168 protein-coding genes and 6 pseudogenes (1 of these 174 cut by a window edge) are annotated in these 230,686 nt (G+C 65.4%); 121 read left to right on the top strand and 53 right to left on the bottom strand.

The genetic code is table 11. The features are described from left to right. From ACQR1I_RS10130 to ACQR1I_RS10115, 4 genes are all read left to right on the top strand, one after another. A protein-coding gene (locus ACQR1I_RS10130; protein WP_434864473.1) for a tripartite tricarboxylate transporter permease crosses the window boundary here: on the top strand, positions 1–610 show its 3' end. The gene continues 890 nt to the left of window position 1, outside the view; the window shows 610 of its 1,500 coding nt (coding positions 891–1,500); its start codon lies beyond the left edge, outside the window; it ends in the stop codon at positions 608–610. Between the two features lie 195 nt (positions 611–805). Continuing rightward, positions 806–2,287 (top strand): HlyD family secretion protein, encoded by a 1,482-nt coding sequence (locus ACQR1I_RS10125; RefSeq protein ID WP_434864472.1) that lies wholly within the window; start codon positions 806–808, stop codon positions 2,285–2,287. Then, positions 2,284–3,498 (top strand): hypothetical protein, encoded by a 1,215-nt coding sequence (locus ACQR1I_RS10120; protein ID WP_434864471.1) that lies wholly within the window; start codon positions 2,284–2,286, stop codon positions 3,496–3,498. Before ACQR1I_RS10125 ends, ACQR1I_RS10120 begins: the two co-directional genes overlap by 4 nt. Next, positions 3,498–5,471: a glycosyltransferase family 2 protein gene (locus ACQR1I_RS10115; protein WP_434864470.1), complete on the top strand. Its 1,974-nt coding sequence runs from the start codon at positions 3,498–3,500 to the stop codon at positions 5,469–5,471. Before ACQR1I_RS10120 ends, ACQR1I_RS10115 begins: the two co-directional genes overlap by 1 nt. Positions 5,472–5,918: 447 nt before the next feature. Here ACQR1I_RS10115 and ACQR1I_RS10110 read toward each other — a convergent pair whose 3' ends face one another. After that, complete coding sequence (locus tag ACQR1I_RS10110; protein WP_434864469.1) at positions 5,919–6,452, bottom strand: DUF1003 domain-containing protein; 534 nt, start codon at positions 6,450–6,452, stop codon at positions 5,919–5,921. Between the two features lie 412 nt (positions 6,453–6,864). Between ACQR1I_RS10110 and ACQR1I_RS10105 the strand changes: the two genes are divergently transcribed. Further along, positions 6,865–7,338, top strand: coding sequence for an SgcJ/EcaC family oxidoreductase (locus ACQR1I_RS10105; RefSeq protein ID WP_434864468.1), 474 nt, complete (start codon positions 6,865–6,867; stop codon positions 7,336–7,338). Positions 7,339–7,401: 63 nt separating this feature from the next. On the opposite strand, the gene ACQR1I_RS10100 is transcribed toward ACQR1I_RS10105, so the two are convergent. Continuing rightward, on the bottom strand, positions 7,402–8,754 hold the full coding sequence (locus ACQR1I_RS10100; protein ID WP_434864467.1) for a tetratricopeptide repeat protein: 1,353 nt from the start codon (positions 8,752–8,754) through the stop codon (positions 7,402–7,404). A gap of 65 nt (positions 8,755–8,819) precedes the next feature. Continuing rightward, positions 8,820–10,307, bottom strand: coding sequence for a DHA2 family efflux MFS transporter permease subunit (locus tag ACQR1I_RS10095; protein WP_434864466.1), 1,488 nt, complete (start codon positions 10,305–10,307; stop codon positions 8,820–8,822). Positions 10,308–10,445: 138 nt separating this feature from the next. Here ACQR1I_RS10095 and ACQR1I_RS10090 point away from each other — a divergent pair, with 138 nt between their 5' ends. The 7 genes and pseudogenes from ACQR1I_RS10090 (at position 10,446) to ACQR1I_RS10060 (ending at position 19,049) form a co-directional block, all read left to right on the top strand. Continuing rightward, on the top strand, positions 10,446–10,694 hold the full coding sequence (locus ACQR1I_RS10090; RefSeq protein ID WP_315770931.1) for a hypothetical protein: 249 nt from the start codon (positions 10,446–10,448) through the stop codon (positions 10,692–10,694). Positions 10,695–10,955: 261 nt separating this feature from the next. Next, entirely contained in the window at positions 10,956–12,443 is a 1,488-nt protein-coding gene (guaB, locus tag ACQR1I_RS10085) for an IMP dehydrogenase (protein ID WP_434864465.1), read from the top strand. A gap of 149 nt (positions 12,444–12,592) precedes the next feature. Then, entirely contained in the window at positions 12,593–13,615 is a 1,023-nt protein-coding gene (locus tag ACQR1I_RS10080) for an NADP-dependent oxidoreductase (RefSeq protein WP_434864464.1), read from the top strand. A gap of 167 nt (positions 13,616–13,782) precedes the next feature. Beyond that, positions 13,783–14,115 carry an MAPEG family protein gene (locus ACQR1I_RS10075; RefSeq protein ID WP_434864463.1) on the top strand — a complete coding sequence of 111 codons (333 nt, stop codon included), beginning with the start codon at positions 13,783–13,785 and terminating at the stop codon, positions 14,113–14,115. Between the two features lie 14 nt (positions 14,116–14,129). Beyond that, entirely contained in the window at positions 14,130–15,428 is a 1,299-nt protein-coding gene (locus ACQR1I_RS10070; RefSeq protein WP_434864462.1) for an RsmB/NOP family class I SAM-dependent RNA methyltransferase, read from the top strand. 469 nt (positions 15,429–15,897) lie between these two features. After that, positions 15,898–17,502: a glutamine-hydrolyzing GMP synthase gene (gene guaA / locus ACQR1I_RS10065; protein ID WP_434864461.1), complete on the top strand. Its 1,605-nt coding sequence runs from the start codon at positions 15,898–15,900 to the stop codon at positions 17,500–17,502. A 292-nt stretch (positions 17,503–17,794) separates the two neighbouring features. Then, positions 17,795–19,049: pseudogene (locus ACQR1I_RS10060) on the top strand (tyrosine-type recombinase/integrase). Here ACQR1I_RS10060 and ACQR1I_RS10055 read toward each other — a convergent pair. The 3 genes and pseudogenes from ACQR1I_RS10055 to traA all read right to left on the bottom strand — a co-directional run bounded on the left by ACQR1I_RS10055 (position 19,003) and on the right by traA (position 22,787). Further along, positions 19,003–19,299: a helix-turn-helix transcriptional regulator gene (locus tag ACQR1I_RS10055; protein WP_434864460.1), complete on the bottom strand. Its 297-nt coding sequence runs from the start codon at positions 19,297–19,299 to the stop codon at positions 19,003–19,005. The pseudogene ACQR1I_RS10060 and the gene ACQR1I_RS10055 sit on opposite strands and share 47 nt — an antisense overlap. A 143-nt stretch (positions 19,300–19,442) precedes the next feature. Continuing rightward, positions 19,443–19,649, bottom strand: a pseudogene (locus ACQR1I_RS10050) (helix-turn-helix transcriptional regulator). A 126-nt stretch (positions 19,650–19,775) separates the two neighbouring features. Next, complete coding sequence (gene traA, locus ACQR1I_RS10045) at positions 19,776–22,787, bottom strand: Ti-type conjugative transfer relaxase TraA (protein WP_434864459.1); 3,012 nt, start codon at positions 22,785–22,787, stop codon at positions 19,776–19,778. Between the two features lie 170 nt (positions 22,788–22,957). Here traA and ACQR1I_RS10040 point away from each other — a divergent pair, with 170 nt between their 5' ends. From ACQR1I_RS10040 to ACQR1I_RS10030, 3 genes are all read left to right on the top strand, one after another. Further along, positions 22,958–23,284, top strand: a complete 327-nt coding sequence (locus tag ACQR1I_RS10040) for a conjugal transfer protein TraD (RefSeq protein ID WP_434864458.1) — start codon at positions 22,958–22,960, stop codon at positions 23,282–23,284. A gap of 1 nt (position 23,285) precedes the next feature. Then, a complete protein-coding gene (locus ACQR1I_RS10035) occupies positions 23,286–23,552 on the top strand; it encodes a conjugal transfer protein TraD (protein ID WP_434864457.1) in 267 nt (88 codons plus the stop codon). 207 nt (positions 23,553–23,759) lie between these two features. Then, positions 23,760–23,951, top strand: a complete 192-nt coding sequence (locus ACQR1I_RS10030) for a hypothetical protein (protein ID WP_434864456.1) — start codon at positions 23,760–23,762, stop codon at positions 23,949–23,951. An 824-nt stretch (positions 23,952–24,775) separates the two neighbouring features. Here ACQR1I_RS10030 and ACQR1I_RS10025 read toward each other — a convergent pair. Next, the gene (locus tag ACQR1I_RS10025; RefSeq protein WP_434888733.1) at positions 24,776–25,276 is read right to left on the bottom strand and encodes a hypothetical protein; all 501 of its coding nucleotides are present in this window, start codon (positions 25,274–25,276) and stop codon (positions 24,776–24,778) included. On the opposite strand from ACQR1I_RS10025, the gene ACQR1I_RS10020 reads away from it, so the two are divergent. The 13 genes from ACQR1I_RS10020 (at position 25,213) to ACQR1I_RS09960 (ending at position 68,939) form a co-directional block, all read left to right on the top strand. Beyond that, positions 25,213–27,537 carry a TonB-dependent receptor gene (locus ACQR1I_RS10020; RefSeq protein WP_434865113.1) on the top strand — a complete coding sequence of 775 codons (2,325 nt, stop codon included), beginning with the start codon at positions 25,213–25,215 and terminating at the stop codon, positions 27,535–27,537. The two genes, ACQR1I_RS10025 and ACQR1I_RS10020, sit on opposite strands and share 64 nt — an antisense overlap. 350 nt (positions 27,538–27,887) lie before the next feature. Then, the gene (locus tag ACQR1I_RS10015) at positions 27,888–28,118 is read left to right on the top strand and encodes an MbtH family protein (protein ID WP_434864455.1); all 231 of its coding nucleotides are present in this window, start codon (positions 27,888–27,890) and stop codon (positions 28,116–28,118) included. A gap of 17 nt (positions 28,119–28,135) precedes the next feature. Continuing rightward, the gene (locus tag ACQR1I_RS10010) at positions 28,136–28,858 is read left to right on the top strand and encodes a thioesterase II family protein (RefSeq protein ID WP_434864454.1); all 723 of its coding nucleotides are present in this window, start codon (positions 28,136–28,138) and stop codon (positions 28,856–28,858) included. Between the two features lie 122 nt (positions 28,859–28,980). Beyond that, on the top strand, positions 28,981–29,943 hold the full coding sequence (locus ACQR1I_RS10005; RefSeq protein WP_434864453.1) for a TauD/TfdA family dioxygenase: 963 nt from the start codon (positions 28,981–28,983) through the stop codon (positions 29,941–29,943). Between the two features lie 52 nt (positions 29,944–29,995). After that, positions 29,996–39,709: an amino acid adenylation domain-containing protein gene (locus ACQR1I_RS10000; protein WP_434864452.1), complete on the top strand. Its 9,714-nt coding sequence runs from the start codon at positions 29,996–29,998 to the stop codon at positions 39,707–39,709. Further along, entirely contained in the window at positions 39,709–46,287 is a 6,579-nt protein-coding gene (locus ACQR1I_RS09995) for an amino acid adenylation domain-containing protein (protein WP_434864451.1), read from the top strand. The genes ACQR1I_RS10000 and ACQR1I_RS09995 overlap by 1 nt, the downstream gene beginning before the upstream one ends. After that, entirely contained in the window at positions 46,280–62,665 is a 16,386-nt protein-coding gene (locus tag ACQR1I_RS09990; protein ID WP_434864450.1) for a non-ribosomal peptide synthase/polyketide synthase, read from the top strand. The genes ACQR1I_RS09995 and ACQR1I_RS09990 overlap by 8 nt, the downstream gene beginning before the upstream one ends. Positions 62,666–62,672: 7 nt before the next feature. After that, positions 62,673–63,653 carry an alpha/beta hydrolase gene (locus tag ACQR1I_RS09985; RefSeq protein ID WP_434864449.1) on the top strand — a complete coding sequence of 327 codons (981 nt, stop codon included), beginning with the start codon at positions 62,673–62,675 and terminating at the stop codon, positions 63,651–63,653. Continuing rightward, positions 63,653–65,386 carry a cyclic peptide export ABC transporter gene (locus ACQR1I_RS09980; protein WP_434864448.1) on the top strand — a complete coding sequence of 578 codons (1,734 nt, stop codon included), beginning with the start codon at positions 63,653–63,655 and terminating at the stop codon, positions 65,384–65,386. The genes ACQR1I_RS09985 and ACQR1I_RS09980 overlap by 1 nt, the downstream gene beginning before the upstream one ends. A 153-nt stretch (positions 65,387–65,539) precedes the next feature. Then, positions 65,540–66,607 (top strand): GNAT family N-acetyltransferase, encoded by a 1,068-nt coding sequence (locus ACQR1I_RS09975; protein ID WP_434864447.1) that lies wholly within the window; start codon positions 65,540–65,542, stop codon positions 66,605–66,607. Between the two features lie 14 nt (positions 66,608–66,621). After that, positions 66,622–67,947 (top strand): lysine N(6)-hydroxylase/L-ornithine N(5)-oxygenase family protein, encoded by a 1,326-nt coding sequence (locus tag ACQR1I_RS09970; RefSeq protein WP_434864446.1) that lies wholly within the window; start codon positions 66,622–66,624, stop codon positions 67,945–67,947. A gap of 186 nt (positions 67,948–68,133) precedes the next feature. After that, entirely contained in the window at positions 68,134–68,478 is a 345-nt protein-coding gene (locus tag ACQR1I_RS09965) for a hypothetical protein (RefSeq protein WP_434864445.1), read from the top strand. Positions 68,479–68,768: 290 nt separating this feature from the next. After that, positions 68,769–68,939 (top strand): hypothetical protein, encoded by a 171-nt coding sequence (locus tag ACQR1I_RS09960; RefSeq protein ID WP_434864444.1) that lies wholly within the window; start codon positions 68,769–68,771, stop codon positions 68,937–68,939. A gap of 551 nt (positions 68,940–69,490) precedes the next feature. Here the strand turns inward: ACQR1I_RS09960 and ACQR1I_RS09955 are convergent. From ACQR1I_RS09955 to ACQR1I_RS09930, 6 genes are all read right to left on the bottom strand, one after another. Further along, the gene (locus ACQR1I_RS09955) at positions 69,491–70,987 is read right to left on the bottom strand and encodes a sugar ABC transporter ATP-binding protein (RefSeq protein ID WP_434864443.1); all 1,497 of its coding nucleotides are present in this window, start codon (positions 70,985–70,987) and stop codon (positions 69,491–69,493) included. Further along, on the bottom strand, positions 70,984–72,078 hold the full coding sequence (locus ACQR1I_RS09950; protein ID WP_434864442.1) for a hypothetical protein: 1,095 nt from the start codon (positions 72,076–72,078) through the stop codon (positions 70,984–70,986). The genes ACQR1I_RS09955 and ACQR1I_RS09950 overlap by 4 nt, the downstream gene beginning before the upstream one ends. Continuing rightward, positions 72,075–74,192 carry an ABC transporter permease gene (locus tag ACQR1I_RS09945; RefSeq protein WP_434864441.1) on the bottom strand — a complete coding sequence of 706 codons (2,118 nt, stop codon included), beginning with the start codon at positions 74,190–74,192 and terminating at the stop codon, positions 72,075–72,077. Before ACQR1I_RS09945 ends, ACQR1I_RS09950 begins: the two co-directional genes overlap by 4 nt. Positions 74,193–74,267: 75 nt before the next feature. Next, positions 74,268–75,284: a sugar ABC transporter substrate-binding protein gene (locus tag ACQR1I_RS09940; protein WP_434864440.1), complete on the bottom strand. Its 1,017-nt coding sequence runs from the start codon at positions 75,282–75,284 to the stop codon at positions 74,268–74,270. Between the two features lie 36 nt (positions 75,285–75,320). Continuing rightward, positions 75,321–76,292: an ABC transporter permease gene (locus ACQR1I_RS09935; RefSeq protein WP_434864439.1), complete on the bottom strand. Its 972-nt coding sequence runs from the start codon at positions 76,290–76,292 to the stop codon at positions 75,321–75,323. 38 nt (positions 76,293–76,330) lie between these two features. After that, positions 76,331–76,678, bottom strand: a complete 348-nt coding sequence (locus ACQR1I_RS09930) for a hypothetical protein (RefSeq protein WP_434888727.1) — start codon at positions 76,676–76,678, stop codon at positions 76,331–76,333. A gap of 621 nt (positions 76,679–77,299) precedes the next feature. Between ACQR1I_RS09930 and ACQR1I_RS09925 the strand changes: the two genes are divergently transcribed. Both ACQR1I_RS09925 and ACQR1I_RS09920 read left to right on the top strand, forming a co-directional pair. After that, positions 77,300–77,476 (top strand): hypothetical protein, encoded by a 177-nt coding sequence (locus tag ACQR1I_RS09925; protein ID WP_434864437.1) that lies wholly within the window; start codon positions 77,300–77,302, stop codon positions 77,474–77,476. A gap of 1,546 nt (positions 77,477–79,022) precedes the next feature. Then, positions 79,023–79,187 carry a hypothetical protein gene (locus ACQR1I_RS09920; RefSeq protein WP_434864436.1) on the top strand — a complete coding sequence of 55 codons (165 nt, stop codon included), beginning with the start codon at positions 79,023–79,025 and terminating at the stop codon, positions 79,185–79,187. Positions 79,188–79,362: 175 nt separating this feature from the next. Here ACQR1I_RS09920 and ACQR1I_RS09915 read toward each other — a convergent pair whose 3' ends face one another. Beyond that, on the bottom strand, positions 79,363–80,415 hold the full coding sequence (locus ACQR1I_RS09915; RefSeq protein WP_434864435.1) for a substrate-binding domain-containing protein: 1,053 nt from the start codon (positions 80,413–80,415) through the stop codon (positions 79,363–79,365). Here ACQR1I_RS09915 and ACQR1I_RS09910 point away from each other — a divergent pair. From ACQR1I_RS09910 to ACQR1I_RS09860, 11 genes and pseudogenes are all read left to right on the top strand, one after another. Further along, positions 80,378–81,658, top strand: coding sequence for an aryl-sulfate sulfotransferase (locus tag ACQR1I_RS09910; protein WP_434864434.1), 1,281 nt, complete (start codon positions 80,378–80,380; stop codon positions 81,656–81,658). The two genes, ACQR1I_RS09915 and ACQR1I_RS09910, sit on opposite strands and share 38 nt — an antisense overlap. A 45-nt stretch (positions 81,659–81,703) precedes the next feature. Further along, complete coding sequence (locus tag ACQR1I_RS09905) at positions 81,704–82,471, top strand: ABC transporter permease (protein ID WP_434864433.1); 768 nt, start codon at positions 81,704–81,706, stop codon at positions 82,469–82,471. 1 nt (position 82,472) lies between these two features. Next, positions 82,473–83,285 (top strand): ABC transporter ATP-binding protein, encoded by an 813-nt coding sequence (locus ACQR1I_RS09900; RefSeq protein ID WP_434864432.1) that lies wholly within the window; start codon positions 82,473–82,475, stop codon positions 83,283–83,285. A 46-nt stretch (positions 83,286–83,331) separates the two neighbouring features. Further along, entirely contained in the window at positions 83,332–84,306 is a 975-nt protein-coding gene (locus tag ACQR1I_RS09895; RefSeq protein WP_434864431.1) for an ABC transporter substrate-binding protein, read from the top strand. A gap of 355 nt (positions 84,307–84,661) precedes the next feature. Next, positions 84,662–85,288, top strand: a complete 627-nt coding sequence (locus tag ACQR1I_RS09890; RefSeq protein ID WP_434864430.1) for a TetR/AcrR family transcriptional regulator — start codon at positions 84,662–84,664, stop codon at positions 85,286–85,288. 220 nt (positions 85,289–85,508) lie between these two features. Continuing rightward, positions 85,509–87,710: a glycoside hydrolase family 3 C-terminal domain-containing protein gene (locus ACQR1I_RS09885; RefSeq protein ID WP_434864429.1), complete on the top strand. Its 2,202-nt coding sequence runs from the start codon at positions 85,509–85,511 to the stop codon at positions 87,708–87,710. 23 nt (positions 87,711–87,733) lie between these two features. Next, positions 87,734–89,014: an MFS transporter gene (locus tag ACQR1I_RS09880; protein ID WP_434864428.1), complete on the top strand. Its 1,281-nt coding sequence runs from the start codon at positions 87,734–87,736 to the stop codon at positions 89,012–89,014. A 9-nt stretch (positions 89,015–89,023) separates the two neighbouring features. Beyond that, a pseudogene (locus ACQR1I_RS09875) lies at positions 89,024–89,221 on the top strand (ATP-binding protein); the annotation flags it as partial. 75 nt (positions 89,222–89,296) lie between these two features. Continuing rightward, complete coding sequence (locus ACQR1I_RS09870; RefSeq protein ID WP_434865112.1) at positions 89,297–89,599, top strand: CDGSH iron-sulfur domain-containing protein; 303 nt, start codon at positions 89,297–89,299, stop codon at positions 89,597–89,599. A gap of 58 nt (positions 89,600–89,657) precedes the next feature. Next, the gene (locus ACQR1I_RS09865) at positions 89,658–90,035 is read left to right on the top strand and encodes a CDGSH iron-sulfur domain-containing protein (protein ID WP_434864427.1); all 378 of its coding nucleotides are present in this window, start codon (positions 89,658–89,660) and stop codon (positions 90,033–90,035) included. 30 nt (positions 90,036–90,065) lie between these two features. Then, entirely contained in the window at positions 90,066–90,641 is a 576-nt protein-coding gene (locus ACQR1I_RS09860) for a helix-turn-helix domain-containing protein (RefSeq protein WP_434888726.1), read from the top strand. A 217-nt stretch (positions 90,642–90,858) separates the two neighbouring features. Here the strand turns inward: ACQR1I_RS09860 and ACQR1I_RS09855 are convergent, their stop codons facing one another. Further along, positions 90,859–91,290 carry a LysR substrate-binding domain-containing protein gene (locus ACQR1I_RS09855; protein WP_434864425.1) on the bottom strand — a complete coding sequence of 144 codons (432 nt, stop codon included), beginning with the start codon at positions 91,288–91,290 and terminating at the stop codon, positions 90,859–90,861. Beyond that, positions 91,220–92,155 carry a LysR family transcriptional regulator gene (locus tag ACQR1I_RS09850; RefSeq protein ID WP_434864424.1) on the bottom strand — a complete coding sequence of 312 codons (936 nt, stop codon included), beginning with the start codon at positions 92,153–92,155 and terminating at the stop codon, positions 91,220–91,222. Before ACQR1I_RS09850 ends, ACQR1I_RS09855 begins: the two co-directional genes overlap by 71 nt. A 224-nt stretch (positions 92,156–92,379) precedes the next feature. Between ACQR1I_RS09850 and ACQR1I_RS09845 the strand changes: the two genes are divergently transcribed. From ACQR1I_RS09845 to ACQR1I_RS09805, 9 genes are all read left to right on the top strand, one after another. Continuing rightward, entirely contained in the window at positions 92,380–93,603 is a 1,224-nt protein-coding gene (locus tag ACQR1I_RS09845; protein WP_434864423.1) for a cation:dicarboxylate symporter family transporter, read from the top strand. 5 nt (positions 93,604–93,608) lie between these two features. Then, complete coding sequence (locus tag ACQR1I_RS09840; protein WP_434864422.1) at positions 93,609–94,640, top strand: PdxA family dehydrogenase; 1,032 nt, start codon at positions 93,609–93,611, stop codon at positions 94,638–94,640. Further along, entirely contained in the window at positions 94,630–96,078 is a 1,449-nt protein-coding gene (locus ACQR1I_RS09835; RefSeq protein ID WP_434864421.1) for an MmgE/PrpD family protein, read from the top strand. Before ACQR1I_RS09840 ends, ACQR1I_RS09835 begins: the two co-directional genes overlap by 11 nt. A gap of 17 nt (positions 96,079–96,095) precedes the next feature. Then, a complete protein-coding gene (locus tag ACQR1I_RS09830) occupies positions 96,096–97,532 on the top strand; it encodes an MmgE/PrpD family protein (protein WP_434864420.1) in 1,437 nt (478 codons plus the stop codon). A 69-nt stretch (positions 97,533–97,601) separates the two neighbouring features. Next, the gene (locus ACQR1I_RS09825) at positions 97,602–99,761 is read left to right on the top strand and encodes a carboxypeptidase-like regulatory domain-containing protein (protein WP_434864419.1); all 2,160 of its coding nucleotides are present in this window, start codon (positions 97,602–97,604) and stop codon (positions 99,759–99,761) included. Positions 99,762–99,827: 66 nt separating this feature from the next. Next, entirely contained in the window at positions 99,828–100,625 is a 798-nt protein-coding gene (locus tag ACQR1I_RS09820; protein ID WP_434864418.1) for a fumarylacetoacetate hydrolase family protein, read from the top strand. Between the two features lie 69 nt (positions 100,626–100,694). Further along, positions 100,695–101,525, top strand: a complete 831-nt coding sequence (locus ACQR1I_RS09815; RefSeq protein WP_434864417.1) for a transporter substrate-binding domain-containing protein — start codon at positions 100,695–100,697, stop codon at positions 101,523–101,525. Between the two features lie 264 nt (positions 101,526–101,789). Beyond that, positions 101,790–103,088 carry an MFS transporter gene (locus tag ACQR1I_RS09810; protein ID WP_434864416.1) on the top strand — a complete coding sequence of 433 codons (1,299 nt, stop codon included), beginning with the start codon at positions 101,790–101,792 and terminating at the stop codon, positions 103,086–103,088. Between the two features lie 133 nt (positions 103,089–103,221). Then, entirely contained in the window at positions 103,222–103,758 is a 537-nt protein-coding gene (locus ACQR1I_RS09805) for a GlcG/HbpS family heme-binding protein (protein WP_434864415.1), read from the top strand. Between the two features lie 20 nt (positions 103,759–103,778). Here ACQR1I_RS09805 and ACQR1I_RS09800 read toward each other — a convergent pair whose 3' ends face one another. Continuing rightward, a complete protein-coding gene (locus ACQR1I_RS09800) occupies positions 103,779–104,750 on the bottom strand; it encodes a LysR substrate-binding domain-containing protein (protein ID WP_434864414.1) in 972 nt (323 codons plus the stop codon). A 184-nt stretch (positions 104,751–104,934) separates the two neighbouring features. Between ACQR1I_RS09800 and ACQR1I_RS09795 the strand changes: the two genes are divergently transcribed. The 12 genes from ACQR1I_RS09795 (at position 104,935) to ACQR1I_RS09740 (ending at position 120,499) form a co-directional block, all read left to right on the top strand. After that, positions 104,935–106,389, top strand: coding sequence for an aldehyde dehydrogenase family protein (locus tag ACQR1I_RS09795; protein ID WP_434864413.1), 1,455 nt, complete (start codon positions 104,935–104,937; stop codon positions 106,387–106,389). Between the two features lie 30 nt (positions 106,390–106,419). Further along, the gene (locus ACQR1I_RS09790; RefSeq protein ID WP_434864412.1) at positions 106,420–108,210 is read left to right on the top strand and encodes a thiamine pyrophosphate-binding protein; all 1,791 of its coding nucleotides are present in this window, start codon (positions 106,420–106,422) and stop codon (positions 108,208–108,210) included. Positions 108,211–108,250: 40 nt separating this feature from the next. Beyond that, complete coding sequence (locus ACQR1I_RS09785; protein WP_434864411.1) at positions 108,251–109,489, top strand: ABC transporter substrate-binding protein; 1,239 nt, start codon at positions 108,251–108,253, stop codon at positions 109,487–109,489. A gap of 64 nt (positions 109,490–109,553) precedes the next feature. Continuing rightward, a complete protein-coding gene (locus tag ACQR1I_RS09780; RefSeq protein ID WP_434864410.1) occupies positions 109,554–110,423 on the top strand; it encodes a branched-chain amino acid ABC transporter permease in 870 nt (289 codons plus the stop codon). Continuing rightward, positions 110,420–112,993 (top strand): branched-chain amino acid ABC transporter ATP-binding protein/permease, encoded by a 2,574-nt coding sequence (locus ACQR1I_RS09775; protein WP_434864409.1) that lies wholly within the window; start codon positions 110,420–110,422, stop codon positions 112,991–112,993. Before ACQR1I_RS09780 ends, ACQR1I_RS09775 begins: the two co-directional genes overlap by 4 nt. 61 nt (positions 112,994–113,054) lie before the next feature. Then, positions 113,055–113,477, top strand: coding sequence for a cupin domain-containing protein (locus tag ACQR1I_RS09770; protein WP_434864408.1), 423 nt, complete (start codon positions 113,055–113,057; stop codon positions 113,475–113,477). A gap of 7 nt (positions 113,478–113,484) precedes the next feature. Then, entirely contained in the window at positions 113,485–114,462 is a 978-nt protein-coding gene (locus ACQR1I_RS09765; protein WP_434864407.1) for an NAD-dependent epimerase/dehydratase family protein, read from the top strand. Positions 114,463–114,513: 51 nt separating this feature from the next. Next, positions 114,514–115,224 carry an SDR family NAD(P)-dependent oxidoreductase gene (locus tag ACQR1I_RS09760; RefSeq protein WP_434864406.1) on the top strand — a complete coding sequence of 237 codons (711 nt, stop codon included), beginning with the start codon at positions 114,514–114,516 and terminating at the stop codon, positions 115,222–115,224. Next, positions 115,221–116,912, top strand: a complete 1,692-nt coding sequence (locus ACQR1I_RS09755; protein WP_434864405.1) for an FAD-dependent oxidoreductase — start codon at positions 115,221–115,223, stop codon at positions 116,910–116,912. Before ACQR1I_RS09760 ends, ACQR1I_RS09755 begins: the two co-directional genes overlap by 4 nt. A gap of 703 nt (positions 116,913–117,615) precedes the next feature. Next, positions 117,616–118,440, top strand: coding sequence for a hypothetical protein (locus tag ACQR1I_RS09750; protein ID WP_434864404.1), 825 nt, complete (start codon positions 117,616–117,618; stop codon positions 118,438–118,440). After that, positions 118,440–118,973, top strand: coding sequence for a restriction endonuclease (locus tag ACQR1I_RS09745; protein ID WP_434864403.1), 534 nt, complete (start codon positions 118,440–118,442; stop codon positions 118,971–118,973). Before ACQR1I_RS09750 ends, ACQR1I_RS09745 begins: the two co-directional genes overlap by 1 nt. An 83-nt stretch (positions 118,974–119,056) precedes the next feature. Continuing rightward, on the top strand, positions 119,057–120,499 hold the full coding sequence (locus ACQR1I_RS09740; protein WP_434864402.1) for an ATP-dependent nuclease: 1,443 nt from the start codon (positions 119,057–119,059) through the stop codon (positions 120,497–120,499). A gap of 753 nt (positions 120,500–121,252) precedes the next feature. Here the strand turns inward: ACQR1I_RS09740 and ACQR1I_RS09735 are convergent. The 8 genes from ACQR1I_RS09735 to ACQR1I_RS09700 all read right to left on the bottom strand — a co-directional run bounded on the left by ACQR1I_RS09735 (position 121,253) and on the right by ACQR1I_RS09700 (position 129,749). Continuing rightward, positions 121,253–122,950, bottom strand: a complete 1,698-nt coding sequence (locus tag ACQR1I_RS09735) for an asparaginase domain-containing protein (RefSeq protein WP_434864401.1) — start codon at positions 122,948–122,950, stop codon at positions 121,253–121,255. Positions 122,951–123,028: 78 nt separating this feature from the next. Further along, the gene (locus ACQR1I_RS09730; RefSeq protein ID WP_434864400.1) at positions 123,029–123,730 is read right to left on the bottom strand and encodes a cysteine hydrolase family protein; all 702 of its coding nucleotides are present in this window, start codon (positions 123,728–123,730) and stop codon (positions 123,029–123,031) included. A 64-nt stretch (positions 123,731–123,794) separates the two neighbouring features. Next, the gene (locus ACQR1I_RS09725; RefSeq protein WP_434864399.1) at positions 123,795–124,499 is read right to left on the bottom strand and encodes an ABC transporter ATP-binding protein; all 705 of its coding nucleotides are present in this window, start codon (positions 124,497–124,499) and stop codon (positions 123,795–123,797) included. Next, positions 124,499–125,221 carry an ATP-binding cassette domain-containing protein gene (locus tag ACQR1I_RS09720; RefSeq protein WP_434864398.1) on the bottom strand — a complete coding sequence of 241 codons (723 nt, stop codon included), beginning with the start codon at positions 125,219–125,221 and terminating at the stop codon, positions 124,499–124,501. Before ACQR1I_RS09720 ends, ACQR1I_RS09725 begins: the two co-directional genes overlap by 1 nt. Beyond that, on the bottom strand, positions 125,218–126,267 hold the full coding sequence (locus ACQR1I_RS09715) for an ABC transporter permease subunit (protein WP_434864397.1): 1,050 nt from the start codon (positions 126,265–126,267) through the stop codon (positions 125,218–125,220). Before ACQR1I_RS09715 ends, ACQR1I_RS09720 begins: the two co-directional genes overlap by 4 nt. After that, positions 126,264–127,130: a branched-chain amino acid ABC transporter permease gene (locus ACQR1I_RS09710; RefSeq protein WP_434864396.1), complete on the bottom strand. Its 867-nt coding sequence runs from the start codon at positions 127,128–127,130 to the stop codon at positions 126,264–126,266. The genes ACQR1I_RS09715 and ACQR1I_RS09710 overlap by 4 nt, the downstream gene beginning before the upstream one ends. Positions 127,131–127,222: 92 nt before the next feature. Then, the gene (locus tag ACQR1I_RS09705) at positions 127,223–128,455 is read right to left on the bottom strand and encodes an urea ABC transporter substrate-binding protein (protein ID WP_434864395.1); all 1,233 of its coding nucleotides are present in this window, start codon (positions 128,453–128,455) and stop codon (positions 127,223–127,225) included. A gap of 349 nt (positions 128,456–128,804) precedes the next feature. After that, the gene (locus tag ACQR1I_RS09700; RefSeq protein WP_434864394.1) at positions 128,805–129,749 is read right to left on the bottom strand and encodes a helix-turn-helix domain-containing protein; all 945 of its coding nucleotides are present in this window, start codon (positions 129,747–129,749) and stop codon (positions 128,805–128,807) included. A 172-nt stretch (positions 129,750–129,921) separates the two neighbouring features. Between ACQR1I_RS09700 and ACQR1I_RS09695 the strand changes: the two genes are divergently transcribed. The 11 genes from ACQR1I_RS09695 (at position 129,922) to ACQR1I_RS09645 (ending at position 142,740) form a co-directional block, all read left to right on the top strand. Beyond that, positions 129,922–131,454 (top strand): amidase, encoded by a 1,533-nt coding sequence (locus tag ACQR1I_RS09695; RefSeq protein WP_434864393.1) that lies wholly within the window; start codon positions 129,922–129,924, stop codon positions 131,452–131,454. A gap of 52 nt (positions 131,455–131,506) precedes the next feature. Then, complete coding sequence (locus ACQR1I_RS09690; protein WP_434864392.1) at positions 131,507–132,448, top strand: acetamidase/formamidase family protein; 942 nt, start codon at positions 131,507–131,509, stop codon at positions 132,446–132,448. A gap of 701 nt (positions 132,449–133,149) precedes the next feature. Continuing rightward, a complete protein-coding gene (locus ACQR1I_RS09685; RefSeq protein ID WP_434864391.1) occupies positions 133,150–133,722 on the top strand; it encodes a cupin domain-containing protein in 573 nt (190 codons plus the stop codon). A gap of 336 nt (positions 133,723–134,058) precedes the next feature. Next, a complete protein-coding gene (locus ACQR1I_RS09680) occupies positions 134,059–135,075 on the top strand; it encodes an ABC transporter permease (protein WP_434865111.1) in 1,017 nt (338 codons plus the stop codon). A gap of 3 nt (positions 135,076–135,078) precedes the next feature. After that, positions 135,079–135,930 (top strand): ABC transporter permease, encoded by an 852-nt coding sequence (locus tag ACQR1I_RS09675; RefSeq protein ID WP_434864390.1) that lies wholly within the window; start codon positions 135,079–135,081, stop codon positions 135,928–135,930. Continuing rightward, a complete protein-coding gene (locus tag ACQR1I_RS09670) occupies positions 135,930–136,892 on the top strand; it encodes an ABC transporter ATP-binding protein (RefSeq protein WP_434864389.1) in 963 nt (320 codons plus the stop codon). The genes ACQR1I_RS09675 and ACQR1I_RS09670 overlap by 1 nt, the downstream gene beginning before the upstream one ends. Beyond that, positions 136,889–137,881, top strand: a complete 993-nt coding sequence (locus ACQR1I_RS09665) for an ABC transporter ATP-binding protein (protein ID WP_434864388.1) — start codon at positions 136,889–136,891, stop codon at positions 137,879–137,881. The genes ACQR1I_RS09670 and ACQR1I_RS09665 overlap by 4 nt, the downstream gene beginning before the upstream one ends. Next, on the top strand, positions 137,871–139,325 hold the full coding sequence (locus ACQR1I_RS09660; RefSeq protein WP_434864387.1) for an amidase: 1,455 nt from the start codon (positions 137,871–137,873) through the stop codon (positions 139,323–139,325). Before ACQR1I_RS09665 ends, ACQR1I_RS09660 begins: the two co-directional genes overlap by 11 nt. A gap of 47 nt (positions 139,326–139,372) precedes the next feature. Beyond that, on the top strand, positions 139,373–140,986 hold the full coding sequence (locus ACQR1I_RS09655; protein WP_434864386.1) for an ABC transporter substrate-binding protein: 1,614 nt from the start codon (positions 139,373–139,375) through the stop codon (positions 140,984–140,986). A 66-nt stretch (positions 140,987–141,052) separates the two neighbouring features. After that, complete coding sequence (locus ACQR1I_RS09650; protein ID WP_434864385.1) at positions 141,053–142,252, top strand: amidase; 1,200 nt, start codon at positions 141,053–141,055, stop codon at positions 142,250–142,252. Continuing rightward, positions 142,249–142,740 (top strand): GlcG/HbpS family heme-binding protein, encoded by a 492-nt coding sequence (locus ACQR1I_RS09645; RefSeq protein ID WP_434864384.1) that lies wholly within the window; start codon positions 142,249–142,251, stop codon positions 142,738–142,740. The genes ACQR1I_RS09650 and ACQR1I_RS09645 overlap by 4 nt, the downstream gene beginning before the upstream one ends. Positions 142,741–142,808: 68 nt before the next feature. Here ACQR1I_RS09645 and ACQR1I_RS09640 read toward each other — a convergent pair whose 3' ends face one another. Continuing rightward, positions 142,809–144,977, bottom strand: a complete 2,169-nt coding sequence (locus ACQR1I_RS09640; RefSeq protein WP_434864383.1) for an exonuclease domain-containing protein — start codon at positions 144,975–144,977, stop codon at positions 142,809–142,811. Between the two features lie 259 nt (positions 144,978–145,236). Between ACQR1I_RS09640 and ACQR1I_RS09635 the strand changes: the two genes are divergently transcribed. The 4 genes from ACQR1I_RS09635 to ACQR1I_RS09620 all read left to right on the top strand — a co-directional run bounded on the left by ACQR1I_RS09635 (position 145,237) and on the right by ACQR1I_RS09620 (position 149,003). Continuing rightward, a complete protein-coding gene (locus ACQR1I_RS09635) occupies positions 145,237–145,479 on the top strand; it encodes a type II toxin-antitoxin system Phd/YefM family antitoxin (RefSeq protein WP_434864382.1) in 243 nt (80 codons plus the stop codon). Between the two features lie 4 nt (positions 145,480–145,483). Then, entirely contained in the window at positions 145,484–145,915 is a 432-nt protein-coding gene (locus ACQR1I_RS09630; RefSeq protein WP_434864381.1) for a type II toxin-antitoxin system VapC family toxin, read from the top strand. A gap of 1,295 nt (positions 145,916–147,210) precedes the next feature. Next, positions 147,211–148,242 (top strand): sulfotransferase family protein, encoded by a 1,032-nt coding sequence (locus ACQR1I_RS09625; protein WP_434864380.1) that lies wholly within the window; start codon positions 147,211–147,213, stop codon positions 148,240–148,242. Then, on the top strand, positions 148,239–149,003 hold the full coding sequence (locus tag ACQR1I_RS09620) for a sulfotransferase family protein (RefSeq protein ID WP_434864379.1): 765 nt from the start codon (positions 148,239–148,241) through the stop codon (positions 149,001–149,003). Before ACQR1I_RS09625 ends, ACQR1I_RS09620 begins: the two co-directional genes overlap by 4 nt. Here the strand turns inward: ACQR1I_RS09620 and ACQR1I_RS09615 are convergent. Genes ACQR1I_RS09615 through ACQR1I_RS09605 form a run of 3 tightly spaced genes read right to left on the bottom strand, consistent with a single transcriptional unit; the run spans position 148,927 to position 153,983 of the window. Continuing rightward, on the bottom strand, positions 148,927–150,333 hold the full coding sequence (locus ACQR1I_RS09615) for a hypothetical protein (protein ID WP_434888725.1): 1,407 nt from the start codon (positions 150,331–150,333) through the stop codon (positions 148,927–148,929). The two genes, ACQR1I_RS09620 and ACQR1I_RS09615, sit on opposite strands and share 77 nt — an antisense overlap. A gap of 37 nt (positions 150,334–150,370) precedes the next feature. Further along, the gene (locus tag ACQR1I_RS09610; protein WP_434864377.1) at positions 150,371–151,417 is read right to left on the bottom strand and encodes a hypothetical protein; all 1,047 of its coding nucleotides are present in this window, start codon (positions 151,415–151,417) and stop codon (positions 150,371–150,373) included. Continuing rightward, the gene (locus ACQR1I_RS09605; RefSeq protein ID WP_434864376.1) at positions 151,410–153,983 is read right to left on the bottom strand and encodes a rhamnan synthesis F family protein; all 2,574 of its coding nucleotides are present in this window, start codon (positions 153,981–153,983) and stop codon (positions 151,410–151,412) included. The genes ACQR1I_RS09610 and ACQR1I_RS09605 overlap by 8 nt, the downstream gene beginning before the upstream one ends. Positions 153,984–154,482: 499 nt before the next feature. On the opposite strand from ACQR1I_RS09605, the gene ACQR1I_RS09600 reads away from it, so the two are divergent. The 12 genes from ACQR1I_RS09600 to ACQR1I_RS09545 all read left to right on the top strand — a co-directional run bounded on the left by ACQR1I_RS09600 (position 154,483) and on the right by ACQR1I_RS09545 (position 167,933). Next, positions 154,483–155,427, top strand: a complete 945-nt coding sequence (locus tag ACQR1I_RS09600; protein WP_434864375.1) for a radical SAM protein — start codon at positions 154,483–154,485, stop codon at positions 155,425–155,427. 8 nt (positions 155,428–155,435) lie between these two features. Beyond that, the gene (locus tag ACQR1I_RS09595; RefSeq protein ID WP_434865110.1) at positions 155,436–157,181 is read left to right on the top strand and encodes a fatty acyl-AMP ligase; all 1,746 of its coding nucleotides are present in this window, start codon (positions 155,436–155,438) and stop codon (positions 157,179–157,181) included. A gap of 63 nt (positions 157,182–157,244) precedes the next feature. Further along, entirely contained in the window at positions 157,245–158,453 is a 1,209-nt protein-coding gene (locus ACQR1I_RS09590; RefSeq protein ID WP_434864374.1) for a cytochrome P450, read from the top strand. A gap of 41 nt (positions 158,454–158,494) precedes the next feature. Beyond that, on the top strand, positions 158,495–158,743 hold the full coding sequence (locus ACQR1I_RS09585) for an acyl carrier protein (protein WP_434864373.1): 249 nt from the start codon (positions 158,495–158,497) through the stop codon (positions 158,741–158,743). Further along, the gene (locus tag ACQR1I_RS09580; RefSeq protein ID WP_434864372.1) at positions 158,740–160,506 is read left to right on the top strand and encodes a TylF/MycF/NovP-related O-methyltransferase; all 1,767 of its coding nucleotides are present in this window, start codon (positions 158,740–158,742) and stop codon (positions 160,504–160,506) included. Before ACQR1I_RS09585 ends, ACQR1I_RS09580 begins: the two co-directional genes overlap by 4 nt. Before the next feature lie 22 nt (positions 160,507–160,528). Further along, positions 160,529–161,977, top strand: coding sequence for a CmcI family methyltransferase (locus ACQR1I_RS09575; RefSeq protein ID WP_434864371.1), 1,449 nt, complete (start codon positions 160,529–160,531; stop codon positions 161,975–161,977). Continuing rightward, complete coding sequence (locus ACQR1I_RS09570) at positions 161,974–163,071, top strand: hypothetical protein (RefSeq protein WP_434864370.1); 1,098 nt, start codon at positions 161,974–161,976, stop codon at positions 163,069–163,071. The genes ACQR1I_RS09575 and ACQR1I_RS09570 overlap by 4 nt, the downstream gene beginning before the upstream one ends. Before the next feature lie 74 nt (positions 163,072–163,145). Further along, a complete protein-coding gene (locus ACQR1I_RS09565) occupies positions 163,146–164,099 on the top strand; it encodes a hypothetical protein (RefSeq protein ID WP_434864369.1) in 954 nt (317 codons plus the stop codon). Further along, positions 164,096–164,929 (top strand): sugar phosphate isomerase/epimerase family protein, encoded by an 834-nt coding sequence (locus ACQR1I_RS09560; protein ID WP_434864368.1) that lies wholly within the window; start codon positions 164,096–164,098, stop codon positions 164,927–164,929. Before ACQR1I_RS09565 ends, ACQR1I_RS09560 begins: the two co-directional genes overlap by 4 nt. 15 nt (positions 164,930–164,944) lie before the next feature. Further along, positions 164,945–165,967, top strand: coding sequence for a hypothetical protein (locus tag ACQR1I_RS09555; protein ID WP_434864367.1), 1,023 nt, complete (start codon positions 164,945–164,947; stop codon positions 165,965–165,967). Beyond that, positions 165,964–167,130 (top strand): FAD-dependent oxidoreductase, encoded by a 1,167-nt coding sequence (locus ACQR1I_RS09550; RefSeq protein WP_434864366.1) that lies wholly within the window; start codon positions 165,964–165,966, stop codon positions 167,128–167,130. Before ACQR1I_RS09555 ends, ACQR1I_RS09550 begins: the two co-directional genes overlap by 4 nt. Next, on the top strand, positions 167,127–167,933 hold the full coding sequence (locus tag ACQR1I_RS09545) for a glycosyltransferase family 2 protein (protein WP_434864365.1): 807 nt from the start codon (positions 167,127–167,129) through the stop codon (positions 167,931–167,933). The genes ACQR1I_RS09550 and ACQR1I_RS09545 overlap by 4 nt, the downstream gene beginning before the upstream one ends. Positions 167,934–168,103: 170 nt before the next feature. Here ACQR1I_RS09545 and ACQR1I_RS09540 read toward each other — a convergent pair whose 3' ends face one another. Continuing rightward, complete coding sequence (locus ACQR1I_RS09540) at positions 168,104–169,078, bottom strand: glycosyltransferase family 2 protein (protein WP_434864364.1); 975 nt, start codon at positions 169,076–169,078, stop codon at positions 168,104–168,106. A gap of 656 nt (positions 169,079–169,734) precedes the next feature. Here ACQR1I_RS09540 and ACQR1I_RS09535 point away from each other — a divergent pair. Further along, positions 169,735–170,439, top strand: a complete 705-nt coding sequence (locus ACQR1I_RS09535) for a sigma 54-interacting transcriptional regulator (protein WP_434864363.1) — start codon at positions 169,735–169,737, stop codon at positions 170,437–170,439. A gap of 161 nt (positions 170,440–170,600) precedes the next feature. Here ACQR1I_RS09535 and ACQR1I_RS09530 read toward each other — a convergent pair whose 3' ends face one another. From ACQR1I_RS09530 to ACQR1I_RS09495, 8 genes and pseudogenes are all read right to left on the bottom strand, one after another. Further along, a complete protein-coding gene (locus ACQR1I_RS09530; protein WP_434864362.1) occupies positions 170,601–172,724 on the bottom strand; it encodes a pyrroloquinoline quinone-dependent dehydrogenase in 2,124 nt (707 codons plus the stop codon). After that, positions 172,721–173,083, bottom strand: coding sequence for a hypothetical protein (locus ACQR1I_RS09525; protein WP_434864361.1), 363 nt, complete (start codon positions 173,081–173,083; stop codon positions 172,721–172,723). The genes ACQR1I_RS09530 and ACQR1I_RS09525 overlap by 4 nt, the downstream gene beginning before the upstream one ends. A gap of 201 nt (positions 173,084–173,284) precedes the next feature. Beyond that, the gene (locus ACQR1I_RS09520) at positions 173,285–173,359 is read right to left on the bottom strand and encodes a hypothetical protein (protein WP_434865109.1); all 75 of its coding nucleotides are present in this window, start codon (positions 173,357–173,359) and stop codon (positions 173,285–173,287) included. A 31-nt stretch (positions 173,360–173,390) separates the two neighbouring features. Next, entirely contained in the window at positions 173,391–174,698 is a 1,308-nt protein-coding gene (locus ACQR1I_RS09515; protein WP_434864360.1) for a DUF2254 domain-containing protein, read from the bottom strand. Between the two features lie 227 nt (positions 174,699–174,925). Beyond that, a pseudogene (locus tag ACQR1I_RS09510) lies at positions 174,926–175,606 on the bottom strand (cation:proton antiporter domain-containing protein); the annotation flags it as partial. Between the two features lie 27 nt (positions 175,607–175,633). Then, a complete protein-coding gene (locus ACQR1I_RS09505) occupies positions 175,634–176,722 on the bottom strand; it encodes a YeeE/YedE family protein (RefSeq protein ID WP_434864359.1) in 1,089 nt (362 codons plus the stop codon). A gap of 141 nt (positions 176,723–176,863) precedes the next feature. Further along, positions 176,864–177,214, bottom strand: a complete 351-nt coding sequence (locus ACQR1I_RS09500; RefSeq protein ID WP_434864358.1) for an ArsR/SmtB family transcription factor — start codon at positions 177,212–177,214, stop codon at positions 176,864–176,866. A gap of 24 nt (positions 177,215–177,238) precedes the next feature. Continuing rightward, positions 177,239–177,628 (bottom strand): thioredoxin, encoded by a 390-nt coding sequence (locus tag ACQR1I_RS09495; RefSeq protein WP_434864357.1) that lies wholly within the window; start codon positions 177,626–177,628, stop codon positions 177,239–177,241. A gap of 121 nt (positions 177,629–177,749) precedes the next feature. Between ACQR1I_RS09495 and ACQR1I_RS09490 the strand changes: the two genes are divergently transcribed. Further along, on the top strand, positions 177,750–178,484 hold the full coding sequence (locus tag ACQR1I_RS09490; protein WP_434864356.1) for a cytochrome c biogenesis CcdA family protein: 735 nt from the start codon (positions 177,750–177,752) through the stop codon (positions 178,482–178,484). Here the strand turns inward: ACQR1I_RS09490 and ACQR1I_RS09485 are convergent, their stop codons facing one another. Then, a complete protein-coding gene (locus tag ACQR1I_RS09485; protein WP_434864355.1) occupies positions 178,485–179,201 on the bottom strand; it encodes a hypothetical protein in 717 nt (238 codons plus the stop codon). 122 nt (positions 179,202–179,323) lie between these two features. Between ACQR1I_RS09485 and ACQR1I_RS09480 the strand changes: the two genes are divergently transcribed. The 15 genes from ACQR1I_RS09480 to ACQR1I_RS09410 all read left to right on the top strand — a co-directional run bounded on the left by ACQR1I_RS09480 (position 179,324) and on the right by ACQR1I_RS09410 (position 190,412). Continuing rightward, positions 179,324–179,872: a SoxW family protein gene (locus tag ACQR1I_RS09480; RefSeq protein ID WP_434865108.1), complete on the top strand. Its 549-nt coding sequence runs from the start codon at positions 179,324–179,326 to the stop codon at positions 179,870–179,872. A gap of 125 nt (positions 179,873–179,997) precedes the next feature. After that, positions 179,998–180,441 carry a sulfur oxidation c-type cytochrome SoxX gene (soxX, locus tag ACQR1I_RS09475; RefSeq protein WP_434864354.1) on the top strand — a complete coding sequence of 148 codons (444 nt, stop codon included), beginning with the start codon at positions 179,998–180,000 and terminating at the stop codon, positions 180,439–180,441. A 20-nt stretch (positions 180,442–180,461) separates the two neighbouring features. Beyond that, positions 180,462–180,914: a thiosulfate oxidation carrier protein SoxY gene (gene soxY / locus ACQR1I_RS09470; RefSeq protein WP_434864353.1), complete on the top strand. Its 453-nt coding sequence runs from the start codon at positions 180,462–180,464 to the stop codon at positions 180,912–180,914. 18 nt (positions 180,915–180,932) lie between these two features. Continuing rightward, positions 180,933–181,259 (top strand): thiosulfate oxidation carrier complex protein SoxZ, encoded by a 327-nt coding sequence (gene soxZ, locus ACQR1I_RS09465; RefSeq protein ID WP_434864352.1) that lies wholly within the window; start codon positions 180,933–180,935, stop codon positions 181,257–181,259. Positions 181,260–181,292: 33 nt separating this feature from the next. Beyond that, positions 181,293–182,117 (top strand): sulfur oxidation c-type cytochrome SoxA, encoded by an 825-nt coding sequence (gene soxA / locus ACQR1I_RS09460; RefSeq protein ID WP_434864351.1) that lies wholly within the window; start codon positions 181,293–181,295, stop codon positions 182,115–182,117. Between the two features lie 20 nt (positions 182,118–182,137). Further along, positions 182,138–183,817 carry a thiosulfohydrolase SoxB gene (gene soxB / locus ACQR1I_RS09455; protein ID WP_434864350.1) on the top strand — a complete coding sequence of 560 codons (1,680 nt, stop codon included), beginning with the start codon at positions 182,138–182,140 and terminating at the stop codon, positions 183,815–183,817. 5 nt (positions 183,818–183,822) lie between these two features. Continuing rightward, positions 183,823–185,106: a sulfite dehydrogenase gene (gene soxC, locus ACQR1I_RS09450; RefSeq protein WP_434864349.1), complete on the top strand. Its 1,284-nt coding sequence runs from the start codon at positions 183,823–183,825 to the stop codon at positions 185,104–185,106. Continuing rightward, the gene (locus ACQR1I_RS09445; protein ID WP_434864348.1) at positions 185,045–185,824 is read left to right on the top strand and encodes a c-type cytochrome; all 780 of its coding nucleotides are present in this window, start codon (positions 185,045–185,047) and stop codon (positions 185,822–185,824) included. The genes soxC and ACQR1I_RS09445 overlap by 62 nt, the downstream gene beginning before the upstream one ends. A 26-nt stretch (positions 185,825–185,850) precedes the next feature. Beyond that, a complete protein-coding gene (locus ACQR1I_RS09440) occupies positions 185,851–186,285 on the top strand; it encodes a hypothetical protein (RefSeq protein WP_434865107.1) in 435 nt (144 codons plus the stop codon). Positions 186,286–186,296: 11 nt separating this feature from the next. Then, complete coding sequence (locus ACQR1I_RS09435; protein ID WP_434865106.1) at positions 186,297–187,199, top strand: alpha/beta hydrolase; 903 nt, start codon at positions 186,297–186,299, stop codon at positions 187,197–187,199. Positions 187,200–187,207: 8 nt separating this feature from the next. Continuing rightward, the gene (locus ACQR1I_RS09430) at positions 187,208–187,648 is read left to right on the top strand and encodes a DsrE family protein (protein ID WP_434864347.1); all 441 of its coding nucleotides are present in this window, start codon (positions 187,208–187,210) and stop codon (positions 187,646–187,648) included. Between the two features lie 63 nt (positions 187,649–187,711). Continuing rightward, a complete protein-coding gene (locus ACQR1I_RS09425) occupies positions 187,712–188,812 on the top strand; it encodes a YeeE/YedE family protein (protein WP_434864346.1) in 1,101 nt (366 codons plus the stop codon). 95 nt (positions 188,813–188,907) lie between these two features. After that, positions 188,908–189,450 carry a YeeE/YedE thiosulfate transporter family protein gene (locus ACQR1I_RS09420; RefSeq protein WP_434865105.1) on the top strand — a complete coding sequence of 181 codons (543 nt, stop codon included), beginning with the start codon at positions 188,908–188,910 and terminating at the stop codon, positions 189,448–189,450. A 14-nt stretch (positions 189,451–189,464) separates the two neighbouring features. Then, positions 189,465–190,022 (top strand): YeeE/YedE thiosulfate transporter family protein, encoded by a 558-nt coding sequence (locus tag ACQR1I_RS09415; protein WP_434864345.1) that lies wholly within the window; start codon positions 189,465–189,467, stop codon positions 190,020–190,022. Positions 190,023–190,070: 48 nt separating this feature from the next. After that, on the top strand, positions 190,071–190,412 hold the full coding sequence (locus ACQR1I_RS09410; RefSeq protein WP_434864344.1) for a rhodanese-like domain-containing protein: 342 nt from the start codon (positions 190,071–190,073) through the stop codon (positions 190,410–190,412). A 55-nt stretch (positions 190,413–190,467) separates the two neighbouring features. On the opposite strand, the gene ACQR1I_RS09405 is transcribed toward ACQR1I_RS09410, so the two are convergent. The 3 genes from ACQR1I_RS09405 to ACQR1I_RS09395 form a co-directional block, all read right to left on the bottom strand. Further along, a complete protein-coding gene (locus ACQR1I_RS09405; RefSeq protein WP_434865104.1) occupies positions 190,468–191,100 on the bottom strand; it encodes a DsbA family protein in 633 nt (210 codons plus the stop codon). 17 nt (positions 191,101–191,117) lie between these two features. Next, complete coding sequence (locus ACQR1I_RS09400; protein ID WP_434864343.1) at positions 191,118–193,217, bottom strand: protein-disulfide reductase DsbD family protein; 2,100 nt, start codon at positions 193,215–193,217, stop codon at positions 191,118–191,120. Positions 193,218–193,383: 166 nt separating this feature from the next. After that, on the bottom strand, positions 193,384–193,761 hold the full coding sequence (locus tag ACQR1I_RS09395; RefSeq protein ID WP_434864342.1) for a hypothetical protein: 378 nt from the start codon (positions 193,759–193,761) through the stop codon (positions 193,384–193,386). A gap of 1,373 nt (positions 193,762–195,134) precedes the next feature. On the opposite strand from ACQR1I_RS09395, the gene ACQR1I_RS09390 reads away from it, so the two are divergent. The 6 genes from ACQR1I_RS09390 (at position 195,135) to ACQR1I_RS09365 (ending at position 204,595) form a co-directional block, all read left to right on the top strand. Next, the gene (locus ACQR1I_RS09390; RefSeq protein WP_434865103.1) at positions 195,135–198,533 is read left to right on the top strand and encodes a DEAD/DEAH box helicase; all 3,399 of its coding nucleotides are present in this window, start codon (positions 195,135–195,137) and stop codon (positions 198,531–198,533) included. A gap of 514 nt (positions 198,534–199,047) precedes the next feature. After that, positions 199,048–199,191 (top strand): hypothetical protein, encoded by a 144-nt coding sequence (locus ACQR1I_RS09385; protein WP_434864341.1) that lies wholly within the window; start codon positions 199,048–199,050, stop codon positions 199,189–199,191. An 873-nt stretch (positions 199,192–200,064) separates the two neighbouring features. Continuing rightward, the gene (locus ACQR1I_RS09380; protein WP_434864340.1) at positions 200,065–201,303 is read left to right on the top strand and encodes a thiolase family protein; all 1,239 of its coding nucleotides are present in this window, start codon (positions 200,065–200,067) and stop codon (positions 201,301–201,303) included. A gap of 4 nt (positions 201,304–201,307) precedes the next feature. Further along, entirely contained in the window at positions 201,308–202,600 is a 1,293-nt protein-coding gene (locus ACQR1I_RS09375) for an acyl-CoA dehydrogenase family protein (RefSeq protein WP_434864339.1), read from the top strand. Between the two features lie 11 nt (positions 202,601–202,611). Beyond that, entirely contained in the window at positions 202,612–203,727 is a 1,116-nt protein-coding gene (locus ACQR1I_RS09370; RefSeq protein WP_434864338.1) for a saccharopine dehydrogenase family protein, read from the top strand. A 28-nt stretch (positions 203,728–203,755) separates the two neighbouring features. Continuing rightward, positions 203,756–204,595, top strand: a complete 840-nt coding sequence (locus tag ACQR1I_RS09365; RefSeq protein WP_434864337.1) for an enoyl-CoA hydratase/isomerase family protein — start codon at positions 203,756–203,758, stop codon at positions 204,593–204,595. Positions 204,596–204,601: 6 nt separating this feature from the next. Here ACQR1I_RS09365 and ACQR1I_RS09360 read toward each other — a convergent pair whose 3' ends face one another. Then, positions 204,602–207,214, bottom strand: a complete 2,613-nt coding sequence (locus tag ACQR1I_RS09360; protein WP_434864336.1) for a LuxR C-terminal-related transcriptional regulator — start codon at positions 207,212–207,214, stop codon at positions 204,602–204,604. Between the two features lie 261 nt (positions 207,215–207,475). Here ACQR1I_RS09360 and ACQR1I_RS09355 point away from each other — a divergent pair, with 261 nt between their 5' ends. The 4 genes from ACQR1I_RS09355 (at position 207,476) to ACQR1I_RS09340 (ending at position 212,767) form a co-directional block, all read left to right on the top strand. After that, the gene (locus tag ACQR1I_RS09355; RefSeq protein ID WP_434864335.1) at positions 207,476–209,017 is read left to right on the top strand and encodes an AMP-binding protein; all 1,542 of its coding nucleotides are present in this window, start codon (positions 207,476–207,478) and stop codon (positions 209,015–209,017) included. A gap of 13 nt (positions 209,018–209,030) precedes the next feature. Next, positions 209,031–210,068 carry an NADP-dependent oxidoreductase gene (locus ACQR1I_RS09350; protein ID WP_434864334.1) on the top strand — a complete coding sequence of 346 codons (1,038 nt, stop codon included), beginning with the start codon at positions 209,031–209,033 and terminating at the stop codon, positions 210,066–210,068. 51 nt (positions 210,069–210,119) lie between these two features. Beyond that, positions 210,120–210,863, top strand: coding sequence for an SDR family NAD(P)-dependent oxidoreductase (locus tag ACQR1I_RS09345; protein ID WP_434864333.1), 744 nt, complete (start codon positions 210,120–210,122; stop codon positions 210,861–210,863). Positions 210,864–211,039: 176 nt separating this feature from the next. Next, positions 211,040–212,767: an acyl-CoA dehydrogenase family protein gene (locus ACQR1I_RS09340; RefSeq protein ID WP_434864332.1), complete on the top strand. Its 1,728-nt coding sequence runs from the start codon at positions 211,040–211,042 to the stop codon at positions 212,765–212,767. Between the two features lie 83 nt (positions 212,768–212,850). Here the strand turns inward: ACQR1I_RS09340 and ACQR1I_RS09335 are convergent, their stop codons facing one another. Then, the gene (locus tag ACQR1I_RS09335; protein WP_434864331.1) at positions 212,851–214,023 is read right to left on the bottom strand and encodes an MFS transporter; all 1,173 of its coding nucleotides are present in this window, start codon (positions 214,021–214,023) and stop codon (positions 212,851–212,853) included. A 615-nt stretch (positions 214,024–214,638) separates the two neighbouring features. On the opposite strand from ACQR1I_RS09335, the pseudogene ltrA reads away from it, so the two are divergent. Both ltrA and ACQR1I_RS09325 read left to right on the top strand, forming a co-directional pair. Beyond that, a pseudogene (ltrA, locus tag ACQR1I_RS09330) lies at positions 214,639–215,430 on the top strand (group II intron reverse transcriptase/maturase); the annotation flags it as partial. A gap of 98 nt (positions 215,431–215,528) precedes the next feature. After that, on the top strand, positions 215,529–215,903 hold the full coding sequence (locus tag ACQR1I_RS09325) for a group II intron maturase-specific domain-containing protein (RefSeq protein WP_434864330.1): 375 nt from the start codon (positions 215,529–215,531) through the stop codon (positions 215,901–215,903). Between the two features lie 362 nt (positions 215,904–216,265). On the opposite strand, the gene ACQR1I_RS09320 is transcribed toward ACQR1I_RS09325, so the two are convergent. The 9 genes and pseudogenes from ACQR1I_RS09320 to ACQR1I_RS09280 form a co-directional block, all read right to left on the bottom strand. Then, the gene (locus ACQR1I_RS09320; protein ID WP_434864329.1) at positions 216,266–217,642 is read right to left on the bottom strand and encodes an ATP-binding protein; all 1,377 of its coding nucleotides are present in this window, start codon (positions 217,640–217,642) and stop codon (positions 216,266–216,268) included. 4 nt (positions 217,643–217,646) lie between these two features. Further along, entirely contained in the window at positions 217,647–218,300 is a 654-nt protein-coding gene (locus tag ACQR1I_RS09315; RefSeq protein WP_434864328.1) for a response regulator transcription factor, read from the bottom strand. A gap of 63 nt (positions 218,301–218,363) precedes the next feature. Beyond that, complete coding sequence (gene ccmI / locus ACQR1I_RS09310; RefSeq protein ID WP_434864327.1) at positions 218,364–219,683, bottom strand: c-type cytochrome biogenesis protein CcmI; 1,320 nt, start codon at positions 219,681–219,683, stop codon at positions 218,364–218,366. Next, a complete protein-coding gene (locus ACQR1I_RS09305; protein WP_434864326.1) occupies positions 219,680–220,168 on the bottom strand; it encodes a cytochrome c-type biogenesis protein in 489 nt (162 codons plus the stop codon). Before ACQR1I_RS09305 ends, ccmI begins: the two co-directional genes overlap by 4 nt. Before the next feature lie 20 nt (positions 220,169–220,188). After that, entirely contained in the window at positions 220,189–220,725 is a 537-nt protein-coding gene (locus tag ACQR1I_RS09300; RefSeq protein WP_434864325.1) for a DsbE family thiol:disulfide interchange protein, read from the bottom strand. Positions 220,726–220,733: 8 nt separating this feature from the next. Next, positions 220,734–222,722, bottom strand: coding sequence for a heme lyase CcmF/NrfE family subunit (locus ACQR1I_RS09295; protein ID WP_434864324.1), 1,989 nt, complete (start codon positions 222,720–222,722; stop codon positions 220,734–220,736). A 259-nt stretch (positions 222,723–222,981) separates the two neighbouring features. After that, a complete protein-coding gene (locus ACQR1I_RS09290) occupies positions 222,982–224,049 on the bottom strand; it encodes an ankyrin repeat domain-containing protein (RefSeq protein ID WP_434865102.1) in 1,068 nt (355 codons plus the stop codon). 27 nt (positions 224,050–224,076) lie between these two features. Continuing rightward, positions 224,077–224,385: pseudogene (locus tag ACQR1I_RS09285) on the bottom strand (tetratricopeptide repeat protein); the annotation flags it as partial. An 85-nt stretch (positions 224,386–224,470) separates the two neighbouring features. Beyond that, positions 224,471–225,772 carry an NAD(P)-binding domain-containing protein gene (locus tag ACQR1I_RS09280; protein ID WP_434864323.1) on the bottom strand — a complete coding sequence of 434 codons (1,302 nt, stop codon included), beginning with the start codon at positions 225,770–225,772 and terminating at the stop codon, positions 224,471–224,473. Positions 225,773–226,130: 358 nt separating this feature from the next. Between ACQR1I_RS09280 and ACQR1I_RS09275 the strand changes: the two genes are divergently transcribed. From ACQR1I_RS09275 to ACQR1I_RS09265, 3 genes are all read left to right on the top strand, one after another. Beyond that, positions 226,131–227,009, top strand: a complete 879-nt coding sequence (locus tag ACQR1I_RS09275; RefSeq protein WP_434864322.1) for a pyridine nucleotide-disulfide oxidoreductase — start codon at positions 226,131–226,133, stop codon at positions 227,007–227,009. A gap of 12 nt (positions 227,010–227,021) precedes the next feature. Further along, complete coding sequence (locus ACQR1I_RS09270; protein WP_434864321.1) at positions 227,022–228,380, top strand: cytochrome c3 family protein; 1,359 nt, start codon at positions 227,022–227,024, stop codon at positions 228,378–228,380. A gap of 549 nt (positions 228,381–228,929) precedes the next feature. After that, positions 228,930–230,686, top strand: a 1,757-nt coding sequence (locus tag ACQR1I_RS09265) for a cytochrome c3 family protein (RefSeq protein ID WP_434864320.1), incomplete at its 3' end; no start/stop codon positions are given.

The following is a 230,686-nucleotide window of genomic DNA, read 5'->3' as shown; positions in this document are numbered from 1 at the left end:
GATCGAAGGCGTGGCCGGACCGGAGGCAGCCAACAACGCATCCGCCGCGGGCACCTTGGTGCCGCTGCTCACGCTCGGCCTGCCGACCTCGGCGACGGCAGCGATGATGCTCGCCGGCTTCCAGCAATACGGCCTCAATCCGGGGCCGCTGCTGTTTGCCGAGCGCCCCGATCTCGTCTGGGGTCTGATCGCAAGCCTGTTCATCGCCAATACGATGCTGCTGGTGCTGAACCTGCCGCTGATCGGTCTGTGGGTGCGGTTGCTGAAGATCCCGACTCCTTGGCTCTATGCCGGCATCCTCGTGTTCGCGACCATGGGCACGATCGCTGCGAAGCCGTCGGTGGTGGAGCTGTCGATGCTGGCCGGCTTCGGCGTGCTCGGCTTCCTGATGCGGCGCTTCGACTTTCCGATCGCGCCCGTCGTCGTCGGGCTGATCCTCGGGCCGATCGCCGAGAGCCAGCTGCGGCGCGCGCTCGCCATCAGCCTCGGCGATCCGATGACGCTGCTGCAGTCTCCGATCTCCGCGACGCTGCTGGTCGTTGCGCTGATCGCGCTGATCGCGCCGTTCATCTTGAAAGGACTCGGGCGCTTCAAGGCGAATGAGGATTGAGTGTGGCGCGCAAGCGGGAATGCCGCGATCGCACTGCAACATAACGTGACCGGGAGGAGTGGCTGAGATCGGACTCGGCTTGCAACGATGTCCGCGCGATCGGGTTTGCGCCTGAACATCGAGACTGGAGCCTGGAACTCCGGATCATCCGAGGAAGCGTCTTTCGGGCCGTCACCCCAAACCGAAAGAGACCCGATGACCGATCGTTTCGATGACGGTTTCAAGCCATCTGCAGCATTGCGCTCCGCTTCCGAGACAGCCTCGGCACGCCGGCATCGCCATCCCGTCATCCTCCGCGTCTCCGCCATCGGCGTGGCCGGCATCCTGTCGGCGCTGATGCTGACGGCCGTGGTGCCGCCGATCGTCGCCGACCAGTCCGATCGCGCGGTGGTCGATGCGCCGGTGATGCTGCTGACCTCGCCGATCGCGGGCCAGGTGGCGACACTCACCGCATCGCCGGGCAGCGAGGTGCGCGGCGACGATCGCCTGGCTCAGATCACCAATCCGCGGCTCGATCGGACCACGCTGATCTCGCTGCAGGAGAAGGCCGGCGACGCGCGCCAGAAGCTCGATGCCACCCGCGCCAAGCATGACTCCGACATCGCCTACGTCGCCTCGCTCGACCAGGAGATCGCAAGCCAGGCCGGTCAGCTGAAGGCGCAGCTGCAGTCGCAGATCGAGGAGTTGCGCGCCCGCGTCGCGCAGTCGAACGCGATGAGCACCGAGAAGAAGGCGATCGTCGACCGGCAGAACCGCATGGTCGCGCGCGACGCCGCCAGCATCGAAATGCTGAAGCCGACCGAGCAGCAATATGCGGCGGCGCTGCACGACACCGACGCGCAGACCGCCAAGCTGAACCAGAAGCTGAGCCAGCTCAAGGCGCTCGATGCCGGCATCTATGTCGGCGAGGATCTGGTCGCGCTGAACATGCTTGGTCAGAAGCGCCGCGACATCGACCTCGATGCGCGGCGGATGGAGATCGAGGAGAAGCAGCAATCGGCCGTGCTCGACGATCTCGAGGCGCTGATCACCTCGGAGCGCGAGCGTCTGGCGCGTCTCGCATCCGCCGACGTGCTGTCGCCCGGTCCGGGCAAGGTGCTGGCGGTGGGCGCCGAGACTGGTCGTCATGTCAGCGCCGGCGATACGATCGCCTCCGTCGTCGATTGCGACAAGCGCTTCGTGGTCGCGATCTTCTCCTATCGGCAGGGCGAAGCGATGAAGCCCGGCACCAAGGTGCGCATCGACGGCGGCGGCTTCCACAGCGGCGTCGTCAGCGCCGTGCTGCCGAAGACCAGCGACAAGGTCGACGAGCGTTTTGCCGTGCCGTTTCCGCAGACCGAGCGGCGCGAGCTCTATGTGATGATCGCGCCCGATGCCCCGGTGGAGCACGCGGCGTCCGCCCCGTTCTCGGCGGCGACGCCGGCCTGCACGATCGGGCAGTGGGTCACCGTCACCCGCGACAACGGCATCGTGCCGTCGATGTCGGTGACGTGGCGCCGGCTCGGCCATCTCGTCGCCTCGCTGGCTGAACTGGAGCCGTCCAGGCCGGACGACGCGACCCGCCGCGCCGGCGTGAAAAAGCTCGACTCTGCCTTGCGGTCGCAGCCGGCGTCTGCGCACATCCCGCAGGTTGACGAGCACTGGTTGCCGGCAACGCGGGAGGTGTCCGTGCAATGAGGCTGCTATCCATGTTGATGCTGTCCATGGCGCTGCTCGGCGCCGCGCCTGCGCGCGCCGAGACGTCGTTCTGTGCTGGGCTGGTGAAGGCGGTCGGCCCCAGTCTGCAGGGCAATCATGCCGTGTTCCTGCGCAGCTACGAGCATGGCGCCGACGAGACGAGTCTGCCGCTGGGTCTCTCGACGACGGCGTTCGTCTATGACAACGCGCTCGCGGCGATCGCGCTGGTCGCATGCAACCATGTCGATCTGGCGCGGACGATCGGCAACGCTTTGGTGCAAGCCGCTACCTATGACCGCACATTCGACGACGGCCGTTTGCGAAACGCCTATCGCGCCGGTCCCCTCGATCGTGGTGCGGCGCTGTTGCCGGGCTGGTGGGACAATCAGAAGAACATCTGGGGCGAAGATGCCGCGCAGGACGGCACCTCGACCGGCAACGTCGCCTGGGGAGCGCTCGCGCTGCTGACGCTGCACCAGGCGACGGGCGAAGCCGACTATCTGTCCGGCGCAAAGCGTCTGATGGACTGGATCATCGCCAACGCGAGCAACGGGGCCGAGGGGTTCACCGGCGGCCTTCACGGCTATGATCCGCAGCAGGTGCGTCTCACCTGGATGTCGACCGAGCACAATACCGACGTCTACGCCGTGGCCAGCTGGCTCGCTCGCCTCACATCGGCGCAGCGCTACCGGGACGCGGCGCAGAAGGCGCGCCGTCTGCTCGATCGCACCTTCCGCGGCGATCACTTCCTGCTCGGCACCAAGCCGGATGGCAGCGACGCCGACAGCAATCTGATCGCGCTCGACGTGCAGCTGTGGCCCTGGATGGCGGTGCCGGATGCACCGGACTGGCGCAAGGCGCTCGGCTTTGCGGAGCGACGTCTCGCAGTCGGCAACGGCTTCGATTTCAACGGAGATCGTGACGGCGTCTGGGTCGAGGGCACGGCGCAGGCTGCGCTGGCCTATCGCATGGCCGGCGACTCCGCGACGGGCCTGGGGTTTCTGGCCGGCCTGCGCGACGATCAGACGGCCTCGGGGCTCCTCAACGCGACGCGCAGCGCGCGCGTGAGCACGGGCCTGTCGATCGATCCGAGCGGGACCAGCACGATTCCCGACTTCTTCTATTACAAGCGGCCGCATCTCGGCGCGACCGCCTGGGCCGTGCTCGCCGACGCCGGCTGGAACCCGTTCACCGGCGCGAAGGTGCCCTGATGTTTCCATCCGCCAGCAATGCTCCGTCGGTGCTGACCACCGACCTCGGCGTCCTGCTTGGGCTCCTCGTGATGGCCCGGCTGCTCGATCCGGCGCGCCTGCGCGACCGCATCCTGTTCGGTGCGACGGCCGCATCGTTCCTGCTGATCTACACGCTGTGGCGCTGGCATGATACGCTGCCTGCGTTCGATCTCAGCCTGCAGGCGCTGTGGCCGCGGCTGTTCATCACGCTCGAGATCGTCGCGATCTCCTACACGCTGATGTCGATTCTGATCCTCACCCGCAGCGTCGATCGCTCGGCGCAGGCCGATGCGGCGCAGCGCGCGCTGGCTGAGCGCGGCGAGCAGCCGGCCGTCGACATCTTCATCTGCACCTATGACGAGCCGATGGAGATCGTCGAGCGCTCGATCCTCGCCGCGCTCGCGCTCGACCATGCCAACAAGACTGTCTGGGTGCTCGACGACACCCGTCGTGACTGGCTGCGTGCGTTCTGCGACGAGGTTGGCGCGCGCCATCTGACGCGGCCGGACAACAAGGGGGCCAAGGCCGGCAATCTCAACAACGCGCTGACCGCGACCGCGCGACTGTCGAACGCGCCGGTCATCCTGGTGCTCGACGCCGATTTTGCACCACGCCGCGATTTCCTGCAGAGGACCGTCGGCCTGCTGCTCTCCGAGCCTGATATCGCGGTCGTGCAGACGCCGCAGTTCTACTACAATCCCGATCCGATCCAGCACAATCTGCTGTCGTCAGGCCATTGGGTCGACGACCAGCGCTTCTTCTTCGACGTGTTCCAGCCGGCCAAGGATGCCTGGGGCTGCGCCTTCTGCGTCGGCACGTCGTTCGTCGTCCGCCGCGAGCGCCTGGAAGACATCGGCGGCTTTCCGCATGCCGCCATCTCCGAGGATCTCAATCTCAGCTACACGCTGCTCAAGCGCGGCTTCCGGACTGTCTGGCTCAATGAGCCGCTCAGCTTCGGCCTGTCGGCCGAAGGCGTGCCGGAATACATCACTCAGCGCGCCCGCTGGTGCCTCGGCACGATCCAGGTGGCGCTGCTGCGCGACGGTCCGATGCGCAGCCGCGGCTATAGCTTCACGCAACGCTGGCAGTTCCTGCACGGCGTGCTGAACTGGCTGTGCAAGCCTTTCATGGTGCTGCTGCTGATCGCGCCGCCGATCTACTGGTTCGCGGGTCTTCCGGCGTTCGAGGCCGACTATCTGTCGTTCCTGCGCTATGGTGTGCCGGCGCTGCTCGGCACCATCATCTACATGGGCTGGATCTCACGGTCCAAGACCTTGCCGCTGTTCATGGAGGCGACGCATGCGGTGACGTGCTTTGCGATCACCGCGACGTTGCTCAGTGCTGCGATCAGGCCGTTCGGGCGCCCGTTCAAGGTGACCGACAAGGGCGGCGACCGCTCAAAGCCGCGCGTGCACGGCAAGCTCGCCGCGATCTTTGGCCTGATTGCCGCAAGCTCGGCGGCGGCGATCGTCTGGGCGTTCGTGTCGCCGAACGCGGCGAGCGAAATTTCGTCGATCGACTATTTCAACCTGCTGTGGGCCGGGATCGCGATGCTGATCGCCTTCATCGCATTTCTCGTCTGTTTCGAGCTGCCGCGCAGCGAGGACCTGTTTCCGAGCGGCGAGGTCGGGTGGCTGGCGCAAGATGGCGAGGTCGTGCCGTGCCGCGTCGAGGCGTTGTCGCTGTCCTCCGCGCGCGTGGCGGGTTCGCGCCGCGGCCTGCCGCAGCCCGGGAGCGCGATGCCGCTCCATCTGGATGGTCTTGGCTGGATCGCCGCTTCAGTCGAGCGCGTCTCAAAAAAGACTATGCGACTTCGCCTGCAGCCGAGCGAGGCCCAGCGGCGACAGCTCGTGGTCCGCCTGTTCAGCTCCTCCTGCGGCGTCATCACCGGCCGAGCCCGCCTGCGCGGCGCTCTCGCAGGATTGGCGCGCCGTGGCTTCGTCGGACGGTGACGCTCCGGATTCAGCGGTAGGGTAGGCAAAGCAGCCGCCGCAGGCGGCAGCGTGCCCACCGTCGATCCGCGCACACGGAGGCCAGACGGTGGGCACGGCGCCACCGCGAGCTCACATTGAAGACGCAGCACGGCAGCGCCTTTGCCCACCCCACGGACTACGGACTCTCCCGCGTCATTCCGGGGCACGCGCAGCGCGAGCCCGGAATGCATAACCCCGGGCCGACATGGGACGACGATCGGCGCCATTGTCATTGACCACCTCATGACCAGTCGTGGCTATGGATTCCGGGCTCGCGCTGCGCCCGCCCAGGAATGACGGTGGAGAGAACGCCGGCCTATCAACTCAGCGCGCGTAGCCCGGGCGAGCGTCGCGAGGCCGGGTTCTCCGGCACAGCTCGTGTGACCCGCCTGTCGCTCCGGTCATACTGGCTACGGCAGCTACTCTTCACCGCTGCGCTTCCTCGATCTTGTCGAGCACGCGCTCCGGCGCGATGTCTTTCGACGCATCGCGCAGCTCGGGCTTTGAGTCCGGCTCGATCCCCATCTGCTTGGCCATCTGGTTCAACAGCGCCACGACCTGCGTCAGCTCATGCTCCGTGAGCAGGCTGATCTGCAGATCGAGGTCGGCACGCTTGTCGGCTTCGCCGGCCATCCGGTTCTGCGAGATCAGCACGAAGGTGGAGAGAAAGATCGCCTCGACCGAGGCGATCATCGCCAATTCCACGAAGCTCTCGTCCCAGGCGGGCACGCCGGGGATGAGATGCAGATTGGCCACGATCCAGAAACCGAACACCGCCAGATGCAGGTACACGAAGATCATCGAGCCGGTGAAGCCGGTGATCGCGTCGGCAACCTTCTGCTGCGCGGTCGCCTCGCTTTGCTCGCGCTTGCGGCGATCGACCAGCGCCTGGATGTTGCGTTCGAGGGCAGGGGTGAGCCCCGGGCTCGGGGCGGGACGTGGGGCAAGTTCTTGGCTCATCGACTTAGAACGGACGTCGGCGGGCAAGCGTTCCAGACGATGGACAGGAGCCGCGGGCGCGTGTGCCGGGGCGAAAATTCACCTCGTTGGTGGGATCCGTCGGAGGTCCGAAGCGGGCCTGGTCGAACAAGGGCTCGAGCGCGTGAGATGACTCAGACGACCCGCATCATGATCGAATTGGTCTCTTGCATGCCAGGCGCGCGAGCGCAGAGAGCGTTGCCAAGCGGGCCCGCTCGATCCGTCGCCACGAGCGTGTCATGAATATCGCACGACTCAGCAAGGTCTACTGATGCGGATGGGAATGCGAGCTTCGTATTCCAAGTTATTAGCTGTCGTCAAAATGCCGCAGCCTCTTGCCGCATGGCGGCTTTGACTTAGATCCTCGTTGCGATCCCATAGGAGAACAACAAACGTGTCTACCCTCATGAAGTCCACCGTGTCGACCTGCATGATTCTGGCGTCCGTGAGCGCGGCCTCTGCCAAGAGCATGGAGTGCCCGACGACATCGGAGGCTCAGATCGAAGGCCTGTTCACGAGCTTCAACGACGCCTGGGCGACGAAGGATCCAGCCAAGGTCACGGCGCTCTTCACCAAGAAGCCGGTGCTGCTCGCCACCGTGTCCAACCAGCCGCGCACGACTCCCGAGGATGTCAACGACTACTTCGTCAAATTCCTCAAGAACAGCCCGGTCGGCCGCATCGACACCTCGACGATCGAGCTCGACTGCAACACGGCCACGCGCCTCGGCACCTGGACGGTGACCCTGACCGATACCGCGAGCGGCGCGAAGACCGACGTCAAGGCGCGCTACTCGTTCATCTATCGCTACGAGGACGGCGTCTGGAAGATCGACCATCTGCATTCGTCGATGATGCCGGAGAAGTAACAGGCACGATGCGTCCGAACCCGCTCTTCCCGAGCGGGTTCACCATCAGCGCCGGCGCTTGAGCTAGTTTTTGGTGAGCAGATCAAATCGGCGTCTGTCGATCTGTGCCCGCGCTGCAAGGCCTGCGGCCAGACAAAGCTCGGGCGCATAGATCCTGCAGCCGGTCTGGCCTGCAATCGCTTTGTCGATCATTTCGAGAAGGTTCTCTGGCGTCATGTCCGGCGGAGCGGCGATCCGTCCTTTGACGACATGCGCCTCCATCTTTTCCAGATGCTCGTGATCGATGTCAGCAGAACGCCAGCAATTGGCGCATAGCCATACCATGCTCTCCGAGTGTGAATAGATCACCGCGTCGCGGTCCAATCCCCGGCTCAACTCGGCAAGCTGTTCTGGTGTCTCCTGCGTGCCCGCAAAGTCGAACATTTGATAGTTCTGACGTCGCAGCGTCGCCAGATGAGGGAATACGGGGATTCGGAGCTCGCCATAGGCATGGTGGGTGATCGGCGCACCATCGTGGAGGATCACGTCGCCAAAGTCGACCCCGAGATTCCGGTAGAGCACGCTGCGAACGACGCCGTGGCACGGACTCAACCGTTCGATCCATATCGTTTCTTCGAAACCCGGGTCGTCGCAGTCGGCCGTTCGCTCGGCAAGCGGCCGTTCTGCCAGCTTGACCTTGCATTGGCCAAAGTCGCCTTCCGGGAGACCGAAGCGTCCGATGTCGATCGTCAGACCAAGGCGTCGCCAGGCGTCGCGGGCGGTTGTCGCGTCTCCAGCACCGGTTGCACAGATTCCGAGGTTCCACAGATAACTCTGGTCGGGCTCTTCGACGAGGCTGACGGCAATTTGGTTTGCGATCATCCCGTCGACGAATCTTCCGCGTGTCTTATAAAGCAGGCCGAGATTATAGTGCTGGGCGCCGTCCTGGGGAGCAAGCTCGGTCAGCTTCCGATAGCTGCTCTCGGCGATCACGTCGTACTGACGTCCAAGCATCCGCGCCGCCGTTGCCAGTCCGCGCAGGACCTGCATCTGGTCCGGCATGCCGTCGTGGAGCCCGGCCATCGCCGCGAGCTTCTCGATCACCTCACGGAACACGGGAGCATCCGGCGGTGGTGAGTTCAGGTCGTCAATGTCGCGGACGCGTTCCAGACAGCAGCCGACGGCCGAGAGCATCTCGGCGTCCTCGGCGTGCGATTTCGCAATGTCGGACAGGCAGGCAATCCCCACGTCGCGAGGAAGGGCCATCCGATCGACGAGATGCAGCAGGGCAAATGCCGCTTCGGGCTGATGATGTTGCGCCGATCTCAGCCGCTGCAGGCCGTCTGCTGCAGCCGGCGATCCTCCCGCTTCGGCGTCGGCGACAATCGACTTCACGAGGAGGGCGATGTCCTCCGACGCGAGAACCAGGCTGGGCACGCTTGTCTCCATTGTCGGCATCTCTTGAGATGACGATGCAACGGGCCGGGCGTTTTGACAATCGGTCAGCCCAGCTTCTGATCCCGCGCGTCGTGCGTGGTCTCGCTCGCCTGTTTCGTCGCAGCCTTCTCCACGCCTTTCTCGGCACCCTTGCGGCTCGCGATCGCCGCGACTTTGCGCCCCGAGATTTCGCTGCCGGCGTCATCGGGCATCTGCCAGAACAGGATCGACGACAAGGCCGAGGTGATGGCGACGACGATGAAGGCCGGCGCGAATGACGTGGCGGTGAGCTGGCTCGCGCCATGCGCCCACATCGTGGTTTCCACCGAGAAGGCGCCGACGGCGACGCCGGCGGAGATTGCGAGCTGCTGGTTGACGCTGGTGAGCGTGGTGGCGCGGCTCATCTGCGCGGTCTCGACCTCGGCATAGGCGACGGTGTTGATGGCCGTGAACTGCAGCGAGCGGAAGAAGCCGCCGACGAACAGGATGATGACGATCAGAAGCAGCGGCGTCGCCGGCGTGAACAGCGCACAGGCAGCGAGGAAGACCGAGCTGACGACGGCATTGACGGTCATCAGGTGACGGAAGCCGAAGGCGCGGATGAGACGCGCGGCCAGCGCCTTCATGCCCATGGCTCCCGCCGACGAGCCGAAGGTGACGAGGCCGGACTGGAACGGCGACAGGCCGAAGCCGAGCTGCATCAGCAGTGGCAGCAGGAAGGGCAGGGCGCCGATGCCGAGCCGGAACATGAAGCCGCCGATGATCGAGGCGCGCAGGGTCGGCAGCCGCAGCAGCGAGAAGTCGAGCACCGGCGAGTTGGTGCGCCAGGAATGGCGGACGTAGAGTGTCATCGAGATCGCGCCGATCGCGACGAGGCTGCCGACAACGGACCACGGCAGCAGATTGAGGCCGGCGACCGACAGGCCGAAGGCGAGGCCTGCGAGGCCGATGCCGGCGAGCACCATGCCATAGAGATCGAACGGCTCGGGATTGTCGCTCTTGATCGGATCGATGAAGCGCAGCGCCATGATGATGCCGACGATGCCGATCGGGATGTTGATCAGGAAGATCCAGTGCCAGGAGAAATAGGTGGTGATGAAGCCGCCGACCGGCGGCCCGATCACCGGGCCGATCAATGCAGGAATCGTCACCCAGGCCATCGCGCCGACGAGCGCGCTCTTGTCGACGGAGCGCAGCAGCACGAGACGACCGACCGGCGTCATCATCGCGCCGCCCATGCCCTGCAGGATGCGCGCGAACACGAAGTTCTCGACCGAGTTCGCGAGCGCGCAGCCGATCGAGCCGATCATGAACACGGCGACCGCGCTGGAGAACACGCGCCGCGCGCCAAAGCGGTCGGCGGTCCAGCCGCTCGCCGGGATGAACACCGCGAGCGACAGCAAATAGGAGGTGATGGCGAGCTTCAACGTCAGCGGGCTGGTGCCGATATCCTTGGCGATCGCCGGCAGCGAGGTCGCGATGACCGTGGAATCCATGTTCTCCATGAACAGCGCGGTGGCGACGATCAGCGGGATGATTCGTTGCTTGTTCATCGACTCTCTGGATGGGGCAGGAGGCGGGCAGGCGCTCGCGGCTTTATCACCCTGCGACGAACGAGGCCATTGCGCTGCCGGCATGGCCCCCTAAATGCAGCGTGACGCTGTCGCGTCCCGGTTGTTGGAGATGTGCCGATGATCTATCTGCTCGCCGCTTTGGTGCCGCCGCTGGGTCTGCTGCTCAACGGACAGCCGTTCGCGGCCATCTTCAACCTGCTGCTGTGCCTCGTCTGCCTGGTGCTCGGCCTGTTCTTCCACGTGCTGCTGCTGGTGCCCTCGGCCCATGCCCTGATCGCCGTGCACATGCGGCGGGAGGATCGGCGGCATCGGGAGGTGGTGGACGCCATCCGGCGCTATGGCCCGCCGCCGGGCGCCTGGCGCTGAGACGCGGAACTTCTGCTCCGGAATCGGGGCTTTCGCGACCTTTTATTGCGTGTTCGGGTGCGATCAGGGCCGATTCAGGCTGTCATTCGCAATCGCGGGAGGACGGCGGATCGGCCCTTTGATTCGTCACAGGCCCATGCTATCGACCCGCGTCAACCCCACCGATGGGCATCGATTCGACGCCGAGGCATGGTCTCGACGGCGGCGCCGCTCATCCGTAATCCCATCGCGGCCGTTATGGCTGCAGACAAGGAGTTGACGATGGCGACCGTGCAGACACTTCGCGAAGCCTTCACCTTCGACGACGTGCTCTTGAAGCCGGGCCTGTCCGATGTGCTGCCCTCCGAGGTCGACATCCGCTCGCGCGTGACGCGCGAGATCCCGCTCAACATTCCGATCATGGCGTCCGCGATGGATACCGTCACCGAGGCGCGCATGGCGATCGCGATGGCGCAGGCCGGCGGTGTCGGCGTGATCCACCGCAATTTCGATCCCGACGGCCAGGCCGCCCAGGTGCGCCAGGTCAAGAAGTTCGAATCCGGCATGGTGGTGAACCCGCTGACGATCTCGCCTGAGGCGACGCTCGCGGATGCGATGGCGCTGATGAAGGATTACGGCTTCTCCGGCATCCCGGTGGTGACCGGCGGCGCCAAGGGCATCCCCGGCAAGCTGGTCGGCATTTTAACCAACCGCGACGTGCGCTTCGCCACCGATCCGCGGCAGAAGATCTCCGAGCTGATGACGCATGAGAACCTCGTCACCGTGCGCGAGGGCGTCGGCCAGGACGAGGCCAAGAAGATCCTGCACAAGCACCGCATCGAGAAGCTGCTGGTCGTCGACGAGCAGTATCGCTGCGTCGGCCTCATCACCGTCAAGGACATGGAGAAGGCTGTCGCGCATCCGCTGGCTTGCAAGGACGGCCAGGGTCGCTTGCGCGTCGCCGCCGCGACGACGGTGGGCGAGGGCGGCTTCGAGCGCACCGAGAAGCTGATCGATGCCGGCGTCGATCTCGTCGTGGTCGACACCGCCCATGGCCATTCCTCGCGCGTGCTGGAGGCGGTCAACCGCATCAAGCGCATTTCCAACGCCGTGCAGGTTATCGCCGGCAACATCGCCACCCGCGACGGCGCGCAGGCGCTGATCGATGCCGGCGCTGACGCCGTCAAGGTCGGCATCGGCCCGGGCTCGATCTGTACCACGCGCATCGTCGCCGGCGTCGGCGTGCCGCAGCTCACCGCGATCATGGATGCGGTCGAAGCGGCCAAGAAGGCCGACGTTCCCGTCATCGCCGACGGCGGCATCAAGTTCTCCGGCGACCTCGCCAAGGCGCTCGCCGCCGGCGCCGATGTCGCCATGGTCGGCTCGCTGCTCGCCGGCACCGACGAGACGCCCGGCGAAGTTTTCCTGTGGCAGGGCCGCTCCTACAAGGCCTATCGCGGCATGGGCTCGGTCGGCGCGATGGCGCGCGGCTCGGCCGACCGCTACTTCCAGCAGGACATCAAGGACACCTTGAAGCTCGTGCCGGAGGGCATCGAGGGCCAGGTGCCGTACAAGGGCCCGGTCGGCAACGTCATGCACCAGCTCGCCGGCGGTCTTCGTGCGGCGATGGGCTATGTCGGCGCCAAGACGCTCGAGGATTTCCACAGCAAGGCCGAGTTCGTCCGCATCACCGGCGCGGGCCTGCGCGAAAGCCACGTCCACGACGTGACCATCACGCGAGAAAGCCCGAACTATCCGGGCGGGGCGTAACAACCACCGCTCTCTCCGTCATTGCGAGCGAAGCGAAGCAATCCAGGGGCGGCGCGCGCAGCCCTGGATTGCTTCGTCGCTTCGCTCCTCGCAATGACGGTGCCGTCCGGGCATAAAGGCTCCACAACCAACAAAGAAGAGGAAACATCATGTCCCAAGCCAAGCGCATCGTGCTCGCCGCGCGCCCCGTCGGCGAGCCTAAGCCGTCTGATTTCCGCCTCGAGGAGCACGCCATCCCGACACCAGGCGCCGGCGAGGTGTTGCTGCGCACGATCTGGCTGTCGCTCGATCCCTACATGCGCGGCCGCATGAGCGACGGGCCGTCCTACGCCCAGCCGGTGCCGGTCGGCGGCGTCATGGAGGCGGGGACGGTGTGCGAGGTGGCCGCGTCCAACAATCCCGGCTTCAAGCCCGGCGACATCGTGCTGGCCCGCGCCGGCTGGCAGACGCATGCGATCTCCGACGGCAAGGGCCTCGCCAAGGTCGACCCGAGCCTCGCGCCGATCTCGACCGCGGTGGGCGTGCTCGGCATGCCCGGCATGACCGCCTACACCGGCCTGCTCGACATCGGCCAGCCCAAGGCAGGTGAGACCGTCGTGGTCGCCGCCGCCTCCGGCGCGGTCGGCTCGGCCGTCGGGCAGATCGCAAAAATCAAGGGCGCCCGCGCCATCGGCATCGCCGGCGGCAAGGACAAATGCGACTACGTGAAGAAGGAATTCGGCTTCGACGATTGCCTCGACCATCGCGATCCCGATCTCGCGGCGAAGCTGAAAGAGGCGTGCCCGAAGGGTATCGACGTCTATTTCGAGAATGTCGGCGGCCCGGTGTTCGAGGCGGTGTTTCCGCTGTTCAACGCCTTCGCCCGCATGCCCGTCTGCGGCCTGATCGCCCACTACAACGACACCCAGTCGGTGGCGCCGAAATGGGCCGGCGCGATGATGCGCAACGTCCTGACCAAGCGGCTCCTGATCCGCGGCTTCATCGTCTCCGACTTCGCCTCCCGCCACGGCGACTTCCTCAAGGACATGTCGGCCTGGGTCCGCGACGGCAAGGTCAAGTACAAGGAGCACGTCACCGAGGGCCTGGAGAACGCGCCCGACGCGTTCATGGGCCTGCTCAAGGGCGCCAATTTCGGCAAGCAGCTGGTGCGGGTCGGGCCGGACAAGGCCTGAGCCCAAGGACTAAGCCTAAGGCCTGAGCCACACTTGATGTGATTCTTCAGCGCGACCGTAAAATCACGGGAACCACAGCCGCTTATCGGGAGTCCTGAGGGAACCGGTTCATCCACGAGGGCCCGGCATCATGCCGGGCCTTCACGTTTCCTGAAGGGGGATTGTCGATGTCGCTGACCATGGTGCTGCTGCCCGTCTTCGTGCAAGTCGGGCTCACCTTTGCGCTGCTGTTCTGGAACAAGAAGCGCGGGCAAGCCACGGATGCCGCCGACGAATTCGGCCTTCCGACCTTGTTCTACGCGCTGATCGCACTCGCGCTGCCGCTACGCCATGCCGATCTGGTGATCGTGCTGCTGTCCTGGGTGTTCGTCGTCACCCGCTTCGTCAATGCCGGCTTTATTCGCGGGGCAGATAAGCGCTCTCTCGCCTGGACCGCCTCGGCGCTGGTGCTGCTGGCGATGTGGCTGTATTTCGCACTGAAGATGCTTCTCCTGATCTGAGACTGGATTCTGTAATGACCCCCGCCGCCCGGCTGTCCGCCGCCATCGACATCATCGAGTCCATCGAGTCCCAGCGGGCGCCGGCGGCCAAGGCCCTGAAGGACTGGGGCACCAGCCACCGCTTCGCCGGCTCCGGCGACCGCGCCGCCATCGCCGGCCTGGTCTGGGACGTGCTCCGCCGCCGCGCTTCCAGCGCCTATATGATGGAGGACGACACCGCGCGGGCGCGCGTGCTCGGCATGCTCAAGCTCGAGCGTGGCCTCGATGTCGCGACCATCGCCGCGATGTGCGACGGCAGCCGCTTCGCGCCGCCGCCGCTGAATGCGCATGAGGAAAAGGCGTTGGCCTCGCGCACGTCAGAGGGCGCGCCGCCGCCGGTCGCCGGCGACTATCCCGACTGGCTCGACCCGTATCTCGCCGCCGTGTTCGGCGACGACCGCGTCGCCGAAGCCATGGCGATGGCCAGCCGCGCGCCGCTCGACCTGCGCGTCAACACGCTGAAAGCCAAGCGCGAGAAGGTGCAGGCCTCGCTGAAGCATCTCGGCGCCGTGCCCACCCCATGGTCGCCGCTCGGCCTGCGCATCGCGCTCGGGGCCGACGCGCGCAATCCCGGCGTCCATGCCGAGGAGGATTTCATCAAGGGTTTTGTCGAGGTCCAGGACGAGGGCTCGCAGCTCGCGGCTCTCTTCACCGCGGCCAAGCCCGGCGAGCAGGTGATCGACCTCTGCGCCGGCGCCGGCGGCAAGACGCTCGCGCTGGCGGCGATGATGCAGGGCAAGGGCCGCCTGATCGCCACCGACACCGACAAGCGCCAGCTCGCGCCGATCCACGAGCGGCTGTCGCGCGCCGGCGTCCACAACGCCGACATCCGCAGCCCAAAGGGTGACGCCGACCCGCTCGCCGACATCAAGGCCTCGGCCGATCTCGTCGTCATCGACGCCCCCTGCACGGGCACCGGCACCTGGCGCCGCAACCCCGACGCCAAATGGCGCATGCGCCCCGGCGCCCTGGAGATCCGGCTGAAGGACCAGGCCGAAGTGCTCGACCGCGCCGCCCGCCTGGTCAAACCCGGCGGCCGCATCGCCTACATCACCTGCTCGGTGCTGCAGCCGGAAAACGGCGACCAGGTGAGGGCGTTCGTTGAGCGCCACAAGGAGTTCACCATCCAGCCCCCCGACCAGACCGCCACCGTTTTGTGGGACAAAGCCGAGGCCTTCGCCGAGGCCGCCCTGCAGACCCCCGAAGGCTGGCTGATGACCCCCCGCCGCACCGGCACGGACGGGTTCTTCGTCTCGGTGCTGAAGAAGGCGTAGCCCTCTCCGCCGTCCAAAGGTCTCTCCGCCCTCGCAGCTCCCTCCGCCGTCATTGCGAGCGCAGCGAAGCAATCCAGGGGCTCAGGCGGGACTCTGGATTGCTTCCGCCTACGTCCGACGGGCTTCGGCGGACACGTCGCTGCGCTCGCAATGACGCGGAAGGTGCGGAAGACACCCTCAACTGTCGTCCCCCGCGAAAGGCGGGGGACCCAGTATTCCACCGCTGCCTCGTGCCCGACTACGCCGCCGCAGCGTACTGGATACCCCGCCTTCGCGGGGTATGACGCCAGTGCCACAAACACGCTGTCATTCCGGGACGCGCCCCTTGGCGCGGGCCCGGAATCCATAACCCCGACTGGGCGTATGGATTCCGGGCTCGCGCTCCGCGCGCCCCGGAATGACGGGGAGGAAAGGGCGTCGTCCGCTTCCAAGGGTTGCGAGTCCCCCCGCAGCGGCGTAATTCCTTGCCATGACAGCCCCATCCAACACCCCGACCGCCGCCGCCACCGACACCTCCGTGGCCGCGCTCCACGACAAGATCCTGATCGTCGATTTCGGCAGCCAGGTCACGCAGCTGATCGCGCGCCGGGTGCGCGAGGACGGCGTGTATTGCGAGATCGTGCCGTTCCAGAAGGCGGAGGCCGCCTTCCGGCAGATGAACCCGAAGGCCGTGATCCTCTCCGGCGGCCCCGAATCCGTCCACGAGGAAGGCTCCCCGCGCGCCCCGCAGCTGATCTTCGATTCCGGCGTCCCGGTGATGGGCATCTGCTATGGCCAGATGACGATGGCCGCCCAGCTCGGCGGCACCGTCGAGGGCGGCCACCACCGCGAGTTCGGCCGCGCCGACGTCGAGGTCAAGACCAACAGCCTGCTGTTCGACGGCGTCTGGCAGCCGGGCGAGCAGCACCAGGTGTGGATGAGCCATGGTGACCGCATCACGCAGATGCCGCCGGGCTTCTCCGTCGCCGGCGTCTCGCCGAACGCGCCCTTCGCCGTGATCCAGGACGAGCAGCGCAAATATTACGGCCTGATGTTCCACCCCGAGGTGGTGCACACGCCGGATGGCGCAAAACTGATCCGCAATTTCGTCCGCAACATCGCCGGTCTCGGCGGCGACTGGACCATGCACGCCTTCCGCGAGGAAGAGATCAAGAAGATCCGCGCCCAAGTGGGCAAGGGCAAGGTGATCTGCGGCCTCTCCGGCGGCGTCGACTCCGCGGTGGCCGCGGTGCTGATCCACGAGGCGATCGGCGACCAGCTCACCTGCGTGTTCGTCGACCACGGCCTGCTCCGGCTCAACGAGGCCGAGACCGTCGTCGATCTCTTCAGGCACCACTACAACATCCCGCTGGTGCATGTGGACGCCTCAAAGCTGTTCCTCGGCGAGCTCGCAGGGGTCACCGACCCCGAAGCGAAGCGCAAGACCATCGGAAGACTCTTCATCGATGTGTTCGACGCCGAGGCGAAGAAGATCGGTGGCGCCGACTTCCTGGCGCAGGGCACGCTCTATCCCGACGTGATCGAGAGCGTCTCCTTCACCGGCGGCCCCTCGGTGACGATCAAGTCGCACCACAATGTCGGCGGCCTGCCGGCGCGCATGAACATGAAGCTGGTCGAGCCGTTGCGTGAGCTGTTCAAGGACGAGGTCCGCGTGCTCGGCCGCGAGCTCGGCCTTCCCGACGTGTTCGTCGGCCGCCACCCGTTCCCTGGCCCCGGCCTCGCCATCCGCTGCCCCGGCGAGATCACGACCGACAAGCTCGACATCCTGCGCAAAGCCGACGCCATCTACATCGACGAGATCCGCAAGGCCGGCCTCTACGACACCATCTGGCAGGCCTTCGCCGTGCTGCTCCCCGTCAAGACTGTCGGCGTCATGGGCGACGGCCGCACCTACGACTACGTCGTGGGCCTCCGCGCCGTCACGTCAACCGACGGCATGACGGCGGATTTCTATCCGTTCGACATGAAGTTCTTAGGGAACACGGCCACGCGCATCATCAACGAGGTGAAGGGCGTGAATCGGGTGGTCTACGACGTGACGAGCAAGCCGCCGGGGACGATTGAGTGGGAATAATTCGCGGCCAGCCAAAGCTAGCCGGATCTTCTCAAATCTACGCTCTAACTCCCTGAAGCGAAAAATAAAATCCGCCGGCACTTATCGTCGACTATCGGTGGGCCAAGGTCGCCTGTCCCGGACTGTTTGACGGCATCGGCTTCCTTATTCCCATCCCGTTTTGATCAATACCGTCAGCTCGAAATGAGCCCTGACGGTATTTTTTTTGGTCCAACCGATTGAAATAGCGTCGCTTTCCTTCAGATCCGCGGCCGAAAACGGCATGACGGTATCGAGCCCAGAAGGCGGACAAATGCTGACCGATGCTGCGCTTAAGCACCTGAGACCAAAAAAAATCCTACAAGGTGACCGATCGGGACGGCATGTACGTCCTCGTCAGTACGAAAGGCTCGATCTCCTTCCGGCTCGATTACAGGATGAACGGACGCAGAGAGACCATCACCTTCGGCAAATACGGTCTTGCCGACCTGTCGCTTGCGCGAGCAAGAGAGCTCTGCATCGACGCCAGGCGCGCCATCAAGGAGGGGCGGTCCCCAGCCATTGAAAAGCAGCGCGCCAAGCGGCGACTGATGGAAGCCAAGGCATTCGGAGAGTTCGGCGAGAAGTGGCTCTCGGCGGCTCCGATGGCGGACAGCACGCGGGCCATGCGCCGTTCAATCTTCGAGCGCGAGCTGCTGCCACCCTGGCGCAAGCGGCTGTTGTCCGAAATCACGCCGGACGATTTGCGAAAGCACTGTGCGGCCATCGTCGAGCGGGGCGCGCCGGCAACCGCCATTCACGTCCGCGACATCGTCAAGCAGATCTACGGCTTTGCCATTCTGCACGGCGAGAAGGTCGCCAATCCTGCAGATGACGTCGGGCCATCTTCGATCGCGCAGTTCGTCCCTCGCGATCGCTCGCTGTCGCCGTCAGAGATCCGCATCATGCTAAAGCAGCTGGAGCACGTTGCGACGCTCCCGACTATCCGGCTGGGCGTCAGGCTCTATCTTCTCTCCATGGTGCGGAAAAGCGAATTGCAGGACGCGACCTGGGACGAGGTGGACTTCGAGAATGCGGTCTGGACCATCCCGAAGGAGCGGATGAAGCGGTCGAAGGCGCACAATGTGTACCTCTCGCGGCAGATGCTCGATATCTTCATCGCGCTGAAGACCTGTGCCGGCAACTCGCGGTATGTGCTTCCATCTCGATATGATGCCGACAGCCCGATGTCGCGGGCGACCTTCAATCGTGTCACCACCGCGGTCGTCGAGCGCGCCCGGAAAGAGGGGCTGCCGCTCGAACACTTCACGGTCCACGACCTCAGGCGGACAGCGTCGACGCTGCTCAATGAGCTCGGCTTCAATAGCGATTGGATCGAGAAGTGCCTGGCGCACGAGGATGGTCGCTCGTCGCGCGGGGTCTACAACAAGGCTGAGTACGAGCTGCAGCGCCGGCACATGATGCAGGAGTGGTCGAACATCATCGACGCGTGGGTCGGAGGCCAGAAATACGCGCCAACCCTCATTCCGCCGTCGATGCCGATCTTCGAGCCCGATCCTGCCGTTTGACGGGCCGGCTTCTTCGCAGTTTCACGTCTGGATGCGGGGCGCGGGTGAGGGGAGCGCTCCGGCGCAGCAGAAGCCAGGCTTCGACCTCTGCCAGGTCCCACACGACGCAGCGAGAAGTGAGCGCGAAGCGACGTGGGAATTCGCCGCGCTGCTCCATCTCGTAAATCGTGCTGTCGGCGAGAGGAACCATTTCGCGGAGCTGATGCCGCCGGATTGTTCGTCTTAGTACCGTGCCTTCCCGGTGAGCCATGAGCGATCCCCTCTCTGCCAAACGCAGCAACTGAATTCGTTTCAACTCGAATGAACAGCGATACCTCTATCGGTGCAGCAATCGGAAGTGCCTGCCAACGAACGAAAGCAATCGGCTGCTCTAGCGGGTTCGAGGCGGGAGAATCACCGGACTTCATCGAACTCTGGACGCCATCCGATCGGATCTGCGATCGGTTGATTTCGGATTCATGCCAACCGGCCCCGTTGGTGCTGATCTTGAGCCGGGCTGGGGAACGTACCCTCGGCGATCTTGCGGTATATCGTCGACCGGGACAGCCCGGGCCTGGCCAGGACGGCCCTTATCCGGATAGTGCGGTCTGGTTCGCGCATGGCCTCGCTGCTTCTTGCTGGCTGTTCCTGACACCTTCTGAGAGTAGACAGGTCAACAGTTGCAGGTGGACAAGAGGATCTAGCACGTCGCAAGCGTGGAGTAGAGCCGGGGGCAAAAAGGATGGGTCAAATTCCGATGCTCCGGCCTCTGCCGAGATCGATGCCGTGAGTGAAGGCCAGATCCTGGCCAAGCCGGCGACCTGATTCAAACGCGATGCCGAGGTCGTTCTTGCGGCTGGCGAGGACGGATTCCAGCTGCGGATCCCGTTCGAGGCTTTTGACCATGTCGCCCATCGCTGCGCGCGTGGCTTTGTAGCCGGACATGTCACCGGCCTGATACTGGCGCTGGCTGGTCTGGCCGAGGTTCTGCCAGCGCTCCACGAAGCGATCGGCGCGGCGGCTCGGATCGGTGCGGAGTTCGGTCTCGAGCTGGAGTGCGCGGAGCGCGCGGCTGACCTGGCCGCCAGCCGCTTCGCGTGCCAGTTCCGGGGTCTTCCTGTAGGCGGCTTCGGCATCGTGCGGACCAAAGGGCCGCACCTCTTCGAAGGCCTGGCGAGCCGTCTGCAGCTCTTCGAGTTGCGCACGGTTGGCATTGCCGCTCGTCTCTTGCGCAGCGAAGATCGCATCCACGGCGCGGGCATGGCGCACCAGAGCCCGAGTCCGAACGCGACGCGCTTCCGCGTCGGGATCTTGCGCCACACTCCTTGCCGGTATGTCGGCTGCGCGCCGGTCTGCTGCCGTGCCGCTCGTCTCCCTTTCCGGCGATGCCTGCTCCGGCTTCCGTCCGCCATCCGGCTCGGGGGAATCAGCCGGCGAGCGAAGTCCATCGAACATGTCGCGCAGCTTTTCCGGGACGATCTTGCGCACGATCTCGGCCACGCGCTCGCGGAACGTGATGCCACGCCGTTCGGCATAGCTCTGGACCGGATCGGCATGCTCGTAATCCGAGGCCATATCCTTGGCGCGATCGCGCGATAGCGCCCGGGTGAGCCGATCAGGGCTGGAAAAATCGTCGCGGCCATAATGCAGGTCGACGCCGTCGCGGTGCCGCGAGAGGGCGACATAGCTGCTGTGGGCATCCATGCCGGGCGTCGCCAGCACATGGACGCGGTCGACCGTCATGCCCTGCGCCTTGTGGATCGTCGCGGCATAGCCATGGTCGATCCGGTTGTAATCCTTGAGATCGAACCGCACGGACCGGCCATCGTCGATCTGCACGGTCATGGATTGCGCGCTGACCTGCTCGATCGTCCCGAGCGTGCCGTTCTTGACGCCAAGCCCGCGCTCGTTCTGCAGGAACAAGACGCGGTCTCCGCGGGCAAATATTTTCGCACCGCGCTCGACCGTCACACGCACCTCGTCGCCGAGATCGCCGGCAGTCCGCATCCGCCCGCGCGCTGCCTCATTCAGCGCCCGCACCTCGTCGTTGGTGTGGGTGAGGATGATCCGGCTGCGATCGGGTGAGGCCTGCCGGTCGCCGTCCCAGCGCTCGATCAGATCGCCGCGCGCCTGCTCGCGACTCTCGGCCTCACGCACCATGCCGTGGGTGCGGTAGGCCTCCAGCGCATGGCCCACCTTGCCGGTCGCCAGATCGCGCGTGGCGTCGCGTTGCCAGTCCTCGCGCTGGCGGCGCACTTCGCCGATTTCGGCGCCCCCGTGACGCTCATGGATGGAGCGGAGGGCAGCACCCGCTTCGATGGCCTGCAGTTGTTGCGGATCACCGACCAGCACCACCTTGGCTCCAGCTTCGGCGGCATGAGACAACACGCGCTCGAGCTGCCGCGTTCCGACCATTCCTGCCTCGTCGATGACAAGTACATCGCGCGAATTGAGCAGATCACGGCCTTGCTCCCAGCCATGCTCCAGGCTGGCGATCGTGCGCGACGCAATGCCCGACCCACTCTGAAGATTGTCCGCAGCAATGCCGGACAGTGCCACGCCCTGGACCTCAAGGCCTGCCGCTTCCCAGGCCTCCCGCGCCACCCCCAGCATCGCGCTCTTTCCCGTCCCGGCATGGCCGACCACGACGCTGAGACCGCGTGCGTCCGTAACATGCGCGAGCGCTGCGGCCTGCTCGGACGACAGCACCAGGCCGCGCGCTTCCGCTCGCATCACAGCGTCTTGGCGAGCCGCGTCGCGGATCTCATGGCGCTCCCGGTCCGCCATCCGTTCAGCGGCCCGGTGCAGGCGCTGCTCCGCCTCGACCATCCCGCGGGCGGTGAACCGATCCTCGCCGCGGGCGTCCTTGCCGAGTTCGACCAGGTCGGGCGCTACCTGCATTGCGCCCGCCACCTGGTTGAACTGGTCGAGCCCGTCACTGTGCCGGTGCGCGAACTTTGCCAGATCGCGGCGGGTGAAGGTTGATTGCTGCTGGGTCATCGCATCCAACCCGAGGGCGGGATCGGCGATAATCCGCGCGCCGTTGCCGCGCGCGATCTTACGGTGCATATCGGCCCGATCGGCCTCAGACCCTTCGCCCGCAATGCCCCGGATCTCGATCCGTTTCGCCGGCGCGCCGATCTGGCTTTGCGCCTCCAGCGCAATGCCCTGTGCTTCCAGACTGCGATGGTCGATCCTGATGTCGATATCGAGCTCGGCCAGCCGCTCGTTGGCGATCTCGGCCCAGCGTTCGCGCCAGCGCTCGACCATCTCGTTGCGGTTCCAGTCCCGCGCCTTCTTACCAAAGCCGTTCTCGTCAACAGCCCGCATTGTCAGCATGACATGGGCGTGCGGCTTGGGCAGGCCGTCCTCGGCCCTGTCCCAATGCACATTGAGATCGGCGATCATGCCAAGACCGACGAACTCACCCTGAACGAAGTCCCGAGCCAGCTCGATGCCCTGTGCCTCGCTCAGCTCGCGCGGAAGGGCGAACTCGACCTCGCGGGCCAGCTGCGCGTCCTTGCGGACCTCGGACGCTTCCACATCGTTCCAGAGCCGCTCGCGGTCGCTCCAGGCCTCCGGCGCATTCTCCGGCAGCATCACCTCGGAATAGACGACGCCGCGCTTGCCGGAAAAATCCTGATCACAGCCGAGCCGCTCATCGCGCAGCCGCGAGCCCGAGCGGTACGCCGCTGAAGCCACCGCGCTGCTCCCGGCCTTCCGGCCAATGACCTTGATATGAAGATGATAGATCGCCATCGCGACAAAATCATCTACACGGCACAGCCGACGTCGAAACGACGTATAAGCGCGCCCTCCCTCGAAAAATCTCGGGAGGGATTACAGCATCTCAGGCCGTCCTGACGACCTTACAGCATTGTACCGCGGGCTCGACTATCATCTCTCCATCAACACCGATGGAGATGACGATGCGCAAGCCTAGAGATTTTGATGCTGAACTGAAGACACTTGAGGACAAGGCGCGCGAACTGAAAAGCCGCAAAGTGCAGCAGCTCGGCGAACTTGTCATCGCCACCGGGGCAGATGCGCTTAGCGCCAATGAACTGGCTGGTGCGCTGATCGTACTGGCCGAGACAAAGGAGGCCGGAAAGAGGGAGGCATGGGCCAGGCAAGGGGCCGTCTTCTTTCAGGGACGGTCGCGCCGTACTGCGCCGGCAGCTGATCGCAACGCTAGTGGCCCTTCGGCGCAACCGGACGGCGCGCAACAGGCATCAAACCGCAAGGGCGCGACATGACATGCGCACATGGCAAGTCGAGCGCCGCAAGCGGACCCGGCATCTCATCGAACTCGGCGGTCTCGTCGTTAGAGCGGGCATCGTGGACTTGACTGGCGATGACCGTGCCATGATCTACGGCGCGCTGCTTTGGATGGCTGCCAAGCTCCTAAGCGGTCAGGCCGAAGAGGCGCGAGCACTTTGGACGGCAAAGGGTAAGCAAGCGTTCGAGGCGGGTCCGGGGACTCACAACCAGACTGATCGAACTGGTCTGGCGGTTCGTCGTTGATGCACGACGATAGCAAATCGGGCACGTGACTACGTATCTGCAGTTGCGGGGCGTCCCCGCAGAAGGGGTCGACGGAGACCAAAGGCTCGGCTTTCCTCGTCGTTATTTGAAATGATCGGGACTATCGTAGTCCGCTACGATAGCGGCACTTCATCCAAACTTGCCGCTACAGGTCGTTGGTGCTGCAGTTTCGCCACGCGATTGCGAATGATCGCCGTGTTGATCGAGCGTAGAGAAACCCGTATCCCAGGACTCGCTCGCCTTCGCCGCCGGGTGATCGCACATCTCGGAAGATGGGATGGCTACTATGGAAAGCCCGGGCCGAAAACGATGCGCATCGGCCTCGAAGCCTTCGAGCGCATCAAATTCGGCACAGCACTCGGGTTGCACGATGTGTGAATCGGACAGCCCCGCGATTAGGGGGCGCCTCAAACGGCGTCGGATGCGCGCCGCGACGGCTCAGCCCGGGGGATGAACCAATTCCGCCGCCCGCTCGCGGCATAAATCTGCCGCAAGGCCGCAATCAGCCTCGATCTGATCATCATCATTATCGTGCTCTGCAGCGGCCTGTATCTGTGGGTTGCCGACGGTTGGGGCAGCCGTCGAAGGGTCGCGGTCGTCGTCGCAGCGGCCGCGCCGGCAACGGTGTCGCCATGAGATCCGCATCTGCAGAGTCTGCATCGTCGTCGCGCACGGCGCGGCTCCCGATCTAGCAGGTCTTTCGGGCGCCGCTCCTGATCGGCCTTGTCGCCATTGCAGGCCTCGCATTCGGGCTGCTCGGTGATGGTTCTCTGGGACCGTCTGTGCTGGCTCGGCCTTTCGGTGCCGATCCTGCTGTCTTTTTTTCATGGGCCGCGATAGAAGCTCGGCGCGAAGGGCGCGTCGCGGGACGCCACGACCGCAGCGGGGAGCGCCCCGCGTTGACACGACCTGTGCACGGGGCACGATCTTCAGAACAGATCTTGACGCGACCGGTCGATGGGTAGGGACTCGACGGCCGGTCCATGGGCGCGCTCACATGTGCGCGCGGATCGCCCACGCGTCGGCAGCCCTCTGTTATGACGATGCTGCCCTTTCGATCAGACCTGCCGATCACCTGAACATTGATCGTTACCAGCTGCAAGGCCATCGCCCGGCGTGACCCCGCAGCCGTTGCGCTTGTCGTGTGATCAGGGCCGCGCATTGGTCGACACGAACCGTGTCGGACAACAAACGGAAACGCGTCATCGCGCGATAAACATTTGATGATGCAACGTCGCTGAACTGTCAAAAATCCGCGCCTCGCTGTCTCGTTCACGGCGAAATTGAAGCGGATTTGAATCAAAACCTGTGATCTGATAGTCTGCAGCGAGCGTGGCAACAACTATCAATTCCGCTGAGTTGTGAATCGTTCTCTGCGATGATTGCGAAGTTTGTATCGTTGGTCGCGTCATCTGCAGGATCCACAGCGGTCCCATTGTAGTCTGCGCTTCTTTGGAAATCTTCGAAGAAGGCGCACCGGAAAAAATCCTGCCGCGGTGACAATCCCTTGCAGCTTGCGCGCTGACAAAACTGTCGTTCGTTAGACGGGTTCTACGTCGCGCGACGCCATCCTCCAATACCTGTGTGTTAGGAGCGCCGATGATCCAAGCTGGAACTTGGAATGATCGGGGTGTCGGAAATGATTTGTCGCGTGACGGATAGAGAACTTGGGTTGACGTTTTCATTGGGCCTGGTGAGCTCATTGGCGCTCACGCTGAGCGTCGGAGGCGTCCAGCAGGCCTTCGGTCAGACCAAGCTCCCGGACGTGACGGTCGATGCACCCAAGTCGAAGCCTCGCCCGACCAGTGGTCAGAGGACCCAGGCCACATCGACGCGAAGCACGCAGCGGCGTGTCGCCACCCGCAATCTGCCGCCGCGCGCTCCGGTGCCCTACACGACTCCGTCGACGGGCACGATCGGCGCGCCGCCGTCCCCCTATGCCGGCGGACAGGTGGCGACCGGCGGCGGGCTCGGGCTGCTCGGCAATCGCGGTGTGATGGACGCACCGTTCAACCAGACGAATTTCACGTCGCAATTGATCCAGAATCAGCAGGCGCGCACCATCCGCGACGTCCTGATCAATGATCCCTCAGTTCGCACGGTGCAGGCCGCTGGTGGCGGCGCCGATGGCCTGTTCATCCGCGGCTTCTCTTATGATAGCGGCGATTATGCCTTGAACGGCCTTGCCGGAATCGCACCGTATTACTCGACGGGAGCGAATTTCATCGAACGGGTCGAGTTGCTCAAGGGGCCGGCCGCTCTGCTCAATGGCATGACGGTTGGTGGAACCGGCTCGTCGAGCGGTGGAGCCGTCGGCGGCAGCGTCAATCTGATTACCAAGCACGCGTTGGATGCGGATATCACGCAACTGACCACGACTTACGTCTCGAAGTCGCAGTTCGGCGAACAGATCGACGTCGGCCGCCGCTTCGGCGAGCACAAGGAGTGGGGTGTCCGCTTCAACGGCGGCTACTCGAACGGCGATACGCCGTGGAACCGGCAAACGGACGAAATGGGCAATGCCCATCTTGCCGTTGACTACCATGGCGAGAATGTTCGCATCGATGCCGACGTTGGTTATCAGGCCGACAATCTGAGGCCGCCCTTGCGCTTCTTTGGCGTGGACACGTCGAGAGTCACCAGCATTCCAGCGCCGCCGGCCTCCGGGACCAATTTCCAGGTGCCGTGGGCCTATTACGTGCCGACAGATTTCTATTCCACGGTCAAAGGTGAGGTCGATCTGAGCGACAAGCTCACGGCCTATGCCTCGTTCGGCTATCACGACAGCAACATCAATTACCGATATCCGTCCCCGAACCTGATCAGCAACACCGGCAATATCTACGTCCCGAATCCTGGAACCGCGAGTGAGAGGTTCGAGACTCTAGCGGGCGAGGCGGGCATCCGCGCGACCGTGGATACGGGGCCGGTCAAGCACACGCTCAACCTGGGCTATTCCATTACGGACCGCACCTACGGCCAGCACCTCGTGACGGGGTCGGCGATCAGCTGGAACCTATATACCGAGCCGACCAGCGTTGCGATGCCTGCCTTCAGGACCCTGACGGATCAGATCATTGGGACGAATCTCTGGAGCATCGGTGTTTCTGACACGATGTCCATCCTCAACGAGCGGATCCAATTGACCGTGGGTGTCCGCCGTCAGACGGCTGGGACCGAAGTCACAAATCTGGTCACCCCGAGTGCCAGCCGCCCGTTCTCTGACACATCCGTCTGGACGCCGGCCTACGCGCTGGTCGTCAAGCCCGTCGAGCATGTTTCGCTCTACGCCAACTACATCGAAGGTCTTCAGACGCCGACGGTGGTTCCCGCGACCGGCTATACCAATTCCGGAACTGTGTTTCCTCCTGGACAGACCAAGCAGGTCGAGACCGGTATCAAGGTCGATTGGGGGCGCATCACGACAACAGTCAGCGCTTTCGACATCTCGAAGCCGAGCGTGATTACGACGGGGGCGGCTGGAGCGCTGACCCAGGTCATGAACGGCCTGCAGCGCAACACCGGCGCCGAGTTCAATGTCTTCGGCGAGGTGGTGCCCTCACTGCGGCTGCTTGGTGGCGTTGCCTATATCCATGGTGTGCAGGAACAGACGTCAGGTGGCGCGACCGATGGCAAGCGCGCAGTTGGCGTGCCCGAACTCACCGTGAATCTCGGCGCCGAATGGGATACGCCATTTGTTCGGGATCTCACCCTGACCGGGCGAGCGGTCTACACCGGGATGCAGTTTGTCGATCCCGCAAACAAGCTGTCCTTGCCGGATTGGACGCGATTCGACCTGGGGGCGCGCTACACGTTCACATCACCTTGGAACGGCAAGCCGATCGTGGTGCGGGCCAGCGTCGAGAACGTCTTCAACAAGGCGTATTGGGCCTCCGCCTATAGCGGCGTGATCACCCTGGGGGCGCCGCGCACTTATCTGATGTCGACGACCTTCAATTTCTGAGGCCGCGATACGAATCTTGAACGACGCGGCCGCCGCACGGCAGATGTGCGGCGGCCACCTTGTTTCGGTCACCTGGGTCTGATTGTCGTCAATCAAAGGTAAATTGATTAGTTTGTAGTGCGCAGAGATGCGCCGAATGCGGCACCAGCGAGTGACGCAGGGGTCTGTTATGACCGGCTGAGCGTCGTTAGTTCGTGCGGATTTTGGTCTTGCATCCCTATGTTGAGTCGTCGTCAGTGTGTCACCTTGGAGAGATTAAAAACTTTGATCGACGGTATCCTTTTGACTGTCATTCTCAACTGCATTACTCGTCGTTGTCAGCTGTCGCTTGTTAGTAGGAGTAACCGGGCATGATGGTCTTCGATCGGGATGACGTCACCTTCACCGTCGTCATGAATCACGAGGAGCAATATTCCATTTGGCCGACGTTCAAGAGCATCCCCAATGGGTGGACCGCGATCGGCGTGACCGGAAGCAAGAAGGAATGCCTCGATCACATTGAGCAGGTGTGGACCGACATGCGGCCGCTCTCGTTGCGCAAATTCATGGATGAGGGCGCGCGCGCGTCGGTCGAATCCTGACGCGGAGGCGTGGCGCGATGCGTCTCATCTGTTTGCCCTATGCCGGCGGGAGCGCGACGGTCTATGCGCGCTGGAGGCGGCTGCTGCCGTCCTGGATCGACGTGGTGCCGCTGGAGCTGCCGGGGCGCGGCGTGCGGATGGATGAGCCGTTGTGCACGGATCCGCTCGCATTGGCCGATCAGCTCGCATCCGAGCTGGTTGGCGAGCGGCTGGCGGGCCCCTATGTCCTGTTCGGCCACAGCCTCGGTGGGCTCATCGCATTCGAGGTTGCGCACAGGCTGGTTGCGCTCGGTGCCCCGGCGCCGCGAATGCTGATCGTGTCCGGGACCGAGGCGCCGGCGATGCGGGATGACGATCGCTGGCGCGAGCCGCTGGACGACGCAGCCTTGCGCGACGAGCTCCTGAGGCTGAATGGCACTCCGCCCGATGCCCTGGACAGCATGGAGATCATGCGCACCGCCTTGCCGGTGCTGCGCGCCGACTTCCTGATGTGCGGGAGCTACGCCTATCGGCATCGGCAGCCCTTGCCGTGTCCGATTCAGGTGTTAGGTGGTGATCGCGACGACACCCGTGCTGAAGCCTTGGAGGGCTGGCGTCATGAGACGTCAGCCGCATTCGGCCTCGACATGCTGGCGGGGGATCACTTCTTCATTCACGCGCAGCAGGCCGATCTGCTGAGGCTGATCGCTACCTTGCTGGCGCGCCAGGCCTGGCCGGAGCTTGCAAGTGTGAGCGCGTGAGCATCACGCGCAGCTGACGAGAGTCGGCCCGTGCTGGGCCGGCGAACCGACTCTGGGACCAAAGCGGACCCTGGGACCAAACCGGACTCTTGGACTGAATCGACGGGAGATGAGGAAACATCATGCTCAAGATGCAACCTAAGATTGAACAAGGGTCTCTGCCGTTCCTCCTGCGGGCCAGCCGGAAACAGGAGCCGCTGACAGAGGCGGTCGGTGAGGTGCGCGACATGATCGAGCGGCAGCTGCTGGTCTGCGGCGGGATCCTGTTTCGCGACTTCCAGGTCGACGGCGCCGAGGGATTCAGAAGCTTTGCGGCGGGCTTCGGCTATCCGCTGCTCGCCTACGAGTTCGGTTCGACGCCCCGGTCGAAGGTCAGCTCCGGTGTCTACACCTCGACCGAGTACCCGCCGCATCAGAGCATTCCGCTGCACAACGAGCAGGCCTATACGCGCGACTGGCCGATGAAGATCTGGTTCTACTGCCAGCAGGCGGCCCAGCAGGGCGGCGAGACGCCGATTGCCGACAGCAGGCTGATCTTCCGCGACATGCCCGCGGCGATCCGCAGCCGGTTTGCCGAGAAGGGCGTCATGTATGTCCGCAACTATGGCAGCGGTCTCGACGTGGACTGGCGCCAGGTGTTCGGCACCGAGTCCAAGGCCGAGGTCGAGGCTTATTGTGCGGCCCACGCGATCGTCTGCGAATGGAAGGACGGCGACGAGCTGAGGACGCGGCAGGTCTGCCAGGGCACCGCGGTGCATCCGGTCACCGGAGACGCCGTCTGGTTCAACCAGGCGCATCTGTTTCATGTGTCCAGCCTGGCGCCAGATGTGCGCGAGAGCCTGCTCGACATCGTCGGCGATCCGCAGGAGCTGCCGCGCAACGCCTTCTATGGCGACGGCACCCCGATCGAGGACGAGACGCTCGCCGCGGTGCGCAGCGTGCTCGACCGGCACAAGATCATGTTTCCCTGGCAGACGGGGGATGTCGTGATGCTCGACAACATGCTGACGGCGCATGCGCGCGAGCCGTTCAAGGGCCCGCGCAAGGTGATCGTGGCGATGGCGCAAGCCCATCGGCTGCACTGAGCAGGCACCCTGCCGCTTGTCGAATGCCCCCCTTACATCGGATATCCTGACGATGCCGACAGATACTCTCGTTGAACGCCTGCGTCAGCATGCAGCCTTGCGCGCCGACCACCCGGCGCTGCGCTTCATCGAAGGCGATGACGTCGTCGAAGAGCTCACATTTTCAGCTCTCGACCGGCGAATTCGTGCGCTCGCCGCGCATCTGCAGGAGATCGCCGTTACAGGCGACCGCGCCGTCATCCTGCTGCCGAGCTGTCTGGACTACGCGGTTGCGTTCTATGCGTGTTTGTATGCCGGTGTGATTGCCGTCCCGGCCTATCCGCCGGAAAGCGGCAAGCAGCGCTACAGCAGCAGGCTTGACGGGATCAGACGCGACGCCGCCCCGCGCATCGTCCTCACCCAGGAGCGGCTTCGCGATCTCGTGACCTCGACCGTTGGCGAGACCTCCGCCCATGTTCTCGCCGTCGACGCCCTGCCGGTCGATGCGGCCTCGTCCTGGCGCGAGCCCGATCTGAAGCGCGAGACGATTGCCTTTCTTCAATATACGTCCGGCTCGACCTCGAAGCCGAAGGGCGTGTGCGTCACCCACGGCAATCTCGTCGCCAACGAAATCGCGATGGAGGCGGTTCTGGCGGGCACCAGGGACGACGTGTTCGTCAGCTGGCTGCCGCTATTCCATGACATGGGCCTGATGGGCGGATTGCTGAATCCGCTATTCACCGGCTTTACCGCGGTTTTGATGTCGCCGCGCAATTTTCTCGAGCAGCCGCGGCGCTGGCTTGATGCCATTCACCGCCACGGTGGCACCTGCAGCGGCGGACCCGACTTCGCATTCGCGCTGTGCGCGGACCGCGTCTCGGACGAGGCCCTGGCGCGCCTGGATCTCAGCCGCTGGCGGTTCGCCTTCTCCGGCTCGGAATTCGTTCGTTGCACGACGCTCGACCGCTTTGCCGAGCGATTTCGCCCGGCCGGATTCAATTCCCGTGCGCTCACTCCCTGCTACGGCCTTGCCGAGGCGACCCTGCTGGTGACAGCGGGCGACCGCAACAGCCAGGCCGTCTGTTACACACTTGATCCGGCGGCTCTCGGCGGCGGACGCGTCGCGGAGGCCGGCGACGGCACCGACCTGATGGCGTGTGGCCCGGTGGCCGACGGCCATGCGGTGCGCATCATGCGGCCCGATGCGTCGTCCGAGGCTGATGCCGACGAGATCGGCGAGATCTGGGTCGCCGGGCCAAGCGTGGCGGCCGGCTACTGGAAGAACAAGAGGGCGACGCAGCAGACATTCGTTGAACGGGATGGCGCGCGCTGGCTGCGGACCGGTGATCTCGGTTTCCTCCGCAAAGGCGACCTGGTCGTCACCGGCCGGCTCAAGGATCTGCTGATCGTTCGCGGCCAGAACATCTACCCGTTCGACCTCGAGCAGGCGATCGAAACCGAGGTGGCTTCGGTCCGCAAGGGACGCGTCGCCGCCTTTCCGGTCGACAGCGACTGCACCGAAGGCATCGGCATTGCCGCGGAGTTCAGCAGGGCCGTGCTGCGACGGACACCATCGGATGTGCTGATCAAGGCGATCAGCGAGGCCGTGATGGGGCAGACTCAGGAATATCCGGCCGTCGTCGTGCTGCTCAATCCGCAGGGCATGCCGCTTACCACCAGCGGCAAGCTGCAGCGATCGGCGTGTCGTGCCGGCTGGGCAGCAGGCACGCTCGACAGCTTCACGGTGTTCGAACGATCGCGCCAGATGCCTGCGACGGCATCGTTGCCGGCGTCCGAACCGGTGACAGAGACCGAGCGCCGTCTCGCTCTCATCTGGCAGGACGCTCTTGGTGTCGCCAAGGTGGACCGCGACGACGATTTCTTCATGCTGGGCGGCAACTCGATCGGGGCCGCCCAGATTGCGGGGATGGTGCGTGAACGCCTCAGTGTCGAGCTCGATCTCCGCAGCTTCTTCGATGCGCCCACGCTCGCCGCGCTTGCTGCCAGGCTGGATGCCGCAAGCAGCGGCGCCAGAGTGCTGCCGCCGCTGCGGCCAGCAGCGCCTGCCGAGCGCGCGCTGCTGTCGCCGGCGCAGGAGCGGCTGTGGTTCCTGTGGAGCATGGACCCGTCCAGCACCGCCTACACGATCGCCTGCGCCGTGACGTTGAAGGGGCCGCTCGACCAGACCCGGCTGGTCCAGGCTCTGACGGAGATCGTCGCGGGCCATGAGTCGCTGCGCACCACCTTCGCCGCACAGGAGGGCAGCGCCAGGCAGGTGGTTCATGCGGCTCTCGATGTGCCGGTGGCCATCGCGGATCTGCGCCGGGTGCCCCGCGCCGAGCGTGCGCTGCGGGCCGCGGCCCGCACGCGAGACGAGCTGGCGCAGCCGTTCGACCTGGTCAATGGCCCGTTGCTGCGCGTCGTGCTGATGCAGCTCGGCGACGACAGCCACGAGCTGCTGCTGGTTGCGCATCACATCGTCGCAGATGGTCTCTCGCTCGACATCCTGCTGACTGAGATCACCGCGCTCTATGATGCAAATACGCGCGGTGGACCGGCGTTGCCGGCGCCATCAGCCATCCAATATGCCGATTACGCCGCGTGGCAGCGGCACTGGCTTGGCGGTCCCGAAGCCGGCGAGCAGCTCGCCTATTGGCGCAGCCGGCTCGGCGACACCGACATGCCGCTGATGCTGCCGTTCGACCGTCCGCGTCCGCTGCTCCAGAGCTATCGCGGCGACACCATCCATGTGGCGATCGCTCCCGATCTGGCGTCGCGATTGCGGAAGCTGGCGCTCCACCAGCGCGTCAGCCCGTTCATGCTGCTGCTTGCCGCCTGGCAGCTGCTGCTGTTCCGTTACTCCGGTCGTTCGGACCTGCGCATCGGCGTGCCGGTTGCGGGGCGCCGTCACGCCGCGCTGACCTCCTTGATCGGCTGCTTCGTCAACACGCTGGTGCTCCGCGGCGACCTTGCCGCCGACATGAGCTTTGCCGAGCTGCTGGCACAGGCGCGGGACAATGTGGTGTCCGGGCTTGCCCACCAGGATCTGCCGTTCGATCGGCTGGTCGAGGCGCTGAAGCCTGCCCGCTCCAGCGGACATAATCCGCTGTTTCAGGTCAAGTTCAACTACATGACAGCGCCGCGCGGCTTTGCGGCCGCAGACGGTCTGCGCGGCGAGGCGCGCATCATCGACCTCGCCGGATCGCATTTCGACCTGGCGCTCGATATCATCGATGGCGCCGACGCCATGTCGGCCAGTCTCAATTACGCGACCGATCTGTTCGATGCGGCAACGATCGCGCGCATCGGAGACCAGTTCATTGGTTTCCTGCAGCAGATCGCCGAGCGCGTCGACCGGCCGCTGGCCGACTTCACTCTCGCGCCTGACGTCCGCCAGGTCGTGGCCGCCGAGATCAGGGATTTCGCCTGCACCGATATTCTCAGCCTGATCCGCGGGGCCTTCGTCGGTCGCAGCGATCAAGTCGCGCTGCGTCAGGGCCGCGCAGCGGTCAGCGTCGGCGCGCTGGAGCAGTGGTCGGATCGCATCGCGCGCGCCCTCGCGGCGCGCGGAGTGGGTCAGGAAACGCCGGTCGCGCTGTGGATCGAGCGCTCTCCGGCTTTCGTCGCGGCGCTGCTCGGCGTGCTCAAGGCAGGCGGCGCCTATGTGCCGCTCGACCCGGCATGGCCCGTCGCGCGCCTCGACCGGATCGTTCGCGACGGCGACATCCGGATCCTGCTGGCGACCGGCGACCGCCTCGCGGCGACCCATCCGCTGCCGTGCGAGGTTCTCGACCCCGAGCGGCTCGGCGACGACACAGCCAGCGTGGTCGTTCCCCCGGCGGTTCATCCGGCGCAGACCGCCTACATCATCTACACGTCCGGCTCGACCGGCGCCCCCAAGGGCGTCGCGGTGTCGCATGGCGCGCTCGCGAACTACGTCCAGGCGTTGCTGTCACGGCTGCAGCCCAGGGCGGGCGCCAGCATGGCGATGGTCTCGACCGTCGCCGCCGACCTTGGCCACACCGTGCTGTTCGGTGCGCTCGCGAGCGGCGCGACTTTGAATCTGCTCGCACCGGAGGCTGCCTTCGATGCCGACAGCTTCGCGCGAGCGATGCGCGAGGGCGAGGTCGATATCCTAAAGATCGTGCCGAGCCATTTGCGCGGCCTGCTGCGCGCACAACGCTCCGCCGACATGCTGCCGCGTGACGTGCTGGTGGTCGGCGGCGAGGCCTGCGACGCGGCCCTGATCGCAGAGGTGCGCGCGCTGCGTCCGTCCTGCCGGATCATCAACCATTACGGCCCGACCGAGACCACGGTGGGCGTCCTGACCCATGAATGGTCGGAGGCAGCCGCCGAGGGGATCGTTCCCGTCGGACTGCCGCTGCCGAACCTGCGCGCCTACGTGCTGGACGATGCGCTGAACGAGGTTCCGCGCGGCGTCGCCGGCGAGCTCTATCTGGGTGGCGCCGGCCTGGCGCGCGGCTATCGAAATGCTCCTGGCCAGACCGCCGAACGCTTCGTCCCCGATCCGTTCGGCGCAGCCGGCGAGCGCCTCTACCGCAGCGGTGACCGCGTCCGCTGTGACCAGGCAGGCCGCATCGTCTTCCTCGGCCGGCGCGACGATCAGGTCAAGCTGCGCGGCTACCGCGTGGAGACTGCCGAGATCGCGCGCGCGATCATCGCGCAGAATGACATTGCCGATGCCGCCGTCGTCGTGCGCGCCTTCGATGCCGATCAGGAGCGGCAGGAGCTGGTCGCCTATTGCGTCGCATCGGCCGGCACGACCGTGACGCCGGACGCCTTGCGCGAGCGGCTGTCGGCGCTGCTGCCGGACTACATGGTGCCGTCACGCATCGTGATGCTCGACCGCCTGCCGCTGACGCCGAACGGCAAGCTCGATCGCGCCGCGCTGCCGCAGCCGGACGACGAGACTGTTGCCGCCTATGCCGCCCCCGTTGGAGAGGTCGAGCAGGCGATCGCGGCGGTCTGGCAGCAGGTGCTCGGCCGCGAGCGCATCGGCCGCAACGATAATTTCTTTGAGCTTGGCGGCGATTCCATTCTCAGCCTGCAGATCATCGCACGGCTGCGCAAGCGCGGCGTCGTCCTGACGCCGAAGCAGATGTTTGCGCAGCAGACGATAGCGGCCCAGGCCGGTGTGGTTGCGACCACCTCCGCACCGGGCAGGCCGCCGGCAGCAACCCCCGGCGTCGTGAACGCCGGCGCCGTGGGGATGCTGCCAATCCAATTGCGGTTCTTCAGCGAGGCGATCGCAACCCGCGATCATTTCAATCAGGCGGTGCTGCTGATCCCGCGCGATCGCGTGGCGTGGGATGTGATGCAGCGTGCGCTGGTGGCCGTAGTGATGCATCACGACGCGCTCCGCATGACCTACCGCCAGGTGAAGGGCGAGTGGCAGGCGGCCCTGGCAGATGGGCCGGTCGCATCCGATCTGCTCTGGATCCGCAGCGGGGTTCAGCCCGACGAGATCGCGGCGATCGCCGCATCGGCACAGGCGAGCCTGTCGCTGGCATCCGGAACGCTGCTGCGTGCGGTCGGGTTCGACCTCGCAGACGGGAGCCAGCGGCTGCTGATCGCCATCCATCATCTCGCCGTCGATGGCGTATCCTGGCGCATTCTGCTGGAGGACATCGCATCCGCCTGCGCACAGCTTGCGAGCGGTGTGACGGAGGTCGGCCTGCCGGCGAAGACCGAGGCGCCTGCCGTGTGGGCGCAGCGGCTCGCCCAGCTGGCAAGCTCCGAGCAGCTGATCGCGCAGCTGCCGTTCTGGTCGGCCTCGTCAGGCGGTGCCGATCTGCACTGCGACGACGATCATGGCGGTGTCGATGTCGAGGCCGACGCTGACGAGGTGGTGCTGAGCGTCGATGCCGGGCTGACGGCGCAACTGCTCGACGGCGCACCTAGCGCGTACCGCACCCAGATCAACGACCTGCTGCTCGCGACGCTGTCGCGCGCGATATGGAGCTGGTGCGGCCGCGACGGCATCGTGGTCGAGCTCGAGGGCCATGGCCGCGAGGACGTGGTTGCCGACGCCGATATCACGCGCACGGTCGGCTGGTTCACGAGCGCATTCCCCGTTCGTCTCGATGGCGGTGCTGCTGCGGATGCTGCGCTAATCACCCGCGTCAAGGAGACCTTGCGGGCGGTGCCTGATCGCGGCCTCGGCTATGGCGTGTTGCGCTATCTCGGCACAGCGGAGCAGCGTGACGCGCTCGCGCAGCTTCCGAAACCGCGGATCGTCTTCAACTATCTCGGCCGCTTCGACGCGGAGCTCGGCGCGACCGCCGCCTACCGGATGGCGCCGGAATCGACTGGGCCGATGCGCGCGGCTGACACGCCGTTGCGGGCATGGCTCACCATCAATGGCGAGGTGCGCGATGGCCAGCTCCGGCTCGCCTTCCGCTACGACCGCCGGCGCTATCGGCGCGCCACCGTGGAGTGCCTCGCCACGCTGTATGGTGAGGCCCTGCGCAGCCTGGTCGATCATTGCCTAGCGAGCGCCGGCGCTCTCACCCCGTCGGATGTTCCGCTGTCGGGGCTCGATCAGGCGGCGCTCGATCGGCTCTGTGCAACGATCGATGCGCGGCGCATCGAAGACATCTATCCGTTGTCGCCGATGCAGGAAGGTATGCTGTTCCATGCCATCCGGGACGGCAAGGACGATGCCTATGTCAATCAGCTCGCGGTCGAGCTCCACGGCGTGACGCCGGCGCGGCTGCGCGAGGCGTGGCAGGCGGTGAGCGCGCGGCATGCGGCGCTGCGGACCGGTTTCGTCTGGCAGGTGCTGTCAGGCGCGGCGCAGCAGATCGTGTATCGTAGCCTCGATATTCCCATCGTCGAACAGGATTGGCGCGGCCGGACACTGCAGCGGGACGGCGAGCTCGATGCTGCGCTGGCAGAGGCCGCGGAGCAGGAGCGCGCGCTCGGTTTCGACGTCACGCAGCCGCCCTTGCAGCGGCTCCGGCTGATCCGGCTCGACGACGATCGGGTCTGGCTGATCTGGACGCATCATCACATCGTGCTCGACGGCTGGAGCTCGGCCCGGCTGCTGGCGGATGTTCTCAAGTGGATCGGCGGAGGCCTGACGTCCCAGCCGACCGGACTCTATCGCGACTACATCGGCTGGCTGCAGACGCGCGACCAAAACGCCGCGGCCGATTTCTGGCGCCAGACATTGCAGGGCCTGCGCGAGCCGACGCGCATTGCGGATGCGCTGCGTACTGAAGGCGCGAGAGCGACGGCCTCGGGCCACGGCCGGCTGACGCTGGTGCTGGACGGCGATTTCACAGCGCATCTGCGGCGGTTCGCGACCCAGCAGCGGATCACGTTGAACACGCTGCTGCAGGGCGCATGGGCGCAGGCGTTGCGGCAGCTCACTGGACAGGACGCGGTATGCTTCGGCGTCACCGTCGCGGGACGCCCCGCCGAACTCAGCGGGGCCGAGGACGTCGTCGGGCTGTTCATCAATACGCTGCCGCTGGTCGACGGATCGCAGCCGCAGCGCGAGACCGGGGACTGGCTCCGCGGCCTGCAGGCACAGAACGTCGCGGCGCGGGACTATGAGTGGATGCCGCTGCACGAGATCCAGCGCCTCGCGGTCGAGGGCAGACAGTCGCTGTTCGACAGCATCATGGTGTTCGAGAACTATCCGCTCGATCACGCGCTGACGCATCAGGAAGGCGAAGGCTTGCGCGTCGGCAAGGTTGAGCACGTGACCCCGACCAACTATCCGGTCGCGATCGCCGCGTTCGACGGGGTCGGTGGGCTGCGGCTCGACTTCAACTATGATCGTGCGCAGCTGGATGAGAGCATTGTTCGGCGGCTGAGCGTAGCCCTGAGAGACTGGCTGGCGCAGATTTCGGCCGATGGCCGGCGTCCGACGGGCGCACTGCAGACGGTCAGCGGCGATTCGCTCGCGCGCCTGTTGCGCTGGAGCCGGGCTGCGGAGCTCGGCGCCAGCGATGCGCTCGATGTGGTGGCGCAGGTCGAGGCGCAGGCATCTGCAGCTCCTGACGTCGTGGCCATCACCAGCACCGACGGCCGGATGAGCTATGGCGAGCTGAATGCGCGTGCGAACCGGCTGGCGCGGCGTCTCAGGGCGCACGGCATCGGAGCCGATGCCGTCGTGGGCCTCGCAATCGAGCGCGGGCCGATGATGGTGGTCGCCCTGCTTGCCGTGCTGAAGGCCGGCGGAGCCTATCTGCCGCTCGATCCGGATTATCCGACCGAGCGCCTCGCACACATGCTGCGTGACAGCGGCGCGAGGCTGCTGCTGACGCAGGCAAGCCTGCATGATCGGTTCGCAGCGGCCCTGACGGAGCTCGGTGCGGCGGCCTGGCTGCTCGATGGCGAGATAGCAGATCCGGCAGAGCACAGCGGCAATCTCGGCATTGCCGTTCATCCGGAGACGCTCGCCTACGTGATCTACACCTCCGGCTCGACCGGACTGCCGAAGGGCGTCATGGTGCGGCATGGTGCGCTGACGAACTTCCTGGCGACGATGGCGGAGCAGCCAGGCATCTCGTCCGATGACCGCGTGCTCGGACTGACCTCGCTGTCGTTCGACATCGCGGTTCTGGAGCTGTGGCTGCCGCTGGCGCACGGCGCCGAGATCGTGCTGGCCGACCGCGCGCTGGCACGCGATCCGGAGGCGCTGAAGGCGTTCATCGCCCGGCACCGTGTCACCATGATCCAGGCGACGCCGTCGAGCTGGCGGATGCTGCTCGATCACGCGGCTGACGAGTCGTGGCTGCCGTGGGGCTGCCGCGTGCTGGCCGGCGGCGAGGCGCTGCCGCCGGATCTTGCGCAGCGCCTGGTGGCGTCGGGGCGCGATGTCTGGAACATGTACGGGCCGACCGAGACCACGGTGTGGTCGGCGCGGCATCGGCTCGATGCCGATCATCCGACGCCGCTGCTCGGCGGTCCGATCGGCAACACGGCGCTTTACGTGCTCGACGCCAATCTCAACCTCGCGCCGGTCGGGGTGGCCGGCGAGCTCTTCATCGGCGGCGAGGGGCTGGCGCGTGGCTATTGGCGCCGTGCCGGACTGAGTGCGGAGCGGTTCATTCCAGATCCTTTCCATGATGCGGGCGCGCGCCTGTACCGGACTGGCGATGTCATGCGCTGGCGCTCCGACGGCGTGCTCGACTATGTCGGCCGCGCCGACCATCAGGTGAAGATCCGCGGCCACCGCATCGAGCTCGGCGAGATCGAGGCGCGGCTGCAGCAGCTGCGCGGTGTCCGCGCCAGCGTGGTGGTGGCCCAGGAGCAGGGCGCCGGACCGCAACTCGTCGGCTATGTCTGCGGCGAGGATGGGCTCGATGGCGCCGGCCTGCGCAGCGCGCTGGCCGAGGTGCTGCCGGACTACATGGTGCCGGCCCGCGTGCTGGTGCTGCCGCAACTGCCGCTGACGCCGAACGGCAAGATCGACCGAGGCAAGCTTCCGCTGCTCTCCCAGGCTGAAGCCGTGCGGAATGGATTAGAAGCGCCGGTCGGCGAGATCGAGATCACTCTGGCTCGGATCTGGACAGAGCTGCTCGGGGTGAGCCGCGTCAGTCGCCGCGACCGCTTCTTCGAGCTCGGCGGTCACTCGCTGCTGGCAGTTCGTCTGGTGAGCCGCATCACGCAAGAGTTCGGCATCTCGCTGCGAATGACCGAGCTGTTTGCGCATCCGGAGCTGGCGGAGCTCGCGCGGATCGTTGCGATCGGCGTGATCGAGGCCGAGTTCGAGGAGCAGGAGCTCCAGGACCTGATCGAGGCAGAGGTGTAATGAGCGGACAATCAGCCAGACCGGGCCTGCGGGCTCTCGATCCCGACACCCTGCAGCGCCTGGCGCTCGCCGCCCGCGAGCGCGGCCGCAACGCCGGCAAGCGCGATGCCGGCGCGATCCCGATCGTCGATCGGGCGAGCAGCCTGCCGCTGTCCTTCGCGCAGCAGCAGCTCTGGCTGCTAGCGCAGATCGAGGGCGTGCACACGAACTACCACATGGATGCCGTGCTCCGGCTGCACGGACGGCTCGACGTCGATGCGTGGCGCCGCAGCCTCGACGTGTTGTTCGCACGCCATGAGGCGCTGCGGACGACTTTCGTGGCCGAGCAGGGCGAGCCGCATGTCCGCCTGTTGCCAGCTGATACCCCGCTGCCGCTGCAGCTGCACGACATCAGCGATTGGCCGGATCGCGAGCAGAGTCTGCGCGATCTGCTCGACGCCTCCATCGCGCGGCCGTTCGATCTCGCCACTGGACCGTTGATCCGCTGCGATGTCGTGAAGGTCACCGATGACGACCATCTCGTGCTGCTCAGCCAGCACCACATCATCTCCGACGGATGGTCGATGGGCGTCATCATGCGCGAGCTCTCCGCGCTGTATGCCGCATTCGTCAGCGGCGCGGCGGATCCCTTGCCGCCGCTCGCCATTCAATACCCCGACTATGCGGCATGGCAGCGCCGTTCGCTCACGGACGCCAGGCTGAAGCGACAGCTCGAGCATTGGACGGCGGTGCTGGCCGATGCGCCGCCCTTGCTGACGCTGCCGACCGACCGGCCGCGATCGGCGCCGCGATCGATCGCCGGCGCAGCGGTGCCGATCGAGATCGATGCTGAACTGTCGGCCGCGATCAGGCGGCTCGGCCTCGCGCTCGGCGCCACGCCCTTCGTCATCGTGCTGGCGGCCTGGGCCCTCGTGCTGTCGCGGCTCGCCGGACAGCACGACCTCGTCATCGGCACGCCCACCGCCAATCGCACCCGTCCTGAGATCGAAGCGCTGGCCGGCTTCTTCGTGAACATGCTGGCGTTGCGGCTCGACCTCTCGGGCGCGCCGAGCGTGGCCGAGCTGATCGATGCCGTGAGAACGGCGGTGCTGGCGGCGCAGGACCATCAGGACCTGCCGTTCGAACATCTGGTCGACGTGCTGCGGCCGCCGCGGCAGGCGGAATACACGCCGGTCTTTCAGGTGGTGTTCGCCTGGCAGGGCGCCGATCCCGTCGCCTGCGAGCTGCCCGGCCTGAGCGTCGAACGCCTTGCGATCGCGCAGCGACAGGTCAAGTTCGACCTCGAGCTCGATCTGAGCGAAAGCGCCGGTCGCATCTCGGGCAAGCTGAACTATACGACCGCGCTGTTCGATGAGGCGACGGTGCAGCGCCACCGGTCGTATCTGCTTGCCGCGCTGCGGGCCATGGTGGCCGACAGCGACCAGCCGGCGCACCGGATCGACCTGTTGGCGGCCGACGAGCGCGCCTTGCTGCTGGACGGCTGGAACAGCACCGCGGCGCCATTCCCAGCGGACCGCTGCATCCAGGAGCTGATTGCCGACCAAGCCAGCCGGCAGCCATCCGCGGTGGCGCTGGTCCATGGCGATATCAGGCTCACCTATCGCGAGCTCGAGACCAAGGCCAATCGGCTCGCGCAGCATCTGATCTCGCTCGGCGCCGGCGCTGATCGCCTGGTTGCGATCTGCCAGCAGCGCGGCTTCGACGTCATCGTCAGCGTGCTCGCGACGCTCAAGGCGGGTGCCGGCTATCTGCCACTCGATCCGGCCTATCCGCCGCAGCGCCTGCGCGAGATCGTCGAGGACGCCGGTCCGATCCTGCTGCTCTGCGATGCCGAGGGCGCACGGACGCTCGGCGCGGTGAGCTGTCCCGTCGTCGACGTGCAGCGTGACGCTTCGCGCTGGGAGAAGCTGCCGGACGAGGTGCCGGATCTCGCCGGCTGCGATGTGACCTCGCGCAATCTCGCCTATGTCATCTACACCTCGGGCTCGACGGGCAGGCCGAAGGGCGTGATGCTCGAGCATCGCGGCCTCGTCAATCTCGCGATGGCGCAGGTCGCTCTGTTCGACGTCGGCCCGCACAGCCGCATCGTGCAGTTCGCCTCGTTCAGCTTCGATGCCAGCGTCTGGGACATCGTCATGGCGCTGTGTTCCGGCGCCGAGCTGCATCTGCCGGGGCAGGACGAGCACCGCGACGCGGCAGCGCTGCTGGACTATCTGGTCGATCACCGCATCACGCATGCCACCTTGCCGCCGGCGATGCTGCAGGGCAGGCCGGATCTGGCACGGCTCGCCGATCTCGACGTTCTCGTGCTGGCCGGCGAACTGCCGCGGGCCGAGCTGTTCGCGTCGCTGCCGCGGCGCGTCGCCGTCTTCAACGCCTATGGCCCGACGGAAACCACCGTCTGCGCGACCGCATGGCGCCGTCCGCCGGATTTTGCCGGTGGCCTCGTGCCGGTCGGACGCCCGATCGCCAATGCACGCATCTATCTGCTCGATGCCGAAGGCCTCCCGGTGCCGCGCGGTGCGGTCGGCGAGATCTGGATCGGCGGCGCCGGCGTGGCTCGCGGCTATCTCAACCGGCCCGATCTGTCAGCGGAACGTTTTGCCCGCGACCCCTTCAGCGCGGCCCCCGATGCACGGATGTACCGTACCGGCGATCTCGGCCGTTATCTGCCGGATGGCGACATCGAGTTCCTCGGGCGCAACGACCATCAGGTGAAGATCCGCGGCTTCCGCATCGAGCTCGGCGAGATCGAGTTTCGCCTCAATACTCATCCCGGCGTGCGCGACTGTGCGGTGCTGGCGCGGGGTGATACGCCGGCAGATGTCAGGCTCGTGGCATATGTCGTTGCCTCCGACGATCTGGCAGCGGCGGCGGACCTGGCGACCCGCTTGCGGGCCTATCTGCAGGGTTGCCTGCCGGACTACATGGTGCCTGCGGCGATCATGCGCGTCGATGCGCTGCCGCTGACGCCGAACGGAAAGATCGACCGGCGCGCGCTGCCGCTGCCGGATGATCAGGCATTCTCACATCGCGACTATGATCCGCCGCAAGGCGAGGCCGAGCAGATGCTTACCGCGGTCTGGCGCGAGCTGCTGGGCGTCGAACAGGTCGGACGTAACGATCACTTCTTCGAGCTCGGCGGCCATTCGCTGCTCGTCGTTCGCCTGATGGAACGCCTGAAGCGTCAGGGGCTGGTGATTCCAGCGCATACGGTGTTCGCTAAGCCCGTGCTGCGCGATCTCGCCGCCAGCCTGCAGCGCGGCCACGAGACCGCGGTCCCCGCCAACCTCATCACCGCGCAGACGACGGCGATCACACCGGAGCTGCTGCCGCTGATCAGGCTGACCCAGCCCGAGATCGACCATGTGGTCAGCCGCGTGCCCGGCGGCATCGGCAATGTTCAGGACATCTACGCGCTGTCGCCGCTGCAGGAAGGCATCCTGTTCCACCATGTGTTGGCGACCGAAGGCGACCCTTACGTGTTCGTGGCGCAGATGGCGTTTCCGAGCCGTGCTCTGTTGGACCGCTATCTCGCCGCCGTGCAGGAGGTAATCGACCGCCACGACGTGCTGCGGACCTCGATCGTCTGGGACGAGCTGTCGACGCCGGCGCAGATCGTCTGGCGGCGGGCACGGCTCGACGTGACCGAGGTCGTGCTCGCTGGTGATGCGCCGGCGGAACTGCAGCTTGCCCGCCGCTTCGATCCGCGCTCGCTGCGGCTCGATCTGGCGCAGGCCCCGCTGCTTCGCTTCGCCGTTGCTGACGATCCCGCAACCGGCCGCGTGCTGCTGCAAGTCCTGCTGCATCATCTGATCGGCGACCATTGGACCCTGCAGGCGATCCACCAGGAGGTCGGGGCCATCCTGTCCGATCGCCGCGAGCTGCTGAGCGCGCCGGTGCCGTTCCGCAATCTCGTCGCCCAGACCCGCGATGGCGCTGCGCATGATGCGCAGCAGGGCTTCTTCCGGCAGATGCTATCCGACATCGACGCGCCGACGGCGCCGTTCGGCCTCACGGAGGTGCGCAGCGACGGTGGCGGGATCTCGGAGGCCAAGCTTTCGCTGAGCGCGACGCTCGATGCACGGCTGCGCGCCGAGGCACGCCGGCTCGGCGTGAGCATCGCCAGCCTTTGCCATCTCGCCTGGGGGCAAGTGCTGGCGCGCAGCAGCGGCCGCGAGCAGGTCGTGTTCGGCACCGTGCTGCTCGGTCGCATGCAGGCCGGCGCCGACCTCGATCGCAGCCTCGGCCTGTTCATCAATACGCTGCCGCTGCGCCTTGATCTTGATGGCCGCTCGGTCGAAGCCGGCGCGCGGGCGGCCCATGCACGGCTGGCGGAGCTGATGCAGCACGAGCATGCCTCGCTGGCGGTGGCGCAGCGCTGCAGCGGCGTCGCGCCGCCGGCGCCGCTGTTCTCCGCGATTCTGAATTTCCGCCATGGCGGACGGCCGGAGCCGGCGGGCGCGCACGCTGTGTTGCAGGACATCGAATGGCTGCGGGCGGAGGAGCGCACCAATTATCCGCTGATGCTCGCGATCGACGATGATGGCGACGGCCTTCGTCTGACCGCCCAGGTTGCCGCCGAGGTCGCACCGGATCGGATCTGCGCCATGATGCAGCAGGCGTTGGAGCAGTTGGCCTCTGCGCTGGAGGCTGCGCCGCACACGCCGATGCGCCAGCTCGACGTCATCCCCGCCGATGATCGCGCGCGGCTGCTGCAGGCGTGGAATGCGACGGCTGCGTCCTTCGCCGATGCGCCATGTCTGCATCGGCAGGTCGAGGCGCAGGCGGCGCGCTCGCCGGCTGCGACCGCGCTGGTGCATGGCGATGCGACTGTCAGCTACGGCGAGCTCAACGCGCGGGCGAACCGGCTAGCGCGGCGGCTGCAGGCGCATGGCGTAGGCCCGGATGTAGTCGTCGGCTTGGCGCTGGAGCGGGGCGTCACCATGCTGGTGGCATTGCTCGCCGTGCTCAAGGCGGGCGGCGCCTATCTGCCGCTCGATCCAGACTATCCCGCCGAGCGGCTGACGCACATGCTGAGCGACAGCGACACCAAGCTGCTGCTGACGCAGGCGAGCCTGCATCAGCAGTTCGCACCGGGCCTGGCGCGCAGCGGCGCAGACGCTTGGCTGCTCGATGATATCGCCAGCGAAGGCGGCGGCGAAGACGCAGGCAATCTCGATGTCACCGTGCATCCGGAGACCCTCGCCTACGTCATCTACACCTCCGGCTCGACCGGGCTGCCCAAGGGTGTGATGGTCCGCCATGGCGCGGTGACCAACTTCCTGGCCACCATGGCCGAGCAGCCGGGCATTGCGCGCGACGACCGGGCGCTCGCTCTGACCTCGTTGTCCTTCGACATCGCGGTGCTGGAGCTGTGGCTGCCGCTGACTCATGGCGCGCAGGTGGCGCTGATCGATCGCGCCGCGGCGCATGATCCGGCGGCGCTGAAAGCGGTCGTTATCAGGCATGATGTCACCCTGATCCAGGCGACGCCGTCGAGCTGGCGCATGCTGCTCGATCACGAGCCTTCGGCAGTGTGGCTGCCCGCAGGCTGCCGCGTGCTGAGCGGTGGCGAGGCTTTGGCGCCGGACCTGGCCCGGCGGCTGACGGCGCTGAGCGGCGAGGTCTGGAATGTGTATGGGCCGACCGAGACCACGGTGTGGTCGGCGCGGCATCTGATCGATGCGCGCGATCCGCAGCCGGTGATCGGCGGCCCCATCGGCAACACCACGCTGCACGTGCTGGACGGTGATCTCAATCTTGCGCCGATCGGCGTCGCCGGCGAGCTGTTCATCGGCGGTGACGGTCTGGCACGCGGCTACTGGAATCGTCAGGCGCTGAGCGCGGAACGCTTCATCGCCGATCCGTTCGGATCTCCCGGCGGGCGGCTGTACCGTACCGGCGACCTCGCGCGCTGGCGGGCCGAGGGCGTGCTCGAACATATCGGCCGCGCCGACCATCAGGTGAAGATCCGCGGCCACCGCATCGAGCTCGGCGAGATCGAGGAACGGCTGCGCGGCGAGCGCGGCGTTCGCGACAGCGTCGTGGTGGCCCACGAGCTCGGCGGCAGCCGGCAGCTGGTCGGCTATGTCAGCGGCGATGACGCGCTCGACGGCACGACGCTGCGCATGGCGCTGGCGTCAGTGCTGCCGGACTACATGGTGCCGTCGCGGGTGATGGTGCTGCCACATCTGCCGCTGACGCCGAACGGCAAGATCGACCGCAAGGCGCTGCCGCTGCCGGACGCGCATCCGGCCGACGTCCAGCGGGTCGCGCCGCGTAACCCGACCGAGGCTGCGCTCGCCGCGATCTGGGCCGAGCTGCTGCACCACGATGCGGTCGGCGTGACCGATAATTTCTTCGAACTCGGCGGTGACTCGCTGACCGCGGTCCAGCTCATCGGCCGCATCAAGCGCGACCTGGCGCAGGACCTGCCGCTGAAGCGGCTGTTCGAGTTGACCACGGTCGAGCGGATGGCCTCGGCCCTCGCGGCCGATCCGCCGGCGAGCCGGCGCAACGACGACATCGCCGCCATGTTCGATCTACTGAAGGAAGTCGAGCTCGCCAATGAATGATCAGTCCGGACTTCAGTCTCAGCAGCTCAGCGAGATCTCGCGGCGCCTTGCGCGTCTCGATGCGGGCAAGCAGCGCGCCTTCCTGACGCAGCTGGAGGCCAAGGGCATCGACCTGTCGATCCTGCCGATCCCGCGGCAACGGCTGGAGCGCGCACCGCTGTCCTCCGCCCAGGCCCGTCTCTGGTTCCTGTGGCGAATGGATCCGGGCAGCGCGGCCTACAATCTGCCCGTGTCGGTCCGCTTGCGCGGCCGGCTCGACATCGACGCCTTGCAGCGGGCGCTGGACCAGCTGGTGATCCGGCATGCCGCGCTCCGCACCGTGTTTCTACAGGATGGCGATGCGCCCGAGCAGATCGTCTGTTCGCCGCGTCCTGTCGCGCTGCGCCGGATCATGTTCGGCGGCGATGATCGCGAGCAGCAGGCCACGCGCGTCCGGCGCGACGAGGCGGCGCTGCCGTTCGACCTCGAAGCTGGCCCGTTGCTGCGCGCCGCTCTGCTGGCGCTCGGCGAGTGTGAGCACATCCTGACCGTCACGCTGCATCACATCATCGCCGATGGCTGGTCGCTGCAACTGCTGACCGAAGAGTTCTGGCAGCTCTATCAGGCGGAGGTCCGCGGCGAGGCGGCCTCGCTGCCGGCGACCGAGATCGATGCCGCCGACTACGCGGCGTGGCAGGCGTTGTGGGCGAACGCCGTCGAAGGCGAGCGGCAGCTGAGCTACTGGACCGCGCGCCTGCGCGAACCGGCGATGCTGCAGCTGCCGTTCGATCGTGCCCGCGCGGCCGAGCCCGATCCGTCCGGCGACGGCGTCCGGCAGTCGCTCGGCGACGATTTGTCGGAGCGGCTGCGCACCCTGGCGCGCCGGCACGAGACGACGCTGTTCGTCGTCCTGCTCGCAGCGCTGAAGCTGGTTCTGTACCGCTATTGCGGCCAGTCCGACATCAGCGTCGGCGTTCCCGTCGCCAACCGCGATCGCCCGGAAACCCGCCGGCTGATCGGCCTGCTCGTCAACACCCAGGTGTTGCGCTCGGCCATCGACAGCCGCAGCAGCATCGCCGATGTCATCCGCGGGCTGCGCGAGACTTCGCTCGAGGCAAAGGACAACCAGGACATTCCGTTCGAGCGGCTGCTCGACGTGCTGCAGCCACAGCGCAGCCTCAGTCACAACCCGCTGTTCCAGGTGCTGTACAATCACCAGCGCCGGCGCGAGCCGGCGCATGCGGCCGCGGCCGAGCTGCAGATCGTGCCGATCGCGCCTGACATCGACACGGTCAAATTCGACCTCGCTGTTGACAGCGAGGAAGCGCCATCTGGCGAGATTGTTGCGCTGTTCTCGTTTGCGCGCGCGCTGTTCGACCGCGTCACGATCGAGCGGCTCGCCTGTCATTGGCGGCGCATTCTCGAGGCGATGGCGGCCGATCCGGCGCGCCCGATCGCCGAACTCGATCTGCTCTCCGCGGAGCAACATGCCGACGTCGACAGATGGAATGAATGCGCCGCCGACATCGGGCCGTTCCTGCCTGTGCACCGCCACTTCGCCGCGCATGCGCACCGCCGGCCTGATGCACCCGCTGTCATCTTCGGCGATACCATGATCAGCTATGCCGCGCTCGATCGCCGCGCCAACGCGATCGCCCGGCAGCTGCAGGCGCAGGGCGTCGGTGCCGGCGCGCTGGTCGCCATCAGGCTGCCGCGCTCGCTGGATCTGGTAGCCGCCTTCATTGCCGTGCTGAAGACCGGGGCGGCCTATCTGCCGCTCGATCCCGATCATCCCCCGGCGCGCGTGGCGGCGATCATCCGCGATGCCGGCGTGCGAACGGTGCTGGTCGACGCCGCGGGCTCTGTGCCTCTGCCGCCGATGCCGGGCGTGAGCATCGTCGATCTCGGCACCATCGCGTCTCCAGGCGAGGACGCCGATCCGTCGGCCGAGGTCCACCCGCAGAGCCTTGCCTATGTGATCTATACGTCGGGCTCGACCGGCCTGCCGAAGGGGGTCGCCGTCGGCCACGGCCCGTTCGCGATGCATTGCGTCGCCACCGCCGAGCTCTACGAGATGGGCCCGCGATCGCGCGAGCTCCACTTTCTGTCCTTCACCTTCGACGGTGCCCATGAGCGGCTGTGGACGGCGCTGAGTTGTGGCGCGGCGCTGGTGATGCGTGACACTGAACTGTGGTCGGCCGAGCAGACGCTCGCCGTGATGGGCGCGCAGCAGGTCACCAATGCCGGCTTTCCGCCGGCCTATCTGCAGCAGCTCGCCGACTTCGCCGCGTGGCGCGGTGATCCGCCGCCGGTGTCGCTGTATTCCTTCGGCGGCGAGGCGATGCCGAAGGCCGGCTTCGACAAGATCCGGCACGCCTTGCGGCCGCGCAAGCTGATCAACGGCTATGGGCCGACCGAAACCGTGGTCACGCCGCTGGTCTGGAAGGTCGAGGCCGATGCCGAGATCGATTGCGCCTATGCGCCGATCGGCCGGCCGGTCGGCCGGCGCTCGGGGATGGTGCTCGACGGCGATCTCAACATCGTGCCGGTCGGCGTCACCGGCGAGCTGCATGTCGGCGGCGAGGGGCTCGCGACCGGCTACTGGCAGCGGCCCGCGCTGACCGCGGAGCGCTTCATTCCGGATCCGTTCGGCGAGCCCGGCGCGCGGCTCTACCGCACCGGCGATCTCGCACGCTGGCGCGCCGACGGGGTGATCGACTATCTCGGGCGCTCCGACCATCAGCTCAAGATCCGCGGCTTTCGCATCGAGCCCGGCGAGATCGAGGCCCGCCTGACGCGCCAGGCCGGCGTGCAATCGGCCGTGGTCGTGGCCCGCGAGGTCGGCGGCCGGCCGCAGCTGATCGGCTATGTCAGTGGCGCGGAGGCGCTCGACGAGACAGCGCTGCGCCTCGCATTGCAGGACGAACTACCGGACTACATGGTGCCGGCGCGCATCGTCGCGCTCGCAGAGCTGCCGCTCACCGCCCATGGCAAGGTCGATCGCGAGGCGCTGCCGGTTCCCGAGCAACTGACGGCCGAGCGCGATCATGTCGCGCCGCAGACGCCGGCGGAGACGGCACTGGCGGAGATCTGGGCCGAGCTGCTCGGGCAGCCGCGCATCGGCCTCACCGACAATTTCTTCGAGCTCGGCGGCGATTCCATCATCTCGCTGCAGGTGGTCGGGCGCGCGCGCCAGCGCGGCCTGTCGCTCGAGCCGCGCGACCTGTTCCGCCATCAGACGCTGCAGGCGCTCGCGCGCGTCGCGCGCCACGCGCCGGCGGCCGCTGTCCCGGTAGAGCCGGCGGGGCACGATCACGGCCCGCTGCCATTGCTGCCGATCCAGCGGCGCTTCTTTGCCGAGGACGCCGGCGAGCGGCATCATTGGAATCAGGCCGTCATGCTGGTGCCGCGCGCACGGCTCGATTGGCGGGCCATCGCCGGCGCCGTCGCGGCGCTCGTGTCGCACCACGATGCGCTGCAGACGCAGTTCATCCAGCGCGACGGCGCTTGGCAGGCGCGCCGCGGCGAGATGCCGCCGATCGATGATCTGCTGTGGACGCGCGCCGTCGCTGACGCCGCCGGCATCACGGCAACTGCGGCCATGGCTCAGGCGAGCCTGTCGCTGCACGGGCCGCTGCTGCGCCTGGTCGGCATGGACGTGGCGGATGGCAGCCAGCGGCTGCTGATCGTCGTGCATCATCTGGTCGTCGACGGCGTTTCCTGGCGCATTCTGCTGGAGGACATCGCAGCCGCCTATGAGCAGGCGGTGCAGGGCACGGCGACGATCGTGCTGCCCGCCCGGAGTCAGTCGGTCGCATCATGGGGCCGGCGCCTGGAGGCCTATGCCGCGGCGCCGGAGCTGGCGGAGCAACTCGACTACTGGCGGACGCGGATGGTCGACGGCGATCTGCCCTGCGATGACGATCATGGCGAAGTCGATCGGGTCGCCGACGGCGAGGACGTCGTCGTCGCCTTCGATGCTGACTTGACGGCACAGCTGCTGAAGGACGCGCCCGCGGCCTATCGCACCCAGGTCAATGATCTTCTGCTCGCGGCGCTGGCCCGCGCCGTGGCCCGCTGGAGCGGACAGGACGACGTTCTCGTCGAGCTGGAGGGACATGGCCGCGAGGACATTTTCGACGGGGTCGAGCTGTCACGGACGGTCGGGTGGTTCACGACCGCGTTTCCGGTTCGCCTGTCGCAAGGCGGCAGCGATGATGCGACCTTGATCAAGTCGATCAAGGAGGAGTTGCGCGCCATTCCCGCGCGTGGCCTCGGCTACGGCGTGCTGCGCTATTGCGGCAGCCCCGAGCAGCGCCGCGCGCTGGCAACAGCGGATCCGCGCATCGTCTTCAACTATCTCGGCCAGTTCGGCACCAGCCTCGGGTCCGGCCGTGCGTTCAGCGTGGCGCCGGAAAGCGCCGGGCCGTCGCGCAGCCTCAGCGCGCCGCTCGGCCGCTGGCTCAGCATCAACGGCCAGGTGTTCGACGGCCAGTTGCGGCTGACCTTCGGCTTCGGCCGCCGGCGCTATCGCCGCGAGACGGTCGAGCGCCTGGCCCAGCATTACTCCACCGCGTTGCGCGAGCTGGTCGCGCACTGCACGAGCGGCGTTGGCGGCATCACGCCGTCCGATGTTCCATTGTCTCTGCTCAGTCAATCCGAGCTCGATAGTCTCGGCGCGTCGCTCGACTGGCGCGCGATCGAGGACATCTATCCGCTGTCGCCGATGCAGCAGGGCATGCTGTTCCACGCGCTGCGCGATGCCGGCAGCGGCAGCTATGTCAGCCAGATCGCCGTCGACATCAGCGATGTCGAGCCCGCGCGGGTGCGCGCGGCGTGGCAGGCGATCTCGGCCGATCACGCCGTACTGCGCACTGGCTTCGTCTGGCGCGACCTCGCCGGCGCGCCGCAGCAGGTGGTCCACCGGCACGTCGAGGTTCCCTTCGCCGTGGAAGACTGGCGCGATCGGCTCGCGACGATGGGCACGGCCGAGCGCGAGCAGGCCCTCGCGGTCGCGGCGCGCGCCGAATGGCAGGCCGGCTTCGACCTGTCGCGGCCGCCGCTGCAGCGCGTGCGCCTGATCGATCTCGGCGGTGGTGTGCACCGGCTGATCTGGACGCACCACCACATCCTGCTCGACGGCTGGAGCGCCGCACGACTGGTCGCCGAGATCATGCAGCATGTGCGCGGCAAAGCGGTGCTGCCGTCGCAGGGCAGCTATCGCGACTACATCGCTTGGCTACAGCGCGGGGATCGCGAAGCCTCCGGCGCGTTCTGGTCGGGCCTACTGTCAGGGCTGGCCGAGCCGAGCCTGCTCGCCGATGCGCTTGGTGGGCCGTCGCAGCCTGCGGAGGGCCACGCCTCGGTCGACCTCGTGATCGATGCGGCGCGCACCGAGCGGCTGCAGGCCGCGGCGCGGCGCGAGCGGGTGACCTTGAACACCTTGCTGCAAGGCGCCTGGACGCAGCTGCTGCGGCGGCTGACCGGGCAGCAGGCCGTCTGCTTCGGCGCCACCATCTCGGGCCGGCCGCCCGAGATTGCCGGCGCGGAGGAGATGGTCGGGCTGTTCATCAACACCGTGCCGGTGCTCGACGACACCAGCCCGCAGACCAATGTCGGCGACTGGCTGCGCGGCCTGCAGGATCGCAACGTCGATCTGCGCGAAAACGGCTGGATGCCGCTGTACGAGATCCAGCGGCTGGCGGGCCGGGCCGGCCGGCCGCTGTTCGACACCATCTTCGTGTTCGAGAACTATCCGATCGACAACGTGCTGCAGGACCAGGCCGCGGATGGACCCCGCGCAAGCCGGGCCGAGCAGATCTCGATCACCAACTACGCGTTGACCATCGCCGTGTTCGCGAGCGGCTCGGGCATCCGGCTGGGCTTCCGCTACGACCGCAGCCGGTTCGATGACCAGCAGATCGCGCGGATGCAGGCGGCCTTCGGCAACCTGCTCGAGCAGATCGCCGGCGAGGGCGGCCGGCCGCTCGCCGAACTGCTCGGGCTGGACGACGTCATCGCGCAAAAACTCCTCGGCTGGAGTACGGGGGCTCAGGCGGCGGTGGACGAGGTGCGCGACGTCGTCGCGCAGATCGAGCAGCAGGCTGCGGCATCGCCGGCCGCGATCGCCTTGATCTCGGAGCACGAGACGATCAGCTATGCCGAGCTGAACGCGCGCGCCAACCGTCTGGCGCGGCAGATCCGCGCGCAGGGCGTCGGCCGCGATGCGCCGGTCGCGCTTGCCTTCGAGCGCAGCGTCGATCTGGTCACAGCCGTGCTCGCGGTCCTGAAGGCGGGCGCCGGCTATCTGCCGCTCGATCCTGACTATCCGGACCAGCGCCTCGCGATGATGCTGCGCGACAGCGGAGCACGCCTTGTGCTGACGCAGCAGCCGCTGCACGATCGGCTCTCGGCGCTGGCCACGCAGGTCGCCGCCGATGTCATCGCCATCGATGCCATCGATGCTCCAGAAGCCGACGGCGCGGACCTCCGGCTGCCGTCCCATGCCGATGGCCTCGCTTATGTGATCTACACGTCGGGATCGACCGGCATGCCGAGGGGCGTCGCCTGCACGCGCGGTGCGATGGCGGCGCGGCTCGCCTGGATGCAGGCCGAGTATGGCCTTTCGCCCGATGAAACCCTGCTGCAGAAGACGCCGTTCAGCTTTGACGTCGCGGTCTGGGAAATCCTGTGGCCGCTGACCGCCGGCGCCCGGCTGGCGATCGCGCCGCCCGGCGCCCATCGCGAGCCGCGGCGGCTGATCGATGCGGTCATCGCCCACGGCGTCACCACGCTGCATTTCGTGCCGCAGATGCTGGCCCAGTTCATCGCCGAGCCGGAGGTCCGCTGCTGCGTCAGCCTGAAGCGGCTGTTCTCCGGCGGCGAAGCCCTGCCGGCCCAGCTCATGGAGCAGGTGCTCGCCGCCTTTCCGGCGATCCGCTTCGACAATCGCTACGGTCCGACCGAAACGCTGATCAATGCGAGCTACTGGAACTGCCGCGGCCACAGCGGCGCGCGGGTGCCGATCGGCCACCCGATTCCAGGCACCGTGCTGCGTATCCTCGACGCCGACCTCAATCTGGTCGACGAGGGCGTGACCGGCGAACTCTACATCGGCGGTGCTGGTCTCGCACGCGGCTATCTCGGCCGTTCCGGGCTGACGGCGGAGCGCTTCATCGCCGATCCGTTCGGCGCGCCCGGCGCGCGGCTCTACCGCAGCGGCGACCTGGCGCGCTGGCGCAGCGACGGTGCGATCGACTATGTCGGGCGTGCCGACCATCAGGTGAAGGTCCGAGGCTTCCGCATCGAACTTGGTGAGATCGAGGCACGGCTGCTGCAGCAGCCCGGCGTCGGCACGGCGGTGGTGGTCATCAGCGAATTCGGTGCCGGCCGGCAACTGGTCGGCTATGTCAGCGGCGACACTGCGCTCGATGGCGCCGCACTGCGTGAGGCGCTGTCGGCGCTGCTGCCCGACTACATGGTGCCGTCGCGCATCGTCGTGCTCGATCGCCTGCCGCTGATGGTCAACGGCAAGGTCGACCGCGGTGCGCTGCCCGCGCCCGAGGCGCCCGATGCCGCCACCCGGATTGCGCCGCGCACGCCGAACGAGGTCGCGCTGGCCGCGATCTGGGCCGAGCTGCTGCACCAGCCCGATGTCGGGATCACCGACAATTTCTTCGAGCTCGGCGGCGATTCCATCATCTCGCTGCAGATGGTCAGCCGCGCCCGTCGCGCCGGCCTCGTAATCGAGCCGCGCGACGTCTTCAGGCACCAGACGCTGGAGGCGCTGGCGCGCGAGGCGCACACCGAGCTGCCGTCCTCCGTCCAAGTGGAGCAGGGCGCGGTCGCAGGCGCCCATCCGCTGCTGCCGATCCAGCTCAGATTCTTCGCGCAAGCGCTGGAGGCGCCGGACCACTGGAATCAGGCCGTGCTGCTGCGGCCGCGGCAGCGCCTCGACTGGCACGCCGTCCATCGCGCCGTCACCGCAGTCATCACCCATCATGATGCGCTGAGGCTGCGGTTCGAACGGATCGCCGGCGTCTGGCACGCCGAGCACGGGCCCGTATGCGACGTCTTCGAGACCGCTGCGGTCGCCGACGGTGCTGCCGTCACCGCATACGCGGCCAATGTTCAGGCCTCGCTCTCGCTTGGCCGAGGGCCGCTGCTTCGCGTGGTCGGCATGGATCTGCCGGAGGGCGAGCAGCGGCTGCTGATCGTGATCCATCACCTCGTCGTCGACGGCGTGTCATGGCGCATCCTGCTGGAGGACCTGGCGGCCACCTGTGCGCAGCTGGCGCGCGGCGGCGCCGCCGTTTCGCTGCCGTCGAAGACGCATGCCTATGCGCAATGGGGCGCGGCGCTGCACACCTACGCGTCCTCGGCCGAGCTGGCGGCTGAGCTCCCGTTCTGGTCGACGCTTCGCGCCTCCGACGATCTGCCCTGCGACACCGATCATGCCGAGTGCGATCTCGTTTCCGATGCCGAGGAGGTCCATCGCGCGATCGGGCCGGACTTGACGGCGCGGCTGCTGGGACCGGCACACGCGGCCTACCGCACCCAGGTCAATGATCTGCTGCTGTCGGCGCTGGCGCGGGCGCTGTGGCAGTGGTCGGGCCGCGAGACCGTCCTGATCGAGCTCGAAGGCCATGGCCGCGAGGATATCGACGCTCGCCTCGACCTGTCGCGGACCGTCGGCTGGTTCACGAGCGCGTTTCCGCTTCAATTGGCTGCCGGCGCGCAGGAGGCACCGTCGCTGATCAAGGCGACCAAGGAGATGCTGCGTGCGGTCCCGCATCGGGGGCTCGGCTACGGCATTCTGCGCCATCTCGGCAGCGACGCTCAGCGCGCAGCGCTGGCTGACCTCGCCGAGCCGCGCGTCGGCTTCAACTATCTCGGCCAGCTCGACGACAGCGCGAGCGAGGACGCGTTGTTTGCGATCGCGTCCGAGAGCGCGGGGCCCTCGCGCGCAGCGTCAAGTCCGCTGCGGCATCACTTGTCCATCAATGCCCGCGTGCAGGCCGGCCGCCTGCAGGTCTCCTTCGGCTTCAGCAGCAGGCGCTATCGTACAGCGACGGTCGCGCGGCTCGCCGACGGCTTCGTAGCGGCGCTCGATGAACTGGTCACCCATTGCACCAGCGGGTCGGCGGGATTGACGCCGTCCGACGTGGCGCTGTCGCAGCTGAATCAGGCCGAGCTCGATGCGCTCGCGCTGGATTGGCGCGACGTGGAGGACATCTATCCGCTGTCGCCGATGCAGCAGGGCATGCTGTTCCACGCGCTGCACGACGACGGCACCGGCCTCTACGTCAACCAGCTGACGGCCGACATCCAGGGCCTCGATCCGGAGCGCCTGCGCGCGGCCTGGCAGGCCGTCAGCGATCGTCATGCGGTGCTGCGCACCGGCTTCCTGTGGCGCGAATTGTCAGGCTCGCCGCTGCAGGTCGTCTATCGTCACGCCGAGATGCGCGTCACGGTGGAAGATTGGCGCGCCCGCGCCGCCGCTTTGTCGCCCGATGCGCTCGACGACGCGTTGCTCGCCACCGCCCGCCGCGTGCGCGCGGATGGCTTTGATCTCGCGCGGCCGCCGTTGCAGCGGCTCACGCTGATCCGGCTCGATGACGCGCGTCACTGGCTGATCTGGACCCATCATCACATCCTGATGGATGGCTGGAGCTCGTCCCGCTTCATGGCCGAGGTGATGCAGCTGATGGAGCAGGGCACGCTGCCGGCCGGCACGCCGCGCTATCGCGACTACATCGCCTGGCTGCAGGACAGGAACCACGCGGCGTCAGGTGACTTCTGGCGCGCAGCGCTGGCCGAGCTCGACGAGCCCAGCCTGATCGCGCCGGCCGGCGCCGGCGGCACCCTGGACCACGGCGCGCTGGTGCTGGCGGTCGACCAGGATCTCAGCGACCGGCTGCAGCATTTCGCCACCCGCGAGCGGGTCACGCTGAACACGGTGGTCCAGGCCGCCTGGGCGCAGCTGCTGCGCCGGCACACCGGGCAGGACACGGTCTGCTTCGGCGTGACGGTGTCGGACCGGCCGGCCGATCTCGCCGGGGCCGAAGACATGGTCGGCCTGTTCATCAACACGCTGCCGATGGTCGATCGCAGCAAGCCGCAGCAACGCGTCGGCGCCTGGCTGCGCGATCTGCAGGAGCGGAACCTTGCTTTGCGCGAGCATGGCTGGATGCCGCTCGCCGACATTCAGCGCCTCGCCGGACGTGCCGGCCGGACCCTGTTCGACAGCATTCTGGTGTTCGAGAACTATCCGGTCGACCAGGCCCTGAAGGCGAGAGGCGGCCGGCTCAGCGCCAGCCGCACGCAGATCCTGGAGACCAGCAACTATCCGCTGTTCATCTCCGTCGGCCTCGACGGCCAGCTGCGGCTCGTCTTCAATTTCCAGCGCCGGCATTTCGACGAGACCGCGATCCGCCGGCTGCAGGCGGCCTATGTGCAGCTGCTCGCGGCGATCAGCTCCGATGCCGCGCAGGCCGTCGGTTGCGTGACAGCCGCCGATCCTGACGACCTTGCGATGCTGGCGCGCGTCAACGACACGCCGATGCCTGCGATGCCTGCAGGCCTCGTCGCGCAGTTCGAGGCGCAGGCGGCGCGATCGCCGGCTGCGACCGCACTGGTGCATGGCGATGCAACCGTCAGCTATCACGAGCTGAACGCGCGGGCGAACCGGCTGGCGCGGCGGCTGCAGGCGCACGGCGTCGGACCTGATGTGGTGGTCGGCCTGGCGCTGGAGCGCGGCGTAACCATGCTGGTGGCGCTGCTCGCGGTGCTCAAGGCCGGCGGCGCCTATCTGCCGCTCGATCCGGACTATCCCGCCGAGCGGCTGACGCACATGCTGAGCGACAGCGGCACAAAACTGCTGCTGACGCAGGCGAGCCTGCATCAGCAGTTCGCACCGGGCCTGGCGCGCAGCGGCGCAGACGCCTGGCTGCTCGATCACCTAGCGGGCGAGGGTGGCGAGGACACTGGCAATCTTGATGTCACCGTGCATCCGGAGACTTTGGCCTACGTCATCTACACCTCAGGCTCGACAGGCCTGCCCAAGGGCGTGATGGTTCGCCACGGCGCGGTGACCAACTTCCTGGCCACCATGGCCGAGCAGCCGGGCATCGCGCGCGAGGACCGCGTGCTCGCTCTGACCTCGCTGTCCTTCGACATCGCGGTGCTGGAGCTGTGGCTGCCGCTGACCCATGGCGCGCAGGTGGTGCTGATCGATCGCGCCGCGGCGCATGATCCGGCGGCGCTGAAGGAAGTCGTTGTCAGGCATGGCGTCACCTTGATCCAGGCGACGCCGTCGAGCTGGCGCATGCTGCTCGATCACGAGCCTGCCACGGCGTGGCTCCCCGAAGGCTGCCGCGTCCTGAGCGGCGGCGAGGCCTTGGCGCCGGACCTGGCGCTAAGGCTGACGGCGCTGAGCGGGGAGGTCTGGAATGTCTACGGGCCGACCGAGACCACGGTGTGGTCGGCGCGGCATCTGCTTGATGCGCGCGATCCGCAGCCGGTGATCGGCGGCCCAATCGGCAACACCACGCTGTATGTGTTGGACGGTGATCTCAATCTCGCGCCGATCGGCGTCGCCGGCGAGCTGTTCATCGGCGGCGACGGCCTGGCCCGCGGCTACTGGAATCGTCAGGCGCTGAGCGCGGAGCGCTTCATCGCCGATCCGTTCGGACCTCCGGGCGGGCGGCTCTACCGCACCGGCGACCTCGCGCGCTGGCGGGCCGATAGCGTGCTCGAGCATATCGGCCGCGCCGACCACCAGGTGAAGATCCGCGGCCACCGCATCGAGCTCGGCGAGATCGAGGCGCGGCTGCGTGACGAGAGCGGGGTGCGCGACAGCGTCGTGGTCGCCCAAGAGCTCGGCGGCAGCCGGCAGCTGCTCGGCTATGTCAGCGGCGATGACGCGCTCGACGGCACGACACTGCGCATGGCGCTGGCGTCAGTGCTGCCGGACTACATGGTGCCGTCGCGGGTGATGGTGCTGCCACATCTGCCGCTGACGCCGAACGGCAAGATCGACCGCAAGGCGCTGCCGCTGCCGGACGCGCGTCCGGCCGACGTTGAGCGTGTCGCGCCGCGCAACCCCACCGAGGCCGCGCTCGCCGCGATCTGGGCCGAGCTGCTGCACCACGACGAGGTCGGCGTCACCGACAACTTCTTCGAACTTGGCGGCGATTCCATCATCTCGCTGCAGATCATCGGCCGCGCCCGCCGCGCCGGCCTCGTGCTGGAGCCGAGGGACGTGTTCCGGCACCAGACCATCGCGCTGCTGGCGCCGCTCTGTCGCGCCGCGGCTGAGCAGGCGACGACCGCGCCGCTCGCACGCGGCGCGCTGTCCGGCCTGAGCGAGCCGGAGCTCACGCGGCTCGGTCTCGACGGCGACCGCATCGAGGACATCTATCCGCTGTCGCCGATGCAGCAGGGCATGCTGTTCCACAGCCTGCGCGACGCCGGCAGCGGCGTCTATGTCAACCAGATCAGCGTCGAAATTCATGGGCTGGACGTCGCGCGCCTGCGCGCGGCCTGGCAGGACGTCTCGGCGCGTCATCCGATGCTGCGGACCGGCTTCCTCTGGCGCGAATTGTCCGGCTCGCCGCTCCAGGCCGTCCACCGTCACGTCAGCATTCCCTTCGCGACCGAGGACTGGCGCGGAGAAGTGATTGACGAGCCGCGGTTGTCAGCGGCGCTGGCCGCCGAGCGCGCCGCCGAGTTCGATCTCGCCCAGCCGCCGCTGCAGCGCGTCCGCCTGCTGCAGGTGGCGGATGATTGTCACCGCCTGATCTGGACCTATCACCACATCCTGATGGATGGCTGGAGCTCGGCGCGCTTCATCGGCGAGATCCTGCAGCGTTATGCAGGGCGCGCGCTGGCGCCGCAGCCGTCGCATTACCGCGACTACATCGCCTGGCTCGTCGGCCAGGATCCCAAGGCGGCCGAGCGCTTCTGGCGCGGCCAGCTGGCGGCGTTCGACCAGCCGACCCAATTGGCCGACGCCTTCGGTTCCCGCAGGAACGATGTCGATGGCCATTGCCGCTGCCATACCCGGCTCGACGAGGAGGCGACCGCGGCCTTGAAGGCGTTTGCCCGCCGCGAGCGCATCACCTTGAACACGCTGATCCAGGGCGTCTGGGCGCTGCTGCTGCAGCGCTTCACCGGCCAGCAGACCGTCACCTTCGGCGTCACCGTCGCCGGCCGCCCTGCCGGTCTCGACGGCGCCGAGCAGATGATCGGCCTGTTCATCAACACGCTGCCGATGATCGAGACGCCGAGGCCGGCGGCCACGATCGGCGACTGGCTGCGCGAGATCCAGGGCCGCAATGCCGCGCTCCGCAACCATGAGCAGACGCCGCTCTACGATATCCAGGGCTGGGCCGGCCGCTCCGGCGAAGCGATGTTCGACAGCATCATCGTGTTCGAGAACTATCCGATCGAACGCGGCCTGCTGCAGGGCGACGGCTCGCTGCGGTTCGGCGGGCTGCGCCATGTCGACGTGACCAACTATCCGATGGACCTGTCGGTGCTGGTGGAGGACCAGCTGCAGGTCGAGTTCACGTATATGCCGAGCCATTTCACGCCCGAGCAGGCCGAGCAGGTCCGGGCGCAGTTCGAGCACCTGCTCGCAGCCTTGACGCAGGACGCCACTCTGCTGCTCGGCGCACTCGACGCCGCCACCACAGCGGATACGGCGCGCGCGCGCGCATGCAATGCTCACGCGATGCCGGCAGCGTCAGTGCCGCTGGTGCACGAGATGATCAGCCGACAGGCGATGATCGATCCCGAGCGCATCGCGCTGAGCGTCGCAGGCAGCAGCCTGTCCTATGGCGCGCTCGATCGCCGCGCCAACCGGCTGGCGCATTATCTGATCGCGCGAGGATTGCAGCCGGAGCAGCGCGTCGGCGTCGTCGTCGAGCGCACGGAACGGACGATGGTGGCGCTGCTGGCCGTGCTCAAGGCCGGCGGCGCCTATGTGCCGCTCGATCCCGAGCTGCCGATGGAGCGGATCGACTACGTGATCCGCGACAGCGGCGCGGCGTTTCTGCTGTGTGGCGCGCAGCATGTTCCGGCGCCCCCTGACGTTCAGCGCATCGATCTGCTGCGCGTCGATGCCGAGGGCGGGCCGGACCAGGCGCCGCAGCCGCGACTGCATGCCGACAGCCTGGCCTACGTCATCTACACCTCCGGTTCGACCGGACGGCCGAAGGGCGTCGCCGTGGCGCATGGCCCTCTGGCGATGCATTGCCGGGCCACCGCCGCGCTCTACGAGATTGACCGGCAGTCGCGCGAGCTGCACTTCCTGTCGCTGGCGTTCGATGGCGCCCATGAGCGCTGGCTGACGGTGCTGTCGCACGGCGCCCGGCTGGTGATGCGCGATGCCGAACTGTGGACGCCGGAGCAGACCGTCGAGGTGCTGCGCACCCATGAGGCCACGCATATCGGCCTGCCGCCGGCCTATCTGCAGCAGCTCGCCGACTGGGTGGAGCAGACCGGCAACCCGCCGCCCGTGCGGCTGTATTCGTTCGGCGGCGAGGCGATGCCGAAGGCCGGCTTCGACAAGGTGAAGCGGACGCTGCAGCCGCAGACCCTGATCAACGGCTACGGCCCGACGGAGACCGTGGTCACGCCGCTGGTCTGGAAGGTCGATGCAACAGCTGAATGCGACAAGGCCTATGCGCCGATCGGCGTCCCCGTCGGCGATCGCGCCGCCTACATTCTCGATGCCCAGTTGAACGTCGTCCCGGCCGGAGCCGCAGGAGAGCTCTACATCGGCGGCTTCGGCCTGGCGCGCGGCTATCACGGCAAGCCCGGTATGACTTCGGAACGCTTCGTCCCGGATCCGTTCGCATCAGATCCCGGCGCCCGTATGTACCGCACCGGTGATCTCGCGCGCTGGGACGCGAGCGGCGCCATCGAATATCTCGGGCGCAGCGACGACCAGGTCAAGGTCAGTGGTTTCCGCATCGAGCTCGGCGAGATCCAGTCGGCGCTGCTGTCGGAGGCCTCCGTTGCTCAGGCTGCGGTCATCGCCGTCGCTGCTGCCGGCGGCAATCAGCTCGTCGCCTATGTGGCGCCGAGCGATCCCGGCAACGCCGTCGGTCCGGCTGCCGAGCAGCTGTCCACAAGCCTTGCGGCCGCGCTGCGCCGGACGCTGCCGGCCTATATGGTGCCGGCGCGGATCATCGTGCTGCCGCGCCTGCCGACGCTGTCGAGCGGCAAAGTTGATCGCCGGGCGCTGCCGGCGCCAGAGATCGCCGCCGCGCGCGCCTTCACCGCGCCCGAGACTCCCGCCGAGGTCGCGATGGCGCGGCTGTGGGCCGAGGTTCTCGGCCGTCCGGAGGTCGGCGTCACCGACAATTTCTTCGAGCTCGGCGGCAACTCGATCCTGAGCCTGAAGGTCATCTCCCGGCTGCGCCGCGAGCCGCTCGTCAGCGGCGAGATCAAGCTGCGCGATCTGCTGCAGAAGCCGACCATCTGCGAGCTGCTCGGCCCGCCGGCCGGCAACACGGCGCGCCCCTCGGCCCTGCTGCCGCTGAATTCCGCGGTCTCAGGCGTGCTACCGGTGTTCTGTGTCCATGGCGGCTTCGGCACCGTGTTCGACTACGCGCCGCTGGCGCGTCGACTGGAGGGACAGCGCCAGCTGATCGGACTGCAATGCCGCAGCCTGATCGCGCCGTCCTTTGCCGATGCATCGCTGGCCACCATGGCCGCGGACTATGCCGACGAGATCGTGCAGGCGCAACCGCGCGGCCCCTATCATCTGATCGGCTGGTCGCTGGGCGGACTGATCGCAAGCCTCGTCACAGCGGAGCTGGAGCGGCGCGGTGCGGCGGTCGCGCGCCTCGCCTTGATCGACAGCTTCGTTCCCTTCACCACCGGCGAGCGGCGTCCGGCTACGCGGCATTGGACCGAGGACCTGCTCGGCCTGTTGTCCGTCGCGGTCCCGGGCGTGGAGCTTGCGGCGGCCCGGTCCGAGGCCGCAGCCCTGCGCGCCGCCGGGCAGCCCGCCACGGACGAGGCGATCCGTCGCCTGCTCGAGGATTTGATCGGGACGGCGCCGCTGCAGCCCGGCGATCATCTGCTCGGAGCCGACGACATCATCGGTGCGTTCAACGTCGGTCGCCATCTGGCGCAGCTGGCGCAGACGGCCGGCTGGCCCGCCAAGCTCGTCGCGCGTCCCGCCTGCTGGTGGACGGCGGGGCGGCTGCAGCAGCGCCACCGGCTCGCGTCGCGCTTCCCGGATGCGGCGGATCTCGGCGTCGCCGGCGACGATCACTTCGCAATCCTTGGCAACGCGGCTTTCCTTGCCGCGATCTGCGCGTGGCTGGCCGCGCACGACGCGACGCGGCTGAACTTCCCCCTGCAGTCCGAACCGGCAGAATGAGGTGACGATGAGCCTTCATCCAGACATCGCAGCGCTGCTCGAGATGATCCAGCTGGGGACCGAGACCGGCGCGCGCGTGCCATTCCCGCAGCTCACGCCGGTGCAGGCGCGCGCCGATTTCGATGCGTCCTCGCCGCTGCTGGACGTCGATCCGCCGCCGCTCGCCTTCGAGACGCAACTCGCGCTGCCGATGCGCGATGGCGCGACGATCGCAGCGCGGCTCTACGCCGGCCGCACGCCTGAGCGCGCCGCGCCGCAGCCGGTGCTGCTCTACATGCATGGCGGCGGCTTCGTCGTCGGCAGCCTCGACTCGCACCAGCCGCTGTGTCGTGGCCTCGCCAGCGACAGCAACGCGGCCGTGCTGTCGGTCGGTTATCGGCTGGCGCCCGAGCATCGCTTTCCGACCGCATTCGAGGATTGCGTGGATGCGCTTGCCTGGATCGGGCGCGAGGGACCGGCCGCGGGCCTCGACCCGCGCCGCGTCGCCGTCGGAGGCGACAGTGCGGGCGGCACATTGGCGGCGGCGCTGGCGATTGCGGCCCGCGACGACCGGGCCTTGCCGCAGCCGCTGCTGCAGGTGCTGGCCTATCCCGGCCTCAGCCCGCAGCAATCGTCGGAATCCTACGCCACATACGGCTCGGGCTTCCTGCTCGAGCGCGACACCGTGGACTGGTTCTTCAACCACTATCTGCGCGAGGACTCCGATCGTCATGATTGGCGGTTCGCGCCGCTGGCCGCACCCGACTTCTCCGGAGTGGCGCCTGCAATGATGGTGTTGCCGGAGTTCGATCCGCTGATCGCCGAAGGACGCGACTATGCCGCGCGTCTGCTCGCCGCCGGCGTTGCCGTCGATCTCAGGATCTATCCCGGCATGATTCACGAGTTCCTGCGCATGGGCAACGTCGTGCCGGATGCGCTGCAGGCGCGCGCCGAGATCGGCGAACGACTGGCCGACGCCTACGCCCGGCAATCCGGAGACAGCCACTGATGACGACCTCGTCCAATCCCGCGGCCGTCCATCTCGGCGGCCTGCTGCGGCCCTACTGGAAGCTGGTGCTGGCAGCGATCCTGCTCGGCCTCGTCGGCGGCGCCAGCGTCGCCGGCCTGCTCGCGGTGGTGAATAAGGGTCTCTATGCCGGCTCCGGCGACGTCGGCCACCTCGTCGCCTCCTTTGCCGGCCTCTGCGTCCTGATCGTGATCGGCTCGGTCGGCTCGGACATCAGCGCCAATATCGTCGGCCAGCGCATCATCGCCGCGCTGCGCAAGTCGCTGGCCTCCAGGATCCTGATGGCGCCGATCGACGAGCTGGAATCCTACCGCGCTCATCGGCTGATCCCGGTGCTGACCAAGGATGTCGATGCGATCAGCGACTTCGCTTTCTTCTTTCCGGCCTTCCTGGTCTCGGGAGTCGTCGTCACCGGCTGCCTGGTCTATCTCGCCGTGCTGTCATGGCCGCTGTTCCTGGTGACGGCGACGCTGATCGTGCTCGGATCACTCGCGCATGCCCGCGCGCGCCAGCGCGGGATCTCCGGCTTCAACCTGGCCCGCCAGTACGAGGATGACCTGCAGAGGCACTATCGGACGATTGCCGAAGGCGCCAAGGAGCTGCGTCTCCACCGGCCTCGCCGCCATCACGTGCATGTCGACCTGATCCAGCGGACCGTCGAGCAGATCAGCGACGTCCAGATCAGCGCGATCAATCTCCTGGTCACGGCGCGCGCGCTCGGCACGGTGATGCTGTTCGGTGTGATCGGCACCGCATTGGTGCTTCGGCCCTTGCTTTGGCCGGACAGCCCGCCGGCGGTGTCCAGCGGCTTTGTGCTGATCCTGCTGTTCATGCGCGGCCCGATCGATCAGTTGATTGGCATGCTGCCGTCGCTGGGAAAGGCGCAGGTCGCCATGCGGCGGATTGCCGAGCTCTCCGACCGCTTTGCCGCCGCGGAGGACGATCTGCTCGCGGCTCCGGCGGACAGGCCCGCCGAGCTGACCCATTCCATCGCGCTGCGCGGCATCACCTATGCCTTCGATGCCTCTGCTGGCGGGACGTCCTTCGCGCTCGGGCCGATCGATCTGCGCATCGGGCGCGGCGAGATCGTCTTCATCGTCGGCGAGAACGGCAGCGGCAAGACGACCCTGATCAAGCTGCTGCTGGGGCTGTACGTGCCCGATCAGGGGCAGGTGCTGCGCGACGGCGTGGCCGTCGAGGCTCAGTCCCGCGACGACTATCGACAGCTCTTCACGACGGTGTTCTCGGACTACTACCTGTTCGACACGCTGCTGCGGAACGGCGATCAGGCGCCCGAGGCCGCCCAACGCTACCTCGATCGCCTCGAGCTCGCCCACAAGGTTTCGGTCGAGAACGGAACGTTCTCCACGACCGACCTGTCGACCGGTCAGCGCAAGCGGCTGGCGCTGATCAATGCCTGGATCGAGGGCCGCCCGGTGCTCGTGTTCGACGAATGGGCGGCCGATCAGGATCCGGCGTTCCGTCACATCTTCTACACGGAGCTGCTCGCCGACCTGAAGCGCCTCGGCAAGACGATCATCGTGATCTCGCATGATGATCGCTACTTCCATTGCGCTGACAGGATCGTGCGACTCCGGAACGGACGGCTCGATGAGGATGGTGCGGATCACCGGCAGGAGCTGCCGTCACCCAGGCTCGCACCGCGATCGTCCGTGCAAGATGACGTTGCGACACACGAGGAATCGCGAGCGTGAGTTTCAGTCTTGTAACTAATCCAGTGTGGGCACTGCTGACATTCTTGTTTTCGACGCAGCGGCCAAATTACATCCTGAGCGGGAGACGACGGCGGTGAGGCTCGTGCAAGGGAACGCGCAAGGGAACGCACAAGGCAATCAGGAGAGACGCGCATGAACGCCGCTGGGCGCTTCGTCAAGGAAGGGCAGATAGTCCCGAAGGGGACCATGACTGCAATGTCGGTCGTTCACGACAACGAGACGCTTCGTGTCATCGCCGAAGGAGCGGTGGTGCTGACGCTTCGGCTGGATGACGAGCGGGGCGAACTGACCGTGCTGGACGGCACCGAGGACCCGCTGATGATCGCAAGCGGCATCGCCGCAGCGGCGGAAGCGCTGTTTGCCGTGCATTCGTCGCGCGACAGGCTTGCCGTCAATTGTCCGGGCAGGCCGATGGCAGCGTCGGTGCTGGCGGGGCAGGGGCTTGCCGTCGTCGTGGACGGCAGACCCGTGCTGTGGTCCGACATGGTGATGCAGCGGCGCGAGAGCTGGCTGACGGATCCGGCGCGCCCGGCCTTTCCGCTGTCCCATGTCATGACCGATGGCAAACGCCATCCGCTGCGTCCGCCGAAGCCGGTCGGCGGCGTCTATGCGCGCTTCATTCCCTGGCTCTCGACCACCGTGAGCTTTCGGGTCGTCGATATCGAGCAAGACCTGTCGCTGGTCCATCGCTGGCTCAATGATCCGCGGGTGGATGCGTTCTGGAACGAGGCCGGCGACCTCGACAAGCATCGGCAATATCTGTCGAAGATCCTGTCGGATCCGCACATGCTGCCGATGATCGGCTGCTTCGGCGATCAGCCGTTCGGCTATTTCGAGCTCTATTGGGCCAAGGAAAACCGGATCGCGCCGTTCTACGACGCTGATGATTATGACCGGGGCTGGCACGTGATCGTCGGCGAGGACTCCTGTCGTGGCCGTGACTTCATCACCGCGTGGCTGCCCTCGCTCATGCACTACATGTTCCTCGACGATATCAGGACCCAGCGCATCGTCGGGGAGCCGGCCGCGGCCCATCGGCAGCAGCTGCGCAACCTCGATCGCGCCGGCTTTGCCCGGATCAAGAACTTCGACTTTCCCCACAAGCGGGCAACCCTGGTCATGTTGCTCCGCGAGCGCTTCTTTGGCGATCGGCTGTGGCAGCCGGCCGCAAAGGACGTGACGGTCCAGACCCAACGCTGACGGAGCATCAGTCCATGTCGTATCATTCCGCCTCAGACTATGACGTCGTCGGCGTCGGCTTCGGTCCTTCCAACCTTGCGCTGGCGATCGCGCTCGACGACTGCATGCGGCAGCAGCGTGTGGATTGCCGGGCCTTGTTCGTCGAGAAGCAGCCGAGCTTCAAATGGCATGGCGGCATGCTACTGCCCGGCAGCAACATGCAGATCTCCTTCCTCAAGGACCTGGTGTCGCTGCGCGATCCGACCAGCCCGTTCACCTTCATCAACTACCTGCACAAGTCGGGACGCCTGCTCGACTTTACCAATTGCAAGACGTTCTACCCGAGCCGGATCGAGTTCAACGACTACCTGCGCTGGGCGGCTGGACAATTCGGCGCGCTGGTGGAATATGGCGAGACGGTCGTCGCCGTCGAGCCGGTGACGTCCGGCCAGGCCGTGGTCGCGCTGCGCGTCGTGACGCGGACGGAGGACGGCGCGGAGCGGTCGCGGATCGCGCGCAACCTCGTGGTCGCCGTCGGCGGCGTGCCGCACGTTCCGGCGCTGTTTCAGGCCATCGCGAGAGATCCGCGCCTGATTCACACGAGCGGATATCTCGACTCGCGCCTGGCTGTGCGATCGGATGGGCCGGCGCCGCGCGTCGCCGTCATCGGCGGCGGCCAGAGCGCTGCGGAGGTGACGCTCGATCTCAGCGAGCGGTGCCCGGACGCGCAGATCGACCTCGTGTTCCGCGGGCATGCGCTGAAGCCGTCGGACAGCAGTCCGTTCGTGAACGAGATCTTCAACCCGGACTATACGGATTATTTCTATGCGCAGACGGGCGGCCAGCGAGAGGCCATCGTCCGCAGCTTCCGGAACACCAATTACGCGGTGGTCGATCCGGATCTGCTCGATCAGCTCTATCGGATGACCTATCAGCAGCGGGTCGTCGGCGAGCGCAAGCTGACGCTGCATCCCCGCAGCGAAATCGCCACGGTCGAGGCCGGCCCCGGCGGCATTGTGCTGGAGATGCTGAACAAGGACGAGGATGTGCGTCACCGTCAGACCTACGATGCGGTGGTGCTCGCCACCGGCTACGAACGATCGCCGGCGCCCGCCTTTCTCGATCCGATCCTTCGCTATGTCGAGGGCGGCGCGCTCGACCGGGACTATCGCCTCCAGACCAGTCCGGCGTTCCGGCCGCAGATCTATCTGCAGGGCTGCTCGGAGATCTCGCACGGTCTGAGCGACACGCTGCTGTCGGTGCTGCCGATGCGGGCCCAGGAGATCACGGCCGCCCTGGTGTCGAGCGCGGCGAGGCACCGCAGCCCGGAGCCTGGTCTGGCCGAGCCGGTCTACTCGTGATGCTTTTCGCGAGGCCTGGCCCGCAGGCGGCAGCGTTCGCGCGGGGTGAGAGCAATTGTCGGGTAGGCCGTGGCGCTCAGGGAGCGGCACGGCCGGATTTTGCAGCGGTGGTCGTGGTGATTGCGAAATTCGGAGGGCCGGCATCGTCAATTGGCCAGCAGGCACGGCGGAGTGCGGGATTGGGACATGGGTGAGCCGCATTTGCCTGAGCGGGTCGTGACATCGCTGGTCTCGAGTGATCATGCACGGCTCGTCGGCCGGACCATGACGGAACGGTTCGACCACCTGATCGATATTGCATCGCTGCACACGCGGGACGAATTGCTGCGACGTCTCGGCCTCGATCGCATCCTGGTGCGCCAGGTCGAAAAGTGGCTTGGATTCCACGGCCGGCGGCTGCGTCGGCCTGTCGAAAGCGTCGACGTCGCGATGTGCGGATTGGAGTTTCGCAAGCGCCGCATCCGCAGGTCCCGCCTGGGGGCGCGCCGTCGCACGCTGGATCCGACGGCTGCTTCGAAGGAGCCGGATTGACGATCTGCTTGTCCGGACGGCGGCGGGCCGCTGACTTTTACCGTCGCCAGGCCGGTCGACCGGCGTCTGCGCTGCGCACAGGTAGCGCTCGTATGGTGTAGTCCGGCACCTTTACATTTTTTGACAGCGGTTCGGTTGGACTGGCGGCTGTTTCAGGGATTAGCCTTCGCCGTTTCCACCGCTGTCAGGCGCCGCGCAGGCGGAGCATCGGCGCTGCAACGTGCGGTGATGCTGTCGATCGGATGAGAGGTCGTCACGGCCAAAGCCGGACGCGCACCGGAAGCTGGCTGGTGCAGATCCTGCACCGGCAGGATGATTGTCCAACGCCGGTCAACCTCGTGCAGCAGCCCCAGCCGTTCAAGCGCAGGGCCTTTCTGGATTTCGTCGCGCCAGAGCTGAGCCTTGCGCTAAGGCTGGCCTTGCGCTGGTTAAAATCGAAGAATCCCTTGGGGAGGGCATGAGCAGCACGCGGCGTTGGCGCGCCCTTGCCGAAGATGATGCGCTGTTCTGTATGGAACCATCAAACGACTTGCTGCTGTGCCGGCAATAGCAGCCGATAGTTGATGAAGAGAAGCTCGGCATGACCCCGCAAAATATTCCTGTGGAATCAAGATCGGAGAAAATCGTCGGTCTCGCCATCGGCGTCCCGATGTTGCATGTCGGCAAAAGCACTCCGGATTAATGCTTTAGTGCCGTGCAAGATAATCGAGTGGGAGTAGGGCGGTCGGCTGCTGTCGCGCAGTTTAGCGTAGTCGATAGTCTAGTTGGGTCATGCTCGTTCCCTTCACATCGAGGACCTTACCCGAAGTAGTGAGCTTTGCTTATCGTTGTCGAGGGATGTAATCCACCGCGGTTTGCTAACCGAGTATTGCAGCGCATTTCAATCGCACGAAAGGCGGGCGTCCTAAGCTCCAGCCTCGATGTCAGGCAGGTTTTGGCGCAAAGCGGAGGGGGCCGTTGACGAGGTTGCCCCAGGGTAGAAGGACACCTAATTAGCCGATCTCGCTGGTCATCAATGTATTGCCGCGTACATGATCTTCTCTTCTGTAGCTTCGATCGCCGAAAACTCCTCGACGACCTTGCCCTGCCGCGAGACCAGGATGCGATCGGACAGCGCCAAGATCTCTGGAAGATAGGAGGAGATCACGACAACCGCCTTGCCTTCGTCGGCTAGCCGGTTGATCAGCTCGTGGATCTCAACGATGGCGCCAACGTCGACACCGCGCGTCGGCTCGTCGAAGATGATCAGCTCCGGGTCTTGGATCAGCGATTTGGCGATGACGACCTTTTGTTGGTTGCCGCCCGAGAGCTCGACGACCTTGACCTCGTCGCCGATGGCGCGGACCTTGAGGCGCTCGATCCAGGTCTTGGCCGCCGCATTGCTTTCGCGCCGCGACAGCCAGGCGTGGCCCGCCGGAAACTTGGCGAGCAGGCCGAGATAGATGTTGCGCGCGATCGAGGCGGTCTCGAAGAAGCCTTCGACTTTGCGGTCCTCGGTCACATAGGCGATGCCGGCCTTCACGGCCGGGGCGGGCACCCGGTAACGCACCGGCCTGTCGTTGAGCAGGATTTCGCCGCCGTGGAAGAAGTCGCGCTTCAGGACGCCCGATACGATCTTGAACGTCTCGGTGCGGCCCGCGCCGACCAGGCCGAATACGCCGGTGATCTGGCCTGCGAACACCGACAGCGAATTGTTCTTCACCATCGGCGCCATCTTCAGGTTCTGCACGGTCAGGACGCGCTTGCCGCCGGGGCGAACGGTCTCCTTGCGGGTGCCATAGAGCGTGTTGGAAAGGTTGCGACCGACCATGGCCTGGATGATGCGTGCGCGGTCGAACTTCGAGGCGTCGTCGGTCACGACATGCTTTCCGTCGCGCAGGACGGTGATGCGGTCGGCGAGCAGCAGCGCCTCCTCGAGCGCGTGCGAAATGAAGACGATCGACACGCCGCGCTTCTTCAGGTCGCGCACCAGATCGAAGAAGTACTTCTTCTCCTCCGGCGTCAGCGTGGCCGTCGGCTCGTCGAAGATGATGACCTTGGCCTTGTGCAGGACCGCACGGGCGATTTCGACCATCTGCTTTTTGGCCGCGCCCAGTCCACCGACGGTCGCCGTCGGCGTCACGTCGAAGTTGAGCGATTGCAGGAACTGCTGGGCCGCGATGTAGATGCCGCGCAGCCGGTTGTAGAATTTCTCCTGACCGAGAAACAGGTTCTGCGCCACGGTCATCGTGGGCACGAGGCTGTTCTCCTGGAACACCATCGCGATGCCGAGGTTGCGCGATTCGAGCGGCGTCTTCGGAGCGACGGCTTTGCCGTCGACGGCCATGGCGCCCGAGGTCAGCGTCACGACGCCGGCCATGACCTTCGTTAGGGTCGACTTGCCTGCGCCGTTTTCTCCGACCAGGGCGTGGATCTCGCCGCGCCGCAGGTCGAAATCGACGCCGTCGATCGCCGGCACGCCGGCATAGAGTTTCGTCGCCTTGGAGAGGGACAGGACGATGTCGCTCATGGGCTGACCTCCTCGCCGGCCACCGCGACCGGCAGCTTGAGTACGCGGCCCGGTCCTTTGGCGATCACGACGAGATCGTCGCCCAGCTCGGCCGCCGCCACGATGCCGTGATTGACGCCATCGGCGCGGCTGTGCAGCGAGTAGCGCGGCAGGCCGTCGGCGCCAAGCCGGATGACGAGGCCGTAGGAGCGTGGAGGAGCCCACGGCTTCATGACGCCCATGGTCTTGATGTGGGCGCCCTGCAGCGGCTCCTTGAACGAGTTTCCGGAGTTGAGCCGTGGGACGATCCAGTATTCCGGATCGATCTCCGCCATCATGCGGCGGCGGTAGGCCGGCTCGCGCAGTACGAACTCCACGAGCTGCGTGCGCGCGGTGAATGCCGTAAGCCAGAACCCTCCGCCGCGCGCAGGCGAAAGCCTGGAGGGATAGACCGGCAGACGGCCGAGCAGGACCCTGCGCGTGCCGTCGGGCGCAATCGATACGATCCGGTGCCCCCAGCTCTCGCTGATGACGACGTCGCGGCCGCTCGCCGCCGCGCCGAACGCGTAATGCAGCCTGCCGGCAATCTGCCTGATGGTCCGCGTCTTCGGATCAAGCCGAAACACGCGGCCAGTATCGCCAAGCTCCATCAGGTCGCGAGCCCAGTCGCCGACGCCGCGCAGCGACGAGCCGTCGGTCGCGATCAGCGTGCCGTCGGACGCGGCGGCCAACGCGTTGACGGCATGCAATTCGCCAGTGAAGGTCGACGAGGGTGTCTTTGCGGCTGTATCGTCGTAGACATGGACCTCGGTGCCGCCGAGCGCGACGGCGATGCCGCCGGAGGGCAGCACGGCGAGGGCGGAGATCGGCCGGTCGAAGGTACGGACCGTTGTGGCCGACGATACGGTCAGGCGGAGCAGCCGCATGCCGTCGGCAACGAGCAGCGAATTGCCGTCGATTGCGAGATCTTCCGGCGCGTCGCACTCCAACAGGGTCTCGGCCCGCTCGAGGAGCTGGTTGGGTTTCAGCGCGCCGTCGAACGACGGAACGGTGATGGTCGCGTCGCCGCGGCCGAGGATGCGGTTGGCGAATTCGCGGACGGCCTCGATCACGATCGTTTCCCCCAACGCTTGTCATACTGGACGAAACCGGGATCGGCGTTGGCCAGCTTATACCGGCCGATGCGATTGTTGAGGATGCCACCGAGATAGAGATATCCGCGGTGCTCGCGCATCGACGTGATCATGGGGTGATTGAGGCCCTTGAGGTCCCAGAACGATTCAAGAATCTTGCCCTGTTCGTTGAACTTGACGACGCAGCCGGTGTTGATGTTCGGGAACAGCCATTCGTCGACCGGCACCCGCTTGGCCATGCGGCGGCGGAAGCCCGGCATTTTCCAGGCGAGATCGAGCGAGGGGCTGCGCATGCCGACCAGCGCCAGCCAGTAATTGCCGTCTGAGGCGAGGTTGATGTTGTCGGGGTATCCCGGCAGATTGTCCATCACGACCTCGACGGCGCCCTTCATCGGTCCGGCGAACCAGTAGCGCTTGATCGAGCAGCCGAAGGTCTCCGCGAACAGGATCGACTGCCCGTCGCTCGCGACTGCGACGCCGTTCGGGAATTTGAGCCCGCGCAGCGCGGTGTGCGTGATGCCGGTCTTGGTGTCGTAGCAGATGATGCGGCCGTTGCCGCGGGCCTCCAGGCCGTCGACCGGCCACTCGTCCATCTCGTAGCGGACGGTCGCCTCGGAGAAGAAGATCAACCCGTCATCGGTGATGTCGAGATCGTCGGCGAGCCGAAGCCGGCTGTCGTCGTTGACCGAGTACATGCTGCGATTGGTCTCGTCGGTGACCTTCTCGACGGTGCCGTCCGGCTTGATGCGATAGAGCCCCATGCCGCCGATGCAGACGTAGAGGTTGTCCTCGCGGTCGAACGCCATACCGAGCGGCTGGCCACCGATATGAGCGAATACCTCCATGCGCTCATAGTCGGGCGGGAAGAACCGGATGATGTCGCCGTGGCGAGATCCGGCGTAGAGCACGTCGTTGCGGTCGAGGATGACGTCCTCGGGGGCCTCGATCCGCCCGAGCCCGATCGACGAGACCTCGCGCAGCTTGTCGTTCTGCTCGAACGGTCCGCCTTTGCCGATCTCGGTCGGGGGCGGCGGCGGCAGCGCATGATAGGTCGGCGCGACATAGACCTTGCTGATGATGCGCGTACGGTTTTTCTGCCAGCGGATATCGACCATCGCGGCGACCAGCAGGATGCTGGCCAGCGCCATGCGGTTGGCTCCGCCGCGAGCGTTCATCGCCGTCAAGCCGTTGGTGATCAGGAGGACGATCAGGACGCCGACCGCCGACTTGACGACCGACCCCTTGCCGCCGCCGAGCGTGATGCCGCCGAGCACGGTCGCCGTCAGCACGATCACCTCGAGGCCGACGCCGATGTCGCCGCCGACGGTGCCGAGACGGGCCGCGAAGAACAGCGCGCCGATGCTCGTCAGTACGCCGCTCGCGATATAGCAGAGCGCGATGGTCCGGCGCACCGGGATGCCTGAATTGTAGGCCGAGCGGCGCGATCCGCCGATTGCGGTGATATGCCAGCCGGGCCGCAACCGTGTCAGGAAGATGTGGCCGAAGATCGCGATCGCGATGTAGACGATCGCGACGCTCGGAATCCCGAGCACGCTGCCGCCGCCGATGAAATCCCAAGACGGAATGTCGGGAAGGGCCGATGCGATGGCGTTGGAGTAGCGCTGGATCAGGAGGTCGAATGCCGAGCGGTAGATGATCAGCGTGATGAGCGTTGTGATGAAGGCGCGAAGCCGGAGGTAACCGATCAGGAAGCCGTTCACGGCGCCTAGCAGGCCGCCGAAGACCATGGTCGCGACGATCACGGCGGGGATCGGCCAGCCGAGCACGTCGAGCAGATAGAGCGCGCAGAAATCCGTGAGCGCGAACATCGATCCGACCGAGAGATCGATGCCGCCCACGATTACCACCAGCCCCATGCCTAGACCGATGAAGCCTATCTCGCCGGCCTGGCGCGCGGTGTCGGCGAGGCTTGACGGCGACAGGAAATGCTCGAGCGACCGACTGAGCGCGAAGCCGACGATCAGGAGCAGGATGACCGGAACGGCGGTTTCGGTCCATCGCTTGGACAGGATCTCGCCGAGGAGGTGATCCGGCCAGTAGCGATATCGCAGCCGAGTGAATGTCTCGCGCATATGCCTTCCATGCATTCCAATCAGACAATGGGTGCGCGTCCCGGGGCGAGCCCGGGACGTGCGTTCATGCGACGATCACTTCTTGAGATCGGAGAGATTCCAGCACGTCGTCTGGCTGTCGGCGTTGTCTTTGGTGATCGGAACGAGCGTCGTGTACTCCGATCCCTTGACCGATCCGGGCTTGGCGCCCGACGACAACAGCCATTTGATGGTGCCGGCCATCTGGGCCGCCTGCGTCGGTACGTCGTAGCTCATGTTGAGGTCGAATGAACCGTTCTTCACGAGCTCGCAGGCGCCCTTGCGCTCGCCGCCGCCGGAGGTCGCCAGGAAGACCTTGCCGGTAAGCCCGGCCTCCTTGATGGCGGCCGCGGTGCCGATGTCCATGCCGTCCCAGAAGCCGACGATGCCGCACAGATCGGGGTTCTGCTTCAACACCGTCTGCGTGATGGCCTTGGCCTTGGCGGCGTCCCAGTCGGCGGCCTGGCTGGAGACGACCTTGATCTCGGGATGTTTCGCGAGGACGTTCTCGACGCCCTTCAGCGTATATGCGCTCGCGGCCGCCGACAGCGCACCCTGGATGATCGCGATCTTGTTCGACTTGCCCTGGCAGGCCTTGACCACGCCTTCGGTCTGCCGTTCGCCGATCTCGATCCAGTTCGCGCCGACGAAGGCCGAGCTGCGATAGGCGGAGCCCATGTTGATCTGGATGACGTAGATGCCCTCGTTCTCGGCTCGCTGCAGCAGCTTTGCGTAGGTCTGCACGTCGGGATTGTGGATCACCATCACCGCCGGCTTCTCCGAGATCAGCGAGGTGACGGCCTGGGCGCCGGCATTGGTGTTCCAGTTGGGATCGCGAATCTCGAACTTGACGCCGTAGGGCTCGAGCTCCTTCTTCAGGCCGGCGTACCAGCCTTCGGTGAGATCGAAGTTCATCGCCACCGGCACGTAGGCAACGGTCTTGCCGGCGAGCGCGTCGCGGAAGGGCTTCTGGAATGGTTCGTCGAGCCCCTGTTGCGCGAACGCGGGGACTGCGGCGGTCACGACCGCCGAGGCGGCGATACCCGCAAATGCAAGCTTTTGAATATCAATCATTGTTTCCTCCTTTGATAGTCCCGATGTTGCGGCGAACTAGATGTCGCCTTGTTGAGCCGTTTCCTCGTTGCGTGGATTTAGGAACGTGTCGGTGATGACGGCGACCAGAAGGACGACGCCCTTGATCAGGTTCTGGCCGGCGTAGGGGATGTCCAGGATGGTCATGCCGTTGAGCATCGTTCCGATCAGCAGCGTGCCGATGATGACGTTCACGACGCCACCGCGCCCGCCGGACAGACCGATGCCGCCGAGCACGACGACGAGGATGACGTCGTAGATCAGAGTCGAGTTGAAGATGCGCGTGGGCATCGAGTTGACGGACGCCGCCATGACGAGACCGGCAAAGCAGCCGATCAACGCAGCCAGGACATATTGCAGCACGATGATCGGTCGCGATGGAATGCCGGTGACACGTGCGGCGAACGGATTGTCGCCAACGGCGTAGATATAGGCGCCCCAGCGGGTCTGGCGCAGCAGCACGAACACCACGACGCAGGCGATCGCGAACATCACGATCGAGGTGGGTATGCCAAGAATGCTGCCTTGCCCGAGCCGCTCGAACCCGGCCATGCCGTCGCTCCACTGCACGACGTCGAGCTGAAACAGGGCGGACTGGCCGAGGCCCGCGACGAAAATGCCACTAGCGAGCGTCGCAAACAGCGGCGGCACTTCGGCGTAGGCGATGAGCCAGCCGTTGACCAGACCGATCGCGATCGCGAGCAGGCCGGCGGCCAGCAGCGACGCCGGAAGTGAGTGCCCGTTCTGCACCATCTGCAGGACTAGGCCGCCGGGGACCGCAAGCGCTGCGATGAGCGACAGATCGATGCCCCGGCCGATCACGACGATGGCCATGGCGAGACCGAGGATGCCCAGCACCGCCACGTTCTGCAGCAGCGTCAGCATGTTGTCGGCGGTGAGGAAGCCCTTGAGGACGATCGAGAACACGAGAAACAGCGCCGCGAAGACGGCGAAGACGATTTCCTGCTGGCTGAACCGAAGGCGCTTCATCGTTGTCTCTCATCAATTCCGGATCGGGCACTGCTTCATCACAAGGCGGCCTCGATCGGATAAGTCTGCGGCAGGCTCGCCAGGCTGTCGGCCAGCGGCGTCGAAGCTCGCGGACGGCCTCGGCAGGGGCCGGCTCTCGCCGACGACCAGGGAGACGCTACGCGCGCAGCCACGTTGCTGGCCGTTTGCCAGATCGCGGCATCGGCCGCTTCCGACGGGATCACCAGCACCGTCCCACCTTGCGCCTCGAGCAGGTCGACGATCGTATCCTCGTTGAGGAGATGGTCGATCGAGCTCGCGACGCCCGCCACCTGGGCGTCGAGCAAGGCGGGAAAGACCTGCGGCAGGATCGGGCAAAGGATCGCGACGGTCGGACCGTCGGGCATGATCCCGTACGACCTGACTAAGTTCGCGGCACGGGATATTTTGCCGGGCAACTGGCGATGCGTGAGGCTGACGTCGCCCGACGGCGTCAGGATGGTCAGCGCGCCGGGGCGCAATCGCGCCGTCGCCTCGAACAGGTGTTAGAGAATGCGTGCAGGCACTAGGGAATCGTACCGCAACCGCTCGAGCGCCTCGATATCGGCAATGGACGTGACGGGTCTCGTAAACCTCGTTGTCTTCGCGCAAGGCGGATCGACGGGCATCGCTGCAGCGCGTGCAGGCATCCTTTCCCTCTGTCAGCCGCTTCTTGTTGTTCATAGCTCGCCGCCCCAACGGCGCTTGCCCCGGAGCGCAAAGGTTTTGCGTGTGCGTGCAAAGGTGGCTTGCGCAGAGCCGCTAGACATCTAGAATTGCACTATTCTCTGTTGTGCGACGCACAAAGAACTTGTGGCTGTTGCCTATGGGGCAAGCGATCAATCTTGTATTCACGACAGAGGACCTCGAGCCGTCCAACGCTACACCGCCTAGCAGGGTATGCGATGTCTATGTCCATGTCGACGTCGAAGCGGAGAAGCGCTCCGACTATCGGGCTTCATCTGGAGGCGCGGTTCGGTGCCGTCACCATGACTGACGTTCTCTTGTCGGAGCGCATCACGCCCCGCGAGCGCCACATCGCGAAGCTCGACAACGACTGCTACTACGTCGAGTTCGTCGAGCAGGGAAAGATGAATGTCCTCCAGGCCGGGCAGTCGCTGCTCACCCATCCAGGCGTCGATATTTTCGGCTTCCGAGGCCTATGATCTGGATTGCATGCGCAAAGTGCGGTCGCTGTATTTGGAGATTCCGCGCGCGGAGTTCGCTTCGCGCTTCAACGCGAGTACGAATCCCTGTCGCGACGACCATGGCAACAGCACGGGGCTGGGGCGGATTGCGGCAGAGTTCTGTGCGACGCTCGCCTCCGAAGGCTCGCCGATCGATTAGGCCGCGCGCGCCCGGCTGGGCGATGAGCTCATGGACGTCTTGGCGCTTGCCTTGGACATGGGCGACAGGGATGAACTCGCAGAAGATACGACAGCCCAGAAGGCCGCGCCCGCGATCCGTCAAGGCCTGGATCGAGGAGCGCCTGATCGATCCGGATCTCTCGCTGGAGAGGATCGCGAAGAACAATGGCGTCTCGCTCCGGCACCTGCATTCTCTCTTCAGGCTCACGGGGGTGTCGGTCTCCGGGTGGATCCTAGACCGCCGTCTGCAGCGCCGCTACGATATGCGCCGATCCGTCGGGAGTCGCGGTCCTCGTCGTTGACCAAGGTTGCCTGTCGTTGCGGCTTCAGGAGCTTCTCGCACTTCGGCACCGTCTTTAGACGGCGGTTTGGGCATAGCCAGTTGGAGCTGCGTAAGCGCCAAGCACTTCTCCATGAGGCGGTCGGATCATCAGGCTCATCGCGTTGAGGGCGCGCTCTCTTTTTGGCGCGAAAGCGGACCATTCTGGTAGCGCACGGTCGCCAGGCGAGCGCGACGGCGATCTCTGACGGTATTTAGAACGATGCCGCGCCGGGGTGGGTGTCCCAATCTTGTCTACGCAGGCGACCTGATCAGTCGATTGATTCCGATAGATACCGGAATCGCCAGCACTACGCGCGGTTCAAATTTTCCTGTGAGTTCAAGACCAAAAATTCAGCCGGCGATGCCGTCGGTATCAGACCGTCAGAATCGAAAAATTGTTCTTGCAGATCAACGACGAAGCATCATCATCAATGGTTTGGGAGTAGGGGCTGTCGTAGTTTCGGCGGCAAAGTAGCGGAAAAAGAAGCGGTTTTCGGTCGCCTCGTTGATGATGCGCCACGTATGGCCGACTGCAGATTGTCACACCTAAGCGGCAAGTGCGGTTTTATTGAAGCAACGGACGGGCTCGCGGCCCGACCAAGCTGTATAATCGGCGGTCTTCGCGTCGGCATTTCGAGAGTACGCCCACTGCTCGAGAAGGTGATGCCGTCAAGCCTCTTAGATTGGCTGACGGTATCGACACGATCAGCAGCCCGTCGCGAAATGGTTCAGTCATGCCTGCTGTTTGAAACGTGCAGAATCCGCGCGTGCTGTGTCCCGCACCAGGGTGGGCAGTGACAAGGTGATCTGCGGTCCGGGGCTGAGAACAGCGGCGGCGCCGATGTCCTGACGCACGGCTACGCTGCCCTCGGAGCTTGAGTTACGACTTGCCGACTTGCGCTCTGCGATGGAGAACGACCTCAAGGGCCGCAGTGACATTCTGACCGAGTCGCACGTGCGCAGCCTGCGGCTGATCGAGAGCATGCCCCTGGGACGCAATGCGTCGGCTATCTGATGGAATCGATGTACGGCGCCGGCTCAGCCCAGGCCCAGCACATTCAGATCGCGCGCGGCATGGAGCTCGACGTCAAGAAGAAGCTCGCGCAGCGATTGGCAGGGATTTCGGCCGAGCCTGCGGCGGAGGCCGGGAAGGTCAGGGTGGCAGGCCCTGATCGCCGTCATTCATGAGTTTGCGCGTGACGACAGGCACTGGCGGTTGCTGCGCTTGTTTGCCTTCTGGCGCCGCCGCCTTCACCTGCAAGCTCCCGGCGATTGGCTCGTCGCGCTGCCCAAGCGACTTGAGCGATCGCCGCAGACGGCGTTCCCCACGTCCAGCCCCCAACCGGCATCGCGGGCGTGCGGTCTATCCTGCACGATGGGCCATCGCGTGACTACGTGACGACTCGCGCTGGATCAGTTGCGGTTCCGGACTGCTGAGTGATGGCGCCGCTTCGTCGCCGTGCATCTGGCGGAGAAGCAGATCCACGGCAGCGGCGCCGACGTCACTCAGTCGCATGTCGAATGCCGTGATCGGGGGGATCGAATCCCGGGCATGGAATCCATCGTAGCGAGTGGCGAGTTTGACGTCTGCCGGAACGCGCCGTCCCGACTGATTGATGGCCCTGAGCGCGCCCGATGCGAACACGTCGACCGAGGCATAGATGCCGTCGATCTCCGGCCGCTGCTGCAGCAGCGCGGCCGTTGCGGCGCAGGCTGCGTCCTCGCCGCCAGTCTCATCAATGGCAATGACGGCGGGCCTCATGCGCTTGCGCCGCACGAAATGCTGATAGGCCTGCCGCGCCTCGAGATAGGAATTGCGTCGTTCGGAGCCGATGATCAGGGCCATGTTGCGGACCTGCTGATCGAACAAATGCTGCAGCATCATCGTGGTCGCAGCCGCCGAGCGCAGATCCACGCAGGCAATGTCGCGTGCGTCGGGCTGGCGTCCGATCGTGACGACCGGGAGGTTGCGCTGGCGCAGCGCGGCCACCTCGGGATCATCAGCGTGCGGCTCGACGACGATGGCGCCGTCGATATGAAAGTCGCGTGGCGCACCCCAGCCGGCTTCCAGCGGCGGGATCAGCATCAGCGCGATGCCGCGCTGAAGCGCCTTCTCGGCAGCTGAGCCGGCGAGCTCCAGGAGAAAGCCGAGGCGGGAGCGCCCGCCGGCGATCGAGGACGGCATCGAGGAAAAGATCGCGATCGTATCGGCGCGGCCGGTGCGGAGCTGCCGGGCGCGGAGATTGGGTGTGTACCCGAGGCGGGCCGCGGCATCCATGACACGTTGCCGCGTCGCCGGATCGACCGGACGCTGACCGGTCAGTGCGTTCGAGACGGTCGCCGTCGATACATGGATCTCGCGCGCAATATCCCGGATCGTGACACGCTGGATCGATGTGTCTGCTTGCTTTCGCATCAGCCTGCTCGTGCAATGGGCGTCGAACGCCTCATTTTCACTGTTGACTTGTAGGCCGCGTGATCGGATTTATCCATCACTAAATCGATTTAGTCTGCATGTTTTCGCCAATTCTCGAGAGGGGGCCGTCGTGGCTGCAGTCGATCAGGTGAGCTGGCGCCGGCGCGGGACCGGTCTGATAGCCTACGATGAAGCGAAGTCCGCCGGGGGCTACACCCTGATCGCGCCGCAGACCGATGGCGGCCGCGTATCGCTCATCGCCATGGACGGCACGCCCGTCCATACTTGGCAGATGCCGCAGCGGCCCGGGCGATACGCTCAGCTGCTGCCGAACGGCAATCTTGGTTATTGCGGCAATCATCCGGAGTCTCCCGATCTCTATCTGGCCTGGTCGATGTGGCACGGCGGCGCCTTCTCGGAAGTGACGCCGGACGGGAAGGTCGTCTGGGAGCACACGGATCTGACGCATCATCATGATGCGCAATGGCTGCCGAACGGTCATCTGCTGTATTGCTCGCTGGAGCCGCTCGCGAGCGAGTTCGCCAGCCGCATCGTCGGCGGCAGCGCGCTCAACGATATTCCCGATGGCACCATCTATGGCGATGTCATCAAGGAGGTCGACAGGAATGGCGATCTCGTCTGGTCGTGGCGCGCCTGCGACCATCTGCGGCCCGAGGATTTTCCGATTCACCCGTTCTTCGACCGCTACCACTGGCCAATGATCAATGGCCTGTGGGCGACCCGGGGCGGGCTGGTGCTGATGAGCCTGCGGACGACCTCGGGCGTGATCGGCGTCGATCGCACCACCGGCGAAGTCCGGCTTCAAATCGGTCACGATATCGTCGCCCAGCAGCATGCGCCGGTCGAGCTGGACAACGGCAACATCCTGATCTTCGACAACGGCAATTTTCGGCCGGGTGTATCGACCCCGTTCTCCCGGGTCGTCGAAGTCGATCCCGCAACCGGTCAGGTGGTGTGGATGTACGCAGATCCATTCAAGCCGGCGTTCTTCTCACCCTACATGGGAGGCGCCCAGCGCCTGGCCAATGGCAATACGGTGATCACCGAGGCGGCGACGGGTCGGCTGTTCGAAGTGACGCCGGCGGGCGAGCTGGTCTGGGAATACATCATCCCATATTTCGGCGAATATCCTGAAGCTGCCGCCCGCAGGACAGGCAGCGGATTCACCAACAGCGTGTTCAGAACCTACCGTTACGAGAAATCCCAGATCCCCTGGCTGTGAGCGCTGGCGATGACGCCTCGAACTGATCATGCTTCACGGGACAGGTTGCGCGCGCAGATCGCCGCCGTCCTGCAGCCATTTCAGTCGCTGTTTTCGTTCGCGATCGTCATCCTGGCCTGGCTGCTGGTCTCCAGGTCCGGCGTCATTCCGGCCGCGCTGTTTCCCTCTCCTGGCGAGGTCTGGGAGGCCGCCCAGGAATTGTACCAGACCGGCCAGCTCCGCTCCGATCTGGCGGCGTCGATGTCACGCGCCTCGGTCGGGTTCCTGATCGGCACGACGCTTGGAATTCTGACGGGTCTTCTCACGGGCCGCACGGTGCTGTTGCGTGTGCTGCTCAGCCCCTTCCTCCGCGTGCTGCGCCCGATTCCCGCGATTGCGCTGGTGCCGGTGGCTATCGTCTGGTTCGGGATCGGCGAGGGCTCGAAGTACTTTCTCATCTCCTACACGGTGTTCCAGACGGTCTGGTTCAGCACCCACCACGGCATGGAGTACGTACCCGAGATCTATATCCGCGCATCGCGAAGCCTCGGCGCGTCGCGAGCGCGCGAGTTCTTCACGGTCGTCATTCCGGCGGCGGCCCCGCACATCGTGGCTGGCATTCGGCTCGGTGTCGCGCTGGCATTGTTGAGCCTTGTGGCCGCCGAGCTGAGCGGAGCTTCATCTGGCATCGGCTACCGCCTGCAGGACGCGCGTCAGTACATCCGGACCGATCGCATGTTCGCGCTTCTGATCGAGCTCGGCGTGCTTGGCGCGGTCCTCGACCTGATTGTCGGCCATATCGGTCGTCGCATCGTGCATTGGGAGCAGGGCTGACATGGCCTCGCGTCAATCCGCATCGTCGTCGCCTGTGCCGTCCGATCGTGCTCCGGGGTGCGTCAGCATCGAGGGGCTCGAGGTTCATTTCGAATCCCGCGCTGGTGCAACCCAGGTGCTGGCCGAGACGAGCCTCCGGCTCGAGGCGGGAACGTTCACGGCGCTGATCGGTCCGTCGGGATGCGGCAAGTCCACCATCCTCAATGCTGTGGCGGGATTCCTTGCCCCGACGTCGGGTGCGGTCCTGATCGACGGCGAGGCTGTCAATGGCTCCGATCCCCGCGTCGGGATCATCTTCCAGCAGTACGCGCTGTTTCCGTGGCTGACGGCACTCGGAAACGTCAAGTTCGCGCTCAAGCGCTTTGGCCTGTCGAAGGCCGAGATGGACGAGCGGGCCCGGATGTATTTGGCCGAGGTTGGCCTTTCGAGAGCCAGTGACAAATATCCAGGCCAGATGTCGGGAGGCATGAAGCAGCGCGTCGCCATTGCGCGTACGCTGGCCGGCAGTCCGATGGTGCTGCTGATGGATGAGCCTTTCGGCGCGCTCGACGCGCAGACGCGCCTCAGCATGCATGAGCTCCTGCTTCGGATCTGGGAGAATCATCATGCGACGGTGCTGTTCGTAACCCATGATGTCGACGAAGCACTGCTGCTCGCGGATGTCGTCCACGTCATGGCCGCCAATCCCGGGCGTATCGTCAAAACCTGTCCCGTTGCCGCTTCGCGACCGCGCTCGGTATCACGCTTCGATGCGCAGACGCTTCGCCTGCGTGAAGAACTGATCGAGCTCCTGAAGCTGGAAATCATCGTCTGAAGTCGCGGGACCAGCCTTGTTCTCGCAGCCAACGAAAGGTCATCGCATGCCGCGCATCCTGCTCTCGCTCCTCGTCGCCTGCTGGGGTCTGATCACGCTGCCCTCGAGGGCGGCAGAACTCGCCTCGGTCACGCTCGCCTGGTCACCCAATCCGCAGACGCCTCAGATCGACGTTGCGCTGGCCAGATCGTTGTTCCGCGAAGCCGGGCTCGACGTGAAAACCGTGCCGTTCGCATCCGGTCGCGAGGCGTTCGAGGCCCTGGTCGGAGGTCAGATCGATCTTGCCTTCATGGCCGAATTGCCCGCGACCATCGGGGCGATGCGGGCGCAACCGTTCGCGGTCATCGCCGATCTGAGTCGCTATCGCGGCAGCAGGTTGATCGCGAACGCCAAATTCCTCGATCTGAGGTCGGTGAAGGATGTTGCCGGCCGGAAGGTTGGCCTCACGGTCGGCGCCAACCTCGACTATTTCGCCAGCCGACTGTTCGCCCGAGAAGGGATTGCAGCGACGATCGTCAACGCCGCCCCGCCGGACCTCGTTCCTGCCATGGTCCGCGGGGACATTGAGGTGGCTGTGCCGTTCCCGACGTTCTATGAGGCCGCGGCCAAGGCACTCGGTCCCGACTATCGCGAGCTTCGCAGCTCGGACTATGCCGTGCATAACATCATCGCTGCGTCCTCGGTGATGCTCAAATCCCGCTCCGACGTGGTCGAGAAGTTCGTCTCGGCTCTGCTGAAAGCCGATGCCATCATTCGCCAGGAGCCGGCGTTGGTGCAGCAACTCGTTGCCGACAACATGAACGGCGGCTTCAGCGTGGCAACCCTCGGTCAGATGTGGCCCGACTTCGACTTCGCGACCCGTCTGGATGATCAACTTGTCGATCTTCTGGTCGACCAGGGGGCTTGGCTGGTGGAAAAGGGCGCCATCAAGGGTAGCAAGCCGACGCGTGAGGTCATGCGGACGTTCGTCAATGAGACGGCGTTGAAGAAGCTCGCACCGTCGATGGTTCAGCTGCAATAGGTTGTGGCGCCTGGAGGGCCGGCCAGCTCAGTCGGCCCGCTTGACGCAATGCGGTGAAGCCGCCAGCCCTTGGCTCACGGGCAAAGGGGCTCTTATCGCAGCAGTCGGGGAGGGCCCTTTTATGGTGTCCCGCATGTTCCGCGGGGCGGCCAAATGATTGCGGCGTGAAGGGCGGCACTCGCCGGCCCAGACTCGGTGAGATCACGCAAATTGCGGTGGGGCTGGCGGCCCTCGCAATTGCTTTGCAGCTGAAGGCTTGGCAAGGTGCGATCTGCCGCAGCGCCGCAGCCGGCACGAGATGGACGTGAGAAGCGACTAGGACATGGGTGCCTCGGGCAGGGCAGCAGGCCAGCGGATGCCGGCCGCGGATCGCAAGGCGCAGATCATCGACGTGGCGTCGGCGCTGATCGCGGAGCGGGGCTATTGGGGCGTATCGATCCAGGACGTCGCGCTCCGCTGCCAGATCACGGACACCGCCGTGCTGCATCATTTCGGCAGCAAGGAGAAGCTGCTGCTCGCCGTGGTCCAGCACCGCGACGAGCAGGATCGCTGCGCGCTGGCCGCCCGGCTCGGCGTCGCGCGGGCGGATCTCTACGACGTCATTCGCACGCTGCCGCTGGAGAAGGTGTGCGAGGCGATCGTCCGGCGCAACGCCGAGCAGCCTGAGATCGTCCGGCTCTATGCCCTTCTCAGCGCCGAGGCGCTGCAGCCGACGCACCCCGTGCACGACTACTTCTTCGAACGTGAGCAGCTGGTGATCGCGACCTTCGCCTCGGCGCGCTCGACGCTGGACGTTGCGCCCGCCGCGCGGGCCAGGCTCGTGCTCGCGGTGATGGATGGTGTCCAGCTGCGCTGGTTGCGTAACCGCGAGCAGATCGACCTGGTGCGGGAATGGCGGTCGGCCGCCCGTGTGCTGTTCGGACCGCAAGCCAAGGCCGGGGATGGACACCGCAGCGGCCTGCGGCGAGCGGGACGTCAGTAGTTGTCTTCAACGGCGGCAGCGGCCGGCCTTCCGGCGAGCCACCCAGGTTTCCGGGGACCACGGGTATTGCGCCTCGACCGCGCATCGACTGCGCCGCCCCAGCTCGCCTCCGCCAACGATTGACTTCACAGGCGAGGTGGGTTTATGGTTTCCATAACTTGGTGCTTACCAAGTACAAAGAAAATCATGGGAGGGTCCGCTGACCCACGCGGCGCCGCGAGTGGAGGCCGCGACGGCTGAGGCCGGCGCGCAGGCCAACCTGTTCGAAACATTGGCCGCACAGGTCCGAAACGGCGTGGATGCCGGCGCATGTGCGTGCGAGCTCTACGCACAGCTTTCGGATGCGGAGCGCCTCGCTCTGCTGCATGGCGACACGCCGTTCTGGCGCGGCCGTTCCGGCATCATGACCCACGGCTACAACCATGTTCCCTATCCGATGGGATCGAATGCGCGGCTCGGCATTCCCGGCATTCGCTTCATCGATGGCCCGCGCGGCGTGGTGGTCGGACACGGCACCGCCTTTCCGGTCTCGATGGCACGCGGCGCGTCCTGGGACGTTGCGCTCGAGGCCGAGATCGGCGTTGCGATCGGCCGCGAAGTGCGGGCGTCCGGAGGCAATCTGTTTGGTGGCGTCTGCATCAACCTGCTGCGTCATCCCGCCTGGGGACGCGCCCAGGAGACCTATTCCGATCAGACCGTGCTGCTCGGCGAAATGGGCGCGGCGCTGGTGCGCGGCACCCGGCGCAACGCGATGCCTTGCGTCAAGCATTATGCCCTCAACTCGATGGAGAATGCGCGTTTCGACGTCGACGTGCAGGCCGGCCCGGAGACGATGCAGGAGGACTATCTGCCGCATTTCCGCGCGGCGCTGGCGGCAGGCGCTGCCGCCGTGATGTGCGCCTACAACCGCATCAATGGTGACTGGGCCAGCGCCAGCCGGCCGCTGCTGACAGAGGTGCTGCGCGAGCAATGGGGCTTCGACGGCTTCGTGCTGAGTGATTTCATCTGGGCGATCCGGGGTGCGGCCGCCTCGCTCGAGGCCGGGCTCGATCTCGAGGCGCCGTTCGCGCAGCTGCGCGCGGAGCGGCTGCGCGCGGCGCTCGATGCGGGCGAGACCAGCTGGGCGCGGGTCGAGACCTCCTGCCTCAGGCTGCTCGCCACGCAGCTGCGGCACCATGCAGAGCGCGATGCCGAAGAGCCCGCGCGCGGGGTGATCGCAGGCCGCGAGCACGTGGCGCTGGCGCGCCGCGCGGCGGTGCGGTCGATGGTGCTGCTGCGCAACGCCGACTGCGATGGCGTACCGGTGCTGCCGTTCGATGCGGCCGGGCTCGCCAGCATCGCCGTGCTCGGCCGGCTCGCCGACCTGCCCAATCTCGGCGACCACGGCTCCTCGAACGTGCATCCGCCGTCGGTGGTGACGCCGCTGGCCGGGCTGCGCGCGGCGCTGCCGGGCGCCGAGCTGCATCACGCCGACGGCACGGATCCGGCCGCCGCAGCGGCGCTCGCGGCGCACAGCGATGTGGCCGTCGTGGTGGTCGGCTATACCGCGGCCGAGGAGGGCGAGTGGGTCAACGGGCGCGTCTATGCCCGGGACGATCTGATGGCGCTCTACCCGCCGCCGCGCGACGAGGACGAGCGTGCCGTGCTGGCGACCATGCTGGAGCGGGTGCGTGCCGCCGAAGGGCGGCCCGAAGCGGGTGGCGACCGCCGCGACCTGCATCTGCCCGAGGCCGACGTCGCGCTGATCCGCGCGGTCGCTGCCGCCAACCCGCGCACGGTGGTCGTCGTGGTCGCGGCGGGCGCCGTGATCATGTCGGAATGGCACCGGCAGGCGCCGGCGCTGATGATCGGCTGGTACGCCGGCATGGAGGGCGGGCACGCCCTGGCCGATCTGCTGCTCGGCCGCGAGAACTTCGCCGGCCGCCTGCCTTACGCGATTCCGGAATCCGAGCACGACCTGCCGTTCTTCGCGATCGACGCCCACGCGATCAGCTACGACCGCTGGTTCGGCCAGCGCAAGCTTGCGCGCGACGGCAGGGCTGCGCTCTATCCGCTCGGCTTCGGCCTCAGCTACACGCGATTTTCGATCCGCACCATCGATGTCGTCGCCCAAGGCCGCGACACCCTGGAGCTGTCGGTCGCCGTTGCCAATGTCGGGCCCCGCGCTGGACAGGCCAACATCCAGATCTATGGCACCCGCCGCGACGGCGACCGCGCCGGAGAGCGCGAGTTGCTTGCCTTCACGCTGGTGCCGCTCGACGCCGGCGCAACGGCCACCGCGCGCCTCACGGTCGCGCTGCAGCCGCTGGCGCGCTGGGACGCGGCGGCGCGCGCATTTTACATCCCCGCCGGCGAGATCGTGCTCGAGGCCGCCCAGCATTGGGGCGACGCCGACGCGGCAGCGACCACGCTCCGGCTATGAAACACCAGGAGGGAGCCACGGCCATGTCGACCCAGCAACGCGCCACAGACCCGGCCCAGGCGGTCGCGGCGGCAGCAACGCACGACACCGCGCAGCAGGGCTTTCCCCTGCGGCTCGCCGCCGGGCTCGCGATCTGCGCGTTCTGCTGGATCGTCGCCTATCTTGGCGCCGTCGGCGTGCTGCTGCCGGCGCGCGTCGCGGAGATCGATCCGGCCAACAAGGCCGCGATCATCGCGCTCAACGCCACCATCTCCATGATCGTCGCGACGATGGCCAACCTGGTCATCGGCGCCTGCTCGGATCTGACGCGAAGCCGCTGGGGCCGCCGCACGCCGTGGATCTGGTTCGGCGCCGTGGGCTCGCTGCTCAGCCTCGCGGCGCTCGGGCAGGTCGCCACGACCGGTGCCCTGATCGCGGTCTGGGCCATCTACCAGATCTTCCTCAACGCCATCATCGCTCCGCTGCTCGCCACGCTCGCGGATCGGATCTCGCCGCGCCACCGCGGCAGCGCCGCGTCGGCCTATGCGCTCGGCCTCGGCATCGGCGTCGGGCTCGGCCAGGTGATCGGTGCGCAATTCCTCGGCAATACCTCGACCGGACTGATCGTGCTCGGGCTGCTGACCGCGCTGGCCGGCCCCGCCGCAGCATTGTTCTTCCGCGAGCCATCCAGCCAGGCGCTGCCGCGCGAGAAATTCTCCGCACGCATGCTGCGCGACAACTTTGCCTTCGCCAGCCGCGGCGCCCGCGACTACTATCTCGCGCTGTTCGGCAAATTCCTCATCCTGCTCGCCAAGTTCTCGATCCAGGGATATCTCCTCTACATCCTCACGGACTACATGATGCTCGCCAAGCCCGACGCCGGCCGCACCATCGCGCTGTCCGCCACGATCATCATGGTTGCCGGCATCGGCATGTCCTTCATCGCCGGTCCGGTCGCCGACAAGCTCGGTCTGCTCAAGCTTCCCGTGATCATCTCCTCGCTGATGATCGCGCTCGGCGTGTTCATGCCGTTCCTCGCGCCGACGCCGACCATGATCGTGCTCTATGCGGTGATTGCCGGCATTGGCTTCGGCGCCTTCAATGCCGTCGATCAGGCGCTCAACATCGCGGTGCTTCCCAACCCGTCCACCGCCGCCAAGGACCTCGGCATCCTCAATTTCGCCAACACCGGAGGACAGATCGCCGGCCCGCTGCTCGCCGCGGCCGCCATCAACGCATCCGGCTATCCGGCGCTGTTCGCGCTGGCCGCCGCCGCAGCGCTGCTCGGCGCCGTTCTGTTCGCCGCCATTCGCACGGTTCGGTGAGACCGCAGGACCGCGATCGCCGATCCGGTGGTCGCCACCGCGATCCTCGATCGCTTGCTGGTCCTGACCATCCGCGGCGACAGCTACCGCCTCCGCACCAAGCGCAAGAGCGGCCTGATCCGCGCGCCCGCCGGTGACGGGTCTCCGGTCGGCTCCGCCTCCCTCCGTCCCGTCACCGGCGGAAACCACCTTCAACCGAGATCATAAACCCGATGGTGGGGCAGTTCTTCGTGACGCAAAGGGGGCAGTTCCGGGTGACGCTTGACACCGGCTCTGGCGGCCGTGGCGCGCAACTGTCCGTCGGGCGCCATCACCTTTGCCGCCGTCGACTCGCAGCTCGACGAAGTCGATCCTCCCGTCAACACGATCCGATTGCGGCAAGTCGGTCCTTACGCGGTCAATGCCCGTATCCAGATCGACGGGCACGTCACCTCCGACCCGGTACGACGGCGGACGCTATGCCGGTGTGGTGCGTCAGCCAACAAGCCGTTCTGCGACGGAAGTCACGCACGTTCGGTTTCACCGCGACGGGCGAGCCGGACACCCAAAGCTACAGCCCGCTCGACCCGCGTGACGGCACACTGACGATTACACCCATGAAGGACGGGCCGCTCGAGGTCGCGGGACCTGCGGAGATGCGGAGATGGTGAGTGGCACTGGCCGTACCTTTGCCAAATGCACCCATGTTCTGCTCTGCCGATGTGGCGGATCGGGCGCGAAGCCCTTCTGTGACGGCACGCATGCCCGCAACGGGTTCACGGACGCGGACGATGCCTGGCCGCGCGAGTCAGGCGTGGACGTTGTGAGCCCGCCTGCGCTCGCGGACTGGGCGGGCGGGCGCGAGAGGCTGAGGGTGCTCACCGAGGCGTTCTATCGCAAAGTGCCCGACGACCCGCTGCTCGCACCGATGTTTGCGCAGCTGGCCGTGATCAACTCGGGTCCCGGCGTGCAAAAGCCCGAGGGCGAATGGCCGATGCCGCAATGGGGATGGTGCGCAGCGGGCCCGGCCGGTTCGCAATGAGCTGCGCAGGACACTGACAGTCTGAGGTGCGTGACTAGCTCCAGCCGTCTCTCGGAGGCGGCTTCACGCGGCAATCAGCTCGGGTGTTCGAACGAGGTTGTCGTCGATCGGGTGGACAAGCACACCAAGCCCGCGGTCGCGGCCCGGCGGCTTGCGCATGCTGCGCTCGCGCGGCGGATCGCAGATGAACGCGCAATGCGCAGTTGGTCGCTTGCAGAACTCTCCCAGCGGTCGGGCGTGTCGCGCGCCATGTTGAGCAAGGTCGAACGTTCCGAGGCCAGCCCCACCGCCACAGTCCTCATGCGGATTGCGGCGGCATTCGAAACCACGCTGGCCGACCTCCTATCGGAAAAGGCTTCGGCTCCGCGCCACCTGAGCCGAGACGAACAACCGACATGGATGGATCCCGCCAGCGGCTACCGTCGCCGCCAGATCTATCTCAGTGCGAGCCTGCCGTTGGAATTGGTCGAGGTCGTGCTTCCGCCGGGTGCAGCGATATCTGCACCAGCATCGGCCTACGCCTTGATCCGGCAGGTGCTCTGGGTTTTGGAAGGCAAGGTCGTGATCGATGAGGGGGGAACCCACTGTGCTCGAGACTGGCGATAGATTGGAGTTCGGCGCGCCGAGTGATGTTCAGTTCCGCAATGAGAGCGGGCATCCGTGCCGCTACTTGGTTGCTATAGTGCGCCAAAGGGGGAAGATCCACGAGCTAATCGGCAGGTTTGGGCGTGCCGAGCCAAGCTTGCGAAATGGCGCGTCGCTTCGGTCCGAAATGGCAAGGCGGATCTGCACGGGATCGCCATGTCCTCGGCGCCGACCGAGCTCAAGCATTCCGCGAGCTCGCTTCTTCGGTAACGCGGCGTGGCCGTTTCGAGCAATATGCATAGAACGTAGCACGGATCGACGGCTTGAAGCGGCGTAGCGCCACTTTGCGTTGACTGAAGAAGGCGGGCCGCCCGTGCTCCACGAGCGCGATTCCGACACCGTTTTCGACAAGGACACAAGCGACTGCTGTCATCGGGCGAGAACCGACGACGTCTATCTCGATGTTCTGGCAACGAAGAACTTTCTCGGTATCTTCCCCGTTGCCTTCGTCATGTGAGAGGGAGATCAAAGGCTGACGTCTCAGATCGCGCGCCGAAATGGCGAATGACCCAAGAGCCTGCTGACTGGCAGCGGCAGCGCTAGGCCGCTCCCAGCTTCCTGACCGTGGTCCAGAAGGCTTCGCCGGCCTGTGTGATGCGGGGGCGGGCACGAAACAGGGCGATGCTGATCTTGATATCCCAGTCCTTCGGACCTGCTCTGACGAGCCGGCCGCTTTCAAGATCCGGCTCGACCAGGCTGTGTGGCGCCCAGGTGATCCCGCGGCCTTCGCGGGCCATGTTGATGAGCAGCATCACCGGAGCCGAGAAGCTCGGGACCAGCATCGCGGTCGGCTCTTTCTTGGCCAGGAACGAGGTCACGATGCGGCCGACGCCAGATCCCGGGTGGTAGGCGAGGTAGGGCAGAGGCCTGTCGGCAGAGCCCGGCAGCGCGAACCGCGGCATCGATTGTCGCCGACGCTTGCCGCGGCTGACGACTTTGTAGCCGGGGGCGCTGATCGGGATCAGCATGTCGTTGCCAAGCTCGATGCGCTGGAAGCGGTCGCTGTCGAGGCGGCTGACGAGCGAGGGATGGTAATGCGCCAGCATGAAATGGGCCTGGCCCTCCAGCATGAGCTTCTCGCAACCGGCATAGTTCGAGGCCACGAGCTGAACGGCGGAGCCGGCCCGGGCGCGGTCGACCCGGCGTATCCAGTTCGGAAAAAACGCCTGTGACAATGCGTGGGTGGCAACGAAATGGATCGTCTCGGCCTTGAGGCGCGCCGCCTCCAGGGCCTCCTCGCGGCCATTCGACACCCTGCGAATGACGTCCTCCGCCACGGGACGGAAGCTTTCTCCCGCGTGCGTCAACTTCACCACGTGAGTGCTGCGCTCGAACAGGGGAGCTCCAAGCCATGCTTCCAACGACTTGATCCGACGGCTCAGCGCCGGCTGTGTCACGTGACGGCGGTGAGCTGCACGAGAGAAGCCACCTTCCTCCGCGATAGCCAGGAAATCCTCGAACCACCCCAGATCCATTATGCAGGTTCTTTCTTAAATCATTCCAATACGGCATTAGCACTGCCACGGCCGCTGGTCCAATGTCATGCCAAAAGAAAAGAGCGGGTAAGGCTTGGTTGCCGAAGCCGGAAACGAGAAGCCGGGAGGACATGGACGTGACGATCGCAACGACTCCCTTATCCGGGCCGCTCGCGAGGTCGGCGACAGCTGCTCGTGCGAGCTCGCTATGGCGTGAGCCCTACGTGCTGGTCGTTGCTGGCGCCGCACTCGGGGTGCTGTTCGGCGCCGTTTTTCCGGCCGCGGCGCTCGAGTTCAAGCCGCTCGCTGATGGCTTCATCTCGCTCATCAAGGTGACGATTGCGCCGCTGGTCTTCCTCGTCGTGGTCACCGGCATCGCGCAGGTCGGCGACATGAAGGCGGTCGGCAGAATAGGGCTGAAGGCTTTCCTGTATTTCGAGATCGTTACGACGCTCTGCCTGCTGTTCAGCTTCTTCGTCGTGCAGTGGATCCGGCCAGGTGCAGGCGTGGCGCACGCCACGCCCCAACAGGCAGAAACCGTCGCCCGCTATGCGCAGACCCACGTCGGATCGTTGTCAGCCTACATCCAGCACATGATTCCGGAGAGCTTCTTCGGCGCGTTTGCCAGCGGCGATGTGCTTCAGGTTCTCGTCTTGGCGCTGTTGTGCGGCATTGGCCTGTTGCTGCTTGGCGACAAGGCGCCGCCGCTGCGTTCGGGGATGGAGCGGCTGACCGAACTGGTGTTCAGCGTGGTCCATGTCGTGGTCATGCTGGCGCCGATCGGGGCGTTCGGCGCCATGGCCTTCACGGTCGGGAAGTTCGGCGCTGCGACGTTATACGCCTTGGCGCTGCTGGTCGGCACCGCCTGGACAATGATGGCGTTCTTCATCTTCATCGTCCTGGGGACGATCTGCCGACTGGTTGGAATTCGGCTGATGGATCTGCTGCGGCTGCTGCGCGCCGAGCTGCTCGTCGTGCTCGGAACATCGTCGTCCGAGACGGCGATTCCCGGAATGATGGAGAAGCTGCCGAGGGCTGGCGTGGGGCGCGCCGTGACCGGTCTCGTCATTCCCTCAGGCTATTCGTTCAATCTCGATGGCGTTGCGCTGACCTTGCCGCTGAGCACGATCTTCGTGGCCCAGGTCTATGGCATCGAGCTGAGCGCGGCGCAGCAGCTGAGCCTGTTCGTGGTGATGCTGTTCACCAGCAAGGGTGCGGCCGGCGTGACGGGCGGGGCGTTTGCCGCACTGGCTGCGACCGTCGTCGCAGCCGGACTGCCGGTAGAAGGCCTCGCGCTGCTGCTCGGGATCGACCGGTTCATGTCGCTGGCACGCGCGATCACCAACACGATCGGCAACGCCGTCGCCGCGATCGTGGTGGCCAAATGGGACGGCGAGTTCAATTGCGACGACTGGATGCGGGTCGCACAGATGAAAGCAGTGAAGTAGAATCCATGGTTCCCGACAACGACCTGCCGATCGTGGCTCTGGTTCCCGGTGATTGCACCGGCATCGGCCCCGAACAGACCGCACGAATTCTCTCCGACAGCCGGCTCGCCGATGCCGCGCGTCTCCTCGTGGTGGGAGACGCCCGCGTGCTGCAGATGGGGATGGCCCATGCCGGCGTGACGCTCGATATCGAGCGCATCGGCTCGCCCAGGGAGGCTTCGTGGGCCAGCGGCAAGGTGCAACTGCTCGATCTTGGCAACACAGACCCGTCGAGGCACCCGATCGGCAAAGCCAGCGCCGAGTCCGGGCGGCTGACCGGAGAGACGCTGTCGCGCGCGGTCGACCTCGCGAAGGCGGGCGAGATCGATGCCATCACCTTCGCGCCATTGAACAAGCGTGCGATGTTCGACGGCGGCTGGAAATATCCCGACGAGCACAAGATGTTCGCCGATCTGCTCGGACACAGAACCTATTTTTCCGAAATGAATGTCCTGGATGGGCAATGGATGTCGCGCGTCACGGGTCATCAGTCCCTGCGCGAGGCGCTGAACGACATCAACCCGGCGCGCATCATCGACGCCGTCGAGCTCGTGGACCTGATGATGCGGAGGTCGGGCGTCGCAGCGCCGCGCATCGCCGTGGCGGCGCTCAATCCACATGCCGGCGAGGGCGGGCTGTTCGGCCGCGATGAGATCGACATGATCAGGCCGACGGTCGAGGCGCTCGCGAGCAGGGGAATCGCCTGCAGCGGTCCCTATCCGGCGGATACGGTCTATATCCGCGCCTTCGCCGGAGAATTCGACAGCGTCGTCGCGATGTATCACGATCAGGGGCAGATCGCGACGAAGCTACGCGGCTTCAATCGCGGGGTCACGGTCACCGCCGGGCTCGAGACCGTCTTCACCACGCCCTCGCACGGAACGGCGTTCGATATCGTCGGTAAGGGCATCGCGAACACCGGCGCGCTCGAGAGCGCGGTCCGGCTCGCAGCGCAATTGGCATCGTTCAAGTCCCGGGAGACGCCCCATGCACACTGATCGGAGGACTCTGCTCCAGGCTGCCGCCGTTCTTCCATTGTCCGCAGTGGGCGCGAAGGCCGCCTTCGCGCAAGCTCAGGCGCCTGCCGTTGCGCCGCCAAAGGACGTCACCCGTACGCTTGCCCGTTATATCGTCTCGGCGGGATATGACGATCTGCCGGTCAACGTCCGCAAGGAAGGCGTGCGGACGCTGCTGAACTGGGTCGGTGTCGCGATCGGCGGATCGCGACACGAAACGGTCGACATCGCGGTTGCCGTGCTTGCGCCGTTCTCCGGCCCGCAGCAGGCGTCGTTGTTCGGCCGGCGCGAGCGGTTCGACATCATGAATGCCGCCTTCATCAACGGCGTGTCCAGCCACATCTTCGATTTCGACGACACCCATCTGAAGACGATCATCCACCCGGCCGGCCCGGTGGCCTCGGCGATCATCGCGCTCTCGGAACTACAGCCGGTCTCCGGAAAGGAGTTCCTGAATGCACTCGTCCTCGGTATCGAGACCGAGTGCAGGATCGGAAATGCCGTCTATCCAAACCACTATGACGTGGGCTGGCACATCACCGGCACCGCCGGGGTGTTCGGCGCTGCTGCGGCCGCCGGCAAGCTGCTGAAGCTGAACGAGCAGCAGATGACCTGGGCGCTTGGCCTCGCTGCGTCGCAGCCCGTCGGTCTGCGTGAATCGTTCGGCTCGATGAACAAGAGCTTCAACCCGGGCCGTGCCGCGTCGAACGGCATCTTCGCCGCCATTCTGGCAGCGAAGAATTTCACATCGTCGGATGGCATGATCGAAGCCAAGCGCGGTTGGGCCAACACCATCAGCACCAAGCAGGATTTCAGCGAGATCGTCGGCGAGCTCGGCAAGCGATACGAATCTGCGCTCAACACCTACAAGCCGTTCGCCTGCGGCATCGTGCTGCACCCGGCGATCGATGCCGCGATCCAGCTGCGCAACGAGAACAGGCTGACGGCCGACCAGATCGACCATGTCGATCTCCGGGTCAATCCGCTCGTGCTCGAGCTGACCGGCAAGAAGACGCCGCAGCAGGGGCTCGAAGGAAAATTCAGCATCTATCACGCCGTGGCGGTGGCGATCGTCGAGGGCGCAGGAGGCGAGAAACAATTCAGCGATCGCGCAGTGACAGATCCGACTGTGCTGTCGCTGCGCGGCAAGGTCGTTCCCGTTGTGACGCCCGAGATCAAGACGGAACAGGTCGAGATGACGATCGTGCTGAAGGATGGGCGAAAGCTGAGCCGCCGCATCGAGCACGCCGTCGGCAGCGTCGAGGTCCCGATGACCGACCAGCAGCTCGAAGCCAAGTTCTCCGATCTCGCCGAGGGCATCGTTCCGGGGGCCTCGATCCGCCGGATCATGGATGCCTGCTGGAACGTCGAAAGCCTGACCAGCGCAGCCGACATCGCCAAAATGTCGGCGTCGGCCTGACGATGGCGATGCCGACCATGCCATCGCGTCGTCGCGTCCTGCAATCGGCCGGCGCGCTCGCCGCGCTCGGGACCACGCGCATTCGCCCGGCGCGCTCCGCAAGTCCGGGCGTCACGGAGCGCCTGGCGCGCTACATGGTTGCAGCGCGCGATCAGGAGCTGCCGGAGCAGGTCGTCGTCGCATGCAAGCACCGCATTCTCGACACGCTCGGCGCCATGGTGTCCGGCGCCCGCATGCATCCGGGCGAGATGGCCTTGAAGTACGTCCGCAGCCTGGGTGGCGAGCCGCAGGCGTCCGTCGTCGGATCTGATGTCCGCACCACGGCCGTCAATGCAGCCATGGCCAACGCGATGTGCGGCCATGCCGACGAGACCGACGATTTCGAGCCTGTCACCAAGGCGCATCCGGGATGCGCGGTCGTTCCTGCCGCGCTTGCGCTGGGTGAGCGGGAGCATCGCAGTGGGCGCGAGATGATCCGCGCCGTCGCGCTCGGCTATGACCTGACGTGCCGGCTGCTGATGGCGCTGGGGCCTGACCTGGTGCGCGGCTCGCATCGGAGCGCCGAGGGCACGTCGTCGACATTCGGCTCGCTCGGCGCCGCGGCCCTGCTCGCGCGGCTCGACGAGAGGGCCATGCGTCACGCCATTTCCTATTCCGCGCAGCAGGTCTCCGGCCTGTGGAGCTGGGTGAAGGACAAGGATCACATCGAGAAGGCCTTCGATTTCGCCGGCATGGGCGCCCGCAACGGCGTTATGGCGGTCGACATGGTGATGGCAGGGCTGACCGGCGTGGATGACGTGCTCGACGGCACCCACAACCTGTTCATCGCCCTGTCGAGCGATCCGAAGCCGGAGGAGATGGTCCGCGATCTCGGCAGCCGCTTCTACGTCACCGAGACCGCCATCAAGACCTTTTCGGTCGGTTATCCGATCCAGTCGCCGCTGGATGCACTGCTGACATTGCGTCAGCAGCGCGGGCTTACGCCGGACAACGTCCGCAGTATCCTGGTCAGGCTTCCGACCGATGCGATGGGGATCGTCGGCGACAGCGCAATGCCCGATGTGAATTGCCAGCACCTCGTCGCGCTCGCCTTGGTCAAGGGGGCCGTCTCGTTCGCCGACAGCCACGATGTTGCGCTGATGCGCGACCCGACGATCCTGGAGCAGCGGGCGAAGGTGACGCTTGCGGGCGACAAGGGCTTGATGGACCCGGCGGCGCCGCGCGGTGCCGTCGTCGAGGTGACTCTGACCGACGGCAGGAGGGTCGATCATTTCACCAAATATCCGCCGGGCACCAGGGAAAATCCGCTGAGTACGGAGGCGGTCAGCGCCAAAACCAGGGATCTGTTGATGCCCGTTCTTGGAAGCGAGAAGACCGAGATGTTGATCGATATGGTCGGGCACCTCGAAATGATCGACGATGTCGGGCGGCTGTGTCGATTGTTGGTGGCCTGATCGGGGTCGCCGCCCAGTTCTCCGTTCGCACTGAGAGGACAACAAGAAAAGAGGCGGGAGGGACGAAACATGAAGCTGAGCTGGAGATGGGCCGGCTATCTTGCCGCAACGGCGCTGCTGCATGCTGGCGCCGCGATGGCGGCCAACGTGGAGATTTCCGCCAGCGATATCGGCGGTGAGGTGATCGGCGCGAGCGGACCGGAAGCGGGCGTCTGGGTGATCGCGGAGACCACCGACCTGCCGACGAGATATGCCAAGGTGGTGGTCACCGACGATCGGGGGCGGTTCGTCATTCCCGAGCTTCCCGCAGCCAACTACAAGGTCTGGGTGCGCGGCTATGGCGTCCAGGACACTGCGAGCCAGGAGGCCCGCCCCGGCAGGCTGCTCGATTTCAAGACCTCAGCAGCATCGCCGAAGCAGGACGCGCAGAACTATCCCGGCATGTACTGGTATTCGATGCTCGACATCCCCAGGCCAGAGGAATTTCCCGGCACTGGCCCCAAGGGCAACAAGATGCCCGAGACCATGAAGTCGCAGGCGCAATGGGTCGATACTGTCAAGAACATGTGTCAGTCCTGCCATGCGCTCGGCTCGCGAGGCATCCGCGAGATCCCGAAGCTGTTCATGGAAGGGCACGACTCGCAGACAGCCTGGGCGATGCGCACCCAGGCGGGACAGGCGCAGGAATACATGGCGACGGTTCTCGCCAGCATGGGCCCTGACAAGGTCTATGACCTGTTTTCCAGATGGACCGACCGGATTGCCGCGGGCGAGCTGCCGTTCGACAAGCCAGATCGTCCCAGGGGTCTCGAGCGCAACGTCGTCTACACGATGTGGGACTGGGCCGCGCCGACGCGCTACCAGCACGACGCGATCTCGACCGACAAGCGCAATCCGCGCGTCAATGCCAACGGCCTGATCTACGGATCCTCGGAGGAGAGCTCGGACCTCGTTCCGACCCTCGACCCGGTGAGGAACATCGCGGCGACGATCAAGCATCCGTATCTCGATCCAGCGACGCCGTCCTCGACGGATGCTCCGCGGGGGACCTCGGCCTATTGGGGAGATGAGCCGATCTGGGACGGCCACACCAGCATTCACAATGTCATGATGGATGAGCAGGGCAAGGTCTGGTTCACCGCGCGCCTGCGGCCGCCGGCCAATCCGGACTATTGCAAGCAGGGCTCGGAGCTGCCGTCGGCGAAAGTGGCGCCGCAGGCGACGTCGCTGCGCCAGTTGTCGCGCTTCGATCCCGCCACTGGAAAATGGGACCTGATCAATACCTGCTTCACGACGCATCATCTCTACTTCGACGACGATGCCAATCAGACGCTCTGGACGAGCTCCGGAGGGCCGGGGCTCGGCGGCGGCATCGTCGGCTGGCTCGACACCAAGCAGTTTCGCGCCAGCGGGGACGCGGTCAAGGCGCAGGGCTGGACACCGCTGATCATCGATACCAATGGCAACGGCAAGCGCGACGCCTATGTGGAGCACAAGGATCCCGTCGATCCGACCAAGGACAAGCGCATTGCGGCGTCATTCTACGGCATCATGCCCAGCCCGGTCGATGAGTCGATCTGGGGGCAGGCGATGGACCGCGGTTTCTCACGCATCGACCAGCCCGGATATCTGGTTCGCGTCGTCCCCGGAGCCGATCCCGCCAACACCGCTCTCGCCGAAGTGTATCAGCCGCCGGAGGGGACCTTCGGCCCGCGCGGCATCGACATCGGACTGGATGGCGTGGTGTGGACGGTGCTGTCCAGCGGACATCTCGCGAGCTTTGACCGCAGGCTCTGCAAGGGACCGCTGAATGGGCCGACGACGGCCGAAGGCAAGCAGTGCCCGGAGGGATGGAAGATCTGGCGGATGCCCGGTCCTCAATTCAGCGGTCTGGATGCGAAGGGCAGCGCCAACCATGCCTATTACGTCTGGGTGGATCGCTACAATACGTTCGGCCTCGGCGCCAATGTGCCGATCGCGAGCGCCAATGGCAGCGAGTCGCTGCTCGCGCTCGTCGACGGTCAGTTCGTCAACATGCGCAATCCCTATCCGCTCGGCTTCTTCACCAAGAATGTCGACGGCCGCATCGACGATCCCGACGTCGGCTGGAAGGGGCGTGGTCTCTGGACCACGACCGGAACGCGCGCGAGCTTCCACGGCGAGGGCGGCAAGGAGGCGTCGCCGAAGGTCTACAAGGTGCAGATGAGGCCGGATCCTCTAGCCCACTGAGGCGAAGTCTCTTTGAAGAGCCCTTACGGGCCGCGCTGTTGGATCGAGATATTTGGATCGAGGGACATGAAGACGACATCAAGACGTGAGCTGCTCGCCACGGCCGTCGCAACTGCGGCCTCCGCATCTTTGATCTCCGAGGCTGCACCGGCCGCTGCCGCGGCCGGGCCGGCACCGATCTTCTCAGTGCCTCCGGTCGCGATTCCGATCGTCGGAGAGCAAAGCGTGTTCCCGGTCCGCCGCATCTACTGCATCGGCCGCAACTATGCCGCGCACGCGATCGAGCGCGGCTCCGATCCGAACCGCGAGCCGCCGTTCTTCTTCCAGAAGCCGACCGACGCGATCCAGAACGTCGCGATCGGCGAGGTTGCCGACCATCCTTATCCGTCGCTGACCAAGAACTATCATCACGAGGTCGAACTGGTCGCCGCGCTGAAATCCGGCGGCACCAACATCCCGGCCGAATCCGCGCTCGATCACGTCTATGGCTGCGCACTCGGCCTCGACATGACCCGCCGCGACCTGCAGAACGGCATGGCCGCCGAGAAGAAGCCCTGGGAGATCGGCAAGAGTTTCGACCATGCCGCCGTGATCGGCCCGATCCATCCGGTGGCGAAGGTCGGCCATTTCATCAAGGGCGCGATCTCGCTGGCGGTCAACGGCACGGTCCGGCAGAACTCGGATCTCACCAAGATGATCTGGAGCGTCGCCGAGCAGATCGCGAAGCTATCGGAAGCCTTCGAGCTGAAGGCTGGCGACATCATCTATTCCGGCACGCCGGAGAATGTCGGCCCTGTCGTGAAGGGCGACGTGCTGCTGTGCAAGCTCGAGGGCCTGCCGGATATGTCGATCAGGATCGTCTGAAGCGCCATGCCGCCGTTTTCAACCTGATCGATGCTTGATAGACCGGCTATAGCCAGCAAGGCGCAACCGATGTTCGACCGACCGACACCTCCCAAGCTACCGACCGCCCTGCATTTATCTGTTCGCTGGGTCGCGGGCCTCTGCATGGGGTTTGCATTCATCGTGGCGGGAGCGGCTGCGCAGGACGCGCGCGAGATTGCTCCCAGCGGGGTGCTGCGCGTGGCCGTCGCGGTGGGGCCGGCGGCTTCGGCATTCTGGACGACACGCGATCCGGCGACGGGCAAGCCGGTCGGCGTGACGGTCGAGCTTGCCAAGGCGGCGGCGGGCAAGCTCGGGGTGCCGCTCGCGCTTGTGGAATATCAAAGCTCGGACGAGATCGCGGCCGCGGGCAGCCGAGACGCCTGGGACTTGTCGTTCATGCCAGCAGATCGCAAGCGAGAACAGTTCGTCGATCAAGGACCCGCTTACGTCGCTTATATGAGCGGGTATCTCATTCGCGCCGGCTCCGACATCACCTCCGTCGCCGACATCGATCGTCCGGCAGTCCGGGTTGGCTGCATCGAGGGTACCTCCACGTCCCGTACGGTTGAAGCGAGCCTGAAAAAGGCCAGTGTCACGAAATTCATCAAGCCAGAAGCGGCTGCGGAGTTGATTGGCCAGGGGCAGCTCGATGCGCTCGCTATGGGCATGGAAGCGCTGGAGGAGCTATCGAGGCGGCTGCCGGGAAGCCGCGTGTTGGACGAGGTCATCCAGTCAACGGGCGTCGTGGTGGTCGTGCCAAAGGGCAAGGCCGCGGCTCGCGAATGGGCGGCGACATTTCTGACCGGAGCCAAGACGGATGGCACAGTCCGCCGTGCTCTCGACCATGGCGGCTTCCTGACCGCAAAGATTGCGCCGTGATGCCGCGGCGAACTCCGGCCAAGCCATATCTTTCGCTTATGACCGCCAACTCCAAATCGTATTTCTGCTGTCCTGGAATTCCCTCTATCTCCAACCGGCAGGCGATGAAGCAGACGGCTAATCATCACGCCCCATGAAGAAGACCGGCGGGCCTCCATGCGGGTCTGAGTGGTCGAGGCGGCGATCGGATTGTGCTGAGCTCGCGATTGTTCTTCCGGATCGACGAAGAAGCGCATCTCGCCTGAGACTGGAAAGTGAACGATCATGAAGCTCGGCTGGTACTCCGAACTCAACAATGTCGAACGCAGGACGTACTGGGCCTGCTTTGCTGGATTCGGTCTCGACTCGCTGGATTCGACGATCTATGCGCTGGTCATCCCGGCGCTGATTGCGACGATCGGGCTGACGCGTCCCGAAGCCGGCTATCTCGCGACCGCAGCCCTCGTCGGCGCGGCGGTGGGTGGCTGGGGTGGGGGCATCCTCGCCGATCGCATCGGCCGCATCAAGGTTCTGCAACTGACGATCCTCTGGGTCGCACTCTTCACTCTCGCGTCGGCTTTCGCGACCGGATTCCATTATCTGCTGGTCGTGCGTTTCCTCCAGGGGCTCGGCTATGGCGGCGAGGCGGCCGTGGGCGGCGTCCTGATCAGCGAGGTCGTCAGGCCGGCGTTGCGCGGGCGGGTGGCCGCGTCCGTGCAAAGCAGCTACGCCGTGGGCTATGCGATTTCCGTTGCGCTGCTGCCCGTGATCAGTTCGCTGTTTCCGGAGGAGCTCGGCTGGCGTGTCTTCTTCGCCGTCGGGATTGCACCTGCCTTTCTCGTCTTCTTCATCCGGCGCCTCGTTCCTGAGTCGGGGCTTTACCGTGAAAGCCAGGCGAGCAAGACGGTTGGAACGCCCGCCTGGACGATCTTCAGCAGGGCCCATATACGGCGCACCGCGGCGGCTGCCACGATGGCCACCGGCATTTTCGGCGGCGCCTATGTCATGATCACGTGGCTGCCCACCTATCTGCGCACGGGGTTGAACCTTACGGTCGGAACCAGTGCGGGATATCTCGCCATGAACATCCTTGGTTCTCTGGTTGGGCCGCTGCTGTATGGCTGGCTTTCAGACCGCACCGGGCGGCGTCCTGCCTTCATGATCTTCCTGCTATGCCAAGCCGTGAATGCGAGCATCTATCTGCTGGCTCCGATCGGCGCGAACACGACGATCCTGCTCAGCTTCTTCCTCGGCGCCTTCCAGGGCGGATTGGCGTCGGGGATGCTGCCGACCTTTGCGGAGCTGTTCCCAACCGAGATACGTGCCAGCGGGCAGGGCTTTTGTCTTGGCGGAGGGCGTGGGTTCGGTTCGATCGTCCCGGCAACCGTCGGCGTGCTCGCCGCCTCGCATCCGCTGGGATTGTCGATGGGTCTCTCCGCACTCGTCTCCTATGGAGTAGCTTTCATGGCAGCGATCGCGTTGCCTGAGACGAGCGGCGCTGATCTTCAGCGCGTGACGTCGCTCGAGACGCGGGCAGAGCCTGTTCGAGATGCCGGCCGACCTGGATCGGAGCATTCGGCGTGAATCATTGCGCGCTCTCGGCCGGTGCGGCGCCGAGCGATGCGGAGGGCAGCTAGTGGGACTGTGGGGTGCTTCGGAAATAGGACGACCAATCCGGCCGAACAGGCCGCAAGAGCCAACCGATGGGGAGGAATAGATGCGTTCTCGGATCGTATTGATCATCGTCGCATGCGTCGTCACAGCGACGCTCACGAACAGCTTCGCCCAGACACCACCGAACACCGACAATCCCAACGATGCGGTGGCAGATGCATTGTCTCCACCGCCCTATGGCGAGCCGATCAACCTGGAGATGGCCAAGAAGGTGGCCGCTGCAGCCGTGGCCGAAACCGCAAAGCGGAACTGGAATGCGTTCTGCATCGCCGTTGTCAATCCGAGCGGTGATCTGGTCTATTTCGAGAAGCAGGACAATTGTCAGTATGCGTCCGTTGGTCTTTCTCAGCACAAGGCGCGGACCGCCACGCGCTATCGCCGTCCGACGCTGGTGTTCGAGACCTTGCTCGGCAAGGGGCAGTATTTCTCCTATCTCGCGACGCTTGACGACGTGATCGCGTCCCGTGGCGGCAATCTGCTCATCGTCAATGGCAAGGTGGTCGGCGCCATCGGCGTGAGCGGCGGCTCCGGAGCCCAGGACAACGTCGTATCTCTGGCTGGACAAGCCGCGCTGAAATAGGTGGAGATCAGGCCATCCAATTAGGCGGCCGGGGAGACCGCCGCCGACGCGGCATCGTCGATCAAGGTGACGCCGCGCCATTGTCCGGATGTGACGAGGGTTCGTGCCATCTCCTGGAGCTCCTTGGCGACCGCCAACGCCGCGGGCGCCAACAGGTCCGGCTTGATCGAATAGATATAGTTTCTTCGCGTGATCCGCGCGTCCGAGATCGACAAAGCGCGGCAGTCCTCGCCGTTCCTTCCCCCGGCCTGCAGCGCCGACATCGGCTTGATGGTCACGCCGATGCCCTCGCGAACGCAGCTCATGACCAAAGAGAGCGAATCGATTTCCGCGACCACATTGGGCGTGATGTTGCGGCGCTCGAACTCCGCGGCTACGCGCCGGCGCAGGCCATGGCTTCCGGTCGGCAGGATCAGCGGCAGCTTGGCGACTTCGGCGACGGTGATGCTGCGCCGGACGTGGGGCACGAGCGGGCTGTCGGCAGGGAGAAGCACGAACAGCTCCTCGTCGAGCAGAGGAATCGCATCGAGCTTGGACGACACGTCATTGTTGAACAGGATTGCGAGATCGAGCTGGCCGAGCCGCATCATGTGAGCGATGTGGCCGCTCATGCCCTCGACGACGTTGAGCAGGATGCCAGGATATTTGGCGCGGATGCATTTGGTGAGCGGCAGCCCGATCGCGAGCACGGTCGTCGCGGGCAGGCCAACCGATACCATGCCGCTTACCTCGGCCGAATCCTGCCGCGCAATTGACAGCGCGTGATCGAGCTGCCGCAGCATGAAACGGGCGTGGTGATAGAGCGCAAGGCCATTCTCGGTCGGGATCACGCCGCGCGAGGAGCGCTGCAGCAACGGCCTGCCCACTTCCTCCTCGAGCTTTGCGATCTGCTGGCTCAAGGCAGGCTGTGCGACGAACAGGCAGCGCGAGGCCTTCGACAGGCTGCCGCTTTCGACGATCTGGGCGAAATAACGCAACTGACGCAGATCCATGAGCGTGCACCGGACCATAAAGGAGAGTCTGACGAGGAGAACCGGACGGAGGAAAACCAGGAGTCCGTCGGGGCTATATGCTCAGCTTATGGCGACCAATCCAAAACAGTATTTTTGCTAATGTCAATTTCTCTCTAAAGGGGAAGGCAACAAGCGTGACTAGTCCCTTGGGAGGAACCAGACGATGGCGGACGCTGCGGTTCAAAGACAGGCATCGGCCGGTCTGTCATCCTGCCAACTCCTGATCGCAGGCGGCTGGGTGGATGGCACCCAGACTGTCCACGTGCTGGACAAATATCGCCTTGAACCTGCGATGCATGCGCATCTGCCGTCTCGCGAGCAGGTCCGTAGTTGCGTCGCCGCGGCGGAGCGTGCGTTCAAAGCCAATGCGCTGACGCCGCATGATCGCGGCCTCATCCTCGAAGGCGCGGCGGACGAACTCGAAAAGCGCGCCGCGGAGCTCGTCGAGGTGCTGCGGCAGGAGGCCGGCTTTCCACGCCGCGATGCGCTGGGCGAACTGCAGCGCTGTGCCACGACATTCCGGCTCTCCGCTGAAGAAGCGCGGCGTCTTGCTGGTGAAGTGGTGCCGATGGAAGGCGCTGCCGGGCAGAAGGGGCGGATCGGCTTTACGCTCCGTGTGCCGCTCGGCGTCGTCGCCGCGATTACGCCGTTCAACGCTCCTTTGAACACGGTGGCGCACAAGGTGGCCCCCGCACTCGCCGCCGGCAACGCCGTGGTGCTGAAGCCCTCGCTGCATACGCCGATGACGTCCTGCATCATGGCAGAATGCCTGATCACCGCCGGCTTGCCATCCGGCCTGATCTCGGTGCTGCATGGCGATGGCGAGGTCGCCGATTGGCTGATGGCAGAGGCCGCCGTGAAGTTCTTCGCCTTCACTGGCAGCACGCAAATCGGCCGGATCATCCAGAGCAAGGCGGGGTTGCGTCGCACCCAGATGGAGCTCGGCTCGATTGCGCACTGCGTCATCTGCGAGGACGCGGATCTCGACGCCGCACTGCCGAAGGTCGTCAATGCCGGCTTCCGCAAGGCCGGCCAGGTCTGCACCTCGATCCAGGTTCTGCTGGTGCAGCGTCCGCTGATCGGGCAGGTCGAGCAGCGACTTGCCGAACTGGTCGCGGGGCTGCCTTACGGCGACCCCGGCGAGGACGACACCGTCGTTGGTCCCGTCGTCAGCGAAGCCGCCGCGCAGCGGATCGAATCCTGGATCGCGCTGGCTGAGCAGAACGGTGCACGGCGTCTGGTCGGCGGCGCGCGCAAGGGTGCAGTGGTTCCTCCGACGCTTCTCGCGGACGTCGACAAGGCCACGCCGCTCGGCTGCCAGGAGGTGTTCGGGCCGGTGATGTGCATCGCGCCGTTCGACGTGCTGGACGAAGCGATCGCCCGTGTGAACGATACACCCTATGGGCTTGCCACCGGCATCTTCACCAAACGCCTGGACAGGGCATTGCAGGCCGCGAGGCAGTTGCAGGTCGGTGGCGTTCACATCAACGAAACCCCGAGTTCCCGGGTGGACCTCATGCCCTATGGCGGCTCCAAGGACTCCGGCTTCGGTCGTGAAGGGCCGCATTACGCGATCCGTGAGATGACCGAGGAGCGTATCGTGACGATGCTCGCGTGACGCGGGCCGTCACCTGACAAGGATCTCACCATGACCAAGATGAAGGGCGGCGAAGTCATCGCCGAATATCTCGTCAAGCAGAAAGTGCCGTTCGTGATCGGCATCTGCGGCCACGGCAATGTCGGCATTCTCGATGCGCTCTACCAGGTACGAGATCGTGTCAAGCTGGTGTCGCCGCGCCACGAGCAGTGCGCAGGCCACATGGCGGACGCTTACTTCCGGGTCAAGCACAGTCCGGTGGCGACCCTGACCTCGACCGGGCCTGGCTCCGCCAACATGGTGATGTCGCTGGCGACCGCGCTGTCGGACTCCTCGAGCTTTCTCGCGATCACCGCCAACGTGCCGACCTCGCAGGCCAATCGTGGACCGTTCCAGGAACTCTACGCGCATAATCAAGCTGATTTCGCGCAGGTGCTGCGGCCGGTGGTGAAACGCTCGTTCCAGCCGAGCCGTGTCGACATGCTGCCGCTGGCGCTGCGCCAGGCCTTCGACACGATGGTCACGGGCCGGCCCGGGCCGGTCAACCTCGATATCCCCTACAACGTGTTCCAGGAGGAGGCCGACGTCGAACTGCCGCCGCTATCGCACACCCACGGCACGCATCGTCCGAGCGCGAGCGAGGCCGACGTCGCGAAGGCGCTCGATCTCCTGGAGGCCGCAAAGCGGCCGGTGGTCTTCATCGGGCAGGGGACCACGCTGTCGGAGGCCGGTCCCGAGATCGCAGCGCTGCAGAGTCGCTATGGCATTCCGGTGATCACCTCGCCGAATGGCATGGGCTGCGTGCCTGCCGACGATCCGCTGACGCTGGGCTTCATCGGCCGCAACGGTGCCTATCCGGCCAACCAGGCCGGCCGCCATGCCGATCTCGTGCTGTGCATCGGCACCCGTTTCGACGACCGGTCGTCGTCGAGCTGGCACCAGGGCTATTCGTGGAATTTTCCGTCGACAAAGCTGTTGCAGGTCGACATCGATCCGGTCGAACTCGGCCGCAACTATCCGCCGACCCTCGGCATCATCGCCGATGCCAAGACCTTCGCCGCGCAATTGCTCGCCGCCGTGGAGCGCCGCCCCGGGATCAGGCGCGAGAATTTCGCTGCCTGGCGCGACGAGATCGCGACATGGGCGGCCGAGTGGGACGCGTTCGTGCGGCCAAATTTCAGCGCGGTGACGACGCCCATCCGTCCCGAATACGTGGTCAGCGCGCTTCAGGACGTGCTGCCGGATGATGTCATCCTTTCGCTGGACTCCGGGGTGCACCACAACTGGTTCATGCAGTTCTGGCGGCCGAAACGCGCGCAGAGCATGCTGAACAGCTGGGGTTATTCATCTATGGGCTTCGGCGTGTGCGGCGTGCTCGGGGCGCAGCTCGCCGCACCGGAGCGTCCCTGCGTCGCCGTCGTCGGCGACGGCGGCTTCATGATGGCACCCTACGTCGTCGCCACGGCGGTCGAGTACGATCTGCCTTGCGTCTGGATCGTCTGGAACAACTTCGCCTGGAGCGCGATCCGGGATCTGCAATATGGACTGTTCGAAGGCCGCGAGCTCGGCACCGCTTTTTATCGCGGCAACCAAGGTCCGGGCGGGGACCGCTACAATCCAGATTTTGCGGCCTGGGCGCGCGCCTGCGGCGCCGACGGTGTCACTGTGACGCGCAGCGCCGATCTGCGCGGCGCGGTGGAGACCGCGGTGAAGAACAGGCGGCCCTGCGTGATTGATCTGCATGTCGATGCCGAGGTGCGTCCGCCATCGACCGGGACGTGGGAGCTGCCGCCGATCCCGTTCAAGGAGCCGATCTTCGGCAAGCCCTACCGGCGCGACTGACTAAAAAGCCAAACAACAAAGATCCATGGGAGGAGCCAAAATGTCGAAGGGTGAACTGAGCCGCAGGTCGTTCATGCGCGCTTCCGCAGGTGTGGCGGCGGCGTCCGTCACAGCTTGGAGCGGCCGGGCGCTTGCCCAGTCCGACGGGCCGGTGCGCATCGGCATGATCTATTCCAAGCAGGGGCCGGGCGCGTCGATCGGCGAATATTTGCAGCGCGGCAGCGCGCTGGCGGTCGAGCAGGCCGGCAACAAGGTGCTGGGCCGGCCCATCGAGCTGGTCTGGCTCGACGAACCGAACCCGCAGGTGTCGCAGCAGAACATGCAGCGGCTGGTCGACGAGAGCAAGGTCGTGGCGGTCGTCGGGGGCAACTACTCGTCGTCGGCCCTGGCGATGATGAGCGTCGCCAACCGCGAGAAGGTGCCGCTGATCCTGACCGGCGCCGCGGCCAGCGAGATCACCGGCAAGAGCTGCAGCAAGTACACGTTCCGGACCCAGGCCACCGTGCCGGTGCAGATGGCAGGCCTGATGCCCTACGTCTCCAGTATCGGCAAGAAGGTCTATTTCATCACGGCGTCCTACGCGTTCGGCCAGGACATCCTCCGCGCCTCTCGCGCGCTGTTGAAGCAGGTCGGCGCCACCGAGGTCGGCGTCGACGAGGTGCCGATCAACACCGCCGACTACAGCTCCTACATTCTCAAGATCCGCCAGGCCAAGCCGGATGTCGTGGTCGGCGGCCTGGTCGGCGGCGACTTCTCGAACTTCCTCAAGCAGTGGAACGAGATGGGCATGAAGGACAAGATTCCCTACGCCGCCGTCGCCGTGACTGATACCGATTTCTGGGATGTCGGGCCGCAAGCCTCGACCGGCATCTACATCAAGCCCTGGTACTACAACAATCCGAAGAACACCGAGGCCGAGCGTCGGATGATCGAGGACTTCAGGAAGAAGTTCAACCAGCCGCCGTCGGACAAGACCTGGTCTGGCTGGATCGGCATGCGGGCGCTGCTCGAATCGATCGAGGCAGCGAAGTCGACGGAGTCCAAGGCGCTCGTCACGCAGCTCGAGCAGTGGAAGAACAGCGAAGGCGAGTTCCCGTATTTCTTCCGCGATTGGGATCACCAACTGGTGCGGCCGGCCGTGATCGTGCAGGTCAAGAAGCAGATCGCCGACAAGTTCGACTATTTCGACGTGCTGAAGAACACCTCGGAGACGGCTGACGACACTGCCAAGGCGTTCGGCAGCAAGGACGAGATCGGCTGCAGCCTGCCGTCTCTGTGAGCGGCGCGACCAAGCCCCGTCTTCGTCACGTCCTCGTTCGTCACGCACCCGATGGGCCCGATCGATGCTTGATATCTTCGTCTCCCAAGCCGCCAATGGCCTGGTGCTCGGCTTCATCTACGTGCTGATTGCGGTCGGGCTGTCGATCACGTTCGGGTTGCTGGGCGTCATCAACTTCGCGCATGGCGCCTTCTTCGCGCTCGGCGCCTATGTCGCCTGGCAATTGTTTCAACTGTTCGGCTGGAGCGCAGTCATTTTCGCTCCGCCTCTGGTCGGACTGGTCGGTATGGCGGTGGAGGCGACGATCATTCGTCGCCTCTACGGCAAGGAGCCGCTGCTCAGTCTGATCGTGACCTTCGCACTGGCGCTCCTGATCGAGGCGGTGATCCGCTACGTCTGGGGCGCTGACGGCAAGCCGTTCAATCCGCCGCCGCTGTTCGCCGGCATCGTCGAGCTTGGGCCATTGTTGATCACGAAGTACCGCGTCGCGGTGCTCGGGGCGACGACGGCGACCCTGCTCAGTCTGTGGGCGTTCCTCGCCTTCACGCCCTATGGCCGGATCCTGCGCGCCGGCAGCCGGGATCCGGAAATGGTCGAACTGCTTGGCATCAATCTGCCGCGAGTCCTGACGGCGGTGTTCGGCCTCGGCTGCATGCTGGCTGCCATCGGCGGCGTGCTGGCGGCGCCGCTATGGACCGTGTCGCCATCGATGGCCGCCAACGCCGTGATGCCCGCCTTCGTCATCGTCGCCATCGGCGGCCTCGGCTCGTTCCGTGGCGCGGTGGTCGCCGGCCTGGCCGTCGGCATCGTCACGTCGCTGACGATCCAGTTCTGGCCCGAGGCCGCCGCCGGCTCGATGTATGCGTTGATGTTCCTGATCATGTTGCTGCGGCCGCGCGGCCTGTTCGGCGAGCGCTGGGAGCGTTTCGAATGACGAGCGACAGGCCTCTCCTGCAGCGCCTTGGCGGCCATCCGGTCGTCGTCGCCGCCGTCGTGCTGCTGCTGGCGTCCGGGCTGGCGTTGGCCGCGGGCATGCCGATTCACCGCGTCACCCAGATCGCGATCTACACGCTGTATGGCGCCGAGGTGAACTTCCTGATCGGCTATCTCGGCCTGGTGCCGTTCGGCGCCTCGTTCTTCTTCGGCTGCGCCAGCTATGCGCTGGCGATCGGGGCGGGCTTGGTGCCCGGCGGGAACGAGATCGCCGGCATGGTCATCGCGGTCGTCTTCTCGCTGGTGCTCGCCTTCGTGGTCGGCGCGATCATCCTGCGCCGGCGCGGGCTGTATTTCTCGCTGCTGACCCTGGCGTGCTCGCAGATCGCCTTTGAGATCGCGTTCAAATGGACCTCGGTCACCGGCGGCGAGAACGGGCTGCAGAATGTCGTGCGGCCACTGTTTCCATCGGCGCTTGCCTTCCATGGTTTTGCGCTCGTGGTCGTCATTGCCTCGCTGTGGGCGCTGTGGCGTCTTGCCCATTCCCCGTTCGGCCGTCTGATGCAGGCGTTGCGCGACAACGAGGTGCGCGTCGCCAGCCTCGGCTTCGACACCTACCGGACCAAGCTGATCGCGCTCGTCATCGCAGGGGGCGGCATCGGCGCAGCCGGCGGCCTGATGGCGCTCCTGCTGCAGGGCGTCTACGCCAACAACCTGAACTGGGAGCATGCCGGCGACCCCGTGCTGATGGCGGCGCTCGGCGGCGTGCATCATTTCCTCGGGCCCCTGTGGGGCGCGGCTGTCTTCATCCTGCTTGAGGACCGCCTCAGCGCAATCACCGAGAACTGGTGGCTGATCTTCGCCCCGATCATCATCGCCTTCGCGCTGCTGTCGCAGGAAGGCATTCACGGCATCTTCCAGCGCCTGATCGGGCGCAACCGTTGGACATTGACGCGCGACGGCATTCCACCGCGCCCCGCGGTGATCCAGAACTATGTGCCGTCGCGGCCGAGCGCTGACGCCGACGCGGCCGGACCGATCCTGTCGATCCGCAACCTCTCCAAGCATTTCGGCTCGATCGTCACCCAGGACAACATCTCTTTCGACATGAGCCGGACCGGCTTGCACAGCCTGATCGGGCCGAACGGCGCCGGCAAGACGACGCTGTTCAACCTGCTGACCGGCACGCTGAAGCCCAACGCCGGCAGCATCCTGTTCGAGGGCCGCGCGATTGGTCATCTGCCTCCCTACAGGCGCGCACGACTCGGCATTGCACGTTCGTTCCAGATTCTCAGCGTATTTCCGAACCTTACATCATACGAGAACGTGCGCATCGCGGTTCAGGCGTCGCGGCGGCAATGGTCCGGTTTCTGGCGCGACGCCTACGATGACGAGGCCGCGAACGCGCGTGTCTGGTCTCTGCTCGATGCGGTCGGGCTTGTCGACCGCGCGTCCGATCTCTGCTCAGAGCTCGCCCATGGCGAAAAGCGGCTGCTCGAGATCGCGGTCTCGCTGGCGATCGATGCCAGGCTCTTGCTGCTCGATGAGCCGCTGGCGGGACTTGCAGAGTCTGATCGGAAGGTGGTCGGCCACCTGATCCAGCGGCTGTCGAAATCCCATGCCGTACTACTCATCGAGCACGACATCGATCGCGTGCTGGCCATGTCCGACCGCATCACCGTGCTGCATCAGGGGCGCCTGATCGCCGACGGCAGGCCAGCCGAGGTCGCAAGCCATCCGGAGGTCGTGACGGCCTATCTCGGCACGGCCCATGGCCAGGTCTCGACGTCTCCATCGCGCGGCGCCACTGTCGCGGTGCTGCCGACGGCGGCGATGGCCGAGCCTCTTCTCAAGGTCGAGGCGGTCAGCGCGGGATATGGCGGAGGCACCGTGCTCGATGGCCTCGATCTCGTCGTACGTCCTGGCGAGGTGGTCGCGCTGCTCGGTCGCAATGGCGTCGGCAAGACCACGGCGTTGCGCGCGATCACGGGCACCGTACCGCTGAGCCAGGGCCGGATCATGTTCGATGGCACCGACCTCGGCGCCCTGCGGGCCGATGAGATCAATCGCCTCGGCATCTCGCTCGTGCCCGAAGGGCGGCGACTGTTCCCGAATCTGACGGTGCAGGAGAATTTGAAGCTGGCGGCCCGGCCGGGTGGCGCCTCGCTCGACGACGTGTTCGATCTCTTTCCCAAGCTACGCATCCTGCAGCGGGCACGCGCCGAGAATCTGTCCGGCGGCGAGCGCCAGATGGTGGCGATCGCACGCGCCCTGATGGTGCCGAGCCGGCTGATCCTGCTCGATGAGCCGTTCGAAGGATTGGCGCCGGCGGTGGTGCAGGAGGTGCGCGAGGCCGTGATGAAGCTGCGCTCACGCGCCAGTCTCGTGATCGTGGAGCACCACGCCGAAAGCGTCCTGGCGATGGCCGACCGCGCCTATGTGCTGGTGAACGGGCGCGTCGCCCATACCGGCGAGGCGGCCGAACTGGCGGCCGATCACGTGCTGCAGGGGCGGCTGCTCGGCATCGCCCAGACCGCTGACACGGCGCAACGCGCGGCTAGCGGCTCATGAGTATTCCGACCATCCGCATCTGCTCGCTGACCTGATCTGAGCTTGCCTGAGGAGACAACACATGACGATCGTCGTTCCCGGACCGAATGCCTACGCCAATGCGGCGGCAGAGAAGAAGGCGGTGACACGCAATCTCGCCGAGATCTTCTGGACCCAGTATCCGGGTCACTACAATCAGGCGCTGTCGAAGGCGATCGTGACGCCTGACACCACCGGCAGCCGCTTCTTCGACTATCGCATCTCGTCCTACGAACCCGGCGCGCATGTCGAGAGCCATTCGCACAAGGTGCAGGAGCAGATCTACCACGTGCTGTCGGGGGAGGGCATCCTGATCCTCGATGGCGAGCGCCGGCTGGTGCGTGCAAACGACGTCACCTATATCCCGCCGGGCGTGGTGCATGAGTTCCACTGCACCGGCACCGATCCGCTGGTTTTCCTCGTCATCACCAGCCCACCGGAGGATGAAGAGCCGGCGCCACGGTGAGGGGCGGATGACGATCGTGGCCCCCAGAACCATCCTGGTGACCGGAGCGTGCGGCTGGCTTGGTTGCGCGCTGGTGCAGGCGCTGCTCGACCGCGGCGATCGCGTCGTCGCCATCGATCTCGTGGCGTCGCCGGCGCTTGCCGCACTCGCTGCGCGCGAGCCGCGGTTGGCAATGGCTGCCGTCGATCTCGGCGAGTGGCCGCAGGTGCTGCGCGCCTTGCAGGCCCACCCGCCCGATGCGGTGATCCATGCCGCCGCCATCGTCGGCGTGGTTCAGGCAGCCGACATTCCGCTGAAGGCGCTGCGCGTCAACGTCGAGGGATCGATCAATCTGTTCGAAGCCATGCGGCTCACCGGGATCAGGCGCGTCGTGCACATCAGTACCGAGGAGACTTATGGCGACTTTCTGACGCCGTGCATCGATGAGGATCATCCGCAGAAGCCGACCAGCGTCTACGGTCTGACCAAGCTCGCGGCCGAGCATTATGGCCGGGTGTATTCGCGCGATCACGGACTCGACTGCATCAACGTCCGTACCTGCTGGGTCTACGGCCCGCATCTCCCGCGCCTGCGCATGCCCAGGACCTTCATCGAGGCGGCGCTGCGCGGCGAGGCCTTGCACCAACCGGACGGCGCCAATTTCGCCGTCGACCAGGTCCATATTGCGGACACCGTGGCCGGAGTGCTGCTGGCGCTGGACAAGCCCGATCACACCTTCGATGCGTACAACATCGCGACCGGGATCGCGCCGACGCTTCGCGATACCGCGGAGGCAGTCAACCGCGCCATCCCCGGCGCGCGGATCACCGTCGGCGACGCCGGGCCTTATCATCACGGCGGCCGAGTGCTGAGCGCGAGAAAGGGCGCGCTCGACATCAGCCGCGCGCGGGCCGAACTCGGCTATGCGCCACGCTACGATCTTCAGGCCGGCATCGAGGCCACCATCGCCGCGACGCGCGCAACGCTGACGCCGCCGCCGGGCTAACGCCAGAGCCTGTCCCTGCCGTTTGCAATCTCACTGCTCAAGGAACCATACATGTCCAACACGTCTCCCATCGTCCTCATCGTTGGCGGCTCGCGCGGCATTGGTGCCGCCTGCGTACAGGTGTTCGCCGCGGCCGGCTGGCAGGTGGCCTCGACCTATGCCACCAAGCCGTCGGACGAGACCTCCGGCCGCCAGTACCGGGTCGACGTCCGCGATGCTGCATCGGTGGCGCGTGTCTTCGAGCAGGTGACCGTGGATCATGGCGGCGCAGTCCAGGCCGTGATCGCCAATGCCGGCATCAACGTGCCGGGCGCGCCGGTCGCAAGCTTCAAGCCGGACGACTTCAGTCTGCTGATGGACGTCAACGTCGTGGGCGCGTTCAATGTGCTGGCCGAAGCTGCTCGCCGCGTGCGCGATGGCGGCGCCATCGTCGCGATCACCACCTCGCTGGTGCGTCACGCGGTGCCGGGCATGGGGCCATACGCGGCGAGCAAGGCGGCGGTCGAGAGCCTGGTGCGCTCGATGGCAAAGGAACTGGCGCCGCGCGGCATTCGCGTCAATGCGGTGGCGCCGGGGCCGGTCGACACTGATCTGTTCAACGCCGGCAAGACCGAGGAGGCCAAGCAGCGCATGGCGGCCTTCAGCCCGTTCAATCGCATCGGCCGGCCGCACGAGGTGGCAGAGGTGGTGCGCTTCCTCGCTTCCGACCAGGCTTCATGGGTGCACGGCCAGATCGTGCAGCCCAACGGCGGTATGGTATGATCGCAGAGGCGATGGCGGTCGAGACGTTCGACGTGATCGTCATCGGAGCCGGAGCCGGAGGCCTGACCGCGGCCACCATCGCTGCTGCCGATGGCTGCTCAGTGCTTTTGCTGGAGCAGGCGGAGCTCGTGGGCGGCACGACCGCGATCTCGGGCGGCATGGTCTGGATTCCGGCAAATCACAAGGCTGCGGCGGAAGGACGTCCGGATACGCTGGAGGCGGCGCGCAGCTATCTCGCGCTGACCGTGCCGGGGGAGGACCGCACACGGCTCGAGGCGTTCCTCGCCTTCGGAGACGAGGCGCTGCAGGATCTGGAAGCTCGCACCGCGCTGCGTCTGCAGACGGTGCCGACTTATCCGGACTACTATCCGGACCTTGAAGGTTCGACGACGGGTGGCCGCGTGCTCGAGCCAGTGCCGTTCGATGCGCGCATGCTGGGCGAGGCCTTCGCGATGCTGCGTGATCCCTTGCCCGAGTTCATGCTGTTCGGCGGCATGATGATCAGCCGCCAGGACATTCCACATCTGCGGCGGGCCACGCGGTCATGGCGCTCGGCATTGCATGTTGCCGGATTGCTGGCGCGCTATGGCTGGCAGCGACTGCGGGCCCGTCGGGGGACGACGCTCTATCTCGGCAATGCGCTCGTCGCGCGGCTGTTGCGGTCGGCGCTGGATCGTGGCGTCGTGCTTCGCACCGGCATCGAGGTCACGCAACTGGCGACGGGCGACGCCGGCGCCATCGCCAGAGTGGAGGTCGCAGAGCGCGGCGGCCACCGTTGGCTCGCGGCGCGCCGCGGGGTGATCCTGGCGACCGGCGGACTGTCGCATGATGCCGCGCTACGCGCACATTTTGTGCCGCAGGCGGCAGGCACGCTCTCCGCAACAATCGATCGCGGCTCTGCGCGAAGCGGCGCGCGGCTGGCGGCAGCGCTCGGCGCGCGGCTGTCGGGGCAGGGCGCGTTCTGGGTGCCTGCCTCGACCTTCACGCGGCGTGACGGCAGCCGCGGCGTCTTCCCGCACACGGTCACCGATCGGGCGAAGCCCGGACTGATTGCGGTCGATGCGGGCGGGCGGCGTTTCGTCAATGAGGCGGTGTCCTATCATGAGTTCGTGCGCGCCCAGCTCAGCCATGCCGGCAGCGCCATTCCCGCCTGGTTGGTCTGCGATCGCCGCTTCCTGTGGACCTACGGGCTCGGCAGGATCAAGCCGTTCACCCGCTCGGTCGCGAACGAGGTCGCCTGTGGCTATCTCAAGCACGGTGCGACGGTCGCCGGCCTCGCCAGGGCGATCGGGGTGCCGCCGGACGCGCTGACGCAGACCATCGCCGACTTCAATGTCCACGCCGCGCGCGGCGAGGATCCCGTCTTCGGACGCGGTGGCAATGCCTATCAGCGCGCGCTCGGCGATGCTGACCACAAGCCCAACCCCTGCGTCGCTCCGATCGTCAGGGGGCCGTTCTACGCGGTCGCGGTCTGGCCCGCCGATCTCGGCATGTCCGCCGGCATCGCCACCGATACACGCGCCCGCGTGTTGGACGCGAAGGGAGCGCCGATCCCCGGTCTGTTCGCCTGCGGCAACGACATGGCCTCGGTCATGGAGGGGGCCTATCCGGGCCCTGGGATCACGCTCGGACCTGCGCTGGTCTTCGGCTGGCTGGCTGGCCGCACCGCTGCTGGAGCAAACATCTAATGCCGGAGTGGACGCTCTCGTGAATGGCCGCAGCAACGCCGACCCGTGTTTCATTTTTTGCGGCGCGCGAAGCCGGACGCCCGGTTGACGCTCGAGCCGGCGCCGAACGACCGGCTCGTCGGCAAATCATGGCGTGTGCCGCAAATCTGCGCTGCAGGCACGACACGCCGTGCGGGCCAAGCAGTCTGACGCCGATGTCGAGGCCGTGCGCGACGCAGTCGAGGAGCTTGAGATTGGTATCAAGCCGGACATCGATGTCTGACCAGAGCTTCCGAAGTTCAATAATCCCATCCGCACATATGCATTGGCCAACCGCAAGACGGTCGCCTATTGCCGTGCAGGCGATAGCAGCCGATAGTGCTTGAAAGCGTGCTCGGCATGATCGGACAAAATATTCCTGTGGAATCAAGACCAAAGAAATTCGTCGGTCTCGCCATCGGCATGGTGAGCAGTTAACTCAGCAAAAGCCCGCGAGATCAAGATCTTAACGACGTGAGCGATGATTGAGTGGGAGTAGGAGTGAACGAGCGGCGCTCTGGCTACGCCGATCTGTGGTAAGCTTGAATGAAATGGAACAGATCTACAATGAGATATCCTACTAGAATGGGACGATGTTCACTCTCGCACCTAGATCAGGTGGTGCGTGCGCATTAGCCCGAACACGCGCAATGTTAATAGTTGCTTTGTATCGGCACCCCTCGGCATGGACCTGGGTAGTTTGCCGGGCGCGCTGTCTGCGCGCGGAATAAATTGGGAATGGGCAAAGGAGAACTCCAGTGGGATTCCTAACGCTCATGCGGCTATACGGCGGGCGCAAGTCTTCATAGGCGTGCTTAACGGCACGAACTCGGACTATCGAGTGGTCTATGAAGTGGGCGTAGCAGCAGGTCTTGAGAAATCTATTCTTCTGATTACGTCGCCGCGCAGAAAGTTGCCTTTCGACTTAAGGCCGTTCTCTGTCGCGCGTCTTAAGCTCACAGATCATCGTGCTTTGAATTTTCACCTCGATGCGTTCCTTGCAGCCCCGGCGAGGAGTGTATTTGAGGAACATGCTCGTATCTTGCGGGGCGCTTCTCAATCTCTGATTGTGCCTGATTCGGGCAGGAGGATGACCGATACATTTCACTCAGGGCTGGAAAAAGAGGTCTTTGAACTCATCATCCAGGCTGGAGGTACGGCGATTGCTCAGCCGCAGGCGGAACAATCCGAGGGCTACCGGCCTGATCTCTTAGTGTGGTTAGGATCGTACGATCCGGAATTGCTTGACCCAGCCGTCATCGAGGTCAAGGGGCGTGTTGATCCAAAGGACGTTCGATCGATAGAAGAGCGGCTGCTCAATTTCATGAACGTTTCCGGCGTGCGGACCGGTCTAGTGATTACGTCTGAAGCCTTCTTGCGGCGATCGCAACCGATCTGGCCTAACTTATTCTGGCTCGATTTGTCGACCTTCAGTGCTCTCCTTCGATCTTCGCAGCTTGGCTCGCATCTGCGTGAAATGCGCAACCGTGCAATACACGGTGTGCGCTGATGCCTGCAATTGCGTCTGGCGTCATTGCGGCAATTCTAGCGGCTGCAGATGCCGGAAGTACTGCGCAGAAGGGGGCAGCGCTGGAGCGCGTCGTGACGGACACGCTTTGTCTGCTTGATGGCATTGGAGTGCTGTTTACCAACGCAGTCGATGTAGATAACTCCTGCGAGATCGACATCTTGTTGTACAATCAACGTCATCCGGCGGGACTTCCGTTTCTTCCGGACAACATTCTGATCGAGTGTAAGAACTGGAGTTCACCAGTTAATACTGCGACTTTGAGATCGTTTACATCGAAGTTGAGGCAGTTCAAGCTTGATTTTGGTGTCGTCGTGGCTTCGAGTGGCATCACCGGTGACCAGTCTGATAGGACTGCGGGTCATGCTCATTTGCGTAGGGAATTTGATCAGATCGGATTGAAGACGATAATTATAACTCGTTTGGAGCTTGAAGGTCTCGCTTCCAGCGAAGATCTCAGCCTGCTGCTACGGAGAAAATTCGGTGCATTCATCATGGGGTTGCCCGGATTCTAAATGGCTCAATGGCGACAGTAGCTGGGCGGTCGATGGTGTAGTTTATGTTATGAGAACCGGCCATTAAAGCATAGGGGGCGAGCTTGGATTTTGCAGAAGTCAACACGATCCGAGGTCAATTTCAGGCCGGGCAATGGCCGCAATTTCTCCAGATGGTGTCCATCAATGGACTTCGCGGATGGGCCGGGCAATCAGTCGAATTCAATTTTCCAGTAGTTGCGGTGGTGGGCGAAAATGGTAGCGGCAAAAGTACCCTGCTGAAGGCGACAACGTGTGTGTACGACCAAGAGAAGAAGGACAAGAAATTCTATCCCTCCGCCTTCTTCGTCGATACGCACTGGGATGAAATTAAGGGCGTAACTATCCTTTATCGAGTGAAACGTGGTCCGAACATTGAATCGTTTCGTGTGTCCAAGCCTACAAAACGATGGAGGGATCCAGAAAATCCGCCCATGCGAAATGTGTACTTGCTCGATATTTCAAGAACGTTGCCGCTCGATGCGTCGGCGGGCTACGCGAAGATCGCGAGATCCGCGGCATCCGAAATTGAGAGCGATGAGATCGATGACGAATTTCGACAACGATTATCTCATGTACTCGGAAGGACTTACCAGAAGGCGCGATTCGCCACGTCTGACGTCGATCAGCGTAGGCAGGTGGGTCTACTTCAGCGAGAATGGGGTGAAGTGTCTCAGTTTCATCAAGGTGCTGGCGAAGATGCGACGTTGGATCTCTTTCGGACGCTTCAAAATATTCCTAATAATTCCCTCCTTGTGATTGACGAAGTCGAGGCCTCGTTGCATCCCCGCGCCCAGAGGCGGCTTACTCGATTTCTCCTTTGGCTTTCTCGGCAGCGCAGAATTCAGATAATTCTATCAACTCACAGTCCTTACGTTCTTGAAGAGCTCCCTCAAGAAGCGCGGGTACTGTTACTTCCTGGTCCGCAAGGACTTAGCGTAGTCTATGGCGCGTCGCCTGAATTTGCGATGAGTAGACTAGACGATGAAGTTCACCCAGATGTTCATATCTTCGTTGAAGATCGAAACGCGGAGATTTGGCTTCGTGAGATACTTGCTTCATCAGCGGTGACATCGGAGCTCCTGCGACGAGTTCAAATAATTCCAGTCGGTCCTGCCAATGTTGTCGGAATGATGGGGAACCTAGGAAGAGCGGGAAAGCTCCCCTATAGGTCTATTGCTATAACGGATGGAGATCATCCGTATGTAGATTGTCTTAAATTGCCCGGCGACCGCGCTCCTGAACGGGTTGTTTTTGGCGACCTGCAGGCCAACAATTGGGAGAACCTGCCCAGTCGCTTTGGAATCGGCGCAGGATCTCTTTTCGTAGCGCTCGAAGATGCGATGTTGGAGCCGGATCATCACAAGTGGCCGACTTTAGTGGGGGACCAAGTCGCCAAAAGCGCCACTAGCGTTTGGGAAATTCTTTGTACCGAGTGGAGCAGATCCTGTTTGGAAGAAGGCGCGAGGACCGGTATTGCTGCAGTGATCAACGCGGCCATACATTAAGTCGCGGCGGTTTCCTAGCAATGGCCAGGGCTATCGTCCGAGCGCTTCGGCATCTCGTCTAATCGCTCTAACAACGCGAGGGCCTCAGCTGAGGCGGCGTCTCGGATGCCATCGCACGACGAGGACGTGCCCGACGGGCAACCCACGCATGCCCCGCATGCACCAACTGCCCGTCGTGCCAGTTTGTCGCGCACTTCTCCCTTGCACCGTCGGGCAAATCACCTGCACATTCTCGCGCATCCCGGCTCGCTGAAGAGGGACGTTTCGCGATCGTCATGAAGCGTCGAGCTGGAGATGCGATGGGCGCGTTGCTCTGCAGCCTGGTCTTACGATCGGGCCGACGAACGGAGCGAGGCGACGGCGAAATGGTGTGGTCCTGGCGTCCCGAAGCTGACGCCAAGCCGGCGGTGATGATGATCCGCTGGCGACGGGGGCAAGACAGCCGGTCCCCGGGGAGAGCGCCTATAAGTCGCAAAACCGTCGCGCAGGGAAGGCCGGATATTGGGCTGAACCTGTGGTTCTGCCGCGTGCTTATTTGTTGCACGCGGACCGCGGGTATCAGCCGATACCCGGTCTTCCCTGCGCCTCTTCTTCGGAGGAAGAGGTTCATTCGAGAGCATAACTCGGGCGGAGGCCGCCGCGAGACGGCTCAGCCATGCCTGCTGGTTGAAACGGACAACACACGAGGTGCGTACGTCGCGGCCGACCCCCTCAATGCCGAGCAGATCGGCGCCGAGACAGCGGAGGCGTCCTCTAATGCGTCCGGAACACGGCCTGGTATTGCGCGACCGCGGCGCGGGTGGCGGCGCGTTCGGCATCGGTCGGCGCGGCCGGATCCTTGGCCGGCGGCAGGCTGCCGAAGCGAAGCAGACAGGCCATCAGCAGGATGCGCGCCTTGGTCGAAGTCAGATTCGAGCCGGGAATGAAATAGTCGTGCGGATCGGCGAAGCCTTCCGGATTGCCGCGGCCGACGCGCACCACCGGCAGGCCGGCATAGACCGCGCGCAGCAGCACGTCTTCGCGCACCGACGAGGTCTGCTTGCCATAGGGCGTGATACCCTCGATGATGAATCCGGCAAGGCGGCCGCCGGCCAGCTTACGCCCGACCAGCGCAACGAGGTCGGCAGTGATCGCCGGATCGTCGAAATAGTCCTCGGCGTAGAAGCCGCCCTCCTTGACGATCGACACCGACGGGATCGCGTCCTCGAGCAGGTCGCCGTCGGCAGCCCGGGTGCGCGTCTCGACCAGCGTCACCTCTTCGAGACGTCCGCAGGCGACCGGCACCGCGGACGGCATCTTCGTGAGGTTCACGTCCGAGCACCAGGTGTGCTTGAGCGCCGGCACGTAGTGCAGCACCGCCGCGCCATGATAGCCCATGCCGCCGAGGATCCCGCCATGACCGCCGGTCGCGACATAGCCGCCCGGTCGGGCGTCCACCTTCATGACCTCGCGTGCGGCGAAGATCTGCTGCTCCTGCAGCACGATCACGCCGGCGCGGTTGCGTCCCTGCTCGTCGGCCCAGACCCGGGATACAATGTATTCGACGGAGTCGGTGATGTTCTTCGGCCCGTCATGGCTGATCTCGCCCTGTGGCCGCTGCGCGGCGTTGCCGCAGATCGGAATGGTGATGTCGAGCAGCAGGTTGAACCAGTAGGCGACCTCCTCGATCTGCGGACTGCCCTGGGTATAGACCGCGCCGTCGTATTTGCCGCTGTCGAAAATGCGCCGGGCGGCGTTGGTGAGTCGGGCGAGCGCGGGACGCGGCGGCGACTCGCCGAGATGATAGGGACGGTAGGCGAAGAAATCCTTCGCGCGAACTTCCGGAGCGATGTCGCCGTCGCCGACATCGGTGCGCAGCGCGGCGGGCTGGCCCTTGGTATAGCCGGCCGGCGGCAGCACGCGGTAGAAGTCGACGTCGGCGAAGGACGAGATCAGGTTGGCGACGCCTTCGGCGCCGATGCTGAGCCGGTCGATCTCCTCGAAGCTGCGCGAGCCGTCGGGATAGAACGATTGCCTCGCCTGCGAAGCGGGCGCGTCCGGCGCGGTGCACTCGCCCTCCCAGGCGCCGCCGTCGGCCTGCCGCGCCATGTAGGGCAGGGGATACAGGCCGTCGTCGGGCAACAGTTCGATTTCGAACACGGCCTTGTCATGGGGACTGGTCCGCTCGCGGTGAAACACGCCGTCGGAATCGAGATACCCGTCGGGCGGACCATAGAGTTCGGCCGCGTCGCTTTCGAGTGGGTGCGCCGAGAAGCATTCGACATAGACCTTCGCCGGCGCGGCCAGCCGCTGGGCGCGCAGCGCGTCGAAGCGGGCCTCGCTGCCGTCGGGGTTGGTCCGCAACGTCAGGCCATGCTTGCGGCGCGCCTTGTTGGAGGTCACCAGCGGCGGGGAATTCTGGATCGTGGCGGTCGGGCCGGCGAGGTGAGCGATCTTCGGTCGTGCTGCCATGTCAGTCTTCCTCGACTTTCGCCGAACGGGGGCACACGTCGTCCAGCTGCGTCCTTTTTCCCTGGTCTGCTGTGGCCGTCAGGCCGCCTTGTCCCTGTTCGCGGCGGCGAGGCTCGACACCACCTCCTCGGCCGACATCACGTCGGCGAACAGGTTGAGCATGTTGTTCAGGGTGGCGTTGTGCTCGACGTCAGTCATGGCGGCATTGCCATCGGCGACGAAGATCACCTTGTAGTTCATCTGCATCGCGTCACGCGCGGTGGATTCGCAGCAGACATTGGTCGCGGTACCCGTGATGATCAGCGTGTCGATGCCGCGCGCCTGCAGCATCTCGTGCAGTTCCGACGATCCGGGGACGAAGGCGCCGAACCGGGTCTTGTCGACGATCAGGTCGGAGGGCTGGACGTCGAGCCCCGGCCACAGCTGGAAGCCGTGGGACTCCCGGCTGAAGGTGTCGATCATCGCCTGCCGCCGCGCCGGCGAAGCGAAATCGGTGAACCAGCTCGACCAGTTGACCAGGGTCTGCTCGTCGATCAGGTAGCGGATGAAGACGTTGAGGCCGCCGGCCGCCCGCAGCGCCTGGCAGATCGCGTTGACGTTGGGAACGATGTCGCGCGCGACCGGAATCTCGATCAGCGCGCCCGGGTCCATGAAGCCGTTCTGCAGATCGACGATGATATGCGCGGTCCGCGACGGGTCGAGATTGGAGAACATGTGGAGCCCATCTCGCAGCCCCCTGACGCGGTTCACCACTTCGCTCGACAGCTCGATCTTGTGCATGACGCCTCTCCTTCTGAACGCGTGCTGGCGCGTTCCGTTGTGCCGGCTGCGCCGGCTTCCACGCTCATTCGGCGGCGACGTAGCCGCCGAGGCCGCCCGCCTCGATCAATGCGTCCGGCGCGACCTCGCCGGTGATCCTGCCCTTTTCGATCAGCAGCACGCGATCGGACAGCCGCCGCACGAAATCGAGGTTCTGTTCGACGACGATGATGGCGAGGCCCTGATGCCGGTGCAGCCCGATCAGGATCTCCAGGATCTCCTCGACGATCGAAGGCTGGATGCCCTCGGTCGGCTCATCGAGCAGCAGCAGGCGCGGCCGGCCGCACAGGCAGCGCGCCAGCGCCAGGATCTGCTGCTCGCCGCCCGACAGCGCTCCGCCGAGCCGGTCGATGATCGGATCGAGCCGCGGAAACCTGGCCAGCGCGTCCTTCACCGTGTTGTCTTCGAAGTGCTCGCCGTCCTCTATGAATCCCATGCGAAGATTTTCGCGCACCGTCAGGTTGGGAAAGATCGCCCGCCCCTGCGGCACGTAGCCGATCCCGGCGCGCGCCCGCCGGAACGGCGCCAGCCCGGACACGTCGGCTCCGGCAAAACGGATGGCGCCGCTGGTCGGCGCGACCTGCCCGATCAGGGTCTTCAGCAGGGTCGTCTTGCCCATGCCGTTGTGTCCCAGTACGCCTACGACCTCGTGCTCGGCGACGACGAAGCTGACGCCCGACAGCACCGGCACCTTGCCATACCCGGCGTGGATGTCCTCGACCTCCAGCATCAGTGCACCACCGACTTGCCCAAATAGACGTCGCGCACGATCTGGTTTCCGAACACCTCGTCGACGTCGCCTTCGAGCAGGATTGCACCGCGGTTGAACACGGTGATGCGGCGCGCGATCGATCGGATGAAGGCCATGTCGTGCTCGACCACGATCAGCGGGTGCTCGCGGTTGATTTCGAGGATCAGCTCGGCGGTCTGCGCCCGCTCGTCCTCGGTCATGCCGGCGGCCGGCTCGTCGAGCAGGATCAGGTTCGGCTTGCCGCACAGCACCAGCCCAAGCTCGACGCGCTGGCGCTGGCCATGGGCAAGCTGCCCGGTCTGCACGTCGGCGAAGCGGGCGAGGCCAAGCCGCTCGATCTGGGTGTCGACCGATCTCGCGATCTCCCGGCCCTTGTCATAGCGCGCTGCCGCGATCCAGAGATTCTCGCGCACCGACAGGCCATTGAAGACGCTGGGAACCTGTGTCTTCACGCCGATGCCGAGCCGCGCGATCTCATGCGGCTGCAGCCGCGACAGGTCGGCACCGCGGAAGGTCACCGAGCCCATGGTCGGCTTGATCTGGCCGGTCAGCAGCTTGAAGAACGTGCTCTTGCCGGCACCATTGGGTCCGATCAGACAGCGCAGTTCGCCCTCTGCCAGGGCAAAATCGACCCCGCGGATTGCCTGCACGCCACCGAAATGCATCGCGAGCCCGCGGGTCTCGATCAGAGGCGCACTCATGCCTTGCCCCCGCGGGCGACCGGGCGGGCCGCAGCATCCCCGGCGACGCGACGCGACACCAGCAGCCAAGGCAGCAGCCGCTCAGTGACCATCGGGGCGATACCCCTTGGCACCAGCAGCACGAAGACGAGCAGCACCGCTCCGAGCACGACGTTGGCGTTCACCGTCTGCTGGGTCCCGATCTTCAGGGTCAGCCAGGACATCGCCATGGCGCCGATGATCGGGCCGAGCAGCGTGCCGGCACCGCCCACCATCACCCAGATGATGACCTGCGCCGACTGCACCACGCTGAACGCGGTCGGGCTGACGAAATTGCCCCACGCCGTGAACAGGCAGCCCGCCAGCCCGGCGAGGCCGCCGCTGAGCGCGAAGGCGACCAGCTTGTGCAGCCGTGAATCGTAGCCGAGGAATTCGACCCGCTGCTCGTTTTCGCGGACCGCGACCAGCACCCGCCCGAAACGGGTGCGCAGCACCGCATGGAGACCGAAATAGGCTCCCAGCAGGATTAGCAGGCAAAGTTCGAACATCCCGAGCGGCTCAAGCGTGTCGTCGGGCCGGAACGGCACGTTGAGCGATGGCACGTTCGGGATGCCGTTGAAGCCGCCGAGCAGCGCCTCGCCGATATGGTATTGCGGTCCGGCCGTGGAGTTGACGACGTTGTAGAAGATCAGCGTCACCGTCAGTGTGATGACCCCGACATAGACGTCGCTGATCCGGCCATAGAACATGAAATAGCCGAGCGCGGCGGCGAATGCTGCCGGCAGGACCACGGCGAGCAGCAGCGGCAGCGTGCTTTCGCCGATGTTGATGACGGCCACCGCATAGGCATAGGCGCCGAGGCCAAAGAAGGCAGAGTGTCCGAAACACAGGATACCCGCATAGCCCCAGATGAAGGCGAGGCTCAGCGCGAGCAGCGCGAAGATCAGGTAGAGCGTGATCTGCAGCATCGTGTAGAGATCGACCAGCAGCGGCAGCAGAACCGCAAGCAGGAGGCCGATGACAGCAACTGCAACGAAGCCGGCGTTGGCGCGCAGCATCCGGGTCATAGGCTGCCCCGGAAGAAGCGACCGGTGATACCCTGCGGCATGATCCTGATCAGAACGATCGCGGTCAGCAGCAGTGCGACCTCGCCGTACACCGGATTGGTCGCAAACGACGCAAACTGGTTGATGACGCCGAACAGTCCGGATGCCGAAGTGGTGCCGGTCAGCGCCGACGCGCCGCCACCGATCACGGTAATAAAGGTGCGACCGATGTAGGATCCGCCGATGGTCGGAAACACGCCCGACACAGGGGCGAGAATTCCTCCCGCCAGACCGGCGAGGGCCGCACCGAACGCAAACGTGACCGCGTAGATCCGCGCGGTATTGACGCCGAGGGCTCCGGCCATATCGGCATTCTGCATCGCGCCACGGGCCAGCAGCCCGACCCGGCTCGTGCGCAGCACCAGATAGACGCCGCCGACCGTTGCGATCGAGGCGGCGATCACGAACAGGCTGTAGCTGCTCGCCTTGTAGGCGCCGATGCTGATCGCCGGAAGCGGCGTCGGTACGCCTTCCGTGGTGTCCCCGAAGATCATCGTGAGGATGCCGACCACGAACAGGCTGAGGCCCCAGGTGGCGAGCATGGTCTCGACCATCCGCCCGTACAGCCGCCGCACCACGACGAATTCGACCAGCGCGCCGAATAGGGCGCCCGCCAGCGGCGGCACCAGCAGGATCGCGATCCAGATGTTGGCGCCCATGTGTACGGCAACGGCAGCGCTGTAACTGCCGACCACCATGAACTCGCCATGGGCGAGATTGATGATGCGCATCATCCCGTACACGATCGCAAGACCGATGCTCATCAGCGCCAGCGTCGCGACCGCGTAGACGAAATCGATTCCGACGACCAGTGCGAAGTCCAAGTCCGTTCTCCAGTGCTGGCAACGGGGCGACTGCGGCCCTTCGCCTTCCGCGCGAGCGGCGGCGCAGTCCCTCAGGACCACGCCACCTGCGCTCACATCACCTTGATGACGTACTGCTTGGCGTCTTTCGGGTTCTTCTTGAGGTCGCATACTGCTGCGGTGTCGAGTGGCTTGCGCTGCGGGAAGCTTTGCATCAGCACCGGTTGCTTGTTTTCGTATTTCGCAAGATGGACGTCGAACACGCTGTGATGCGTCTGGGGATCCAGCGTGACCAGTCCGCTCGGACCGTTGATGCTCACGCCGCCCTCGAGAGCCTCGATCACCTTCTCGCGGTCGAGCGTTCCCGCTTTCTTCACGCCGGCTGCCCACAGCAGCATACCCTGATAGCTGGACATCGTCAGATCGGAGATCGGCGGATAGTCGGCACCGACCTTGGCGCGGAACTTCTTGAGAAACTCCTTGTTCGCGGGCGTATCCAGCGTCTCGATGTAATTGTATGCGACGACGATGCCGTTGCTTTCTTCCGGAGTGAGCACCATCTGCTCGTTGGCGCCGCCAAAGGTGGTGGATGCGACCGGGATCTTGCCGGTGAGGCCAGCCGCCTTGAACTGGCGATAGAACGAGATCGGACCGCCGCCGACCAGTACCGTCATGATCCAGTCCGGCTTGGCGGCCTGGATCTTCGAAATGGTGCTGCCGAAATTGGTCGCGTCGAGCGGAAAGAACTCTGTTCCGAGCACTTCACCGCCGCCGTCCTTGACGTATTTCTTGACCCAGTCCGAGGTAATCTGCCCGTAGTTGTAGTCGGCGGCAAGCGTGTAGACCTTCTTGCCCCAGTTCTTCAGGCCATGCTCGACAAGGATCTGCGTGTTGTGGGCCGGTGTGACACCATCGATGAAGATGTTGCGGTCGCAGACGCCGCCCTCGTAGGGCATGTCGTAGAAATACAGCGTTTTGTACTTGTTCAGCACCGGCCGGATCACCTCGCGGGACGCCGAAGTGATGCCGCCGTGGACGACCGCAACCTTGTGCTTGAGAGCCGCCTCCTGGGCGTACTGCGCATAGAGTTGCATGTTGGTTTGGGTGTCATAGCTGACGACCTTGATCTGGCGCCCCAGCAATCCGCCACTGGCGTTGATCTCGTCGACTGCAAACATCAGGACGTCATGCATCGGCTTGCCGGCACCTTCGAGGCCGCCAGACAGGTCGTACATGCTGGCGATCACGATCGGCTCGCTGGCAGCGGATGCGCCGCTGATCAGTACCGGCCCGAGCGCCGTGACTGCAGCTCCGTTCTTCAGAAAATTCCTGCGGCTGATGGCCATCGCGCGATCTCTCCTGCTGCCGCAAGTGCCAGGTTCGCTCCATCGTCCGGCCTCGCCGCCGGATGATCTCAAACAGGCAACCACGGTCTCGTTCAACTTGCTCCGATGTTAGAACGCGGCGCGACATGTGCGCTTGTCTCGAACTGCCAAACGCTAGGTTCTCCTTGCCAAGCATCCCTTCCGAACCTGCGACGTCCCGGTCGAGTAACTTCGTCCGAGCGTTCTCTTCGTGAGGACTGCATCGCGATGACGCGGGACAGCCCGTCCCGAAGCATGAAGCCACAATCGGCGATGGGGCTCCACGTGCGATCTGCACGTGGAAACGGCCCGAGTCGCGAAGCGCCCGCCTTCAACCGCGCCGGACCAGAGCTTGCGGCGGATGGCCGAAGGCCTTCTTGAAGGCACGACTGAAATGCGAAAGGTCGGTAAAGCCGAAGCTCAGCGCAGCATCCGTGACGTTGCGAATCCGCCCCTCGGCCAGCGCCTTGTAGCTTGCCGACAGCCGCTGCTGCCACAGCCAACGGATCGGCGTGGTCCCTTCGGCGGCGAACAGGCGGTGCAGCGTCCGGGGCGCCAGGTTCTGGGCGGCTGAGATGCTTTCGATCGTCATGTCGCAATCCTCGAGCCGCGCCGCCACGAACCGCTTGACGCGCGCAAGGCGCGGATCATGGCAGCCGGCCTGGGCATCCGGATCCGCCAGCTCGGCCTGCAAGGTCGCCGTCAGCAGATCGAGCGCGGAACTCGCCACGCGGCTCGCGATTTCACTGTCGAGCTCGTGGTCGAAGGCGATGAGCTGGCGGATCATGCTGCCGGTCAGCGTGCCGAGCTGCGAGCTCGCCGGGATCGGGCGGGCTGTAAACCGTTCCGTCTCCGGGAGCCGCGAGGCGAGCAAGGGGCGCGGGATCGAAACGATGATCTGATCGTTTTCACCGCCGAGCTCGATCGTGAACGGCCGCGCCTGATCGTAGATCAGCATCTCGCCATGCCCTAGACGTACAGTACGGCCGCTCTGCTCGAAGCCGACGTCGCCACGATACACCAGCAGCAGCATGAAGTGATCGCGCGGGTCCCTTCGGATCTCCGCCGCGTTGCGCAGGACCTGGATACGCCCGTCGGTCGCAACCGACGACAGCATGCTCACGGTGAGAGTGCCCAAAGATCGCGCGGTGATATTTCCTAAGAACGGCCCCGGGCTGGCGCGGCGGTAATCGGTCTTCGAGTAGTTATGGCAGGTCGCGTGGTGCCAATGCTCAAAAGATCGGCTGGTCCCGACAATATTCTGGACATTGAACATCGGTTTACTCCGATCGGACGCTCACGCTCGGACCCACCGAGAGCTAAGCAAAAGATATGCCAGCGCCCGTCGCGCGTTTGGCGCATTAAGCCAACAAGGCGGCATCCTCAGCCAAGCGCAGCACTGCACGCGACCGTATGGTTGATCGCACAACAATGCGGGAGTGGTTCCGATGTCCTTCAAACTGCCGTCGACTAAGCAGCTGCGTGAGATCGGCGAAGGCATGGGAATGGATCTCACCGAAAGCTACGCCAGTTCGGTGATTTCCTTCGTCACGCCGTTTGCCGAAGGTTACCGGCTGATCGCCTCGCTGCCTGATGACGTACCGCCCATCAAGTATCCGCGGGGCGGGTTCAGCCGTCCGGTAGGCGACGCCAACAGTCATGGCGCATGGATCGCCAAGGTCGAGGTCAAGGGCGCGGCGGCAGGGAAACTGGCGGGCAAGAAGGTCGCGGTGAAGGATACCTATGCGCTCGCCGGTGTTCCACTTACCAACGGCGCGTCGGTGCTGGAGGGCTACGTGCCCGAGTTCGATGCGCCCGTGATCACCCGTCTGCTCGACGCCGGTGCCGAGATCGTCGGCAAATCGGTCTGCGAGTACTTCTCTTTTTCCGGCGGCGCGGCGACCAGCATCTCCGGCCCCGTGCACAATCCGCGCGCCTGGGGCCACACGCCGGGCGGCTCGTCGACGGGCTCGGGCGCGCTGGTTGCGCTCGGCGAAGTCGATATGGCGACCGGCGGCGACCAGGCCGGATCGATCCGGATCCCGTCATCGCTGTCGGGCGTGGTCGGCATCAAGCCGACCTGGGGCCTAGTGCCCTACACCGGCATCATGGGGATGGATCCGACCATCGATCATGCCGGTCCGCTGACCGCGACGGTCGCCGACAACGCGCTGTTCCTCGAGGTGATGGCAGGCGAGGACGGCTACGATTCTCGCCAGCGTGGGCTCAAGCTCGACAGCTACACCAAGGCGATCGATCGCGGCGCCAAAGGACTGAAGATCGGTGTTGTCAAGGAGGGCTTCGGCCAGTTCGACTCGCATCCCGACGTCGACGCTGGCGTCCGCGCCGCGGCGAAGACCCTGCAGGAACTCGGCGCCACCGTCGAGGATGTCTCGATTCCCTGGCACCTCAATGGCGTCGCGCTGTGGGCCGCGATCGCGCTGGAGGGCACCTACGGCGCGATGATCGCCAGCGCGCTGCCGCGCAATATCCAGGGCCTCTATCCGGTCTCGCTGGCGGGGCGTCTCGGTGCAATGCACGACCGCGCGAACGAACTGCCCGACACGGTCAAGGTCGGCATGCTGCTCGGCGCCTATACCGAGAAACAGTACAAGGGTTACTTCTACTTCAAGGCCCAGAACCTCAGGCGGCGGCTGCGCGCCGCCTATGATGCCGCGCTGGCCAGCTACGATCTGCTGCTGATGCCGACCACGCGGATGATGGCGTCGCCGATCCCCGGCCCCGACGCCCCGTTCGAGCAGCTGATGAATCACAGCTGGGAGCAGATCACCAACACCTGCCCGTTCAACGTGACGCATCATCCGGCGATTTCCGTGCCATGCGGGCTGGGCGAAGGCGGCAGGCCGATCGGGCTGATGCTGGTCGCCGCGCACTGGAAGGAATCGACGCTCTACCAGGCGGCCGATGCCTATGAGCGCAGCGGCGACTGGATGTCGCGCGGCCCCGCCGGCAAGCGATGACCGGCAGCCGACTTTACCGACAGATTGTCAAAGCCAAGCGAGGAGGACAGCGATGACCAGCCCGATGACGATAGCGGCGACCGCAAAGAGCGTGAAATGGGGCTTTTTCGATTCCACCACGCAGCCCATCGTCCACGTCAAGTCCGGCACAGAGGTGATCATCGAAACGGTCTCGGGCGAGCCGAACTGCATGCCGCCGGAAGGCATGTTCGAGATCCTCCCCGAGCATCCCGAAGTACTGAAGGATTGCGAGCGCGGTCCGGGGCCGCATCTGCTCACAGGCCCGGTCTATGTCGAGGGTGCGATGCCCGGCGACGTGCTCGAGGTGGACATCATCGACATCACCCTTCGGCAGAATTGGGGATTCAACCTGATCATTCCGCTGCTCGGCACCATTCCAGAAGACTTCCCGGACTTCGTTCTGAAGTTCCTTCCGATCGACAAGCAGGCGAAAACCACGACGCTTCCATGGGGCGGCGTGCTGCCGCTGGATCCGTTCTTCGGCGTGATGGGCGTGGCGCCGCCGCCGAACTGGGGTCGGATCTCGTCGATCATGCCGCGCGCGATGGGCGGCAACATGGACAACAAGGACCTCCGCCCCGGCACCAAGGTCTACTTCCCGGTGTTCAACGAGGGCGCGCTGTTCTCGGTGGGAGATGGCCATGGCGTGCAGGGCCATGGCGAGGTCTCCATCACCGCCCTGGAGACCGCATTGACCGGCCATTTCAGGTTCACCGTCCGCAAGGACATGAAGCTGACCGCGCCGAGGGCCGAAACGCCCACGCATTACATGACGATGGGATTCGACGAGGATCTCGATGACGCGGTCAGGCAGGCGCTGCGCGACATGATACGCTGGCTCGGCGACATCCGCGGCTTGTCGGCCAACGACGCTTACGCGCTCTGCAGCCTTGCCGGGGATTTCCACGTTACCCAGATGGTGAACGTGATCCGTGGCTCGCACTGCATGATCCCGAAATCGATCCTGAAATGAGTACCGCGGGCTCTCCGATCACGTAGTCCAACAGATCGAATGATCAGGCCGTCCGCGCGTTCGCCCGCCAGCTTCACCGCGAAGCAGGGGCCTCACGATTTCCAGTTCTCGGCCCCGTGTAAGGCAAGACAAGGCGCTGGCGCAGACGCAAGGCCTTAATGTTCTTTATATCCAGCGAGCCGACGAGACGTTCGTCGAAATTGCTATCGGTCCCGTGTTCGAGGTGCCAGGGGCAACGTCGGAGGAGGTGAGGCGGCAAGAACGGGCTTCGGCTTTGTGACGAGATGCGGCTTGACTTCGCCGTACGATGTCACTGCCCGTTGTGTACCCAGATCGCGACTCCGATCCGCGTGAGACCAGGAATACGGCTGCCGTTTGAGCGTGCCGCCCTAGCTAACAATCCGCTGCGCCTCTTCAGCACTCAAGCCTCATCTTGGAGATGATGGCTTGAGTGCTGCATGTTCAAGAGTTCGGAGTCCAGCTTTCCCCGCAGTTCGGCATTGAGCGATTTCGCTCTGCCGGCAAACTGCGGGAGCCATGGCGCTGGCGGTCGCGCGAGGGGCTCCACCAACTGTGGTCGCCGCTGGGCCACCGCTGCGTCAATTCCACATCCTTAATTACCTTCCGGCCGCATAACATGCTGGTAAATCACGTGATTATTATGCATATGTCGGCTATCTGAAACTGCTGGAACCCGCCCCGTGAACTCGGAAAGCACATTAAATATCGGTCCGCGTCTTCGGCGAGCACGGCTGGCAAAGGGGATGCGGATGCGTGACCTCGCGCACGTCGTCGGCTGCGATGAAAGCATGATCTCCAAGATCGAGGCCGGCAAAGTCATGCCGTCGCTGCCCATGCTGGATAAGATGGTCCACGCGCTCGACCGCGACATGGCCTCGTTCTTCGGCCTGAGGGTGGACGACTACAAGCTGGTGCAGAAACCTGAAGACCGGATGAAGGTGCCTGTCGATGCGCTGCGCGGCGGCAAAGGGGTCATCTACGAGCGTCTGGTCCCTGTGGCCGCCGGGAATCTGCTCGAGGCGAACATTCACGTCGTCGCTCCCGGCGGAGAGAAGGTCGATCTGATCACCCATCAGGGCGAGGCCGTCGGCTACCTCGTGTCCGGAACCATCGAACTCACCATCGACGACACCACATATCTGATGACCGCCGGCGACTCCTTCTTCTTCAAGGCCTATCTGACCAACAGCTATCGCAACGTCGGACCCGACGAAGCGCGCATCGTCTGGGTCAATACTCCGCAGGTTCACTAGAGGCCGGTTCGTCACGGGGGCGGGTAGGCGGCCTTCTATTTGCTCTGCGTCGTTGCATGAATTTCATGCATGTGACGAGAACGAATGCAGAGAGCCTTGGAGCCCCGCGTTCCGCAACCTCATTGCGGAGCCGCGCAGAGGACAAATCACAGCAGTTCCGCATATGCCCTGCGTTTCAAGGGCTCTGCGGCGATGATGGCATAGCGCTTGCTTAATCCTAGACATGACTGTGATGCATGCCGATTGCCCCCGGCTGCGTCCGACTGTCGATGGGGCCTCACCCGTTGAGGCGCGCGGCGCAAGCCGTCGCCGCAGCGAATGATGGCAGGCGAACCGCTGATGGCTTTCGTTTGGAAACGACTGCTTGGCACCATCCCGAGCCTGGTGGGCGTCGTCGTTCTCACGTTCTTCATCTCGCGCGCGCTGCCCGGAGATCCCGCGGCGTTCTTCGCCGGACCGGCGGCCAACGCCGCATCGATCGCCAGCATCCGCGCCACGCTGGGCCTCGATCGTCCGCTGCCGGCGCAGTTCGTGAGCTACATCGCCGACCTCGCGCACGGCAATCTCGGCCGCTCGCTCACGACCGGGCAGCCGGTGCTGACCGATCTGCTCGAACGGCTGCCCGCATCGCTCGAATTGTCATCGTTCGCGCTGCTGTTCGCGATCGGCATCGCTATTCCGATGGGGGTGTGGGCAGCGACGCGTATCAATGGCGGCGTCGATCATGCCTGCCGTGCGCTGGTCACCGTGAGCGCCGCGTTTCCGACCTTCTTCGTCGGCCTGCTGTTCGTCTATATCTTCTACTTCCTGCTCGGCTGGGCGCCGCAGCCGCTCGGCCGGCTCGACGAGATCGCCTTCTCGCCGCCGCCCCGTGTGACCGGGGCTTACACCATCGACGCCGTCATCGCCGGCGATTGGCCGGTGTTGCGGGCGGCATTGGCTCAACTGATATTGCCCGCGATCTCGCTTGGCCTGTTCGCGCTGGCGCCGATCGCGCGGATCACGCGCGCCGCGATGCTGGAGGCGCTGAGCAGCGATTTCATCCGCACGGCCCGCGCCAGCGGCCTGCCGGTGCGCAAGATCCTGATGGCTTACGCCTTCCGCAACGTGCTGCTGCCGGTGTCGAGCGTGCTCGGCATGGTGTTCTCCTTCCTGATCGGATCCAACGTGCTGATCGAGCAGGTGTTCGGCTGGCAGGGCGTCGGCGCTTATGCGGTGGCCGCGGTGATTGCCTCCGACTACGCGGCGGTGCAGGGCTTCGTGCTGATGATGGCCGTGCTCTACGTGCTGCTCAATCTCGCGGTCGACGTGTTCGCAACGCTGGTCGATCCCCGCGTGCGGTTCGAGGGCTGAGCGATGAGTCTGGTCACGCTCGCCCGCAACACCGGCTACGCGTTCGGCGAAAACCGCCTGACTTTGGTGGCCGCGATCATCCTGGCGCTGCTCGCGCTGTGCGCGATCTTCGGTCCATCGATCGCACCCTACGATCCGCTGCTCACCTCGGCGACCACCAAGCTGGCGCGCCCGAGCCTCATGCATCCGTTCGGCACCGATGCGCTCGGCCGCGACATCCTGAGCCGCGTCATCGTCGCGACGCGGCTCGATCTCGGCATGGCGGTGTCGGCGGTGGCGCTGTCCTTCGTGGTCGGCCTCGCGCTCGGCGCGCTCGCCGGCTATTTCGGCGGCTGGACCGATCGCATCATCGGCCGGGCGATGGACACCATCATGGCGTTCCCGCTGTTCGTGCTGGCGATGGGCATCGTGGTGGCGCTCGGCAACAGCGTCGCCAACATCATCATCGCCACCATGATCATCAACCTGCCGTTCTACTGCCGCTTCGCCCGTGCGGAGGTGAATGTGCGGCGTGAGCTCGGCTATGTCGAGGCGGCGCGCATGGGCGGCAACGGGCCGCTGCGCGTCCTGATCAACCACATCGTCCCGAACATCCTGCCACCGATGATGGTGCAGGCCTCGCTCAACATGGGATGGGCGATCCTCAATGCCGCCGGCCTGTCCTTCATCGGGCTCGGGGTCCGGCCGCCGACGCCCGAATGGGGCATCATGGTCTCGGAAGGCGCGAGCTACATCATCTCCGGCGAGTGGTGGGCGTTCATGTTCCCGGGCGCGGCGCTGGTGCTCGCGGTGTTCTCCTTCAACATGCTGGGTGACGGGCTGCGCGATCTGCTCGATCCGAGAAAGCGCGTGTGATGGCGCAGCTCGAGATCGACAACCTCTCGGTGGAATTCCGCACTCGTCATGGCGTGGTGCGTGCGCTGGATGCTGTCAGCCTGTCGGTGTCGCGCGGCGAGATTGTCGGCGTGGTCGGCGAAAGCGGCTCCGGCAAGTCCGTCACCGCCTACACCGTGATGGGCCTCAACGATGCCGCCGCACGCATCACAAAGGGCGCGATCACGATGGGCGGCATCGATCTCTTGGCGGCGCGCCCGGAGGCGATGCGCGAGCTGCGTGGACGCGAGATGGCGATGATCTTCCAGAGTCCGCGCACCGCGCTCAACCCGATCCGCAAGGTCGGCAAGCAGATCGAGGACGTCTTGCAGGAACATGCCGCACTCCCTCGGCGCGACCTGAAGAAGGCAGCGATCTCGGCGCTGGCGCGGGTGCGCATTCCCGATCCCGAACGCCGCGCGGAGGCCTATCCGTTCGAGCTCTCGGGCGGCATGTGCCAGCGCGTGATGATCGCGATGGCGCTGGCCTGCACACCGTCGGTGCTGATCGCGGACGAGCCGACGACGGGGCTCGACGTCACGACGCAGGCCGTGATCATGGACCTGATCCGGGAGATGAGCCGCGCGACGCAGATGTCGACCCTGCTGATCACCCACGATCTCGGTCTCGCCGGCGAATATTGCGACCGGATCGCCGTCATGCATGCCGGCCACATCGTCGAGATCGCTCCGACCGAACAACTGCTGGAGCGTCCGGCGCATCCCTATACGCGCCGGCTGCTGGCGGCGACGCCCGTGCCGGAGTCGCGCCTCGACGACCTCAATGCCATTCCCGGCCATCTGCCCGATCTCCGCGGCGCGCTGCCGCCGTGCCGCTTCAGCGGACGCTGCGAGCTGAGGCAACCCATCTGCGACGAGGCGGAGCTGCCGTGGACCAACGTGTCGCCCCAGCATCTCGTGCGTTGCCGGTTTCCACTGTCATGACGCCGCTGCTCGAGGTCACCTCGCTGTCCAAGCTGTACCCGATCAAGCGGGCGGGGAAGGGGGCGAAGCTCCATGCCGTCGACGATGTCAGCCTGGTGATCTCAGCCGGAGAAAGCGTCGGCCTCGTCGGTGAATCCGGCTGCGGCAAATCGACGATGGTGCGCCTGCTCGGCCGTTTGATCGATCCCACGGCAGGCCACGTGCTGATGGACGGTGAGGATCTCACCGCGATTACGCAGACGAAATTCGCGGCGTCGCCGAGCCGGCGGCGTATCCAGGTCGTGTTCCAGGACGCGACCGAGAGCCTCAACCCGTCCTTTCGTGTGTTCCAGGCAATCGCCGATCCGCTGAAGCGGCTGCTCGGCATCACCGACGGCGCCGAGATCGCGCGCCGCGTTCAGACGACTGCCGCCCTGGTCGGGCTGCCGGATGAGCTGCTGCAGCGCTATCCGCATCAGCTTTCGGGCGGCCAGCGCGCGCGCGTCGGCATCGCGCGCGCCGTTGCTGTCGAGCCCTCGCTGTTGATCCTCGACGAGCCGACCTCGGCGCTCGACGTCTCCGTGCAGGCCGTGATCCTGCGGCTGCTCGCCGATCTGCGCGCGCGGCTGTCGATGAGCTATCTGTTCGTGTCGCACGATCTCAACGTTGTCAGGCTGCTGTGCTCGCGCGTGATCGTGATGTATCTCGGCAAGATCGTCGAGATTGCGCCTGCGGAGGCGCTGTTTACCGCGCCACGCCATCCCTACACGCATGCGCTGGTCGCCGCGATCCCGGATCCCGCGCGGCGCGGTGAAGCGCGGCCGCGGCTCGACGGCAGCCCGTCCAGTCCGATCAATCCCGATCCCAATGTCTGCCGCTTCTACGGGCGCTGTCCGAAAGCAGCCGACATCTGCGCGAAGGTGATGCCGCCGCTGCGCGCGACAGGGCCGGATCATTTGGCCGCCTGCCACTTCGCTGTTTCACCCGCTGGAGGAAACGATGAGCGCTGACAACGAAATCTGCCGCATGGACGCCGCCACCGTGGCGGCGAAAGTCAAGGACAAGACCCTCTCGGCCACGGAGGTCACAGAGGCGGTCCTGCGCCGCATGGACAAGCTCGAGCCGCACATCCATGCCTTCTGCACGCCGACCCCCGACGTTGCGCGCGCTGCCGCTGCCGCGGTCGACGCCAAGATCGCGGCCGGCGAGGATCCCGGCCTGCTCGCGGGCGTGCCGATCGGTATCAAGGATCTGGTCGCGACCAAGGACATCCTCACTGTCATGGGGTCGCCGCTCTATCGGGACTTCGTGCCCGACGAGGACGACATTGTGGTCGAGCGCCTCAAGGCCGCTGGCGCCGTCATCATCGGCAAGACCAATGTGCCGGAGTTCGGCTACAGCGGCGTCGGCCACAATCCTGTATTTCCGGCGACGCGCAACCCCTGGAATCTCGACATGACGTCGGGCGGATCGAGCGCCGGCTCCGGCGCTTCGGTCGCGAGCGGTGTCGCGCCGTTCGCGATCGGCTCCGATGGCGGCGGCTCGATCCGCATTCCCTCGGCGCTGTGCGGGCTCTACGGGATCAAGGCCTCGATGGGGCGCGTGCCGCTGTATCCGGGATGCCGGGACGAACGCTATCCCGGCGTGTCGAGCTGGGAGTCGCTCGAACATGTTGGCCCGATGAGCCGCACCGTGGTCGACTCCGCGTTGATGCTCAAGGTGATCACCGGACCTGATCCGCGTGATCGCTACTCCATCCCCGCCGCCGATTTCGACTACGTCGATGCTACGAAGGAGAGCATCAAGGGCCTGCGGATCGCCTACAGCGAAGACTGGGGCTATGCGCCCGTCGACCCCGAAGTCCGTCGCGTCGTCTCCGAAGCGGTGCGCGTGTTCGAGACCGACCTCGGCTGCACGGTCGAGCGCGCCAATCCCGGCTGGGACGATCCGTTCCCGCATTTCTGGACCATCGTCGCCGGCGACACCGATCTCACCGGCCTACGCCGGATGATGAAGGGGCGCGAGAAGGAGATGTCGCCGCATCTCGTCGCGCTGTTGCAGCGACAGTGGACGGCGGAGGAATTCACCGATGCCAAGATGATCCGCCAGATGGTCTGCAACCGCATGTGGCGGTTCATGGCCAACTACGATCTCCTGATCACGCCAACGCTCGCGGTGCCGGCGTTCCCGCTCTACATGCAGGGGCCTGAGATCATCGAAGACAAGATGGTCACGACCGGCGACTGGCTCTGCTTCACCTTCATCTGCAATCTGACGGGCCAGCCCGCGGCGACCATTCCCGCGGGCTTCACCAAGGCTGGCCTTCCTGTCGGAATGCAGATCATCGGCCGCCATCTGGCGGATCGTACCGTGCTCGCCGCCTCTGGCGCCTTCGAACAGGCGCGCCCGTGGGCGCACGAATGGCCGAAGCTGCTGGGCGAGCTCGGCCTTTGACACTGCCTCCAACCACCCACCTGAAACATCCAGAAAGGACGCACGATATGAAGCTTTATCGCAGTCTAGTTGCAGCGGCGTTGCTCACAGCGTCCGCTGTGCTGCCCGGAGCTGTTGCGCACGCGGCCGAGATCGCCAAGGATACCCTGGTGATCGTGTCGGAGATGGGCCCCAATGGCCTCGACACGATGGTGCCGACCGCCAACGATCACAGCCGCATGGTGGTCTGGCAGGCCTATGATCGGCTCGTCAGCCATGGCGAGAAGACGCTGGCGGACGGCACGGTGTCGTACGACGCCAAGATCATGACGCCGGAACTGGCCGAAAGCTGGGAAGCCAGCGAGGACGGCAAGACCTACATCTTCCATCTGCGCAAGGACGCGACGTTCCACGACGGCACGCCGGTCACCGCGAAGGACGTCAAATGGTCGTTCGACCGCGCCATCGCCGCCGGCGGCTTTCCGGCCGTGCAGATGGCGGCGGGCTCGCTGGTCAAGCCCGAACAGTTTTCGGTGGTCGACGATCACACCTTCAAGGCCACCTTCGATCAGTTCAACAAGCTGACCATGCCGGATCTCGTCGTGCCGGTGCCGGTCATCGTCAACTCCGAGCTCGCCAAGAAGCACGCCACCGCGCAGGACCCGTGGGCTTTCGACTGGGTGTCGCGCAATGATTGTGGTGGCGGCGCCTACAAGGTGGAGTCATGGACGCCGGGCCAGCAGACCGTGTTCACGCGGTTCGACGCCTGGAAGTCCGGACCTCTGCCCAAGCTCAAGCGCGTCGTCTACCGGCAGATCGCCTCTGCCGGTACGCGCCGCGCGCTGCTGGAGAAGGGCGACGTCGACATGTCGGTCGGCCTGCCGCCGAAGGACTATGCCGAGCTGGCGGAGCAGGGCAAGGTGACGATCATCGGCGTGCCGGTGCAGAACGACCTGGTCTTCGTCGACATGAACGTGAAGATCGCCCCGTTCGACAATCCGAAGGTGCGTGAAGCGATCTCCTACGCGATTCCCTACAAGGAGATCGTGAGCTCCGCGCTCTACAACCGCGCCAAGCCGATGTTCGGCGGCGATCCGGCCAAGCCGTATCCCGATGCGACCTGGCCGGTGCCGATCAAGCATGGCCAGGACCTGGCGAAGGCCAAGCAGCTGCTCACCGAGGCTGGCTTCCCGAACGGTTTCAAGACCACGCTGTCGATCGATCTCAGCGAGTCCACGGTGCGTGAACCGACCGCGATCCTGATCCAGGAAGCGCTCAAGAACATCGGTGTAGAGCTGACGATCGAGAAGGTGCCGGGCTCGAACTGGTTCGCCCAGATGGCCAGCAAGACGATGCCGATGGTCATCGCCGAATTCTACGGCTGGCTCGACTATCCCGATTACTTCTTCTTCTGGACCTTCCATGGCGGCAACAACTCGGTGTTCAACACCGCGAACTACGTCAATCCCGACCTCGACAAGGTCATCGACGAGGCCCGCTTCACCAGGGATCCCGAGGTCTACAAGACCAGCCTGAACAAGATGGTCGACATCGTCATGACGGATCTGCCGCGTATCCCGCTCTACACGCGCTTTGCTGACTACGCGATGCAGAAGAACGTCAAGGGCTTCGAATACTGGTTCCATACCCATCCGGACTTCCGCAAGCTCTACAAGGAGTGAGGCGGGGAGAGAGGACGGCAGGCGTGCGCCGCAGGGCGCGCGCCTGCTCTTCATCAAGGATATGCCGTGCAGGACACTCTCGGAGCCTTCATTCCTGGCGCCATTCTTCGGCGCCCGCCGCATCGCTCCGGCCCGCTGTCGGGCCTGAGCTTTGCGGTCAAGGACCTGTTCGATGTCGCGGGCGAGGTGACCGGTTGCGGCAATCCCGACTGGGCCGCCACGCATGCTGCCGCTGAAGCGGATGCCTGGGCCGTCGACACGTTGCTGGGTGCCGGAGCCGCGCTGACCGGCAAGACCATCACCGACGAGATCTCGCTCGGGCTGCTCGGCATCAACAGGTTTGACGGCACGCCGCTCAACCCGCTCGCGCGAGACCTTGTCCCCGGCGGCTCGTCGAGCGGCTCCGCATCAGCCGTGGCCGGCGGCTTGGTCGATGTCGCCCTCGGCACTGACTCTGGCGGCTCGGTACGCACGCCCGCGAGCTTTTGCGGGATCTACGGCCTGCGCCCGACGCACGGCCGCATCTCCGTCGAAGGGCTGATGACGCAGGCGCCGTCGTTCGACACGGTCGGTTATTTCGCCAGGGATGCGCTGACCTTCAGCAAAGTCGGCAGCGTGCTGCTGGGTGAGGAGATCCAGGGTGCCCTTCACCCGGAGATCGTGATTGCGTCCGATTGCTTTGCGCTGGCTGACGAGCCGGTCAGGGCTGCCTTGCAGCCGGTTGTCGCGCGGCTCCGCAGCGTCGCACCAACCACGGTGTCGGCGCTGGCAGATGGCGATCTTCTCGAGTGGGGGCGCCATCAGCGCGTCCTGCAGAGGAGCGAATTTCACGCGACATTTCGCGATTGGATCGATCGGGTCAATCCGCGCTTTTCCTCGGAGGTGGCCGGCGCCTTTGCTGATGACGGACGCATCAGTGTACAAGATCTCGCAGCCGCCAAGGTCTTCCGCGCGGCCGCATCGAAGCGGCTCGACGATGTGCTGGCCGGGCGACGGATGCTGTGTCTGCCGAGCTCGCCCATTCTGCCGATCGCTCGCGATGCGCGTCTGTCGGAGATGCGCGCGGCCGTGCATCGGATCGTCGACTTGACGTGCATCGCCGGGTTGACGGGGCTTCCGCAGGTGAACCTTCCCGTTGCGACATCCGGTCCGGTCCCTGTCGGACTGTCTCTGATCGGCTGGCGCGGCGGCGATGCGTCGCTGCTCGCGGTGGCGCAGACGCTTGCAAGAGAGTTCTCACTTGGCCTGTTCGAGGAGCTGTCATGACCGATGTCAAGGACACGCGCACGCTGACGCTTGCAGGCGGGCTCAAGGTGTTGAACGCAGCGATCACCGAGGCCGATCGCATCGGCCAGCCGATGTGCATCGCCGTGGTCGATACCGGCGGCAACCTGCTGGCGTTCGGGCGCATGGACGGGTCGAAGGGGCTGAGTGTGACATCGTCCATCAACAAGGCGCGCACATCGGCGCTGTCGGGTACGCCGACCGGCGGCGCGCATGCCGACGTGGAAATTCAAGTCACCTTGGCGCATGAAAGCCGCTGGACCAATCTGATCGGCGGCCTGCCGATCCGCGTCGACGGCTTTATCCTTGGTGCGGTCGCGGCGGGCTCGGGTTCTGGGGCGCAGGATCTCGCCGTCGCCCGGGCTGGCGCGGCCGCCATCCCCGGTGCCGACATGTACACCGACTTCGAGCCGATGGGCGCGGAAGATACGGGGATCATCAGGGGCACGACGCTCCCCGCGCAGGTCTGACCTCGACAGGCGGGTGATCCGTGCGTTCGTCAGCGAACACTGAGTGAAGCGTGACTTCTCGGTGCGCGTTAGGCCGCCTGCACCGCTTCCGCTTCTGCCTCCGCGTCTGCGACGCGCTTGGTGTTGATGAGATTCAACAGCCGGGCTGCCGCCCGAGCGTCGCAGAGCGCTCGATGATGGTCTTCCAACTCGATGCCGTAGATCGCGCACAGCTTTCCCAGCCCATATGATTTGTGCCCGGGATATCGGCGCCGCATTCCGACGCAGGTGCACAGCTTCGGGAAGCGGAAGCGTCGTTCGAGCCGTTCAAACTCGCTCGACAAGAACCCGTAGTCGAAGTTCACATTGTGGGCCACGAAGATGCCGTCACCCATGAACGCCATGAAGCTATCGGCGATGTCGTGAAACACGGGCGCATCCCGAACCATCTGGTTGGTGATCCCGGTCAGTTCGACGATCTTCGCGGGGATCGGCCGCTGCGGGTTGACCAGCGAGTGCCACTCCTCGATCAGTTGATGGTTGCGGACCTTCACCGCTCCGATTTCGGTGATGCGATCGCCCGATGACCAGGAGCCCGTGGTCTCGATGTCGACGACGACGTAGTCCTGCTCCGGGTCGAAGCGGAAATCCACGCGGCCGATCTCGGCCGGTATGCCGGCCTGCTCGAGCTGGCGCAGACGGGTCAATTGATTGCGGCGTATGGCGTCGCCCTCCGCCTTGACCTCGACGAAAGACACTTTGCCGTCGCGCACCTGCATCAGGTCGGGGAAGCCGTCCCGCATGCCGCGGAAGTCCTCGCACATCGCCCGAAGAATGGCAGCCAAACCGTTTGCATGGGCGCATGCGAGCAGGGCGCGCAGCGCGTCCATCTGCACGTGCTCCCAAGCGAAGAGTCCGTTGGACCGGCCCCATTTGGTGGCGACCGTGCGCAGGATGATCGGCAGTCCATGCCCGGCTTCGACCTGCGCGAGCTTCGCATCGATCGGCGCGGCGAAACGCCGATGGAAGGTCCGGTCGCGAAGGCAATGCGGAACCCAATCGAACAGGCTGTTGAGCTGGCCGGATTCGAAAAGCTCATCCCAGAACAGCAGCCCGAACAGCGTGAGCCATAGCGTGTTCTCGGCGAAATAGACCTCACCGCCCCGACGTCTCAGCACGCTTGCGACGCCTGCTTCCGGATGACCGCGGTGCGTATCGTCGACGACGATCAAGCGCCCGGATCGCAGCAACGCCGTGCTGAGGCCCGTCCGTTGCCGGCCGAACTTGCGGGCGTAGAAGTCCATTGCGAAGAGGTGCTCATCGTCGCTCTCGGGGTCGTCGATCATCTCCCGCAACAGAACCTCGGCGGCGTCTTTGTCGCCCCTGGTGTACAGCAGCCGGACGAGGCGCTCGCGACAGTCGGCCGACCGGCCGAAACGATAGAGGCGCTCAGCAAGATCCAGCTCGCCCTGCTTCTCGAAAAACTGTCCGACCTGACACGCGGAGCGAGAGGCGATATCGGCGGCGTAGTCGGTCGTCCGCGGCGGGCCGTCCAGGATCGCGGTGACCGCCCAATGGTAGATGTCGGGGGAACGAGCCTCGATGCGGTCCAGCACCTGGCTGTAGTGAAAACAGGCATGCGCCTCGTCGGAATCGACGAAGCGGGAGCTGAACGACGACTCTTGGTTCGTGCGCAGCACGCCGAGATCTCGCAGGGCGAAATTCTTGAGATTGTCGGCGGTCTTTCCGAAATAGAGATACAGCAGAAAGTCGATGGATCGCGTGTTGTCGAGAGCGATGAAGCCTGCGGCGCCGCAATGCTTCGCGGCGAGATCGAAGGGAATTGTTGCCATGAAAAAGTCGGCCAGCGCCGGCTTTGACCAGGACGTGCGGATATCGCGGCCGAATCCCGCCGCGCGGGCGCCGTCGAGAAGCGTGGTCTTCGGTTGGCAGAGCAGGAAAGCCGAATAATCCTCGGCCCGAAGACCACGGGCGTATCCACGTGCGATCAGGTCTCGAGCGGCGGTGTCGAGATCGGTGATCTCCGGGTATTTGAACAGCGCGCGGTTGAAGATCGGTCCACGTCGGTTGACCATTCGGATCAAGAGACACTGCGCGTCTTTGGAGAGGCCGCGAAAGCGCGCGGTGAACGCGCGGTCGTCGTCGGTGAGGATCTCGCCATACGTCCTCTCGACGAACTCGAGCATTTCGACGAAATGGTCGAGGTAATAGTAGACCGGCAACGTGGTGGGCTTCATGGGATACGCGCCGATCTCCTGCGGCCTCGGTCAACGACCGTCCCCTGGCGTTCAGCCGGGCGGAGTCGCTCGTTCCTTTTTTGTTCTGAATGCGAGATTTGTCAAGCTGGAGCGTCTTCCTTGGCGACGCCAATAGCTCTGACGGCGGAGTCCATTGAGCAGGTTGGTCGCGACGCAGCATAGGCGGCTTTGAGACTTGCCGCGGCGGGTCATTCGCGCTATATGACCACTGTAGTCACAATGGTGAACGAGCAAAAACATGCGCGAGATTCAGCTTCGTGATGCCAAGGCAAACCTCTCCGCAGTTGTCGATCAGGCGGTCGAGGGCAAGCCGTCGGTGATCACGCGTCACGGCAAGCGCGAAGTCGTCGTCTTGAGCTATGAGGAGTGGGAACGGTTGTCTCACGTGCCGAGCTTTGGACGTCTGTTGATGGCGTCGCCGCTGGCAGCGGATGATGTGCCAGAGCGCAACCCGTCTCCGGCACGAACCGCCGATTTCTGACATCGTGTATCTCGTCGATACCAACGTCATTTCGGCGGCGGCGCCGGGACGTTCGGTCCCGGCCGCGCTGGTCGATTGGATGGATGCGCAATCGGCGTCGCTGTTCATCTCGGTCGTGACGGTCGCGGAGATCGAGGACGGGATCGCGAAGCTGCGGCGGGAAGGTGCCACCCGCAAGAGTGCCGACATCGCCGCGTGGCTGGAAACGGTGGTGCATCTCTACGCCCACCGCATTCTCCCGTTCGACATCGAGGCCGCCCGGATCGCCGGCGTCTTGACGGATCGGGCTAGGGGACTCGGCCATGCGCCGGGCTTTGCCGACATCGTCATCGCCGCGACGGCGCGCCGACATCAATTGACCATCCTGTCCCGCAACCTCCGGCATTTCGAGCCGCTGGGTATTGCCGTGCGCGATCCGTTTGCGGCGCTGCCGTAAACACGACGAGATTACGGTGGTTCGAGATGCGCCTTGTGGCGCTCCTCACCATAAGGCGTCAGATCCGCAACCGAGGCGTAGGTGGACTATCAGCAGCGAGCTAATGGAGACGGGAGACGGCGTTTCTTCCGATCGGGATCTTGAAATGTCAGAGCACGCTTTCACTCCTCACCCTGAGGAGCGCGCCCTTGGCGCGCGTCTCGAAGGGCGAGGCCCGAGCTGAGGCCTCATGGTTCGAGACGCGCCGCCATGAAAGGTCCTCGTCATGGCACGACCGGTGGTGCGGCGCTCCTCACCATGAGGGGATAGCCCTAGACCCGGAGTTGCAAATAGACCATGAGCAGCGTGCTCATGGAGAGGGTTTGAGGCTGCGCCTCTGCGCTCCTTCGCTGTCGCCGATCGACTGGATCGTCTGCTCGACGGGCAATCCGCGCATGCCCCACATGCGCCAACTGCCCGTCGTGCCAGTTTGTCGCGCACTTCTCCCTTGCACCGTCGGGCAAATCACATCCACAGTCTCGCGCATCCCGGCTCGCTGAAGAGGGACGTTTCGCGATCGTCATGAAGCGTCGAGCTGGAGATGCGATGGGCGCGTTGCTCTGCAGCCTGGTCTCACGACCTGTGCCGACGAACGGAGCGAGGCGACGGCGAAATGGTGTGGTCCTGGCATCCCGAAGCTGATGCCAAGCCGGTGGTGATGATGATCCGCTGGTGACGGGGGCAAGACAGCCGGTCCCCGGGGAGAGCGCCTATAAGCCGCAAAACCGTCGCGCGGGGAAGGCCGGATATTGGGCTGAACCTGTGGTTCTGCCGCGTGCTTCTTGTTGCACGCGGACCGCGGGTGTCAGCCGATACCCGGTCTTCCCTGCGCCTCTTCTTCGAAGGAGAGGTTGACTGATCGCAAAGCTCGGGCGCAGGACGCCGCGAGACAGCCCAGTCATGCCTGCTGTTTGAAACGTGCAGAAAGGCGCGAGACGTGGTTCCGTGCTGGCGTTTGCTGGACGCCCTTGTAAACGGCTCGTTTGCCGGTGAACTGTTTGTCTCGTTGACCTGCCACCGCAGTGTCAGCAGCTTTGAGGGTCCGAGTGGTCGTCTCCGCGATGGACGTCGGCTCGCGGAATGCCGGCACGGCCTGCGAGGTACGCAACCTGCCAACCAGCCGCGGCGGAGCGGTGGCGCCCCAGGTGGAGCGCCCGGTCCGCAGCGTCGGTTCCGGCCAGGACGGATTTCCCCAGCAGACAATCCAATGGGTTTGCCGGGGACGGTGCAGGTGTGATTGAAGTGAGTGCCCGACCATGCTCGGCTCCGGCCGGAGTCGAAAGGGCGAGCAGGGAGCCACGGACTGTTCGATGATGCAATCTTCGTCGCAGGCTCATGCCTGCATCGTTCTCGGCATGCATCGCAGCGGAACCTCCGCGTTGGCTCATCTGCTGTCTTGTCTCGGCGCGACGCTGCCGCTGCGTCTCAGCCCTCCGGGCCCCGACAATCCCGAGGGCTATTTCGAACCGGCCATGCTGGTCGTTCTGCATGAACGGCTGCTGTCCGCCGCGGGCTCCGTCTGGTTCGACGTGAAGCCATTTTCGCTCGCCGCCGTCCCGCGCGACGTCGCGGCCGGGCTGATCGGTGAGATGGTCGAAGCCATGGCGGAGGATTTCCCCGAGGCGGTCCTGCCGGTGATCAAGGATCCGCGCATGTGCCGCTTCTTCCCGCTGTTCCGCCAAGTGCTTGGGCTGGCGGGACGGGAGAGCTGCGTCGTGCTGGCCCTGCGCCACCCGGCGGAAGTCGCGGCCTCGCTCGCGACGCGGAACCGAATGTCGGCGAGCTATGCCGGCCTGCTCTGGGCGCGGCACGTGATTGCGGCCGAACAGGACAGCCGTGATGTGCCCCGCATCACCGTGCGCTATGAGGACGTGCTCGCGGACTGGCGGGGAACCGCCAAGCGGATTCGCACGCTGCCGGGCGCTTGGCACGCCGAGGATCCGGAGGACGCGCCCGTGAAGCCGTCGTTGCGTCACCATCAGGCGCTGCAGTCGACCGATGTTTTCGGTGCTGGCTTCGGTGGTCTGCTCGACCGTCTGCATGCGGCTCTCTCCGGCCTCGCCGACACGGATGACGATGCCGGGCGGGCGAACGTGGATGCGGCGGCAGCGGAGGTCCTGTCCTGTGCGGCGAGGATGTCTCTCTCCACCGAGATCGAGTTTCTCAGCCGCCGGCTCACGACGGCTCATCCTGCCTGGGCATCCGATGATCCCCAGCGGGACGAGCAGGCGATGGCGGAGCTGTTCGAGCAGTTGAACCGATCGCTGTATCAAGGCAGCAGGCGGTGAGTGATCGGGTCGGGCTGTTCGTTGCCGGCGTGCAGAAGGCCGGCACCACCAGCCTTGACGCCTATCTGCGGCTCCATCCCGGCCTCGCCGGCCCGTCCGTCAAGGAAACCCACGTCTTCGATGACGAGACTCAGGACTGGAGCGAGCCGCCGGACGAGCGCCTCGATTCCTACTATCCGCTCGCAGCCCGGAAACAGGGCCTGCTCCGGTTCGAGGCCACTCCGATCACGAGCTTCTGGCCGTCCGGTCTGGAGCGGGTGAGGAGTTACAATGGGCAGGCGCGGATCATCATCATTCTGCGCGACCCCATCGAGCGGGCCTGGTCGCATTGGTCGATGGAGCGGCATCGTGGCGCCGAAGATTTGGACTTCGCGCAGGCCATCCGCGATGGGCGTCGCCGGATGACATCGGATGAGTGCGGACCGGCGCTGCGCGCCTTTTCCTATGTCGAGCGAGGCTTCTATGCGGCGCAGATTCGCCGCGCGCGCAGGCTGTTCCCGGATCGGCAATTGTTGTTCCTGGAGTATGCGCGGTTGTTTGCCGATGTGCCCGCGGCGCTGTCGCGGATCGCCGGCTTCGCAGATCTCCCCGCGTTTCCGGAGGTCCCTCGCATTCGGGCCAATTCGAACCCGCGACCCGGCGAGACAATGTCGCCGGAGGATATCGCCTATCTGCAGGAGGTCTTCAGGACGGATGCGCAGGAGGCGGTGGCGCTGGCGGGGATCGAGGCCGCTCACTGGCTGACCTTCCGGACCCACTGAACGATCCGGCTCGGTCTTTCGCTACCGCGGCCAGCTGAGCAAGCGCGCCGCAGCAGGCGACCGGCAGCAGAAACAAATAGCGGACGTCGCAGGCGATGCCGATGAGAGCGAAGCTGGCGCAAAAGGCGACCGCTGTGCCGAGCAGCAAGACCATCGTCACGTCGCCGCTCTGGCGCCGCCACAGCAGGACGGCACCCAGCGCCACGGCCAGAAGCGCCCACGCGCCGTTGACGAACAACGGCGTGCCGAACCACGGCGTGGCATAGGCATAGAGCGCGCTGTCCTGCGGACGCGCACCGCGGCTGAGCCCGAGCGCCGAGATCTGTTCGGCGGGCCCGTCCACGCCGACCCAGACCGGCAGACATTCCCTGACGTCGGGGGGAAACACCATCCAGCGGAAGACGGCCGCGCGATGGGCGAGCCAGGCGCCGGGATTTTGCCGCACCATGCGCCACCACTGGCCGCCATCCAAACCCGTGCGAGTGAAATAGGCGATGACCTCCGGCGTCTTCATCACCCGATCGAGCCGGCTCGCCTCATAATCGCGGCGGAACGTGGCCGTGACATGGGCCGCGTCGTCGGTCCCGGCCGCAGCGCCGTCGAAGGGGGGCGCGCCGTGGGCGATCATGCCGACGATGTCGTAGCGCTGCAGGACGATCAGGCCATTGGCGAAGCCGCTTCCGACCGGCTGCGTCGCCACCCTCGCGATCGCGGCCTGCGTCCCGAGGAACGCCAGTCCGACCACCAGAAGCCATGCGCTGCTCGCTAGGATCCTCCGTCTCAGCCCAGCGAAATTTGTCATCGGCCAGGCAAGCGCCGCCGCCGCGAACACCGGCACCAGCAGTCCATTCTGACGCGTGGCCATGGCCAGGGCCGCGAGCACCGCCGCTGCGGCGAGGCAGAACAGGCGGGCGGGGCGCCGCTCCTCGCGTTCCGCCTGCACGAGGCAGGCGAAGGTCGAGAGCGACAGATTGGCAAACAGCACGTCCTTCCAGACGATGCCCTGATAGATGAGGAGGAAGGGTGTGGCGATCAGGAGCACGAGCGCCGCGCTCGCCAGCCAGTGCAGAGGCCGGCGCCCGGCGTCGACCCCGGCCAGTGCGATCAGCGGCAAGTAGAACAGAGCTGAGACGACGACGAGATAGAGCGCCGTGCCGGGGAGGACATGATCAAATACGCCGAGCAAGGCCGACATGAGCGGAGGGTGGAAGCCGGCGAATACGCCAGTCCGCCCTTCCGTGAGCTGCACGATGGAATCGTAGGAGAGGTGACCCGGCGCATTCACGGCCAGCGAGACAAGCCAGATCAGGAGAATGAGGCCGCGCATCATGCGTGAGCCGTCCGCCCCACGGCGATGCGCGGCAGGCTCATGCGGGATATCCGGCAAGACGCGCGAAGTCGCGCGAGGCGACGGCAAACGGGTCTGCCACCTCCGCCCGCAAGGCGGCGTTGGCGCGCCAGGATCGACGATGGGCGCGGGGAATGGGCCGTCCGTCCGCATGGCTTCCATAAGCCCACCAGCCGGCCGGCAAGCCTCGCGGCGCATGGGCTGCGAGGGCGGCGCTGTACCAGGCCATCACCTCGTCCAGCGCGCTGCCGGAGCCGGCATGGCGCTCCAGCATCGGGCGGCCCGCGCTAGTGAACTTGGTGAAGTGGAAGAAGCAGAGCGGGGCGCCCGCCGCGCGGATGACGCCGTCCTGCCCGATGGTCAGGGGGCGGTTCGCGAGATTCCAGCTTGCGACATTACAGCCGGGATCGCGCAGGATGTGGGTGGAGGGGAAGAAGGCCGGCACATGGTCGCACCACCGCTGGTCGGTGAACAGCCCGCCGGGAATGTCGTCCACGCAGAACAGACGCAGCCGGTCCGCCCACCAGCGGGCGAAGCGGCGTCCTTCGGGGCGACACGATACGGCGATGAAGCCGAGATTGTAGATGCCGTGCTTCAGGGCGCCGATTTCATTGTCCAGCACGCCCGCCAACGTGGGCTCGGGATCCAGCAGGTGCGGGGTCAGCACGATGTCCGCCACCTCCAGCCGCTCGGCGATGGCGGTGAGCGGCGCGAACACCGCAATGTCCGGGTCGAGATAGATGACGCGGTCAGCGCCTTGCGCCTGAATGTGCAGCAGCATGGCGCCCTTCACGGCGGTGCAGGCTTCCACGACGTCGTGGCCGAACAGCCAGCTGCGCACATCCGGAATGGGCAGGTCTTCCGCCGGCACCACATGGTCGAAGGCCGCCGTCAGCGCCTCCATGGAGAAGCCCGGTGGGGGCACGTCGACGAGGCACAGCCAGAGCACCCAGTCCGGATGGGCGCGGCGCAGGCTGGTGGCGAGCACGAGGGCGCGGTCGGCATAGGCGAGGGATGCGGATGTGAAGCAATGCACGGTGTTGTTAGGCAGTCTGCGGTCAGGCATGGCGCGCCAGCGTCCGCTTGCGGGCATCCGCCCGCCGCGCCAGCAGCCATTCGGCGCTGGCACCACCGAACACCATCATGTGCCGCGTGGCCGGGGAGCGGGCGCACAGCTCTTGAATGGCGCCCGAGATGAACAGCGCCTGCAGCGCTTCGGCGTCATCGAGAACCAGCCCGCGTCCCGGCGCGTACTCCGCGATGGCCGCAGGAATATGGCCTGCTTTCGGGTGGGTGATGAGCAGGGCGCCGGCCGCCAGCGCCTCATGGGCGGTGAAGGAAAACGTTTCGAAGCATTCCGACCAGTTGATGACGACGTCGACCTGTTCGGCGGCGATCACGTCGGCCATGGCTGTCCGTTTGGTAGCGGCGACGTCCACGTTCACGCAGCGAATATAGGGCGGCAAGGGATGGCCGAGGTCGAGCCCCAGCTGGAGGAACGCGTAGCGGTCGTCGCAGGCGAGCGACTCCGCCAGCGCAGCAAAAGTCGCCCAGCCCTTGTGCGTGTGCCGCGTCCCGACATGGGCGATGCGCAGCCGCTGGTCCTGCACTCGCTGGCGGGCCGGCAAGGGGAGGGGGACCAGGCGAAGCGGCGGCACGACCTCGCAAGATGAGATCTCGTCCGTCAAGCCGATGCGTTCCTGCCAGAAGGAAAGCGCCGTCCGGGAAGGCGCGAGGAAGGTCGGTGCACTGGCCTCGAAGAAGGTGCGCAACCGTCCCATGTGCGCTTCCCGGCCTGCGCCATACGCGCAGATGCCGCAGGCGGCGGACTGCGCCGGCGGCGCTCCGCAGAAGACGATGTCGTTGCGCATCAGGAACGGATTTGAACAGAGGGTCCCGAAATCGTGCAGCCAGACGATGGCCTGCGGCGATCCGGCCGCCTGGTGCAGGGCGAGGATCTGTTCCGGTGCGTGGCCCGAAAAATGATGGATGATCGTGGCCAGGACCGCGTTCTCCTGGTCGAGGCCGGAGAGCACGGCCCTCAGGTCATCGACCGACGCGGTGCCAAGGAGCACACCATCCAGCCGCACGGACAGCACGGTGGGCTGGGCCGGGACCAGGCCGCTGGTCGGCTTCGTGGGCGAGAGATGCAGGTAACTCACCCCTTCGCCGGCAAAGGCCTGCTGTTCCTCGCTAATGACATTCTGAACGCCGCCCGTATGGATCGCGTAGTCATCATGGCTGACGCTGAGCACCAGCGGGGTGCGGGAGACCGCGCGCGTCAGAGTCTCCGCGCTCAGCGTCGGTGCCACCGTTGCGGCGGCGGCAGGCTGGCTGCGTTCCCACGCCGACCTCAATGGCAGCTGCCACGGCCTTTCGGTGGCTGGCGCCGCCGTTGGCTGCGGAGCCGCGACCGCGTCCTTCGCGGGAGTGGCATTGGGGTTGAGAGAGGGCTGCGGCAGCCGAGCCCGCCGCCGACGGCGCATGGGCCGCTCGAGCGACGCGAGATGATCCTCCAGCAGCGCCAGGGAAACCGGCGCATCGCGCGGGACGAGATCGCGCCACTGAAGCGCATCGAGGATACGCGCGGGATTGCGTTGCACCAGTTCCGTTTTCAGGAAAGGGAACCCGCACCGGCGCACCAGAAGCCCCGCGAAGTGGTGGACTGGGTTCAAGGGCAGGTCGAGCAACTGGCGGCGCATGCCGAACAGGCCGGGACCACCAGGCCTCAGCCTGAAGCGGGGAAGCTGCGCGAAAAGCGCGGCCACGTCCGTGTCGGAGCGCAGCATTTCCGCTTCCAGCGTCTCGTAGTTCCAGATCGCCGCAACTCTATAGCCTAGGTCGCGCATGTGGCCGCTCAGGGCGACCTCGAACCGCTTCACGACGCGCCGTTTGGAAACGCTGAGCCTGCCGTCCCTCAGGAAGTCCGCGAGATCCGCGATGGCATCGCCGCCGCGCGCGAGCAGGAAGTAGGATTGCAGGTGCGGGGCATACTGGACACTGTCGGTCATACCGAACAGGCCCTCTCCGCCGCGCCGCATCTCGGCCAGCGGGCCATCCAGCGGATGGATCGGGCCGAGCACGGAATCGTTCACCAGCAGCAGTTCGTCGATGTCGTCGACAAGGTCGGGGAGGAGGGTGATCGCATCAACCCAGCTTCCGAAATCCAGCCCGAAATTGCGCCGATGCAGGACGACGTCCACGCTGTCGCGGATCGAGGCGAAATCCGCGTCCGTAAAATGAGGAGCGGCTGACACGAACACGATGCGAAAGCCGAGGCGCGCATAGTCCCGCAGTTGTCGGGCCACCATCGCGCTGACGCCCGAATAGGGAGCGAAATGGGCATAGATCGCGACCGAGCGACCCTGGCCTCCACCCGTACCATCGAACCGGTGCAGCAGCCGACGCTCGGCGCCGCCCCAGTTCTCCCGCACGTCCAGCACAGCATCCCGACCGGCGAGGCCGAGCTGCCAAACGCCGACACCTGCTCCGACGAGCAGTTCGAACATCCTCGTCAACAGCCGCGCCGGCCGGCGGCGGCGATAGGGCATGTCGCTCAGGTCTGTAAGGCCTTGGCGCAATCCCGGTGCGGTCATGTTCTGAGCCGCGACGAACGTGTCGTTCTCGTTCATAATGCTCGCGGACGTGAGAATGCTGGAGCAGGCCGATGCTTAGGACCGAGCTTCAGCAGGAACGTGAAAGCAAGAGCCTGTCTCCTAGGCAAATTGGTGGGCATTGTAAAACACGAATTGTGCGCGGGGGAATTGACCGGCGGACCGGGCTTCTTCGTCGACGGCAAACGGACAGTGCGGGCCGCCTTTCCGATGGTGTGCGCCGAGATCGCTATGAGGCGTCCTGCGGCGCAGGCACTTGTCCACAGGAACGGGCAAGCAGCAATTCTTTAGTCCGCGCAAAAGAATATGCGCAGGTCTGTCTCATCATGCATCTGCTCATCGGGATGCTTATGCCCTTTGCCGCGCTTGACGCCTTGTGAAAGCTTACAGTACGAAAGTTTACTTCATCGGGAGTTGCCGTTGGTTGAAGCGCGAAGAGGTCGCAGAAAGCCACGCGCGCTGATCAATCAGCTTCTGTGAGTTCCAGCGCATCCCATCGTCAGTAATTGCAACATCCATGGCTGCTTCGCTGAGTTCTCAATTGGATCATTCGGAGCAAGCTTCGCTGCAGCGGCAACTGACCACGGTTCATTTCGACGTCGTTGGCGGCTGTCAGTTGCGGTGCGTTGGATGTCCGAATTCAGGGCTCAATCCGAGGCCGGAATTCATTTCGCCGGATCTGTTCCGTCGTTGCCTCGCCAACATCGACGTGCAGAAGATCACCTTGCTGCGGCTCTTCAATTATGGCGAGCCGCTGCTGCATCCGCAGCTCGAGGAGATCGGGCGCAGCCTGCGCGACTGCCCGACTGATATCAACTGGATCGAGATCTCCACCAATGCCCAGTGCAACGCCGAGGACAGGCTCGAGGCGCTGGTGGCAATGGGCGTCGTCAATCTGCTGACCATCAGCTGCGACGGCGATGGCACGCCGGCGCAATACGAGGCGCTGCGGCCACCGGCCAAGTGGTCCAAGCTGATGTCCTTCCTGTCCGTTGCCCGTGATCTGGCGGCCCGCTACCCGAGGCTTCATCTGCGGGCGCGGTGTGTCATCGAGGCTCCCGAGGACAAGCGGCGCTGGCGCGACGTGCTGAAGCCTTATGGCGTCCATCCGGAGTTCAGGGGATGGCTTCAACTGCCCGACAGCATCCGAGACAAGGCGCGGGACAAAGTGCCGATGGGCGAGGGGGGCTGCGCTATCGCGGCCGATCCGCATAACCTGTACGTGGATCATCGCGGCAACATCGTCCCGTGCTGCTTCCACCCGGGCGCGGCCTTCCTCGGCAATCTCGGCGAGAGCCGCTACAGCACCTTGTTTGCCTCGGAGGCGCGTGCGGCGTTCCTCGACGCTTTGGTCTCGCGGCGCGCCGACATGCCCGTGTGCAGCCGATGTGACGTGGGGGCGGACCTCAATGTCAGCCCGTCAACGGACGCGGTGAAGCGCTTCCGGCAGGGAGGGCAGTAGGGGTGCAGATGCGCGGGCGCGACGACGGCCCAGACGGAGGGGCCGGGACATTCCAAGCCAGTCTCGCCCATGTCCTGCATCACCACGCCAACGCCATATCCGGCAAGATCGCCCTGCGCTTCCTGGAGCGGGGCGAGGGCGACGGGGTGAGCCTGACCTATGGGCAGCTGGATCTTCAGGCCCGCGTCCTGGCGGAGCGGTTGGTCCGGGAAGGGGCGCAAGGCCAGCCTGTGCTGCTGGTCTATTCTGCGGGCCTTGCGTTCGTCGTCGGCTTTTGCGCGTGCCTTTACGCTGGCGCGATCGCGGTCCCTACACCGTTCATCACTCCGTCGCGTTCGGCGCCCCGCATTGCGGCCATCGCGGCCGATGCCCGCCCGCATGTCGTTCTGACCTGCGCGCCGCTTGCGGCAGATGCAACGATCCGCGGTGCCTTTCCCGCCGATCTCTCCGGCGTCCCCTGGATCGTGACCGATCAGGGCATGCCGGACGGGGCGGTGAGCTCGGAGCTGCCTGTCATCACGCCGAACGATCCGGCCTTTCTCCAGTACACGTCCGGCTCAACCGCGGATCCCCGGGGCGTGATCGTGACCCACGGCAATCTGATGGCCAATATGGAGATGATCCGCACGGCCTTCGGTCATGATGCAGATACGCGCATGGTGAGCTGGCTGCCTTTGTTTCACGACATGGGCTTGGTGGGCGGGCTGCTTCAGCCGCTGTATGTGGGTGGCCTTGCCGTGCTGATGTCGCCGATGGATTTCATCCAGCGCCCGTTGCGCTGGCTGCAGGCGATTGCGCGCCATCGCGGCACGACCAGCGGCGGTCCCAATTTCGCTTATGCGCTGTGTGCGGATCGCATCCGCCCCGATCAGCTCAGCGGCGTCGACCTGAGCTCCTGGCGCGTCGCCTTCTGTGGTGCCGAGCCCGTGCGGGCCGATGATCTGCGCCGCTTTGCCGAGCGCGCGGCCCCCGCCGGTTTCGATCCGAAAGCGCTGTTTCCTTGCTACGGCATGGCGGAGACGACGCTGTTCGTGTCCGGCGGGCCGGCCGGCAGTGGCCTTCGCTGTGTTCGGGAGCCAGCGATACCGCTGCACGGTGAGGGCGCGGAACGTGTGATCTGCGGGGAGGGGGCTGCCGGGCAGAGTTTGGCCATCGTCGATCCGCAAAGCCTGCATCGCGTGCCGGAAGGGCAGGTGGGCGAGGTCTGGGTGGCCGGCCCCCACGTCGCGGCAGGCTACTGGCAGCAGCCAGCTTCCTCGGACGCGACCTTCCGGGCGCGGCTTTCCGATGATGCGCAGGCCGGACCATTCCTGCGCACGGGCGACATGGGTCTGATGCGCGGGCGCAATCTCGTCATCGTGGGCCGCCTGAAGGACGTGGTGATCGTCCACGGCGCCAAGCATCATCCGGAAGATATCGAAGCGACGGCTTGCCGGGCGCATCCTGCCTTGGCTGCAACGGCAGCCGCCTTCGCGATTGATCGCGACGGGAAGGATGAGTTGATCTTGCTTCAGGAAGTTAAGCGCGGCCATATCGCCGACCCGGAGCTGGAGCACGCCGCCAAGGCAATCTCCGCTGATATTTGCGAGAATTTCGGCATGCGACCATCGGATGTCGTGCTGCTGCGACCGGGAACCCTGCCGCGAACCACCAGCAACAAGATCCGCCGCCGTGCCTGCCGCGACGCCTACGTGGCCGGGGAACTCGCGTCCTTCCGACTGGACGCAGCGACACTCGGCCCAGTAAAGCAGTAGCAACACGCAATGAGGCGCCGGTGCGGGCCAATCTTTCATTTTCGGCAAGCGTGAACGGGGCCAATGCTTGATCTTGGGGCATTCAACAGCCTGGCGGCTGATCTGCGTGAAGACCCCTATCCGGTCTATGCGGCCCTGCGGGAGCGTGCGCCGGTTTTCTGGACTGATACGGAACAGGCCTGGGTTCTCCTGCGCCACCGCGAGGTGAGCGAAGCGTTTGCCAATTCGAGCCACCTGACCCTCGATCTCGGTCAGTTCGTTGGAGACGTGGCTCGCGCGCTGGGGGAGGACCCGGTGGAGCTGCTGCGCCTTCTCGAGATGGTTCTGTTCTTTCGCAATCCGCCCTCGCATGGACCGCTGCGCTCGCTCGTGGCGCGACTGCTGGCGTTCCGCTCCCAGGCGAGTTGCGCTGCTGCGGTGGAAGCCATCGCCGAGCGCCTGGTCGGCCCGTTGGTGCGCGATGGCGGGATGGATTTGATGACCGACTACGCCGACCCGTTGCCGCCCCTGTTCATGGGTTGGCTGTTCGGCCTTGCCGACGACGACGCGCTGTGGCTCGCCCGCACCCTCGCCGGTGTGCCCGTCATCCTCAACCGGGGCTGTTCGATCCGGGACTACCGAGCGGCCAATCGCAGCCTTGGGACAGCCCACGCTTTCCTGCGGGAGCGCATCGCGGAGCGCCGTCGCGCGCCGGCGGATGATGGCCTGTCCCTGCTGGTCAGCCTGAATGATGCCGCCGAGCCGGCGCCGGATGACGAGCGGCTGGCGGCTCTTGCCAGCTTCGTGTTCATGGCCGGGTTCGAGACCACGTCGGCGTTGATCGGCAACAGCCTGTGGCTGCTGCTGAGCCATCCAGACTTGTATGAGCGGGTAGCGGCCAACCCCGATCTGATTTCCGGCGCGGTGAACGAAGGGCTGCGGCTGGAACCTCCGATTCAGCAGGTTCGCCGCCGCGCCAACGAGGATCAGATCATTGCCGGATGCCCCATCAAGGCGAACCAGCAGATCATCCTGATGATCGCTGCCGCCAACCGGGATCCCGAGGCTTATCCGGACCCGGATCGCTTCCTGCCGGATCGTGCCGGACCGCCGGTGCAGTCCTTCGGGGGCGGGATGCACAACTGCCTCGGCGGATGGATCGCCCGTCTCGAGGCCGGCAGCGCGATGGCCGCGGTTCTCAAGGGACCGCGTCCTCGCCTCAACTTGCCGAAGCCCGTCTGGCGACCTCATCACAATCAAAGACGCATGAGAAACCTTCCCGTCCAGATCTGATCGTCCGCAATCTTCGAAATCAATTCTACAGGTAGGCACTCATGTTGAAGGCAGACGCGGTCAGAGCGTGGATCATCGGCTTTCTCGTTTCGCTGCTCGATGTCGGCGAGTCCGAGATCAAAGGCGATACGCGGTTTCATGTGATGGGATTGAACTCGGTCGATGCGGTCGTGATGGCTGGCGCGATGGAGGAGCATTTCGACATCGAGATCGAGGCCACGCTCTTCCTGCGCAACTCCACGATCGACAGCCTGCTTGCCGACATGCAGGCCAACGGCATCGTCGAATGAGCGCGGGACGTCCCGAGCTCAGCCTGATCGTCATCAGCTACGAGATGGCGCGGGAGCTGCCGCGCACGCTCTATAGCCTTTCGCCGCGCTATCAGCAGGACATCGCGGCGGACGACTACGAAGTGATCGTCATCGACAATGGTTCAACCCATCCGCCGCGGGTCGAGGATTTCGCCGATCTCGGGATGAACCTGCAGATCCACTGCTTTCCCGACCCCAAGCCTTCACCAGTGCGGGCCATCAACCACGGCATCAGCCTCGCAGCCGCTCCCTTGGTTGGTGTCAACATCGACGGCGCCCGCATGGCCAGCCCCGGCCTGCTCGACGCGTGCCGGCGGGCGGCACGGACCGACGCTGACGCGGTGGTGACGACTCTGTCGTTTCAGCTTGGGCCCGGCCCGCAGTGGGTCACCATACAGCAGGGCTACGATGCCGTCTGGGAAGACCGGCTGCTGGATACCATCGATTGGCGGAGCAACGGCTATCGCCTGTTCGAGATCAGCCCCTTTGCCGAGAACATCACCCGAGGCTGGTTCGGGCCGCTGAACGAAAGCAATCTGATCGTCATGCAGCAAGGTCTCTGGCAGGCGCTCGGAGGCTTTGATCCGGCTTTCGAAAGCCCGGGCGGCGGCGCCGCCAATTCCGATCTCCTCCGGCGCGCGCTCGAACATCCCGGCACGCGGCAAGTGACCGTGCTGGGCGAGGGCGTATTCCACCAGATCCACGGCGGGACCCACACCAATGCCGCGTCGCTCGACGTCTACAAGAACGCCGCTCGCGAGTACTACCGGTTGCGCGGACGGATACGCGTGGTGGATGCGGAGCGCAGCTATTTCGGCCCGGTGTCACGCGCAGCGGCGGAAGCCTATCGCCGCCAGTTGGCCGCTGGCCATGCCGCGCCTTCCGAATCCGCCACGGTGATGCGGGCAGGCCCCGATGCACGGAGCCGATATCTGAGCCTGCTGAAAGCCGTTCTGCTGAATGAGACGGGGCTCGAAACCGAAGTCGCGCTCGATTCACTCCGCGGCATGACGCAGGTGCCCTCGACGTTCTGGTCGGACACCCTTTACGACGTGCCCGGCAAGCTGGGGCTGGCGCTGGAGGAAAAGCGCCGCGTCCGCGCGATGGGCTTCGACACGCTAAGTGGAGATCCCGGCCGATCCCTCGGCTATACGATGATCGGCCGCAAGCGCCTCGACCATCTGGAATGGTGCGTCACCACTGCGCTGGACGAGGGCGTGACCGGCGACCTCATGGAATGCGGTGTCTGGCGCGGTGGCGCCTGCCTGCTGATGAAGGCCGTTCTGGATCTCAGCGGAGATCAGGACCGCCATGTCTGGCTCGCCGATTCCTTCACCGGCCTGCCGCCGCCCTCGCAGCCGGAAGATCAAGGCTTGGATCTTTCCCGCGAGCATTATCCGTCGCTGGCGGTCTCGCGCGAGCGGGTGGAGCGGGCCTTTGCCGATTTCGGGCTGCTCGATGCACGCGTGCGTTTCCTGCCCGGATTCTTCGCCGACACGTTGGCGGGATGTGCGGTCGAACAACTGGCGGTGCTGCGGCTGGATGGCGACCTCTACAGTTCGACGAGGCAGGCGCTGGAAGCACTTTACGACCGCGTTTCCCCCGGCGGCTTCATCGTCATCGACGATTACGGCGGCCTTGGTCAATGCGCGCAGGCCGTCGACGCGTTCAGGGCGGCACGCGGTATCACGAGCCCCATCACCATGATCGATTGGACCGGCGCCTTCTGGCGCAAGTCTTGAACCTTCGCCGGAGGCAGTGTCCGTGTTCCAATTCTGGCCAAGCGTCGTCAAACCCATTCTTCAGGCCATCGACGCCCGTCGCGTCATTGAAATCGGTGCGGGGGACGGCCGAAACTCCCGCTATCTCGCCGGCTGGGCGAAGACGGCTGAGGCGCGAGTGGAGATCGTCGACCCGGAGCCGTGCTTCGACATGGAAGGCCTGCGCGATCGCTTTCCTGATGCCATCGGCCTCCACCGCCGCCCCAGCCTGGAGGTCTTGGCCGATCTGCTCCCGGCGGACGCGGTGCTGATCGACGGGGACCACAACTGGTACACCGTGCATCACGAACTCCAGGCGATCTATGGCGTGGAAGGCGCGTTGGACGCGCGGGCGCCGGTCGTCCTGTGTCACGACGTGGAGTGGCCCTATGGGCGACGCGATCTGTATTATTGCCCTGACCGCATTCCTGCGGACTTCCGCCAGGACTACCGCATCGGCGGTGTGCTGCCGCAGGACCGCGGCCTGTCGCCGGGCGGGTACAGTGCGGGATCGTACCACGCAGAAAACGAGGGTGGTCCGCGTAACGGCGTGAGGACCGCCATCGAGGACTTCCTCGCGTGCCGGCAAGGGCAATTCGAGGTGGTCTGGCTGCCGATGCTGTTCGGTCTGGCGGTAATCGTGCCGAAGGCGCGGCTCGCAGCATCCGATCAGCTTGCGGCGGTCCTCGCACCGCTCGACCTCAGCCGACCCTTGCGCAGCCTTTGCAAGATCAGTGAGCTGGAGCGGCTCAACGCCAACCGTCCGCAACTGGCCGCCGCGGGCGCCGGGACAAGGCAGGGCACAACGGCCCGTAGCTTTTCGAGCGCTCTGCCTGACGATGTGCTGATCGCCTTGCTGAAGGGCAGCCTTGGTTATCGATACAAGGGCCGCGCGATGTTGCTCAATCCGCTGGACATGGCAAACTATCTCGCCTTGCTCGGTCAATTGAAGCCAACGGCGGTGATCGAGGTCGGCAGTCTGGAGGGCGGCCGCACCCTGTGGCTGGCCGATACCATGGCGGCTCTCGGCCTACCGGTGCGGGTCATCAGCATCGATCTGCTGCCTCGCGACCATGGTGGTCATCCTGGCATCGATGCGCGCGTCGGCGACGCCCGTCATCTGGCAAAGGTGCTGCCCCCGGAGGAAGTGCGAAGCCTCGGTCATCCGCTGCTGGTCATCGAGGATTCCGCCCATGACGAGGACACCTGCACCGCCGTGCTCGACTATTTCGATCCGCTGCTGGCGGCCGGTGATTATGTGGTCGTCGAGGATGGTGCGTTTCGCAGCGACGGGGATAGCCAACTCGGCTCGACGTCGCTGTCGCCGCCGTCTCGCGCAATCGACGCCTTTCTGAGCCGGCGGGCGGCAGACTACGAAATCGACGCGGCGTATTGCGACCGTTTCGGTTACAACGCCACCTTCAATTTCAATGGCTGGTTACGGCGGCGATGAACGAACAAGTCCAATCAGGCCAACAGGAGGTCCCGAGCGCTGCGCGCCGGCGGCCGGCCTTGCTTGACAACGCGTTGCTCGATCAGCTTCGCAAGACCGTCGTTGCCGTCACCGAGCCATGGTGGCGGGGTGAGCGGGTCAGCGAAAATCGGTTGATCTACGGCGCCAACATTGCCGGTACCCGTCCGCCATTGTTCTGGTGCTTCCAGGGGTATGAGGAGTTCGCCAACTTCGCGGGTGCCTTGGGGCCGGACCAGCCGCTTTACGGCATGCGGTCAGGGCATATGGTCGTGGCCACCAGCGCCGAGATCCATATGCATCTGGCGGTCAGCTATGCCGCGGAAATCCATTCGCTCGGCCTGCCGGGTCCGCTGTTTCTGGGTGGCAACTGCCAAGGTGCCTTGCTCGCCCAGAAGATCGCGCAGATCCTGACGACCGCGGGCGAGGCCGTGTCATTGCTGGTCAAGCTCAACCCCTTTCTCTTCATGCCATACCCCGGACGCACGGCGATCATCGTCGGCCAGCATGACTGCACCAATCCCTTTCTTCGCCTCCATGATGCGGATGCCCTGCTGCGCGCCAACATGCCGCAGAGCACGGTCGATACACTTCCCTATGAGCACGGCAGGATCTTCACCGGCCGGATTCTCAGCCTGTTGAGCAATGTCGTGCGTCGGCGCATGGATGAGGCGCTCGACACTTATCCGGGTGGCTTTCCCATCTGGTCCGTGCGCGCCGAGCTGGCGGCGCCCCCTACGATGACGGCGGCCGCAGGCAGTCTGTTTGATGTCCCGGTGACCTTGCGCAACACGTCGGACATCTCCTGGGGGCCGACCAGCCAAAGCGGTTTCTCTCTCGGCAATCACTGGCGGCATGCCGACGGCAGCATCGTGCAATGGCTCGACGGCCGCCAGCCGCTCGCTCATCCGCTGCGGCCTGGCGATGCGGTCGAGATGACGCTCCTCGTTCGCGCGCCTGCAAGAGCCGGCGACTACAGGCTGGAGATTGACGTCGAGCATGCTGGGGTGATGTGGTTGAGTGAAATCGGCGTTCAGCCGGCCACCTGCCGGGTCACCGTTTCTCCATCCGGATAGATCGCGCCGCGCTGTGACGTGGCTAGAAGCACAAAGTGTCGAATGACCCTGCAGCAAAATCGTGTGAGATCAATTTGACGGACGTGTTGATTGGATCGACGGGCTTTGTTGGCGGGCAACTGGCTCGGCAGCACGATTTCGGCGCGTTGCTGAGCAGCCGCAACATCACGGACTATTCCGGTAGCGCATTCGACACCTGTGTCTGCGCGGCGGCGCCGGGCTCCATGTTTCTGGCCAACCGCTTCCCGGAGGTGGACCGCGCGCGGATCGAGACGCTCAAGCTGAACCTTGCTGCTATCAAGGCGGAGCGCTTTGTCCTCGTCTCGACCATCGCGGTGTTTGACGACTTCTGCGCCGCTGACGAGAGTGACATCCGGCATGCGCAGGCGTCCGCCTATGGCCGCCACCGCCGCGACCTCGAACTGTTCTGCGCCGCCCAGTTTCCCCGCTGCCTGGTGGTGCGTTTGCCGGCTCTGTTCGGTGCGGCGCTGAAGAAGAACTTCCTGTTCGACATCCTCAATCCCATGCCGTCGATGCTTCCGCGTCCGCGGCTCGAGGCGATGGCCGGCAGGCTCGATCCCGTCTTGGCCGAGGGATTGGCGGGCATCTACGAGTGGGACGACGCCTTGGGCCTCTTCGTCATCAACCGCGAAGCTGTGGAGGCCTGCGGCCGCCGGCGTGACTATGATGCCGCTGTTCGGGAGATCGGCTTCGCCGCCGAACTGTTCACCTCGCCGCAGACGCGCTTCCAGTTCTATGACATGAACCGGCTTTGGAGCGACATCGTCCGATGTCTCGCCGCCGGCGTGGATCTGGTCCATCTGGCCCCGGCGCCGCTCTCCGCCGCGCATGTCTACGCCACCTTGACTGGCCGGCCGATGCCCGCCAGCGAAGCGCGGGTTCATGCCGAGGATATGCGCACCCGTTACGCGGCCCTGTGGGGGCACGCGGGCCCGTACATCGAGACGGAGGAAGACGTGCTCTCCCGCCTCACGCGTTTCTTTGCCGAGGTGAGGCCTCCCGCATGAAACTCGCGATCTCCAACATCGCCTGGTCTCCGGAAGAGCGCGCCGGCGCTTATGCCTCGATGCGGCGTCACGGGGTGGCCGGGCTAGAAATTGCCCCGGGGCTGTTCTTCGCCGGAGCTGCCGATCCGTTCGAGCCTGATGAGGCGGAGGCCGCGTCTGTTCTCGCGGAGGTGGCCGACGCGGGGCGCGCTCTCGTCTCCATGCAGTCGCTGTTGTTCGGCGTGCAGGGTGCAGCTCTGTTCGGCGATGCGGACGCCCAGGCACGCTTCATCGCCGGCATGCACCGGGCGATTGCCTTGGCCGGGCGCTTCGGCATTCCAAATCTGGTCTTCGGGTCCCCCACCCAGCGCGTCGTTCCGGAAGGGCTTGCATCGGACGCCGCTCGGGATATCGCGGTCGGCGTCTTCCGCTCCCTGGGTGATGCGGCGGCGGCTGCGGGCACGCGCCTCGGAGTCGAGTTCAATCCCGCCGTCTACGGAACGAATTTTCTCACGACGCACGACGAGGTCGCGGACTTCGTCGCTGCGGTCGACCATCCCGCCGTGACCATCATCCTGGATCTCGGCGCCCTGCACATGAATGGACATTTCGAGGATGTCGAGGCGATCGCACGGCGCCTCGCACGCCATGTCAGCCACGTACATGTCAGTGAGCCGCTGCTCGGGCCTGCGCCGGCGCAGCCGGAACAGGCGGCCCGCGCCATGCGAGCGATGCGGGCGGCGGGATATGACGGCTGGTTTTCGGTGGAGATGAAGCGGCCAGGTGATGGCCTTGCCGGGGTGGATGCTGCGCTGGAGCGCCTGACGGCCGCGGCCGCCTTGGCCGAATGACGGGGGGACTGAGAGATGACCGATCGCCCTCCCACCGAAGAGCTCTTCGTCTCGGTCTGCATTGCCGATCCCGAAGGTGAAGCGGCAGCGTGCATTCCGGTTCTCCGTGCGCTCGCCGCGCGTCTGGCGGAGCGCTTCCGCTACTGGGAGATCTTGCTGGGGATCCCGGCCGAGTCCGAGCATCACTACTATGAACTGGCCAGCCGGATACCCAATCTGCGCCTGCTGAAGATGCGCGCGGGCACGCCGTTCTACCGACGCCGCGTCGCGGTTGCCTCCGAGGCCATTGGCGATGCCGTGGTGCTGACCACCCCGGCGGAGCTTTCGATCGTCGATCCGGTGAGGGCGCTGGAGATGGCGGCGGGCACCGGCTCCATCGTGATGGGGCGATTGGGCGGGTCTCATGCCCTGCGACGCGCGCTTCGGGTTCTCGGCCGCGGCGCAGGCTTCCGGGTGGATCCGCGCGACATGCAGACGGTCGCCTATCCACGCACGCTGCTGAACATGCTGCTGGCTCATCCCGACCGGACCCTGGCCATGCGCTTCCCGCCGTCGGATGGCGCGATCCCCGTGCGGTGGATCAATGCCACCGGCCAGAGCGCCCGGCGCTCGCTGTCCGCGACCGAGTTTGCCCGCAGGCTCGACCTGATGCACAGGTTGCTGATCGCCTCGGCGCCGCGTGTGCTGTCCACGCTGGCGATGTTCTCCCTGCTCGTGGTGGCCTCGGCGATCGCCTACGGCATTTACTGCGTCACGGTCTGGCTGACCTTCTCCAAGGTGCAGCCGGGTTGGTTCACGATCTCGATCGTCACCAGCCTGACGAGCGGATTTCTCGGCAGCGCCGTCTTCGGACTATCCATCGGCGTTCAGCGGCTGATCGACCTTCTCTCCGCCGATCTCAACGAGGACATCGTCGACGAGATCGCCGCGGTCGACCTGTTTGGCCGTGCCGTGCGTGAGCTCAACATCGAGATTGCCGGGCAGGGTGCCGAGCCGGTGCAGGGCGATGCCAGGGGCGGCGAGGCACCCGCCGAATGACCCGCCCGCGCGTCGACTTCCTGGTCATCGGAGGCGGGTTCTACGGGTGCAGCCTCGCGCTGCTGCTGCGCTCCATTAGCGAGAACATCACCATCGTGGAGGCGGGGGACCGGCTGATGGACCGCGCCTCGCGGGTCAATCAGGCGCGGGTTCATACCGGCTTCCACTATCCGCGCAGCGCGCTGACCGCGGTCAAGTCCATGGTGCTGCACCAGCGCTTTGCGCGTGATTTCCCGGACGCGGTGGTCGACAGCTTCCAGATGCTCTATGGCATTGCGCAGCGCCGCTCGAAGGTGTCGGCAAAGCGGTTCTACCGCATGTTCTCCGACATGGGAGCACCGATCGCGCCCGCAGATCCGTCGCGCGCGGCCCTGTTCGATCCTCACACGATCGAGGCCGTGTTCGACTGCGTCGAATATGCCTTCGACTCGACCGTGCTACGTGCCGGCATGGCCGAACGTATCGCCGCCGCCGGCATCGAGTTGCGGCTGCAAACGGAGGTCATCCGGCTGGAGGAACGGCCCGACGAGGTGGTGGCGGAGCTCGCCAATGGCACCTCGATCAGCGCCCGCCATGTCTTCAACGTCACCTATTCGCAGATCAATGCGTTGCTGAAGACCGCGGGGCTTGCCCCGACGGAGGTGAAGCACGAGCTTGCGGAAGTCGCGCTGGTGCGCCCGCCCGCCCAGCTCGCGCCCTATGGCTTTACCGTGATGGACGGACCGTTTTTCTCGATGATGCCGTATCCGGCGGAGCAACTGCATTCACTGACTCATGTGCGCTATACGCCTCATGTGAGTTGGACCGACGCGACGGCCGGGCGCTCCGCCTATGACGTCTTCCGCGGGCTGGAGAAGACAAGCCGGAACCGGCATATGATCCTCGACGGCGCGCGTTATCTTCCCGCGCTGGCGGAGACCGAGTGGGTGAAGTCCCTGTACGAGATCAAGACCGTCCTGTTGCGAAACGAACGGGACGACGGCCGCCCGATCCTGTATCAACGCCACCCGGCGGACTCACGGATCATCACCATCATGGGCGGCAAGATCGACAACATCTACGACCTGTTCGATCTCATCCGCATGAGCCGGCCCGAATGGGCCGGCGTGAACGAAGCCTACGTCCACGGAGAAGCTCAGCGGCGCCTGGGAGCAGCCGAATGAGCCACGCCGCGCCTGATACGACCTTCCCGGCGGACTGGGATTTGCCAGCCTTCGAGACCGAGGTGAGAGGGCCGCGGCGGCATGACCATGCCTTGGTCATCCCGGTCATCAACGAGGGGGAGCGTATCCGCGCCCAGTTGACTCGCGTGGAAGCGGCCCGGCTGCCCGTGGATGTGGTGATCGCCGATGGCGGCTCCACGGACGGCTCTCTCACCCCGGACATCCTGGCGGCGGCCGGTGTGCGTGCGCTGCTCACGAAACGCGGACCAGGCCGCCTCAGTGCGCAGTTGCGCATGGCTTATGCGTGGTGCGTGCAACAGAGCTATGCCGGCATCGTCACGATCGACGGCAACGGCAAGGACAATGTGAGCGCCATCGCGGTGTTCGTCGATCGCCTCAAGGCCGGCGACGACTACGTCCAGGGGTCGCGCTATCGGAAGGGCGGCAAGGCGGTCAATACACCGCTTGAACGCACCCTGGGCAACCGGTTGATCCACGCCCCGCTGATGAGCCTTGCCGGGAGGAGATGGTTCACCGACACCACCAACGGCTATCGGGGCTATTCCCGTCGCTACCTGCTCGACCCCCGGGTCGAGCCCTTCCGCTCCGTGTTCATGAATTACGAGCTGCTGTTCTACCTCACCGTTCGTGCCGGGCAGCTCGGCTACAAGGTCCGCGAAATCCCGGTGGAGAGGGCCTATCCAACGAGCGAGCCGACGCCGACGAAGATCAACGGCATCGGCGCCAAGCTGGCCGTGCTTCGCCAGGCGATCGACGCCGCCCGCGGCCGCTTCGCGCCCTGACAGCGCTTCGTTGCAGCGGCACGAGGCGCAACCGCATCAAGCATCTGCGTGACGACGGGCGAATCATTCGTTGTGAACCAATCGAGTATGAAATTCGCGCCGATGAACCCACGCTCCCGGTAACCAAAATGGTGCGGGACCCACTCCGCCATCCTCGAAATCCCCATCGATCAAAATCGCCTGAACGTGGCCGCGATCATAAGACCGAGGTTGGCGAGAGCAGTCTGCCGATAAACGCCGGATCGCTTCAAATTGCCTAAACGAGACGGCAGGGTGCCAATCCTGGCTCTTTTGAAAAATTCGAAAGTCTTGCGGTTTTCGGTTGTCATCTGAGGCACAAAATCTTGAAGAACGTTGATATTGGTATCGATCCATCGAGCAAAACGCCCGGCGCGCAGCATCTGAATTCTCCGCAAGCGCGCCGACAGGTTCCGGTTCGATCCCTGCGCATTCGAAGAGTGCTGGCGGTAGGAAAGGCTCGGAATCGGATCGTAACAGACTTGCCCCCCAACCGCTGTGACGAGTTGGTAGATGGCCCAATCGTGCGATACGACCTCGCCCCTGATTTGCTCGACCAGTCGTTTTGCAGCGCGATTGAATGCCATCGTATTGGCGCCGCCGATGTTCTCGACGAGTGCGTTCTGAAAGCTTGGTGGTCGGATGAACCGCGGTGAACGTCCGATGGGTTGACCAGAAGCGTTGATCAAGTCGGTACGAGAGCAATACAGTCCTGGTACGTTTTCGGGTATCGTGTCCAGCCAAGCCACGGCGCGCTCGAGCTTGTCTGAGCGCCATATGTCGTCCTGGTCGCTGAAGGCAAAATAATCGGCATCGATGGTTGGATGCTTGACGAGGCTAAGGTAGTTCGCCGCAAATCCACGCTTTGGCCCGACCAAAATCTCGACGGCCTGCTGCACGGTCGTTTTGAAGCGCTGGATCAAATTGAGGGTGTCGTCCTCCGATCCGTCATCGGAAGCGTAGAGTTGCCATTCGCTATGGGTTTGCCGCCTGTAGGAGTCGAGCTGCTGCGGCAGATACAAGGCTCCATTCCATGTTCCAAGCAATATTGCGACGCGCTTGGTGGATAAAGACGGATGATCTTTCATTTTGATTGTACGGTATTCATCTTTCACTGGCAGGGGCACAAGATACTCTGCGTCTGGCCAAGACAAGGACTATTCTGTCGCGCTGACAGACCAATCGTCGTCCGCGTTAGCCGGTGAAGCTCGAATTGGTCCCAGCGAAGAAGACTTGCGACATGTCGGGAATTGTCTCGCGCAGGCTCTTACGGCCCGCAGGCAAGTCGAGTTAAACCAGTCGATGGATGGCGGCGGTTTCAATGATCGGCGAAGGCCATCGGCCTTTCGCCGAATGACAGGCTCGGGGCGGCGATGACCGAGCTTGTGGAGAACGACGTGGCCGACGAGAGTCTGTCAAGGTGCGGACGCGACTTTGCCGAGCGAGAGCTGGAGGGCGTGTTCGCTTTTGCAAATGTATTATAATACCGTTCATTTAAGACAGGCTGTTGCTGTGAAGGCTGATCGCGTCGGAGAGCTGATATCAGAGTGAAAGTACGAGCAGAAGTGGTCGTGTTACTCTAGCCGACCGTTTCCTTGGTTCGAATCATGCCGCCCTCTCGGAACAGTCCTGCCTTCCGGCTATCGCATCGACTTGGATATGAGCGGTTTCATGGGATCGGGGAGGGACGTCGTCGAGGACCGCAAGCGGCGCGTCTGCCGATACGCAGCTAAAGGGCCAGACCGCTCCGACCGCTTCGGTTCCGCCAGGCCAGCCGGAGTTCGTGTCCTATCTGGAGGGATTGCCCGAGCCGCATATTCTGGTCGACGAGCAGTATCGCATCGTCGCTTCGAACACGGCCTATCGGTCCGAGTTCAGTCCTGATGCCGACGTGATCGGCCGGAGGTGCTATGAGGTCTCGCACCAGTTCTATGAGGTCTCGCACCAGTTCAATGTGCCGTGCGATCAGGCCGGCGAGAGTTGCCCGCGGGCACGCCTGCAGGAAACTGGCGTGCGCGAGCGTGTTCTGCATCTCCATCACACGCCGCATGGCGAGGCCTACGTGAACATCGAGCTCGTGCCGGTGCGCGATGGGCAGGGCCATCATGCCTGGTTCGTGGAGAAGATGGAGCCGCTGCGGGTCGCGCGAGGCGAGCCGGCAGCAGACGGTCTCATCGGTCGATCCTCGGCATTCCGGCAAATGCTCGAGTCCGTCGCCCGCGTCGGCCCTTCCCATGCCAGCGTGCTGCTGCTCGGCGAGTCCGGCCCCGGCAAGGAGCTGGAGGCTGGAGCAGTTCACAAGGCCAGTGGGCGGGCGTCTCATGCATTTGTCGTCGTCGACTGCGCAAGCAAAGAACAGGAAGGCGACGTCTTGCGCCGTGCGCTCATGACCCATCGCGGAAGTCGTCGCGAGCTAGCCGAGAAGCTCGGAGACAGCATTCGAACGCTTTACCGCAAACTTGGTGAGCTGGATGGTGGAAATTTGTGAATCGACGCAGCTTGGAATGTCAGTATTGCTGGTTGCGAACCTTTCCCTGCGCCTCTTCTTCCAGGAAGAGGTTCATGCGAGGCACACAACTCGGGCGGAAACCGCCGCGAGATCGCCCACTCACATCAGCTGTTTGAAACTTGCAGAGATGATGCGCCCGATCACTGCGGCAGGGCATAGACGGCGACCTGATCGCCGACCTGGTCCTTGAGGATCGTGTTGCCCCCGGCGACGAAGGCGACGTATTCGCGGCCCTTGTAGTCGTAGACGGCGGGATTGGCGACCGCCGGGGCCTGGACGATGTCGGACCACAGCTCCTTGCCGTCGGACAAGGCGTAGGCCCGCACCTTGGCGTCCATCGAGGCGCCGATGAAGATCACGCCGCCAGCGGTCACCGCGGGACCTCCGATGGTCACCGAGCCCATGGATTCCGGCATGTAGAAGCCCCATTTCTGCGACGCGCCGATCGGGCGGCGCCATTTGATGTCGCCCGTGGACATGTCGATGGCGGCGATCTCGCCGAAGGGCGGGGCCCAGCAGGGCATGCCGAGCCAGTTCAGCGCGTTGTCGAGCGACATGCCATAGGGCGCGCCTTCCTGCGGATAGAAGCCCTGCTCGTTGCCGGAGCCCGCTGCGAGCTGCTCATATTCCTTGCGTGGGTAGAGCTTGATGGACTGCACCACGTGCGAGAAGTTGACGATGGCGGTCTTGCCGCGCGGATCGAACGCGACGCCGCCCCATTGCACGCCGCCGGCCGAGTCGGGATAGAGGAGCACGCCATTGTCCTTGTGCGTCGGCGGCGAGTACATGCCGGCGTAGTTGAGGCTCTTCCACAGCCGCGAGCATTGGCCGAGCCCGAGGGCGTCGGCGACCCACCAGATCGGAGGCTTCCTGGACTGGTCGAGCAGCGGCGCCGGCTTGGTCGGGAAGGGCTGCGTCGGCGCGTAGACTTCGCCCTGGATCGAGCCGTCGCCACCTGGCACCTTGCGCTCCTCGATCGGCCAGACATCCTTGCCGGTGCGGCGATCGACGACGAACAGGAAGCCCATCTTGGTGGCCTGCATCAGCGCCGGGATCTGCTGCCCGTTGACGGTGATGTCCATCAATGTGGGAGCGGAGTTGATGTCGTAGTCCCAGATGTCGTGATGCACCCATTGGCGCGACCAGACGACCTCGCCGGTCTCGAGGTTGAGCGCCGTGGTCGAGGTGGCCAGCGGAATCTTTTCGGTACGGTTGCCGCCCCAGTAGTTCGGCGACGGGCTGGAGACCGGGAGATAGACCAGTCCGAGCCCCTCATCGACCGACATGCCCGTCCACACATTGGCGGTGCCGGTGCGCGGCGCGATGGCCGGCGGCAGGGCGGCGAACGACCATTGCCGCTGGCCGGTCTGCGGATCGACGGAGAAGACGGTGCCGGGAGGGGCTTCGGCATAGGCCCAGTCCTTGCCAGCCCAGCCGAGGATCACGTGATTGCCGGCGACCGTCGGCGGCTGCAGCAGAGACAGCGGATATTTGTTGTTGACGTCGTTCCACTGGTCGACGTTGAGGACGCCTTTGTTCGCGAAGCCTTGGCAGAGCTTTCCGGTATCGGCATCCATGGCGAACAACTGCGCGTCCATGGTGCCGAGATAGACGATCTTTTGGCACGGCTGGCCGGCGATGGGAGCAGGCGACTGCCAGTAGGCGACGCCGCGATTTTTCAGCGCCGGCTGGGTCAATGCCTTCAGCGTCGACTTGGAGTCGAAGGTCCATTTGACCTTGCCGGTGCCGGGGTCCAGCGCAATGACGCGATAGAACGGCGTGCCGATGTAGAGCGTGTCGTTGGCGAAGATGGGCGTCGCAGACCAGACGCTGGTCGGCCGATCGCCCGAGCCATCCGACACGTCACCGGTGTGATACTCCCAGACCTTCACCAGCGATTTGACGTTGTCGGCGGTGATCTGTGTGAGGGGCGAGTACTTCTGCGCGTTCAGTTGACCGTGAAACGTATTCCAGGTGGCTTGCGCCGGGACGAGCGGGATCGGCTTCGGCGCGGGCAAATTGCCGGACGGCTGCTGTGTAGCGGCTTCGGTGGTTGCTGATGGGCTGCTGGTCGGCGGGGACGATGGGTTCTCCACATTGCCACGCGGTTGCGACTGATCATGCTGGTCCTGGCCGGGGATTCCGCCGGAGGTGGCCGCTGGATCTTTCGTGTCGTTCTGGGCGATGGCCGGCAGCAGCGCGGCCGCCAGAGCCAGCCCGAGCGCAACAGCTGTCGTTCTACGAAGGAGCGAGCGGATCCTCATGCTACGGCCCTTCTCGGCTGAGAGGGGGCGGCGAGCGTGATGATCAAGCCGACGAATACGAAGACAATGGCCGCCGCCAGCCACCACGCGTGCAGAAACCAGGCGGCGACGATGGTGCCGAGCGCGCCAAGCAGCCCGAGCGTCCAGAACACCCCGAACAGCCAGCCGCGGCCGCCGAACCACAGGATGAAGGCGTCGACGACGAGGGCCAGGCTGGATGCGATGACGAGCAATACGCCGGGCGCTCCGGTGACCCCGGTCAAGGGAGTGAAATAGTAGTACAGCCCGAGCAGCGTGCCTGCGGCGGCTGCGACGAGAACGATGATCGGGCCGAGCGGATGTCTGTGAGGTGAGGTCAAGTGAACGCGTCCAAGCTTCATGGCCTGCTGCCGCGGCAGGATGGATCAAAAGAGCAAGAAGAGAATGTTCTTTCGAAGCGGCGGTTCCTCCCGCCCGCGACAGTGCGGCGGGCAAGAGATCGGATCGTGTCCGCAGCCGTACACATTCCGTGGGAACGATCAGCGTGGGAGGTGATGCGCCGCCGACAGCAGCAAACGTCGCTACATCTTCTTCTTTAAGCCCCGAGTCAGAAGCCACCAATTGGCAGGGTACGATGTGAGAAAGCCGAACAGCATCGCGGGATGCATCTGCGTCCACGCGCAATGCTCAGGCGCGGAAGCGCCCCAACGGACCATCTTCGAGGATGGCGGTGAAGACGCGATGATGGCTGCGGATCGCGTCCAGGTCGCTGGGCGTGCGGATGCTTCGCTCGGCATCCTCCAGCACGAGGTCGGCCTGCATGCGGATGCAGCCGCTCCGATCCGGGTCGCGCTCCCGGCTCACCACCTGCGTCATCACCTCGATCATGCGGATCAGGACTGGCGGCGCATCCGTCGCGTTCTGCCGGATCATGTCGAACATGGCGCCGACCAGCTCGTGATAACGGAGATGCGGAACGACCAGCGACGGCTTGCCATCCTTGATCCAGACCCCGGTCTGCAGCTTCACCGGCTGTATCTCGCACAGCGCAGCGCCGAGGCGGTCGAGGACGGTGATGGCCGTGTGAGGATCGTTGATCCCGGGCGAGAGGGCGCGGACCGCGACTTCGACGAGTTGCCGGAGCGCGAAACGGATATCCGCCGACGTCACCTGCTGCGGGCTGAGCGCGGTCGCATGGCGGATCGCCTCCTCGATGCCATCACAGGGGTGGGTTGCGATTGCGATCGGTGCGCCGGGAAAGACGTAGTCCCCCGGCCGGACCATGAGATGGATGGCGGTGCCGTGCTCGCAGGCCCAGGTCGCGAGTCCGTTCTCGTCGAGCTGGACCAGATAGCCTTGCCTCGAGTCTGTGATGGGAACGGCATGTTGCCAAAAGCTAGGGGGCGGGGGTGCAGGCTGACTCCGCTCCCGCGTGAGCGAGCCGATCATCGCCTGTACATCCTCGCTGACGAGGCTGATGACGGTGTCGACGTTGATCCGTCCGGACATGTGACCGACGAAGTAGACCAGATTGGCGACCGAGAGAAACGCGAGCACGATGCCGATCGTGGTCGCAAGATGCGGCACGAATTCCCCTTCCGCCGGGGTGCGCACGCTGCGCAGGACGATGAGAGCGTAGCAGAAGGTGGCGAGGAAGACGCCGAGCGTGACCTGGTTGCCGCGGTCACGCGTGAAATTCCGCAGCAACCTCGGTCCCATCTGTCCGGCCGCGAGCGACAGTGCCGCGATCATGATCGAGAACACCGTGCCGGCGACGCCGATGGTGGAGGACGCGATGGCGCCCAGGAGCGTGCGGGCTCCGGTGGCTCCGCCGGTGTAGAGCCATTCGTCGCGCAGCCAGCCGGGCACGATCGTGCCGCGATCGACCGCGATCGCCAGAAACGCGATGCCGATACCGAGCAGGATCAGCAAGGCCGGCACCAGCCAGAACGTCTCCGCGAGATCGTCGAGCAGCTTGCGGAATCGCGCGGTCATTGCTCCTCATCGGCGGGCGAACAAAACAGCCTGCGGTGGTCGATGACGTGCCGAGGCCAAGCTGGACCGCAATGGTCTGTCGGCTGACAATGGTTCCATTCTACAAAGGTTCCGCTCCACGCGGGAACAGGCGCTGGAGACGCCGTTGCAGCACACGACAATGTTCAGCGGCATGGGCGCGTCCGACGGTGCTGAAGGCTCGCATTGCGCAGGGTGGAGTCGACCGCTCAGCGATCGACTTGGGCCGGCAGAGACAAGGTCCGCCTGGCGACCAGACCGAGCGTCGATCCCTGCACGATCACGCTGAAGACGACGACCGCATAGGTCGCGGCGAGGATGGGCGCCTTGGCCGAGTCTTCCGGAAGCGACAGCGCCAGGGCCACCGAGATGCCGCCGCGCACGCCGGCCCAGGTCAGGAACGGGATGTTGTGTGCCGAGACGAGCGCGGTCCGGGCAAGGAACAGCAGCGGAAGGCTGACTGCGATCAGCCGCCCCAGCAGCACGAGCGGAATGGCCGTCGCCGCGCCCAGCAATGCAAGCGCGCCGAACCGGAGCAGAAGGACCTCGAGACCGATCAACAGAAAGAGCACGGAATTCAGGATCTCGTCGATCAGCGTCCAAAGTCCGAACAAATAGCGCTGCGTCTGCTCGCTCATGGCATATCGCGGGCCACGATCTCCGATCAGCAATCCTGCTGCGACGACGGCCAGCGGCGCGCTGCAATGGAGCCGAAGGGCGGCTGCATACACTGTGGTGACGAGCGCCAGAGAGACCAGAACCTCGATGGCGTAATCGTCGATCGCATGCATGGCCCGGTAGGCAATGTAGCCGCCCGCAAGCCCCAGGAGAATGCCGCCACCCGCTTCCAGCAGCAGTATCTCGCCGATATCGACGGCGCCGGAGACCCCGACCGCCATTCTGTGTGATCAGGCGGTCTAGGAATGGCTCATCCGGAGCAGGTTGCGCAAGGCGGGCCGCCATTCGCCCGTCATCGTGTATTCGAGCCCCAGGCGCGCGCCGCAGGCGATCGCCAGCATGGTCAGCGGCGCCGACAGAGCGAGGGTCGAGAAGGCGGACAGGCCCTGGCCGATGGTGCAGCCCATCGACATGACTCCGCCGGTGCCCATCAGGAGCGCGCCGATCATGTGGCGCTTCAGCTCGCGGGCGTCGTCGCAGGCTTCCCAGCGGAAGACGCGCGAGAACATGGCCGCTACGAACGAACCAAGGATGACGCCGGCGACCGAGCCGATCGCGAAGTCGGCGTGGCTGCCCGAGAGCGTAGCGATGTAGAGCACGGTGTTGCCGAGCGGAGCCACGAAGGTGAGCGAAGCCACCCGCTCGGGGTCGAAATCGTCATGGCCGAGCCAGCCGGTCGCAAACCAGCCGAAGGCAACCGCGCCGCCGACCGCGAGGCCTGACAACAGCAGGCGGGGTGATCTCACCAGCCGGCCATCAGCGAGCGCCCACGCCGCGAATGCCACAGCCGCGAGCGATACGATGACAGGCCGTGCGTAGGAGCCGATCGCCGCGGACAGCAGCGTGTCCATGCCCTGGTTCATCGCCTCCGGCAGATGCACCGACAGGGGCTCGATCAGACCGACGCGTAAGAATCCAGTGAGGCCACGCATCGCCGCCAAAGCGGAGACGCCGAGCACGAGAAAGACGACGATGGCGCGCAGGTCGCCGCCGCCGATGCGCACCAGGGTCCCGAAGCCGCAGGTGCCGACCAGCGCCATGCCGATCCCGAACAGCAGGCCGCCGAGGATGGCGCCGCCGAGCGGAATGGAGGAGGTCAGATAGATCGAGCGGGAGAGATCGACGAGACCGAAGCTGGCGAGCAACTGGGTAGCGACAAGCGCGGTGGCTGCAGCCAAGGCGAAGGATTTCAGCCGCCGCGTGTCAGCGCCGAAGAAGGCATCCTCGAGCATCGCGAGCGTGCAGAAGCGCCCGGCGCGGCCGGCCACGCCGAGCACGGCGCCTGCCAGCAGTCCGCACATGAACGTCAGAGCTGACGGACTGAGCATGCCTCCCCGATGTCCTTGTTCTTGTCCGGGCGATTGTGCGCCAGGATCGACGGCGAAGCCAGACCTCTTGCGACGGCCGCTGCCGGCCTTCGCGCCCCGCGCCGCACATGCGTCCGAGGATATCGCAGCGCGAAGCGACGTTCAGCGGCGGCGCTTGCGGACCGGCTCGCAGAACACGTCGTAGATCGCGGTCAGGATCCTGCGGACGTCCTCGCTGGCGAGACTGTAATAGATCGTCTTGCCGTCGCGGCGCGTCGTCACCAGCCGGTCGAGCCTCAGACGGGCGAGCTGCTGCGAGACCGTCGACTGCCGCTCGCCGAGAAACTGCTCGAGCTCGGTGACGGATTTTTCGCCTTCGGAGAGGATGCACAGCAGCAGCAGCCGGGACTCGTGCGACAGCGCCTTCAGCATTTCGCTGGCTTCGCGCGCCTTCTCGATCATCTGCTCAAGCTCGGCAGAGGTTTCGATGTCCTTCAACTTCGGCAACGGCATGAATTTGGGATCCTCGATTGTTCGTCAGGAGCGGGCCGGCGTCCCGCTTGTAGCATTCATGATGCGGCCAAGCATCCCAAAGAAGAACGCATCGCCCGGATAGCCGCGGATCCGTCCGATCTCGCGGCCCTGGTCGAGCACGACGAAGGTCGGCGTGAAGGCGCCGGGGTCGATGCCGGCGAGATCCGCCGGCAGCGCCTGGGTGAGGTCGACCCGCCGCAGGGGGAGGGCGTGGCCTTCGTCGGTCTTGGCATAGATCGGCGCGATCTCGGCATTGAACCGGGCGCACCAGCCGCAGCCGGGGCGTTCGAACATCACGAGCTCGGAGGCGAGGAGCGGGGACGACAGGCACAGCAAGGCGATCGCGGCCGAGGCGAGCGTTGCGAGCCTGCGAACTGTGATTTGACCGGACATGCCGCCATCCTCTCTGGACTTGCCGGCCAATCTATCATTAAATTCGAATATGTACTAGTGTGCAGATTCCGAAGCCTGCCGTGCAGGCCGGGGTCCGCAGCACTGGCCGCGGGGAGGACAAATGGATCTCGACGTCACGCTCGGCGCTGCGCTCGCCGCCGGCCTCCTGTCGTTCCTGTCGCCCTGCATCCTGCCGCTGGTGCCGCCGTTCCTGTGCTACATGGCCGGCGTCTCGGCCGCCGATACGATCACCGAGGGCGGCACGGTGCAGCGCCGGCGGACGGTGCTGACGGCGCTGTGCTTCGTCGCCGGCTTCTCGCTGGTATTCATCAGCCTGGGGGCGACAGCCTCCGTGTTCGGACGCTTCATCGCCGGCCATCTCGGCCAGCTCGGTATCGTCGCGGGGCTCGTCATCATCACGATGGGGCTGCATTTCCTTGGGGTGATAAGGATCCCCTTGCTGTACCGGAGCGCGACGATCGATGTCGGCCGCAAGCCGGCCGGCCTGCTCGGCGCGTTCATCATGGGACTGGCATTCGCCTTCGGCTGGACGCCGTGCGCGGGGCCGGTGCTTGCCGCCGTGCTGATGATGGCCGGCGCCGAGGCGACCGTGAGGAAGGGCGCGCTGCTGCTCGCGGCCTATTCGGTCGGAACGGGAATCCCGTTCCTGATCGCGGCGGCCTTCACGGGGCAGTTCATGACGATGCTGAAGGGGATCAAGCCGCATCTGCCCTTGGTCGAAAAAACGATGGGCGGCTTTCTCGTTCTCACCGGAGTGGCCTTCCTCGCAGGTGTCATTCCGGAGATGTCGCAATGGATCTTCGAGCGCTTTCCCTCGCTCGCCACCATCGGCTGATTAGCCGAAGCGGAAGTCCAGCAGATTGACGAAGGATTGCAGCTCGATCTCGTAGCGATGCACGAGGCCGGCATCACCCGCACGCGCGGCGCGGCCGATCTCGGCGGCGCTGACGCTGGCGCCGTCGATCAGGCGGCGGAACTCGGCCTGGCTCGCGACGTCGGGCGCGGCGAGCCCGTTGCAACGTTGCAGCTGCGAGCGCAACGCGTCGCCCGCCTCGACGACCTCGCCAGGCTCGGCCTTGGCCGAGGCGAAGCGCGCCGCGACGTTGCGCAACGCGTTCATGACGGGGGCGAGCTCGAACGCGCAGTCGCTGAGTTCGATCACGCCTGCATCCCGTCTCAGCGCGTGGATCTGCTGGCGCAGCGCGGCGATGTCCACCGCGGCTCGGGCGCCATCACCTGCGGTCAGCGCCGCGTCGGCCTTGCTCAGGCGATCGTTACCACCGGCGATCAGCTCCGAAAGAGACCTGTCCGAATCGGGGGCCAGCGCGCGCTCGGTCACTCCGCCGAGCCTTGCCCAGGCCCGTCGGGCATCATCGAGCTCGATCTGCGCGAGGCCGATATTGCCGGTGCGCGCGTAGCTCGCAGCGGCGCGCAGGCTGGCCATCGCCGCCGGCATCAGCGCCGCGATGTCCGCCTTCTCTGCGGCATGCAGATGGACGCTTGGGGCGAGACACGACAGCACGAGGGACAGAATGATGGCGCGGCGCAGCATCGAATGTCCTTTTCACATTCTTTTATTCGAATATGGTGTAGCGAACTCCGGCCGATTTGGCAAAGCGCGCGAGCAGGCACATGACCTCGAACCCGACGATGACGCGGCGCGTCCTGATTGCCATGCTCCCCGCCGTTTCGGTGCTCGGCGCCAGGCCGACGCCTGCGCGAGCGGTCGCGGTGCTCGGCGACGATGGGCTGTATCATCAGTCGTGGTTTCTCAACAGCTTCCTCGACTTGCGCGAAGATCTCGACAGCGCGGCATCGGAAGGCAAGCGGCTTGCGATCATGTGGGAGCTGCGCGGCTGTCCGTATTGCCGCGAGACGCATCTGGTGAACTTCGCCGATCCCGGCATCACCGACTACATCCGCGCGAATTTCGAGGTGCTGCAGCTCAATCTGCTCGGGTCACGCAAGGTGACCGACTTCGACGGCAAGGAGCTCACCGAGAAGGAGCTTGCCGAGCGCTACGCCATCAGGTTCACGCCGACCTTCCAGTTCTTTCCGCCGTCCGCCGACGGCGTCGCCGCCAAGGAGCCGCTCGCGCGCGAGGTGGCGAGGGCGCCGGGCTATCTCAAGCCGCCGCACTTTCTCGCGATGTTTCGTTTCGTGCGCGACAAGGCTTATGAGCGCGGCACGTTCCGCGACTATCTCGCCGCCTCCAAAGGTTGAGTGCGCTGCCGCATCGAATTCGGTTGACTTCAATCATATTCTCAAATCATAATTCGTGAATATGACGGACCGTAAGTCCGTCGGGTTAGCAGGCGAGGGGAAGCCTCGTCGGTCAGGGTGGAAACATGCGCCGTTTGATTCCGGCCGCCTTGTTCTGCGCGTTGCTCTCGGCAACCGCGCGAGGCGACGAGCCGATCAGGCTCGATGTCGTCGACTACGCGATTCCGAAATCGTTGACGGGCGCGGCCGGCAATGCCGATGCCGGCAAGAAGGTGTTTCTGACGCGGACCTTGGGCAATTGCCTCGCCTGTCATCAGGTCTCTGCGCTGAGGTCTGAGGAGTTTCACGGCGAGTTCGGGCCGTCGCTCGACGGCGTCGCGACCCGCTACAACACGGCGCAGCTGCGCCTGATCGTCGCCGACCCCAAGCGCATCTTCACCGATACGGTGATGCCCGCTTTCTACAAGAACGACGGTCTCAATCGCGTCCGTCCGGAGTTCGTCGGCAAGCCGGTTCTCACCGCCGCGCAGGTCGAGGACGTCGTCGCCTTTCTCGAAACATTGAAATAACCGCCTCTGGAGGATGATGCATGGGCGCAATCAACAGACGACAGGCGTTCCTTCTCGGCGGCGGTTTCGTCGCTTTGACGGTGTTGCCGATGGCCGCCAACGCCGAGCCGAGCAACGACGCGGCCGAGCTGATCAAGAAGTTCACCGGCGGCAAGGAAGCGACAAAAGGCAAGATCACGCTCGATCTGCCTGAGATCGCCGAGAACGGCAACACCGTGCCGCTCGCGCTCTCGGTCGAAAGCCCGATGACCGCCGAGAACTACGTCAAGGAAGTACTGTTCGTGGCCGACGGCAATCCCAACGCCGGCGTCGCGACGCTGATGTTCACGCCGATGTCCGGCAAGGCCGAGGCGTCGATCCGCATCCGTCTGGCGCAGACCCAGAACGTGATCGCGGTGGCCAAGATGAGCGACGGCTCGCTGTTCACCGAACGCAAGACCGTCAAGGTCACCATCGGCGGCTGCGGCGGCTGAGGCAGAGGAGAGACGAACATGGCAGACAAGCCGCGGATCAAGCTTCCGAAGGAAGCCAAGAAGGGCGAGATCATCCAGGTCAAGACGCTGGTCTCGCATCTGATGGAATCGGGCCAGCGCAAGGATGCGCAGGGCAAGCCGATCCCACGCAAGATCATCAACAAGTTCGCTTGCGAGTTCAACGGCAAGCCGGTGTTCTCCTGCGTGCTGGAGCCGGCGATCTCCGCCAACCCGTACATCCAGTTCGACGCCAGGATCGACGAGGAAGGCACGTTCAAGTTCGCCTGGACGGATGACGACGGCTCGGTGGTGACTGCCGAGGAAAAGATCGCGTTGAAGGCCTGATCGGCGGGCTGTGATCGCTACGGGGAGTGACGGATGTCCATTCGCTACGGTTTTCTCGCTGTCCTGGCCACGGCCGCGCTGACCTTCTCGGCGATCGCCGTGTTCGGCCAGGAGGCGGAACGGAAGGGCATTCCGGCGCCTCCCGGCCACGTCTTTCAGACCATCATCTCGGGCTATCAGTTCCGCACCAAGGAAACCCGCGCGCTCCAGGACGACGACCTGGAAAATCCTGGCTTCCTCGCCGTGGAACGAGCCGCTGACACCTGGAAGGCGGTCGACGGCGCCGAAGGCAAGTCCTGCATGAGCTGCCACGGCGAGGCGGAAAAGACCATGAAGGGCGTCGGCGCAGCGATGCCGAAATGGAGCGAGAAGCTCAACAAGCCGGTCAATCTCGAGCAGCAGATCAACATCTGCCGCACCGAGCACATGAAGGCGCAGCCTTGGGGCTTCAAGTCCAAGGAGCTGACGGACATGACGGCGTTCGTCCGCTTCCAGTCGCGCGGCATGCCGGTGGCGGTGAAGACCGATGGTCCGATGTCGCCCTGGTTCGAGAAGGGCAAGGAGATCTACTACACGCGGGTCGGCCAGCTCGATCTTGCCTGCGCCTCCTGCCACGAGAAGAACAACGGCAAGTTCATGCGCGCCGATTTCCTCAGCCAGGGTCAGACCAACGGCTTTCCGACCTACCGGCTACGCGATCAGCGCCTGATCCCGCTTCACGAGCGGTTCGAGGGCTGCATGTTCGACGTGCGCGGCGTGCCCTACAAGCCGCTGTCGGATGAGTTCCTCGCGCTCGAGCTCTACGTCGCCTGGCGCGGCATCGGCCTGCCCGTCGAGACACCGTCGGTCCGCAACTAGCGGACACAAGGATAGACATCATGATATCGCGTCGCGAATTCGTTCAGGTCGCATTGGCGGCGGCTGCCTTGACGGGCGGCACGTCCCGCGCCTTCGCCCAGCAGAAGCTGACTGAGAAGGAGCTTCTCGCGTTCGAACCGGTCGGCAACGTCACCCTGGTGCACGTCACCGACATTCACGGCCAGCTGATGCCGCTGTATTTCCGCGAGCCGTCGACCAATCTCGGCGTCGGTGACGCGAAGGGCCAGCCGCCGCACGTCACCGGCAAGGAGTTCCTCACCCGCTTCGGCATCGCGCCGGGCTCGTCGTCGGCCTACGCGCTGACCTCGGAGGATTTCGAGGCGCTGGCCAAGACCTACGGGCGGATCGGCGGGCTCGACCGCGCCGCCACCGTCATCAAGGCCATCCGAGCCGAGCGCGGCGACAAGGTGGTGCTGCTCGACGGCGGCGACACCTGGCAGGGATCGTGGTCGTCGCTGAAGACGCGCGGCCAGGACATGATCGATTGCATGGCACTCTTGAAGCCCGATGCGATGACCGGGCATTGGGAGTTCACCTACGGCACCGAGCGCGTCAAGCAGGCCGTCGATGGTCTCGGCTTTCCGTTCCTCGGTCTCAACATCCGCGACACCGAGTGGAACGAGCCGGCGTTCGAAGCCTCGACGATGATCGAGCGCGGCGGCGTGAAGATCGCGGTGCTCGGCCAGGCTTTCCCTTATACGCCCGTCGCCAATCCGCGCTGGATGATTCCGAATTGGTCGTTCGGCGTGCGCGAGGAGGACGTCCAGACCCAGGTCGACAAGGCGCGCAAGGATGGCGCCGGCCTCGTCGTGCTGCTGTCGCACAACGGCTTCGACGTCGACCGCAAGCTGGCGAGCCGCGTCAAGGGCCTCGACGTCATCCTCACCGGTCACACCCATGATGCGCTGCCTGAAGCGGTCAAGGTCGGCAAGACCCTGCTGATCGCCTCGGGCTCCTCCGGCAAGTTCGTGTCGCGGCTCGATCTCGACGTCAGGGATGGCGAGGTCAAAAGCTATCGCTACAAGCTGATCCCGCTGTTCTCCGACGTGATCACGCCGGACACGGCGATGGCGGCCAAGATTGCCGAGGTGCGCAAGCCGTTCGCCGCCGAGCTCGGCCGTGCGCTCGGACGCACCGAGACGCTGCTGTATCGCCGCGGCAATTTCAACGGCACCTTCGACGACCTGATCTGCCAGGCGCTGCTGCAGGAGCGCGATGCCGAGATCGCGCTGTCGCCGGGCTTCCGCTGGGGCACCAGCGTGATGCCGGGCCAGGACATCACCTTCGAGGACGTCACCAACGCCACCGCGATTACTTACCCGGCCGTCTATCGCATGGGGATGACCGGCACGCGCCTCAAGGAGATCATCGAGGACGTCGCCGACAATCTGTTCAACGTCGACCCGTACTACCAGCAGGGCGGCGACATGGTCCGAATCGGCGGCATGTCCTACGCGATCGACGTCAACAAGCCGCAGGGGCAGCGCATCTCCGACATGCGCCTGATCAAGACCGGCGCCGCGATCGATCCGGCGCGCGAATATCAGGTCGCCGGCTGGGCCAGCGTCAACGAAGGCACGCAGGGCCCGCCGATCTGGGAGGTCGTGTCGAGCTACCTGCAGCGTCAGAAGACCGTGCGTCTCGAGCCCAACCGGGCCGTCAAAGTCTCCGGAGTGTGACGACGATGTCCAAGGACAAATCTCTTTCCTCACCCCCTCGCGCGTCGCGCCGCGGCTTCCTGACCGCGGCGGGCGGCCTCGCAGCGACCGCGCTCGCGACGCAGGCGCGTGCGGGAGCCGGCAATCCCGCCAACCAGCCGCCGAACGTGCCGGAATGGACGCGCACGCTCGGCGAGGGCGTCGCGGTGCGCCCCTACGGCAAGCCGTCGAAGTTCGAGAAGGACGTCATTCGCCGCGACGTCGAGTGGTTGACGGCGTCGCGCGAATCCTCGGTCAGCTTCACGCCGCTGCATGAGCTGGAAGGCATCATCACGCCGAACGGGCTGTGCTTCGAGCGCCATCACGGCGGCGTCGCCGAGGTCGATCCGGCCGATCACCGGCTGATGATCCACGGCCTGGTCGAGCGGCCGCTGCTGCTGTCGCTCGACGAGCTCAAGCGCTACCCGCGCGTCAACCGCATCCACTTCATGGAATGCGCGGCGAATTCCGGCATGGAATGGCGCGGTGCCCAGCTCAACGGCTGCCAGTTCACCCATGGCATGATCCACTGCGTCCAGTACACCGGCGTGTCGCTGCGCACGCTGCTGGAAGAGACCGGCGTCAAGCCGAGCGGCAAGTGGCTGCTGGTCGAGGGCGCCGACTCCGCATCGATGGATCGCAGCCTGCCCATCGAGAAGGCGCTCGACGACTGCATCATCGCCTACAAGATGAACGGCGAGGCGCTGTATCCCGAGCAGGGCTATCCGATGCGCCTGGTCGTGCCGGGCTGGCAGGGCAATCTCTGGGTCAAGTGGCTGCGCCGCATCGAGGTCGGCGACCAGCCCTGGCACACCCGCGAGGAGACGTCGAAGTACACGGACCTGCTCCCGGACGGCAAGGCGCGGCGCTTCACCTGGTCGATGGATGCGAAGTCGGTCATCACGAGCCCGAGCCCGCAGGCGCCGATCAAGCATGGCAAGGGCTTTACGATCGTCTCGGGCTTGGCGTGGTCGGGCAGCGGCAAGGTCAAGCGCGTCGACGTGTCGTTGGATGGCGGCCGCAACTGGTGGCCGGCGCGGATCGATGGTCCGGTGCTGGATAAGGCGCTGACGCGCTTCTACTACGAGTTCGACTGGAACGGCGAGCCACTGCTGTTGCAGTCGCGGGTGCAGGACGAGACCGGCTACGTCCAGCCCTCCAAGGCCGAGCTGCGCAAGGTGCGCGGCTACAATTCCATCTATCACAACAATGGCATCCAGACCTGGCATGTGCAGGCAAATGGTGAGGTCGAGAATGTCGAGGTCGCCTAAGCTGATCCTTGCAGTCGCGCTCGCCACCTTTGCGGGCTCGGTCGCGCTCGCCGGTGGTCCGGGCGAGAAGATGGCGGCCAAGACCGAAGCCAAAACCGAAGCAAAGGCGGAAGCCAATTCGCCACAGCGCTTCAACATCGGCCGCGCGCCGACCGTTGAGGAGATCCGCGGCTGGGACATCGACGTGCGGCCGGACGGGCAGGGGCTGCCCGCCGGCAAGGGCACCGTCGCCCAGGGCGAGAAGCTGTTCATGGACAATTGCGCCAGCTGTCATGGCGAGTTCGGCGAGGGCGCCGGCCGCTGGCCGGTGCTCGCCGGCGGCAAGGGCTCGCTGACCTCGGACAATCCGGTCAAGACGGTCGGCTCCTATTGGCCTTACGCCTCCACCTTGTTCGACTATGTCCGCCACGCGATGCCGTTCGGCAGCCCGCAGTCGCTGAAGGTCGACGAATACTACGCGCTGGTCGCCTATGTGCTCTATCTGAACGACGTCATCACCGATCAGAACTTCGAGCTGACCGACAAGAATCTCGCCACGATCAAGATGCCGAACGAAGGCGGGTTCATCATGGACGACCGGGCGACCAGCGAGAAGGCGTTCTGGCAGAAGGACCCGTGCATGAAGAACTGCAGCGCGCCGGTCAAGATCACTGGACGTGCGACCGCCGTTGACGTCACGCCTGAGGACAAGGACGGCAAGCCGCGGGGCGTCGAGTGACGAGGGCCGGATGCAGCCGCCGCCAGATCCTGCTGGCGGCCGCATCCGTCGCCCTCGCCGCAAGCGGGACCGCTACCATTGCCGCTGCAGCGGAGCCGCACAGGCTCGCGCTGCAGATCAGCGATGAGGATCCGGCCAAGATGCGCGCCGTGCTCGACGTCGCCGCCAATGTCTCCCGGCACTATTCCGGCGAGGGCGACGAGGTCGAGATCGTGGTCGTGGCGTTCAATGGCGGCCTCGACATGCTGCTGGCCGATCGCTCGCCGGTGAAGGAGCGGGTGCTCGGCTTCGCCAAGTCGATGCCCAATGTCAGCTTCATCGCCTGCGGCAACACCCTGGAGACGCTCGCGAGCAAGGAAGGGCGGCAGCCGCCGCTGCTCGCTGGCGTCACGGTGGTCAAGACCGGGGTCGCGACCCTGCTGGAGCTGGCGGAGAAGAACTGGACGATCGTGCGTCCGTGAAGGAATTTGCGATGCGCTGGTGGCTCGCTCTCGTCGTCTGTCTCGTTGCCTCGGTCGCGCTGGCCGCTGAGGAGCCGCGCGAACTCGTGATCGGCGGCCGCACGGCGCTTGGCACGCTCAGGCTGCCTGCGCAGTCGGGACCGGATGTGCCGCTGGTGCTGATGACGCACGGCACGCTCGCGCACAAGGACATGGAGACCATCCAGGGCCTGTCCAAGGCGCTGGCCGAGCGCGGCATCGCCTCAATGGCGCACAATCTCACGCTCGGCCTCGATCGCCGCACCGGCATGTACGACTGCGCCAAGCCGCATGACTACGTGCCGGATGATGCGATCGAAGAGATCGCCGCCTGGCTCGCCGAGGCGCGCAAGACGTCGTCGCGGATCTTTGTGCTCGGGCATTCGCGCGGCGCCAATCAGCTCGCGCGCTATCTGGTCGCCAACCCGAAAGCGGCCATCGACGGCGTGATCCTGCTGGCGCCGGCCACGGTGGGCATCGAGACCAGCCTGAAGGCGGCCTACGCTGAGAGCTACGGCCAGCCCCTGGCGCCGCTGCTCGACAAGGCCGAAGCCGCTGTTTCCACGGGCCGTGGCAGCGAATGGATGTCGGTGCCGGGTTTCATCTATTGCCGCGATGCCAAGGTGACGGCGCGCGCCTTCTCTGCCTTCTATCGCGCCGACCGGCGCCAGGACACGGCGGCGCTGATCGCTGACGTCACTCTCCCGGTCCTGGTGCTTGCGGCCGCGCAAGACACGACCGTGCCGGACGTGGCAGCCTCGTTCGCGCCGCTGGCCGCTCGCGCCGGTAGTCGTGTCCGGCTGGAGACGATCGACGACGCCGATCACTTCTTTCGCGATCTCGCCGCCGAGGATGCCGCCGATCGCATCGCAGGATTCATCGCAGCCGCGCGTTAGGAGTGACCATGGAACGACGATCCTTGATGCAAGCCGGGCTTGCCAGCCTGTTCGGAATGTTGGGTGTCAGCAGCGCCCGGGCTGCGACGGAGTCTCCGCGCCAGCGTGTCGCCTATCATCTGGCCGATCAGGACCGCGCCCTGTTCGTGCTCGGCAACATCCAGAACCACGTCGATGGCACCGGCGGCCCCGGTCGCGCCGACATCCGGCTGGTGATCCATGGTCCCGGCTTGCGCGCCTTTCACGCGATTTCGGCCGACCAGACCATTGCGGCGCTGGCGGAGCGGCTGATGAAGGCCGGCGTCGGCTTCGATGCCTGTGCCAACACCATGAAGGCGCAGGGCGTAAAGCTCGACGACCTCTTGCCCGGCTTCGCGGTGGCGGAGAAGGGCGGCGTGGTGCGACTCACCGAGCTGCAGCAGAGCGGATACGCCTATCTGCGCCCGTGACGGGCGTGCCTTTGCCGACGCCGCCCGGTTCGATAGCGGCGGAACTGAACGACGAGAGCGCCCGTGCTCACCGCATTGATCGACCTTCTGGGTGAGGAGCTGGTCTCGCTGCTGTGCGGGCTCGCCGTCGGCGGTGCGTTCGGTTTCTTCGCCCAGCGCAGCCGGTTCTGCCTGCGGGCGGCGACGATCGAGTTCGCGCGCGGGCAGGGCGGCCCGCGTCTGGCGGTGTGGCTCCTCACCTTCGCCTCGGCGCTGCTCGGCACCCAGGCGCTGGTCGCAATGGGACTGCTCGACGTCTCGGAAGCTCGGCAATTGGCGCAGCAGGGCAGCGTCTCCGGCGCGATGATCGGCGGCACCTTGTTCGGCTGCGGCATGATCCTGGCGCGCGGCTGTGCCAGCCGGCTCCTGGTGCTCTCGGCCAACGGCAATCTGCGGGCGCTGCTCTCAGGCCTGATCTTCGCGGTGACGGCGCAGTCGGCCTATCGCGGCCTGCTCGCGCCGGCGCGCGAGTGGCTCACAAATCTCTGGCTCGTCGACGGCGGGTCGGCGCGCGATATCATGAGCCTGTTCGGCGGTGGCACGCCCGAGAAGCTCGGCTTCGGCATGTTGTGGTTCGTGGCCGGACTTGCCGCGGTCTCGAAGTTTCAGGTCGGCGCGAAGATCCTGCGATCGGCCGTGGCCGCTGGCGCGGCCGTCGCTGCGGGCTGGCTGCTGACCTATCAGCTCGGCCAGGCCTCGTTCGCGCCGGTGCCGCTGAAGAGCCTGACTTTCAGCGGCCCGTCCGCCGAGCTCTTGATGCAGGTGCTGGCCAGCCCGCAGCTGAAGCCGGGCTTCGACCTCGGCATCATCCCGGGCGTGTTCATAGGTTCATTCGTCGCCGCCGCGCTGGCGCGCGAACTCAATCTCGAAGGCTTCTCGGATGGGCGCGGCATGCGCCGTTACATGATTGGCGCCGTCCTGATGGGATTCGGCGCGATGCTGGCGGGGGGCTGCGCGGTCGGCGCCGGTGTGACCGGGGCGTCGGTGTTCGCGCTGACGGCCTGGATCGTGCTCGGCGGCATGTGGCTGGGCGCGGCCGTGACCGATTTTGTCGTCGACCGCTGGCTGTTCGGAGCCAAACAGGTGCAGCGCGAGACGCTGCCGAGCACTGCGACGCCCTCATAATTTATATTCACAAGTTCGAATATACGTATATAATGTCCTGGTACCTGCACGGCCTGTGCCGTGCGCGAGCAGGGAGGGCAGGCGTCATGACAATCATGACCGACGTCGTCGTCGGAGATGCGAGGAAGTCCAAACGGATCGACTGGTCGCCCTATCTGGTCGGCGCCGGCATCGGCATCCTGAGCTGGGTGGCCTTTGCCGGGTTCGGTGATCCGCTCGGCGTGACGACCGCGTTTTCACGCATCGCGTCGCTGTTCGCTGCGCCGCTGATCGGATCCGAGGCCGTCGCTGCCAACAGCTATTGGAAATCGATGCCGCTGAAGTGGGACTATGGCGTCTGGTTCCTGGTCGGCATTCCACTCGGTGCGTTCCTGTCGGCGACCATCTCGGGGACTTGGCGCCTCGAGCTGGTGCCGGAGGTCTGGAAGGAGCGCTTCGGTCCATCGGTGTTGAAGCGCTTCGTCGCCGCGTTTCTCGGCGGCATTGTCATCATGTATGGCGCGCGGCTGGCCGGCGGCTGCACCAGCGGGCACGGCATTTCCGGCGGGCTGCAATTGGCGCTGTCGAGCTGGCTGTTCCTGGCGGTGATGTTCGCGACCGGCCTGGTCGTGTCGCGCTTCATGTTCCGCAAGGGCTGAGAGGGAGAGAGGTCATGACGTCATTGATGAGCATCGGCGGCCCGATCCTGATGGGCGCCGTCTTCGGCTATCTGCTGCAGCAGGGCAAGGTCACAAGCTGCAACGTGATCGAGAACCAGTTCCGGCTGCGTGACTTCACCGTCTTGAAGGTGATGGGCACGGCGATCGTGGTCGGCGGCATCGGCGTGCTGCTGCTGGTCGATACCGGCAACACCAAGTACTACGTCAAGGATGCCAACATGCTGGCGGTCGCGCTCGGCGCGGCCCTGTTCGGTATCGGCATGGTCGTCTACGGCTACTGCCCGGGCACTGCGCTCGGCGCCATCGCCAGCGGCAGCGTCCACGCAGCGGTCGGGGCCTTCGGCATGATCGTCGGCGCCATCCTCTATGCGTTGAGCTTCGACTGGGTGAAGGCTCACATTCTCAATGTCTGGGCGCTCGGCAAGGTGCGGCTGCCCGATATCACCGGCGTGCCGGATGGCGTCTGGTTCGCCGCGCTCGCCATCGGCGCCGGCGCGTTCTTCTTCTGGGTCGAGGCGTCGGAGGCCAAGGCGAGGCGCGCGCAAGGTTAGGCCGCTCCGCCCGATCCGCCCATCATCAACAGTCGAGAGGTTCATCCAATGCTGGCAGGATTGTTCAACAAGCTGACGGGATCGACCAGCGTGCCGGCGATCGAGCACGACGAACTGGTCAAGGCGCATCAACAGCGCAGCTGCGTCATCGTCGACGTCCGCGAGCCGCACGAGTTCAAGGGCGGCCACATCCCGGGCGCGATCAACCATCCGCTGTCACGATTCGATCCGGACAGCCTCGTGCACGACAAGCCGGTGATTCTGATCTGCCAGGCCGGCGGCCGCTCGGCCACGGCATTACGGCGAGCGCTGGCGGCGGGGCGGCAGGACATCCGCCACTACGCCGGCGGCATGAGCCGCTGGCGCGCGCATGGCGGGCCGGTCGCCTAGGGGGCCGGTCCGGATCGGCTGAACATAACGCCAGCGTCGCGTTTGACGACGGACGTTACTTCCGCGCCGCTTTTCGTGCGTCGGCGATGGCCTGCTTAAAGGCTTGCGCGTTGGGCGCTCCGGGTACGCGGAAGCGGCCGATGATGAAGGCCGGGGTGCCCTGGAAGCCCAGGCCCATGGCCTGCTCGTGGTTGCGGGCGAGGACGGCGTCGATCTCCCTGGCTTTGGCGGTGAGATCGGTCTTGGCGCGGACAAGGTCGACCCCGGCAGCAGAGAGCGCTGCGTCGGCGTTCGCCTCGGAGAGCTTTTCTTTGAGCGAGATAAGCGCTTCGTGGGCTTCGGCGAACTTGTCCTGGTACTTCGCCGCCAGCGTCAGGCGCGCGGCGTAGATCGACGCGCCGCCGAAGATCGGCCAGTCCTTGAAGACGAGACGGACGTGACCGTCATCGCGAACCACCTTCGCGAGCTCAGGGCTGATCTTGCGGCAATACGGACATTGATAGTCGAAATACTCGACGATCGTGATGTCGCCGTCGGCGTTGCCGAGGACGGGAATGGCGGGGTCGCGCAGGATGCGCGCCTCGCTCAGGATGTCCGTGTCATCGTCCTCGGCACGGGCGGCAATCGGAAGCAGGGTGGTCATCAGCAGCGCGAGCATCGGGAGCGCTGCGGCAAGCCGCCTTGTCATCGTGACGTTGGTCCTGGTCATGTCTTGTCGTTCTCCGGTTGGGGATTGGTTGATGCAGCATTGAGGGCGTCGAGCACGATCTGCGGTGTGAGCAATTCGGGCAGCACGATGCCGGCGGGCGCGCCGGGGCCGAACACGGCGTTGAACGGCAGGCCGTAGCGGCTGAAGGATCGCAGATAGGCCGCGATCTTATTGTCGTGTGAGGTCCAGTCCGCCCTGACCGCAACGACATCAGACGCGAGACGGCTGCGCACGGCGGCGCTGTCGATGACCAGCTTTTCATTGACCTTGCACGTCACGCACCAGCTGGCGCTGATGTCGACGAACACGGTATGGCCGGCGCGGACCTGGGCCGCGATGTCTGTCGGCACCAGCGGCTGCCAAGCGATTCCGTCCGACCATGCCGGGCCGTCCGGAGGCCTGATCACGGTGGCGGCGGCCAGCACCAGCCCCATCGCGACGATGACGCCAGCGCCGACGACCGTTCGCCGCAACGGAAAGCGCAGCATCGCCAGGATCAGCGCGGGTACGAGCAAGACCGCGGCGAGCACGGCCGCGCTGGCCATGCCGCTTATGTCTGCGAGCACGCGCAGCAGCCAAGATGCCGTTGCGATCATCGCGAGCGCGGCAACGGCGCGCAGCGTCAGCATCCAGCGGCCCGGCCGAGGAAACAGCGCGGCCAGTCGCGGCGCGGCTGCGAGGCCCAGATAGGGCGTGGCCATGCCGAGCCCGAGCGCGGTGAACACCAGCAGGATCTGCGGTGCAGCCTGCGACAGTGCAAACGCGACGGCGGTGCCGACGAAAGGAGCCGAGCAGGGCGTGGCGAGCAGCGTCATGACGAAGCCGTTCAGGGCGTGGCCTGCCATCGTGTTGTGGCCGGTGGCGCCGCCGAGCCGGCCGGCGATCCACCAGGGCAGGTGGATCTCGAACAGGCCGACCAAGTTGGCGCCGAACGCGGCGAGCACGACGATCATCGCGATGAGGAAGGCCGGCTGCTGGAAATGCAGCCCCCAGCCGACTTCCGCGCCCGCGCTTTTCAGGGTGGAGAGGACGAGGGCGAGAGTCACGAATGACGCGATGATGCCGGCGGCGGTTGCCAGGAAAGCCGGACGCCGCGACGGCGCGTGGGCCGGATCGTGATCGACCAAGGAGACGAGCTTCAACGACAACACCGGAAATACGCAGGGCATGAAGTTGAGGATGAAGCCGCCGAGCAGCGCCACGCCGAGGATGCTCCAGATCGACGCCGCAGGGGCATGCGGCGTTGCCGTTGCTGACTTCGCGGCGACAGCATCAGCGTCCACGGGGAGCACGGCTTCGATCGACCGGTCACCGTCGACCAGCGTGACCCGCAACCGTTGTCCAGGAGCAGTCCGATCGAGGCCCTGCACCGGCACATTGATCATAACGGCACCGTCCGAGCCGTTGCTGACTTGGACGCGACCGCCGGACACGGCGTCATTGCCATCGACGAAGACGTCAGGCGCGCGCAGCGGCGGCGTCGCCCGGGCCTCGAGACGCAGCTGCGGTTTGGGCTGGCGGTCGATGCGCAGCGTGGTGATGGAAAGGCCGGGCGCCGTCTCGCGCGGCACGCTCTGCCGCCACTCCTCGATCAGCGCCTGATCGTTCGGCCGATGTGAGGGCACCGGAATGTCGGCCTCGAGTTGTGTCTCCTGCTGGGTGCAGATGACCGAGCAGACGAACAGGACCGCCTTCAGCTTGAGATGCGCCGGCGCCGCTCCATCCCGAAGCCGCACCCGCAACGGGAATAACACGTGCTCGTCATAGCCGAACGTATCGATGTCCTGCTCGCTGAAGCGGCGGGGCGCCGGCCATTCGACCGTGACATCAGCGACATTGGCCGACCCGGTCCAGTCGAACTCGGGCGGCGCGCCGGCGTCCCCGGCGGCGCGCCAATACGTATGCCAACCGGCGTCGAGCCTGACGTCGAGGCCAGCCCAGGCGGTCGTCACACCGCTGTCGGTGCGTGCGACGTCGCCGACCAGCAGGCGCGTGGCGAGGTTCGGTTGAGGCCGTGACGCGCCGGCGCTCGCGGCCGTCGTCGCAACAAGCGCGCCCAGCAGCAGGCCGAGCCAGCCAAGATGGCGGATGGACATGATGATCTCCCTGCGCGGTCGGCGCATGTCACAAGCGGTCGTGCGACGCAGTTCGACGCAGAGCGGCCCGAAGACGAGGCCGCGCTACTCGATCCGTTCGATGCGCGATCGATGATGGAATTTCGCTCGCCCGGGCCGCAGCGTTACGCTGCGCGCGAAACGATGATCAGGAGCGGCGACAGGGAGGACGGTAGGGCGAGGACGCGTGGCATTGCGTCGTCAGCGCGTCATGCTGGGGATGCCACGACAGCGTCCGCGAGGCGGCCATCGGCTGCGCCGTTGCGCGGTCATCCGCGGGGAGGGCGGTGAGGCTCGCCGCGGCGAAGGGACAGACGTTGATGGTGCCAGGGAGCACGGCCTTCCGGCACGGCTTCGGCGCAGGTGTCGTCGTCGACGACCATTGCTGCGTCCGGATGCCGTCAGCCGTTGCCGCCGCGGCGGTATCGAGCGTGCCGAGCAGCGGAACCAGGCTCATGGCGACCGCGACCAGCGCCGCCACGAGGCGGCGGGGCAGCACGGGCACCTTGAAACCAAATCGCCTCATCTCGGCTCTCGTCTCCAGCGCAGACAGGTCGCGCGGACCGCTCGTCTTTGGCAACTGACATCTTCGTGACGCTGGGTCCCGCGCAACTGACGATGAGGCCGTCCGCGATGTCATAGCGCGTCGGCGCCTTGAGAAAGGTCTTTCCGCCTTCGTCGGTGGGAGGAAGATGTCGAGCGCGGATGTTCACCTGCGGCGAGGGAATGATCAGCCGCAGCATGTCGAGCGTCCTGTCATCGTTTTGCCTGACGGAATGCCAGAGTCGATCGTGTTCGGCTTGATTTGCGACTATGCTGACGCAATGTCGGCGCTTATTCAGCCGCGATGTCAGTGTCCGACAGTAAAGCCGGACGCAATCGCGGCGGCGATCAAGTCTGTTAAAATCGACACTACGGACGCTCATCTATGTTTTGCAAAGTTGGGAGAGAGGCTCGGTTTCATCTCGGGAGATCACCGTTCAGTCGAGGACTGAACTCGATTTGCGTTGAGAACAACCGCATCGTTCTTGAGCCGAAGGTGAATTTCATCAGGACGCGTTTGAAGATTGAAGCGCCGTCGGATCAGATGAAAGGTCACGATGCAACTGCAAGAAGACCTCCTGAGGTAATAGTGAAGTGCGCGATGCTCGTGGCGCTCGCCATCTAGACCCCGTCGTTGCCCGCTCGGCGAGCGGCTCACGACGGAGGCCCGGGCATCTAAGTCGTTCGTCGGGAGGATGACGACATGGATAGCTGCTACCGAGCATCGGCATGACGCTCGCAAGAGGGCCAAGTCACTGACGGACGCGTGGTCGTCCGCCGACTGACGATCTGCGGTACAAGTGATCCTTGCATGCCCCGCATGCGCCAACTGCCCGTCGTGCCAGTTTGTCGCGATCTTCTCCCTTGCCTTGTCGGGCAAATCAGCTCCACATTCTCGCGCATCCCGGCTCGCTGAAGAGGGACGTTTCGCGATCGTCACGAGCGTCGAGCCGGAAGATGCGATGGGCGCGTTGCTCTGCAGCCGGGTGTCACAGCCCGCGCCGACGGACGGAGCGAGGCGACGGCGAAATGGTGTGGTCCTGGCGTCCCGAAGCTGACGCCAAGCCGGCGGTGAGGATGATCCGCTGGCGACGGGGGCAAGACAGCCGGTCCCCGGGGAGAGCGCCTATAACCCGCAAAACCGTCGCGCAGGGAGGGCCGGATATTGGGCTGTACCTGTGGTTCTGCCGCGTGCTTATCTGCTGCACGCGGACCGCGGGTATCAGCCGATACCCGGTCTTCCCTGCGCCTCTTCTTCGAAGAAGAGGTTCACTCAAGAGAGCAACTCGGGCGGAGACCGCCGCGAGATGGCTCAGCCATGCCTGCTGTTTGAAACGCACAGCACGCGTCCGTACGATGGCGAAGCGAAGTTCAGATCCCGGGTGCCCTGGAGGATTCGAATCCGCTAATTATTATCCGATTCGCTGGGCTCGGCTCCCGGTGCCCTCAATGACACACGAGTTCTCATCTTTGCGCTCAGTCCTTCGCAATGCCCGCAGCTCAGTGCAGCGGAAGACGACCTCACCAAAGCACACCCCCGCACCGAAGACATCGGTTCCGCGCAAGAAGCTGGCGGGGGCGCCCAAGAAGGCGGTCGCGAGGCTTGCTGTGTCCTCCGCATCACCTTTGGGACTTTTGGCGCTGCACCTCATGGAGCAGTGGCAAGCGGCTGGCCGAAGCGGGCTCGTGTTTCTCGCCGAGAATGAGCGCAGAGCCGAACGGTTGGCGTCCGTCATTCAGGTGCTCGAGCCGGCGTGTGACGTGCTCGTCTATCCACGGCTGAACACCTTGCCGTTCGATCTGCTCGAGCCGTCGCGCGACATCGCGGGCCGGCGAAGCGCGGTGTTGAGACGTCTTGCGAACGCCAAGACGCCGTCGAGCAACAAGACACCGTTCCTGCTGATCACGACCGTCGAGGCGCTGATGGAGCGCCTTCCGCTGCCGGCGGATTGGTCGGGCAGTGGGATGCAGTTGCGGGTCGGCGGCGCCTATTCCGAACAGCAGCTCGAGGCTCGCTTTGGTGGGCTCGGATATGATCTTGACGACAGCCCGGACTATCCCGGCGGTGTGCTGTTCCACGGCAACACGTTCGAGATTTTTCCGGCCGGCGCGCGCGGCCCGTTCAGGATCGAGCATTCCGGCGGCAAGATGCGGCGGATTGCTGCCTTCAATCCGTTGGATCAGGAGGTGATCTCCGAGCTCAAGGAGCTTCAGATCGATCCGATGTCCGAGCGACTTGCGTTCAAGCAACGTGCTCGGAACAAGGCCAGCCTGTTCGATTACTGCACGCGAGCCAGGTGGATCGCCGACGCCGAAATCCCCAAGCATGCGGACATCTGGCTGAGCACGATCGAGGATGCCGCTCCGCGCGCCGAGCGTGATCGGGCGTATGTGAGCCGCCGCGAATGGGAGCAGGCGGCGAAGAAGATGACGCTGCTGTCGCCGACAGCGCCCTACCGGGCGACACCGGAGTTCTTCAAGGAAGCCGCGCCCCGAAAGGCGCTGCGCGCGTTTGTCGAGGATGCTCAGCGTGATGATGCGCGACTGGTGTTTGCGGCTGCAGTCGAGGCGGATCTGCGGCTCATGGCGACCATGAGCGGGATCAAGGCTGAGCGTGCCGCCGATTGGGCGCAGGTCACCGCGCGAGGCAGGCGGGAGACCGCCTTGCTGGCCGGCTTCGACGCCGGCTTTGTTGTTCCTGGACGGAAGCCGATTGTCGTCATCACCGCGTCCGATGTTCTCGGCAGCAGGGCGCATCAGCCGCAGCCTGTGAACTGGGCCTGGACGCCCGGCTTCGAATCTGTGGACCTGCCCGAGCTTGGATCGGTGGTCGTGCATCTGCAACGCGGATTGGCCAAGCTAGGTGGATTGCGCGCGATGGGCAGTGCCGGCGTCTCCGCGCGTGAGATGGTGCGGCTGGTGTTCGCTGGGAACGATGCCGTCCTGGTGCCGCTTGCGGAGCTGGCGCTGATCTGGCCGTACGCGGCTGAGCTCGGCAACACCTCGCTCGACAAAGCCGACGGCAGTTCATGGCGGCCGCGGCGGGCGGCAGCCGAAACCGAAATCCATGTTGTTGCCAAGGAGCTCGCCAAGCAGAGGAGCCTGCGCCGGCGGCGGCCGGCCCCGAAGCTGGTGCCGCGGCCGGCGGCCTACGAGAAATTCGTCGCGCGCTTTCCGTATTTCACCACGCCGGACCAGGCGCAGGCGATCCGCCAGGTTCTGGATGATCTGGCGTCAGGTCACCCGATGGACCGGATCGTCTGCGGCGACGTCGGCTTCGGCAAGACCGAGGTGGCGTTGCGCGCCGCTGCGGCCACTGTTCTGGCTGGAAAACAGGTCGCGATCGTCGTCCCGACCACCGTGCTGGCGCGGCAGCATGTCGAGACGTTCCGCAAGCGCTTTGCGGCGCTCGGCATCGAGGTCGGAAATCTGTCGCGGATCGCCTCGACCGCCGAGGCGCGCAAGGTGCGAGATGGCCTGAAGAGCGGAGACCTCAAGGTTGTCGTCGGCACGCTGTCGCTCGCATCGAAGGAGATCAAGTTTGCCGATCTCGGGCTGATCATCATCGACGAGGAGCAGCACTTCGGCGCGGCCGACAAGGCCATGTTGTCGAGCCTCAACAAGAACGGCCACCGACTGTGGATGAGCGCGACGCCGATCCCGCGGACGCTGGCAGCGGGACTGACCGGCTTGCGCGATCTCAGCGTGATTGCGACGCCGCCCGTGCATCGTGTACCGGTCGTGACCAAGGTGGCGCCGCTGTCGGACATCGCGATCGCGGCCGCTTTGGTGCGCGAGCATCGCCGCAATGGCCAGAGCTTTGTGGTCTGCCCGCGGATCCAGGATCTGGATCCTATGCTGGCTCGGATCCACGCGCTGGCGCCTGAACTGCGGGTCATTTCGCTCCACGGCAAACTGTCTGCAGACGAGATCGACGAAAGACTCATGGGGTTCGTCGAAGGCAAGGCGGACGTATTGCTCGCGACCAACATTGTGGAAAGTGGTCTCGATATCCCGCGGGCAAACACCATCGTCGTGTGCTGGCCGGAACGCTTCGGCTTGGCACAACTCCATCAGTTGCGCGGGCGGGTAGGGCGCAGCGGCATTCGGGCGTTTGCGCATTTCCTGACGGACGGCGGCTCAGACCGATCGGAGCAGCGGCTGTCCGTGCTCGAGGAGCTGACTCGTCCGGGCGCGGGATTCGACATCAGCGCGCGCGATCTCGACCTTCGCGGTGGCGGTGACATGCTGTCCGATCGCCAGTCCGGTCACGTGCAGGTGTTCGGCCCGACGCTCTATGGTCACTTGCTGACGCTGGCTTTGGAGGGCGACCGCGACGGGATGTCCGCTCTCTGGATTCCCGAGCTCAACCTGCCGATCGCCGAGCTGCTTCCCTCGGACTATGTGCAGTCGGAAGCGGTCAGGCTCGAGATCTATGCGCGGGCGGCGCGCTGCCGGACGGACGACGAGCTGGAGGAGCTCGAAGACGAAACGCAGCGCCGCTTCGGGACATTGCCCGCTGCGGCCGGCAACTTTTTCGCCGTGGCTAGGCTGCGGGTCAGCTGCCGGGACCGCGGCATCATGCGTCTGGATGTCGGGCCGGAGGCGATTGCCGCGACGCTGCTTCCGGGCAAGATCCGGAAATCATGTTCGCGCTTGCTGCAACGGGACGGCAATCGGGTCATTTTTACGGAGCGAAGTGGTGAACCTGCTCTGCAGAGGGTCGAACGGTTTCTGGATCTGCTGGACGATTAGCAGTCACGACGTGCGCATCCAAGTCGGATCGAGCTCTCTTCATCGACGCGGAGTTTGACTCCTGCCTTCTTTCCTAAGACGTCAATCTGCCGGTGTGCTGTGTGGGACCCAGACTCGCCGGCGATCGCGGCGAAGCGCTCGATCGAGACCATGGTCTTATCGTTGAAACTCTCAGGCCATTCGGCTTCGGATGAAGGTCCAGGCCGCCCGCTGGGCGGTTTTGACGCCGCGCTCCGCCAGCTCAGCTGTCAACTTCCGCAATGTGAGGGGACAGGAACGAATGCGTTTGCGCAACCAATCGGCATGGCGACCCACAACGGCCGCTTCTTGTGACCGCCGGGAATCCGCATTCCGATCAACAAACATGCTGGAACGGAGCAGCATACGGCCGAGGGCCGTTACGCATGCGCGCCGTTCAGCGATTATGGGGCGGCTGTTTGAAAGCCGGAGCCTCCGAGACGTCTCGCTTCCGAGACGCCTCGATGATCCCTGGTGCCCGAGATGCGGACGTCGGATGTGCGACGTCAACCGATCCGGAGCTGAATGGCCGTCACGCGGCGTCGGTCGCTACGACGTACTGGGTCTGGAATTCCTTCCCGGCGCGCTGAAAGGCGAGCGCCAGGCATTCCACGGCCTGAACGATGTTCTGGCGCGATGATTGGCCATCACCTGCATCCGGATTCTGGCAGCCCCCTTCGGCACCGCCGGGAATTCCACGAGATTGGCGATGAGATCGGTCTCCATAGCAGGCACCCGTGTCGCACGCAGCAGCCCGGCGGAGTTTGCTGAGAACGCTTGACGCTGAAGCAAAGAGTTTGCGTCTGCGCATTGTTGAAGACGTCTGGGCGCGCGGATGATGGACGTTGCCTTTGTCAGCACGATAGCACTCCAATGACTCGCCGCAAACGCGGCGCGTTTTTGACGAGCTCCTCGGCAATTGAGAGGCTTGAATCAGCTTCCGGTGAATTGGCGATCTTTAGATCTTCAATGGCTACGGTAGAGCGGACGCGACAGTTGAGAGGGCACTAAGGATTGGATCACGATCGCTAAAGCGCCGGGCCGTTCTATGCCGCAGCAGGCAACGTCGTCACGGTCCGGCGTTCGCTGATCTGACGTGGCGAATGACATCGCTGGTAGTGAGCAGCGACGCTTCTCCTGCCTCCGCCTCAGCAGTGTCGGGCATGTGTAAGCTGAGATGAAAGATTTCGACTAGCGAGGTGATCGGATAGGGCGGACGCTTTCACCGCTGAGGAGCTGGCTGGCACGGTGATTTTGCTAGCCCACGACACGGAAGGGGATGGATCGCAGTGTTCCGGCGATTCGTCCTTGATGTGCACAATCGCCGTCAGCAGAGCGCCGACATGGCGAAGCGACGCCAGAGAATGCAATGGCGCCTGGAGCGGGTGGTTCACTCGTCGTCCCTCGGTGACAACTCCCCCCTCGCGCAGGCCCCCCGACAAGAGGGGGCGACGGTGCCACCGGTGCGGCGCTAACGATCGCTGCAAATGGCTTGAGCCGTCGGGGAGGAAGCATGGGCGACATCTATGTCGCCGGGGTCGGCATGACCGTGTTCGGCCGAAATCCGGAAAAGCAGGTCTGGGACTTCGCCAGCGAGGCGTTCGACCTCGCGCTCGCCGACGCCGGCGCGGCGCCGGCTGACATCGAAACCGCGTTCTATTCGGGGCAGACGCAGGGCGCGCTGCAGGGCCAGTTTGCCATCCCCGGACAGGTCGTGTTCGCCCGGCTCGGACTATCAGGCCTCCCCGTCTACAACGTCGAGAACGCCTGCGCCTCAGGGACGAGTGCGTTCCAACTCGCAGTGCAGGCGATCCGCGCCGGGCAATGCGACGTCGCGCTCGCGCTCGGTGCCGAGAAGATGAACATTGCCGACAAGCTGCGCGCGATCCAGCTGTTCGAAGGTGGCTGGGACGTCGCGCAGGCCGAGGAGAACGCGGCGCGGCTGCTCGCGCTCGGGACCGGGATCGCGCCGCCCGAGGGCAGCGAGTCGAGCCGCCCCTACAGCCGCTTCATGGCGATCTACGCCGCCATGTGCCGGTTCTGGATGAGCGAATTCGGCACGACGCAGCGCCAAATCGCGGCCGTCTGCGCCAAGAACCACAATCATTCGGTCCACAATTCGCTTTCGCAATACCGGAAGCCCTTCACCGTCGAGCAGGTGCTGGCGGCCGATCCCATCACATATCCGCTGACCATGCCGATGTGCTCGCCGATCTCCGATGGTGGCGCGGCGGTGGTGGTCTGTTCGGAGGCGGGCCTCAAGCGGCTTTCGGGGTCGGCGCGCCGGGCGATCAAGGTTGCGGGAACGGCGATCGCGACCGCCACGCCGCGCGAACCCACGGATTTCGCCAGCGCCGTGTGCCGGCGCGCCGCCGACAAGGCCTATGCGGCAGCGGGACTGGGCCCCGATGAGGTTTCGGTGGCGGAGGTCCATGACGCCACCGCCATGGGCGAGATCATGGCCGTCGAGTATTTGCGGCTCGCCGAGATGGGCGCGGGCGGTGCGGCTGCCGAGCGCGGCGAGTTCACCCTCGGCGGTCGCGTGCCGGTGAACCCCTCGGGCGGGCTCGAATCCAAGGGGCATCCGATCGGCGCCACCGGGCTTGGCCAGATCGCCGAGCTGGTCACGCAACTGCGTGGCGAAGCCGGCGCGCGGCAGGTCGAGGGCGCGAAGGTCGCACTGCAGGAAAACGGCGGCGGCCAGGTCGGCTACGAAGAGGCCGTCGTCACCGTCAATCTGTTCACGAGGTGACGCCATGACTACGCACGCGATACCTTGGCCGCACATGGAGCTGTCCGGCTTCGACGCGAGCCTGTCGCCCGAGGAGCGGAGCGCGCAGGCGGGGCTGCGCCGCTTCGCCGCCGAGGTCATGCGTCCGATCGGCCGCGCGCTCGACAAGATGGATCCGGATGCGGCCTACGCGCCGGGCTCGCCGTTCTGGGACTTTCACAAGGCCTTTGCCGGCCTCGGCGTCGGGCCGGAGGCGACGACGAGCCTGGAGCCGGCAGCGGCGGCGCGGCTCGAAGGCGTCGTGATCGCCGAACTCGGCTGGGGCGATGTCGGTCTCGCGGTCTCGGCCGGTGCCGGCGAGATGCCGATGCGTGCCTCGCTCGCCAGCGGCAGAAGCGAGCTCGTCGAGATGTGCCAGGGCATGCTTGGCTGTTGGATCGCGACACAGCCCGACCGCGGCTCGGACGGGCTCACCCTCTATGCGCAGGAGCGCGCCGCCGGCGCCAAGGGCAATGTCGGCAATCTGACCGCGCGGTTCGTCGGCGACGAGATCGTGATCAACGGGCAGAGCTCGTCCTGGGTGTCGAACGGCTACGTCGCCGAGGTCGGGCTGCTCGACATCGTCGCCGATTACGGCGATGGCTACCACGCCGCGAACGGCGACACGTTCGGCTGCAACATCGTCGTGCCGCTCGACCTCAAGGGCATCACGCGGGGCAGGCCGCTGCGCAAGCTCGGCAAGCGGCCGCTGCCGCAGGGCGAGATCTTCTTCGACGACGTGCGCGTGCCGCGCCGCTTCGCGGTGGCCACGCGCGACGACTACGAGATCAAGCATGCGATGGCCTGGGCGCATGCGGGCACGGCAATGAGCCACGTCTCGACCGGCCTCGCGCGTGCCGCCTTCGAGATGGCGCTCAACCATGTCAACCAGCGCCGCCAGGGCGGGGCGCTGCTCGCAGATCTCCAACTCACGCAATACCGGCTCGGCGTCATGGGCGCCAAGGTCGAGGCGATCAAGGCGATGGCCCGCCACGTCGCGGACTACACGCGGCTGTCGCCCGCGCCGCATCCCTATTTCACCGCCGCCGGCAAGGCGTTCTGCAGCTCCGAGATGTTCGCCGTCTGCAACGAGGCGCTGCAATTGTTCGGCGGCGTCGGGCTGACGCAGGACTATCCGATCGAGAAGCTGCTGCGCGATGCGCGCGCCATGCAGATCGAAGACGGCGAGACCAGCCTGCTGTTCATGCACTTCGGCTTCCTGATGGCGCAGGTCAACCGCCACGCCGGCTGGGGCGCGGAAACAAAAAGCAGACCCTAACGGAGGACATCATGAGTTCCGACTATCCCGTCGTCGTCTATGGCGCGAGCGGCTATACCGCGCGTCTGGTGATGGAGCACCTGCGCGAGCTCGGCGTGCCCTTCATCGCCGCCGGTCGCAACCGCGCCAAGATCGAGGCCGCTCTCGCCATCGTGCCCGGCATCGAGGCGGCCAAGTATCAGATCGCAGAAGTCGAGCACCGCGTCGAAGCTCTGACGGAACTGCTGACCGGCCGGCAGGTCGTCTGCAACACCGTGGGCCCCTTCAATCGCTTCGGCCGCGAGATGGTCGAGGCGGCTCATCGCGCGAGGGTGCATTATTTCGACACCACTGGCGAACAGCATTGGGTCGCCGAGCTCATGCGCGACTGGGACGCCAAGTTCCGCCAGATCGAGCGGCTGATCGTGCCCTCGCTCGCCTACATGTACGGCGTCTCCGAGATCGGCGCGCGGTTCTGCCTCGACACGCCCGGCGTCGATTCGCTGGAGCTGACCGGTATCGCCGAGGCGGTGCCGACCGTCGCCTCGGCGCAGACCATCCTCGATGCCGTGCGCCAGCCGTCATTCTACCTGAAGAACCGCGAGCTCATCAGATATCCCGGCATCGAAACCACCGACATCTCGGCGCCGTCGGGCCAGGTGCTGCGCGCCTCGAACTGGGGCGGGAGCTCGCATCCGATCTGGTTCAGCCGCGACGGCCGCGTGCGCAACTGCAAGATGATGGTCGCGATGTGGAACCAGGAGCTCTACAAGAAGGAGCTCGAGCTGGAGCGCGCCAACAAGGTGTCGCTGCAATGGATTCCCGATGAGGCGCTCTATCCCATGCTCGATGCGATGGCGATCGCCATCGCGCCGGCGACGCCGCCGCGCGAATCCCGCTTCGTCCATCGTGCCGTCGACGTCTGTGTCGGAACCGGCAACGTCGTGATGGTCAAGTCCACCTTGATCGCCACCGGCGGCTACTACACGACGGGACTGATGCAGGCCTATGGCGCCATGCGCGCCTCGCGCGAGCCGCCGCGCCGCGTCGGCTTCGCCAGCCCCAGCGAGGCCTTCGGCCACAAGGAGCTGCTCGGCGCGCTCGAGAGCTACGGCTATGTGGGCCTCAAGGTCGAGCGCCTCGTCTGATCATCCGCCGGCATCTGAGGAGCATCCCATGAATTTCGAAACCCTGACCCTGCGCGAGGACGACGGCGCGCTCCATGTCACGCTGCGCAATCCGCCGATCAATTTGATGAACGGCCAGATGGTGCGCGAGCTCTTTCAGGTCAGCGGCCTGCTGATGCAGAACCGCGGCCTCAAGGTGGTCGTCGTCGAGAGCGCCGATCCGGATTTCTGGATCGCGCATTTCGACATGACGGAGATCGAAGCGTCGCTCAAGAACCCGGCGACGCAGAGCAAATTCCCCGACATCAACGTCGTGCAGGCGCTGGGCCTGAGCTGGCAGAACGTACCGCAGGTGACGATCGGCAAGGTCGCCGGCCGCGCGCGTGGCGGCGGACTGGAGTTCCTGCTCGCGCTCGACATGCGCTTCGCCTCGCAGGATTCGCTGTTCGCGAGTCCGGAGGCGAGCGCCGGGTTTTTGGCGACCGGCGGCGGCGCGACGCGCATGCTGCTCGGCGCCGGCCCCGCGCGTGGCCTCGAGATCCTGCTGTCCACCCGCGACTTCTCGGCGGTGGAATTCGAGCGCTACAACCTCATCAACCGCGCGCTGCCGAAAGCCGAGCTCGATGCCTATGTCGCAGATCTCGTTGCCCGCATCGTCGCGCTGACGCCCAAAACCATCGCCATGCATCGCGCCGTGCTCGACAAGGTCGCGCAGCCTTTCGTCGAGCCGCTGTTTGCGGCGATGGCGGCGGAGAACGTCGGCTTTCGCGCGGGGATTGCGAGCGGGACGATAGCATCCGCGGCGCAGGCGATGGCGGCGATCGGGCAGACGCGGGAGTTCGAGCTCGATCTGCCGGCCAATCTCGCCAAGCTCGCCACCGGCGGCTGAGCGGGCTCACAGCATCCCGAGTACGCGCGCGCGGGCGACGGCGGTCTTGCGTTCGCCCGCGCCGAGCTTCTGGAACAGGTTCTTCACGTGCCACTTCACGGTCTCGTCGCTGAGGTTCAGCGAGATCGCGATCTCCTTGTTGCTGAGATGGGCGGCGAGGCCGTGCAGGACGTCATATTCGCGCGCGGTCAGCAGGCCGGGACGTGCGGCCTGGCCAGCGGCAGGGCGCGGCGCCGGCGCCATGACCGTGCGCTCGCTCGGCGCGGCGGCGTTCGCGCCGAGCTCCGCCTGCATGCGCTGAAGTCCCCAGGCACGGGCGGTCGCCGCCGCCTCGCGCAATTCGGAGTGGCCCTTGGTTTGTCCCTGCCGCAGCAGTGCGCGTCCGTACAAGCCCTGCGCCGCCAATCGCTCGCGGCCGCACTCCAGCCGTATCGCGAGCTTCTGCGCCTTGCGCGCGCTCTCGGCGGCCAGTTGCAGGTCGCTCGCCACCTCACTGCGGACCCGGCTCGCCGCCGCCGCGAGCTCCGCCTGAAGGCGCAACATGTCGAGCAGCGAGTCCGGCAACTTGCCGTCATGCTGCGCCACCAGCGCGCTCAGTTGCTCGGCGACGTCCTCGGCCGCGCGGTCGCGGCCATTGCGCGCGTTGAAGCGCGCTAGCGCGCCGAGTCCGACGGCCTCGATGCGCGGCAGTTTGCGCATTCGCCCGAGCGCCACCAGGCCCGAGATGTGCTCCTCCGCCAGATCGAGCCGCCCCTCGATCTCCGCCAGCCGCGCCGAGGCGAGATAGCCGGCGATGACGGCGTCGGGAACGGCGATCTTCTCGATCTCCGGCAGGCGCCGCAGGATGACGCTGCGTGCCTCGTCGAGGTGGTCGGTCTCGACGGCGGCTTCGGCGAAGACGGCGGCGATGGTCGTGACGATGCGGTGGCGCGGATCGAACCTGCCTTCCAGCCGTCGCAGCGTGCCGCGCAGAAGCTCGTAGGCGAGCTCCGCCTTGCCCTCCCAGAGCAGCGATAGCCCCTGATAGTACTCGACGAAGGCCGCCACGATGGCGGACGCCTTCGCCCGGTCGACGTCGATCAGTGCGCTCGCCAGACGCTTGCGCGCTTGTCCCGGACGTCCGCGCAGGACGTCGGCGGTGCAGAGACACAGCGCATGGATCAGAATTTCGCTCGCGCCGGCGCCGCGCTCGGGCTCCGGCCATTGCGCCGCGAAATGTTCGAGCTTGCGCAGATCGTCGCTATAGCCTGCGGTGGAGGCTTCGATTAGCAGCGCCTCGAAGCGCTCCTGCGCATCGAGGCCGGGCTGGGCGAGTACGCGCTGCAGCAGCGGTTCGACCTGCAGGAAGCGCAAGCTGTTCAAGGCCGCCCAGGCGGCGGGCAGCCAGACCGCGGGACGCCGCTCGATGCCGTCGGCGGCCATCCGGTCGACCCAGTCGAGGACCTCGGCCGTGCGGCCCTGCACGGTCATCTCGCGCATCGCCCGCTCGGCCATGTCCAGCGCCGTCTCGCTCTCGCCGGCGAGCCGCGCCTGATTGGCCGCCTCCTCATAGAGTCCGCGCTCGGCGTACCACTGCGCCGCAATGTGCGCGACGTTGCGGCGGCGCGTCTCCGGCCAGGCCGCCTGCGTCGCGCTGAGAACATCGCGCGCCGCTGCATTGAGCCGCAGCCATTCGTCGCCTTCGATGCGGATCAGCAGCGGCGTCAGGTCGGCGAGTCGCAGGACCTCCGCGACGGGCGCCTCGGGGCCGGCGAGCGCGCGGCAGAGGTCGGGATGCACGGGATCGAGCAAAGCGAGGCTCGTGAGCAGGTCGATCACGGCTTCGGGCTGCTGCTTGACGATGCGGTCCGTGAAGAACTGGCCGAGCGCGAGCGAGACCGTCTCCTCCGGCGTCTCGGCCAGGCCGCGCCCGAGCTGCGCCGTCAGTGCGAGATGGACGCCTAGCGGCCATCCATCGGTCAGGCCCTGGATGCGCGCGCCGAGCCTCGCCGCCTCCGCCGGCGGCAGCGCGCGCGCGACGATCTCGACCGTCTCCTCCTCCATCAGCCGCAGAGCCTGCGTGCCGATGCGGGCGATGGGCGAGCCGGCGAAGGCAGGCTGCCGCGCGATCTCGGCGCCGGGGCGGGTCGAAAGCGCCGTGCGCAGATTCGCCGGCGCGTTTGCCAGAACATAGGCGAGCGCGCCCTCGCGCAACGTGGGTGGCGCCAGATCGGCGTCATCGAGCAGCAGCAGCGCCTCCCGTCCGCTGCGTTCGATTTCGGCGAGCCACGCCGTCAGGGCTTCGTAGGGATCGGCGACGTTGCGCGCCCATTGTAGGAACGCCTCGCCGATCACACGCGGATCCTGGCGCGAGGATGCGTGCAACAGGCCTTGAACGAATCTCGATCCGTCGTCGGCGGCGTCGAGGCTGAACCAGATGGCGGCCCGACCCGCGGCGAGAGCTTCGGCGCGCCAATGGGTCAGCAGGCTGGTCTTGCCAAATCCGAGCGGCGCACTGATTTCCAGGATCTGGGTTGCCCCGTACAGGCAGCGGTCAAGCGACAGCCGCTGGCGCGACATCGCCGCTTCGGCCAGCGTCGGCGGCGCCGTCTTGAGCACGATGGCCTTGCGCCAGGTCACGAGTCTCCTCCCAAACCGCGATCGGCCGGTCCTGCCATTCGGACCGTTCCCCGCGCGGGCGCTTTTGCGTCGTTTATGGGTCCCTTCATAACGCCAAGACGCGTTTCAACGCTAGGGCAAGAGGGCGCCCGGCCGAACCTCCCGCCCCCCCGACGCTGGGGGGCGCAGCCGCGCCTGTCGTCGCGTATCTCACGCGCAACAACCAATGTCGCGCCTCGACGTCGACGTTTCCCGGAGGAGACCGCCATCTCGCTCGCATCATTGCTCGACAGGGGCGCAAGCCTTGGCAGGGACAGGATCGCCTATGTCATCGACAACAGGCAGATCACGTTCGGAGAAGCGCAGGATCTGTCGCTCCGCGTCGCCCGCGCACTCGCGGCGAAGGATTTCGACCGCGCCGCGAAATGCGCGGTGCTCTCGGATAACGATCCGGTCGCTTGGCTTTGCGTCGTCGGGGTGTGGCGCGCCGGTTTGGTCTGGACGCCGCTGAATCCGCGCGCGCCCGTCACCGAACACATCCTGCTCGTCGATGGCTTCGACGTCGACGTGCTGTTCTTCAAATCCGCCTTCGCCCCGGCGGTCGCGGCGATCCGCGCAACCTGTCCAGGCCTGCGCCATCTGATCTGCATCGACGGCGACTGCGAGGGCGCGGTTTCGCTCGCGCGCTTGCTGGAGAGCCATCCGGCCACGCCGATGGCGTTCCAGCCCGACCCCGCCGCGCTCGCCGCCATCATGCCGACCGGCGGCACGACGGGACGGCCCAAGGGCGTGATGCTGAGCCATCGCAACCTCGTCCTCTCGGCGATGAACGGAATCGTCAACACGCCCTATGCGCCAGGCGAGGAGATCGTCAATCTGGCGGCCGCGCCGATGACCCATACCGCGGGCTTTCTGACGCTGCCCGCGACCGCGCGGGGCGGCAAGGTCGTCGTGATGACCAAGCCTGATCCGGCGGTGCTGCTCGACCTCGTCACGTCGCAAGGCGTCACCGAGTTCTTCCTGCCGCCGACCGTGATCTATCGCCTGCTGGATGCGCCGGGAATCGAGCAGCGGGACTTCTCCCGGCTGACGTACCTGATGTATGGCGCGGCTCCGATGTCGGTCGAAAAGCTGCGCCGGGCGCTGCGCGTGTTCGGTCCCGTCATGCTGCAGGGCTACGGCCAGACCGAAGCGCCCGGGGCCATCGCCTTCCTGCGCCCGGGCGATCATTACCGCCACGGCGAGATCGCCGAGGATGCGCGGCTCTCCTCCTGCGGCCTGCCTTCGGTTTTCAATTCGACCGCCATCCTCGACGAGACCGGCCGGCCGCTGCCGGCAGGCGAGACCGGCGAGATCGCGGTACGCGGCGACATCGTGATGATGGGCTACTACAAACAACCCGACAAGACCGCCGAGGCCGTCGTCGACGGCTGGCTGCGCACCGGCGACCTCGGCCACATCGACGCTGAGGGCTACCTGCACATCACCGACCGCAAGAAGGACATGATCATCAGCGGCGGTTTCAACGTCTATCCGAGCGAAGTCGAGCAGGTCATCTGGCGACACCCGGCCGTGCTCGACTGCGCGGTCATCGGCGTCGCCGATCCCGATTGGGGCGAGGCGGTGACTGCGGTGGTCGAGCTGCGCGCCGGCGCCTCGACCACGGAGGACGAGCTCATCGCGCTTTGCAAGACGGCACTTGGCTCGGTCAAGGCGCCCAAGAGCGTGCGCTTCGTCGAAAGCCTGCCGCGCAGCGCCGTCGGCAAGGTGCTGAAGAAGGACCTGCGCGATCAATTCCGCCAGCCCGGACAAACAACGACATGAGGGAGGACGTCCAATGAACGCCATCGCTGCGAATACGGTCAATCGCCAGTGGATCTTGAATCGGCGCCCCGTCGGTGCGGTGAGCCGCGCCGACTTCGACTACGTCGAGGGCGGCGTCCCGGCCTTGACCGACGGCGACGTGCTGGTGCGCTCGCTCTATTTCGGCTTCGACGCCAGCCAGCGCATCTGGCTGACGGACGACGGCGGCTACATGAAACCGATCATGCCCGGCGAACCGATGCGCTGCATGGGCATCGGGCAGGTCGTGGAGTCGCGCAATCCGGACTATCGCATCGGCGATGTCGTTGAAGGCTTCATGAGCTGGCAGGACTATGCCGTGGTCCGCGCCGATGGGCCGATGCCGTTGCGCCATCTGCCCAAGGCCGATTTTCCGCTGTCGTGGAACCTCGGCGTCTTCGGCGTCGGCGGCCTCACCGCCTATTTCGGCGTGACCGACGGGCTGAAGATCGGCAAGGGCGACACGGTCGTCATCTCGGCCGCGACCGGGGCGACCGGGTCGATCGCGTGCCAGATCGCCAAGCTCCTCGGCGCGCGGGTGATCGGTGTCGCCGGCGGGCCTGAGAAATGCCGCTGGGCGATCGAGAATGCCGGCTGCGACGCCTGCATCGACTACAAGAACGACGACATCCCTGCGCGGCTCGCGGAGCTCGCTCCGGGCGGCGTCGACGCCTATTTCGACAATGTCGGCGGCGATCTTCTCGACACCATGTTCCTGCACATGGCGCCGCGCGGGCGCATCCTGATCTGCGGCGCGATGAGCCAGGGCTACACCGACGTCAAGGTGCAGGGGCCGCAGAACTACATGCGGATCTGCACGCATCAGCTCACGCTCAAGGGCATCCTGCTGTTCTTCTACGCCGAGCAGATCCCGCAGGCCGCCGCCGAGATCGGACGCTGGGTGATGGAGGGCAGGCTGCGCGTGACGGAGAACCGCCAGCGCGGCTTCGAGAAGGCGCCCGACCTGCTGCCAACGATGTTCACCGGCAAGGACCCCGGCAAGCTGGTGCTGCACGTCGCCGACCCGGTCTGATCGGCAGGCTGCTGAGCCCAACAACAATCGTCTCGAGGAGGAAACAGTCCGATGAGCTCATTGAAGGACAAGGTCGTGCTGGTCACGGGCGCGGCGACCGGCATCGGCGCGGCGATCGCGCGCCGCGCCGGTGCCGCCGGCGCCAAGGTCGCGGTCGTCGGGCGCAACGAGGCGAGCGCGCTTGCCGTCGCGGTAGAGATCGAGGGCGCGCGCGCCTATGGCGCCGACGTCTCCGATCTCGGCGAGATGCAGCGCGTCTGTGCCGAGGTCGTGCGCGACTTCGGCCGGCTCGACGGTGCCGTCAACAATGCCGGTATCGGCGGGGAGTTCGGCCCCGTCGGGGCCTGCACCTCGGATAACTGGAGCGCTGTCCTCGCTGTCAACCTGACCGGTGTCTTCTACAGCGTGAAGGCCGAGCTCGAGCACATGCTGCCGAGCGGCGGCGGTTCGATCGTCAACATGGCCTCCGTCGCGGGCCTCCTCGCCGAGGCCAATCTGCCAGCCTATATCGCGTCCAAGCACGGCGTGGTCGGGCTGACGAAATCTGTCGCCATCGACTATGGCCGCGCCGGCGTGCGCTGCAACGCCGTCTGTCCCGCCTATGTGCACACCCCGCTCACCGAGCCGCTGTTCTCGCAACCGGCCTTCGTCGATATGATGAACGCGCGCCAGCCGATGGGACGCACCGTGACCGCGGAAGAGGTCGCCGACGTTGCGGTGTTTCTGCTCAGCGATGCCGCCAACGCCATGACCGGCGGCGTGCATCTGACCGATGGCGGCATCGCCGTGACCTAGTTCCGCCGGCATGCGTATGGCCGCGCAGCGAGCTTCGAAGCAGGCCGTCGACCCCGACGGTGTTGGCAAGTCGGGAGGACTTGACGCAGGCCATGCGACAGGCTCGATTGCGTGCCGCGGGGGGCGCCGACCGCGACCTCGCCGATTTGTTTCACCCCCGTGAGAGACCCTGCCGAATGTCGAGCTACGCCGCGCCGCTGAAGGATTACCGCTTTCTCCTCGATCACGTCTTCTGCGCTGCGAGGCTCTGCGAAACCGAGCACTTCGCCGAGGCGACGCCAGATCTGCTCTGGGCGGTGATCGAGGAGGGCGGGCGGTTCGCCGAACAGGTTCTCGCGCCGCTCAATCGCTCCGGCGATGAACAGGGCTGTACCTACGCGGAGGGCCGCGTTACCACGCCGGCGGGCTTTCCGCAGGCCTATCAGCGCTTCCGCGACGGCGGATGGGCGGGGCTCACCGCCGCCGTCGAGCATGGCGGACAGGGCCTGCCGCACACGCTGTATGCGCTCATCGACGAGATGATGACGTCGGCCAATCCGGGCTTTGCGATGTACCGCGGCCTGATCGACGGCGCCTATCGCACGCTTGCGCGGTACGCCGCGCCGGAGCTGCAGCAAACCTACCTGTCGGCGATCGTGGCCGGCGCGACGCTACCGACAATGAACCTGACCGAGCCGCATTGCGGCAGCGATCTCGGCCTGTTGCGCACGCGCGCGGAGCCGGACGGCGAGGGCGCCTATCGCATCACCGGCATGAAGATCTTCATCAGCGGCGGCGAGCACGATCTCACCGCGGACATCCTGCATCTCGTGCTCGCGCGGCTGCCCGACGCACCGGCCGGCAGCCGCGGCATCAGTCTTTTCCTGGTGCCGAACGTCCTCGTCGACGCTGCTGCGGGCACGCGCGTGCGCAATGCCGTGAGTTGCGGCGGCATCGAGCACAAGATGGGCCTCAAGGCCTCTGCCACTTGCGTGATGAACTACGACGGCGCCAGAGGCTGGCTCGTGGGCGCGCCGCATGGCGGGCTCGCGGCCATGTTCACGATGATGAACGCCGCGCGGCTCGGCGTCGCGCTGCAGGGGGTCTGCGCGGCGGAGGCGGCGGGCCAGATCGCGGCGGCCTACGCTGCCAGCCGGCGCCAGGGCGCCGCGCCCGGTGCGACCGACCCAGGCCCGCACGCCATCGCGCGCCATCCCGACGTCCGCCGCATGCTGCTGACGCAGAAGGCGCTGGCGCAGGGCGGCCGGGCGCTCGCGCTGCGCATCGCATTGGCGCTCGACTTCAGCGAAGCGGCGCCCGAGGCCGCTGAACGCGAGGCGAACGCGAATCTCGTTCAGCTGCTGACGCCGGTCGCCAAATCGTTCCTGACCGACGCCGGGACGGAAGCCGCCAATCTCGCGGTCCAAGTGCTGGGTGGCCACGGCTACATTCGCGAATGGGGCGTCGAGCAATGGGTGCGCGACATCCGCATCTCGGCGATCTACGAAGGCACCAACGGCATCCAGGCGCTCGACCTCGTCGGCCGCAAGCTCGCGCTCAAAGACGGGCGGCCGGCGCAGCGCTATTTCGATGCGCTCGCCGAGCAGTTCGAGCGGGCGTTGGGCGTGTTGCCGTCGGCCTCGCGCGCCGGCGAAGCGCTGCAGAAGTTGCGCGATCTCACCATAGCCGTCAGCCGCGCCGCGCCGGTCCCGCGCAGCGAGGCGGCGAGCGACTATCTGTCCCTGTTCGGTCTGGTGGCGCTTGCGGGAGAGTGGGCGGAGATGGCGCGCGTCGCGGCCGCGACGGCGGAGTCGGACCCTGAGTTCTGCGCCGACAAGATCGCGACGGCCGATTTCTACATGCGCCGCATCCTGCCGCGCCATCTCGGGCTGGCGGAAGCCGTCCGCGCGGCGCTCGCCGCCTGAAGCGCGCCGGCGTCGTTCAAGACGATCAAGGGCGCCCGCGGGCGCCCTCTGCATTTTGATCTGACGCAGACCTCCCTCGGCCCTTACTCGGCCAGCAAGCCCAGCGCCGAGCAGATCAGCGCGAAGCCGGCCATCAGCCCGATCGCGAGCGGCAAGCCGCCGACAGCGCCCGCGATCCCCAGCACGATCAGGGGACTGCCGAAATTGCCGATGAAATAGGCGGTGTTGAAGCGGCCGGTGCCGCGGCCGCGCAGTTCGAACGGCAGATGCGTCATGATCTGCGTCGTGATCGTCGGCATCAGGAAGCCCATGCTGAGGCCGGTGAAGACGCAGCCGAGGAGCGTCATGCCGTAAAGCTCGGTCCCGACCACGAGCGCAAGACCGAGGGCGGCGAGAAGAAATCCGCCAATGAGATTGAGCTTGAATGAGGCGTCCGCCCGGGAGCGGTAGAGCAGCGAACCGACGAGAATTGCGAGCGAGAAGCTCATCGAGCTCATGCTGATGGTCAGCGGAGACGTGATGCCGCGTGCCGTGAGCAGGAACGGCAACTGGATCGGGACCACGAGGATCAGCACGGCCAGCGCGAAGCCGAAGGCATAGAGGCCGAGCACTGCCTTCCACGGGAATTTGCCGGCGGGCGGCTCGTGCGCATGTTTCACCGGCTCGTGCAGCAGCAGCATGGCCGCCGGGGCGCCCAGGATGAAGAGGCCGTAGGCGTAGAACGGCGCGTTCCAGGCGACCTCGCCGAGCGCTCCGCCCAGCGGAATAAAGAAGAGACCCGACAGCGAGACGAAGACGGTCTGCATGATCAGCCATTTCTGGCGCGCCTTGCCGATGAAATAGTCGCCGATCAGCGTCGTCGAACTCGTCATTGTCGCCGCCTCCAGCGCGCCCAGCACGATCCGCTGCATGATCAGCGCATTGAGCGACATCTCGACCAGCGCCGGCGCCATGCCGATGCAGCCATAGGCGAGCACGCTTACGACAAGCACCTTCTTGCGGCCGAAGCGGTCGAGCACGGAGCCGACGAAGCTCGAGCACAGCGCGACCATCAACGACGGCACGGACAGAGCAAACAGGGCCTTCGGCTCGGCGCCGGGATCGGTCGCAGCATAGTGGGCGACGATGATCGGCATCGCCGGGGCAAGCAGCACGGCGGCTGCGACGGTCACCAGCGAATAAAGCCCCAGCAGAACGCCCTGCGTCGTGCCTGGCGCAGGGCTCGCTCGATCGAGCGGCTCCACGATTGACGTCATGTACTCCTCCCCTTTTTTTGCAGCATCGAGGCTGCGTGCTCGGCGGTCTTCGCCGTCAAGCCTTCAACTCGAGGAGTATGAGCGCCGCAGCCGGACGCCGCGCCCCCCGCGAAAGGGGGGGCGGCTCGGACGGCATGCTGCATGGGACGCGACTGCTCAACCCGGAGATGAAGTGGTTTCGCCGACCATGAGGGGCTAGCTCCGCAACCTGTGCGAGGCCTCCCCGCCCGGACGAGCGAGCTGCCAATCGCGAAGTCCAAGGTCATCAAGGGGCGGGGTGGTATATCCGACGGGTATGCGGTGAAGGCGGTCGGTCTTACCTCAGGAGGTCTGCGTCGTGTCCCGGCAACGGGACTGAGGTCGTCGTGAGGCGACCTGATCACGGCGCAGAAGTCAGCAGAGGGCGTAGTAGGCGGTAGCGTGCCGCTGAAGGCCTGAACGATGGAAGTGGTCAGTAGAGTGGTGATCTCGCGCGATCCAATGCGGCCGGAAGATTAGAGCAATCTGAACCCTCGCCCCGGACCGAGGGGTGAATCCCCGCGTGCCGGCGCCGGGGGGGCCGAAGCTCGTGCGGCGCTGACCTGTCTCGAACGCCCGGCGGTCGCGGGACCGTCGATGGAAAGGATCGTCGCACGTGAGAACCTGAACAAGGCATTGGACCGAGTGAAGCGCAACAAGGGCGCAGCCGGCGTCGACGGGATGACCGTGGACGACCTGGCGGCCTACGTGAAGGCAAACTGGCTCACGATCCGGGCTCAGCTGCTCGACGGCACCTACAAGCCGCAGCCGGTACGGCGCGTCGAGATACCGAAGGCATCGGGTGGCGTTCGGCTGCTCGGCATCCCGACGGTGCTCGACCGCTTCATCCAGCAAGCGGTCCTGCAGGTGCTACAGGGTGAATGGGACCGGACGTTCTCCGAGGCGAGCTTCGGCTTCAGGCCGGGCCGCTCGGCGCATCAGGCGGTGGCGAAGGCGCAGGCGTATATTGCGTCCCGACACTGCATCGTGGTGGATATCGACCTGGAGAAGTTCTTCGACCGGGTCAACCACGATATCCTGATGGGGCTGGTTGCCAAGCGGGTCGCTGACAAGCGTCTTCTGAAGCTGATCCGTGGCTTCTTGACCGCGGGTGTGCTGGAGGGAGGGCTGGTCGGCCCGACGGAGGAAGGGACGCCGCTAGGCGGACCACTGTCGCCGCTGTTGTCGAACCTGATGCTGGACGTTCTGGACAAGGAGCTTGAGAGGCGGGGCCATCGCTTCGTGCGCTACTCCGACGACTGCAACATCTATGTGCGCAGTCGGAAGGCGGGCGAGCGGGTGATGGCGAGCATCGAGACGTTCCTGGAACGGCGCCTCAAGCTCAAGGTCAACAGGGCCAAGAGCGCGGTTGCCAGACCGGACCACCGCAAGTTCCTGGGCTTCAGCTTCACGCAGGGAGAAAGCCGCGCCGGCGCATCGCGCCCGAGGCGATTGCCCGCTGCAAGGCGAGAGTTCGAGAGCCGACGGTGCGACAGTCTGGTCGCAGCCTCACGCAGATCAGCGAGAAGCTGTCGCTGTATCTCAAAGGATGGCGCGGCTACTTCGGGTTCTGCGAGACTTCGTCGGTGTTGCACAAGCTGGATGAGTGGATCAGGCGGCGGTTGCGCGCCGTCGTCTGGACCCAATGGAAGCACGGTCGCACTCGCTTCGACGAGCTGCAACGCCGCGGCGTCGGCCGGGAGCTGGCACTCAAGACCGCCGGCAACCCACGTGGCGCTTGGCGACTCGTGAACAGTGCCGCGTTGACCATGGCTCTGCCGAACGTCTTCTTCGCTTCACGCGGCATGCCCTCCCTCGCACCCCGCAGGACCGCTCAATCTGCCGAACCGCCGTATACGTGATCGGTACGTACGATGGTGTGGGAGGGGGAGGAGTCGTGAGACTCCCCCCTATCCCGATTCAGCCGATACCCTTCCTTGCGCCTCTTCTTCCAAGAAGAGGTCGACTGATCGCAAAACTCGGGCGCAGGATGCTGCGAGACAGCCCAGTCATGCCTGCTGTTTGAAATGTGCAGAAAGGCGCGAGACACTATTCCGCGCTGGCGTTTGCGGGACGTGCTGATGAACGGCCCGCTTGCCGGTGAACTGTTCGTCTTGGCGGCACGGCGCCGTCGGTGTTGACTGCGCGAGGCTGGCAATGGAGCGTCTGTTCACCCGCGCCTCGGTGAGGGCGGCCTCGTGTAGCGAAGCGGGCACCAATCCTGTCACGATGAGCCTGGATCACCTTTCTTTCGAAGCGAGAGCTTCAGGGCGACGCCGCCAATTCGCGAATCCTCGATCCATAGTTGCCCGTCGTAGAGGCTGGTCAGATCGCGGGCAATCGCCAGACCGAGGCCGGTGCCCGGCTTCGCATCGTCGAGCCTCGTGCCCACGTCGAACACGCGCATGCGATGTTCGACGGGAATGCCGGGCCCGTCGTCCTCCACCGTGATCAGGACGGTGCTGTCGAGATCCTCGATCGAGATCACGACGCGGTCACGGGCCCATTTCGCCGCATTGTCGAGCAGGTTGCCGATGAGCTCGGTCAGATCGTTGGTATCACAGGCAACGACGATGTCGGTTGCTCCTTCGACGTCGAACCGCCGGTCATGCCCCGGGCTGAATTGCGAGTAGGTGTTGATGACGCTTCTCAAGACGTCGGCGACGACCGCAAACGCACCTGCATTCGCGATCGTGGAGGCCTTTGCGCGCGCCGTCTGGTAGTCGATGAGCAGCGCCATGCGCGAGCATTGCTCGGACAGGATCTGCGCGTGGCGCTCCTGACCGGATGCTTTCAGCCGGGCGGCCTGCTCGTCGAGGATTGCCAGAGGTGTCTTCAGCGCGTGTGCAAAGCTTCCTGCCATCACGCGGGCGCGGTCGACCATGCTGAGATTGGCCGTGATCATCCCGTTCAGCTCGGTGACGAGCGGCATGATCTCCTCCGGCAGGTCCTCGGGCAGCCGTGTGGCCTTGCCGCTGCGCACGTCCACGATGGCGCGACTCATTCGCTGGAGCGGCCGCAGGCCGTACGCGACCTGAGCATAGGCGGTACCGACCATGGCGAGGGCCAGCAGACCGAGCGTTGCCATCAGCGTCAGATTGAGGTGCTCCATCTCGTCACTGATCAGTCGCTCGTCGGCACCGACGCGGACATCGACGGGTTGTCCGAGACGAGACGGATCGCTGATGTTGCGGACCATGCGCATCGGTCCGGTCGGTCCTTCCACGTTCGTCAGCGCAGTGGAGGGTGGCAGTGAGTCCTCGCGGGTCTGCTCGGTCGTGGCTGAAAGTGAGAGGTCATCCGGCAGCGAGGGCGAGCGGGCGGTTTCGCCGTTCGGCAGGATGACCTGCCAATACATTCCGGACCTGGCCGGAGAGAAGCGCGGGTCGCTCAGGTTGCGGGCGATGAACAGCCGCTGTCCCGCGTCGAGTTCCACGAGATCGGCGAGCTCGCGGGCGTGATCCAGCAGGTCGTGATCAAAATGGGCCTCGACGACGCGGCGAATGACGATCGAGAGCCCGAGCCCGCTGGCGAACAAGACGATGGAAATCCAGATCGCGGCGACCCCGATCATCCGGGCTCGGAAGTTGCGGCTGAACATTGGTCTATCCGAAACGATATCCCAGGCCTCTGACGGTGCGGATGCAGTCACGCCCCAGCTTTCTCCTGAGCCGGGCGATGTAGACTTCGACCGTATTGGAGTCGCGGTGGTCGCTGGCGGGATAGATGTGCTCCAGCAGCTCGGCTTGCGATACGATATGATCGGCGCGGCGCATGAGAAGCTCGAGGACGCGCAGCTCGAGGGCCGTCAGGTCGACGATCTCTCCGTCCTTCTTGACCAGGCCAGCGGCCGCGTTGAATTCGATCTGGCGGAGCCGCAGCACGGCCTCCGGTCTGCTGGAAACGCGACGGAGCAGCGATCTGACGCGCGCGACGAGCTCCTGAGCCTTGAAGGGTTTTTCGAGATAGTCGTCAGCGCCTGCGTTCAGGCCGTTGACACGCTCGACCCAGCCGCTGCGGGCGGACAGGATCAGCACGGGCAGCGTCTGTCCGTTGTGTCGCCAGCGTTGCAGCACGTCGAGGCCCGAGAGGCACGGCAGGCCGAGGTCGAGGACCGCGGCATCATAGGGCTGGCTGTTGCCCAGCATCCAGCCCTGCCTGCCGTCGGTGGCGAGATCGGCCTCGAAGCCGGCATCGGCCAGGCTTTCCCGGATGCGCTCCGCGTAGACGGGCTCGTCCTCTATGAGCAGAATGCGCATGGCCATGACTCCGGTTGTAGAGACGGGGCCTGACGATGCGGACCCGCCGATTGGCCTCGAACGCTATGGATTGATCCCGAGCTCTTTGGCAGCGTCAGCGATGCGCGTGCGCTCCGAGACGTCCTCCGCGAACACCGACAATGCGCGTTGCAGCGACTGCTTGGCCGCCTCGACCTCGCCCAGCACCACGCGTGAGCGGATCAGCTTGATCCAGCCTTCCGCATCGCGCGGTGATTGTTCGAGACGACTCGCAAGGCCATCCACCATGCCCCGGATCATGAGGTTGCGATCCCCGGTGGACATGCCTTCCGCCTTGCGGATGTCCTCGGCGCGCGGGCCGCGCGGCTCCGCCGGCTCGGTCGCGGCGGCCTTGCCGGAGCGCAGGAGTTCCTGCATCCGCTCGGCGGAGAGGTCCGGCCGTGCTGGCGACGCCGAGCGGTCATCCTCTCCGAGCTCGCGACGGAGCGCGCCAAGCCGCTGCTTGAGATCGGGCAGCCACGGCTCGTTCGGATCGGCTTCCGAGACGATCGACGTCCAATCGGCCATCGCGCCCCGTTTGTCTCCCTCCTGCTCCTTGACGACACCGATGAAGAAGCGGGCGCGAGCGTCCTTGGAATCCAGTTTGAGGGCTTCGTCGAAATCCGCGCGGGCCTCGGAGGTGACGGTGCCGTCTGCGGCCCGCACCAACGCTTCGCCCCGCGCGCTGCGGTATTCGGCCGAGCCCGGCCGCAGCTCCATGGCGCGCGCATAAGCCTGTGCCGCCTCTGCAAAGCGCTCGATGTTGAACAACGACCAGCCCAGCAGCCGCCATCCGTCCGGATCCCTGGGATTCCGCTCCAGTCGGGCCTGCACACGCCCGATCATCTCTTCGACCGGCGGCAATCCGCTGCCCTGTTGCGGTTGGTCGCGACCGTCCTGACTGGTCATTTGCTCCAACGCTGCGATGGCCTGGGGGCCGGCGTCGGTCCGCGCTTCGCCGACCGACCGCGCGGTGGTGCTGCTGGCGGTCTGGCCCGGCCCAGCCGCAGGGACATCCGGGTTTCCGATGATCGCGTACAGGACGACGGAGCCGAACACCACCGTCGTCGCGACGACGGCGACCGCGAACTTTCGCTCGGAGCTGGTGAGGGTGGGCGCCGGCGGTTCTTCGGCGGCGGCTGCGGCCAGAATGCGCCGCTTGATCTCGCTGGCCGCGTTCTCGCCGTCCGACTTGTCGATCAGGCCGCGTGCGGTCTCGCTCTCGATCTCGCGGAGCTGGTCGTGGTGGACGGCGAGTCCCTGAGCCGATGCCAGCCGTCTCCGTTCGTAGTTGCGGATGAAAGGCGTCGAGATGAGCACGGCGGCCACGGAAATCATCGCCGTCAGGATCAGCCACAGCATCATGAGAGGCTCCGTCGATCGAGGATCGCCTTGATGGATTTGAGTTCGTCGGCGCTCAGCGGTGCGACGTGCTCCGCATCGGGCGCGGTCGCATTGGCGGCGGCGCGGCGCACGTAACGGCCGAAGCCGACAATGGCCGTGAGCAGCGCGAGCAGCGGGCCGATCCACAGCGGGATCGTGTTCAACTGCAAGGGAGGCTTGAGCAGCACGAAGTTGCCGTAGCGTGCGACCAGGAAGTCCACCGCCTGCCGGTCGCTGTCGCCGGCTTGCAGGCGATCACGCAGCAGCACCCTCAGATCATGCGCCAATGGCGCATTGGAGTCGTCGATGCTCTGATTTTGGCAGACGACGCAGCGCAGCTCCTGGCCCAGCGCGCGGGCGCGGGCCTCCAGCCTCTCATCGCGCAACATTTCGTCTGGAAGCACCGCATGGGATGGTGAGCACGTCGTCGCCAGCACGAGCGAGCTGACGAGCAGCGCCTCGGCCATGCGCGTGAGTCGCCGGCAGGTCATGACTCGCTCCTGAGTGCCTTGAGCAGAGGTTCGAAATCCTCGCGCCAGACATCCTCGGTCAGCGGGCCGGGATAGCGGAAGCGGATGCGGCCGGCCCGATCGATCACGAAGGTTTCGGGAACGCCGGTCACGCCAAGATCGATGCCGGCCCGGCCGGACTCATCGGAGCCGACACGTTCATAGGGACTGCCATGCTTGGCGAGCCAACGCTTGCCGTCGTTCCGGTCGTCCTTCCAGTTCAGGCCATAGATCGGGATGGTTGAGCTCCCTGCGAGCTTGAGCAGCATCGGGTGTTCGACGCGGCATCCGGGACACCAGGATGCGAACACGTTGAGCAGGACCACGTCGCCCTGCAGGTCGGTACTGGCAAGACCGCCGCCCTTGCCGTCCAGCGACGCGAGCTGGAAGCGCGGCGTCGGCTTGTCGATCAGGGTCGACGGCATCCGCCGCGGATCGTTGGTCAGGCTGAAAGCCAATCCAGCGGCCAGCGCGGCGAAGGCGACGAGAGGAATGAGATAGGGAAGGCGCGGCATCTCTCGTCCTATTCGGCAGGAACTGCAATCGGCACGGGCCGCATCGCCCGTCGCGGAGCGCCGACACGAAATCTGCGGTCGGCCAGCGAGACGAAGCCGCCGAGGGCCATCATCAGCGCGCCAAGCCACACGAACGGCACCAGAGGATGATAGTAGCAGCGCACCGCCCACGCGCCCTTGTCGTCGGGATCGCCGAGTGTCACGTAGACGTTCCAGATCAGGTTGGTTCGAATGCCGGCGGCCGTCGTCTGCTGTTGTCTGACGGGATAGAAGCGGCGTTCGCTGGACAGCTGCGTGAACGGCTTGCCGTTCCGCGTGATGTCGAAGGTGCCGCGCTCGGCCTCGTAGTTGGGGCCTGGAAATTTCCCGATCGCGCGCAGCTTGATGTCATAGCCTGCGAGCTGCAGGCTCTGGCCCGGCCGCAGCATCTGCACCTTCTCGCTGGCCCACGCGGTCATGCCGGTAATGCCTGCCACGGTGATACCCATTCCCGCATGGGCCAGCACCAGGCCGTAGAATGCGAGCGGCGTGGTGCGCGCGAGGTTGAGCGAGGTCGCCAAGGGAGTCGTCGTGCCGAGGCGCATGCGATGGGCCAGCAGCATCAGCGAACCGACAACGAGCCAGACCGCAATGCCGAAGAAGAACGCGATCAGGAGGCGCTGTCCAAACGTGACGATGAGGATCGCGACGGCAACCAACGCCGCAAGTCCCCCGGCCAGGCGGAGCCGTAGCAGCGCCGCTGTCAGCAGATCGCGCTTCCACTTCAGAACCGGGCCGATCACCATGGCGAGTAGCAGCGGAACCATGATCGGAATGAATGTCAGGTTGTAGTAGGGCGGACCGACGGAGATCTTGTCGTTGCCGAGCATGTCGACGATGAGCGGGTAGAAGGTGCCGAGAAACACGGTGGCCACGGCCGCCGTGAGCAGCACGTTGTTGAGGACGAGGCCGCTCTCGCGGCTGACGGCTCCGAACAATGCACCGTGCTTCAGGCTCGGAGCCCGGATCGCGTACAGCGTCAATGCCCCGCCGGTCGCCAGCAGGATCAGAGCCAGGATGAAGGCGCCACGCGACGGGTCCTGTGCGAAGGCATGAACGCTGGTGAGCACGCCGGACCGCACCAGGAACGTCCCGATCAGGCTCAATGAGAAGGTCACGATGCCCAGCAGGATCGTCCAGCTCTGGAGGGCGCCCCGACGTTCGACCACCAGGGCGGAATGCAGCAGTGCAGTCCCCGCGAGCCACGGCATGAACGATGCATTCTCGACGGGATCCCAGAACCACCAGCCGCCCCAGCCGAGCGTGTAGTACGCCCATGCGCTGCCCAGCGTGATTCCAATCGTGAGAAAGCACCAGGCCGCGAGCACCCAGGGTCGGACCCAGCGGGCCCAGCTGGCATCGACCTTTCCCTCGATCAGCGCCGCGACCGAGAACGAGAACGCCATCGAGAAGCCGACATAACCCAGGTACAGAAACGGGGGATGGAAGGCGAGGCCGGGATCCTGCAAGATCGGGTTGAGCCCATTGCCTTCGAGCGGCGCATCGGCCAGCCGCGTGAACGGATTCGACGTCGAGACGATGAACGCCAGGAAGCCGAGACCGATCATGCCGTGGACGCCGAGGACGTTGCTCTGCAGCCGGTCGGGAAGGCTCGTTCCGAACAGGGCAACGGCAGCGCCGAACAAGGAGAGGATCAGGACCCACAGCAGCATGGATCCCTCATGGTTTCCCCAGACTCCGGAGATCTTGTAGAGCAGCGGCTTCAGCGTGTGAGAATTGGCCGCGACGACTTGAACTGAGAAGTCGGAGTGGACGAACAGCGACGTCAGGCATGCGAATGCGATCGCAACGAACAGAAACTGAGTCAAGGCGGCGTGACGTACGAAGCCGGCGATCATCGCGGATTGGCGACGCAGCGCTGCGAATGGAACGATCGACTGCACCAGCGACACGAACAGCGCGAGAATGAGCGCAAAAGATCCGGCCTCCGCTGTCATGTCGTCTCTCCGGCTGCAGGAAATATTCCTGCAACTAACTATCAAGTGTCTGTGATGCGTTGACAATCAATGCGCCGAATGAGGCATCATTCGTACGGAATGATGATGATCCATCGACGTGCGTCATGATGTAATTGCAACTAATTATCACTGGCCGTCAGCGATCAAATGCGAAGCAGCCTCGCTGCAAAACGATATGTCCGACAGAACATAACGATTCAAACGCTGCGATACCGGTCGAGCGAAACGAGTTTCGACGCTATTCAAGAAGCTTGGCGATGTCGCCGTGACCGCTGGCGGTGGCGATGTCGATTGCGCGTTCGCGGCGCTTGTTCCTCAATTGCTTTTCGGCACCGGCGGCAACAAGGCTCTGCGCGATGCCGGCGTTGCCCTCGAGGGCTGCCATCATCAACGCGCTCATGCCTTGGCCGTTGCGGACGTTCGGATCCGCCTTGCGCCGGAGAAGTTCACCAACGACGTCGGCAAGCCCCGCCCGCGCGGCGAGGATCAGTGCGGTATTGCCGCTGCGGGTCGCGCGTTTCGGATCGGCTCCATGATCCAGCAGCTGCAGCGCGGCGGTGGCGCTGCGGCCTTCGATCGCATTCAGCAGCGGCGTCTTGTCGTCGGCGTCGGCGCGGTTGACGTCGGCACCTGCGCGAACCAGTTGCTCGAGCGCCCGCGTATTGCCATTGCCCGCCGCGTGCCACAGCGCCGTGCGGCCTTGCGCATCGGCGGCGTCGAGCTCGGACCTCTCAATGAGCTGCCGGTCGAGCGGGCCATTGGGGCACGATGCGACCGCGACCATCAATGGGGTTCGGCCGCCTGTAAATGGCGGCAGATGCCCGGATGCGCCATCGAGGAGGGCGGCGATGGCCGTTCCGTTGCAGCGGCTGAGCGCCATCAGCAACGCCGTCGTGCCATCCGCGCGCGTCGCTGATGGATCGGCCGCCTTTGCCAGCAGCAGTTTGACGACATCTCCACGATCCTTGTCCGCCGCCAGCATCAGCGGAGTATCGCCGCGTCGGTTGCTGGTATTCGGGTTCGCTCCCGAGGCAAGCAGCAGTTCGACGAGCGGCCGATGTCCGGCGTCGGCGGCGATCGCCAGAGGCGTATTGCCGTCCTCGTCGACGGCATCGAGGTTCGCCTTCGCTGCGATCAGCTGGCGCATCGGATCGAGCTGGCCGCGCAAAGCGGCGTCGATGATGGCCGGGTGGCCGTTGCGCATGGCGGCCTGAGCGTCGAGCGCCGGAAGCGGCCTGCGCGCCGCTTCGCGCTCCGGCTCCTTGGCGCGGGGGCGCGCGTTCCGGGAGGCCATGTCGGCCAGCAACTGCTCGGCCGGCTGATAGCCGGCTGCAGCCGATTTGTGAAGCCACTCCCGCGCCCGCTCAGGATCGGCCGGCGTTCCGCGCCCCGCGAGCCACATCGCCGCGACGTTGTACTGCGCCTTGGCGTGTCCCTTTCTCGCGCTTGCCTCCATCCATTTGAACGCGAGCGCGTCGTCTGACCTGGTGCCGAGACCGGAGCGGTAGAGCGACGCAAGCCGATACTGCGCTTCTGGATCCCCGGCATTGGCGGCGCGCTCGAGCAGCTTCAGGGCGTCTTCGGGACGTCCGGCACGGATCGCGGCATCGGCGGCCTGGCTCGTGGATGCTGCGGAGGCCATGCCCGCTGCATCGTCGCCGGCCATGGCGGGCGATGGTCCGGTCAAGCCGAAAAGGCAGATCAGCGGGATGATGATGTGGGAGGACTTATGCCGTGCCATATTTCGTCTCGACCTCGATCCCCATGCTCTTCAGGAATGCGGTGGGCAGAATGCCGCCGACGCAGACGATCACGGCATCGTTTCGGATGGCGCTCGTCGTGCCATCGGCATTGATCTCGACATCGTCGGCACCGATCCGTTTGACCGACGAATTGTAGATGACGCGGAGCCGTCCCGACCGGGCGGCTGCTTCGGTCCTTTGACGGTTCTTCAGCTTCGCGCGGCTGAACGAGTCGCTGCGGTGGGAAAGGGTCACGGTCGTTCCAGGCTCTTCGGCGATGGAGCACGCGGCTTCCAGCGCAGCGTCGCCGCCACCGACGACGAGCACGTGCTGGCCGCGATACTGTTCGGGATCGATCAGCCGATAGACGACCTTGGTCTGCTCTTCGCCCGGGACATCCAGCTTGCGCGGTGTGCCGCGTCGTCCGATCGCCAGGAGCACGGCATGCGTCTTGTAGCTGCTGCGGTTCGTCTTGACGTCGAAGCGATCGCCGACGCGACTGACCGCTTCCACGCGTTCGCCGACGTTGACCTTCAGCTTCGCCTTGCGCACGATGCTCATGAAGAACGCGATCAGCTGCTCCTTGCTGAGCTCCCTGAAGTTGAACTTGCCCGCGAGCGGCAGGGTGAACGGAGCCGTCATCACCAGCTTGCCACGAGGAAAGTGCGCGACAGTGCCGCCGAGCGAGTCCTGCTCGAGGGTGACGAAGCGGAGCCGATGCTGCAGGCAGGCAAGACTGGCGGAGAGGCCGGCGGGACCGCAGCCGACGATCACGACGTCGAGCATGTCGGACTTGCCGATGCTCTTGACCTTCCGGACGGAGTCGATGGCCTGGCGGCCCTGCTCGATGGCGTTACGGACGAGCCCCATCCCGCCGAGTTCCCCCGCGATGAAGATGCCGGGCACGTTGGTCTGAAACGCCTCGTCCACGTTCGGAATGTCGATGCCGCGCGTTTCGGTGCCGAAGACCAGCGTGATGGCGTTCACGGGGCACACCGCCTTGCAGGCGCCGTGTCCAATGCAATGCGAAGGCTCGACCAGCGCCGCCTTGCCGCCGATCAGGCCGAGAATGTCGCCCTCCGGACACGCCCTGACGCATGAGCCGCAGCCGATGCACAAGGCAGGATCGATGATGGGGTGGAGCGATGCCGGTTCGAGCAGGCCGGCGTCCTTGGCGGCCGAGAGCTTCGCGACACTCTTGACTTCTCTCCTCTTGCGCACGGCCATGTAGGTGGCCCAGACGCCGAACATCGGCGCGGCGTAGACGATCAGTAGATCGAGCGCCATGTCGTCTCTCTCCTGTTCTTATCGACTAACAGAAGGCGAGATAAGTAGCTTGCGTGGGAATCCGCGCGGAAGAAGCCGTGGCGGTATTAGATGCAAACTCTTCTCAAGAGACGCCGACATAGAAAGTCCAGAATGATCTGTAGTTCTGCGAACAAGATGAGTGCACTCGTTGAGCAGATGCCGTCGGCGGAAATATGGCTCGGACTGATATCGGACTAATGGACTTAGTGTCGCACGGCGTCAAACAACGTTGCGAATGGTTATCAGTACTCGATCTCTCGTCTGCGAATTTGAGATCCGCAAGCGAGCCGGATGTCTGCCGATCCGGCATTCGGGTTTCACGGGAAGTGTCGAGGACATGAGCAGAGCAGCGGTCGCTCGTGCGAGTGGAAATCCGTTTCGAGGAACGGTTCCCGTCCTGATCACGCTTCTTGTTGTCGCAGCGATCGCCGCGGGATGGCTGCAGAAGGAGGAGGAGTATCTGACGCCGGGATCGGGGACCGGCTATTGGCTCGGTATATACGGCAGTGCGGCAATGCTGTCATTGCTGGCCTATTCGATGCGCAAGCGCTTCAAGTCGCTCCGCGGAATCGGCTCGGTCCCGTTCTGGTTCAGGACGCACATGCTGCTGGGCGTCGTCGGGCCGGTGCTGATCCTGTTTCATGCCAATTTCAAGCTGGGGGCACTCAACAGCAACGTGGCCTTCTTCGCCATGTTGATCGTTGCGATCAGCGGCGTGATCGGCCGATACATCTACGGCAAGATCCATATGGGTCTTCACGGTGGAAGGGCGCGCATCAAGGAGCTGCTTGCGGAAGCCGAGGCGATGAGGATTGAGCTCGGTCAGGAGATGCAGGCGGCGTCCTTCGTGTCGCGGGAGTTGGCGGCGTTCAGCAAGGGGCTCGATAACAAGGTACCGCGAACTGCGCTGGGAAGCCTGCGGACCGGGGCGATCATCGCGGCGCGGACGCGGCGCCTGCGTGCCAACGTGGTTGCGGAAGCGCGCCGGCTCATTCGCGCGGAAGCCAAGCGTGCGCAATGGTCGCGGCGTGAGCGGCGGCGACGCGAGAAGCGAATCGAAGAAGTCGTGCGGAGATACGCAATCGCGGTGCGGAAGGCCGCAGAGCTGACGTTTTTCGAACGGCTGTTTTCGCTGTGGCACGTACTCCATTTGCCGCTGTTCTTTCTGATGCTGCTGGCGGGGGTCGTTCATGTCTGGGCCGTTCATCACTATTGACGGGGTTTCGTGATGAGGTGGCGCCTAGCGGCCGTCGTCGCTGCCATGGTCGGTGTCGTGCTGCTGTCGGCTGGGCTTCGCGCGCAGACGATGCTGGAAAAGCTGGTCATGCCTGGCCCGCTGGTCGAGAAGCACGCCAAGCTCGAGAGCGAATGCGGCAAGTGCCACGAAGCGTTCACGCGGAAGGCGCAGTCGGGCCTATGCCTCGATTGCCACAAGGAGATTGGCGTCGACCGCGCGCAGCATGAGCGCCTGCATGGACGCGACCAGGCGGCGCTGACTCAGGAGTGCAGGCAGTGTCACACCGATCACAAGGGGCGTTCAACCGACATCGTCCAGCTCGACAAGGAGACTTTCAATCATGACATGACGAACTACAGGCTGGTCGATGCGCACAGGAACGTGCCTTGTACGGGATGTCACGCCGCGAAGGTGAAGTTCCGCAACACACCCACGACCTGCTTCGAATGCCACAAGGCGCTCGATCCTCATCGCGGCCGGCTCGGCGAACGCTGCGAGAACTGCCACACCGCGGTGAAATGGCGCGCGACCAGGGAATTCGACCATACGAAGACGCGGTTTCCCCTCGTTGGCGCTCACAAGTCAGTCGCGTGTGCAACGTGCCACTCCGGCCAGCAATACAAGGATCTGCCGACCTCCTGCGGCTCATGTCACCGTCTTCAGGACGTCCATGGCGGCCGCTTCGGCGACAAGTGCGAGACCTGCCACGATCAGGAGAAGTGGAAGACGGTCCGTTTCAATCATGACAAGACCCGCTTCGCGTTGCGCAATGCGCATGCCAAGGTGAAATGCGAGAGCTGCCATACGGGTGATCTCTATCGCGACAAGCTCGCGACGTCGTGCGTGTCCTGTCACCGCAAGCAGGATCCGCATCAGGGCAAGCTCGGCGACCGTTGCGAGACCTGCCATAGCGATGCGGGCTGGCGGAAGAAGCTCTCGTTCGATCACGAGATTACGCGGTTCCCGTTGATAGGTCTGCACAAGTCGGTGCCTTGCGAGGAGTGTCATCGGACGCCGACCTACAAGAATACGCCGGTGGTCTGCGAAAGCTGCCACAAGGATTTCCACCAGGGGAAGCTCGGAGGGCGGTGCGCTACGTGTCACAATCCGAACGGATGGCGGCTGTGGCGCTTCGATCACGCGCGGCAGACCCGGTTCCCGCTGGTCGGTGTCCATCAGAAGATCACCTGCGAAGCCTGTCACAAGGCCAAGTCGCCACCGGACCTGAAGCTGCCGATGGATTGCTACAGCTGTCATCGCAGCGCGGACGTGCACAACGGCACCTTCGGTCAGAGCTGCGAGCGCTGCCATGTCGCAACTGGATGGCGCAACGTTCAGATCAGGAACTGATTCGATACGCAGCCTTGCGGGCAGTTGACGTCGCTGCGAGCTGAGATGAGTTCGCAGCAGCGGGCAGCTTGCCAGCAGATCAATGGCTTGGGCGCTTCGCTTGCGAGCACGTCGCGCGCGAACGACGCCAGAAACCTTAACCCGCATTCAGCTTGAGTTCAGCTTGGCCCCGTTTTGGGCCAGCTTTACCCGTCTCTGGAAGCCCTGTCGTAGGCGTGGCGCATGCGGCGTGATCTGTCTGACAACTGAGTTGTCGGCCCGATCGGCGTGGCGTCCGAGTGGGGAGCAAGTAGGCGTTCCGAGTGTTCGGTGGCCGGGGAAGACATGCCGCCGGGGACGTAGGGGAAATCCGCAAGAGTGTCTTGAAGAGTGTCTCGGTTTGTCGGGGCGACCGCGAGCAGCGGACGCCCAACGGCCGCGGCTGGATTGCGATCGGACGGTCTCCGTTGAACGTCCGAATCGCGACCGGGTCGAGCGTGAAGATCGGAGTGTGAGTTGAGCGGCTGCTACAGCAAGCTGGGGCTGTTGGCGCGAGCATCGCGGTACCTGATGCGGTGGCTGCTCGCCGGTATGCTGCTCGCTTTGGCGCTGGCAGGGCATGCGGCCGCGCAGAGCTCATTCGACCATCTCTCGACCGGATTTCCGCTGACCGGGAGCCATGTCGGTGTGGAGTGCTCGTCCTGCCACGTCGGCGGGCGCTTCAAGGGCACGCAGACGCAATGCGCCAGTTGCCACAACGGCGCGCAGACGGCGGGCATGTCGGTCAACCACCCGATGACCACGAGGCGATGTGAGAGCTGCCATCAGACCTCGACATGGAAGGACGTTCGGGCGATCGATCATACTCAGGCGAAGGCGTCATGTACGACCTGCCACAACGGCATGATGGCACTCGGCAAGCCGAAGAGTCACATCACGACGGCGGCGCCGTGCGATACATGCCACAAGTCGACGGCGAGCTTTCGCGTCAGAATGAAGATGGATCACGCCGGCATCGTCGCCGGTTGCGCCAACTGTCACAACGGGACGACGGCGCGCGGCAAGTCCAGCAACCACCTTCAGACCAATCAGCCGTGCGAGTCCTGCCACACCAGCACGGCCAGCTTCGGCGGCGCCGCCTTCGCTCACAAGACCACCGATACCAACTGCGCGACCTGTCACAACGGCAAGACCGCTCTGGGCATGACCACGCCGCCGCACATTCCGACCGGGACGCTGCAGTGCTCGAACTGCCACAGCAACACCGCGGCGAGCTTCACGACCTACACGATGAACCACGCCGCGGTGGCGACGGCCCGTTGCGACAGCTGTCACAACGGCTCCTTCACCGGCCAGGGCACCAAGGGCGCGCTGGGCACAGCGTCTTTCCCGAACCATGTCGCCACCGGCGGCGCCGACTGCGTCAGCTGTCACGCCAAGGCAGCGAGTGGCGGCTTCACGAGCTGGGGCGGCGGCGTCTTCGCTCACAAGACGACCGACACTAACTGCGCGACTTGCCACAACGGCAAGACCGCGCTGGGCATGACGACGCCGCCGCATATCCCGACCGGGACGCTGCAGTGCTCGAACTGCCACAGCAACACCGCGGCGAGCTTCACCACCTACACGATGAACCATACCGCGGTGGCGACGGCGCGCTGTGACAGCTGCCATAACGGCTCCTTCGCCGGCCAGGGCACCAAGGGCGCGCTGGGCACCGCGTCGTATCCGAACCATGTCGCGACTGGTGGCGCGGATTGCGTCAGCTGTCATGCCAAGGCAGCGAGTGGCGGCTTCACGAGCTGGGGCGGTGCGGCGTTCAAGCATGCCGCCACCGACACCAACTGCGCGACCTGCCACAACGGCAAGACGGCGATGGGCTTGACGACGCCGCCGCACATTCCGACCGGAACGCTGCAGTGCTCGAATTGCCACAGCAACACGGCGGTGAGCTTCACGACCTACACGATGAACCACGCCGCGGTGGCGACGGCCCGTTGCGACAGCTGTCACAACGGCTCCTTCACCGGCCAGGGCACCAAGGGCGCGCTTGGCACGGCGTCGTATCCGAACCACGTCGCCACCGGCGGGGCCGACTGCGTCAGCTGTCACAGCAAAGCTACAAGCGGCGGCTTCACCAGCTGGGGTGGGGCGGCTTTTAAGCACGCCGCGACCGATACGAACTGCGCGACTTGTCACAACGGCAGGACGGCGATGGGCATGACCACGCCGCCGCACATTCCGACCGGTACGCTGCAGTGCTCGAACTGCCACAGCAACACCGCGGCCAGCTTCACCACCTACACGATGAACCACGCCGCGGTGGC

It is taken from the genome of Bradyrhizobium sp. HKCCYLS2038 (assembly GCF_051167655.1).
Classification (GTDB): Bacteria; Pseudomonadota; Alphaproteobacteria; order Rhizobiales; family Xanthobacteraceae; genus Bradyrhizobium.
The sequence above is the reverse complement of the archived record's forward strand: the minus strand, read 5'-3'. Positions and strand labels throughout refer to the sequence as shown.

What these genes read in the sequence shown, in the direction of transcription:
- ACQR1I_RS09570 (WP_434864370.1), top strand. Translation starts at nt 161,974, where the DNA reads ATGAACGAACAAGTCCAATCAGGCCAACAGGAGGTCCCGAGCGCTGCG.
- ACQR1I_RS09635 (WP_434864382.1), top strand. Translation starts at nt 145,237, where the DNA reads ATGCGCGAGATTCAGCTTCGTGATGCCAAGGCAAACCTCTCCGCAGTT.
- ACQR1I_RS09850 (WP_434864424.1), bottom strand. Translation starts at nt 92,155, where the DNA reads ATGGATCTGGGGTGGTTCGAGGATTTCCTGGCTATCGCGGAGGAAGGT.
- ACQR1I_RS09675 (WP_434864390.1), top strand. Translation starts at nt 135,079, where the DNA reads ATGAGTCTGGTCACGCTCGCCCGCAACACCGGCTACGCGTTCGGCGAA.
- traA (WP_434864459.1), bottom strand. Translation starts at nt 22,787, where the DNA reads ATGGCGATCTATCATCTTCATATCAAGGTCATTGGCCGGAAGGCCGGG.
- ACQR1I_RS09800 (WP_434864414.1), bottom strand. Translation starts at nt 104,750, where the DNA reads ATGGATCTGCGTCAGTTGCGTTATTTCGCCCAGATCGTCGAAAGCGGC.
- ACQR1I_RS09790 (WP_434864412.1), top strand. Translation starts at nt 106,420, where the DNA reads ATGACCAAGATGAAGGGCGGCGAAGTCATCGCCGAATATCTCGTCAAG.
- ACQR1I_RS09395 (WP_434864342.1), bottom strand. Translation starts at nt 193,761, where the DNA reads ATGAGGCGATTTGGTTTCAAGGTGCCCGTGCTGCCCCGCCGCCTCGTG.
- ACQR1I_RS09975 (WP_434864447.1), top strand. Translation starts at nt 65,540, where the DNA reads ATGAACGCCGCTGGGCGCTTCGTCAAGGAAGGGCAGATAGTCCCGAAG.
- ACQR1I_RS09720 (WP_434864398.1), bottom strand. Translation starts at nt 125,221, where the DNA reads ATGAGTGCGCCTCTGATCGAGACCCGCGGGCTCGCGATGCATTTCGGT.
- ACQR1I_RS09830 (WP_434864420.1), top strand. Translation starts at nt 96,096, where the DNA reads ATGCCATCGCGTCGTCGCGTCCTGCAATCGGCCGGCGCGCTCGCCGCG.
- ACQR1I_RS10020 (WP_434865113.1), top strand. Translation starts at nt 25,213, where the DNA reads ATGATTTGTCGCGTGACGGATAGAGAACTTGGGTTGACGTTTTCATTG.
- ACQR1I_RS09785 (WP_434864411.1), top strand. Translation starts at nt 108,251, where the DNA reads ATGTCGAAGGGTGAACTGAGCCGCAGGTCGTTCATGCGCGCTTCCGCA.
- ACQR1I_RS09940 (WP_434864440.1), bottom strand. Translation starts at nt 75,284, where the DNA reads ATGATTGATATTCAAAAGCTTGCATTTGCGGGTATCGCCGCCTCGGCG.
- ACQR1I_RS09365 (WP_434864337.1), top strand. Translation starts at nt 203,756, where the DNA reads ATGAATTTCGAAACCCTGACCCTGCGCGAGGACGACGGCGCGCTCCAT.
- soxY (WP_434864353.1), top strand. Translation starts at nt 180,462, where the DNA reads ATGGGCGCAATCAACAGACGACAGGCGTTCCTTCTCGGCGGCGGTTTC.
- soxX (WP_434864354.1), top strand. Translation starts at nt 179,998, where the DNA reads ATGCGCCGTTTGATTCCGGCCGCCTTGTTCTGCGCGTTGCTCTCGGCA.
- ACQR1I_RS09755 (WP_434864405.1), top strand. Translation starts at nt 115,221, where the DNA reads ATGATCGCAGAGGCGATGGCGGTCGAGACGTTCGACGTGATCGTCATC.
- ACQR1I_RS09590 (WP_434864374.1), top strand. Translation starts at nt 157,245, where the DNA reads ATGCTTGATCTTGGGGCATTCAACAGCCTGGCGGCTGATCTGCGTGAA.
- ACQR1I_RS09955 (WP_434864443.1), bottom strand. Translation starts at nt 70,987, where the DNA reads ATGAGCGACATCGTCCTGTCCCTCTCCAAGGCGACGAAACTCTATGCC.
- ACQR1I_RS09335 (WP_434864331.1), bottom strand. Translation starts at nt 214,023, where the DNA reads ATGACGTCAATCGTGGAGCCGCTCGATCGAGCGAGCCCTGCGCCAGGC.
- ACQR1I_RS09515 (WP_434864360.1), bottom strand. Translation starts at nt 174,698, where the DNA reads ATGACCGCGCGATTCCGCAAGCTGCTCGACGATCTCGCGGAGACGTTC.
- ACQR1I_RS09765 (WP_434864407.1), top strand. Translation starts at nt 113,485, where the DNA reads ATGACGATCGTGGCCCCCAGAACCATCCTGGTGACCGGAGCGTGCGGC.
- ACQR1I_RS10015 (WP_434864455.1), top strand. Translation starts at nt 27,888, where the DNA reads ATGATGGTCTTCGATCGGGATGACGTCACCTTCACCGTCGTCATGAAT.
- ACQR1I_RS10075 (WP_434864463.1), top strand. Translation starts at nt 13,783, where the DNA reads ATGTCGCTGACCATGGTGCTGCTGCCCGTCTTCGTGCAAGTCGGGCTC.
- ACQR1I_RS09895 (WP_434864431.1), top strand. Translation starts at nt 83,332, where the DNA reads ATGCCGCGCATCCTGCTCTCGCTCCTCGTCGCCTGCTGGGGTCTGATC.
- ACQR1I_RS09900 (WP_434864432.1), top strand. Translation starts at nt 82,473, where the DNA reads ATGGCCTCGCGTCAATCCGCATCGTCGTCGCCTGTGCCGTCCGATCGT.
- ACQR1I_RS09760 (WP_434864406.1), top strand. Translation starts at nt 114,514, where the DNA reads ATGTCCAACACGTCTCCCATCGTCCTCATCGTTGGCGGCTCGCGCGGC.
- soxB (WP_434864350.1), top strand. Translation starts at nt 182,138, where the DNA reads ATGATATCGCGTCGCGAATTCGTTCAGGTCGCATTGGCGGCGGCTGCC.
- ACQR1I_RS10120 (WP_434864471.1), top strand. Translation starts at nt 2,284, where the DNA reads ATGAGGCTGCTATCCATGTTGATGCTGTCCATGGCGCTGCTCGGCGCC.
- ACQR1I_RS09380 (WP_434864340.1), top strand. Translation starts at nt 200,065, where the DNA reads ATGGGCGACATCTATGTCGCCGGGGTCGGCATGACCGTGTTCGGCCGA.
- ACQR1I_RS09775 (WP_434864409.1), top strand. Translation starts at nt 110,420, where the DNA reads ATGACGAGCGACAGGCCTCTCCTGCAGCGCCTTGGCGGCCATCCGGTC.
- ACQR1I_RS09385 (WP_434864341.1), top strand. Translation starts at nt 199,048, where the DNA reads ATGTGCGACGTCAACCGATCCGGAGCTGAATGGCCGTCACGCGGCGTC.
- ACQR1I_RS09660 (WP_434864387.1), top strand. Translation starts at nt 137,871, where the DNA reads ATGAGCGCTGACAACGAAATCTGCCGCATGGACGCCGCCACCGTGGCG.
- ACQR1I_RS09610 (WP_434864377.1), bottom strand. Translation starts at nt 151,417, where the DNA reads ATGCCTGACCGCAGACTGCCTAACAACACCGTGCATTGCTTCACATCC.
- ACQR1I_RS10030 (WP_434864456.1), top strand. Translation starts at nt 23,760, where the DNA reads ATGATCGCCGTGTTGATCGAGCGTAGAGAAACCCGTATCCCAGGACTC.
- ACQR1I_RS09865 (WP_434864427.1), top strand. Translation starts at nt 89,658, where the DNA reads ATGGTGAGTGGCACTGGCCGTACCTTTGCCAAATGCACCCATGTTCTG.
- ACQR1I_RS09915 (WP_434864435.1), bottom strand. Translation starts at nt 80,415, where the DNA reads ATGCGAAAGCAAGCAGACACATCGATCCAGCGTGTCACGATCCGGGAT.
- ACQR1I_RS10115 (WP_434864470.1), top strand. Translation starts at nt 3,498, where the DNA reads ATGTTTCCATCCGCCAGCAATGCTCCGTCGGTGCTGACCACCGACCTC.
- ACQR1I_RS09920 (WP_434864436.1), top strand. Translation starts at nt 79,023, where the DNA reads ATGTACGGCGCCGGCTCAGCCCAGGCCCAGCACATTCAGATCGCGCGC.
- ACQR1I_RS09555 (WP_434864367.1), top strand. Translation starts at nt 164,945, where the DNA reads ATGACCGATCGCCCTCCCACCGAAGAGCTCTTCGTCTCGGTCTGCATT.
- ACQR1I_RS09435 (WP_434865106.1), top strand. Translation starts at nt 186,297, where the DNA reads ATGCGCTGGTGGCTCGCTCTCGTCGTCTGTCTCGTTGCCTCGGTCGCG.
- guaB (WP_434864465.1), top strand. Translation starts at nt 10,956, where the DNA reads ATGGCGACCGTGCAGACACTTCGCGAAGCCTTCACCTTCGACGACGTG.
- ACQR1I_RS09295 (WP_434864324.1), bottom strand. Translation starts at nt 222,722, where the DNA reads ATGACAGCGGAGGCCGGATCTTTTGCGCTCATTCTCGCGCTGTTCGTG.
- ACQR1I_RS10055 (WP_434864460.1), bottom strand. Translation starts at nt 19,299, where the DNA reads ATGGCTCACCGGGAAGGCACGGTACTAAGACGAACAATCCGGCGGCAT.
- ACQR1I_RS09530 (WP_434864362.1), bottom strand. Translation starts at nt 172,724, where the DNA reads ATGAGGATCCGCTCGCTCCTTCGTAGAACGACAGCTGTTGCGCTCGGG.
- ACQR1I_RS09935 (WP_434864439.1), bottom strand. Translation starts at nt 76,292, where the DNA reads ATGAAGCGCCTTCGGTTCAGCCAGCAGGAAATCGTCTTCGCCGTCTTC.
- ACQR1I_RS09815 (WP_434864417.1), top strand. Translation starts at nt 100,695, where the DNA reads ATGTTCGACCGACCGACACCTCCCAAGCTACCGACCGCCCTGCATTTA.
- ACQR1I_RS09390 (WP_434865103.1), top strand. Translation starts at nt 195,135, where the DNA reads ATGGCGAAGCGAAGTTCAGATCCCGGGTGCCCTGGAGGATTCGAATCC.
- ACQR1I_RS09340 (WP_434864332.1), top strand. Translation starts at nt 211,040, where the DNA reads ATGTCGAGCTACGCCGCGCCGCTGAAGGATTACCGCTTTCTCCTCGAT.
- ACQR1I_RS09880 (WP_434864428.1), top strand. Translation starts at nt 87,734, where the DNA reads ATGTCGACCCAGCAACGCGCCACAGACCCGGCCCAGGCGGTCGCGGCG.
- ACQR1I_RS09300 (WP_434864325.1), bottom strand. Translation starts at nt 220,725, where the DNA reads ATGCCGCGCCTTCCCTATCTCATTCCTCTCGTCGCCTTCGCCGCGCTG.
- ACQR1I_RS09770 (WP_434864408.1), top strand. Translation starts at nt 113,055, where the DNA reads ATGACGATCGTCGTTCCCGGACCGAATGCCTACGCCAATGCGGCGGCA.
- ACQR1I_RS09545 (WP_434864365.1), top strand. Translation starts at nt 167,127, where the DNA reads ATGAGCCACGCCGCGCCTGATACGACCTTCCCGGCGGACTGGGATTTG.
- ACQR1I_RS09695 (WP_434864393.1), top strand. Translation starts at nt 129,922, where the DNA reads ATGTCCTTCAAACTGCCGTCGACTAAGCAGCTGCGTGAGATCGGCGAA.
- soxC (WP_434864349.1), top strand. Translation starts at nt 183,823, where the DNA reads ATGTCCAAGGACAAATCTCTTTCCTCACCCCCTCGCGCGTCGCGCCGC.
- ACQR1I_RS09655 (WP_434864386.1), top strand. Translation starts at nt 139,373, where the DNA reads ATGAAGCTTTATCGCAGTCTAGTTGCAGCGGCGTTGCTCACAGCGTCC.
- ACQR1I_RS09810 (WP_434864416.1), top strand. Translation starts at nt 101,790, where the DNA reads ATGAAGCTCGGCTGGTACTCCGAACTCAACAATGTCGAACGCAGGACG.
- ACQR1I_RS09500 (WP_434864358.1), bottom strand. Translation starts at nt 177,214, where the DNA reads ATGCCGTTGCCGAAGTTGAAGGACATCGAAACCTCTGCCGAGCTTGAG.
- ACQR1I_RS09780 (WP_434864410.1), top strand. Translation starts at nt 109,554, where the DNA reads ATGCTTGATATCTTCGTCTCCCAAGCCGCCAATGGCCTGGTGCTCGGC.
- ACQR1I_RS09985 (WP_434864449.1), top strand. Translation starts at nt 62,673, where the DNA reads ATGAGCCTTCATCCAGACATCGCAGCGCTGCTCGAGATGATCCAGCTG.
- ccmI (WP_434864327.1), bottom strand. Translation starts at nt 219,683, where the DNA reads ATGATGCTGTGGCTGATCCTGACGGCGATGATTTCCGTGGCCGCCGTG.
- ACQR1I_RS09280 (WP_434864323.1), bottom strand. Translation starts at nt 225,772, where the DNA reads ATGGCGCTCGATCTACTGATCGTCTACGCCGCGCCGATGTTCGGCGTC.
- ACQR1I_RS10000 (WP_434864452.1), top strand. Translation starts at nt 29,996, where the DNA reads ATGCCGACAGATACTCTCGTTGAACGCCTGCGTCAGCATGCAGCCTTG.
- ACQR1I_RS09275 (WP_434864322.1), top strand. Translation starts at nt 226,131, where the DNA reads ATGAGCAGAGCAGCGGTCGCTCGTGCGAGTGGAAATCCGTTTCGAGGA.
- ACQR1I_RS09700 (WP_434864394.1), bottom strand. Translation starts at nt 129,749, where the DNA reads ATGTTCAATGTCCAGAATATTGTCGGGACCAGCCGATCTTTTGAGCAT.
- ACQR1I_RS09795 (WP_434864413.1), top strand. Translation starts at nt 104,935, where the DNA reads ATGGCGGACGCTGCGGTTCAAAGACAGGCATCGGCCGGTCTGTCATCC.
- soxZ (WP_434864352.1), top strand. Translation starts at nt 180,933, where the DNA reads ATGGCAGACAAGCCGCGGATCAAGCTTCCGAAGGAAGCCAAGAAGGGC.
- ACQR1I_RS09750 (WP_434864404.1), top strand. Translation starts at nt 117,616, where the DNA reads ATGGACCTGGGTAGTTTGCCGGGCGCGCTGTCTGCGCGCGGAATAAAT.
- ACQR1I_RS09625 (WP_434864380.1), top strand. Translation starts at nt 147,211, where the DNA reads ATGCTCGGCTCCGGCCGGAGTCGAAAGGGCGAGCAGGGAGCCACGGAC.
- ACQR1I_RS09825 (WP_434864419.1), top strand. Translation starts at nt 97,602, where the DNA reads ATGAAGCTGAGCTGGAGATGGGCCGGCTATCTTGCCGCAACGGCGCTG.
- ACQR1I_RS09560 (WP_434864368.1), top strand. Translation starts at nt 164,096, where the DNA reads ATGAAACTCGCGATCTCCAACATCGCCTGGTCTCCGGAAGAGCGCGCC.
- guaA (WP_434864461.1), top strand. Translation starts at nt 15,898, where the DNA reads ATGACAGCCCCATCCAACACCCCGACCGCCGCCGCCACCGACACCTCC.
- ACQR1I_RS09480 (WP_434865108.1), top strand. Translation starts at nt 179,324, where the DNA reads ATGCTCCCCGCCGTTTCGGTGCTCGGCGCCAGGCCGACGCCTGCGCGA.
- ACQR1I_RS09665 (WP_434864388.1), top strand. Translation starts at nt 136,889, where the DNA reads ATGACGCCGCTGCTCGAGGTCACCTCGCTGTCCAAGCTGTACCCGATC.
- ACQR1I_RS09370 (WP_434864338.1), top strand. Translation starts at nt 202,612, where the DNA reads ATGAGTTCCGACTATCCCGTCGTCGTCTATGGCGCGAGCGGCTATACC.
- ACQR1I_RS09400 (WP_434864343.1), bottom strand. Translation starts at nt 193,217, where the DNA reads ATGTCCATCCGCCATCTTGGCTGGCTCGGCCTGCTGCTGGGCGCGCTT.
- ACQR1I_RS10095 (WP_434864466.1), bottom strand. Translation starts at nt 10,307, where the DNA reads ATGAACAAGCAACGAATCATCCCGCTGATCGTCGCCACCGCGCTGTTC.
- ACQR1I_RS09430 (WP_434864347.1), top strand. Translation starts at nt 187,208, where the DNA reads ATGGAACGACGATCCTTGATGCAAGCCGGGCTTGCCAGCCTGTTCGGA.
- ACQR1I_RS09925 (WP_434864437.1), top strand. Translation starts at nt 77,300, where the DNA reads ATGACTGACGTTCTCTTGTCGGAGCGCATCACGCCCCGCGAGCGCCAC.
- ACQR1I_RS09995 (WP_434864451.1), top strand. Translation starts at nt 39,709, where the DNA reads ATGAGCGGACAATCAGCCAGACCGGGCCTGCGGGCTCTCGATCCCGAC.
- ACQR1I_RS09705 (WP_434864395.1), bottom strand. Translation starts at nt 128,455, where the DNA reads ATGGCCATCAGCCGCAGGAATTTTCTGAAGAACGGAGCTGCAGTCACG.
- ACQR1I_RS09420 (WP_434865105.1), top strand. Translation starts at nt 188,908, where the DNA reads ATGACCGACGTCGTCGTCGGAGATGCGAGGAAGTCCAAACGGATCGAC.
- ACQR1I_RS09670 (WP_434864389.1), top strand. Translation starts at nt 135,930, where the DNA reads ATGGCGCAGCTCGAGATCGACAACCTCTCGGTGGAATTCCGCACTCGT.
- ACQR1I_RS09835 (WP_434864421.1), top strand. Translation starts at nt 94,630, where the DNA reads ATGCACACTGATCGGAGGACTCTGCTCCAGGCTGCCGCCGTTCTTCCA.
- ACQR1I_RS09930 (WP_434888727.1), bottom strand. Translation starts at nt 76,678, where the DNA reads ATGCCCGACGGTCCGACCGTCGCGATCCTTTGCCCGATCCTGCCGCAG.
- ACQR1I_RS10005 (WP_434864453.1), top strand. Translation starts at nt 28,981, where the DNA reads ATGCTCAAGATGCAACCTAAGATTGAACAAGGGTCTCTGCCGTTCCTC.
- ACQR1I_RS10110 (WP_434864469.1), bottom strand. Translation starts at nt 6,452, where the DNA reads ATGAGCCAAGAACTTGCCCCACGTCCCGCCCCGAGCCCGGGGCTCACC.
- ACQR1I_RS09980 (WP_434864448.1), top strand. Translation starts at nt 63,653, where the DNA reads ATGACGACCTCGTCCAATCCCGCGGCCGTCCATCTCGGCGGCCTGCTG.
- ACQR1I_RS09600 (WP_434864375.1), top strand. Translation starts at nt 154,483, where the DNA reads ATGGCTGCTTCGCTGAGTTCTCAATTGGATCATTCGGAGCAAGCTTCG.
- ACQR1I_RS10090 (WP_315770931.1), top strand. Translation starts at nt 10,446, where the DNA reads ATGATCTATCTGCTCGCCGCTTTGGTGCCGCCGCTGGGTCTGCTGCTC.
- ACQR1I_RS10035 (WP_434864457.1), top strand. Translation starts at nt 23,286, where the DNA reads ATGCGCACATGGCAAGTCGAGCGCCGCAAGCGGACCCGGCATCTCATC.
- ACQR1I_RS09990 (WP_434864450.1), top strand. Translation starts at nt 46,280, where the DNA reads ATGAATGATCAGTCCGGACTTCAGTCTCAGCAGCTCAGCGAGATCTCG.
- ACQR1I_RS09550 (WP_434864366.1), top strand. Translation starts at nt 165,964, where the DNA reads ATGACCCGCCCGCGCGTCGACTTCCTGGTCATCGGAGGCGGGTTCTAC.
- ACQR1I_RS09415 (WP_434864345.1), top strand. Translation starts at nt 189,465, where the DNA reads ATGACGTCATTGATGAGCATCGGCGGCCCGATCCTGATGGGCGCCGTC.
- ACQR1I_RS09320 (WP_434864329.1), bottom strand. Translation starts at nt 217,642, where the DNA reads ATGTTCAGCCGCAACTTCCGAGCCCGGATGATCGGGGTCGCCGCGATC.
- ACQR1I_RS09965 (WP_434864445.1), top strand. Translation starts at nt 68,134, where the DNA reads ATGGGTGAGCCGCATTTGCCTGAGCGGGTCGTGACATCGCTGGTCTCG.
- ACQR1I_RS09305 (WP_434864326.1), bottom strand. Translation starts at nt 220,168, where the DNA reads ATGGCCGAGGCGCTGCTCGTCAGCTCGCTCGTGCTGGCGACGACGTGC.
- ACQR1I_RS09445 (WP_434864348.1), top strand. Translation starts at nt 185,045, where the DNA reads ATGGCATCCAGACCTGGCATGTGCAGGCAAATGGTGAGGTCGAGAATG.
- ACQR1I_RS09410 (WP_434864344.1), top strand. Translation starts at nt 190,071, where the DNA reads ATGCTGGCAGGATTGTTCAACAAGCTGACGGGATCGACCAGCGTGCCG.
- ACQR1I_RS09505 (WP_434864359.1), bottom strand. Translation starts at nt 176,722, where the DNA reads ATGCTCAGTCCGTCAGCTCTGACGTTCATGTGCGGACTGCTGGCAGGC.
- ACQR1I_RS09615 (WP_434888725.1), bottom strand. Translation starts at nt 150,333, where the DNA reads ATGATGCGCGGCCTCATTCTCCTGATCTGGCTTGTCTCGCTGGCCGTG.
- ACQR1I_RS10025 (WP_434888733.1), bottom strand. Translation starts at nt 25,276, where the DNA reads ATGAGCTCACCAGGCCCAATGAAAACGTCAACCCAAGTTCTCTATCCG.
- ACQR1I_RS09375 (WP_434864339.1), top strand. Translation starts at nt 201,308, where the DNA reads ATGACTACGCACGCGATACCTTGGCCGCACATGGAGCTGTCCGGCTTC.
- ACQR1I_RS09595 (WP_434865110.1), top strand. Translation starts at nt 155,436, where the DNA reads ATGCGCGGGCGCGACGACGGCCCAGACGGAGGGGCCGGGACATTCCAA.
- ACQR1I_RS09605 (WP_434864376.1), bottom strand. Translation starts at nt 153,983, where the DNA reads ATGAACGAGAACGACACGTTCGTCGCGGCTCAGAACATGACCGCACCG.
- ACQR1I_RS09345 (WP_434864333.1), top strand. Translation starts at nt 210,120, where the DNA reads ATGAGCTCATTGAAGGACAAGGTCGTGCTGGTCACGGGCGCGGCGACC.
- ACQR1I_RS09405 (WP_434865104.1), bottom strand. Translation starts at nt 191,100, where the DNA reads ATGACAAGGCGGCTTGCCGCAGCGCTCCCGATGCTCGCGCTGCTGATG.
- ACQR1I_RS09645 (WP_434864384.1), top strand. Translation starts at nt 142,249, where the DNA reads ATGACCGATGTCAAGGACACGCGCACGCTGACGCTTGCAGGCGGGCTC.
- ACQR1I_RS09725 (WP_434864399.1), bottom strand. Translation starts at nt 124,499, where the DNA reads ATGCTGGAGGTCGAGGACATCCACGCCGGGTATGGCAAGGTGCCGGTG.
- ACQR1I_RS10080 (WP_434864464.1), top strand. Translation starts at nt 12,593, where the DNA reads ATGTCCCAAGCCAAGCGCATCGTGCTCGCCGCGCGCCCCGTCGGCGAG.
- ACQR1I_RS09580 (WP_434864372.1), top strand. Translation starts at nt 158,740, where the DNA reads ATGAGCGCGGGACGTCCCGAGCTCAGCCTGATCGTCATCAGCTACGAG.
- ACQR1I_RS09270 (WP_434864321.1), top strand. Translation starts at nt 227,022, where the DNA reads ATGAGGTGGCGCCTAGCGGCCGTCGTCGCTGCCATGGTCGGTGTCGTG.
- ACQR1I_RS09735 (WP_434864401.1), bottom strand. Translation starts at nt 122,950, where the DNA reads ATGGCAGCACGACCGAAGATCGCTCACCTCGCCGGCCCGACCGCCACG.
- soxA (WP_434864351.1), top strand. Translation starts at nt 181,293, where the DNA reads ATGTCCATTCGCTACGGTTTTCTCGCTGTCCTGGCCACGGCCGCGCTG.
- ACQR1I_RS09970 (WP_434864446.1), top strand. Translation starts at nt 66,622, where the DNA reads ATGTCGTATCATTCCGCCTCAGACTATGACGTCGTCGGCGTCGGCTTC.
- ACQR1I_RS09820 (WP_434864418.1), top strand. Translation starts at nt 99,828, where the DNA reads ATGAAGACGACATCAAGACGTGAGCTGCTCGCCACGGCCGTCGCAACT.
- ACQR1I_RS09640 (WP_434864383.1), bottom strand. Translation starts at nt 144,977, where the DNA reads ATGAAGCCCACCACGTTGCCGGTCTACTATTACCTCGACCATTTCGTC.
- ACQR1I_RS09485 (WP_434864355.1), bottom strand. Translation starts at nt 179,201, where the DNA reads ATGCTGCGCCGCGCCATCATTCTGTCCCTCGTGCTGTCGTGTCTCGCC.
- ACQR1I_RS10010 (WP_434864454.1), top strand. Translation starts at nt 28,136, where the DNA reads ATGCGTCTCATCTGTTTGCCCTATGCCGGCGGGAGCGCGACGGTCTAT.
- ACQR1I_RS09715 (WP_434864397.1), bottom strand. Translation starts at nt 126,267, where the DNA reads ATGACCCGGATGCTGCGCGCCAACGCCGGCTTCGTTGCAGTTGCTGTC.
- ACQR1I_RS09490 (WP_434864356.1), top strand. Translation starts at nt 177,750, where the DNA reads ATGGATCTCGACGTCACGCTCGGCGCTGCGCTCGCCGCCGGCCTCCTG.
- ACQR1I_RS09350 (WP_434864334.1), top strand. Translation starts at nt 209,031, where the DNA reads ATGAACGCCATCGCTGCGAATACGGTCAATCGCCAGTGGATCTTGAAT.
- ACQR1I_RS09945 (WP_434864441.1), bottom strand. Translation starts at nt 74,192, where the DNA reads ATGCGCGAGACATTCACTCGGCTGCGATATCGCTACTGGCCGGATCAC.
- ACQR1I_RS09805 (WP_434864415.1), top strand. Translation starts at nt 103,222, where the DNA reads ATGCGTTCTCGGATCGTATTGATCATCGTCGCATGCGTCGTCACAGCG.
- ACQR1I_RS09745 (WP_434864403.1), top strand. Translation starts at nt 118,440, where the DNA reads ATGCCTGCAATTGCGTCTGGCGTCATTGCGGCAATTCTAGCGGCTGCA.
- ACQR1I_RS09690 (WP_434864392.1), top strand. Translation starts at nt 131,507, where the DNA reads ATGACCAGCCCGATGACGATAGCGGCGACCGCAAAGAGCGTGAAATGG.
- ACQR1I_RS10070 (WP_434864462.1), top strand. Translation starts at nt 14,130, where the DNA reads ATGACCCCCGCCGCCCGGCTGTCCGCCGCCATCGACATCATCGAGTCC.
- ACQR1I_RS09585 (WP_434864373.1), top strand. Translation starts at nt 158,495, where the DNA reads ATGTTGAAGGCAGACGCGGTCAGAGCGTGGATCATCGGCTTTCTCGTT.
- ACQR1I_RS09495 (WP_434864357.1), bottom strand. Translation starts at nt 177,628, where the DNA reads ATGTCCGGTCAAATCACAGTTCGCAGGCTCGCAACGCTCGCCTCGGCC.
- ACQR1I_RS09315 (WP_434864328.1), bottom strand. Translation starts at nt 218,300, where the DNA reads ATGCGCATTCTGCTCATAGAGGACGAGCCCGTCTACGCGGAGCGCATC.
- ACQR1I_RS09890 (WP_434864430.1), top strand. Translation starts at nt 84,662, where the DNA reads ATGCCGGCCGCGGATCGCAAGGCGCAGATCATCGACGTGGCGTCGGCG.
- ACQR1I_RS09840 (WP_434864422.1), top strand. Translation starts at nt 93,609, where the DNA reads ATGGTTCCCGACAACGACCTGCCGATCGTGGCTCTGGTTCCCGGTGAT.
- ACQR1I_RS09730 (WP_434864400.1), bottom strand. Translation starts at nt 123,730, where the DNA reads ATGCACAAGATCGAGCTGTCGAGCGAAGTGGTGAACCGCGTCAGGGGG.
- ACQR1I_RS10125 (WP_434864472.1), top strand. Translation starts at nt 806, where the DNA reads ATGACCGATCGTTTCGATGACGGTTTCAAGCCATCTGCAGCATTGCGC.
- ACQR1I_RS10040 (WP_434864458.1), top strand. Translation starts at nt 22,958, where the DNA reads ATGCGCAAGCCTAGAGATTTTGATGCTGAACTGAAGACACTTGAGGAC.